At 45.6% G+C, this 230686-nt stretch carries 227 protein-coding genes, 1 tRNA gene and 1 pseudogene (2 of these 229 only partly in view); 117 read left to right on the top strand and 112 right to left on the bottom strand.

The window, feature by feature from the left end; translation table 11 throughout:
- The 3 genes from SD450_RS03110 to purD all read left to right on the top strand — a co-directional run.
- Nucleotides 1-65, top strand: partial view of an undecaprenyl-phosphate glucose phosphotransferase gene (locus tag SD450_RS03110; RefSeq protein ID WP_318343178.1) — the final stretch only. 1288 nt of this gene lie to the left of the window's left edge; 65 of the gene's 1353 nt are visible here — the last part of the coding sequence; its start codon lies off the left edge, out of view; the stop codon is at nucleotides 63-65.
- Nucleotides 66-71: 6 nt separating this feature from the next.
- Nucleotides 72-1043: a UDP-glucuronic acid decarboxylase family protein gene (locus SD450_RS03115; protein ID WP_318343179.1), complete on the top strand. Its 972-nt coding sequence runs from the start codon at nucleotides 72-74 to the stop codon at nucleotides 1041-1043.
- A 240-nt stretch (nucleotides 1044-1283) separates the two neighbouring features.
- Nucleotides 1284-2555, top strand: a complete 1272-nt coding sequence (gene purD / locus SD450_RS03120) for a phosphoribosylamine--glycine ligase (protein WP_318343180.1) — start codon at nucleotides 1284-1286, stop codon at nucleotides 2553-2555.
- On the opposite strand, the gene SD450_RS03125 is transcribed toward purD, so the two are convergent.
- A complete protein-coding gene (locus SD450_RS03125) occupies nucleotides 2550-2771 on the bottom strand; it encodes a DUF6341 family protein (protein ID WP_318343181.1) in 222 nt (73 codons plus the stop codon). The genes purD and SD450_RS03125 overlap by 6 nt on opposite strands.
- Nucleotides 2772-2810: 39 nt before the next feature.
- Here SD450_RS03125 and SD450_RS03130 point away from each other — a divergent pair, with 39 nt between their 5' ends.
- Genes SD450_RS03130 through SD450_RS03140 form a run of 3 tightly spaced genes read left to right on the top strand, consistent with a single transcriptional unit; the run spans nucleotide 2811 to nucleotide 5418 of the window.
- Nucleotides 2811-3743, top strand: a complete 933-nt coding sequence (locus SD450_RS03130) for a DUF6427 family protein (protein WP_318343182.1) — start codon at nucleotides 2811-2813, stop codon at nucleotides 3741-3743.
- A 36-nt stretch (nucleotides 3744-3779) separates the two neighbouring features.
- On the top strand, nucleotides 3780-4385 hold the full coding sequence (locus SD450_RS03135; RefSeq protein WP_318343183.1) for a DUF4254 domain-containing protein: 606 nt from the start codon (nucleotides 3780-3782) through the stop codon (nucleotides 4383-4385).
- Nucleotides 4369-5418 carry a glycosyltransferase family 9 protein gene (locus tag SD450_RS03140; RefSeq protein ID WP_404828219.1) on the top strand — a complete coding sequence of 350 codons (1050 nt, stop codon included), beginning with the start codon at nucleotides 4369-4371 and terminating at the stop codon, nucleotides 5416-5418. Before SD450_RS03135 ends, SD450_RS03140 begins: the two co-directional genes overlap by 17 nt.
- Here the strand turns inward: SD450_RS03140 and SD450_RS03145 are convergent.
- Nucleotides 5415-6032, bottom strand: a complete 618-nt coding sequence (locus SD450_RS03145) for a TetR/AcrR family transcriptional regulator (RefSeq protein WP_318343184.1) — start codon at nucleotides 6030-6032, stop codon at nucleotides 5415-5417. The genes SD450_RS03140 and SD450_RS03145 overlap by 4 nt on opposite strands.
- 353 nt (nucleotides 6033-6385) lie before the next feature.
- On the opposite strand from SD450_RS03145, the gene SD450_RS03150 reads away from it, so the two are divergent.
- From SD450_RS03150 to SD450_RS03160, 3 genes are all read left to right on the top strand, one after another.
- Entirely contained in the window at nucleotides 6386-7324 is a 939-nt protein-coding gene (locus SD450_RS03150; protein ID WP_318343185.1) for a hypothetical protein, read from the top strand.
- A gap of 265 nt (nucleotides 7325-7589) precedes the next feature.
- Nucleotides 7590-8729 carry an ImmA/IrrE family metallo-endopeptidase gene (locus tag SD450_RS03155; RefSeq protein ID WP_318343186.1) on the top strand — a complete coding sequence of 380 codons (1140 nt, stop codon included), beginning with the start codon at nucleotides 7590-7592 and terminating at the stop codon, nucleotides 8727-8729.
- The gene (locus SD450_RS03160) at nucleotides 8726-9229 is read left to right on the top strand and encodes a DUF4411 family protein (protein WP_318343187.1); all 504 of its coding nucleotides are present in this window, start codon (nucleotides 8726-8728) and stop codon (nucleotides 9227-9229) included. Before SD450_RS03155 ends, SD450_RS03160 begins: the two co-directional genes overlap by 4 nt.
- 4 nt (nucleotides 9230-9233) lie before the next feature.
- Here the strand turns inward: SD450_RS03160 and arsS are convergent, their stop codons facing one another.
- From arsS to SD450_RS03175, 3 genes are all read right to left on the bottom strand, one after another.
- Nucleotides 9234-10322, bottom strand: a complete 1089-nt coding sequence (gene arsS / locus SD450_RS03165) for an arsenosugar biosynthesis radical SAM (seleno)protein ArsS (RefSeq protein WP_318343188.1) — start codon at nucleotides 10320-10322, stop codon at nucleotides 9234-9236.
- A 117-nt stretch (nucleotides 10323-10439) separates the two neighbouring features.
- Nucleotides 10440-10775, bottom strand: a complete 336-nt coding sequence (locus tag SD450_RS03170) for an arsenosugar biosynthesis-associated peroxidase-like protein (protein ID WP_151890315.1) — start codon at nucleotides 10773-10775, stop codon at nucleotides 10440-10442.
- A 317-nt stretch (nucleotides 10776-11092) separates the two neighbouring features.
- Nucleotides 11093-11653 (bottom strand): fasciclin domain-containing protein, encoded by a 561-nt coding sequence (locus SD450_RS03175; RefSeq protein WP_151890314.1) that lies wholly within the window; start codon nucleotides 11651-11653, stop codon nucleotides 11093-11095.
- A gap of 160 nt (nucleotides 11654-11813) precedes the next feature.
- Between SD450_RS03175 and SD450_RS03180 the strand changes: the two genes are divergently transcribed.
- Nucleotides 11814-12611 (top strand): patatin-like phospholipase family protein, encoded by a 798-nt coding sequence (locus tag SD450_RS03180; protein ID WP_318343189.1) that lies wholly within the window; start codon nucleotides 11814-11816, stop codon nucleotides 12609-12611.
- Here the strand turns inward: SD450_RS03180 and SD450_RS03185 are convergent.
- Nucleotides 12596-13642, bottom strand: a complete 1047-nt coding sequence (locus SD450_RS03185; protein WP_318343190.1) for a ferredoxin--NADP reductase — start codon at nucleotides 13640-13642, stop codon at nucleotides 12596-12598. The genes SD450_RS03180 and SD450_RS03185 overlap by 16 nt on opposite strands.
- Nucleotides 13643-13761: 119 nt before the next feature.
- Between SD450_RS03185 and SD450_RS03190 the strand changes: the two genes are divergently transcribed.
- The 27 genes and pseudogenes from SD450_RS03190 (at nucleotide 13762) to SD450_RS03320 (ending at nucleotide 37214) form a co-directional block, all read left to right on the top strand.
- Nucleotides 13762-15231 carry a DUF5687 family protein gene (locus SD450_RS03190; protein ID WP_318343191.1) on the top strand — a complete coding sequence of 490 codons (1470 nt, stop codon included), beginning with the start codon at nucleotides 13762-13764 and terminating at the stop codon, nucleotides 15229-15231.
- 22 nt (nucleotides 15232-15253) lie between these two features.
- Nucleotides 15254-15949 carry an ABC transporter ATP-binding protein gene (locus SD450_RS03195; RefSeq protein WP_318343192.1) on the top strand — a complete coding sequence of 232 codons (696 nt, stop codon included), beginning with the start codon at nucleotides 15254-15256 and terminating at the stop codon, nucleotides 15947-15949.
- A 92-nt stretch (nucleotides 15950-16041) separates the two neighbouring features.
- A complete protein-coding gene (gene porW / locus SD450_RS03200) occupies nucleotides 16042-18579 on the top strand; it encodes a type IX secretion system periplasmic lipoprotein PorW/SprE (protein WP_318343193.1) in 2538 nt (845 codons plus the stop codon).
- A gap of 20 nt (nucleotides 18580-18599) precedes the next feature.
- The gene (locus tag SD450_RS03205) at nucleotides 18600-19028 is read left to right on the top strand and encodes a bactofilin family protein (RefSeq protein WP_318343194.1); all 429 of its coding nucleotides are present in this window, start codon (nucleotides 18600-18602) and stop codon (nucleotides 19026-19028) included.
- Nucleotides 19006-19233 (top strand): AtpZ/AtpI family protein, encoded by a 228-nt coding sequence (locus SD450_RS03210; RefSeq protein WP_318343195.1) that lies wholly within the window; start codon nucleotides 19006-19008, stop codon nucleotides 19231-19233. The genes SD450_RS03205 and SD450_RS03210 overlap by 23 nt, the downstream gene beginning before the upstream one ends.
- The gene (locus SD450_RS03215; protein ID WP_318343196.1) at nucleotides 19230-19622 is read left to right on the top strand and encodes a DUF6168 family protein; all 393 of its coding nucleotides are present in this window, start codon (nucleotides 19230-19232) and stop codon (nucleotides 19620-19622) included. The genes SD450_RS03210 and SD450_RS03215 overlap by 4 nt, the downstream gene beginning before the upstream one ends.
- A gap of 81 nt (nucleotides 19623-19703) precedes the next feature.
- A complete protein-coding gene (gene atpB, locus SD450_RS03220) occupies nucleotides 19704-20885 on the top strand; it encodes a F0F1 ATP synthase subunit A (protein ID WP_318343197.1) in 1182 nt (393 codons plus the stop codon).
- Nucleotides 20886-20920: 35 nt separating this feature from the next.
- Nucleotides 20921-21115 carry an ATP synthase F0 subunit C gene (gene atpE / locus SD450_RS03225; RefSeq protein ID WP_014032715.1) on the top strand — a complete coding sequence of 65 codons (195 nt, stop codon included), beginning with the start codon at nucleotides 20921-20923 and terminating at the stop codon, nucleotides 21113-21115.
- A gap of 73 nt (nucleotides 21116-21188) precedes the next feature.
- Nucleotides 21189-21689 (top strand): F0F1 ATP synthase subunit B, encoded by a 501-nt coding sequence (locus SD450_RS03230; protein WP_318343198.1) that lies wholly within the window; start codon nucleotides 21189-21191, stop codon nucleotides 21687-21689.
- Between the two features lie 4 nt (nucleotides 21690-21693).
- Nucleotides 21694-22233 (top strand): ATP synthase F1 subunit delta, encoded by a 540-nt coding sequence (gene atpH / locus SD450_RS03235; RefSeq protein WP_318343199.1) that lies wholly within the window; start codon nucleotides 21694-21696, stop codon nucleotides 22231-22233.
- A 2-nt stretch (nucleotides 22234-22235) separates the two neighbouring features.
- Nucleotides 22236-23816 (top strand): F0F1 ATP synthase subunit alpha, encoded by a 1581-nt coding sequence (gene atpA / locus SD450_RS03240; RefSeq protein ID WP_318343200.1) that lies wholly within the window; start codon nucleotides 22236-22238, stop codon nucleotides 23814-23816.
- A 19-nt stretch (nucleotides 23817-23835) separates the two neighbouring features.
- On the top strand, nucleotides 23836-24009 hold the full coding sequence (locus tag SD450_RS03245; protein WP_318343201.1) for a four helix bundle protein: 174 nt from the start codon (nucleotides 23836-23838) through the stop codon (nucleotides 24007-24009).
- Entirely contained in the window at nucleotides 23981-24175 is a 195-nt protein-coding gene (locus SD450_RS03250) for a four helix bundle protein (protein WP_318343202.1), read from the top strand. The genes SD450_RS03245 and SD450_RS03250 overlap by 29 nt, the downstream gene beginning before the upstream one ends.
- 31 nt (nucleotides 24176-24206) lie before the next feature.
- The gene (atpG, locus tag SD450_RS03255) at nucleotides 24207-25067 is read left to right on the top strand and encodes an ATP synthase F1 subunit gamma (protein ID WP_318343203.1); all 861 of its coding nucleotides are present in this window, start codon (nucleotides 24207-24209) and stop codon (nucleotides 25065-25067) included.
- 345 nt (nucleotides 25068-25412) lie between these two features.
- Nucleotides 25413-26981: a hypothetical protein gene (locus SD450_RS03260; RefSeq protein ID WP_318343204.1), complete on the top strand. Its 1569-nt coding sequence runs from the start codon at nucleotides 25413-25415 to the stop codon at nucleotides 26979-26981.
- The gene (locus SD450_RS03265) at nucleotides 26938-27390 is read left to right on the top strand and encodes a hypothetical protein (protein WP_318343205.1); all 453 of its coding nucleotides are present in this window, start codon (nucleotides 26938-26940) and stop codon (nucleotides 27388-27390) included. Before SD450_RS03260 ends, SD450_RS03265 begins: the two co-directional genes overlap by 44 nt.
- A 34-nt stretch (nucleotides 27391-27424) precedes the next feature.
- Nucleotides 27425-27859, top strand: a complete 435-nt coding sequence (locus tag SD450_RS03270; RefSeq protein ID WP_318343206.1) for a hypothetical protein — start codon at nucleotides 27425-27427, stop codon at nucleotides 27857-27859.
- Between the two features lie 854 nt (nucleotides 27860-28713).
- Entirely contained in the window at nucleotides 28714-30183 is a 1470-nt protein-coding gene (locus tag SD450_RS03275; RefSeq protein ID WP_318343207.1) for an oligosaccharide flippase family protein, read from the top strand.
- A complete protein-coding gene (gene dut / locus SD450_RS03280; protein ID WP_318343208.1) occupies nucleotides 30173-30607 on the top strand; it encodes a dUTP diphosphatase in 435 nt (144 codons plus the stop codon). The genes SD450_RS03275 and dut overlap by 11 nt, the downstream gene beginning before the upstream one ends.
- A 73-nt stretch (nucleotides 30608-30680) precedes the next feature.
- Nucleotides 30681-30992, top strand: a complete 312-nt coding sequence (locus SD450_RS03285; RefSeq protein ID WP_318343209.1) for a GIY-YIG nuclease family protein — start codon at nucleotides 30681-30683, stop codon at nucleotides 30990-30992.
- A 76-nt stretch (nucleotides 30993-31068) separates the two neighbouring features.
- Nucleotides 31069-32085 carry a sugar phosphate nucleotidyltransferase gene (locus SD450_RS03290; RefSeq protein ID WP_318343210.1) on the top strand — a complete coding sequence of 339 codons (1017 nt, stop codon included), beginning with the start codon at nucleotides 31069-31071 and terminating at the stop codon, nucleotides 32083-32085.
- 43 nt (nucleotides 32086-32128) lie between these two features.
- The gene (locus SD450_RS03295) at nucleotides 32129-33046 is read left to right on the top strand and encodes a tetratricopeptide repeat protein (protein ID WP_318343211.1); all 918 of its coding nucleotides are present in this window, start codon (nucleotides 32129-32131) and stop codon (nucleotides 33044-33046) included.
- Between the two features lie 38 nt (nucleotides 33047-33084).
- Nucleotides 33085-33825 carry a DUF4292 domain-containing protein gene (locus tag SD450_RS03300; protein WP_318343212.1) on the top strand — a complete coding sequence of 247 codons (741 nt, stop codon included), beginning with the start codon at nucleotides 33085-33087 and terminating at the stop codon, nucleotides 33823-33825.
- 1 nt (nucleotide 33826) lies between these two features.
- Entirely contained in the window at nucleotides 33827-35053 is a 1227-nt protein-coding gene (locus tag SD450_RS03305; protein ID WP_318343213.1) for a murein hydrolase activator EnvC family protein, read from the top strand.
- Nucleotides 35054-35110: 57 nt separating this feature from the next.
- Nucleotides 35111-35194 (top strand): annotated as a pseudogene (locus SD450_RS03310) (aldo/keto reductase); the annotation flags it as partial.
- Nucleotides 35190-36374, top strand: coding sequence for a murein hydrolase activator EnvC family protein (locus SD450_RS03315; protein ID WP_318343214.1), 1185 nt, complete (start codon nucleotides 35190-35192; stop codon nucleotides 36372-36374). The pseudogene SD450_RS03310 and the gene SD450_RS03315, both read left to right, overlap by 5 nt.
- 3 nt (nucleotides 36375-36377) lie before the next feature.
- On the top strand, nucleotides 36378-37214 hold the full coding sequence (locus SD450_RS03320) for an aldo/keto reductase (protein WP_318343215.1): 837 nt from the start codon (nucleotides 36378-36380) through the stop codon (nucleotides 37212-37214).
- Here the strand turns inward: SD450_RS03320 and SD450_RS03325 are convergent.
- Together SD450_RS03325 and SD450_RS03330 are read right to left on the bottom strand one after the other, a co-directional pair.
- Nucleotides 37211-37723, bottom strand: coding sequence for an acyl-CoA thioesterase (locus SD450_RS03325; RefSeq protein WP_151890291.1), 513 nt, complete (start codon nucleotides 37721-37723; stop codon nucleotides 37211-37213). The genes SD450_RS03320 and SD450_RS03325 overlap by 4 nt on opposite strands.
- Before the next feature lie 56 nt (nucleotides 37724-37779).
- Nucleotides 37780-38724 carry an HU domain-containing protein gene (locus tag SD450_RS03330; protein WP_318343216.1) on the bottom strand — a complete coding sequence of 315 codons (945 nt, stop codon included), beginning with the start codon at nucleotides 38722-38724 and terminating at the stop codon, nucleotides 37780-37782.
- Nucleotides 38725-38829: 105 nt separating this feature from the next.
- Between SD450_RS03330 and dprA the strand changes: the two genes are divergently transcribed.
- On the top strand, nucleotides 38830-39936 hold the full coding sequence (dprA, locus tag SD450_RS03335) for a DNA-processing protein DprA (protein ID WP_318343217.1): 1107 nt from the start codon (nucleotides 38830-38832) through the stop codon (nucleotides 39934-39936).
- 460 nt (nucleotides 39937-40396) lie between these two features.
- Here dprA and trpS read toward each other — a convergent pair whose 3' ends face one another.
- Nucleotides 40397-41365: a tryptophan--tRNA ligase gene (trpS, locus tag SD450_RS03340; RefSeq protein ID WP_318343218.1), complete on the bottom strand. Its 969-nt coding sequence runs from the start codon at nucleotides 41363-41365 to the stop codon at nucleotides 40397-40399.
- A 153-nt stretch (nucleotides 41366-41518) separates the two neighbouring features.
- Between trpS and SD450_RS03345 the strand changes: the two genes are divergently transcribed.
- Entirely contained in the window at nucleotides 41519-42253 is a 735-nt protein-coding gene (locus tag SD450_RS03345) for a lysophospholipid acyltransferase family protein (protein ID WP_318343219.1), read from the top strand.
- Nucleotides 42254-42328: 75 nt separating this feature from the next.
- Here SD450_RS03345 and SD450_RS03350 read toward each other — a convergent pair whose 3' ends face one another.
- From SD450_RS03350 to recA, 5 genes are all read right to left on the bottom strand, one after another.
- Nucleotides 42329-43480 carry a histidine kinase gene (locus tag SD450_RS03350; protein WP_318343220.1) on the bottom strand — a complete coding sequence of 384 codons (1152 nt, stop codon included), beginning with the start codon at nucleotides 43478-43480 and terminating at the stop codon, nucleotides 42329-42331.
- Between the two features lie 143 nt (nucleotides 43481-43623).
- Nucleotides 43624-45171 carry an outer membrane beta-barrel protein gene (locus SD450_RS03355; protein ID WP_318343221.1) on the bottom strand — a complete coding sequence of 516 codons (1548 nt, stop codon included), beginning with the start codon at nucleotides 45169-45171 and terminating at the stop codon, nucleotides 43624-43626.
- Nucleotides 45164-45694 (bottom strand): RNA polymerase sigma factor, encoded by a 531-nt coding sequence (locus SD450_RS03360; protein ID WP_318343222.1) that lies wholly within the window; start codon nucleotides 45692-45694, stop codon nucleotides 45164-45166. The genes SD450_RS03355 and SD450_RS03360 overlap by 8 nt, the downstream gene beginning before the upstream one ends.
- A gap of 28 nt (nucleotides 45695-45722) precedes the next feature.
- Complete coding sequence (locus SD450_RS03365) at nucleotides 45723-46160, bottom strand: hypothetical protein (RefSeq protein ID WP_318343223.1); 438 nt, start codon at nucleotides 46158-46160, stop codon at nucleotides 45723-45725.
- Nucleotides 46161-46256: 96 nt separating this feature from the next.
- Complete coding sequence (gene recA, locus SD450_RS03370) at nucleotides 46257-47264, bottom strand: recombinase RecA (RefSeq protein WP_318343224.1); 1008 nt, start codon at nucleotides 47262-47264, stop codon at nucleotides 46257-46259.
- A 307-nt stretch (nucleotides 47265-47571) separates the two neighbouring features.
- Here recA and trhO point away from each other — a divergent pair, with 307 nt between their 5' ends.
- The 7 genes from trhO to SD450_RS03405 all read left to right on the top strand — a co-directional run bounded on the left by trhO (nucleotide 47572) and on the right by SD450_RS03405 (nucleotide 55221).
- Nucleotides 47572-48603: an oxygen-dependent tRNA uridine(34) hydroxylase TrhO gene (gene trhO, locus SD450_RS03375; RefSeq protein WP_318343225.1), complete on the top strand. Its 1032-nt coding sequence runs from the start codon at nucleotides 47572-47574 to the stop codon at nucleotides 48601-48603.
- A gap of 219 nt (nucleotides 48604-48822) precedes the next feature.
- Nucleotides 48823-49989 (top strand): PSP1 domain-containing protein, encoded by a 1167-nt coding sequence (locus SD450_RS03380; protein WP_318343226.1) that lies wholly within the window; start codon nucleotides 48823-48825, stop codon nucleotides 49987-49989.
- Nucleotides 49979-50470 carry a gliding motility lipoprotein GldH gene (locus SD450_RS03385; RefSeq protein WP_318343227.1) on the top strand — a complete coding sequence of 164 codons (492 nt, stop codon included), beginning with the start codon at nucleotides 49979-49981 and terminating at the stop codon, nucleotides 50468-50470. Before SD450_RS03380 ends, SD450_RS03385 begins: the two co-directional genes overlap by 11 nt.
- Before the next feature lie 2 nt (nucleotides 50471-50472).
- Entirely contained in the window at nucleotides 50473-52803 is a 2331-nt protein-coding gene (locus SD450_RS03390; protein WP_318343228.1) for a penicillin-binding protein 1A, read from the top strand.
- Between the two features lie 101 nt (nucleotides 52804-52904).
- Entirely contained in the window at nucleotides 52905-53606 is a 702-nt protein-coding gene (locus SD450_RS03395; protein ID WP_318343229.1) for a CoA transferase subunit A, read from the top strand.
- 47 nt (nucleotides 53607-53653) lie between these two features.
- On the top strand, nucleotides 53654-54307 hold the full coding sequence (locus tag SD450_RS03400; protein ID WP_318343230.1) for a 3-oxoacid CoA-transferase subunit B: 654 nt from the start codon (nucleotides 53654-53656) through the stop codon (nucleotides 54305-54307).
- 398 nt (nucleotides 54308-54705) lie between these two features.
- Nucleotides 54706-55221, top strand: coding sequence for a GNAT family N-acetyltransferase (locus SD450_RS03405; protein ID WP_318343231.1), 516 nt, complete (start codon nucleotides 54706-54708; stop codon nucleotides 55219-55221).
- Here the strand turns inward: SD450_RS03405 and SD450_RS03410 are convergent.
- Nucleotides 55210-55530, bottom strand: coding sequence for a hypothetical protein (locus tag SD450_RS03410; protein WP_318343232.1), 321 nt, complete (start codon nucleotides 55528-55530; stop codon nucleotides 55210-55212). The two genes, SD450_RS03405 and SD450_RS03410, sit on opposite strands and share 12 nt — an antisense overlap.
- Nucleotides 55531-55673: 143 nt before the next feature.
- On the opposite strand from SD450_RS03410, the gene SD450_RS03415 reads away from it, so the two are divergent.
- A complete protein-coding gene (locus tag SD450_RS03415; RefSeq protein WP_318343233.1) occupies nucleotides 55674-56378 on the top strand; it encodes a helix-turn-helix transcriptional regulator in 705 nt (234 codons plus the stop codon).
- Here SD450_RS03415 and SD450_RS03420 read toward each other — a convergent pair.
- From SD450_RS03420 to SD450_RS03450, 7 genes are all read right to left on the bottom strand, one after another.
- Nucleotides 56359-56841 carry a very short patch repair endonuclease gene (locus SD450_RS03420; RefSeq protein ID WP_318343234.1) on the bottom strand — a complete coding sequence of 161 codons (483 nt, stop codon included), beginning with the start codon at nucleotides 56839-56841 and terminating at the stop codon, nucleotides 56359-56361. The two genes, SD450_RS03415 and SD450_RS03420, sit on opposite strands and share 20 nt — an antisense overlap.
- Before the next feature lie 257 nt (nucleotides 56842-57098).
- Complete coding sequence (locus SD450_RS03425) at nucleotides 57099-57845, bottom strand: succinate dehydrogenase/fumarate reductase iron-sulfur subunit (RefSeq protein WP_318343235.1); 747 nt, start codon at nucleotides 57843-57845, stop codon at nucleotides 57099-57101.
- Between the two features lie 42 nt (nucleotides 57846-57887).
- Complete coding sequence (locus tag SD450_RS03430; protein ID WP_318343236.1) at nucleotides 57888-58265, bottom strand: four helix bundle protein; 378 nt, start codon at nucleotides 58263-58265, stop codon at nucleotides 57888-57890.
- Nucleotides 58266-58319: 54 nt separating this feature from the next.
- Nucleotides 58320-60323, bottom strand: a complete 2004-nt coding sequence (locus tag SD450_RS03435; protein ID WP_318343237.1) for a fumarate reductase/succinate dehydrogenase flavoprotein subunit — start codon at nucleotides 60321-60323, stop codon at nucleotides 58320-58322.
- A 2-nt stretch (nucleotides 60324-60325) separates the two neighbouring features.
- Complete coding sequence (locus SD450_RS03440) at nucleotides 60326-60994, bottom strand: succinate dehydrogenase cytochrome b subunit (RefSeq protein ID WP_318343238.1); 669 nt, start codon at nucleotides 60992-60994, stop codon at nucleotides 60326-60328.
- Nucleotides 60995-61173: 179 nt separating this feature from the next.
- A complete protein-coding gene (locus tag SD450_RS03445) occupies nucleotides 61174-61791 on the bottom strand; it encodes an SIMPL domain-containing protein (RefSeq protein WP_318343239.1) in 618 nt (205 codons plus the stop codon).
- Between the two features lie 181 nt (nucleotides 61792-61972).
- The gene (locus SD450_RS03450) at nucleotides 61973-62554 is read right to left on the bottom strand and encodes a hypothetical protein (protein WP_318343240.1); all 582 of its coding nucleotides are present in this window, start codon (nucleotides 62552-62554) and stop codon (nucleotides 61973-61975) included.
- A 298-nt stretch (nucleotides 62555-62852) separates the two neighbouring features.
- Here SD450_RS03450 and SD450_RS03455 point away from each other — a divergent pair, with 298 nt between their 5' ends.
- The 3 genes from SD450_RS03455 to SD450_RS03465 all read left to right on the top strand — a co-directional run bounded on the left by SD450_RS03455 (nucleotide 62853) and on the right by SD450_RS03465 (nucleotide 66105).
- Entirely contained in the window at nucleotides 62853-63590 is a 738-nt protein-coding gene (locus tag SD450_RS03455) for a LytR/AlgR family response regulator transcription factor (protein WP_318343241.1), read from the top strand.
- 9 nt (nucleotides 63591-63599) lie between these two features.
- Nucleotides 63600-65138 (top strand): sensor histidine kinase, encoded by a 1539-nt coding sequence (locus tag SD450_RS03460; protein WP_318343242.1) that lies wholly within the window; start codon nucleotides 63600-63602, stop codon nucleotides 65136-65138.
- 79 nt (nucleotides 65139-65217) lie between these two features.
- Nucleotides 65218-66105: a RimK family alpha-L-glutamate ligase gene (locus SD450_RS03465; protein ID WP_318343243.1), complete on the top strand. Its 888-nt coding sequence runs from the start codon at nucleotides 65218-65220 to the stop codon at nucleotides 66103-66105.
- Between the two features lie 79 nt (nucleotides 66106-66184).
- On the opposite strand, the gene SD450_RS03470 is transcribed toward SD450_RS03465, so the two are convergent.
- Both SD450_RS03470 and SD450_RS03475 read right to left on the bottom strand, forming a co-directional pair.
- A complete protein-coding gene (locus tag SD450_RS03470; RefSeq protein WP_318343244.1) occupies nucleotides 66185-66616 on the bottom strand; it encodes a hypothetical protein in 432 nt (143 codons plus the stop codon).
- Nucleotides 66617-66854: 238 nt separating this feature from the next.
- Nucleotides 66855-67244, bottom strand: a complete 390-nt coding sequence (locus SD450_RS03475) for a DUF2721 domain-containing protein (protein WP_318343245.1) — start codon at nucleotides 67242-67244, stop codon at nucleotides 66855-66857.
- Between the two features lie 79 nt (nucleotides 67245-67323).
- Here SD450_RS03475 and SD450_RS03480 point away from each other — a divergent pair, with 79 nt between their 5' ends.
- The 4 genes from SD450_RS03480 (at nucleotide 67324) to SD450_RS03495 (ending at nucleotide 70947) form a co-directional block, all read left to right on the top strand.
- Complete coding sequence (locus SD450_RS03480; protein WP_318343246.1) at nucleotides 67324-68616, top strand: aminopeptidase P family protein; 1293 nt, start codon at nucleotides 67324-67326, stop codon at nucleotides 68614-68616.
- 100 nt (nucleotides 68617-68716) lie between these two features.
- The gene (locus SD450_RS03485; protein WP_318343247.1) at nucleotides 68717-68890 is read left to right on the top strand and encodes a hypothetical protein; all 174 of its coding nucleotides are present in this window, start codon (nucleotides 68717-68719) and stop codon (nucleotides 68888-68890) included.
- A gap of 124 nt (nucleotides 68891-69014) precedes the next feature.
- Nucleotides 69015-69644 (top strand): class I SAM-dependent methyltransferase, encoded by a 630-nt coding sequence (locus SD450_RS03490; RefSeq protein ID WP_318343538.1) that lies wholly within the window; start codon nucleotides 69015-69017, stop codon nucleotides 69642-69644.
- A gap of 34 nt (nucleotides 69645-69678) precedes the next feature.
- Nucleotides 69679-70947, top strand: a complete 1269-nt coding sequence (locus tag SD450_RS03495; RefSeq protein ID WP_318343248.1) for an alpha/beta fold hydrolase — start codon at nucleotides 69679-69681, stop codon at nucleotides 70945-70947.
- On the opposite strand, the gene brnQ is transcribed toward SD450_RS03495, so the two are convergent.
- Nucleotides 70944-72221, bottom strand: coding sequence for a branched-chain amino acid transport system II carrier protein (brnQ, locus tag SD450_RS03500; protein ID WP_318343249.1), 1278 nt, complete (start codon nucleotides 72219-72221; stop codon nucleotides 70944-70946). The two genes, SD450_RS03495 and brnQ, sit on opposite strands and share 4 nt — an antisense overlap.
- 264 nt (nucleotides 72222-72485) lie before the next feature.
- Between brnQ and SD450_RS03505 the strand changes: the two genes are divergently transcribed.
- Entirely contained in the window at nucleotides 72486-72749 is a 264-nt protein-coding gene (locus SD450_RS03505) for a hypothetical protein (RefSeq protein ID WP_318343250.1), read from the top strand.
- A gap of 119 nt (nucleotides 72750-72868) precedes the next feature.
- Here SD450_RS03505 and thiL read toward each other — a convergent pair whose 3' ends face one another.
- The gene (thiL, locus tag SD450_RS03510; RefSeq protein ID WP_318343251.1) at nucleotides 72869-73921 is read right to left on the bottom strand and encodes a thiamine-phosphate kinase; all 1053 of its coding nucleotides are present in this window, start codon (nucleotides 73919-73921) and stop codon (nucleotides 72869-72871) included.
- Between the two features lie 214 nt (nucleotides 73922-74135).
- Between thiL and SD450_RS03515 the strand changes: the two genes are divergently transcribed.
- The 11 genes from SD450_RS03515 (at nucleotide 74136) to SD450_RS03565 (ending at nucleotide 82862) form a co-directional block, all read left to right on the top strand.
- On the top strand, nucleotides 74136-74465 hold the full coding sequence (locus tag SD450_RS03515; protein ID WP_072876713.1) for a HesB/IscA family protein: 330 nt from the start codon (nucleotides 74136-74138) through the stop codon (nucleotides 74463-74465).
- 39 nt (nucleotides 74466-74504) lie between these two features.
- Nucleotides 74505-75950, top strand: coding sequence for a Fe-S cluster assembly protein SufB (gene sufB, locus SD450_RS03520; RefSeq protein ID WP_318343252.1), 1446 nt, complete (start codon nucleotides 74505-74507; stop codon nucleotides 75948-75950).
- Nucleotides 75951-76031: 81 nt separating this feature from the next.
- On the top strand, nucleotides 76032-76784 hold the full coding sequence (gene sufC, locus SD450_RS03525; RefSeq protein ID WP_318343253.1) for a Fe-S cluster assembly ATPase SufC: 753 nt from the start codon (nucleotides 76032-76034) through the stop codon (nucleotides 76782-76784).
- A gap of 29 nt (nucleotides 76785-76813) precedes the next feature.
- The gene (locus SD450_RS03530; protein ID WP_318343254.1) at nucleotides 76814-77239 is read left to right on the top strand and encodes a four helix bundle protein; all 426 of its coding nucleotides are present in this window, start codon (nucleotides 76814-76816) and stop codon (nucleotides 77237-77239) included.
- 1 nt (nucleotide 77240) lies between these two features.
- Nucleotides 77241-78557, top strand: coding sequence for a Fe-S cluster assembly protein SufD (gene sufD, locus SD450_RS03535; RefSeq protein ID WP_318343255.1), 1317 nt, complete (start codon nucleotides 77241-77243; stop codon nucleotides 78555-78557).
- A 19-nt stretch (nucleotides 78558-78576) separates the two neighbouring features.
- Nucleotides 78577-79803: an aminotransferase class V-fold PLP-dependent enzyme gene (locus SD450_RS03540; RefSeq protein ID WP_318343256.1), complete on the top strand. Its 1227-nt coding sequence runs from the start codon at nucleotides 78577-78579 to the stop codon at nucleotides 79801-79803.
- A 160-nt stretch (nucleotides 79804-79963) separates the two neighbouring features.
- Nucleotides 79964-80923, top strand: a complete 960-nt coding sequence (locus tag SD450_RS03545; protein WP_318343257.1) for a zinc metalloprotease — start codon at nucleotides 79964-79966, stop codon at nucleotides 80921-80923.
- A 110-nt stretch (nucleotides 80924-81033) separates the two neighbouring features.
- Nucleotides 81034-81432 (top strand): hypothetical protein, encoded by a 399-nt coding sequence (locus SD450_RS03550; RefSeq protein ID WP_318343258.1) that lies wholly within the window; start codon nucleotides 81034-81036, stop codon nucleotides 81430-81432.
- Between the two features lie 96 nt (nucleotides 81433-81528).
- Nucleotides 81529-81951, top strand: coding sequence for a SufE family protein (locus tag SD450_RS03555; RefSeq protein WP_318343259.1), 423 nt, complete (start codon nucleotides 81529-81531; stop codon nucleotides 81949-81951).
- Nucleotides 81952-81956: 5 nt separating this feature from the next.
- Nucleotides 81957-82286 carry a DUF59 domain-containing protein gene (locus SD450_RS03560; protein WP_318343260.1) on the top strand — a complete coding sequence of 110 codons (330 nt, stop codon included), beginning with the start codon at nucleotides 81957-81959 and terminating at the stop codon, nucleotides 82284-82286.
- A 69-nt stretch (nucleotides 82287-82355) separates the two neighbouring features.
- The gene (locus SD450_RS03565) at nucleotides 82356-82862 is read left to right on the top strand and encodes a DUF2480 family protein (protein WP_318343261.1); all 507 of its coding nucleotides are present in this window, start codon (nucleotides 82356-82358) and stop codon (nucleotides 82860-82862) included.
- 82 nt (nucleotides 82863-82944) lie between these two features.
- On the opposite strand, the gene SD450_RS03570 is transcribed toward SD450_RS03565, so the two are convergent.
- Together SD450_RS03570 and SD450_RS03575 are read right to left on the bottom strand one after the other, a co-directional pair.
- Nucleotides 82945-84708, bottom strand: coding sequence for an Ig-like domain-containing protein (locus tag SD450_RS03570; RefSeq protein WP_318343262.1), 1764 nt, complete (start codon nucleotides 84706-84708; stop codon nucleotides 82945-82947).
- Between the two features lie 64 nt (nucleotides 84709-84772).
- A complete protein-coding gene (locus SD450_RS03575; RefSeq protein ID WP_318343263.1) occupies nucleotides 84773-86263 on the bottom strand; it encodes an Ig-like domain-containing protein in 1491 nt (496 codons plus the stop codon).
- A gap of 230 nt (nucleotides 86264-86493) precedes the next feature.
- On the opposite strand from SD450_RS03575, the gene SD450_RS03580 reads away from it, so the two are divergent.
- On the top strand, nucleotides 86494-87426 hold the full coding sequence (locus SD450_RS03580; protein ID WP_318343264.1) for a DUF3078 domain-containing protein: 933 nt from the start codon (nucleotides 86494-86496) through the stop codon (nucleotides 87424-87426).
- 267 nt (nucleotides 87427-87693) lie between these two features.
- On the opposite strand, the gene hflX is transcribed toward SD450_RS03580, so the two are convergent.
- Nucleotides 87694-88905 (bottom strand): GTPase HflX, encoded by a 1212-nt coding sequence (gene hflX / locus SD450_RS03585; protein ID WP_318343265.1) that lies wholly within the window; start codon nucleotides 88903-88905, stop codon nucleotides 87694-87696.
- A gap of 524 nt (nucleotides 88906-89429) precedes the next feature.
- Between hflX and SD450_RS03590 the strand changes: the two genes are divergently transcribed.
- Entirely contained in the window at nucleotides 89430-91598 is a 2169-nt protein-coding gene (locus SD450_RS03590) for a S8 family serine peptidase (RefSeq protein WP_318343266.1), read from the top strand.
- Between the two features lie 222 nt (nucleotides 91599-91820).
- Here SD450_RS03590 and SD450_RS03595 read toward each other — a convergent pair whose 3' ends face one another.
- The 12 genes from SD450_RS03595 to hemA all read right to left on the bottom strand — a co-directional run bounded on the left by SD450_RS03595 (nucleotide 91821) and on the right by hemA (nucleotide 102375).
- Complete coding sequence (locus tag SD450_RS03595) at nucleotides 91821-92534, bottom strand: 3'-5' exonuclease (protein ID WP_318343267.1); 714 nt, start codon at nucleotides 92532-92534, stop codon at nucleotides 91821-91823.
- 9 nt (nucleotides 92535-92543) lie between these two features.
- Entirely contained in the window at nucleotides 92544-93014 is a 471-nt protein-coding gene (locus tag SD450_RS03600; protein ID WP_318343268.1) for a methylated-DNA--[protein]-cysteine S-methyltransferase, read from the bottom strand.
- Nucleotides 93014-94132 (bottom strand): CNNM domain-containing protein, encoded by a 1119-nt coding sequence (locus tag SD450_RS03605; RefSeq protein ID WP_318343269.1) that lies wholly within the window; start codon nucleotides 94130-94132, stop codon nucleotides 93014-93016. The genes SD450_RS03600 and SD450_RS03605 overlap by 1 nt, the downstream gene beginning before the upstream one ends.
- Before the next feature lie 39 nt (nucleotides 94133-94171).
- On the bottom strand, nucleotides 94172-95476 hold the full coding sequence (locus SD450_RS03610; protein ID WP_318343270.1) for a serine hydrolase domain-containing protein: 1305 nt from the start codon (nucleotides 95474-95476) through the stop codon (nucleotides 94172-94174).
- A gap of 3 nt (nucleotides 95477-95479) precedes the next feature.
- The gene (hemB, locus tag SD450_RS03615; protein ID WP_318343271.1) at nucleotides 95480-96469 is read right to left on the bottom strand and encodes a porphobilinogen synthase; all 990 of its coding nucleotides are present in this window, start codon (nucleotides 96467-96469) and stop codon (nucleotides 95480-95482) included.
- A 122-nt stretch (nucleotides 96470-96591) separates the two neighbouring features.
- On the bottom strand, nucleotides 96592-97050 hold the full coding sequence (gene tnpA, locus SD450_RS03620) for an IS200/IS605 family transposase (protein ID WP_318343272.1): 459 nt from the start codon (nucleotides 97048-97050) through the stop codon (nucleotides 96592-96594).
- Between the two features lie 99 nt (nucleotides 97051-97149).
- Nucleotides 97150-98052 carry an oxygen-dependent coproporphyrinogen oxidase gene (hemF, locus tag SD450_RS03625; RefSeq protein ID WP_318343273.1) on the bottom strand — a complete coding sequence of 301 codons (903 nt, stop codon included), beginning with the start codon at nucleotides 98050-98052 and terminating at the stop codon, nucleotides 97150-97152.
- Nucleotides 98049-98540, bottom strand: coding sequence for a DUF6973 domain-containing protein (locus tag SD450_RS03630; RefSeq protein ID WP_318343274.1), 492 nt, complete (start codon nucleotides 98538-98540; stop codon nucleotides 98049-98051). Before SD450_RS03630 ends, hemF begins: the two co-directional genes overlap by 4 nt.
- Nucleotides 98537-99562, bottom strand: coding sequence for a uroporphyrinogen decarboxylase (hemE, locus tag SD450_RS03635; protein WP_318343275.1), 1026 nt, complete (start codon nucleotides 99560-99562; stop codon nucleotides 98537-98539). The genes SD450_RS03630 and hemE overlap by 4 nt, the downstream gene beginning before the upstream one ends.
- Entirely contained in the window at nucleotides 99559-100218 is a 660-nt protein-coding gene (locus SD450_RS03640) for a uroporphyrinogen-III synthase (protein WP_318343276.1), read from the bottom strand. Before SD450_RS03640 ends, hemE begins: the two co-directional genes overlap by 4 nt.
- Nucleotides 100196-101122: a hydroxymethylbilane synthase gene (gene hemC / locus SD450_RS03645; protein ID WP_318343277.1), complete on the bottom strand. Its 927-nt coding sequence runs from the start codon at nucleotides 101120-101122 to the stop codon at nucleotides 100196-100198. Before hemC ends, SD450_RS03640 begins: the two co-directional genes overlap by 23 nt.
- Nucleotides 101119-102375 carry a glutamyl-tRNA reductase gene (gene hemA / locus SD450_RS03650; RefSeq protein WP_318343278.1) on the bottom strand — a complete coding sequence of 419 codons (1257 nt, stop codon included), beginning with the start codon at nucleotides 102373-102375 and terminating at the stop codon, nucleotides 101119-101121. Before hemA ends, hemC begins: the two co-directional genes overlap by 4 nt.
- Before the next feature lie 209 nt (nucleotides 102376-102584).
- Between hemA and SD450_RS03655 the strand changes: the two genes are divergently transcribed.
- Both SD450_RS03655 and SD450_RS03660 read left to right on the top strand, forming a co-directional pair.
- Nucleotides 102585-103463 carry an AraC family transcriptional regulator gene (locus SD450_RS03655; protein ID WP_318343279.1) on the top strand — a complete coding sequence of 293 codons (879 nt, stop codon included), beginning with the start codon at nucleotides 102585-102587 and terminating at the stop codon, nucleotides 103461-103463.
- Between the two features lie 9 nt (nucleotides 103464-103472).
- Nucleotides 103473-104222: a ThuA domain-containing protein gene (locus SD450_RS03660; RefSeq protein WP_318343280.1), complete on the top strand. Its 750-nt coding sequence runs from the start codon at nucleotides 103473-103475 to the stop codon at nucleotides 104220-104222.
- On the opposite strand, the gene SD450_RS03665 is transcribed toward SD450_RS03660, so the two are convergent.
- Nucleotides 104208-105041, bottom strand: a complete 834-nt coding sequence (locus tag SD450_RS03665; RefSeq protein WP_318343281.1) for an N-acetylmuramoyl-L-alanine amidase-like domain-containing protein — start codon at nucleotides 105039-105041, stop codon at nucleotides 104208-104210. The genes SD450_RS03660 and SD450_RS03665 overlap by 15 nt on opposite strands.
- A 7-nt stretch (nucleotides 105042-105048) precedes the next feature.
- Complete coding sequence (locus tag SD450_RS03670) at nucleotides 105049-106119, bottom strand: mechanosensitive ion channel family protein (protein WP_318343282.1); 1071 nt, start codon at nucleotides 106117-106119, stop codon at nucleotides 105049-105051.
- A gap of 143 nt (nucleotides 106120-106262) precedes the next feature.
- Between SD450_RS03670 and hemH the strand changes: the two genes are divergently transcribed.
- The 3 genes from hemH to SD450_RS03685 are packed head-to-tail and all read left to right on the top strand — an operon-like array spanning nucleotide 106263 to nucleotide 109590.
- On the top strand, nucleotides 106263-107309 hold the full coding sequence (gene hemH / locus SD450_RS03675; protein ID WP_318343539.1) for a ferrochelatase: 1047 nt from the start codon (nucleotides 106263-106265) through the stop codon (nucleotides 107307-107309).
- A gap of 34 nt (nucleotides 107310-107343) precedes the next feature.
- Nucleotides 107344-108135 carry a DUF3050 domain-containing protein gene (locus SD450_RS03680; RefSeq protein WP_318343283.1) on the top strand — a complete coding sequence of 264 codons (792 nt, stop codon included), beginning with the start codon at nucleotides 107344-107346 and terminating at the stop codon, nucleotides 108133-108135.
- 54 nt (nucleotides 108136-108189) lie between these two features.
- Complete coding sequence (locus SD450_RS03685; protein WP_318343284.1) at nucleotides 108190-109590, top strand: MATE family efflux transporter; 1401 nt, start codon at nucleotides 108190-108192, stop codon at nucleotides 109588-109590.
- Here SD450_RS03685 and SD450_RS03690 read toward each other — a convergent pair.
- Together SD450_RS03690 and SD450_RS03695 are read right to left on the bottom strand one after the other, a co-directional pair.
- Nucleotides 109553-110785: a PQQ-dependent sugar dehydrogenase gene (locus SD450_RS03690; protein ID WP_318343285.1), complete on the bottom strand. Its 1233-nt coding sequence runs from the start codon at nucleotides 110783-110785 to the stop codon at nucleotides 109553-109555. The two genes, SD450_RS03685 and SD450_RS03690, sit on opposite strands and share 38 nt — an antisense overlap.
- A gap of 78 nt (nucleotides 110786-110863) precedes the next feature.
- Nucleotides 110864-111877 (bottom strand): helix-turn-helix domain-containing protein, encoded by a 1014-nt coding sequence (locus SD450_RS03695; protein ID WP_318343286.1) that lies wholly within the window; start codon nucleotides 111875-111877, stop codon nucleotides 110864-110866.
- Nucleotides 111878-111946: 69 nt separating this feature from the next.
- Here SD450_RS03695 and SD450_RS03700 point away from each other — a divergent pair, with 69 nt between their 5' ends.
- The gene (locus SD450_RS03700) at nucleotides 111947-113044 is read left to right on the top strand and encodes a lactonase family protein (RefSeq protein WP_318343287.1); all 1098 of its coding nucleotides are present in this window, start codon (nucleotides 111947-111949) and stop codon (nucleotides 113042-113044) included.
- A gap of 108 nt (nucleotides 113045-113152) precedes the next feature.
- Here SD450_RS03700 and SD450_RS03705 read toward each other — a convergent pair whose 3' ends face one another.
- The 5 genes from SD450_RS03705 to SD450_RS03725 form a co-directional block, all read right to left on the bottom strand.
- On the bottom strand, nucleotides 113153-114244 hold the full coding sequence (locus SD450_RS03705; protein ID WP_318343288.1) for a DNA helicase PriA: 1092 nt from the start codon (nucleotides 114242-114244) through the stop codon (nucleotides 113153-113155).
- A gap of 136 nt (nucleotides 114245-114380) precedes the next feature.
- The gene (locus SD450_RS03710; RefSeq protein WP_318343289.1) at nucleotides 114381-115520 is read right to left on the bottom strand and encodes an SPFH domain-containing protein; all 1140 of its coding nucleotides are present in this window, start codon (nucleotides 115518-115520) and stop codon (nucleotides 114381-114383) included.
- 122 nt (nucleotides 115521-115642) lie between these two features.
- Nucleotides 115643-116083, bottom strand: a complete 441-nt coding sequence (locus SD450_RS03715) for a YybH family protein (protein ID WP_318343290.1) — start codon at nucleotides 116081-116083, stop codon at nucleotides 115643-115645.
- A 23-nt stretch (nucleotides 116084-116106) separates the two neighbouring features.
- The gene (locus tag SD450_RS03720) at nucleotides 116107-117531 is read right to left on the bottom strand and encodes a Gfo/Idh/MocA family protein (RefSeq protein WP_318343291.1); all 1425 of its coding nucleotides are present in this window, start codon (nucleotides 117529-117531) and stop codon (nucleotides 116107-116109) included.
- Between the two features lie 16 nt (nucleotides 117532-117547).
- The gene (locus SD450_RS03725) at nucleotides 117548-118336 is read right to left on the bottom strand and encodes a 3-keto-disaccharide hydrolase (protein WP_318343292.1); all 789 of its coding nucleotides are present in this window, start codon (nucleotides 118334-118336) and stop codon (nucleotides 117548-117550) included.
- Between the two features lie 104 nt (nucleotides 118337-118440).
- Here SD450_RS03725 and SD450_RS03730 point away from each other — a divergent pair, with 104 nt between their 5' ends.
- From SD450_RS03730 to SD450_RS03760, 7 genes are all read left to right on the top strand, one after another.
- Complete coding sequence (locus SD450_RS03730) at nucleotides 118441-121575, top strand: WD40/YVTN/BNR-like repeat-containing protein (RefSeq protein WP_318343293.1); 3135 nt, start codon at nucleotides 118441-118443, stop codon at nucleotides 121573-121575.
- Between the two features lie 90 nt (nucleotides 121576-121665).
- Nucleotides 121666-122214: a CopD family protein gene (locus tag SD450_RS03735; protein ID WP_318343294.1), complete on the top strand. Its 549-nt coding sequence runs from the start codon at nucleotides 121666-121668 to the stop codon at nucleotides 122212-122214.
- 176 nt (nucleotides 122215-122390) lie between these two features.
- Entirely contained in the window at nucleotides 122391-123806 is a 1416-nt protein-coding gene (locus SD450_RS03740; protein ID WP_318343540.1) for a sensor histidine kinase, read from the top strand.
- 43 nt (nucleotides 123807-123849) lie between these two features.
- Nucleotides 123850-124632, top strand: a complete 783-nt coding sequence (locus SD450_RS03745) for an enoyl-CoA hydratase/isomerase family protein (protein WP_318343295.1) — start codon at nucleotides 123850-123852, stop codon at nucleotides 124630-124632.
- A 25-nt stretch (nucleotides 124633-124657) separates the two neighbouring features.
- On the top strand, nucleotides 124658-126211 hold the full coding sequence (locus tag SD450_RS03750) for a hypothetical protein (protein WP_318343296.1): 1554 nt from the start codon (nucleotides 124658-124660) through the stop codon (nucleotides 126209-126211).
- A gap of 262 nt (nucleotides 126212-126473) precedes the next feature.
- Nucleotides 126474-127409 (top strand): hypothetical protein, encoded by a 936-nt coding sequence (locus SD450_RS03755; RefSeq protein ID WP_318343297.1) that lies wholly within the window; start codon nucleotides 126474-126476, stop codon nucleotides 127407-127409.
- Nucleotides 127410-127568: 159 nt separating this feature from the next.
- The gene (locus tag SD450_RS03760) at nucleotides 127569-128642 is read left to right on the top strand and encodes a PA0069 family radical SAM protein (protein ID WP_318343298.1); all 1074 of its coding nucleotides are present in this window, start codon (nucleotides 127569-127571) and stop codon (nucleotides 128640-128642) included.
- A gap of 175 nt (nucleotides 128643-128817) precedes the next feature.
- Here SD450_RS03760 and SD450_RS03765 read toward each other — a convergent pair whose 3' ends face one another.
- Complete coding sequence (locus tag SD450_RS03765) at nucleotides 128818-130242, bottom strand: Gfo/Idh/MocA family protein (protein ID WP_318343299.1); 1425 nt, start codon at nucleotides 130240-130242, stop codon at nucleotides 128818-128820.
- A 336-nt stretch (nucleotides 130243-130578) separates the two neighbouring features.
- On the opposite strand from SD450_RS03765, the gene SD450_RS03770 reads away from it, so the two are divergent.
- Nucleotides 130579-131883: a glycosyltransferase gene (locus SD450_RS03770; protein WP_404828223.1), complete on the top strand. Its 1305-nt coding sequence runs from the start codon at nucleotides 130579-130581 to the stop codon at nucleotides 131881-131883.
- Nucleotides 131884-131894: 11 nt separating this feature from the next.
- Here SD450_RS03770 and SD450_RS03775 read toward each other — a convergent pair whose 3' ends face one another.
- From SD450_RS03775 to SD450_RS03785, 3 genes are all read right to left on the bottom strand, one after another.
- The gene (locus tag SD450_RS03775) at nucleotides 131895-132554 is read right to left on the bottom strand and encodes an HD domain-containing protein (protein WP_318343300.1); all 660 of its coding nucleotides are present in this window, start codon (nucleotides 132552-132554) and stop codon (nucleotides 131895-131897) included.
- Complete coding sequence (locus SD450_RS03780) at nucleotides 132551-133288, bottom strand: lysophospholipid acyltransferase family protein (RefSeq protein WP_318343301.1); 738 nt, start codon at nucleotides 133286-133288, stop codon at nucleotides 132551-132553. The genes SD450_RS03775 and SD450_RS03780 overlap by 4 nt, the downstream gene beginning before the upstream one ends.
- Before the next feature lie 81 nt (nucleotides 133289-133369).
- A complete protein-coding gene (locus SD450_RS03785) occupies nucleotides 133370-133780 on the bottom strand; it encodes a BrxA/BrxB family bacilliredoxin (RefSeq protein ID WP_318343302.1) in 411 nt (136 codons plus the stop codon).
- A 122-nt stretch (nucleotides 133781-133902) separates the two neighbouring features.
- Here SD450_RS03785 and SD450_RS03790 point away from each other — a divergent pair, with 122 nt between their 5' ends.
- From SD450_RS03790 to SD450_RS03805, 4 genes are all read left to right on the top strand, one after another.
- Entirely contained in the window at nucleotides 133903-134628 is a 726-nt protein-coding gene (locus tag SD450_RS03790; RefSeq protein WP_318343303.1) for a TerB family tellurite resistance protein, read from the top strand.
- A gap of 169 nt (nucleotides 134629-134797) precedes the next feature.
- On the top strand, nucleotides 134798-135382 hold the full coding sequence (locus SD450_RS03795) for a HupE/UreJ family protein (RefSeq protein ID WP_318343304.1): 585 nt from the start codon (nucleotides 134798-134800) through the stop codon (nucleotides 135380-135382).
- An 88-nt stretch (nucleotides 135383-135470) separates the two neighbouring features.
- Nucleotides 135471-135908 (top strand): deoxycytidylate deaminase, encoded by a 438-nt coding sequence (locus SD450_RS03800; RefSeq protein ID WP_108423876.1) that lies wholly within the window; start codon nucleotides 135471-135473, stop codon nucleotides 135906-135908.
- Between the two features lie 15 nt (nucleotides 135909-135923).
- Nucleotides 135924-137552, top strand: a complete 1629-nt coding sequence (locus SD450_RS03805; RefSeq protein WP_318343305.1) for a S41 family peptidase — start codon at nucleotides 135924-135926, stop codon at nucleotides 137550-137552.
- A 1-nt stretch (nucleotide 137553) separates the two neighbouring features.
- On the opposite strand, the gene SD450_RS03810 is transcribed toward SD450_RS03805, so the two are convergent.
- Complete coding sequence (locus SD450_RS03810) at nucleotides 137554-137760, bottom strand: hypothetical protein (protein ID WP_318343306.1); 207 nt, start codon at nucleotides 137758-137760, stop codon at nucleotides 137554-137556.
- A gap of 9 nt (nucleotides 137761-137769) precedes the next feature.
- Nucleotides 137770-138354 carry a MarC family protein gene (locus SD450_RS03815; protein ID WP_318343307.1) on the bottom strand — a complete coding sequence of 195 codons (585 nt, stop codon included), beginning with the start codon at nucleotides 138352-138354 and terminating at the stop codon, nucleotides 137770-137772.
- A 124-nt stretch (nucleotides 138355-138478) separates the two neighbouring features.
- Here SD450_RS03815 and SD450_RS03820 point away from each other — a divergent pair, with 124 nt between their 5' ends.
- A complete protein-coding gene (locus SD450_RS03820) occupies nucleotides 138479-139051 on the top strand; it encodes a DUF3109 family protein (RefSeq protein ID WP_318343308.1) in 573 nt (190 codons plus the stop codon).
- On the opposite strand, the gene SD450_RS03825 is transcribed toward SD450_RS03820, so the two are convergent.
- Together SD450_RS03825 and SD450_RS03830 are read right to left on the bottom strand one after the other, a co-directional pair.
- A complete protein-coding gene (locus tag SD450_RS03825; protein ID WP_318343309.1) occupies nucleotides 139041-141008 on the bottom strand; it encodes a tetratricopeptide repeat protein in 1968 nt (655 codons plus the stop codon). The two genes, SD450_RS03820 and SD450_RS03825, sit on opposite strands and share 11 nt — an antisense overlap.
- A 15-nt stretch (nucleotides 141009-141023) precedes the next feature.
- Entirely contained in the window at nucleotides 141024-141758 is a 735-nt protein-coding gene (locus SD450_RS03830; protein WP_318343310.1) for a LytR/AlgR family response regulator transcription factor, read from the bottom strand.
- 898 nt (nucleotides 141759-142656) lie between these two features.
- Here SD450_RS03830 and SD450_RS03835 point away from each other — a divergent pair.
- Together SD450_RS03835 and SD450_RS03840 are read left to right on the top strand one after the other, a co-directional pair.
- Nucleotides 142657-143643 carry a ribonucleotide-diphosphate reductase subunit beta gene (locus SD450_RS03835; protein WP_318343311.1) on the top strand — a complete coding sequence of 329 codons (987 nt, stop codon included), beginning with the start codon at nucleotides 142657-142659 and terminating at the stop codon, nucleotides 143641-143643.
- Between the two features lie 131 nt (nucleotides 143644-143774).
- Nucleotides 143775-146240: a ribonucleoside-diphosphate reductase subunit alpha gene (locus tag SD450_RS03840; RefSeq protein WP_318343312.1), complete on the top strand. Its 2466-nt coding sequence runs from the start codon at nucleotides 143775-143777 to the stop codon at nucleotides 146238-146240.
- A gap of 169 nt (nucleotides 146241-146409) precedes the next feature.
- Here the strand turns inward: SD450_RS03840 and SD450_RS03845 are convergent, their stop codons facing one another.
- Both SD450_RS03845 and SD450_RS03850 read right to left on the bottom strand, forming a co-directional pair.
- Nucleotides 146410-147063: a gluconate 2-dehydrogenase subunit 3 family protein gene (locus SD450_RS03845; protein WP_318343313.1), complete on the bottom strand. Its 654-nt coding sequence runs from the start codon at nucleotides 147061-147063 to the stop codon at nucleotides 146410-146412.
- On the bottom strand, nucleotides 147063-148781 hold the full coding sequence (locus tag SD450_RS03850; protein WP_318343314.1) for a GMC family oxidoreductase: 1719 nt from the start codon (nucleotides 148779-148781) through the stop codon (nucleotides 147063-147065). Before SD450_RS03850 ends, SD450_RS03845 begins: the two co-directional genes overlap by 1 nt.
- 136 nt (nucleotides 148782-148917) lie before the next feature.
- On the opposite strand from SD450_RS03850, the gene SD450_RS03855 reads away from it, so the two are divergent.
- Genes SD450_RS03855 through SD450_RS03875 form a run of 5 tightly spaced genes read left to right on the top strand, consistent with a single transcriptional unit; the run spans nucleotide 148918 to nucleotide 154074 of the window.
- Nucleotides 148918-149925 (top strand): sugar phosphate isomerase/epimerase family protein, encoded by a 1008-nt coding sequence (locus SD450_RS03855; RefSeq protein ID WP_318343315.1) that lies wholly within the window; start codon nucleotides 148918-148920, stop codon nucleotides 149923-149925.
- 11 nt (nucleotides 149926-149936) lie between these two features.
- Entirely contained in the window at nucleotides 149937-150380 is a 444-nt protein-coding gene (locus SD450_RS03860) for a DinB family protein (protein WP_318343316.1), read from the top strand.
- A 20-nt stretch (nucleotides 150381-150400) separates the two neighbouring features.
- Entirely contained in the window at nucleotides 150401-151627 is a 1227-nt protein-coding gene (locus SD450_RS03865; RefSeq protein ID WP_318343317.1) for a nucleoside permease, read from the top strand.
- Nucleotides 151628-151677: 50 nt separating this feature from the next.
- Entirely contained in the window at nucleotides 151678-152916 is a 1239-nt protein-coding gene (locus SD450_RS03870) for an MFS transporter (protein ID WP_318343318.1), read from the top strand.
- 21 nt (nucleotides 152917-152937) lie between these two features.
- The gene (locus SD450_RS03875) at nucleotides 152938-154074 is read left to right on the top strand and encodes a Gfo/Idh/MocA family protein (protein ID WP_318343319.1); all 1137 of its coding nucleotides are present in this window, start codon (nucleotides 152938-152940) and stop codon (nucleotides 154072-154074) included.
- A gap of 93 nt (nucleotides 154075-154167) precedes the next feature.
- Here the strand turns inward: SD450_RS03875 and SD450_RS03880 are convergent, their stop codons facing one another.
- Complete coding sequence (locus SD450_RS03880) at nucleotides 154168-154632, bottom strand: ASCH domain-containing protein (RefSeq protein ID WP_318343320.1); 465 nt, start codon at nucleotides 154630-154632, stop codon at nucleotides 154168-154170.
- A 9-nt stretch (nucleotides 154633-154641) separates the two neighbouring features.
- Complete coding sequence (locus SD450_RS03885) at nucleotides 154642-156345, bottom strand: GMC family oxidoreductase (protein WP_318343321.1); 1704 nt, start codon at nucleotides 156343-156345, stop codon at nucleotides 154642-154644.
- A gap of 141 nt (nucleotides 156346-156486) precedes the next feature.
- On the opposite strand from SD450_RS03885, the gene SD450_RS03890 reads away from it, so the two are divergent.
- The 6 genes from SD450_RS03890 to nadD all read left to right on the top strand — a co-directional run bounded on the left by SD450_RS03890 (nucleotide 156487) and on the right by nadD (nucleotide 161256).
- On the top strand, nucleotides 156487-157539 hold the full coding sequence (locus tag SD450_RS03890; protein WP_318343322.1) for a sugar phosphate isomerase/epimerase family protein: 1053 nt from the start codon (nucleotides 156487-156489) through the stop codon (nucleotides 157537-157539).
- A gap of 89 nt (nucleotides 157540-157628) precedes the next feature.
- Complete coding sequence (locus SD450_RS03895; protein WP_318343323.1) at nucleotides 157629-158369, top strand: 3-keto-disaccharide hydrolase; 741 nt, start codon at nucleotides 157629-157631, stop codon at nucleotides 158367-158369.
- Between the two features lie 43 nt (nucleotides 158370-158412).
- Nucleotides 158413-159123 (top strand): 3-keto-disaccharide hydrolase, encoded by a 711-nt coding sequence (locus SD450_RS03900; protein WP_318343542.1) that lies wholly within the window; start codon nucleotides 158413-158415, stop codon nucleotides 159121-159123.
- Between the two features lie 92 nt (nucleotides 159124-159215).
- Nucleotides 159216-160073 (top strand): YicC/YloC family endoribonuclease, encoded by an 858-nt coding sequence (locus SD450_RS03905; RefSeq protein ID WP_318343324.1) that lies wholly within the window; start codon nucleotides 159216-159218, stop codon nucleotides 160071-160073.
- Complete coding sequence (gmk, locus tag SD450_RS03910) at nucleotides 160070-160669, top strand: guanylate kinase (protein ID WP_072880595.1); 600 nt, start codon at nucleotides 160070-160072, stop codon at nucleotides 160667-160669. Before SD450_RS03905 ends, gmk begins: the two co-directional genes overlap by 4 nt.
- A 2-nt stretch (nucleotides 160670-160671) precedes the next feature.
- Nucleotides 160672-161256, top strand: a complete 585-nt coding sequence (gene nadD / locus SD450_RS03915) for a nicotinate (nicotinamide) nucleotide adenylyltransferase (protein ID WP_318343325.1) — start codon at nucleotides 160672-160674, stop codon at nucleotides 161254-161256.
- Nucleotides 161257-161260: 4 nt separating this feature from the next.
- On the opposite strand, the gene SD450_RS03920 is transcribed toward nadD, so the two are convergent.
- The 3 genes from SD450_RS03920 to SD450_RS03930 all read right to left on the bottom strand — a co-directional run bounded on the left by SD450_RS03920 (nucleotide 161261) and on the right by SD450_RS03930 (nucleotide 166039).
- Nucleotides 161261-162421, bottom strand: a complete 1161-nt coding sequence (locus SD450_RS03920) for a glycoside hydrolase family 130 protein (RefSeq protein ID WP_318343326.1) — start codon at nucleotides 162419-162421, stop codon at nucleotides 161261-161263.
- A gap of 34 nt (nucleotides 162422-162455) precedes the next feature.
- Nucleotides 162456-164753: an inorganic phosphate transporter gene (locus SD450_RS03925; protein ID WP_318343327.1), complete on the bottom strand. Its 2298-nt coding sequence runs from the start codon at nucleotides 164751-164753 to the stop codon at nucleotides 162456-162458.
- Nucleotides 164754-164824: 71 nt separating this feature from the next.
- Nucleotides 164825-166039, bottom strand: coding sequence for a porin (locus tag SD450_RS03930; RefSeq protein ID WP_318343328.1), 1215 nt, complete (start codon nucleotides 166037-166039; stop codon nucleotides 164825-164827).
- Between the two features lie 326 nt (nucleotides 166040-166365).
- Here SD450_RS03930 and dgt point away from each other — a divergent pair, with 326 nt between their 5' ends.
- Complete coding sequence (gene dgt / locus SD450_RS03935; RefSeq protein WP_318343329.1) at nucleotides 166366-167724, top strand: dGTP triphosphohydrolase; 1359 nt, start codon at nucleotides 166366-166368, stop codon at nucleotides 167722-167724.
- Here dgt and SD450_RS03940 read toward each other — a convergent pair.
- Nucleotides 167721-168779, bottom strand: coding sequence for a DUF3078 domain-containing protein (locus tag SD450_RS03940; RefSeq protein WP_318343330.1), 1059 nt, complete (start codon nucleotides 168777-168779; stop codon nucleotides 167721-167723). The two genes, dgt and SD450_RS03940, sit on opposite strands and share 4 nt — an antisense overlap.
- Complete coding sequence (locus tag SD450_RS03945; RefSeq protein WP_318343331.1) at nucleotides 168770-170548, bottom strand: 1-deoxy-D-xylulose-5-phosphate synthase; 1779 nt, start codon at nucleotides 170546-170548, stop codon at nucleotides 168770-168772. Before SD450_RS03945 ends, SD450_RS03940 begins: the two co-directional genes overlap by 10 nt.
- A gap of 87 nt (nucleotides 170549-170635) precedes the next feature.
- Here SD450_RS03945 and SD450_RS03950 point away from each other — a divergent pair, with 87 nt between their 5' ends.
- Nucleotides 170636-171082: a nucleoside deaminase gene (locus tag SD450_RS03950; RefSeq protein WP_318343332.1), complete on the top strand. Its 447-nt coding sequence runs from the start codon at nucleotides 170636-170638 to the stop codon at nucleotides 171080-171082.
- Nucleotides 171083-171138: 56 nt separating this feature from the next.
- Here the strand turns inward: SD450_RS03950 and SD450_RS03955 are convergent, their stop codons facing one another.
- The 4 genes from SD450_RS03955 to aspS form a co-directional block, all read right to left on the bottom strand.
- Entirely contained in the window at nucleotides 171139-171333 is a 195-nt protein-coding gene (locus SD450_RS03955) for a cold-shock protein (protein ID WP_318343333.1), read from the bottom strand.
- An 81-nt stretch (nucleotides 171334-171414) separates the two neighbouring features.
- Nucleotides 171415-171678: a hypothetical protein gene (locus SD450_RS03960; protein ID WP_318343334.1), complete on the bottom strand. Its 264-nt coding sequence runs from the start codon at nucleotides 171676-171678 to the stop codon at nucleotides 171415-171417.
- A complete protein-coding gene (locus tag SD450_RS03965) occupies nucleotides 171675-173456 on the bottom strand; it encodes a chloride channel protein (RefSeq protein ID WP_318343335.1) in 1782 nt (593 codons plus the stop codon). Before SD450_RS03965 ends, SD450_RS03960 begins: the two co-directional genes overlap by 4 nt.
- A gap of 55 nt (nucleotides 173457-173511) precedes the next feature.
- Complete coding sequence (gene aspS / locus SD450_RS03970) at nucleotides 173512-175260, bottom strand: aspartate--tRNA ligase (protein ID WP_318343336.1); 1749 nt, start codon at nucleotides 175258-175260, stop codon at nucleotides 173512-173514.
- A 372-nt stretch (nucleotides 175261-175632) separates the two neighbouring features.
- Between aspS and SD450_RS03975 the strand changes: the two genes are divergently transcribed.
- On the top strand, nucleotides 175633-175983 hold the full coding sequence (locus tag SD450_RS03975) for a toxin-antitoxin system YwqK family antitoxin (RefSeq protein ID WP_318343337.1): 351 nt from the start codon (nucleotides 175633-175635) through the stop codon (nucleotides 175981-175983).
- A 71-nt stretch (nucleotides 175984-176054) separates the two neighbouring features.
- Here SD450_RS03975 and SD450_RS03980 read toward each other — a convergent pair whose 3' ends face one another.
- The 8 genes from SD450_RS03980 to SD450_RS04015 form a co-directional block, all read right to left on the bottom strand.
- Nucleotides 176055-179567, bottom strand: a complete 3513-nt coding sequence (locus tag SD450_RS03980) for an efflux RND transporter permease subunit (protein WP_318343338.1) — start codon at nucleotides 179565-179567, stop codon at nucleotides 176055-176057.
- A 22-nt stretch (nucleotides 179568-179589) separates the two neighbouring features.
- Complete coding sequence (locus SD450_RS03985) at nucleotides 179590-180759, bottom strand: efflux RND transporter periplasmic adaptor subunit (protein ID WP_318343339.1); 1170 nt, start codon at nucleotides 180757-180759, stop codon at nucleotides 179590-179592.
- A 23-nt stretch (nucleotides 180760-180782) separates the two neighbouring features.
- Nucleotides 180783-182114, bottom strand: coding sequence for a TolC family protein (locus SD450_RS03990; RefSeq protein WP_318343340.1), 1332 nt, complete (start codon nucleotides 182112-182114; stop codon nucleotides 180783-180785).
- Nucleotides 182115-182720: a TetR/AcrR family transcriptional regulator gene (locus SD450_RS03995; RefSeq protein ID WP_318343341.1), complete on the bottom strand. Its 606-nt coding sequence runs from the start codon at nucleotides 182718-182720 to the stop codon at nucleotides 182115-182117.
- Between the two features lie 91 nt (nucleotides 182721-182811).
- Entirely contained in the window at nucleotides 182812-182955 is a 144-nt protein-coding gene (locus SD450_RS04000; protein ID WP_318343342.1) for a hypothetical protein, read from the bottom strand.
- Nucleotides 182942-183364, bottom strand: coding sequence for a hypothetical protein (locus SD450_RS04005; protein WP_318343343.1), 423 nt, complete (start codon nucleotides 183362-183364; stop codon nucleotides 182942-182944). Before SD450_RS04005 ends, SD450_RS04000 begins: the two co-directional genes overlap by 14 nt.
- Nucleotides 183354-183902, bottom strand: coding sequence for an RNA polymerase sigma factor (locus SD450_RS04010; protein WP_318343344.1), 549 nt, complete (start codon nucleotides 183900-183902; stop codon nucleotides 183354-183356). The genes SD450_RS04005 and SD450_RS04010 overlap by 11 nt, the downstream gene beginning before the upstream one ends.
- 51 nt (nucleotides 183903-183953) lie before the next feature.
- Nucleotides 183954-184148 carry a hypothetical protein gene (locus tag SD450_RS04015; protein WP_318343345.1) on the bottom strand — a complete coding sequence of 65 codons (195 nt, stop codon included), beginning with the start codon at nucleotides 184146-184148 and terminating at the stop codon, nucleotides 183954-183956.
- 43 nt (nucleotides 184149-184191) lie between these two features.
- On the opposite strand from SD450_RS04015, the gene SD450_RS04020 reads away from it, so the two are divergent.
- Nucleotides 184192-185175, top strand: a complete 984-nt coding sequence (locus SD450_RS04020; RefSeq protein ID WP_318343346.1) for a polyprenyl synthetase family protein — start codon at nucleotides 184192-184194, stop codon at nucleotides 185173-185175.
- On the opposite strand, the gene SD450_RS04025 is transcribed toward SD450_RS04020, so the two are convergent.
- From SD450_RS04025 to SD450_RS04045, 5 genes are all read right to left on the bottom strand, one after another.
- Complete coding sequence (locus tag SD450_RS04025) at nucleotides 185172-186314, bottom strand: lycopene cyclase family protein (RefSeq protein WP_318343347.1); 1143 nt, start codon at nucleotides 186312-186314, stop codon at nucleotides 185172-185174. The two genes, SD450_RS04020 and SD450_RS04025, sit on opposite strands and share 4 nt — an antisense overlap.
- A gap of 47 nt (nucleotides 186315-186361) precedes the next feature.
- Nucleotides 186362-187966: a solute:sodium symporter family transporter gene (locus SD450_RS04030; protein WP_318343348.1), complete on the bottom strand. Its 1605-nt coding sequence runs from the start codon at nucleotides 187964-187966 to the stop codon at nucleotides 186362-186364.
- A 3-nt stretch (nucleotides 187967-187969) separates the two neighbouring features.
- The gene (locus SD450_RS04035; protein ID WP_318343349.1) at nucleotides 187970-188836 is read right to left on the bottom strand and encodes an inositol oxygenase family protein; all 867 of its coding nucleotides are present in this window, start codon (nucleotides 188834-188836) and stop codon (nucleotides 187970-187972) included.
- 121 nt (nucleotides 188837-188957) lie between these two features.
- Entirely contained in the window at nucleotides 188958-189443 is a 486-nt protein-coding gene (locus SD450_RS04040) for a hypothetical protein (RefSeq protein ID WP_318343350.1), read from the bottom strand.
- Nucleotides 189444-189492: 49 nt separating this feature from the next.
- Nucleotides 189493-191754 (bottom strand): TonB-dependent receptor, encoded by a 2262-nt coding sequence (locus tag SD450_RS04045; RefSeq protein WP_404828224.1) that lies wholly within the window; start codon nucleotides 191752-191754, stop codon nucleotides 189493-189495.
- A gap of 88 nt (nucleotides 191755-191842) precedes the next feature.
- Here SD450_RS04045 and SD450_RS04050 point away from each other — a divergent pair, with 88 nt between their 5' ends.
- Nucleotides 191843-192499: a metal-dependent transcriptional regulator gene (locus SD450_RS04050; protein ID WP_318343352.1), complete on the top strand. Its 657-nt coding sequence runs from the start codon at nucleotides 191843-191845 to the stop codon at nucleotides 192497-192499.
- Nucleotides 192499-193320 carry a ZIP family metal transporter gene (locus SD450_RS04055; RefSeq protein ID WP_318343353.1) on the top strand — a complete coding sequence of 274 codons (822 nt, stop codon included), beginning with the start codon at nucleotides 192499-192501 and terminating at the stop codon, nucleotides 193318-193320. The genes SD450_RS04050 and SD450_RS04055 overlap by 1 nt, the downstream gene beginning before the upstream one ends.
- Nucleotides 193321-193324: 4 nt before the next feature.
- Here SD450_RS04055 and SD450_RS04060 read toward each other — a convergent pair whose 3' ends face one another.
- The 4 genes from SD450_RS04060 to SD450_RS04075 all read right to left on the bottom strand — a co-directional run bounded on the left by SD450_RS04060 (nucleotide 193325) and on the right by SD450_RS04075 (nucleotide 199877).
- Complete coding sequence (locus SD450_RS04060) at nucleotides 193325-194449, bottom strand: efflux RND transporter periplasmic adaptor subunit (protein WP_318343354.1); 1125 nt, start codon at nucleotides 194447-194449, stop codon at nucleotides 193325-193327.
- Nucleotides 194450-194451: 2 nt separating this feature from the next.
- Nucleotides 194452-198798, bottom strand: a complete 4347-nt coding sequence (locus SD450_RS04065; RefSeq protein WP_318343355.1) for a CusA/CzcA family heavy metal efflux RND transporter — start codon at nucleotides 198796-198798, stop codon at nucleotides 194452-194454.
- 79 nt (nucleotides 198799-198877) lie between these two features.
- Nucleotides 198878-199276 (bottom strand): hypothetical protein, encoded by a 399-nt coding sequence (locus SD450_RS04070; RefSeq protein ID WP_318343356.1) that lies wholly within the window; start codon nucleotides 199274-199276, stop codon nucleotides 198878-198880.
- Between the two features lie 124 nt (nucleotides 199277-199400).
- On the bottom strand, nucleotides 199401-199877 hold the full coding sequence (locus tag SD450_RS04075; protein WP_318343357.1) for a hypothetical protein: 477 nt from the start codon (nucleotides 199875-199877) through the stop codon (nucleotides 199401-199403).
- A 105-nt stretch (nucleotides 199878-199982) separates the two neighbouring features.
- On the opposite strand from SD450_RS04075, the gene SD450_RS04080 reads away from it, so the two are divergent.
- From SD450_RS04080 to SD450_RS04090, 3 genes are read left to right on the top strand one after another with little or no spacing between them, the layout of a single operon-like run.
- Nucleotides 199983-200417, top strand: a complete 435-nt coding sequence (locus tag SD450_RS04080) for a hypothetical protein (RefSeq protein ID WP_318343358.1) — start codon at nucleotides 199983-199985, stop codon at nucleotides 200415-200417.
- Nucleotides 200418-200444: 27 nt separating this feature from the next.
- Complete coding sequence (locus SD450_RS04085) at nucleotides 200445-200852, top strand: DUF2141 domain-containing protein (protein WP_318343359.1); 408 nt, start codon at nucleotides 200445-200447, stop codon at nucleotides 200850-200852.
- Nucleotides 200853-200861: 9 nt separating this feature from the next.
- Complete coding sequence (locus tag SD450_RS04090; protein ID WP_318343360.1) at nucleotides 200862-201254, top strand: DUF423 domain-containing protein; 393 nt, start codon at nucleotides 200862-200864, stop codon at nucleotides 201252-201254.
- 137 nt (nucleotides 201255-201391) lie between these two features.
- Here the strand turns inward: SD450_RS04090 and SD450_RS04095 are convergent, their stop codons facing one another.
- The 9 genes from SD450_RS04095 to SD450_RS04135 all read right to left on the bottom strand — a co-directional run bounded on the left by SD450_RS04095 (nucleotide 201392) and on the right by SD450_RS04135 (nucleotide 208562).
- Nucleotides 201392-201967 (bottom strand): hypothetical protein, encoded by a 576-nt coding sequence (locus SD450_RS04095; protein WP_318343361.1) that lies wholly within the window; start codon nucleotides 201965-201967, stop codon nucleotides 201392-201394.
- Nucleotides 201968-202067: 100 nt separating this feature from the next.
- Nucleotides 202068-202781 (bottom strand): DUF4097 family beta strand repeat-containing protein, encoded by a 714-nt coding sequence (locus SD450_RS04100; protein WP_318343362.1) that lies wholly within the window; start codon nucleotides 202779-202781, stop codon nucleotides 202068-202070.
- A 33-nt stretch (nucleotides 202782-202814) separates the two neighbouring features.
- Complete coding sequence (locus SD450_RS04105; protein WP_318343363.1) at nucleotides 202815-203567, bottom strand: DUF4097 family beta strand repeat-containing protein; 753 nt, start codon at nucleotides 203565-203567, stop codon at nucleotides 202815-202817.
- Nucleotides 203568-203586: 19 nt separating this feature from the next.
- A complete protein-coding gene (locus SD450_RS04110) occupies nucleotides 203587-204378 on the bottom strand; it encodes a HEAT repeat domain-containing protein (RefSeq protein ID WP_318343364.1) in 792 nt (263 codons plus the stop codon).
- A 2-nt stretch (nucleotides 204379-204380) separates the two neighbouring features.
- Nucleotides 204381-204905, bottom strand: coding sequence for an RNA polymerase sigma factor (locus SD450_RS04115; protein ID WP_318343365.1), 525 nt, complete (start codon nucleotides 204903-204905; stop codon nucleotides 204381-204383).
- A gap of 293 nt (nucleotides 204906-205198) precedes the next feature.
- On the bottom strand, nucleotides 205199-205342 hold the full coding sequence (locus SD450_RS04120) for a hypothetical protein (RefSeq protein WP_318343366.1): 144 nt from the start codon (nucleotides 205340-205342) through the stop codon (nucleotides 205199-205201).
- A gap of 2 nt (nucleotides 205343-205344) precedes the next feature.
- Nucleotides 205345-207561, bottom strand: coding sequence for a ferrous iron transport protein B (gene feoB, locus SD450_RS04125; RefSeq protein ID WP_318343367.1), 2217 nt, complete (start codon nucleotides 207559-207561; stop codon nucleotides 205345-205347).
- Entirely contained in the window at nucleotides 207558-207803 is a 246-nt protein-coding gene (locus SD450_RS04130; protein ID WP_072880685.1) for a FeoA family protein, read from the bottom strand. The genes feoB and SD450_RS04130 overlap by 4 nt, the downstream gene beginning before the upstream one ends.
- A gap of 84 nt (nucleotides 207804-207887) precedes the next feature.
- A complete protein-coding gene (locus SD450_RS04135) occupies nucleotides 207888-208562 on the bottom strand; it encodes an SCO family protein (RefSeq protein WP_318343368.1) in 675 nt (224 codons plus the stop codon).
- 151 nt (nucleotides 208563-208713) lie between these two features.
- On the opposite strand from SD450_RS04135, the gene rseP reads away from it, so the two are divergent.
- Together rseP and SD450_RS04145 are read left to right on the top strand one after the other, a co-directional pair.
- Nucleotides 208714-210072 (top strand): RIP metalloprotease RseP, encoded by a 1359-nt coding sequence (gene rseP / locus SD450_RS04140; RefSeq protein ID WP_318343369.1) that lies wholly within the window; start codon nucleotides 208714-208716, stop codon nucleotides 210070-210072.
- A gap of 67 nt (nucleotides 210073-210139) precedes the next feature.
- Nucleotides 210140-210213 (top strand) — tRNA-Asn (locus tag SD450_RS04145).
- 285 nt (nucleotides 210214-210498) lie between these two features.
- Here the strand turns inward: SD450_RS04145 and SD450_RS04150 are convergent.
- The 13 genes from SD450_RS04150 to SD450_RS04210 all read right to left on the bottom strand — a co-directional run bounded on the left by SD450_RS04150 (nucleotide 210499) and on the right by SD450_RS04210 (nucleotide 222057).
- A complete protein-coding gene (locus tag SD450_RS04150) occupies nucleotides 210499-211428 on the bottom strand; it encodes a DUF5677 domain-containing protein (protein WP_318343370.1) in 930 nt (309 codons plus the stop codon).
- 33 nt (nucleotides 211429-211461) lie between these two features.
- Complete coding sequence (locus SD450_RS04155; protein WP_318343371.1) at nucleotides 211462-211863, bottom strand: hypothetical protein; 402 nt, start codon at nucleotides 211861-211863, stop codon at nucleotides 211462-211464.
- An 87-nt stretch (nucleotides 211864-211950) separates the two neighbouring features.
- Nucleotides 211951-212259: a hypothetical protein gene (locus SD450_RS04160; RefSeq protein ID WP_318343372.1), complete on the bottom strand. Its 309-nt coding sequence runs from the start codon at nucleotides 212257-212259 to the stop codon at nucleotides 211951-211953.
- Nucleotides 212260-212359: 100 nt separating this feature from the next.
- The gene (locus SD450_RS04165; protein WP_318343373.1) at nucleotides 212360-213130 is read right to left on the bottom strand and encodes a GIY-YIG nuclease family protein; all 771 of its coding nucleotides are present in this window, start codon (nucleotides 213128-213130) and stop codon (nucleotides 212360-212362) included.
- Nucleotides 213131-213407: 277 nt separating this feature from the next.
- Nucleotides 213408-214859, bottom strand: coding sequence for a caspase family protein (locus SD450_RS04170; RefSeq protein ID WP_318343374.1), 1452 nt, complete (start codon nucleotides 214857-214859; stop codon nucleotides 213408-213410).
- A 168-nt stretch (nucleotides 214860-215027) separates the two neighbouring features.
- Nucleotides 215028-215927, bottom strand: a complete 900-nt coding sequence (locus SD450_RS04175; protein ID WP_318343375.1) for a restriction endonuclease — start codon at nucleotides 215925-215927, stop codon at nucleotides 215028-215030.
- 153 nt (nucleotides 215928-216080) lie between these two features.
- Nucleotides 216081-216983 carry a BRCT domain-containing protein gene (locus tag SD450_RS04180; protein WP_318343376.1) on the bottom strand — a complete coding sequence of 301 codons (903 nt, stop codon included), beginning with the start codon at nucleotides 216981-216983 and terminating at the stop codon, nucleotides 216081-216083.
- Between the two features lie 159 nt (nucleotides 216984-217142).
- Nucleotides 217143-217889 (bottom strand): phospholipase D-like domain-containing protein, encoded by a 747-nt coding sequence (locus SD450_RS04185; RefSeq protein ID WP_318343377.1) that lies wholly within the window; start codon nucleotides 217887-217889, stop codon nucleotides 217143-217145.
- Nucleotides 217890-218503: 614 nt separating this feature from the next.
- The gene (locus tag SD450_RS04190) at nucleotides 218504-219031 is read right to left on the bottom strand and encodes a hypothetical protein (protein WP_318343378.1); all 528 of its coding nucleotides are present in this window, start codon (nucleotides 219029-219031) and stop codon (nucleotides 218504-218506) included.
- Between the two features lie 722 nt (nucleotides 219032-219753).
- On the bottom strand, nucleotides 219754-220068 hold the full coding sequence (locus tag SD450_RS04195; RefSeq protein WP_318343379.1) for a hypothetical protein: 315 nt from the start codon (nucleotides 220066-220068) through the stop codon (nucleotides 219754-219756).
- A 63-nt stretch (nucleotides 220069-220131) separates the two neighbouring features.
- The gene (locus SD450_RS04200) at nucleotides 220132-220479 is read right to left on the bottom strand and encodes a hypothetical protein (protein ID WP_318343380.1); all 348 of its coding nucleotides are present in this window, start codon (nucleotides 220477-220479) and stop codon (nucleotides 220132-220134) included.
- A gap of 29 nt (nucleotides 220480-220508) precedes the next feature.
- Complete coding sequence (locus SD450_RS04205) at nucleotides 220509-220853, bottom strand: hypothetical protein (RefSeq protein WP_318343381.1); 345 nt, start codon at nucleotides 220851-220853, stop codon at nucleotides 220509-220511.
- Between the two features lie 10 nt (nucleotides 220854-220863).
- Nucleotides 220864-222057: a hypothetical protein gene (locus tag SD450_RS04210; RefSeq protein WP_318343382.1), complete on the bottom strand. Its 1194-nt coding sequence runs from the start codon at nucleotides 222055-222057 to the stop codon at nucleotides 220864-220866.
- A gap of 153 nt (nucleotides 222058-222210) precedes the next feature.
- Between SD450_RS04210 and SD450_RS04215 the strand changes: the two genes are divergently transcribed.
- The 6 genes from SD450_RS04215 (at nucleotide 222211) to SD450_RS04240 (ending at nucleotide 227938) form a co-directional block, all read left to right on the top strand.
- Entirely contained in the window at nucleotides 222211-222426 is a 216-nt protein-coding gene (locus SD450_RS04215) for a helix-turn-helix domain-containing protein (protein ID WP_108425037.1), read from the top strand.
- 355 nt (nucleotides 222427-222781) lie between these two features.
- Complete coding sequence (locus SD450_RS04220; protein ID WP_318343383.1) at nucleotides 222782-223438, top strand: hypothetical protein; 657 nt, start codon at nucleotides 222782-222784, stop codon at nucleotides 223436-223438.
- 271 nt (nucleotides 223439-223709) lie between these two features.
- Nucleotides 223710-225056: a T9SS type A sorting domain-containing protein gene (locus tag SD450_RS04225; RefSeq protein WP_318343384.1), complete on the top strand. Its 1347-nt coding sequence runs from the start codon at nucleotides 223710-223712 to the stop codon at nucleotides 225054-225056.
- Nucleotides 225057-225066: 10 nt separating this feature from the next.
- Nucleotides 225067-226614, top strand: coding sequence for a hypothetical protein (locus SD450_RS04230; protein WP_318343385.1), 1548 nt, complete (start codon nucleotides 225067-225069; stop codon nucleotides 226612-226614).
- A gap of 40 nt (nucleotides 226615-226654) precedes the next feature.
- Nucleotides 226655-227284 (top strand): hypothetical protein, encoded by a 630-nt coding sequence (locus SD450_RS04235; RefSeq protein WP_318343386.1) that lies wholly within the window; start codon nucleotides 226655-226657, stop codon nucleotides 227282-227284.
- 6 nt (nucleotides 227285-227290) lie between these two features.
- Entirely contained in the window at nucleotides 227291-227938 is a 648-nt protein-coding gene (locus SD450_RS04240; RefSeq protein WP_318343387.1) for a hypothetical protein, read from the top strand.
- Between the two features lie 92 nt (nucleotides 227939-228030).
- Here the strand turns inward: SD450_RS04240 and SD450_RS04245 are convergent, their stop codons facing one another.
- Nucleotides 228031-229257 carry a site-specific integrase gene (locus SD450_RS04245; protein ID WP_318343388.1) on the bottom strand — a complete coding sequence of 409 codons (1227 nt, stop codon included), beginning with the start codon at nucleotides 229255-229257 and terminating at the stop codon, nucleotides 228031-228033.
- Nucleotides 229258-229765: 508 nt separating this feature from the next.
- Nucleotides 229766-230686 carry the 3' portion of a tetratricopeptide repeat protein gene (locus SD450_RS04250; RefSeq protein WP_318343389.1) on the bottom strand. The gene runs 498 nt beyond the window's last position, so 921 of the gene's 1419 nt are visible here — the last part of the coding sequence; the start codon falls outside the window, past its right edge — the gene reads right to left on this strand; its stop codon occupies nucleotides 229766-229768.

Here is a 230686-nt window from a genome sequence, read left to right on the forward strand (position 1 = left end):
TTGACTTTAAAATAATAGTCCAAACAGTTTTAAATGCCTTTAAAGGAGAGGCCAAGGCATATTAAGTACATATGAAAAAAACCCTTATCACCGGAGCGGCAGGCTTCCTCGGTTCCCATCTTTGCGATCGGTTCATCGCTGAGGGGCACCATGTCATTGGCATGGACAACCTCATCACGGGCGACTTAAGGAACATAGAGCACCTGTTCCACTTGGATCGGTTCGATTTTTACCACCATGACGTGTCCAAGTTTGTGCACGTGCCCGGAAAAATGGACTATATCCTCCACTTTGCCTCACCCGCAAGCCCAATAGACTATTTAAAAATCCCGATTGAAACCCTCAAGGTAGGTTCTTTGGGCACACTCAACCTTTTGGGGCTGGCAAGGGACCACAAGGCCCGTGTCTTGGTGGCCTCCACTTCCGAGGTGTACGGAGATCCCTTGGTACACCCCCAAAATGAAGATTATTACGGCAACGTGAGCCCGATCGGACCCAGGGGAGTATATGATGAGGCCAAACGCTTTATGGAATCCATCACCATGGCCTACCACAGGCACCATGGACTGGATACCCGCATTATCCGGATTTTCAACACCTACGGTTCCCGGATGCGATTGAACGATGGTCGTGTGGTGCCCGCCTTCATGGGTCAGGCGTTACGTGGTGAAGATTTAACAGTTTTTGGCGACGGCTCCCAAACCCGTTCCTTTACCTATATCGATGATCAGATTGAGGGAATCTATCGCTTGTTGATGAGCGATTATGTGGAACCCATCAACATAGGCAACCCGGATGAGACCACCATCCTTGAATTTGCTGAGGAGATCATCAAACTTACGGGAACGGACCAGAAGATTGTCTATAAGCCATTGCCGCAGGACGATCCCCTGCAACGGCAGCCCGACATCACACGGGCCAAAGAAATTTTGGGATGGGAACCCAAGGTGCACCGCTCCGAAGGGCTCAAAAAAGTATATGATTACTTCAAATCCCTTCCACACGACCAACTCTGGGAAGCCCACAGGGATTTTTTGCCCTAAAGGCAAATCAATCAAATCGGGGTCATTTCGAAATGAGGAATGAAGTGACGATTCAGGAATCACTGACTTATCCTTCAATTTTCCCGTATTTGTTTGAAGTGCCGACTGTTTCAGCAATACATTGGTGGAGATTAGTGAAATTCGTGTCAAACGGCTTACCATTTTGTTTGTTCCCTTGAAAAAACCACTTTCTCCCTCAATTCAATTTGAATTGGGTTATTTTTGCCAAAACATCGATTCATGAACATTCTGGTCCTGGGATCTGGCGGAAGGGAACACGCCTTGGCCCTTAAAATCTCACAAAGCCCCAAAACAGCAAAACTTTTTGTAGCCCCTGGTAACGCAGGTACAGCCGAAATCGCCACCAACGTTGAGGTAGGGGTGAACGATTTTGCCGCTATAAAACAGCTGGTGCTCAAAGAGCAAATCGATTTGGTGGTAGTGGGCCCGGAAGACCCCTTGGTAAACGGGGTGCACGATTTTTTCCTGAACGATTCCGAAATAAAGGATGTTCCCGTAATCGGACCACAGAAAGCAGCTGCCGCCCTCGAGGGGAGCAAGGAGTTTGCCAAGGAGTTCATGATGCGGCACCAAATCCCCACGGCTGCCTATGAAAGTTTCACGTCGGATTCAGTGGAAGCGGGCTATGCCTTTCTGGAAACTCTGAAGCCACCCTATGTGCTCAAAGCGGATGGATTGGCCGCGGGCAAAGGCGTGCTGATCCTTCAAGACTTGGACGAAGCAAAGGCCGAATTGAAGTCGATGCTGTTGGACTCCAAATTCGGTTCAGCCAGTGCCACAGTGGTGATCGAAGAGTTCTTGGATGGTATCGAATTGAGCTGTTTTGTATTGACGGACGGCTCCAACTATAAGATTTTGCCCACCGCGAAGGACTACAAACGAATCGGAGAGGGCGACACCGGCCTCAACACAGGCGGTATGGGGGCCATTTCCCCGGTTCCTTTTGCGGATTCCGCTTTTATGGATATGGTGGAGGCCAGAATCGTAAAACCGACGGTAGAGGGTCTTAAAAAGGATAATCTGCCCTATGTCGGGTTCATCTTCATCGGCTTGATCAAAGTGAAGGGGGAACCCAAAGTGATCGAATACAACGTGAGGATGGGCGATCCTGAGACCGAAGTGGTGATCCCAAGGCTAAAGAGCGACTTGGTCGAGGTACTTTTGGCCATGGCCAACGGCTCGTTGGACCAGATAGATTTACAAATCGATGAAAGGGCCGCCACAACGGTAATGGCGGTTTCCGGGGGATATCCCGAAGCCTACGAAAAAGGGAAACAGATCACTGGGGCTGAAAATGTGGAAGGCTCCATCGTGTTCCATGCAGGGACTAAGCTGTCCGATGGAAAAGTGGTCACCAACGGCGGACGCGTCATTGCGGTCACGTCCTTTGGAAAGGATTTTAAGGATGCGTTGCACAAATCCTATCAAAACATGGAAAAAATCCATTTTGATGGGATGTACTATCGAAAAGACCTGGGATTCGATCTATAGATAAGAGTGTGAGCTGATGCTCTTATCCTCCTCGTTGTTGTCGTTAAAAATCTTCAACTGTTTCATCCAATAGACCATGGCCACAAAGCCGATGATGGAAAAAATCCAGTTGATGGTGTTGGAACCCCACCAGCTCTCCATAAAACGGAAGAAATCCAAAGGGGCAAAAAGGTAGTTTACAAATAAGTCCTCAATACCGTAAAAAAACTTGCTCATCTTGGCTATATTTACGCTACAAAAGTAGCAAAAGAAAGGATGATTTCAAGCTTTTTCGGAAAAACAAAGCCCATAAACTACATTGTCCTTGCCATCTTTTTGTTCCTTTTTTATTTCAGCAATGTTTTTTTGGGGCTGGGCGACCAAAAGATCAACGATGTCATCCCCATCGAACTGCTGACCTTTGTGGTACTGCTTTTAGGCATTTTCATCATCAATCAGATGGTGAGGACCGAAAAGATAACCGACTTCAACTCCTACACCATCCTCTTTTTTGTACTCTTGGTGACCGCTTTTTCGGAGAACCTGCAATTGAAAAATGCCATTTTCACCAACTTTTTCTTGCTGTTGGCCCTATGGCGCCTGTTGTCCATCAAATCCATAAGGAACGTAAAGCACAAAATTTTTGACGCATCACTTTTGATAGCCGTGGCGAGCCTTTTCTACGATTGGGCCCTTGTTTTTTTGCTGCTGGTCTTCGTGGTCATCAATTTGTATGACCGGAAAACATTCAAGAACTGGTTGGTGCCCTTTGTGGGGGTGGCCACCATCTTTATCCTGACCTTCACCATTTTGAAGCTGAACGATTCCTTGGACTTTTTCCGGGAACACTATCAGTTTTCGTTGGGGATTTTCAAAACGGATTCTTTTTTTGAGGTGCTGAACGTCAAGGCCCTGATCTATATCCTTTTTGCGTTGGCAGTGGCCTTTGTGGTCTTCCTGAGATTGCGGAACGTGGGCGGTGGCAAGCTGCTGCAGCTCCGCGTCATTTTTTTGGCCTTTGTCCTGGGCGTGGCCATAACGTTGCTTACCCCAGCGGACGAATCGCCCGTGCTGATCACCTTTTTTCCCGCCTCCGTCTTTATGGCCAATTATTTTGAGGCAATCAAAAAGGCCAAACACCGAGAGTCCATACTCATCATCTGCACGGTTTTGTCCCTCTTGCTTTTTGCGCTCCAGATGAATCATTAATCCATAAAGCAATATCTTTGCCCAAAATGATGCATCATGTTCAGTGATTTTGCCTTTGGGATCTTCCAGAAAAGTATTGACACCTACCACATAAAGGACGACGTATATCAGGAATTTGTGAACCCTTATCCAAAGGATAAGATAGAACACCTGCTGTACCGAAAAAATTGGATTGACACCGTGCAGTGGCATTACGAGGACATCATCCGTGACCCGGAGATCGACCCTGTGGATGCGTTGGACCTGAAACGCAAAATAGACGCCAGCAATCAGGACCGGACCGATTTGGTGGAGTATATCGACAGCTATTTTTTGAACAAATACCAATCGGTACGACCCAAAGAAACGGCCACCATCAATACCGAAAGTCCCGCTTGGGCCATTGATAGGCTTTCCATTTTGGCCCTGAAGATCTATCACATGCAGGAAGAAGTGAACCGGACCGATGCTTCACCGGAACACATCCAAAAATGTGCGGACAAGCTGGCGGTGCTGTTGGAGCAGAAAAAGGACCTTTCCGCTGCCATTGACCAATTATTGGCCGATATCGAAACGGGCAACAAGTACATGAAGGTCTATAAACAGATGAAAATGTACAACGACGAGGAACTCAACCCAGTGCTCCGTGGACAAAAAGGGTAACATCACCCGGATTTTGTTGATTCGCTTGTCGGCCATGGGCGATGTGGCCATGACGGTTCCGATCATCAATGGACTGACCCAAAAATATCCCCAACTCCAGATCACCGTGCTCACCAAAAAACCTTTCATGCCCATTTTTGAAGGTTTGGAAAGGGTCAACGTGCTGGAGGCCGATGTGAAAAAACGCCATAAGGGGCTGATGGGCCTCTGGCGGCTTTACCAAGAATTGAAACCGTTGCAGTTCGATGCCGTGGCCGACCTCCACAATGTCTTACGGAGCAGGATACTCAAAAAATACTTTGCTTTGGAAGGTATCCCTTTTGTGCAGATCGACAAGGGCAGAAAGGAAAAAAAGGCATTGACCCGGAGCCGGAACAAGATTTTCCAACCGTTGAGGGCCACGCACGAACGTTATGCCGATGTCATGGCTCGATTGGGTTTTCCCATCGACCTGCCCGAAGCCAAACCCTTAGCGCGATTGCCACTTTCAGAAAAAGTATTGGGCTTGGCGGCACAGGACACCAAAAAATGGGTTGGCGTGGCCCCATTTGCGGCCCATGAGGGAAAAATGTACCCTTTGTCGCTCATGGAAAAGGTGATTTCGAAACTCAATAATACCAACAAGTATAAAATATTGTTGTTCGGGGGAGGGGCCCAAGAAGTCGCTGCGTTGGAAAACATAGCGGCGGTCCATGAAAACGCGCTCTGCATGGCAGGCAAACTGACCCTTTCGGAGGAATTGGAGCTGATTTCCAATTTGGATGCCATGCTGTCCATGGACAGTGGCAATGCCCATTTGGCGGCCAATTATGGCATTCCCGTGGTCACCCTTTGGGGGGTCACCCATCCTTTTGCGGGCTTCTATCCCTTTGCCCAGCCCATAGAAAATGCACTGTTGGCGGACAGGGAGCAATATCCCTTGATCCCCACTTCGGTGTATGGAAACAAAATGCCCAAGGGCTACGAGTCGGTCATGGAAACCATTCCGCCACAACGCGTAGTGGACAAACTGTTAACGATTTTGGAAGCTTAGGCCGCTACGTGGTGCGCGGCAATGGAGTTAAAGTATTGCTTCAACTGTTGGATGTACTGGTACTTCAACTGCTTGTTGGAACTGTCCATCAGCAAGGACCGCATGCCTAGATAGGAGGCAATGACATAGGTGGCGACTCCTTCACAGTCCACATGTCGGGCAATATGGCCGTCCAACTTCCCTTTTTTCAATACCGAGACCAAATTGACCTCCCAAACATTGAGGATTTCCTTGAGCTGTCCGCTGATCTCTTCGTTCCGTTTGTTGAACTCGGTCAAAAAATCGTTCAGCATGAACCCATAGGCCATTTCGTTCTTCTTGCCGGGGTCCAAGGCACTCTCCAAACTCTCGATAATAACCGGCAAGGGATTTTCGTTGGTGTTGAGGGGCTCTATCAGCAAGGCATATACCTTTTGCACGATAAGGTTCTGTACAATGTTGATGAAATAGTCCTCCTTCGATTTGAAATGATGGTAAAAAGCACCCTTGGAGAGGGAGAGCTCGTTCAGAATATCGTCCAGACTGGTGTTGTAATAGCCTTTGGCGTGGAAGATCTCGAGGCCTTTTCCACAGAGGCGGTGCATGGTTTCTCGTCGTTTGAGGGTCATTTCCATAAGACTTGGGTTTGGACCGTTGGGTCTGTAGCAAATATTCCACGGAAAGTGTCCAACCCAAAGAATTAAGGACGTAGCGGCATGAAAAATCGGTAAAATGTTGGAAGATCGACCAACTACTGCCCAACCCCAAAAATAAACCGACCCACAAGTCGGTTCAAGGGATGTTTTTTTGGACAAAAAGAAGCTTAAATTATAGCCATACAAAGAGAAATCATTTTCAGAACTGATGTCCGTAAGGCATGAGAGCTTGTAAAATTCTAAACGCTTTGCACATTGTGGGTTACATCAAATAGCGTAACTTCCCTTATCCGTTTTGGAGGATACAAACCCAAATCACATAAAAACAAACTATGAAAAGAACAAGCTTGCTATTTTCCGTATTGATGGGGATTTCCTTGTTTTCCTGCTCCGATGATCCATCCACTGGAAACCCTGGGGAAGAAGTACCCCGATTGAACATCACGTTTATCATGGACGTCGATGCGGGACGTTTGGACAATTTGGGCAATCCAGCATCGGTTCCCGAAGGAAATGCTGCCCAAAGCCCCGATTTTGATGTTTTAGGCCTGCATTTTATTGGCTTATATCCTGATAAATTCACACCCTATGATGAAGGAGAGACCATTGCTTCCACGGCAACTACGGGAAGTGGTGGGGCACAGGCCATCGATTTTGACAGTGAGGTGTTTTTCAACGAAGAGATCAATACCCTGAGTGTGCCTTTGAGCCATGTTACCGCGGGCACCTATGAATATTTTAGGGCTTCTATTGGATATCAGAAGTACAAAATTGTATATAATCTGGAAGGAGCGGAGACCGAAATCCCTGATTGGCCCGAAGGGGTGGACGATAATATTGATGTGGACGGTTTCGTGGCCTCCTTTTTGGGGTACAACACCTACATTGGCAGCTACGTTATCGAAGACCAGACCGTTTCGGTGAACGGGAACAAGGCCCAAGGGTATTTTGGATTGGAGACGAAAGGAAACATTCAAGGCTTTGCCTTTATCCAATTGACCCAAGGAGACGCCCCTCAAACCACGGTGCCCAATCCTATCAGCGACACCTCTCCGGTCCCTGAAGGTTCGTGCGTGGTCACCGGACAATTTCCATCAGCTTTGGTGATACCTGCCAATGCAACCGAAGACATCAATATTGAAGTGGTCATATCCATCAACAATAGCTTTGAATGGGAAGATGGCAATGGCAACGGCAAATTCGAACCTTTGTTGGGGGAAACCGTGGTGGACATGGGCACAAGGGGAGTATTTCCTACTGTGGTGGATTGAGCCACTCAGTGCCAAATTCCAAAATAAATTGACTTTTGGTGTTCAACTAAAAAGATTGACTCGTTGAAGGTCATAAAACAACAGGTTCACATTTTTTTATAAATGCAATATGCTAGCACCTCACCTGATTATGATAAAATTGTCTTTGGTATCGCCAGATATAATTCATTAAAAGTGAAACGTATCTAGAAGCGTTACGGGTAACGCAAGAAATGAACTGCTGGGATTACAGAATATGTAATACTTATTAAATTATATTTGCTTAATGGCAACAAGGATTGAAAATATTAACCCTGAGATTATTAACTGGGCGATTACTAGGGCTGGAAATGACCTTGATGAGTTTTATGTAGACAATCCCAATGTTTTGGAATGGATTAAAGGTGAGAAAAAGCCGACTATAAAGCAATTGGAAAACTTCACACATAAGGTTCACGTTCCTTTTGGTTATATGTTTATGAAAGAACCACCAAGTGAGGAATTGCCCATACCTTTTTTTAGAACAGGTGCAGCACCAAGAAATAAAGTTTCTTTAAATGTCTACCATACAATACAAATAATAAAAGATAGACAAATTTGGCTGACAAAATATTTGCAAGAAAGTGGGTATTCCGATTTGGGATTTGTTGGAAAATACAATGACAATTCTGATTACAAAGAGATAGCCAATGATATTAGAAACGCTTTGAATCTTCAAATAAATTGGGCAAGTAAACTTTCAACATGGGAACAAGCTTTAGACTACCTTACATTACAAATCGAAGAAATTGGGATCATAGTAAACTTCAACGGAATCGTTGGAAATAATACTAGAAGAAATATTTCTGTTGAGGAGTGCAGAGGTTTTGTATTGGTAAATAAAAAAGCCCCTTTCTTGTTTATTAATTCTGCGGATGCAAAAGCAGCACAAATGTTTACCCTAATTCATGAGCTAGCTCATATTTGGTTAGGTGAAAGTGCGGGCTTTGACAATAAACAAATGCTGCCAGCTGACGATCCAACTGAAATTTTATGTGATAAGGTGGCAGCAGAATTTTTAGTTCCGGAGATATTTTTCAGAGAAAAGTGGAAAAGCAGCCAAAATATTAAATATTTAAGCAGAATATTCAAAGTTAGCCCAATTGTAATTGCAAGAAGAGCACTGGATTTAGGATTAATATCTAAGCCTGTTTTTTTTGAATTTTACGACAACTATATAGCAGAATTTAAGGACAAAAAAGAGAATCAAAATTCTGGAGGGAACTTTTATGCAACTGCAAAAAAGAGAATCAGTTTAAGATTTGCCAGTTATGTAAATAATGCTGTTAAGGAAAACAACTTATTGTATAGAGATGCATATAAACTAACAAGTCTTAAAGGGAACACATACGAGAAGTTTATCAATGAATACCTATATCAAGTATGAGTAAATTCATTGTAGATTCCAACTTCTTCATTCAAGCTCACCGTTCAATTTATCCTCTCGATGTAGTACAGAGTTTTTGGATTAAAATAAAAAGCCTTTCTGAGGATGGTACAATTGTTAGTATTGACAAAGTGAAGAAAGAAATCTATGATAATTCTTCTCATGAAGACGAACTCAAACAATGGTGTGAAGCTAATTTACCTGAGGATTTTTTTATTGATACGGACTCTGTGTTGCAATATTATATATCAATTGTAGGTTGGACTAATTCGATGTCCCATCACTATACTAATAGTGCAATTCAAGAATTTCTGGAAACTGATTTAGCAGACCCTTGGTTGGTTGCTTTTGCAATTAGTAATAATTGGACTATTGTCACATACGAAAAGAGTGAACCAAACAGAAAAAATAAAATTAAAATCCCTGAAGTTTGTAACCAATTTAACGTGAGATATATAAACACGATAGAAATGTTAAGGGAATTGAACGAGAATTTTTAAAACATCAAGCCACCGTCCCCTGACAACTACTGCCCGCCCCGGCCGTGCAACCATAGCAGTGTTGGGAAATCATGATGTTTCGGTCGTTAAGAATGTCCTCATTATAATCCTTGATGTGCTTCACCTTACTGGCGACCTTTAGGTCGAGCATCTGGTTAAAGTCACAATCGTACAGCCAACCGTCCCAACTCACGGAGATGGTATTGGTGCACATCACGTTGTCCACCGCTGCAGGATTATAAGCTTCCACCAAGGCATACATATAGTCCTCGTAATTGTCCGACGCAATGAGATAGTCCAAAAAGCGGGAAATGGGCAGATTGGTGATGGCAAACAGGTTGTGGAACTCAATTCCGAAATCGGCTTTCAGCGCTTTTTTGAAATCCCGCTCCATGGCCGATTGGTCCGAAGGCAAAAACGCCCCCGAAGGATTGTAGACCAGGTCCAAGCGCAGATCGCTGTCCGGCATTCCGTAGCCCACTTCGTTCAGTTTTTGCAATGCCTGGATGGATTTGTCAAAGACCCCATCGCCACGTTGCTTGTCGGTCTTGCCCTTGGTGTAGTGCGGCATGGAGGAAACCACGTGCACATTATGTTTTTTAAAGAACTCGGGCAGGTCGTGGTATTTTTTGTTCGCCAAGATGATGGTCAGATTGGAACGGACGATAAAATCCTTGATACCCGCCTTGGAAGCCTCTTCCACGAACCATCTGAAGTCGGGGTTCATTTCGGGCGCGCCGCCGGTGAGGTCCAAAGTGTGTGCCCCCGTGTTTCGGATCACCTCCAAACAGAGTTCCATGGTCTCCCGGGTCATGATTTCTTTCCGGTCGGGGCCGGCATCCACATGGCAGTGCTCACAGACCTGGTTGCACATATACCCAACATTGATCTGCAGGATTTCCAGCTTCTTCGGCTTTAGCGGAAATTGCCCCGTTTGGGCAATTTTATCCTTGAAATAGGGGAGTTCCCCATTGGCAAACAGCCCGCCGTTCAGGATATCCATTTGCTTATGGGTATCGGCCAATTCATTATGGCGTGCCTTCAAGGATTTTTTAGCAGCGTTCTGTATGTCGGTCAATATGCTTTGTTCCATTTATCAAATTCTATGATTGTAGTGAAAGCTTTTGAAATTGGGTATGTTTTGCTTTAGTCTGAATTCTAACATCTAATCGCACAGCGGTCCAGTATCCAACAGCAAAGCGGTCTAAAGTTACATGGAAAGTTTGTTGTACTTGTTCATCATCATCACCCCATGCACCAAAGTGGCCCCACTTTCAATGGCTGCCCCGGCATGCACGGCTTCCATCATTTCTTCCTTGGTGATGCCCCTCTGCAATCCGTCCTTGGTGTAGGCATCGATGCAATACGGACATTTCACCACATGGGCCACAGCGAGGGCGATCAAGGATTTTTCACGGGCACTCAGGGCCCCTTCCTCAAAGACCTTTCCGTAATAATCAAAGAATTTTGTTCCGAGCTCTTCGCTCCATTCCGTAATGTTCCCAAATTTTCGCAGATCGGCGGGGTCGTAATAAGAATCGGCCATGATTTTCTATTTAAACGGTTATATTTTATTGATGAACCTAAACATACAACAATTATCACTATCGATTTTGGTCGAAATGGGATAAGCCAGATTACAGTTTTGGGCACCGAAACCAAGATTTAACATTCAGACCACCGAGTCGGTTTTGAAAATGAGAAGGTTAGAAAAAGGCAGATGAGATGAAGAAATTTTCGGCAACAGGCCCAAAAAATAATCGGAACCCCAAAAAGAAGACCCGAGGGTCGGTAAATGGTTTCCCAGAAAAAGGAAAGGGCAGCAGTTGCCACCCTTTCCGTTCTAACCAAAAACCAAAAAAACTACTTTGCAGAAGGTAGCACAACGGTATCGATCACATGGATCACCCCATTGGATTGGTTCACATCGGCAATGGTCACCGATGCAACATTTCCGGCACCATCTTTTATCTTAATGGAGTTGCCATCCATCATAGCAGTAAGGGTGTCCCCGTTTACGGTGGTAAGTTTGGTCATTCCCTTTCCTTTTTTGATCCAACGTTTCAAATCTTTGGAGCCGTATTTCCCGGCCACTACGTGATAGGTGAGCACACCTTGCAACATTGCTTTGTTCTCTGGCTTCAACAGCGTTTCCACTGTTCCTTCGGGCAGTTTGGCAAAAGCATCGTTGGTGGGGGCGAACACGGTAAATGGTCCTTCGCCCTGTAGGGTTTCCACCAGATCAGCAGCTTTCACCGCTGCGACCAAAGTGGTGTGGTCCTTGGAGTTCACGGCATTGGAAACAATGTCCTTATTAGGGTACATTGCGGCTCCCCCGACCATTTTGGTCTGTGAGATTCCTGTTGCGGATACCATAAAGGCCATCAATGAAGATACAAGTGTCAAAGTTTTTAAAGATTTCATGTGATTCAATTTTTAGTTTATACCTACACTTACGGAGTTTTTGCGGGAGGGGTTTGGTAATTGGGAAAGATTGATAATTATTTAATCGAAATACCTTCGAGGGACAACCTCGACAAGGGCGCAATGACTTACCTTTGGTGATTAATTTTGAAAACTTAAAATGCTAGAAGGCAAAACCATAGGCTTGGTCCTGTCCGGGGGAGGAGTGCGCGGCATGGCACATATAGGTCTCATCAAAGCCATGCGTGAACATGGGATAGAGGCCGAAATGGTCGCCGGTACCAGTGTGGGTGCTCTCGTGGGGGCCCTCTACGCCAATGGCAACTCAACGGAGAGCATGCTCAATTTTTTCCGGGAGACCCCCTTGTTCCAGTACAGCTTTTTTGCCATCAACAAGCCCGGGTTCATTGATACGGAACGTTACATCAACATTTTTAAGGTATTCTTCCCTGAAAACACCTTTGAAGGATTGAAGAAACCCTTGTTCGTTGTGGCCACCGATTTGTTGAGCGGGGATGAGAAGGTCTTTTATGAAGGAGAGCTGATCAAACCCTTATTGGCCTCTGCGGCATTACCGCCTGTTTTTAGTCCGGTGGACATTGGGGGCATCCTTTACGCCGATGGGGGCATCATGAACAATTTTCCAAAGGAGTATGTGGACAAGACCATGGAGTTCATCATTGGCAGCAATGTGTCCATAACCGCACCCATGGAAAGGAAGGACCTGAAAAACTCCCTACAATTGGCGGGCAGGGTCACCAGTTTGATGATCCATGCCTCCAGTAAGGAAAAAATGCAAGAATGTGATCTTTTCATCGAACCGAAAGGACTGGAAAAAATAGGCGTTCTGGACAAAAAAGGCATGGAAACGGCCTATCGTATCGGGTATGAGCACAGTAGTCGGGCCTTGGAGGAACTACTGTCGAAACCCAGGATCAAAGATCACACATCATCATAATCTACCTTTAAGGTGGAGGTCAGTGGATGCGCCTGACAGGTCAAGATGAACCCTTCGGAAATCTCGCCATCCGTCAATATCTGGTTTTTGGCCATTTCGGCCTTGCCCTCCTTGATCCTTGCGATGCAACTGCTACAGACCCCGCCCTGACAAGAGTAGGGGGCGTCTATATCTTCCTTGAGCACGGCATCCAACACCCGCTCTTTCCTGTCCATGATGAAGGTAAAGGTCTCATCGTCCAACACCACTTCCACCTTGGTCTTGCCTTCGAGGACTTCGGCAAGCACATCCTCGCTGTCATCGGTTGTAAAAAGTTCGAAATGGATCTTGTCCTCAGCAATGCCATTGCCTTTTAGGGTATCGGAGACCAAATGGATCATATCCTCAGGCCCGCAAAGGTAAAAGCCATCAAATTGGGTGTCCTTGAACTTATTTTTCAGCACAAAGTTGACCGTGGACTTCTCTATCCGGCCAAAAAGGGCGTCTTCTTCATGGGACCTGCTGTACACATACTGCACAAAAAACCTGTTGGTATATTTTGTTTTCAGCGCTTGTATTTCTTTGAAATACATAGTTTCTTCTGGTGACTGGTTCCCAAAAACGAGTACAAAGAGACTTGTTGGGTCGCTCCCCAACACTGTCTGTGCGATGCTCATAATGGGCGTAATCCCGCTCCCGGCTGCAAAGGCTGCAATATTTTTGGGTCCGTTCGGTTCAAAAAGGAACCTCCCATCGGGCAGCATCACTTCCAAGGTGTCACCAGCTTTCAACTTTTCGTTGGCAAACACAGAAAATGTACCACCCGGCATTTTTTTGATGCCCACCGTCAGGGTCTGCGAAGAGGGCGGGGAAGAAATGGAATAGGCCCTGCGCAGCTCCTGTCCGTCCACCGTATGTTTGATGGTGATGTATTGCCCGGCCTTGAAGGTATAGGCATCTTTTAAATGTTCTGGAATTTCGAAAGTAAGGGCCACGGAATTTGGGGTCAACCGATCCACCGAGACCAATTTTAAAGCATGAAAATCGCTCATGTGCACAATTTTGGTGCAAAATTACACATTCAACCTCTTTTTGACCTTAAATTTTAGAAAAAGGATGGGTTTTGTAACAAATCCAATAATTTAGATACTTACTAAAAAAATGACTGACCATGTTCAAACACTTTTTGGGTCTCCAATGGAAATCCTTTTACCGCTCGGCAAGTTTTAGGACCGAGATCTGGTTCAAGATATTGATGGCCCTCGGAGCCCTTTATTTTATCGCTATCTTTTTGGGATTGGGCTTTGGGGCCTATTTCATGATCGACGAGGCCGGCTGGGGCGATCCGCTCCGGGTGGTGAACCGTTTTATGGTGTATTACCTCACCTTTGACCTCGTCTTTAGGTACATGCTCCAAAAAATGCCGGTCACCAACATCAAGCCCTTGCTTTACCTGCCCTTCAAAAAAAGTCAGGTAGTGAACTTTTCGTTGGGAAAAACAATGGTATCGTTCTTCAACTGGTCGCATGCGTTCTTTTTTGTCCCGTTCAGTGTGGTGCTGCTCACCAAGGACTATCCGTTTGCCCAGGTCGTGGGGTGGCATTTGGCAATGATGGCGATCATTTATTGCAACAATTTCATCAATGTGATGGTGAACAACAAGGACGCAGTCTTTTACGTCTTTGCGGGATTGGTCATATTGGCGGGCATTTCCCAATTCTACCAATGGTTTGACATCACACTTTATGCACAGCCCATTTTTGATTATTTCTACGACATGCCGTGGGCGGCCATCGTTCCCTGGGCCTTGCTGTTGATTCTTTATTTTTCGGCCTTTGGCTATTTCAAAAAACACATGTACCTGGATGGCGGCCTTGCCAAAAAACATACCGAGGTGCGTACCGAAAACCTGGATTGGTTGAACCGGTTTGGCAATCTAGGCACCTTTTTGAAGAACGACATCAAGCTCATCAAAAGGAACAAGCGGTCCAAAACGGCCGTACTTACCGGATTCTTCTTTATTTTTTACGGACTGCTCTTTTTCACAGGTGCCATTGAGGCCTATGACGGTCCTTTCTGGAAGATCTTCGCCGGCATTTTTGTCACGGGCGGGTTCCTGTTCAGCTTTGGCCAATATGTGCCCAGTTGGGACAGCAGCTATTACCCTTTGATGATGAGCCAGAACATCAAGTACAGGGAATACCTTTCGTCCAAATGGTACCTGATCATCATTGCCACGGTCATTTCCACGATCCTGGCCACATTTTATGTGTATTTTGGATGGGAGGCTTATGCTGCGGTTCTGGTGGGCGCCATTTATAATATCGGGATCAACAGCTATTTGGTGCTTTGGGGCGGGGCCTATGTGAAGACACCCATTGAGCTCACCTCCAACAAAAAGGCATTTGGGGACAAACAGGCCTTCAATGCCAAGACCCTCTTGCTGACCTTGCCCAAGCTTCTGCTCCCCATGGTCATCTATGCCATTGGCCATTTCCTGATCAGTCCCTTGGCGGGCTATCTCTTTGTGGCCGCTTTTGGGCTGATGGGCTTTGTGTTCAAGGAGCGTGCGTTCAAAATGATAGAGGGCATCTATAAAAAGGAGAAATACAAGACATTGTTGGCATATAAACAGAAATAACCAATCACTATAAAGAAATCCCATGATCACAGTACATAATTTGACAAAGAAATACAATGCGACCACCGTTTTGAACATCGGTCATTTGGAAATCCCAAAAGGACAGAGTTTTGGTCTGGTAGGGAACAACGGGGCAGGGAAGACCACGCTGTTCAGTCTATTGCTGGATTTGATCCAGCCCAGTTCGGGACATATCATCAACAATGAGGTGCAGGTGGACCAGAGCGAAGCTTGGAAACCGTTCACTTCCGCCTTTATTGACGAATCCTTCTTGATTGGTTACCTGACCCCGGAGGAATATTTTTACTTCATTGGGGAACTCCGCGGACGGAACAAGGCCGATGTGGATGCCCTCCTGGCCAATTATGCGGATTTTTTCCACGGAGAGATCTTGGGCCAAAAGAAATATTTGCGGGACCTTTCCAAAGGAAACCAGAAAAAAGTGGGTATTGTGGCCAGTTTTATCGGCAACCCTGAAGTGGTGATTCTGGACGAACCCTTTGCCAATCTAGATCCCACCACGCAGATTCGGTTAAAAGGGATCATCAAGGACTTGGCGGCCAAAGAAGGGGTAACGGTGCTCGTGTCCAGTCATGATTTGATCCATGTCACCGAGGTGTGCGAGCGCATTGTGGTGCTCAACAAGGGCGAGATTGTCAAGGACATCCACACCTCCACGGAGACCTTGAAGGAACTGGAAGCCTTCTTTGCGGGGTAAAACACAGTCGGGGAATTCTTGTATTTTGTCGATGAGCCTTATAATAATCCCATCTTTTTTGAGTTAAGGTTATCACAAGACCATCGGTAATTTTGAATCTTCGTCACACACTTATCATTGCCACAGTTGCAGGGGGACTTATTTTTAGTGCCTGTTCCACCCAAAAGGACAAGTTTGTCAACCGCAATTGGCACGCACTGAACACCAAGTACAACACCTTGTACAATGGCAATATCGCCTTTGAAAAAGGTCGGGAGGAGCTCAACGCGAGTTACCGGGACGATTATTGGGAGATCCTTCCCGTGGAACGGCTGCAAGTGACCGATGAGATCAAGCTGGATTCCGAGGACAACAACCCCAACTTCATCATTGCGGAGGAAAAGGCCACCAAGGCCATCCAAAAGCACAGCATGGACATCAAGGACGAGGAGCGCAACCCTCAAACCGACGAAGCTTTCCTTCTTTTGGGCAAATCCCGCTACTTTGACCAGCGGTACATTCCGGCACTGGAAGCGTTCAACTATATTTTGAGAAAATACACGGAGAGTGACAAGCTCAACGAGGCCACTATTTGGCGTGAAAAGACCAACATGCGCCTGGACAATCCCGAAGTGGCCATCAAGAATTTGAAGCGCCTTTTCAAGTTTGAGGAACTGAAAGACCAGGAATATGCCGATGCCAATGCCGTGCTGGCCCAATGCTATATCAACCTGAATGCTCCGGATACAGCCATCCAAAAACTGAAAATAGCACAGGCCCTAACCAAAAAGAACCCTGAAAAGGGAAGGTATCTTTTCATCATTGGACAACTTTACGACCAATTGGGATATCGGGACAGTGCCAACTATGCCTATGACAAGGTCATTGCCCTGAACAGGAAATCGCCAAGGGTGTATATGATCAATGCCCACCTCAAAAAAATACAGAACACGGAACTTACTGATGCCAATAGCGAAGAACTGTTGGAATACCTGACCGATTTGGAAGAAAACAGGGAAAACCGACCCTTTTTGGACAAGATTTACCGGGAGGTGGGCCAATATCATTTGGCGAACGGCTCCGATAGCTTGGCCTTGGCCTATTACAACAAGTCGTTGCGGGCCACACAGGGCGAGCGCAAACTGAATGCCCTGAACTATCAAAGTTTGGCGGACTATTATTTTGACCAGGATGAGTACAAGATTTCCGGCGCCTATTATGACAGTACCTTGACCAACCTGACCGAAAACACCAGACAGCACCGCAATATCAAAAAGAAGCTGGACAACCTTGAGGATGTGATCAAGTACGAGGACATCGTTCAGCATGCCGATAGTGTCATAACCCTCTATCAAATGCCCGAGGCCAAGCGCAAGACGTATTTTGAGGATTATGTTGCCGAGTTGAAACGAAAAGAGGAAGAAGCTGCCGAGAAAGAATTGAAGCGAACCGAGGCCGGGTTTGCCACGTTTGCGAAGAGCAAGGGGGGAAGGGAGAACCAAGGCAAGTTCTATTTCTACAACATCACCAGTTTGGGCTATGGCAAAAACGAGTTCAAGACCCGTTGGGGCGAACGCACCTTGGAAGATGACTGGCGATGGAGCAACAAATCCAGAACCTTGGTTTCCGAGGCCACCGGCGAAGAGATCGTTCAAAACGGAGCGGCCAACAATATGGATACGGACCAAAAATTCTCCGTGGAGTACTACCTGTCCCAAATCCCGACCGACATTGCCGTCATCGACAGCTTGAAGACCGAACGCAACTTCGCCAACTACCAATTGGGGTTGATCTATAAGGAAAAATTTAGGGACAACCTGCTCGCAGCGGCCAAATTGGAACGGGTACTCGCCTCAAATCCTGAGGAACGGTTGGTGCTCCCATCCAAATACAACCTGTACAAGATCTATGAGGAATCAGGGAGTCCGTTGGCCCAGAACATGAAGCAGGACATCATCATGAACCACCCTGACACCCGCTATGCCGAGATCCTATTGAACCCACAGGCCGTTCTGGAGGGCAACACGGACAGCCCCGATGCCCGCTATGCCGCTTTGTACAAACTCTACGAGGACCAAGAATTCCTTCAGGTGATCACCCAGTCCGAAACCTATATTGACCAATTTACTGGAGACCCCATCGTCCCCAAATTCGAAATGTTGAAGGCCAATGCCATCGGGCGCCTACAAGGCTTTGAACCCTTCAAGGAAGCATTGAACTATGTGGCCCTCACCTACCCCAATAATCCCGAAGGAAAAAAGGCGGAACAAATGGTGGAAGAACAATTGCCCAAGCTGGAGACCAAGGAGTTTTCGCCCGAAACCGGATCAACGGGAACAGGCAACTGGAAAGTGGTGTTTCCTTTCAAGATCAGGGACAACGAAAAGGCCCTGGCCCTGAAAAATCGTTTGGAGGAAGCTGTAAAGGAACTCAACTACAAAAATGTGGTTTCCAAGGATATCTATACGTTGGAGGACGAATTTGTGGTGGTGCATGGTTTCAGGTCGAAGGACTTTGCCCTGGGCTTTGCCGAACTCATAAAAAACAATAAGGACTACCGCATTAAAGATGAGAATTTCGTAGTTTTATCGGACAACTATAAAATTATACAGGTCCATAAGAACCTGGCATCATACAAAGCACAATTTTAAACCCCAAAACCTAGAACACAATGTTTTCTGACAACAAAAAACCAAGGCCTATGACTGAATTTGGCGGACAGCCCAACCGAATCGAAAAGAACACGAAGATCAAAGGCGACATTACTTCCGAGGCCGATTTCCGGATCGATGGCAAACTCGAAGGCAATGTAAAGACCTCAGGAAAAGTGGTCATCGGCAAGGATGGCTACATCAATGGAAAAGTGGAATGCGTGAATGCCGACATCGAAGGGAAGTTCAACGGCGAACTTTTGGTAAAGGACCTGCTTTCCCTGAAATCATCAGCCATCATAGAGGGCACGGTGAGCGTGGCCAAACTGTCCGTGGAACCAGGAGCGACCTTCAATGCATCCTGCGTAATGGGCAAGGGCGCGCCCGTGACAACGGCATCGCCCAAACTGGAGACCGCAAAGAGCAATGAGCCAGCAAAAGCCTCCTAACAAGAAAAAAGAAACGTTACATACTGCCGCCCGTTTGTCTGGGCTTGCCATACAAATGGGCGCTACCATCTATCTGGGCAATCTTTTGGGTTCATGGCTCGAAAAAAAATATAACTTTTCCGCAGCAGAGGAACTTGTTACCTTTGCTGCCATAATCGTGGCCATATACTTAATGATAAGACAGGCCATTCAATCCAATAAATGAAAGGAAAAGTAGTGGTGTGGCCGGCCATGGTCACCATAGCAGCCTTTATATTGGCCTACGTGCTTCATACAATGGCGATTGGAAATGGATTCCATCCAAAAAAAGACATTCTGTTTTCCGTTTATGGATTCCATCTAGTGTTCAGCCTTGTAGTGGTTATTGCTTTTCAATTCCTGTCAACCCTACAGAAGGCGAAAGACCAGCTTGGTTTTATCTATTTGGCCGTGATGGCAGCCAAACTAGGATTGTTCATGGTCCTGTTTTCCAGTTATTTTTTTGGCGAGGACGCCACAAGTACCGTTTCCCATGGTAATTTTTTGGTGCCCGTATTTTTGGGCCTGGCATGCGAGGTGACATTTTTGGCCAGAACTTTGAAGAACATGGAATGAAAAATTGAAAAAAAGTCGTTTTTTATCAATTTAGTACTACCTTTGCGCCGAATTTGACGAACGGATAATTTCTAGATGGCAATGCGGGTACTAAAAACGCCTTTTGTTTTAGCGACTACATTATTTATTTTATTGTTTTCCAATGGGATAAACGCAAAACCCCAAGAGGACAAAAAAGAAGGTGCCGTGAACACCAAAGAAGAGGTGGAGGAGTACATACTTCACCACATCAAGGACTCACACGACTTCCACCTTTTTTCCTATACAAGCTCAGAAGGAGAGAGGAAACACATCGGATTCCCGCTTCCTGTGATCGTATGGTCCAGTGAAGGGCTTGTTACCTTCATGTCGTCCAAATTCCACCACGATGATTCTGGACACCACATTGTAGAAGCCGGCGGAACACGTTTTGCAAAACTCCACGGTAAAATATACGAACTACAGCCAGGAGCGGAAAGCATCACCTTTGATGAGGAGCACCATGCCACCAATGCCACCAAAGTGTTGGACTTTTCAATCACCAAAAGTGTTTTGGGAATTTTGTTGGTGGGACTGTTGATGCTTCTGTTATTCGGTTCGTTGGCAAAGCAGTACAAGAGCAAGAAAGTGCCAACAGGTTTTGGTCGGGTTTTGGAACCTTTGGTGATTTATGTCCGTGACGAGATAGCAAGGCCTAATATTGGAGATAAAAAATACCGTCAGTTTACCGGTTATTTGTTGACAGTGTTCTTTTTTATATGGATACTCAACCTTTTGGGATTGACGCCACTGGGGTTCAACGTGACAGGACAGTTGGCTGTGACCGCCGCTCTTGCCATTTTCACATTGATCATTTATACCGTGAAAGGAAACAAGGATTACTGGCAGCACATGCTGTGGATGCCGGGCGTTCCCGTTTTGATCCGTCCTGTTCTTGCCGTTATTGAACTGGCCGGTGCGTTTTTGATCAAGCCCTTTTCCCTATTGGTCCGATTGTTTGCGAACATATCCGCAGGACACATTGTGGTAATGAGCTTGATAGCCATTTTGATAACCATGAAAGCCGAAATGGGAGTTGTGGGATCGTCCCTTCTTTCCTTTGTGCTTTCGTTGTTCATTACATTGATAGAAGTATTGGTTGCCTTCCTTCAGGCATATATTTTCACTATGCTGTCCGCTTTGTTCATAGGCATGGCGGTTGCGGAACATGACCATCACCATGAGCATGACGAACATGGCCATGACAAGGTGGATGCTGAGGATGTAAGGGGCAACTATATTTAACCTGAGTTTATTTTTAACTATATAAATTTAATTTTATGACAGTTCCAAATTTAGTAGGTGCAGGATTGATCGTGATCGGTGCCGGTATCGGATTAGGTAAGATCGGTGGTAGTGCAATGGAAGGTATTGCACGTCAGCCAGAAGCTACTGGAAAAATCCAGACCGCGATGATCATTATCGCAGCACTATTGGAAGGTTTGGCGTTTGGTGCACTTTTCCTAGGAAAATAATCAAACTGCAAAACATTGTCCGCCGATATATGACGGTTGGTCATATGTCGGCGGTATTTAAAAATTTATAGTTATGGAACAATTACTAAATGATTTTTCACCAGGGCTGTTTTTTATGCAGACCCTTATCCTTCTTGTGCTCATTTTCATCTTGGTAAAATTTGCATGGAAGCCCATTTTGAATTCCCTCAACGAAAGAGAGCAAGGCATACAAGATGCCCTTGACGCTGCCGAGGCCGCCAAAAAGGAAATGCAGAACGTGACCGCCGACAGCGAAAAACTCTTGAAAGAAGCCAGAGCGGAAAGGGATGCGCTTTTGAAAGAAGCCAGGGAGATCAAAGAAAGCATCATTTCCGAAGCCAAGGAGCAGGCCAATGCCGAAGGTGACAAGATCATCAAACAGGCGCAGGCCGCCATTGAAAGTGAAAAGAAAGCTGCGGTTGCCGACATCAAGGCACAAGTGGCCAACCTTTCCTTGGAAATCGCCGAAAAAGTGATCAAAGAAGAACTATCCAACAAGGACAAGCAACTCAAGTTGGTTGACGATATGTTGGGAGATATCAAACTGAACTAACACTATGGACCAGAACAGGGCAGCCATACGTTATGCCAAGGCAACTTTGGATTTCGCAGTCGAAAAGAAAGCGGCAGATGCCGTGGAAAAGGACATGCGGGACATGGTGGCCGTGATATCCGAGAGCGGGGAACTACAGCAAGTCTTGGAAAGCCCCGTAGTGAAATCCGAGGTCAAGAAAAATGCCTTGTTGGAAATCTTCAAGGATTCCAATGAGATCACCAAAGGGTTGATACAAACCTTGCTGGACAACAAAAGGATGGCAATGTTGCAGGAAGTGGCCCTGAAGTACATCATCCTTCATGAAAAAAAGAAAGGTGAGGAAGTGGCATACGTTACCACGGCTGTTCCTTTGACGGCCGAACTGGAGAAAAAGATCCTTGCCGAGGTCACCAAGGCAACAGGCAACAAGGTCACCATCCAGAACAAGATCGACGAGAGCATCATAGGTGGTTTCGTGCTTCGAGTGGGCGATACCCAATTTGATGCCAGCATCGCCAACAAATTGAACGGTTTAAAAAGAGAATTTACAAATAGTCTATAAAAATGGCAGGAGTAAAAGCCGCTGAGGTTTCAGCAATTTTGAAAAAACAGTTATCAGGTTTCGAAGCTACGGCTTCCTTGAACGAAGTGGGTACCGTACTACAGGTTGGTGACGGTATTGCCCGTGTGTATGGGCTTTCAAATGCCCAATACGGGGAGTTGGTGGAGTTCGATGGGGGCATGCAGGGAATCGTTTTGAACCTGGAAGAGGACAATGTTGGTGTGGTATTGTTGGGCCCATCCAAAGAGATTGTGGAAGGTGCCACTGTAAAAAGAACAGAGCGTATCGCATCCATAAACGTTGGTGAAGGAATTGTTGGTCGTGTAATCGACACCTTGGGCAATCCAATCGATGGTAAAGGACCTATCTCCGGAGAAACCTACGAAATGCCTTTGGAGCGCAAGGCTCCTGGAGTTATTTTTAGACAACCTGTAAACGAACCTTTGCAGACCGGTATCAAGGCGATCGACGCCATGATTCCTGTGGGAAGGGGACAAAGGGAGTTGGTGATCGGTGACAAACAGACCGGAAAGACCACGGTTTGTATCGATACCATCCTGAACCAGAAAGAATTTTACGATGCTGGTAAACCCGTTTACTGTATCTATGTGGCCGTAGGTCAGAAAGCATCCACCGTGGCCGCCATTGCAAAGACCTTGGAGGACAAGGGCGCTTTGGCCTATACCACCATCGTTGCCGCCAACGCTTCAGATCCTGCGCCAATGCAGGTATATGCTCCTTTCGCCGGTGCGGCCATAGGGGAATATTTTAGGGACACTGGCCGCCCTGCTTTGATCATCTATGATGACCTTTCAAAGCAAGCGGTTGCCTACCGTGAAGTATCCCTGTTGTTGAGAAGGCCACCAGGACGTGAAGCATACCCTGGGGACGTTTTCTACCTGCACTCAAGATTGTTGGAGCGTGCCGCAAAAGTGATTGCGGATGATGAAATCGCGAAGAACATGAACGACCTTCCTGATTCCTTGAAGTCCATGGTAAAAGGAGGAGGGTCATTGACCGCACTTCCCATCATCGAGACACAAGCGGGCGACGTTTCTGCCTATATCCCAACCAACGTGATCTCCATCACCGATGGTCAGATATTCTTGGAGCAGGATTTGTTCAACCAAGGGGTCCGTCCAGCGATCAACGTGGGTATCTCCGTATCCCGTGTGGGTGGTTCGGCACAGATCAAGTCCATGAAAAAAGTGGCAGGTACCTTGAAATTGGACCAAGCCCAGTTCCGCGAATTGGAAGCTTTCGCCAAGTTCGGTTCCGATTTGGATGCCGCTACCTTGAACGTGATCGAAAAAGGACGTAGGAACGTGGAGATCTTGAAACAAGGTCAGAACGATCCATTTACCGTGGAAGATCAGGTGGCCATTATCTTTGCAGGTTCCAAGAACTTGTTGCGTAATGTGCCTGTGGACAAGGTAAAAGAATTTGAAAAAGAGTATTTGGAGTTCTTGAACGCGAAGCATAGGGATGTTTTGGATGCCTTGAAGGCCGGAAAACTGACTGATGAGGTAACAGATACCTTGACTGCTGTTTGCAAAGATCTTTCTGAAAAATATAAAGGTTAAGAGTTCAGAGTGATGGGTTATGAGCAAACTGGAAAACAGCCCCATTAGAATCAAAAGTTTCGAGTTTGCTTGCAAGATTGTCCATTACTGTGATGAATTGAAAAACAAAAAGGATTTTGAGATAGCCTCTCAGCTTCTGAGGAGTGGTACCAGCATAGGGGCCAATGTTCAGGGAAGCACAAAGAGGGATTAGCACAAAGGACTTTAAGAATAAGTTTGGGATAGCTTTGAAGGAGGCTGATGAAACCAAGTATTGGCTTGAGATTTTAGAAGCAACTGGCAGAGAAGTTCCCATGGATTTGATGGATAAGTGTGAAGAGTTGATGCGAATCATAGTGGCAATTGTCAAGAACTCTTAACTCATCACTCATAACCCAGAATTGAGATAATATGGCGAATCTAAAGGAAATACGGAACAGGATAACATCCATCGGCTCAACGATGCAGATTACCAGTGCCATGAAAATGGTGTCCGCTGCTAAATTGAAGAAGGCCCAGGATGCCATCACGGCGATGCGCCCTTATTCGGATAAGCTGACAGAGCTTCTGCAAAGCTTGAGCGCCAGCTTGGACGGTGATGGAGGAAGTCAATTTGCGGACAACAGACCCGTGAACAAGGTTTTGGTCGTGGCCATTACCTCCAACCGTGGACTTTGTGGTGCGTTCAATTCCAACATCATCAAACAGAGCAACAACCTACTTTCCGGCAAATACGCAGGCAAGCAGGTCGATTTTGTGGCCATCGGAAAGAAAGGAAACGATATTCTCCGCAAGAAGAACACCATTGTTGCCAACCACAGTGGCATCTATGATGATCTGACCTTTGACAATGTGGCTGAAATCGCTGAGTTTTTGATGGACCAGTTCACCAAGGGCAATTATGACAAGATCGAGTTGGTCTATAACAAGTTCAAGAACGCTGCCACCCAGTTGGTGATGACGGAACAGTTCCTTCCCATTGTAAGTGTGGAAGGGGATGCATCCAAGGCGGCAGACTACATTTTTGAGCCATCCAAAGTAGAAATCGTAAAAGAACTGATACCCAAATCGCTCAAGACACAATTGTACAAGGCCATCCGAGATTCCTTTGCCAGCGAGCACGGTGCCCGTATGACCGCCATGCACAAAGCGACCGATAACGCCAAGGACCTTAGGAACCAGTTGAAACTGACCTACAACAAGGCAAGACAGGCCGCTATCACCAACGAAATCCTCGAGATTGTGGGAGGTGCAGAGGCATTGAACAATTAGACCGAGACAAAGCGAGGTCAAATTTCTCGCAACAGCGAGGCATTGAACAATTAAGATTACAACATTATAAATAATGAAAGGCCACCGCTCGGTGGCCTTTTTGTTTTTTAGGGTTTTTTGGCTCATTTTCTACAGGCCAAAATACAATTACGGAAAAACCCCGGTTTTTTTAAGGTTTTTGTCCAATGGAAATTGCGCCAAATATATTAGTTTAGGCCATTACATATCCCCATACTTGTTTTAGTGCAGCAAAACCGTATACGAGCACAATGTTCATATACAGCATGTTGCGTCGTATTTTAAAGATTCCCCCAGATCTTATCATTAATTTAAAACTTGACAAGTATGAAACAAATGAAAAACCTACTACCGGTAATGCTATTGGTCCTAGTGGTCTGGGGCTGTGATAAACAGAGCTTGGAGGAAACCCCCATCCTTAGCAAAGCGAATGAAGAATCCACTGAACCTTCAAAGAACCGTCCCGTTCCCTTTGGTGATCTGTCCAATGACATTCTTTCTGAAATTGATGAAATGGACAACTATTTCAGGTCTGATGGCAACAAAGCAAAAGACGGAAGTTTTGGCGAAGTGGTGAGGGACATCGCCATATTGGATAATAATGAAGACCAAGGGAAATCCTATACCCTGAGAATGGAAAAGTTGGAAAAAGGATTCTATTTTGACAATCTGGTGGTACAACAGGGTTCTGATGGAGAGCGAAACGTACATGTGGTCCGGTATACGCCCGACAAGGACTGGTACGAAGAGACCAAGGGCCAAAATGGAAGGTTCGAGAGCTATTCCGGCAATATATCCGTGTTCAGGGAAGATGGTACATGGCTGGCGGATATGGGACTGGTGCAAGGGAAAATTGCGAAATCCACCACGGATATGTCCACTGCCCAGTGCATCCTCCAAACAAGCTACACCATGGGCTGCGTTTATTCCTGCTGGGTGGACAGCATCACCATAGATGTGTACTGCCCTGGGAATGCTGGTGGTTCCGGAGGTGGCGGAGTACAGAATCCACAGGTACCGGAAAACCCCCAACCCATCACCAATGTAAGGCAAGGCGGTGGTGGCTCGGGAAGTTCTAACAGCAATAACAGTGCGGGCAACAACAATTCGATTAAGACAAGCCCTTTTGATGAATTTATAAGGGACTATTATGCCGGGTTGGATGAAGATTTTGAGGACATAATAGATGACACTAAACTAAAACCATGTCTTAAGAACATTTTGAAGGATTTGAAGACCCTCAACAAAGGAGTTGGCCATATTGTACAAAAATTTGCGGGCAATACACCGGGGTTCAACTGGCAGGTAAAGGATGGAAGCCTTACAGGAAGCACAGGGCAAACGAGCAGTAGGTATGACAGGGCAACAGGAACCGTGACCACAACATTTGACTCCCAAAACTGGAAACAGGCCACGGACCTATCTTGGGCAAGGACGATACTGCATGAATCGGTTCATGCTTATATTGTATCATACATTAAAACTGACCCTATTAATGCACAATTAACTTTTGCTGATCTTTTTAATGATTTCAACAAAAAGAAATACTCTAATTTAAATGATACGCAGCATGCAGAAATTGCTAGAAACTTTGTAAAAGATATTAGCGTATCTTTAAGGGAGTATGGAATGATGAACGGGTATAGTCTGCCAAATCAATTTTATGAAGACATGGCATGGGCTGGTTTAACTGATTGGTCGAAAAGAGATTCTATGGGGAATATTATCAAAGATTCTCATGGAAAACCAATCTATGAAGAAACACCATGGTTTAAAGCAACAGTACCATCAAATACTGACAGAAAAAGAATTAAAAACACATTTACAATTGAATTGAGAGGTTCTGATAGTTATGGAAACAAAAAACCACAAAAAGGGAGTAATGCGGGTTGTTAAAGAAATCACTTTGGTCTTTGTTGTTTTCCTCTGTTGCTTTCCCAGCAGGGGGCAAGAAAGCAGACATAAAAAAGAGTATATAATTGAAGCATATAAATCTGTGGATGCAAATTCGTCCTATTTGACACTGCAAACATTTGATTTTGAAGATTCAAATGAAAAACTTTTTGTGTTTTACCATGTGAACAACATCATACTCAATGAAAAATTGACACATGAAAACAAAATCTCCGTGAACCCGGGAAAATTTCAAATCAATGCACTTTATCCAGGTAAAATAACAACAGAGCTTATGCTACAGGTTGATAAGGGAGACTCGATAAGGGTGAAATTCTATATGAGAGATGACTTAACCCCCTTACACCCGGAAGGCGCTCCCGATATTGTAATCCCCCAGAAGAACAACTAAAAGGGAAAAATGCGGGGTGTTAAAATAAAGCAATATGAGAATAAGAAGTATCCTTTTTGCCACAGGGATAATCCTGACCTTTACATTTTGCGGCGTAAAAAGTACAAGCTTAAAATCTGCGGGAGAAATCAGACCAAGTTACGCAAATGGAGGAGGGTACAGATTGAAGAAATTCAAAACCAACGGAGAAAACAGGAACGGCTTTTCCGTCATCATCAATTTGTTTAAGACGGATGGTGGCCCATTTGATTATCAAGCTACTTTAATTTATGGTTGTAATGAATATGTTATTGATAGTGATAAAAAGACATTGACTCTAGAGACATCAGACATCCCTACTCAATTTAAAATTATTAGCGTTGGTTATTTCGTTATAGAAACTGAACCGATTTCTTTTAGCCGTAATGATTCAATTGCCATAGACTTTATTCTGGCTGAAGATGATAGACCTCTTATAAATTGTGAATGATACGATTTTATATAGTAATCTCCAACAAGAACACAAAAGGAAGTAATGTGGTGGGGTGCTAGATATATTCTTGTTATCGCAATATTTTCTGTTTTGATAAATAGTTGCTTTGCCCAAGAAAACTTTCTCCAGGAATTTTATTTATAAATCCCCAACAGTAATGGTCAAAATGATACCGAGGTTGAGTATAGTTTTGATGATATTCCGATAGGCGAATTTACGTATTTCAATGTTTTTTTAACAGTCAAAATTTTTCAATCTAATGAACTTAAGAATCAATATTATTTTCTTTTTTCTATTATTAATCGGAATCATGTATGGAGATAACTCTTTTTCCATAGGACTTTATGACAACTATTATGTAATGAGGTGGATAGACCTGATAATGGCCTTATTGATTTTGATAACGGGAATATTCTTGGCAAGGAATATTATGAATTTTTTCAAACGTAAGAGAAGCAATAGTATCTCATAATATTTTTGGGGCGGGTCAATCGGAAAAGAAATAATTTATGAAGGCAGTTTATATTATTATTGTTTCCATTCTATTTTTGTTCGTGACATACATATTAGGAGTGGAGAAAACCTCAACATCTGTAATGGAATGGAAATTTTTTTTATAAATCCAAAGGTTCTGATTATTTCGGTTTTGCTCTATGGAGTGTCTTTATATATTATATAAAATCAAAAAATGGACTAAATAACTTCCTAGAACCTAAATAAACAGAATTGCAAAACAGTAAAACAGGTTTAGGCCACCCCTCGGTGGCCTTTTTGTTTTTCTTGGCACCACTACTAACGGCTTTTGTGTAACTTGTGGCACCTAATCAAGGTTTTTAAAGAACACGCACCTATTGAACCCGCTAAAAAGGCTTTTTAAGCAGACGTTTATCTATGGCTTGGCCACTGTGATGCCGAGGGTCATTTCTTTCTTTCTGCTTCCCCTGTACACGGCCGTTTTTGAAAATGCGGCAGGCTATGGGCAGTACACCAACATCTATGCATGGATTGCCATTTTTAATGTTTTTCTGGCCTATGGCATGGAAACCGCTTTTTTCCGTTTTTATCACAAAAGTGATGACAAGGGTAAGGTCGTTTCCACTTCGTTGGTATCCCTATTGGGCACCTCTTTGTTATTTTTGATTTTTTCACTGACCGTCAAGCAATGGCTGGCGGACATGACCAACATCAATGCGGATTATATTGAGTTCACCACCTACATATTGGTGTTGGACGCATTGGTCATCGTTCCCTTTGCTTTGCTAAGGGCCAATGAAAAACCGATGCTATATGCAGTGTTGAAGACCGTCAACGTAGCCATAAACCTTGCATTTAATGTGTTTTTTTTGCTATGGCTGCCCAAACTCACCATGGAAGATCAAACAGGTCTCTTCACATCGATTTATAAGACGGATTGGGAAATCCATTATGTGTTGATTTCCAATGTGATCGCGAGCGGCTTTACCTTGTTGATATTGCTGCCCAACTATTTTAGGGTCAAATATATCTTCGATTTACCACTCTGGAAGCAGATGATGAAATATGCTGGACCCGTAATGGTGGCCGGTATCGCCTTTACCATCAATGAGGTGTTGGACAAGATTCTACTGACCGAAATATTACCGGAGGGGATAGCAGAGTCCGAAGTGGGAAAATATGGGGCCTGCTACAAGTTGGCCCTCTTCATGACCTTGTTCGGGACCGCGTTCCGAATGGGCGTGGAACCTTTTTTCTTTAGCCATGCCAAGACCGAAAAACCACAGCGGACCTATGCCCAGATCACCAATTATTTTGTAGTGTTGGGAAGTATCATTCTCTTGGGGGTCATTGTGTTCATCGACCCCTTGGGCAAACTGCTGCTGAACAACCCAGTATATTGGGACGCCTTGGACGTGGTGCCCCTCATCTTATTGGGCAGTTTCTGTTTGGGCATTTACCATAACCTTTCCGTTTGGTACAAGGTGACCGATCAGACCAGGTTCGGGGCCTATATTTCATCCATCGGCGCGCTCATCACCTTGGTCATCAACATTGCCTTCATACCCAAAATAGGATATATGGCCTCGGCACTGGCCACCTTGGCCGCCTATGGCAGTATGATGCTATTATCCTATTATTTCGGAAAAAAATATTACCCAGTCCCCTACAATATGCGGAAAATCGTGTTCTATCTTTCCGTTTCCATTGTGTTTTCAGTCCTTTCCTTCTATGTTTTTAATAGAAATTTAATAGGGGGCAGCATACTGTTTTTGCTATTTTTGGGGTTAGTGTATAAGATGGAAGGAGATCATTTAAAAAGCATTTTTTTAAAGCGTGGAGATTAAGATCATAAACAAATCGGGGCATAAATTGCCTCATTACGAAACCTTGGCGTCGGCTGGAATGGACCTTAGGGCCAATTTAGAGGCGCCTGTTGTCCTGAAACCCTTGGGACGCGCCATTGTGCCCACAGGGATTTTTATGGAACTTCCTGTAGGCTATGAGGCCCAGGTGAGGCCCCGTAGCGGCCTTGCGGCAAAAAAAGGGGTGACCGTACTCAATGCACCCGGCACCATTGATGCCGATTACAGGGGAGAGGTCGGCGTGATCTTGGTCAATCTTTCCAATGAGGATTTTACCGTGGAAAATGGTGAACGTGTGGCCCAAATGGTCATTGCCAAGCATGAAAGGGCAGAATGGGTCGAAGTGGAAACGCTTTCGGAAACGGATAGAGGCGCAGGAGGATTTGGAAGTACGGGTGTGAAGTAAATTCCTGCGCGGGCAGGAATCTCTTAGGGCACTAATACGAAGCAAGGTGGTATAAACACCCATTGGAACCATAATGAAACTTTGGAATGTTTATATAATGACCAACAAAGCAAACGAAGTGCTTTACATAGGTGTTACGGACAATCTTGACGAAAGAGTGAAAGAACATAAGTTGAAAGTCTATCCAAGGTCTTTTACCGCCAAATACAATTGTGATAAATTGGTCTATTTTGAAGAGTTTATAGATGGTGGAGAGGCCGTAAAGCGCGAAAGGCAAATGAAAAAATGGAAGAGAGATTGGAAAGTCAACGTAATCGACAGTTTTAACCCTAACTGGGTTGACATTAGTCTTAACTGGAGATTGAACCATAACAAGTTGCGATAAACCTTGTTTCATCAAGGTGAGAATAGAAAAGTTTAACAACAAAAAATGAGACACCTGCCTTCGCAGGTGGTAAAGTATGAAAATAATCGTACCCATGGCGGGAAGAGGTTCCCGTTTGAGACCACACACTTTGACCGTCCCAAAACCGCTCATTCCAGTGGCGGGCAAACCCATTGTCCACCGATTGGTGAGCGATATTGCCAAAGTATTGGGCGAACCCATTGAGGAAGTAGCCTTCATTTTGGGCGATCCGGCCTTTTTTGGCGACGATGTGGTGGAAAGTCTCATGCAGCTGGCCGAAGAATTGGGTGCCAAAGGCTCCATTTACCGACAGGACCAACCATTGGGTACGGGCCATGCCATCATGAGTGCCAAGGAATCTCTCAACGGACCTGCCGTGATTGCTTATGCAGACACTTTGATCCGTGCCGATTTTGATCTTGACAAGTCAGCGGATAGTGTGATATGGGTAAAACAAGTGGATCAACCTGAGGCCTACGGAGTGGTCAAGCTGAACACAGACCATCACATTGTGGAACTGGTGGAAAAGCCAAAAGAGTTCGTTTCCGATCTTGCCGTGATCGGTATTTATTATTTTAAAGATGTGGGAGTCCTCAAAAATGAGTTGCAACATGTCTTGGACAATGACATTACCAACGGCGGGGAATATCAGATCAATGACGGGATCAAGCGCATGATGGAAAAAGGCATGAAATTTGTTCCCGGTAAAGTGGACGAATGGATGGACTGTGGCAACAAGAATGTGACCGTGGAAACCAACCAACGCATGCTGGGCTTTTTGGAAAAGGAAGGTGAAAACATGATTGCCAGTTCGGTGAAGCAGGAAAATGCAAACATCATTGAACCCTGTTTTATCGGGGAGAATGTGGTGCTCAAAAATACAACGGTAGGACCCTATGTGTCGGTCGGGGCCAATACCATATTGGAAAATGCCACTATAAAGAACAGCATCATCCAAAGCGACAGTAAAATTTACAATGCCAACCTGGACAATGCCATGATCGGCAACCATGTTGTTTTTAATGGTAATTTTGAATCCATTAGCATCGGGGATTATTCCGTTTTGGAATGATTTTGAAATAGATTTTAGTTTGATGGGGACTTAGGATGTCAATATGAAAAAGAAACTTCTTGTTGGGATGGTTTTGGGAGCATCTATACTGATGTCCTATTCGACCTATGCCCAAGAAGAAGAAAGTGCCGAGGTCTATCTCGAAGAATATACCGATGAGTTTCAGGAAAATTTCTTCGAGGGACTCAAACAAAAGGGCATACAAAACTACGATCGTGCCATAGACCTGTTCCTAAAATGCAAACAATTGCAGCCCGACAATAGCGTGGTGGACTATGAACTGGCCAAGGCCTATTTGCAGGACAAAAAATACATCCAAGCGCAACAGTATGCCATTGAGGCCTTGTTGTCCGAGCCTACGGATTATTGGTATTTGGACAACCTACTCACCATTTTGGACAAGCAGGGCAGTCCATGGGCTTCCATCAAGGAACAAATACCTTATGGGAACAACAAATTGAGGGAGAACATGGCGGTTTCTTTTTTCAAAATGAAAAAATATGAGGAAGCCCTTGCGGTGTTGAAGGAAATAGATAATGCCGCGCTGACCAGTGAACTAACTCGAAAAATCAACGATTCAATTCAAAAAAGCATCCAAAAGCCAGCGACGCCAATTGAAGAGAAGCAAATTGCGGACAAGAACGACCCAGTGACCGCATTGCGCACACAAATTGAGGAACTGCTGTCCCGGTCAGATTACAAGGGCATGCTCGCTGTTTCAAAAGAAGCCTTGGACAGCTACCCCCTTCAGCCCTATTTTTATTTCGCTTACGGAACGGCACTCAACAATACCGGGGATTCCAACAAGGCCATTGAGGTCTTGGAGAGTGGGTTGGATTACCTTTTGGACGATGAAGCCTTGGAAAGCAGCATATTTAGGGAGCTTTCCAAAGCATACACAAAAATCGGCAACACAAAGAAAGCCAATGAATATTTGAACAAGATCAATTCTGGATTATAATGCGACACAAAAATATTGGCATAAAAATAATGGGAGTGATGCTTTTAGTGCTCACACTAGGGGCATGTAGGAGCACCAAGACGGTGACTGGAGGTGAAGTGGATCCAAGTTTATCGGCAAGGAACATCATCAACAACCACTATTCCAACCAGCCGAATTTTAAGACGCTGAGCGGTCGCGTAAAGATCGATTATGCCAATGGGGATGAATCGCAGGGCGTGAACGTGACCCTGAGGATGGAAAAGGACAAGGTGATTTGGATCAGTGCACCCCTTGGAGTGGTGAAAGCACATATTACCCCCGAGAAAGTGTCTTTCTACAACAAATTACAGAATGAATATTTCGATGGCGATTTTAGCTACCTGAGTCAACTTTTGGGTACCGATCTGGATTTTGAAAAAGTACAGAACCTGTTGCTGGGCAATGCCGTTTTGGATCTGAGAAAGGACAAATACGACTCGGAAATCTATGGGGGCGGTTACCAACTGAAACCCAAAAAGGTCGGACAACTTTTCAAGATCCTTTTCCAACTGGAGCCCAAAAACTTTAAAATTTCGACACAGCAAATAGCCCAACCCGAAAAATCCAGACAGCTGCAAGCAAAATATACCTATCAGGATGTTTTGGGAAATGCTTTGCCAGAGGACATTAAGATATTGGCCGAAGACGAGGGAGAATTGACCATGATTGATTTGAGTTTCCGAAACATTGAGTTGAACAAACCCATGAGTTTTCCGTACAAAGTGCCCAATGGTTTTGATAAAATTACATTAAAGTAATATGAAAGTTAAAACTTCGTATTGTTTTTATTATCTGATACTTATATTTTTTGTATCGCCACCTTCATTTGCCCAGACCAGTGAGCAGAAGGCGTTGGAGGCCAAACGGGAACGGTTACAACAGGAAATCAAGGAAATCAACAGATTGCTTTTTGCCGAGCGCAAGGAAAAGGGCACCATTTTGGACCAAATGGAGGCCTTGGACAACAAAATCAATGTGCGTCAAGAGCTGATCAGGGTCACCAACCAGCAATCCAATTTGCTCAATCGACAGATCAATGTGAACATCAGGAACATCAGTAAGCTCAGGGAAGACCTGAACACGCTGAAAGAGGATTATGCGGAACTCATCCAGAAGACGTACCAGAACAAATCCCAGAGCAACCGGTTGATGTTCCTTCTGTCGGCAGAGAACTTCTATCAGGCTTTCAAACGGCTCCAATACATGCAGCAATATGCCAAGCATCGAAAAAAACAAGGGGAGAACATCATCACAAAAACTGAGGAATTGGCCAAGCTGAACCAAGATCTGGTAGTGCAACGAAAGGAAAAAGAACAGCTCCTGGCCGAAAACACGAGGGCGAAGGATGAACTTTCCAAAGAAGTGGAGGCGCAACGCAGCCTTTTGAGGAGCGTTAAGCAAAACGAGGCAAAATACACCGCTACCATAGCCGAAAAGCAAAAAGAGGCCCGCAGGATAGACCGAGAGATAGAACGATTGATCAAGAGTGCCATTGCGAGTTCCAACAAGAGTTCCGGAAAATCCACCAGTAGCACCACTTTTGCATTGACCCCAGAGGCCAAATTGGTGGCCGACAACTTTTCCTCCAACAAGGGAAGGCTCATCTGGCCCGTGGAAAAAGGCATCAAGAGCCAAGGATATGGGGTATATGCGGACAAACTCTACCCGGGCATTAAGCACCAGAACAACGGGGTGACCATAACCACCGACAAAGGGAGCAAGGCCAGGGCCATTTTTGAAGGGGAAGTGATCGCCATCATTTCCGTTCCGGGAGGCAGTAAAGGCGTGACCGTCAAACACGGGAATTACATCAGCACCTACTATAACCTCTCCACCGTATATGTAAAGAAGGGCGACAAAGTCGTGGCCAAGGATATATTGGGAGATATAAATACCAATCGGTTTGACGGTACTACCAAATTGAAGTTTTATCTTTATAAGGATTCCAGTCGCCTCAATCCGGAAGATTGGATCTATCAATTATAACCCATGAAAAAGATTACCGATTTACAAGGCTCCTTTGAACTGCACAATGGGGTCCACATGCCCTATTTTGGATTGGGGGTATATCAATCCAAAGATGGGAGCGAAGTCATCAATGCGGTAAAGGCTGCCCTGAACCATGGTTACAGGCACATCGACACGGCCGCCATTTACCATAACGAAGAAGGCGTTGGAGGCCAAACGGGAACGGTTACAACAGGAAATCAAGGAAATCAACAGATTGCTTTTTGCCGAGCGCAAGGAAAAGGGCACCATTTTGGACCAAATGGAGGCCTTGGACAACAAAATCAATGTGCGTCAAGAGCTGATCAGGGTCACCAACCAGCAATCCAATTTGCTCAATCGACAGATCAATGTGAACATCAGGAACATCAGTAAGCTCAGGGAAGACCTGAACACGCTGAAAGAGGATTATGCGGAACTCATCCAGAAGACGTACCAGAACAAATCCCAGAGCAACCGGTTGATGTTCCTTCTGTCGGCAGAGAACTTCTATCAGGCTTTCAAACGGCTCCAATACATGCAGCAATATGCCAAGCATCGAAAAAAACAAGGGGAGAACATCATCACAAAAACTGAGGAATTGGCCAAGCTGAACCAAGATCTGGTAGTGCAACGAAAGGAAAAAGAACAGCTCCTGGCCGAAAACACGAGGGCGAAGGATGAACTTTCCAAAGAAGTGGAGGCGCAACGCAGCCTTTTGAGGAGCGTTAAGCAAAACGAGGCAAAATACACCGCTACCATAGCCGAAAAGCAAAAAGAGGCCCGCAGGATAGACCGAGAGATAGAACGATTGATCAAGAGTGCCATTGCGAGTTCCAACAAGAGTTCCGGAAAATCCACCAGTAGCACCACTTTTGCATTGACCCCAGAGGCCAAATTGGTGGCCGACAACTTTTCCTCCAACAAGGGAAGGCTCATCTGGCCCGTGGAAAAAGGCATCAAGAGCCAAGGATATGGGGTATATGCGGACAAACTCTACCCGGGCATTAAGCACCAGAACAACGGGGTGACCATAACCACCGACAAAGGGAGCAAGGCCAGGGCCATTTTTGAAGGGGAAGTGATCGCCATCATTTCCGTTCCGGGAGGCAGTAAAGGCGTGACCGTCAAACACGGGAATTACATCAGCACCTACTATAACCTCTCCACCGTATATGTAAAGAAGGGCGACAAAGTCGTGGCCAAGGATATATTGGGAGATATAAATACCAATCGGTTTGACGGTACTACCAAATTGAAGTTTTATCTTTATAAGGATTCCAGTCGCCTCAATCCGGAAGATTGGATCTATCAATTATAACCCATGAAAAAGATTACCGATTTACAAGGCTCCTTTGAACTGCACAATGGGGTCCACATGCCCTATTTTGGATTGGGGGTATATCAATCCAAAGATGGGAGCGAAGTCATCAATGCGGTAAAGGCTGCCCTGAACCATGGTTACAGGCACATCGACACGGCCGCCATTTACCATAACGAAGAAGGTGTTGGTACAGGCATCAAGGAAAGCAATGTGGACCGCAAGGATGTTTTCCTGGTCAGTAAGGTGTGGAACACGGATCAGGGCTACGATTCCACACTGAAAGCATTCGATGCCAGCTTGAAACGTTTGGGAACCGATTATCTGGATCTCTATTTGATCCATTGGCCCAAAGGGGAACTGTCCAAGGAAACTTGGAAGGCATTGGAACAGCTGTATAAAGAAAAGCGCGTCCGGGCCATTGGCGTGAGCAATTTTTTGAAGCACCAGTTGGAAGATTTGTTGACCTCGGTCAAAATCGTTCCCATGGTCAACCAAATGGAGTTCCATCCCTATCTGGTCCAACAGGATCTGGTCGATTTCTGCAACGCGAAGGGCATTCAATACGAAGCGTGGTCCCCGTTGATGCAAGGAAACATCTTCGACCTTGATATCATGAAAAAGATGGCCGCGAAATACAACAAGACCATAGCGCAGGTCGCCTTGCGGTGGGACCTTCAAAAAGGAGTGGTCACCATCCCAAAATCATCTAAAAAGGAACGCATTGTCGCCAACGCCAACATTTTTGACTTTGAGCTGACCGAAGAAGATATCCAAGCCTTGGACAAACTGGACCGGGGCAAGCGGTTTGGGCCCGATCCGGACAATTTCGACTTCTAGGAAACGAACAGTGCCTTCAGTTCCGTGGCATCTGATGGCTTCAATTTACCTGCCAGAACCAGACTCAACTGTTTTCTTCTCAAGGCGGCGGCAAAGCGTTCTTTTTCCAGAGCGGTCTCCGGCTCCAAAGGAGGGACTTCGGTAGGTTTTCCGGTATCATCGACCGCCACAAAAGTATAAATGGCCTCATTGGCCTTGGTGCGCTCGCCGGTAAAACGATCCTCGATCCACACATCGATAAAGATTTCCATGGAGGTGGTAAAGGCCCTGGAAACCGCAGCCTCCACGGTCACCACACTGCCCAAGGGCACGGCCCGATTGAAGGCCACATGGTTCACTGAAGCAGTAACCGTGATCCTACGACTATGTCGGCGGGCGGCAATACTGGCCGCTCTGTCCATACGGGCCAAGAGTTCCCCGCCAAAAAGATTGTTCAGGGGATTGGTTTCACTGGGCAATACCAAATCGGTCATCACGGTGCGTGATTCACTTGGGGTTTTAGCGCGCATACTTTAAATTTTGCGCAAAGATATTGAAGTGTGGAATGGTTTTAAAGAAAGGAGGGTTATTTCTCCGAAAGCAACCAGGCATCCCTTGATTCCGTGGCTTTTACTTGCTTCAAAAAGGTCAAAGCCTCTTTGGGGTCTTCGAAACTGTCATAGGCCACTTGGTGGAGGCCATATCGGTTTTCGCCCAAGTAGAAGGCATTGTACCCCTTTTCCTTGAGCTCGTCCACCCTTTTTTCGGCATTTGCGGCCTCGCGGAAGGCACCTGCGATCACATGGTGCTTGCCCAATTGCCTTTTGGTGACCTCAATGTTGATGGCAGGAAGTTCCAATGGAGCACTTTCAAAGAATGTGGCCTCTTGGATCAAACGGGAAACCTCTTGTTGGGCATCCTGTTGTGCGGCAACCTCCTTTTGTTGGAAATCACCATAGGTGCGATAAGAGGTAACTCCCAGGGAAACGGCCAATAATAGAATGGCGGCATATTTCAACCAAGGACGGAAGGGCGATGCTTCGCGTTTTTCCGGAGTGATGATGAACGGGATTCGTTCCTCGAGCTCTTCCACCTCTACTTTGAGCACTTCTCGCTGTATGGGTGTTGCCACAAATGTGGACAGGCCGAAAGATGAAGTCAGGAAATTGGTGGTATTTTCAGGTTGGAACTGGATTCTACGTTCCTTGTTGTGCCAAAGCTTTCCGATACCAAAAACCTCGATGCTCTCCCCTTTTTCCAGTTTTGTGTTCCAATTTTTGGCCACTTCTTCCACTTCTCCCAACATTTCCTCATAACCCAGTTTTTTTTCCTTGGCAATGTAAGAGACCAACAGGCCATCATTTTTGGAAAGTTGGGCATTGAAGGAAAGCGTTTTGGAAGGAGGGATCAATGTGCTTGTGGAAGCATCGATCTTTGCGGAAGTGCTGTGCGCCAAAAAGGCCCCAAATCCGGGAACCACGACACAATTGTACTCAAACAACAATTTTTCTATGTAGGCATCAATCCGCATGGGAACAAATATTGTAAAAAAAGAAAGAGTACAAAACAGGCGGCCCCACTTTTTTTCAACATTTGAAAAACCGTATTTTGTGAACAACTTTGACGCCCAAATCAAATGACTGAACCTGAAATTATTGCGGCCCTACGGCTACAGGCCATTCCCAACATCGGGGATGTAACGGCCAAGAAACTGATTGCACACTGCGGAAGTCCAACCGCAGTTTTTGAGGACAAACTGCACCACCTTCTAAAGATCGACGGTATTGGGAAGCTGACCCTAAAGGCCCTTCACGATCCCGGACACCTCAAAGAAGCCGAATCCGAATACAACTTTCTTTCCAAAGAAAAGATCAAGGTGTCCTATTTTATGGAAGAGGATTATCCCACTTACCTCAAACATTGTGTGGATGGCCCTATCCTACTTTTTCAGCGGGGAAACATCGATTTGGGAAAACAACGATTGATCAGTGTGGTGGGCACTAGGAACGTGACCAATTATGGTGCTTCCTTCTGCGAAGCCTTTATCGAGGAGATTGCGCCGATGAACCCCATCATTGTCAGTGGGTTTGCATACGGGGTGGACATTGCGGTGCAGCGAGCGGCAATGGAAAAAGGATTGCAGACCATTGCCTGCCTCGCCCATGGCCTTAACCAAATCTATCCGAAGGCCCACAAGAAATACCAAAAGAAGATGGAGGAAAACGGTGGTTTTGTGACCGAGTTCTGGAGTACGAGCAAGCCAGATCGGGAGAATTTTTTACGGCGGAACCGCATCATTGCCGGAATGAGCGAGGCCACGATCGTGGTGGAATCTGCCGAGAAAGGGGGCAGTCTGGTCACGGCCGATCTGGCGAACGGTTACAACAGGGAGGTGTTTGCCGTCCCTGGAAGAAGCACGGACAAGCTCAGCAAGGGATGTAATGACCTGATTAAGGGCCAAAAGGCCCACATGCTCACCTCCGCAGCCGACCTAATCTATCTTTTGGGGTGGGATTTGGAAGAAAAAAAGGAGGGTGCAACTGTGCAAAAACAGCTGTTCATCGAGTTGGATGCAACAGAACAGTCTATCTACTCCTATCTGCAGTTGAACGGGAAACAGTTACTGGATACCGTGGCCTTGGAGTGCAATCTGCCCATTTTCAAAACTTCGTCCACACTTTTGGGCATGGAAATGAAGGGCGTGATCCGACCATTGCCCGGTAAAATGTTCGAAGCGATCTAAGGGGATATTTTCCAATTTTGGACGGCGAAATAAGTTCAATTTTCAACTGAAGGATGAGGTACAGAAAAAGGGCCAAAACCTTGCCTTTTGGTCGTTCAAATTAGGACATTCATCCTGTTTTGCATAAAATATTTGAGGAACATACGGGCTTCCTGTTGCCGTTCATCGAACGGGGATACCACAGAACAGTCAATCTATTTTGGACTGCAGTTGAACGGAAAAGAACCACAGCTTATCTTGGTTTTTGGGAATTACTCGACTGTTTCCAATAGCTGACCCATTTTTTTGCATATGGAAATAATAGGGAGGATCCGACCAATGCCTCGAAATACGTTGAAGCTGTTCAATATTTGGTACAATAGAACCATCAAAACAAGGAAGGATTGGATCAGAATGACACAAGTTCCACGAATTCATAAGATGGGATTGCACTTGAACTTGACTCCTGAATGTATAGCTTTTAGTACCCCAACTTCTCCCGTACCCTTGCCAAAACAGCATTCGCCACTTTTCGGGCCTTTTCGGCTCCAATGGCAAGGGCTTCGTCCACTTCCTCGGTGTGGTTCATGTAGTACTCAAATTTTTCGCGGGGCTCTTCAAACTTTTGTAGGATAAGTTCGTATAGGGCCTGCTTGGCATGGCCATAACCATAATTTCCCGCCAAGTAGTTGGCACTCATCTCTTCCACTTGTTCTGGGGAGGCCAAAAGTTTGTAGAGGGCAAACACGTTGTCTTTGCTAGGGTCCTTCGGATCTTCCATAGGGGTGCTGTCGGTCACAATGCCCATGATTTCCTTTCGGAGCTTTTTGTCGGGTTGGAACAGGTTGATGAGGTTGCCCCGGCTCTTGCTCATTTTTTCACCGTCGGTGCCGGGAACGTACATGGTCTGTTCATGCACCTTGGCCTCGGGCATCACAAAGGTCTCGCCCATTTGGTTGTGGAAGCGTGCCGCCACATCGCGGGTCATTTCCAAGTGTTGGAGCTGGTCCTTGCCCACGGGAACGATATCGGCATCGTAGAGCAATATATCGGCGGCCATGAGCATGGGGTAGGTAAAAAGTCCGGCGTTCACATCCTCTAAACGATCGGCCTTGTCCTTGAAGGAATGGGCCAAGGTCAACCTCTGATAGGGGAAAAAGCAGCTCAGGTACCAGGCCAGCTCGGCAGTTTGTGGAATGTCACTCTGCCTATAAAAAACAGTTTTTTCGATATCCAGGCCAAAGGCCAACCAAGCGGCGGCAATGGCATAGGTGTTGTTTCGCAAGAGTTCTCCATCTTTGATTTGGGTGAGCGAGTGCATATCAGCAATGAAAAGAAAAGAATCGTTTTTGGGATCCTTTGCCATTTCAATGGCGGGTGCTATCGCTCCCAAAATATTTCCCAAGTGAGGCGTGCCTGTGCTTTGTATTCCTGTGAGGATTCGGGCCATGTTCTACTTTTGCCCGTAAAAGTACGCATCACCTAGGTATAAAAAAAGAGACAAAGCCCAGTGAGACAGGATTGTTCTTTCAGAAACCCATTTTAAGTGATATGGATGGTGATTGATGTGTAATAAAGAGACCCAAAAACTTTACATTAGCATATGCTTAACGTGATTGGACATATAGGGCAGATACTTTACCGGATATGGTTCTATCTGCTAGTGGCCATTCCCATTTTTCTGTTTTTCCCCTTTCTATTGTTGGCCACACTAACGGAACGGACTTATCCGCAATTCTTCTGGATGGCACGTAATCTCTGGGCTAGGCCCATTCTGTTCGGGATGGGATGTTTTCCCCAGATAACAAGGGAGCAACAGATGGAAAGGGGAAAGAGCTATATGTTGGTGGCCAACCATGCCAGTATGTTGGATATTATGCTGATGTTGGTAGTGAGCAGAAACCCCTTTGTGTTTGTGGGCAAAAAAGAATTGGTAAAGATTCCCATTTTCGGGTTTTTCTACAAAAGGGTCTGTATCATGGTGGACAGGGACGACATACGCAGTCGAACTGGAGTGTATCGTCGCGCGCAGCGCAGGTTGGACCAAGGGCTCAGCATCTGTATATTTCCTGAAGGCGGGGTGCCGGAGGAAGAGATTGTGCTGGACGAGTTCAAGGACGGGGCCTTCAAAATGGCGATTGCCCACAAGATCCCAGTGGTTCCCATGACATTCCATGACAATAAAAAACGGTTCCCTTTTACCTTGAACCATGGCGGTCCTGGAAGGATAAGGGCAAAGGTGCACCACTTTTTTGAAACGGGCATTCTCAGTATAGAGGACACTTCAACCTTAAGGGAAGAGGTAAGAGATATCATTTTAGCGGAGCTTTCCAAATAACACGCTGTCTCAATAATATAAAAATTGCCTATCCGAGAACAAATTGTATTGAGGACGTGGAAATTTCGATAAAACCTATGTCAGATTGGGGAGGTTTAGGGTAATGTTTCTTTTGTGGACATTTCCTTGAAGGTCGTCAGTGACCTTGGTCACTATATTATAGTTCTTGACAGAGTTCAAAAGCTCTACCTCATCCTGCCATTTTAAAATGCCCTCCCTGTATTCGGGACGGGAATAGTTCATGGAATCTGCAATATAGTGGTCGATGGATAGGGACACGGTATGTTCGGAGATTTTAAACGAAATAGTGTAGTGCTGGTTTTTTTGATGGCTGAACATGGACTGTTCAATAATGTTCTCAAAAAGAATATGGACCACCAAGGCAGGGATCATGGCCTCTTCCTGGCTTACCTCCTTTTCGATGGAGATATCATATTCAAACGAATTGTCATACCGAAGCTTCTGGAGCTTAAGGTACCAGTGCAGCATATCTATTTCATTGGAAAGGGTGACCGTATCCTTTCCCAACTGCTTTAAATAGAACCTTACGAGCCTACTAAAGGCGGACAAATATTCGAGTGCCAGCTTTTTTTTCTCCGAAGTCACAAAATATTGGATGGCATTGAGAGAGTTGAACACAAAGTGTGGATTCAATTGGGAGTTCAGTGCCCTGAGTTTCAGTTCCAGCATTTCTTCCCTAATTTTAAGCAGTTTCTCCTGTTTCTCCAACACTTCCTCACTGGCCCGCACACTTTTGATCTTTATGGCACTGATGGATGCAATGGCCGATAGCATTTTGAGATGGTGTGCCCTAAAGAAGTTTTTTTCGGGATGTTCACAATCGATCACACCATAAATGACATCATCACAGGCAATCGGTACACAGATTTCGGAAAGTCTTGCTGCATCGTCCTCAATATAGCGGGGGTCCTTGGATGTGTCGTTGATTATTTCCGCCTTTCCCGTTTGGGCAACATGCCCTGTGATCCCACTGCCCAGAGCGATTTCAATAGGGTGGTAAAGTGCTTTGTCCTTTGGGTTTTTCGGCCCATGGGCCGCTTTCTGGACCAAGACGCCTTTCTCAATGATATAGATGACGCAGTCCACAAACCCTAATTTGGAGATACAGTTTTTCACCACGTCCCAGAGGATGTCTTCCTCACTCTCCTTTCCCAATAGCGATTTTGAGAAATAAAGGAGAATGTCTTCAAACTGATTGTTTTTCACGCCATTTTTGGAGGTTAGTATTTGGTAGTCAAAGTACTAAAAATTTGTGTACGATTACAGCACAAAAAAAGTGCCCCGCCAAAAAAGCAGGGCACTTGGTTGATTGCATAAAGGTGCAATCGTCCTAACCAACCTTTTGTTTCCTAAAACTTGAAACTGACGCCGCTATACACCCCAATGGAAAAGGGTTGGAACACGCCAGCAGTATTGGAAAAGGTGTTCAACTGGTATTTGAACACGGGTTCTATATTCAATTGTACCTTTGGGGAGAACTCATAGTTGAGGCCCATGCCCACGTTGGCACTGAAATTCACAGAGTTTGCATTGTTCGCCTCGCCCACTTCGGTGACCAGGTCCTGCGATTCCAATAGCACGGAATTGTCCACGAGGAACAGCGAACTGACCCCTCCAATGAGGTCCACACCAAATTTTTTGTCCACCAGTGCATAGTTGACTTCCACGGGAACTTCAATGTACCCCAGTTGCTGTACCATTTTCCCATCAAAGGCAGCAGTTGCGTTCAGCACCTCTTTGGCATCCGAAGTAATTGGGCTGCTATAGGACTTGTTGGCACTTTGGACCACAAGGATTTCTGCGTTTTGACGGTAATCGATGTTGGCGAACATTTCGTTCGAGGAAGACCGCAATGCCGAGGAAAAAACAACGTCGTTGGTGTCATACCCATAGTTCACCTTGTGTACTCCTGAGCGGATCTTTACTTTTTTCCCGACTTCATAGGCCACGGTAAGGCCATAGCTCAAGTTGAAGTTCCCCGACTTGGAGTTGGAAGAAAAATCGGAATGTATGGGGGAGCCGTCACCGGCAGCACCAAAATATACAGGGGCCACGGATGGGCCAACGGACCATTTTCCGGAATTGTCCTGAGCAGCGATGAGTTCTTCTTCGGCTTCTTGCTCCTTGATGGCATCATAGATTGATTTTTTGCCGGACTCCTCTTTTTGCTTTTTCTGCTCCTCGTTCAGGGCAATGGCCTGCTCTTCTTTTTTGGCATTGACATTATCGGAACCGGACCTTTTTTCCAAGGATTGGTTCTGGGTCTTGTTGAGCGCAATGGCATCCCTGTTGTTGGATGTGTTGTCCAATGGAGTGTCTTTACGGGAAACCTTGTCCTGTTCGATGTTGTTTCTTTCTTGGACATTGTCCGCGACCGCCATGGTCTCTTTTTCGCCTGGGTTTTGGATGTTGGGAGTAGTTATTTGTTCATTGGGAGTTGTTTTTTTGTCGGTTTGGGCCACATGCCCTTCTGAAGTTGTACGGAAATCTCCACTGTCTGAATTTGGGTTGCTTTGGGTTTTGGGAATGTCATTTTTATCAGAATCCGCCAATTTTTCTGTTGCAGCAACGCTTGAAGGTTTGTTGAAATCTTCTGGATTGGTTTTCTTGTCTGTTGTTGGATCGGCACCATTTTCCGTATCGGTAATGGTCTGCTCCACATCTTGTTTTACGTCCGCGCCAAATGGATCGATTACATACAATAGTACGACCAAGGCTGCGGCAACTCCCCCCAGTTGCCACCATATCGGTACAATCCGCTTCTTTTGCTTCTTCTTGTCCAGGGACGCCTCTATGGCCCTCCACACCTTTTCGTCCGGGGTCTCATGATAATCCCGGAAGGTGTCCCTGAACAATTGCTCTAAATTCTTTTTCCCCATGGTTAAGTTCTTAAGCAATGTTTATTTTTTCTTTTTCTATTTTCTCCCTCAAAATATTTTTGGCCCTTGCCAAGTTCGACTTTGAGGTCCCAGTGGATGTCCCCAACATCTCACTGATTTCCTTATGGCTGTATCCGTCCAGGACATAAAGATTGAACGTCAGCCTATATTTGTGCGGCAGTTCCTGTATGTATCCCAAAAGGGTGGACAGGCTGATGTCCGCTTGATCGGTTTCCACCTCGGCATCGTCCTCGATCTCTTCGGAAACAACGTTGAGGTGGTTTTCCTTTCTGTATTTTTGGAGCACGGTGTTCACCGTTATCCGCTTGATCCATCCTTCAAAGGAACCTTGAAAGCCATACTGGTCTATCTTGCTGAAAATGGTCATGAAGCTATCGTGCAGATTGTCCTCTGCCTCCGTCTTGTTCCGGGAATACTTCAGGCACATACCGAAGAGTACACCCGAATACCTCCGGTATAGTTCGGCCTGCGCCTGACGTTTTCCTTTTTTACAATTATGTATCAGCTCTTCAAGATCCAAATGTTGGTCAATTTTGGATTGTTGCTACTCAGTTTGTGGGTTCCGGATCTACCGGGACAGTGTATTCCAAATAAATAGGTTCTTCGTTTTCGTCTTCGCCGGCATAGAACCTAAAGTGGTATTCGCCGGTATAGATCACGTGGAACTTTAAGGTCGCCACAACCTCTGTCACTTCTTGGGTGCATGCATTTTCCTCATCTGTGAGCACAGAGCCGATCACCACCACATCGCGGTCCGTCTGATCGGTCTTGGTCACATCAAACCCTTCAAAGAAGGTGCAACCATTGGGTCTTTCGTAGGTTACTTCGATGTCATAGGTCTTTCCGAGTTCAAAAGATTCAGGGACATCTGCCTCCACTGCATTAAGGGCAGCAAAGTAAAAATTTGGGGAATCATCGTCCAGATCACAGGAGCTGAACCATGAGCATGCCACAAACAATAAAATGGGCACAAGCACTTTTTTCATATAAATCCTTTTTTATTCCCTAGATGTACGATATACACAAGGGTTGCGTAGGATTTTCACAACCAAAAGTTAATTTGCCCCGATGGGTGTGCAGGCTTACTTGCTCACGGCGGCTATGGCCTCCTTTATTTTGCCCTCAAGTTCTTCGGAAAGTTCGGGATTGTCGATGAGCAGGGCCTTTACGGCATCACGTCCCTGTCCGAGCTTGGTGTCGCCATAGCTGAACCAGGAACCACTTTTCTTGATGATCTCGTAGGCCACGCCCAAATCCAAGATTTCCCCGATCTTGGAAATACCTTCACCGTACATGATGTCGAACTCAGCGGTCTTGAAAGGAGGGGCCACCTTGTTCTTCACCACCTTCACACGGGTCTTGTTCCCTTGTACTTCGCCATCGGTGTCCTTTATCTGTGTGGAGCGTCGAATGTCCAACCGGACAGAGGCATAGAACTTTAGGGCGTTTCCACCCGTGGTGGTCTCGGGGTTTCCGAACATCACCCCTATTTTTTCCCGCAACTGGTTGATGAAGATCACGGTACATTTGGTCTTGCTGATGGTCGAGGTCAATTTTCGGAGTGCTTGGGACATCAAACGGGCATGCAGACCCATTTTGGAGTCGCCCATTTCGCCCTCGATTTCACTCTTTGGGGTAAGCGCGGCAACAGAATCCACGATCACGATGTCTATGGCACCAGACCTGATGAGGTTCTCGGCAATTTCAAGTGCCTGCTCTCCATGGTCGGGCTGTGATATGATGAGGTTATCGATATCGACCCCCAATTTTTTGGCATAAAAACGGTCAAAGGCATGTTCCGCATCGATAAAGGCCGCGATGCCACCTGCTTTTTGGGCCTCGGCAATGGCATGAAGGGTAAGGGTCGTCTTACCGGAAGATTCTGGACCATAGATCTCGATGACCCGGCCCTTTGGATAACCGCCCACGCCAAGGGCAATGTCCAATCCCAACGATCCGGAAGGGATCACCTCCACATCTTCCACCACACTATCGCCCATTTTCATCACGGCACCCTTGCCATAGGTCTTGTCCAGTTTGTCCAAGGTCAGTTTAAGGGCTTTCAGTTTTGCTTCTTTCTCGTTGCTCATGGTTTTAAAATAATTAGGAAGGCTAAAATACCATTTCTTTCTTCATACGACAAAAGCCACGCAACCTTTTTGATTTTATCGAATCTATGGGGTACTAACTCATATCAATAGGGCCGCTTTGGGCCCGAAATGCCAAGGAGGGAGAAAAATTACGCTTTGAAAAAGAAAGGAATACGCTTAAAAAAGGGCCCATTTGTGGGTCCTTTTTCGTTGCTGCCCGGAAGAATCCCTATCTTTGTGGCCATTTTTATTGAAAAATATTCTTTAACCTGTCTGCCGACAGGCAGGCTTAAATTATTGGTATAGCATGCAACTGTACAATACGTTAAGCGCAAGGGAAAGGGAACAGCTCATTGAAGAAGCCGGCAAGGATCGGCTCACTATCTCTTTCTACAAATACGCACACATTGGCAATCCGCAGATCTTGAGGAACCACTTGTTCATTGCTTGGAACGAAATGGACGTTCTGGGCCGGATCTACGTGGCCTACGAAGGGGTGAATGCCCAACTTTCCGTTCCTGCGGATCATTTTGAAAAGTTCAAGGCCCATCTGGACAGCATTTCTTTTCTGGAAAACGTCCGGTTGAACATCGCCATCGAACAGGACAACAAATCTTTTTTGAAACTGAAGGTGAAGGTCAGGAACAAGATTGTTGCCGATGGACTGAACGACAGCACTTTTGACGTGACCAACAAAGGGATCCATGTGGGGGCGGAGCAGTTCAACGAGCTTATCGAAGACCCGGACACCGTGCTGGTGGACATGCGCAACCACTATGAAAGCGAAATAGGCCATTTCAAGAACGCCATCACCCCGGATGTGGATACCTTCCGGGATTCTTTGGACATCATCGAAAGGGATTTGGCCGAGCATAAAGAGGACAAAAAGCTGGTGATGTACTGCACGGGAGGCATCCGCTGCGAAAAGGCCAGTGCCTACTACAAGCACAAAGGGTTCAAGAATGTGTTCCAGCTCGAGGGCGGGATCATCGAATACACCCGCCAGGTGAAGGCAAAAAATCTAGAGAACAAATTCCTGGGCAAAAACTTTGTTTTTGACCACCGACGGGGCGAACGCATTTCCGAAGATGTGATCTCCCATTGCCACCAATGCGGAAAACCCTGTGATACCCATGTCAACTGTGCCAATGAAGCCTGCCACCTACTTTTTTTACAGTGCGAGGAATGCGCCGCGGCCATGGACAATTGCTGTTCGGTGGAGTGCAAGGAAATACATGCATTGCCCCGTGAGGAGCAAAAAAAACTGCGCAAGGGCAAGGGGGCCAGCAACAAGATTTTCAAAAAAGGACGCTCCCCGGTGTTGAAATACAAGAAGTAGCATTTCACCACTGCAACAAATTGTGCTATATTTACATTTGAGTAATTTTTTATGAACCCTATTGAGGTTGTTCTAAAAAAATAAGGACAGTTAAATGTCACATCGAGCGTTGATCCTGAGCGAGTTGAAGGGGCAGTGAGATGTGCGTTGGGATTCAGTTGGTATCGACCACAGTCGAGCCGACAATGTTTTTTAAGGACCTCAATCAAGATACAAAATATGGCGTGTAGCAGTTGTTCAACCGGCAAGGATGGACAACCGCGTGGTTGCAAGAACAATGGAACTTGCGGCACTGATGGTTGTAACAAGCTAACGGTCTTTGACTGGCTTTCCAATATGTCGTTGCCCAACGGTCAAAAACCTTTTGATTGCGTTGAGGTACGTTTCAAGAACAGTAGAAAGGAATTTTTCAGGAACGAGGAAAACCTTCCCCTATCCATTGGCGATGTGGTGGCCACCCAGGCCAAATCCGGCCATGATGTGGGCGTGGTGACCCTTACCGGCGAACTGGTACGGGTACAGATGAAGCGGAAAAAAACCGCTCCTGATGACAAAACCCTTCCCAAGATCTATAGAAAGGCCACCCAAAGGGACATCGACATTTGGCAAAAATGCCGGGACCGGGAGGAAGAGATCAAAAAACGCTCCCGCGAAATAGCCATAGCCCTCAAACTTGAAATGAAGCTCAGCGATGTGGAATTTCAGGGAGATGGGTCAAAGGCGACATTTTACTATACGGCCGAGGATCGGGTCGATTTCAGACAGCTCATCAAGGACATGGCCAAGGCCTTCCAGATCCGCATTGAGATGCGCCAGATCGGCTATAGGCAAGAGGCCCAACGCTTGGGCGGTATCGGTTCCTGTGGACGCGAGCTTTGCTGTTCCACATGGCTCAGCGACTTCAGGTCGGTCAGCACCGCATCCGCAAGGTATCAGCAACTGGCATTGAACCCCCAAAAATTGGCAGGACAGTGCGGAAAGCTCAAATGTTGCCTCAACTATGAGCTGGATGTGTACTTGGAAGCCCTTAAGGATTTCCCTCCGCAGGACAGCAAAATAATGACCAAGAAAGGACTGGCCTTCTGTCAAAAAGCGGACATTTTCAAGGAAACCCTTTGGTTTTCGTACAAGGACGAACCAGCGAACTGGCATCCCCTGACCAAACAACAAGTGCTGGAAATATTGGAGCTGAACAAAAAGAACGAGAAGGCCCCCACCCTTGAAGAGTATGCCGAGGACAATACGGTCAGTGAAGGAAAGGCAGCTTATGAAAATGTGGTGGGAGAGGACAGCCTCACCCGTTTTGACAAACCGAAGAGGAACAACAAGCGCAGGAACAAAAAACGCAGAAACAACAAATCCAAAGCAAAACCCAATGCGAAGTAGCACTTTGTTTCTTCTGATAGGTATCCTTGCACTGGCCTCATGCAACGATGCACTCGTCTTTTCCGAATACACACCGATAAAAGAAGGCAAATGGGAAATGGACGATGCCATACATTTTCAAGTTTCCGGATTGGACAGCACACAGACCTATAATATGTTCATCAATGTCAGGAACGACAACACCTATCCTTTCAGCAATCTTTTTTTGATCACCGAACTGGAGCACCCAGACGGCAATACCATCAAGGACACTTTGGAATACAAAATGGCCGAACCCACGGGGGAATGGCTGGGCAAAGGAATGGGAAGTGTAAAGGAGAATAAACTTTGGTACCGAGAGAACGTCGTTTTTTCAGGAGTTGGCGTATATAAGGTGAATATTTCACACGCCATGCGCAAAAATGGCACCATACAGGGCCTCCCCGTGCTCGAAGGCATCACGGATGTTGGTTTGGAAATAGAAAAAGCACCCAATAATTGATAATGGCAAAGACAAGTCAAAAGAAACAGCAAGGCTACTTTAAGTACATAAAATGGTTTTGGATCCTCTTTGGGGCCGGTGTTCTATCGGTCATATTGATTTTTTTATTGGCGTCATGGGGAGCGTTCGGGGAAATGCCCACTTTTGAACGTTTGGAGAACCCAGAGACCAATTTGGCCACCGAATTCCTTTCTTCGGATGGAGAGACCTTGGGCAAACTCTACTTGGACGACAATAGGACTTGGGTCGATTATGAGAGCCTGCCACAGAATTTGGTAGATGCATTGGTCGCCACCGAAGATGCTAGATATTATGACCACTCAGGCATCGATGCCAGGGGTTTTTTGAGAGCATTGGTCTATTTGGGAAGCAAGGGAGGGGCCAGTACCATTTCCCAACAATTGGCCAGACAGCTTTTCATTGGGGTAAGGGACAAGGAAAGCACCACCAACGCAATACTTCAGAAAGTAAAGGAATGGGTCATCGCTACCCGTTTGGAACGCAACTATACCAAGGAAGAGATCATGGCCATGTATCTCAATATTTATGACTTCAACTATAATGCGGATGGGATACGCTCTGCGGCCCGGATTTATTTTGGCAAAGAGCCATCTGAACTCAAAACAGAAGAATCTGCTGTTTTGGTCGGCATGTTGAAAAACTCTTCCTATTACAATCCCATGAGAAGGGAAGAACTGGTCCTCAACAGAAGGAACACGGTTTTGGGACAGATGGCCAAATATGGGTACATCACCGAAGCGGAGAAAGATTCCCTCCAGGCCTTGGAGATGAAGATCAACTTCAATCCAGAGTCGCACCGCGAAGGTTTGGCCACCTATTTTAGGATGTACATGCAAAAATTCCTGAACGTTTGGGTGGATCAGAACCCCAAACCCGATGGTGAAAAGTGGAACATTTATCTGGATGGTCTAAAGGTGTACACCACCGTGGACTCCCGGATGCAGCGCAATGCCGAAGAAGCCGTGCAAGAGCACATGAAAAACCTTCAGGCCGAATTTTTCCACCAGAACACACCCGATCGAAATCCCACAGCGCCCTTTCTGGACCTCGAAACCTTCGAGATAGACAATATTATGGAGCGGGCCATGAAGACCTCACCAAGATGGCGGGCCATGAGCCGTGAGGGAAAATCCGAAAAAGAAATTCGTGCCTCTTTCAAACAAAAGACGGAAATGACGGTCTTTGATTGGAACAGCGATTCCTTTGAAAAGGACACCATAATGACCCCGATGGACTCCATTCGGTATTACAAGACTTTCCTGCGGACGGCCATGATGTCCATGGAACCACAAACAGGCCACGTGAAGGCATGGGTAGGGGGAATCGACTACAAACATTTTCAATACGACAACGTGTATCAAGGAGCAAGGCAGGCGGGATCTACCTTCAAACCCTTTGTATATGCTGCCGCGATAGACCAGTTGCGCTATTCGCCATGCTATACCTTGCCCGACAACCAATATTGCATCGAACCCGGAAAACATGGAAACCTTGAGGCATGGTGCCCCAAAAACTCCGATGGCAAATACTCAGGAGAGAATATGACCCTGAAAAGTGCGTTGGCCAACTCCGTGAACACCATTACCGCTCAGCTTATTGATCGTGTGGGTCCAGGTTCAGTGGTTAATATAGCCAAGAATATGGGTATTCAAAAAGAAATACCCGAAGTGCCATCCATTGCCTTGGGAACAGTTGACCTTAGTGTATATGACATGGTAGGCGCATACGGGACCTTTGCCAACCAGGGGGTCTATGTAAAACCCGTAATGGTGACCCGTATCGAGGACAAAAACGGGACCGTACTCTACGAATATACCCCCGAGACCAAAGACGTGTTGAGCAAAGATGTGGCCTATGCCATGATCAATTTGATGGAAGGCGTCACCCAATACGGATCAGGGGGAAGGTTAAGACATACTTATGGTAAGAACCAGGCCATGTACAAAGAGATCATGACGGGATATCCCTACGAACTCACCAACCCCATAGCGGGAAAAACAGGTACCACACAGAACCAAAGTGATGGATGGTTCATGGGAATGGTGCCCAATTTGGTGACAGGCGTTTGGGTCGGTGGAGAAGAAAGATCCATCCACTTTTCAAGACTGTTGTATGGACAAGGGGCCTCCATGGCATTGCCCATCTGGGCGTTGTATATGAAAAAGAACTATGCCAACGAAGAAATTGGTGTTTCCAAGGATGCTTTTGAGGCACCGGAAGAAATGTCCATCAATATAGATTGCACCAAAGAATCGCAAGACAACCAGGACGACTTGGATACCGATGATGACCTGGACGATCTTGATTTCTAAATAGGACATCAGTTCAAAAACTTTTGCCCCAAGCAAATTGCAATTTGCTTGGGGCTTTTTTATTAATATCGTAATTTCAAGCAATCCAAAATTCGAATGGAATGATCAAGAAGACAGTTGCCCATGTGGAAGAAGCATTGCGTGGGGTTGCGGACGGTATGACCTTCATGTTGGGAGGCTTTGGCCTTTGTGGCATCCCCGAGAACGCCATAGCCGAACTGGTTCGGTTGGGTGTAAAGGACATTACCTGCATCTCCAATAATGCGGGGGTGGACGATTTTGGCCTGGGGCTACTTTTACAAAAGCGGCAGATTAAAAAAATGATATCCTCCTATGTAGGGGAGAACGACGAGTTTGAACGGCAGATGTTGAGCGGTGAATTGGAAGTGGAACTTACACCCCAGGGCACTTTGGCCGAGAAATGCCGCGCTGCCCAAGCAGGCTTCCCCGCTTTCTACACCCCTGCAGGCTATGGCACCGAAGTGGCCGAGGGAAAGGAGACCCGGGAGTTCGATGGAAAAATGTATGTATTGGAACCCGCTTTTAAGGCCGATTTCTCCTTCGTAAAGGCATGGAAGGGGGACGAGGCCGGAAATCTCATCTTTAAGGGCACAGCACGCAACTTTAACCCCTGTATGTGCGGAGCGGCCACTATCACGGTAGCGGAAGTCGAGGAACTCCTCCCGGCAGGTAGTTTGGACCCCAATCAAATCCACATTCCTGGCATATTTGTACAGCGCATTTTCCAAGGAAAGAACTACGAGAAACGAATTGAACAACGAACTGTTCGACAACGGAGCTAGTTGTCCCCTTGAGGGGACTTTAGGGGTGTTTTACAAAAAGAAAGAATATGCTAGATAAAAACGGAATAGCAAAACGAATTGCAAAAGAAGTCAAGGACGGCTATTATGTGAACTTGGGGATAGGCATTCCCACCTTGGTGGCCAATTTTGTAAGGGATGACATCAGTGTGGAGTTCCAGAGTGAGAACGGGGTATTGGGCATGGGCCCGTTTCCGTATGAGGGCGAAGAGGATGCCGATATCATCAATGCGGGAAAACAGACCATTACCACCCTTCCCGGAGCCTCCTTTTTTGATTCTGCCCTCAGCTTTGGCATGATCCGTGGCAAGCATGTGCACCTCACCATTCTGGGCGCGATGGAAGTGGCCGAGAACGGGGACATTGCCAATTGGAAGATTCCCGGAAAGATGGTGAAGGGCATGGGCGGTGCGATGGACCTGGTGGCCTCTGCCGAAAACATCATCGTGGCCATGATGCACACCAATAGGGAAGGGGAGTCCAAACTCCTAAAAAGATGCACCTTGCCTTTGACGGGAGTGGGCTGCGTGAAGAAGATTGTGACCAACCTGGCCGTTTTGGAAGTTGTTCCGGAAGGCTTCAAACTGCTGGAAAGGGCCCCTGGAACCACTGTGGAAGAGATCGTGGCGGCCACCGAAGGGAATCTTATTGTGGAAGGTGAAATCCCCGAAATGAATATTTAACAATTATCTTCGGTTTTTTTACAACATATTAAAACCATTACGCAACAATAGTTTTAAATTGCCGTTTATCGGATTTATATTTGGTTATATCGATTTTTTCACCCAAATTAAACCATTAAAACCAAACAACCATGGCATCCAGATTTAACCACAGAGCAATGGACGAGAATGTCCAAGTTTACAGAAACGATTTTTTTACAGGATTCATGCTTTTGATCAAAAAGCTTTTTATGCTGTAGTTCAGTATCCCCCTGAAAAATTTGGAGCCGACATTTGTACGGCTCTTTTTTTTTGTGATAATTTTAGCCGGAAGCCGGAAGCCGGAAGTCAGAAGTTGGAGTCGGGCGATTTGCTGTTTTGATGAAGGCCTTCAACCCTAAACCTTAAACAACCTAACCATGTCACTAATTTTTAGGCAATGTACAGGAGAGGACTTGGACGCCTTGGTGAAGCTGTCCAAGCAGACCTTTATCACAGCATTTGAAAAGGACAATGATCCCGATGATTTCAAGGCCTATATCCAAAAAGCGTTCGATCCACAAAAGTTGGCTTCCGAACTTTCCGATCAAGACACCTATTTTTATTTTGTGGAAGATGAAGGGACCTTGGTCGGATACTTCAAACTGAACATCGGCCAGGCCCAAACCGATGTGAACGATGCGGATTCCGTGGAAATTGAACGCATCTATGTGGTAGAGGGCCATCAGGGCAAGAGCATTGGCACCTTAATGTTGCAGGAAATCATCCAGCTGGCCAAAAAAATGCAAAAGACCTACATTTGGTTGGGCGTCTGGGAACACAATCCAAAAGCGATACGCTTCTACCAGAGGCACCATTTCCAGAAGTTTGGTGAACACCCCTACTACATTGGGAACGACAAACAGACGGATTGGCTTCTCCGCCTAGACCTTTAGTAAGGCACCCAAAAACAGGGAAGCCCCTTCCGCAAGGAATTTATGGGCAATAGAGTTCTCAAAGGCTGCATGGACGAGCAACGCAATGGCTTGGGCATTGGTCTTGGTCAGACTATTGGTGCGATAGACCACATCGCGAATGGTGGAGAAGCTCACATTGCTGCGAATGGCGATATTCGCATAATCGTTTTTGGTCACATTCCTGCGAAGGATTTCGGAAAGCCGCTCGCTGATCGGTTTTCCATAATCTTCGGGTGAAAAGATGTCATCGCTCTTGATGACAAAGCCTGCATTTTTGATTGAGCCCATTCCAAAGGTATTGTAGTCGTTAATAAATATGTTGGGGTCAGATCCTATTTTCTATATTTGGCTTGTAACCCAATTACAGAAAGCGGTGGAATTGCTGCAGCTATATCATATTGCGTAACAATATTGCACAATATAATAATTATATGTACACAATAAAGCAATTAAGGCGAAAAAAAGATATGAGCCAATCCCAATTGGCAGAAGAAATTGGCGTTAGCCTGCGTACCATACAGCTCTATGAAAGGAAGGATGCCAATATTCCCATAAAGAACCTCACCAAGATTGCCGAGTTTTTTGATCTTACCATTGCCGAACTCTATCTTCACGAAGTGAACGATATGGGTGAGGCTTACACCAAAAAGCAGCCTTTTACCAAACACGGGAGTGTGTTCTATCCCTTGAGCCATGGAAAATATTTGGTCATGGCGCCCTTGGTGCTCGTGGAATGGCACAAAAAGTACATTGAAAACCTCAAGGAGGACAGTGTGAAAAATCCGTTCCAGGCAGGATTCATTGTCGATTTTTTGAACGAAGGTCCCCATCGGGTGTTTGAAGTGTCCGGCGATTCCATGAACGACTCCACTGCGGATGCCATTCCCAATAATGCCTTTGTGCTGGCACTGGAAACCAAAAAGGAAACCTTGACCAAGAACGATGAAAGTCTATGGAACCGGTCCTACATTTTGGTCTGTTCGGATAGAATCATCTGCAAGCAGCTCATGGGTTTCAACAGGCAGACGAATGCGTTGCAGTGCCACAACCTGAACACATCCCCCGAATATCAGGATTTTGAGGTTTCCATGGACGATGTGCTCCAGGTGTTCCGGGTCATGAAAAAGCAGATTTGACCCGCTCCAAGTGAGTGAGCACTTCTTCCAAACAACGGTCCAGGTCCTTTTTCACTTCTGTTTCCCAAAAGCGGAACACTTTATAGCCTTTTTCTTCGAGGGTTTCGTTCACTTCCTCGTCCCGTTGGATGTTGCGCTCTATTTTCGCGATCCAAAATTCACGATTGGTCTTGATCTTATGCTTGCGTTCCTCCCAATTGTACCCGTGCCAGAATTCCCCATCGATAAAGATGACGGTCTTGTACTTTTTTAGGGCGATATCCGGCTTTCCTGTGAGTTTTTTATAATCGATGCGATACCGATAGCCCGCCTCCCACAAAGCTTTCCTGAAGGCGAGTTCCGGCTTGGTGTTCTTGCCGCGTATCTTGCCCATGATCTTCGAACGCTCCGGCGTGGTGTAGAAACCCGATTCTTCATTGAACCGGGGCACTTTGATACGTTCCTGTGGATATTTTTTGGGCATAGTACAATTTACAAAGGTTTCAATGAAAAATAGAGAGTTGTTCTGTCATTCTGAGCTTTGCGAAGAATCTTTCATTTAAAGGATGGTCCATTAGATTTGACACGAATCACACGAATATGCACAAATGCTTCCTTGTAGCCTGAGCTAAGTCGAAGCGCAATGAGGTCTCGACTGCGCTCGACCTGACACTATCTATAGCAACAAAAAACCCAAACTCCATTTGGAATTTGGGTTTTGTAATTTGATATATTGAACGCTTATCCCTTCAAAGAAGCGGATAGGTATTCGCGGTTCATTCGGGCAATGTTGCTCAACGAAATGCCTTTGGGACATTCCACTTCGCAAGCACCGGTATTGGTACAGTTACCAAAACCTTCGAGGTCCATTTGGCGCACCATGTTCTGCACACGTTCCACAGCTTCTACCTGGCCTTGGGGCAACAGGGCGAACTGGGAAACCTTGGCAGAGGTAAAGAGCATGGCACTGGCATTCTTGCAAGCGGCGACACAGGCACCACAACCGATACAGGTAGCAGCATCCATGGCTTCGTCCGCAGCATGTTTGTTGATCGGGATGGCATTTGCATCCACCGTGTTCCCCGAAGTGTTCACGGAAATATAACCGCCAGCCTGTTGGATGCGATCAAAAGCACTTCGGTCCACGATCAAATCCTTGATTACAGGGAATGCTTTTGCACGGAACGGTTCAATTACAATGGTGTCCCCATCGTTGAACTTGCGCATGTGCAATTGACAAGTGGTTACCAACCTGTCTGGTCCATGAGGTTCCCCATTGATTTGAAGGGAGCAGGTTCCGCAGATACCTTCCCTACAATCGTGGTCAAATTCAACGGGTTCCTCTCCTTTGGAAACGAGTTCTTCGTTCAGGATGTCCAGCATTTCGAGGAAAGACATGTCCCCTTCAACGCCGTCAAGGGTATAATCCACTATTTTTCCTGCTGAGGATGCGTCTTTCTGACGCCATATTTTTAAATGTAGCTTCATCGCTTTGCTAGTTATTAAGTTAATCGGTTATTGGTGTAAACCTCAATTGAGTTTGGCATCCTTTAGATATTTGATATAACCGTTTAATATTTTTAATGTTCTATTGTGCAATTCTCTAAAACCATCAAGTTTTTCAACTGTGATATAGGCTTCGTCCATTGCTATGATGACATGATCCAGGGTTTCGTTCAATGAGCCTCTTGCCATACGGCAGAATTGTATATTCTCTTGATAATTGAACCTTCCAAATCCTTCCGCTATATTGTTTCCAACAGAACGGGATGAACGTTTGATTTGACTTATAAGTTCAAACTTTTCATGACTTGGCAATAAAGGGATAATCTCATCTTTAATATAGTTTCGAAGAATCCTTGATTCTTTCCAACAAGCCAACTCTTCGAAAGATTTGAAACTTCCCACTATGTTTTATCGATGTTCAATTACCAATAACTCAATAACCAAGTAACCCAATAATTATTTATAAGATCGTGTCTTCAATTCAATATTCTCATACACCAAATCCTCTTTGTGCAATTTGGCATCTTTGGGCTCGCCCACGTATTCCCAAGCAGCCACATATTTAAAGTTCTCATCATCACGGAGCGCTTCCCCTTCCTCGGTCTGGTACTCTTCACGAAAGTGTCCTCCACACGATTCGTTTCGGTGCAGGGCATCCTTCGCAAAAAGTTCGCCCAATTCCAAGAAATCGGCCACCCTTCCGGCCTTTTCCAATTCCTGGTTTTTGCTCTCGATGGTTCCGGGAACCTTTACATTTTCCCAGAAATCCTTCCGCAGCTCGGCAATTTCTTTTATGGCTTCCTCCAGGCCTTTGGCATTACGGGCCATACCACATTTGTTCCACATGATCTTGCCCAGTTTTTTGTGGTAATAGTCCACAGAGTGGATACCGGTACCGCCCATCAATTTCTCCATGCGCTCACGGACTTGTTTTTCAGCCTCGTCAAATTCCTTGGAGTCGGTCGGTATTTTGCCGGTCCTAATGTCCTTGGACAGATAGTCCCCAATGGTGTAGGGCAGTACAAAATATCCGTCGGCCAAGCCTTGCATCAGTGCGGAAGCCCCTAAACGGTTGGCCCCGTGATCGCTAAAATTGGCCTCTCCGGCCGCATAGCAACCGGGGATGGTGGTCTGTAGGTTATAATCTACCCAAAGTCCGCCCATGGTGTAGTGCACCGCAGGGTAGATTTTCATTGGGGTCTTATATGGATCTTCGTCCACGATTTTCTCGTACATCTGGAATAGGTTTCCGTATTTGGCCTCAACGACTTCCTCACCCAATTTGATGATGGTGGCCTCATCGGCATCCTTGATGCCCGAAGTCAGTGCCTTTTCTTTCCCGTACCGTTTGATGGCCGATGCGAAATCCAAGAATACCGCTTCCCCGGTCTTGTTCACGCCAAATCCGGCATCGCAACGTTCCTTGGCGGCCCTAGAGGCCACATCGCGGGGCACTAGGTTACCAAAGGCAGGATATCTTCTTTCCAAATAATAATCACGGTCTTCCTCGGCAATCTGTGTGGGCTTCAATTTCCCTTCGCGGATGGCCACGGCATCTTCCATTTTCTTGGGCACCCAGATTCGTCCATCGTTACGGAGCGATTCGGACATCAAGGTCAATTTGGATTGATGCTCCCCAGAGACCGGAATACAGGTTGGGTGGATTTGTGTGTAACATGGGTTGGCGAAGAAGGCCCCTTTGCGGTGTGCCCTCCATGCAGCCATTACGTTGCTTCCCATGGCATTGGTGGAAAGGAAGAACACATTTCCGTACCCTCCTGTGGCCAAAACCACGGCGTGTGCACTGTGTCGTTCAATTTCTCCGGTAACTAGGTCACGGGCTATGATTCCCCTGGCCTTACCGTCCACCAAAACCAAATCCATCATCTCATGACGGGTATAGGACTTAATCTTGCCCCGGTTGATCTGTCGGTTCATGGCAGAGTAGGCTCCCAACAACAATTGCTGGCCTGTCTGTCCCTTGGCGTAAAAGGTTCTGGAAACCAAAACCCCTCCAAAGGAGCGGTTGTCCAAAAGCCCTCCGTATTCTCGGGCAAAAGGGACTCCTTGTGCCACACATTGGTCAATGATGTTTCCGGACACCTCGGCCAAACGGTACACATTGGCCTCCCGGGAACGGTAGTCGCCCCCTTTGATCGTGTCGTAGAACAGGCGATAGTTACTGTCGCCATCACCTTGATAGTTTTTTGCTGCATTGATCCCTCCCTGTGCGGCAATGGAGTGCGCCCTTCGGGGAGAGTCCTGGTAGCAGAAGGTCTTTACATTGTAGCCCAGCTCGGCCAAAGTGGCCGCAGCGGAACCCCCTGCCAATCCGGTCCCCACCACAATAATATCAATATTCCTTTTGTTGGCGGGATTTACGAGATTTATATCGTTTTTATGTTTGGTCCATTTGTCGGCCAAAGGCCCAGATGGAATTTTAGAATCCAATATGCCCATACTTAATGTGTTATTGGGTTAAGGTGGTGATATAGGGCGATGAAAGCAAAGCCCAATGGAATGATCACCGAAAATAATTTTGTGAACGTCTTAATGGCCGGGGTGTACTTGTTGTTCACTCCCATACTCTGGAAGGAAGAAGCAAAACCGTGCCACAGGTGAAGGCTCAATAGTACAAAGGACACAACGTAGAGGATCGTTCTCCAGGCCGGGGCAAATTTCTCCACGGTCTCATGGTGGTAGCGTGTAGGGTCTTCGGGGGAAACCGCGACGTACTTGTAGGCCATCTCGTGTATCCAAAAATCATAGAAATGAAGTACCAAAAAGGCGAGTACCACCAATCCGGAATAGATCATGTTCCTGGAGGGCCATGTGGCGTTGGCACTTCCTTTGAACTTCACGTAATTGACGCCGCGTGCTTTCTTGTTCTGGATTTCCAGGACAAAGCCCATGACAAAGTGCACGATCACCCCGGCAATCAAAATGGGCTGCAGTACAAATTGGACTAATGGGTTGTAGCCCATAAAATGCGACCACGAATTAAACGTGTCAGGGTCAATGACCGAGGTGATGTTAATGGTAAAATGTTGTGTGAGAAAAACAACCAAAAAAAGACCCGAAAGTGCCATTACCACTTTGCGGGCAATTGAAGATTTTATCAATCCACTCATTAGTGCTGGTTTTGAGACAAATTTACGGCACGATCGAGTTTTTAACAAGCAATAAACTGCACGAAACCTCTTATTTAGAAACGTTTTAAGGAAAGGTCGAATCTGTAAATATCAAAAAAAGCCCCTTAGGGGCTTGTCCGGTGAAGGGTTTAGTAGCTAAATGTTTTATGGTCAACCACTTATTTGGTGGCAAAGACCACCTGAAGTGTATAAATATATTCGCCAACGGGACGGTCATAATAAATGGAGGTTTCTATCTGTTTTCCCATAAACTGGTTGTCCTCCACAACTTCAACAGGTCCGAGTTCCTTGCCCAGGGCCAGTGCTATGGCAGTTGCCTTTGCGGTGGCATCTTTTAGGGCCCTTTCACTTAGGGATTTTGCCTCATCGGGGTCAATTTCCAAAATGGCAATGGCGTTCAAGCGTTGTATGCCCAATGATTTTATCCCCAGAAATTCTCTCATTTTTTCCGCTGAGGTCGTGGTGAACTCGTACACGGCACCTTCCTTGTCATACCCCATGGTCTCAAAACCAAATTCGTAAGGTGTCTCTTTGATCTCGTTCCAGTCAAGCCCATGTGATTCCAAGGCCTTTTTGTAGTTTGATTTTAATTGCTCAAGGTCTATGCCATCGGTCGCATAGCTGGCAAAAGCGGAGCTCAGGGAAACGATGGCCTTGTAGGTGGGGGATGGGTCTATGTGGACAGCCGTTGCCGTCACTTTGATGGTGGTGTTTTTCTCCTGGGCCATTCCCAATAATGGCAAAAATGCCAATAGGATGTATATTATCGGTTTCATGATCGTGGTGTTAAATGAACCCTAATGTGGAAAGGGTCTTGGTTCTATTTTTAATTTGGGACAAGAAACACCAGAGCAGGCCAGAAAGGTAGTTGCCAATAAGGCCCATAAGATGATTTGCCTTTTCATGTGTTTTAATTTTAAGTGTTGATAGTTGGGGGAACTTGGGCTATTTAGGGTGTTATTCAGGAATGTTGAACAATTCAATCACCTCTTCATAGCTCATCTTGGAAAGGTCCATGTCGGATACCAATTTTCCGGAAGTGGACACACCACCTGGAATCAGCACATACCTGTATTGCTCCAAAAAGGAGCCATCTCCGACACTTTCGCCTTCTTCGTTTGCCACAACTGTAATGATAATTTCATCACTTTGTGCTCTAAAATAATAGGATTGTTGTCTTGCTGCGCCAAAGACAATGGGAAGAGGATATACGATGTTGCCATCCCCCGGAAGCTCTATTCTTCGGCCATACACCAAAATGGTTCCAAAGTTCAACATGTCTGGACCGATTTCAGGAGCTTCGATGTCAAAAGAGGCCGATGTGGAAACAATACTGTTCCCCAACTCTGTATCTACCCATTCGGAATAGATCACATTGGCAGTGCCGGGCTCTCCTTGCTCTCCTTGGGCACCCTGCTCGCCCTGCTCACCTTGTGGGCCGGCGGGGCCTGCAGGACCTTGTTCCCCTTGTGGGCCGGTAGCACCATCCTCACCATCTTCGGATGAACAGGAGGTGACCAATGCCATGGACAAAGCCATAATCAATACAGTTTTGATAGATAAAACATTTGTTTTCATGATTTTCAAAATTTTTTAGGGTTTCATGGGGCCAAATTAGGATCAATCGAGCCATGGAAACTTTCAATTGTGACCAAGGGTATAAATGGATTCGTCGGCAACCCTTTTTTGTGTATGGACCACTATTTCTTGCTATTTTTAAGGAATTTCCCATCCATACGGTATAACCGTCGTACATACACCTTTTTAGGTCAAGCATCATTAATGTGGGAAAGGGTCTTGCTTCTATTTTTAATTTGGGCCAAAGAACACCAGAGTTATGAGGGCAATCATAGTTGACGATGAGGTTGCGGCAATAAACAGCCTTTCGTGGGAATTGCGGAAATACCCCGATTTCATTTCCATTATTGAAACGTTCACTTCCCCGAAGGAGGCCATTTCGGGCATCAATTATTTGAAGCCGGACTGTGTCTTTCTGGATATCGAGATGCCAGAAATGAGCGGGTTTTCCCTATTGGACAAACTAGAATACCGCAACTTTGCCATTGTGATCACCACGGCCTACAACCAATATGCCATCCAGGCCATCAAGGAAAGTGCCGTGGATTATCTCCTCAAACCTGTGGACCAGGACGATATTTCAGGGGTGATAGAAAAATTGAAAAAGCTCAACGGTTCCCAAAGTTTCCAACATCAGTTCGAGCAGACTTTTGAGGCCCTATCCCGGGCCAGTGCTCCCCAAGTGGTCCAGATTCCGGTAAGTGGCAAGATCTTGTTTTTGCGGGTGGCCGATATTGTGTATTGCGAATCGGACGGGAATTATTCCAAAGTCTTTTTGGAATCTGGCGAACAGGTTTTGGTCTCCAAGAAACTCAAAGAGTTGGAGGACCTTTTGCCAAGCCGCATATTTTTCAGGATACACAATTCCTTTATCGTGCACCTGCTCAAAGTGGACGAATACATACGAACCGATGGGTATCTGGTGCTTTCCAACGACCGAAAGATTCCGGTATCCAGAAACAAGAGGGAGGCCTTTCTACATCGGATGGCCCAATAAAGATAGACTATGCTCAAAGGCTTGATGGACTTCTTCAAGGAAAGCAACCAAAATGGGTTTGGGTTCTTTGTGGTGTCCGTTCTTTTTTACCTCTTCGTGTTTTTCCTGATCCAGTTTTTTCAGCACAAAAAGCGGTTCTACCTTTTCTATGCCCTATATGCCCTGATCACGGGGCTCACCTTGCTCAAATATGTGGATGGGGTGTTTTTTAGCGATTTTGCCCATTCATCCGCAGGGAGGACCTTTGTGAGATGGTTCCACTATCCTTCCCAATGGATGGCCTCCTTCCTGTTCACCCTCTTCATTTTGGAGATCATGGGCTTCAAAAAGGACTATCCGAAGTTTGTAAAGTTTGTGCATTGGGGCTATTTGGGGTTGGCCCCTTTTTATTTTACGTTTTGGGCGATGTACCTGATCAACCCCAGATCCTACCTTATCGATTATTGTGAGGTATTTGTACTGTTGCCGTTGAACTTGATAGCCTTTGTTTGGGGATTTTGTCTCGTGCTCAAGCAGAACAGGATCATCAAGTGGTATATCCTATTGGGCATGTCCTCGCTTTTTGTTTCCTATCTGATCATTTCACTCTATTCCATCAAGACAAAGACCGCGAACACGGAGACCCTGTATATTTTTTATTTGGGCGTGCTGTTCGAAAGTCTGTTGTTTGCGCTGGCCATAGGGCTGGAACAAAAAATGGTCTATAAGGAAAAGGCCCATGTCCAGAAAAAGTACATTGATCAGCTCGAGGAAAACCACACCATCAAGGAAAGCATCAACAGGGCCTTGTCGGACGAGTTGGTGCAGACAAAGGCAGAGATAGAGGGGTTGAGTTCCGAGGCGCAGAAGGAGCGCACGGAGAAATTGGCCATCAAAGTGGAGAACAAGTTTGCCCAGCTGCGTTTGGATGCGCTTCGCAGCCAGATGAACCCCCATTTTATCTTCAATGCCCTGAACTCGATCAAATCGTACTTTATAGAGAACAACCAGGAAAAGGCCATCTATTATTTGGGAAGGTTCTCCAAACTGATCCGGGGCATATTGGAGAGCTCCCGAAGGGACCTTATCTCGCTCGAAGAGGAACTGGGCATCATCAAAATGTATGTGGAGATAGAGAGTGACCGCTTCAAGAACGGCATGGAATACACTTTTGAGTTGGAGGATTCCATAGAGGCCCAGGAACTTCTGGTGCCCTCCCTATTGTTGCAACCTTTTGTTGAAAATGCTATTTGGCATGGGTTGTCCACCCGGAAGGGGAAAAAGAAACTCAGCCTGAAGGTGGAACTGTTGGAACCTTCCAACGATTTGCAGATCACCATAGAGGACAATGGTATCGGAAGACGGGCCTCACAGTTAAGGAACAGTCAAAACCCGCTGAAAAGTCAATCCCTGGGACTCTCCATTGTGAACGACCGTCTGGACTTCTACTCCAAAAAATACGCAGGCGATTTCCATTTTACGGTCGAGGATCTTGTGGATGCATCGGGAAAGGCATTGGGCACCAAAGTGGTCGTTACCCTGCCCCGATTGCTATTGGAAAATCACTAAAGCTGAAAGAAATTTTCAAAACGGCACCGAAATCCAAAAGATTTGTCCGAATTTGAACAGGCAAAACCTGAACACTACAATGGATATCGCCATCCTATCCGTGAGCCTCAATGTGTATTCCACCAGAAGAATAGCTGTGGAAGCGCAAAAGGCGGGACACTATGTGGAGCTCATAGACCACACCAAATGCTCGGTAAAATTGGGTCAGGGCATGCCCCAGATCTATTTTGGGGAGGACAACATCACCGAAGGTTTTGATGCCATCATCCCCAGGATCGGCACCACGGTCACCCGACATGGCGCCGCCATCGTGAAGCAGTTTGAAATGAACGGGGTCTTCAGCACGGCCCGTTCCACGGGAATCATCAGGGCGAGGAACAAAGTGAGGACCTTGCAGATCATGGCCAAAAAGGGAATCCCCATCCCAGAGACCGTTTTCTCCATCAACCCTGATAACGTAGAGGCGCAGATGGACCTATTGGGAGGGGCGCCTGTGATCATCAAACTACAAGAAGGCACCCAGGGCAAAGGGGTGATCTTGGCCGAGAGCAAAAAATCGGCAAAATCCATGATCGACACCCTGTACAATATGAATACTAGTATTCTGCTTCAACAGTACATTGAGGAGGCCAATGGGGAAGACCTTCGGGTCATTGTGGTGGGGAACAAGGTCGTGGCAAGCATGAAACGGACCAGTGGATTGGATGATTTCCGGTCCAACGTGCACCGGGGGGCGGACACCGAAGCGGTCCAACTGACCCCCAAGGAAAAATCCATGGCCCTGAACGCGACCAAGCATCTGGGTCTGGGAATTGCCGGGGTGGATCTTATCCGGTCCAAAAAGGGGCCCTTGTTGATTGAGGTCAACGCATCGCCAGGGCTCAAGGGAATCGAAGAGGCAACAGGCGTCAATGTGGCCAAACAGATGATTCAATTTGTGGAAAGAAATGGGCAGAGAAAGCGCTAACGCAGGGAATCAAGGCCTCCTATCATGGGCCAAAATATATTTGCAAAAGGCTTCAAATCAATGAAATATATTGTTTTGTTTAGGCCGATAAGCAGTCATTTTTGTCGCTTATTTTGGCCAAACTCCACGAAATGGCACTTTCCAGGTCCGTGAATTGTCGGATATTGTCCTTGAAGAACATTTTTTCAAGGATAATGCTGGCCAATCCATATTTATTGTAGGCCACTATGGAATAAAATTCCAGTTTGTGCCTGTTCTTATAAAATTTCAACCAATCCGTTGGCACAACGGAATAGTTGTTGATGCGGTTGGAGATATAGGCAATGGGTTTGTCCTCGCCCAAGATTTCATAGGCGGCATCAATGATTTTTTCAGCAATGGACCAATCAAAGATTTCCCCTTCGTTCATTTCGGAAATGACCAATCCATCAAAGAAATAAAAAATACCGAATTCGTATTCCCTGATTTCCCGGATGTTCTTGAAAAAATCCAACTCTTTTACACTTTTCATGATTTGGGCATTTACTATTGTTGATGAACAGAAACAAAGATAAAAGGCCTGTAGGCTCCAAAAAGGTTGGTTTTATGGATGTGGTGGTTTTTTTGGCACAACCCTGCTTTCAATTGATAGTTGATAAAAGAAAGGGCAGACCAATAGGATTTCACATCTCTATTTAGGTGTGCATTCCTACTAAATATACAGAAAAAGCATCGAAAAACGCAAAATGAACAAAGGAAATGCTGCTAAATCAGTTTTCCATGTTCTTCAATTGGATGGCCAACGCCTTGGTGGATACCTGCACCTCGATAAGCGAAAGTACCAAGGAGACCACCAAAAAGACCAGACTTATACCAAAGATGATATTGGCCCAGACGTTCAGTTCCACATAGACCAGGAACATGGTCACCGCGGCCAGTAAAAAACTGATGATGGCCGTGGCCTGCATGTTCTTGATGATGCCCAATCGTTTGCGCAACTGTTGGATCTGTTGCCGCAACGGAGGGGCCGAGGTTTCCTCAAACTGTTTGTGCAACTGCCGAATCAGTGCCGCAATGGCCAGATAGCGGGCATTGTAGGCCAGCATGGTCAGGGAAATTGCAGGAAAAAGAAGGGCGGGAATGCTGAGGGTGAGCTGCATGTTCTTGTTTTGAAATGGAAGGTAACAATTTGTCTTCGGTATCGCAATTACCTACATTTGGGCAAACCAATTTATTCTGATGAAATATTTTCCCATAGACAACAAACTTTTTGTAAAGAACCGCAAGAAATTCATGGCCCAGATGAAGCCAAAGAGCATTGCGGTGTTCAATTCCAACGATATTTATCCCATTGGCGCGGACAGCACCATGTCCTTTGAGCAGGCCCGTGATATCTTTTATCTGAGCGGTGCCGATCAGGAAGAGACCATCCTGCTGCTCTTTCCCGATGCGATGGACAAAAAGAAAAGAGAAATCCTTTTTGTACGGGAAACCAATGACCATATTGCCGTCTGGGAAGGTGCCAAATTGACGAAGGAACAGGCCACAGAAGTGTCCGGAATAGAAACGGTCTGTTGGCTGAAGGAATTCGACAAGGTCTTTTTTGATTTGATGACAGAGGCCGACACCATTTATTTCAACACCAACGAACATTATCGTCAAGCGGTGGAGACCCAGACCCGGGAAGACCGTTTTATCGAAAAATGCAAAAAGGACTTTCCGGCGCACCAATGGGCCAAGAGCAACCCCATTTTGCAGCAGATCAGGGGTGTGAAGGAACCCGAGGAGATCGAATTGATGCAAATAGCCTGCGACATCACCGAAAAAGGCTTCCGACGTATTCTTGGATTTGTAAAACCAGGTGTTTGGGAGTATGAGATCGAGGCCGAATTTTTGCACGAGTTTGTCCGGAACCGCTCCAAGGGATTTGCCTATAACCCCATCATTGCGGCAGGGAACAATGCCAATGTGCTCCATTATTTGGAAAATAACCGACAGGTCAAGGACGGCGACATGATATTGATGGACCTAGCGGCCGGATATGCCAATTACTCCAGCGACATGACCCGGACCATTCCCGCAAACGGCCGGTTTACCGACCGACAAAAGCAGGTGTACGGTGCCGTACTGCACGTAAAGAACGAAGCCACCAAAATGCTCGTTCCCGGGACCATCTGGGCCGAGTTCCACAAAGAGGTCGGTAAGATCATGACCTCGGAGCTTATTGGACTTGGACTTTTGGACAAGGCCGATGTGCAGAACGAAAACCCCGATTGGCCCGCCTATAAAAAATACTTCATGCACGGCACCAGTCACCACATAGGTTTGGACACCCATGATTATGGCGAGCTGAAGACCCCGATGAAGGCCAATATGGTCTTTACCGTAGAGCCTGGCATCTATATTCCCGCAGAGGGAATGGGCATCCGTTTGGAAGATGATGTCGTGATCCAGGAAAAGGGAGAACCCTTCAATTTGATGCGGAATATCCCCATTGAGATCGAGGAGATCGAGGAGTTGATGAACAAATAAGGGTTGGTACTATCCAGCTGAGCGAAGCGAAGTATCCAAACCCTTCAAAAAGGGATGCTTCACTCCGTTCAGTTTGATTTTTAGAAGGTAAATGCATCATATGAACCTCGTTTTTTTACTTTTTCAGGTCGATATTGAAAAGAAAATGCAAGAAGCTCCCGATAACTCCTATGAAATTGGGGTCGTTATCGGGAGCTATCTGCCTTTCGTGGTCTTGGCAGGTATTGCCTATGCCATTTATTACTACAACAAAAAGAAAAAAGATACAGAGTAAGCGGCATTCCTTCGGATAAACTTTGAGATCAGGGCTCAAATCGAAGCCTTCCCATGTAACAATACCATTTTCCAAGAGTCTTTAGTGTAAACTGCATTCTTTGAAACTGACAGACCAAAAAAGCATGGGCATTGAAAAACATTGGGAAACCGTTTACAGGACCAAGTCTCCCGATCAGTTGAGTTGGACAGAACAAAAACCGCAAACGTCCCTGGACTTGATCCATTCATTTGGCCTGGACAAAACAGCAAAGATCATAGACGTGGGAGGTGGGGACAGCAACCTTGTGGATTGTCTGCTGAATGAAGGCTTTGAGCACATCACGGTGCTGGACATTTCTGCCAAAGCGCTCCAAAAGACTAGGGATAGGCTAGGGGATCGGGCAAAAAAAGTAAATTGGATCGTTGGGGACATCACCGAGTTTGAACCGTGGGAAACCTATGATGTCTGGCACGACAGGGCCATGCTCCATTTTCTTACCTCCCAGGGACAGATTGAAAAATACAAGGAATTGGTCAATAGGGCAACGAGCGGATTTGTCGTACTGGGGGCTTTCTCAAAAAACGGACCTACCCAATGCAGTGGCCTTGAGATACTGCAATATGATGAAGAGAAAATGGAAAACCTCCTCAAGGATGGATTCGATAGGATGGAATGCATCCATAAAGACCATAACACCCCATTCGGCACAACACAGAATTTCATTTTCTGTAGCTTCAAAAAAAGAACGGCCCGGTCAAAAGTTGAAAATTAATCAATATCTTGGTGGGATATCCTAAAATCAAGATATGCAAGTTTTTTTTCAACCCTCAAAGAAATGGTGCGCAAAGGCAATTCCCTTCCTGCTGGTTTTGGTATGGAGCGCTCCCATGAAAGCCCATAATTTTGGAAAAAGCTCCGTGCCACAGGAAATGGCAACAGTTTCCTTGGTGTCACCGGAAAACGGGTCCTATACGGTTTCCCCGGAACTTCCCGCAGATGGAAAAGTGGCCCTTGGCACCGAACTGACGGTCACGGCCACCCCGTCCGAAGGCTATAGCTTGGATGCGGTCTATTACACTTTTAAAGGAGGCATGTGGGGCACCACGAGCGTGGAGACTTTTGTCCCGACCCTAAAAATTGTCGTGGACAAGGACATGTCCATCGGAGCCACTTTTGTGAAGAACAACTTGGTCGAAAACTTGAACGTGACCCACGATGTGGTGTATGCCCAACCGGGCGCCAAACCCTTGAAATATGATGTATATGCCCCTAAAGGGGCAAACGACCTTCCGTGCGTGGTCATTGTCCATGGCGGAGGATGGTCTTCCAACAACGAGGACATCATGAGAGGGTTGGCCAGGGAACTTACCAAGGGAGACCAATATGTGGTCTTCAGCATGGATTACCGCTGGGTGAACAATTTGGATGGGGATGAAACACCCAACTACATGCATAATTTGATCGAGGATGTTTTCGGGGGCATTGCCCACATTCAGGAGCATGCAAAAGCCTACGGTGGCGACCCTACCAAGATAGCCGTTACGGGCGACAGTGCAGGCGGACACCTTTCCGCGGCCGCGGCCGTGCTCAGTCCCATGATAGGGGATGGCGGCTTTGGCACAACGGAAGGCGTTTTTGAATATATGCCTTCATACCTGCCAAAAGGCAAATCTGTGGATGAGGTCAAAAAGGAAATCGTGGACGCCATTAAAGTGGCCGCACCCAGTTATGGACCATTTGATGCCAAGGATTTCAGCAACTTCATCCAGCAGAAAGACCAGGCCTATCTGGACGCCGTGTCACCTATGAAACATGTGCCCAACGTTGCCGACAGGGCCATTCCCCATTTTATTGTGAGAGGTTCGGAAGATGGTTTGATCAACGATGCATTGGTACAACCCTACGTGGACCTTTTGAAACAAAATGGACAAACGGTCGAATACTTGGTGGTAGACGGTGCCGGGCATGCCTTTTTTGATTGGAAACCGGATGCACAGACGCGTGGCACTTTTGCCAAATATGGGGTTCCCTATGCCGCAGAAATGAAATCTTTCTTCGATTCCGTTTTCTACTAGACGACTTTTGCTTCTTGCCGGATAAAACTTGAAATGACAAGGGCTACAACAGCGGGAAGAACCCATCCCAATTGGTGTTGGCTCAAAGGAATCCAAGAAGTATAGGGATGGATGACATCCCCCAGGCCCATGCTTCCCAAAAAATCGGGGATGCTGAACAGTATCGTGGTCCAGACCACGGTCTTAAACACCTTCGGTGGGGTAAGTCTGTCCGGAAGCACATTCAATATGATCAATATGATGGTGATGGGATAAATGAACATCAGGGCGGGCAACGCCACGGCAATGATATGGCCCACATTGAACTGTCCCACCAAAACACCCAATACGCATCCTACAAAAGCGGTGATGCGATAGGCCCGAACGGAGTCGTTGAACTGGCTCCTGATAAAATCCGAAGTACCGGTAACGATGCCCACAGCCGTGGTAAAACAGGCCAGACTGACCAGCACACTCAAAAATAGGTTGGCCGTGTTGCCCAATGTCGCTATGCTGATCCCGCTCAACAAAGCCGTTCTGGAAATGTCTTGGTCAAAGGATTTACCAAAAAGGGCACCGGTCAATATAAGTCCGGCGTAGATGATAAAAAGTCCAAGACCGGCCCAAAATCCGGCAGCACGGATCAATTTTCTCTTATCGGCATAGGCCAGACCTTTTTCCTTCAGGTTGATGGACACGATGATCACGGCACCCACCACCACGGCGCCAATGGCATCAAAAGTTTGGTAGCCTTCCAAAATGCCATAACTGAACGGATTGGTCAAGGAGGAAGGGGCAAAATCAAAATCCAACGTAAAACCTGCAATGACCATGATCAAGACCAATACCAATAAAATGGCCGGCGTGAGCAGTTTTCCGATAAGGTCCAATACCTTGGCCCTGTTGATGGCAAAAATGAAAACCAGCACAAAATAGATGAGGCTGGTGAGCAAATAGGATGAATCCCAAAAAGGCTGGACGGCCATTTCGTGGGTCACGGAGGCTGTTCGGGGCGAGGGAAGCGTTATGGAGATGCCATATATGACAAAGCAATAGACGGTACTGAAGAGCGGCGACACCTTTTTGGCAAAATCGAACATGGTGCCCTGCAATTTGGCATGGGCCAAAATACCAAGTATGGGGACCAAAGCCGCTGACACACAAAACCCAAGGGCCACCAACCACCACATATTTCCGGCCTTGAAACCCAAAAGAGGGGGGAGAATGAGGTTGCCTGCACCAAAAAAGAGGGAGAAAAGGGCAAAAGAGGTGATCGTTAACGATTTTTTATTCATGGGGTGTTGATAAATTATTTTCAATGTGGTATATTTCGAAAATGTAATTCAGCGGAATTATCTGACTTTTTGTCGAATAGCATGCATTTCATCGAAAAAAAGATTTTGTGCAGCCATCCATAAAATAAAAAGTTATCAACATCCGTTGCTATAGAAAGTTCAACCAAAAACAAATTGATATAACAAAAAACTACCAGTAACCAAATTACGGCATTTTTCGATTCCCCAAATCGCATGTATGCTTATCCAAACAACGACCGGCCTATGAAAATTTCTACTTCTCACCATCACCACCAAGGCAACAAATTTTCCTCTTTCTTCTGCAACTTGTTCGGACACCACTATGTGGTTTCCAAAAAAGTAACGGAACACATCAAGGAGTATAAATGTACCCATTGCCACAAAGAGGTAACCACGGATGTCAGCGGCAAGCTTTCCGCCTTGACACCCCAGATGCAGGAAATCAACAGTACATTGGAAGACATGTACCGAAAAAGAAGAAGCAGGGTAGTGCACCAAGTGGCCTAGCCTTTTCTTTTTTTACAAAAAGCCCAAATCTTAATCCCGGAAACTCAAACGAGTACCTACAGCTATTGGTTGCGTGCCCCAAAACCATGGAGTGGGAAATCCTTGATTTTCGGGGTTTTTTATTTTGTTTCGTTGAACGAGTTCCACCCTTGTGCCGTGATAGGGATTTTGGTCTCGGCCCTTGTAATGAGGTGCACCCCTTCACTTTTCTCCGTCATATGTCCGATCACGGTTAAGTTGGGATTTCCTTTGATCTTGGGAAAATCAGCTTGGTCTATGGTGAACAGGAGCTCATAATCTTCCCCCCCGCTCAGGGCAACCATGGTGCTGTCCATCTTGAATTCCTCACAAGTGGCGATGGCCGATGGATCCAAGGGAATCTTGTCCTCAAAAAGATTGCACCCGACATCCCCATGTTTACAGAGGTGGAGGATTTCAGAGGAAAGCCCGTCACTGATATCGATCATGGAAGTGGGCTTGACTTCCAGCTTTTTCAAAAGTTCCACCATGTCCTTGCGGGCCTCTGGTTTCAACTGTCGTTCCACAAGGTAAGAGTAGGGTTCCAGATCAGGTTGACTATTGGGGTTCACCTTGAAGACTTCCTTTTCACGTTCCAACACCTGCAGCCCCAGATAGGCGCCACCCAAATCGCCAGTCACCACCAAAAGATCGTTCGGTTTGCTGCCTTTCCGGTAAACAATTTCATCTTCGTTCGCCGCTCCCATGGCCGTAACACTGATGATCATCCCTTTGGTGGACGAAGTAGTGTCGCCGCCCACCAAGTCCACATGGTACAGCTTGCAGGCCAAGGCCACCCCTTCGTAAAACTCTTCCAAGGCCTCAAGGGGAAACCTGTTGGAAACTGCCATGGAAACCGTCACTTGGGTCGGTAGGGCATTCATGGCGCAGATATCGGAAAGGTTGACCATCACCGACTTGTATCCCAAATGCTTGAGGGGCATATAGCTAAGGTCAAAATGCACCCCTTCCACCAGCATATCGGTGGAAACGATCACTTTTTTGTCCTTGAAGTCCATTACCGCGGCATCGTCACCAATGCCCACGAGGGATGAAGGTTGTTTCAGTTCAAAATTTTGGGTCAAATGGTCAATGAGCCCAAATTCGCCGAGCTCTTCCAATGAGGTACGTTGTGGATTCTTGTCTTCTAGCATTTTGCAAAAGTAAACAGGATCGGCGGAACTTGGCAAGGCTCCATGGAGAAAGGTGAAAAACCCGTAAAGGCCCCGCACGGGGCGTTATAGGAAAAACACACTGCCCAGCATAGAAAACCCCTATGGAATCATTCGTTATTATAATGTTAGTATGTATGGTAAAACCCTACTTAAACAGTATATTTGTAGGCTATTTAGATTAAATTCAAGTAAGATGATTAAAGTATCGGAAACAGCAAAGCTAAAAGTAGTGTCGCTCATGGCCGAGGAAGGCTTTGATGCAACTACCGATTATGTCCGTGTGGGAGTGAAGAGTGGTGGCTGCAGTGGATTGTCTTACGAACTTAAATTTGATAAGTCCGTAGAAGACACAGATAAGATTTTTGAAGATAATGCCGTGCGCATCATCGTGGACAAAAAGAGCTTTTTGTACCTGGTGGGCACCACACTGGAATATTCCGGCGGATTGAATGGCAAGGGTTTTGTCTTCAATAACCCCAATGCCCAGCGCACTTGTGGGTGCGGGGAAAGTTTTTCACTATAAACATTGACTAAAAGCCTTCAATTGGCTAACTTATAAGATATGGCTTATACAGAGGAAGAATTAAAAAAAGAACTGGAGACCAAGGAATACGAGTACGGTTTCTACACGGATATTGAATCGGATACCCTTCCCAAAGGGTTGAACGAGGAGATTGTGATTGCCATTTCCAAGAAGAAGGAAGAGCCCGATTGGATGACGGAGTGGCGATTGGAAGCTTTTCGTGCCTGGCAGGAAATGAAGGAGCCGGAATGGGCGAACGTAACCTATAAAAAGCCTGATTTTCAGGATATTTCTTACTATTCCGCACCCAATAAAAAGCCAAAGTACAACAGCTTGGACGAAGTAGATCCCGAATTGCTGGATACCTTCAAGAAGCTTGGCATTTCGGTGGACGAACAGAAGAAATTGGCTGGAGTGGCGGTGGATATCGTGATGGATTCCGTTTCCGTGGCCACCACTTTCAAAAAGACCTTGGCAGAAAAAGGGATTATTTTCTGCTCCATTTCCGAAGCGATCAAGGAACATCCGGAGTTGGTGAAGAAATACATCGGAACGGTGGTCCCCAAAAAGGACAACTTTTATGCCGCTTTGAACTCGGCCGTATTTTCGGATGGGTCGTTTTGCTACATTCCCAAAGGGGTCAGATGCCCAATGGAGCTTTCCACCTATTTCCGTATCAACCAAGCGGGAACAGGACAGTTCGAGAGAACTTTGGTGGTTGCCGATGAAGGAAGCTACGTCAGCTATTTGGAAGGATGTACCGCACCATCGCGTGACGAGAACCAATTGCATGCCGCTGTAGTGGAATTGATCGCATTGGACAATGCCGAAATCAAATACTCTACCGTACAGAACTGGTTCCCTGGCGATAAGGAAGGAAAGGGAGGCGTGTTCAACTTCGTGACCAAGCGTGGCCTTTGCGAAAAGAACGCCAAGATTTCATGGACACAGGTAGAAACCGGTTCCGCCGTCACCTGGAAATACCCTTCCTGTGTGTTGAAGGGGGACAATTCCATCGGCGAATTCTATTCCATTGCCGTGACCAACAATTTCCAGCAAGCCGATACCGGGACCAAGATGATCCACTTGGGCAAGAACACCAAGAGCACCATCATTTCCAAAGGAATTTCCGCAGGCCAGTCGCAGAACAGCTATCGTGGATTGGTCCAGGTGAGCAGTCGTGCCGAGAATGCAAGAAACTTTTCCCAATGCGATTCCCTGTTGATGGGCAATCGTTGTGGGGCGCATACCTTCCCTTACATTGAGGTGAAGAACAAATCGGCCCAGATAGAGCACGAAGCCACCACAAGTAAAATTGGCGAAGACCAGATTTTCTACTGTAACCAACGGGGAATCGATACCGAAAAGGCTATTGCCCTTATCGTGAACGGTTTCAGTAAGGAAGTGTTGAACAAATTGCCCATGGAATTTGCCGTAGAGGCCCAAAAACTATTGGAAATCAGTTTGGAAGGTTCGGTAGGATAGCTTTGGCCATGCTCAGCTACCCAATATAATTTGGTGATTGAGCGAATTCACAAATAATAAGACAGGATACAATTATACAAGATGTTAGAGATCAAAAATTTACACGCAAGCGTAGAAGATAAGGAAATCCTTAAGGGTATCAACCTAAAGGTGAACGCCGGAGAGGTACACGCCATCATGGGACCCAATGGTTCTGGTAAGAGTACCTTGGCCGAAGTGATCGCGGGCCAAGAAGAATTTGAAGTAGGGGAAGGCACCATCCTTTTGGACGGGGAAGACCTGGAAGAGCTTTCACCGGAAGAAAGGGCCCACAAAGGCGTTTTTCTGTCATTTCAGTACCCGGTTGAAATCCCAGGAGTTTCGGTGACCAACTTTATGAAGACCGCCATCAACGAGTCCAGAAAGGCACAGGGATTGGAAGACATGCCTGCCAATGAGATGTTGAAAAAAATCCGTGAAAAGTCCGAACTGTTGGAAATCGATCGCAAATTCTTGTCCCGTTCCTTGAACGAAGGGTTCTCTGGAGGGGAAAAGAAGCGGAACGAAATCTTCCAAATGGCGATGATGGAACCCAAACTCGCCATTTTGGACGAGACCGATTCCGGATTGGACATTGACGCCCTCCGCATCGTGGCCAACGGGGTGAACAAACTGCGCAGCAAGGACAACGCCATCATTGTGATCACCCACTACCAGCGACTGTTGGAGTACATTGTCCCAGATTTTGTGCATGTACTGTACAATGGAAAAATCGTGAAATCCGGCACCAAGGAACTTGCCCTTGAGTTGGAAGAAAAAGGATACGACTGGTTGAAACAAGAAGCCACCGTCTAGGAGTTTCAAGTTTAATGTTGTTTCAGGTTATGGCTACCGTAAAAAAATTCGAGGATTTGGAAATTTGGCAGGAAGCAAGAAAACTTTCCAAAGAGATAATCCATATTGCAAAAAGTACGGATTTGAAAGACCATTTTAAACTTAGGGACCAGATCAGAGCTTCTTCTGGTTTGGTGATGGATAACATTGCCGAAGGTTTTGAAAGGGACGGGAACCTGGAATTCAGACAATTTCTTTCTATGGCAAAAGGATCTGCCGGGGAGTCAAGGTCACAGTTGTACCGAGTTTTTGATAACGGTTATATTGAAGAGGATGAAATGCTAAAGCTGACTTCAGAATATGAAATACTCAGCAGGAAAATAGCAAACTTCATCAATTATTTGAACAAAAAAGATTTTAAAGGGGTAAAGTTTAGGGAAAACCAAAACTTGAAACCTGAAACCCAAAACCTATAAAATGGATTTGAAAGAAAAATTAGTCTCTTCTTTTTTGGCTTTTGAGGACAGTGTGGATCTAGACCATCCGATACACGAAGTCCGTTCGGAGGCCATCAAGAACTTTGAGGCCAAAGGGTTTCCGTCCAAAAAGGAGGAAGCATGGAAATATACATCGCTCAATAGCCTTCAAAAGGTGGATTTCAGCATTTTCCCAAAAGAGGATACCACACTGGAATACAAGGACGTGAAAAAATATTTCCTCCACGAGATCGATACCTACAAAATTGTGTTTGTGGATGGGGTATACAGCTCCTATCTGTCGGAAACCACACATGATGGGGTAGACGTCTGTTTGATGAGTTCCGCGTTCAGTAAGCCCATGTTCCGTCAAGTGATCGAGGTCTATTTTAACAAGGCGGCATCGCAGGATGAGTCGTTGACTTCGTTGAACACGGCTTTCAGTAAGGAAGGGGCCTACATCTATATCCCAAAGAACAAAATGCCCAAAAAGCCCATCCAGATATTGCATTTGGCCACGGGCAATGAAGCTGCTTTGATGCTCCAACCACGGAACCTGATCGTGGCAGAGGACAATGCAGAGGTACAGATCATAGAGCGCCACCAAAGTTTGACGGACAATGAGGTGTTCACCAATTCTGTGACCGAGATCTTTGCGGGCAAGGATGCCATTGTGGACTACTACAAGGTTCAGAACGATGCCGCGACGGCTTCTTTGGTGGACAACACCTATATTTCCCAAAAGGACAGCAGCGTGGTTCGGGTGCATACCTTTTCCTTTGGAGGAAAGTTGATCCGCAACAACCTGAACTTCTTTCAAAACGGGGAACGCATTGATTCTACCTTGAAAGGCGTGACCATTTTGGGGGACAATCAGCATGTGGACCATCATACCTTGGTGCACCACAGGCAGCCCAACTGTGAGAGCCATCAGGATTATAAGGGAATTTTTGGCGACCGCTCCACAGGCGTGTTCAACGGAAAGATCATTGTGGACAAGATTGCCCAAAAAACGGATGCCTTCCAGCAGAACAACAATATTTTGCTGAGCGACAGGGCCACCATCAACTCAAAGCCCCAATTGGAGATCTTTGCGGATGATGTAAAATGTTCCCACGGCTGTACCATCGGTCAATTGGACGACGAGGCCCTATTCTACCTAAGGTCAAGAGGTATCCCGAAAAAGGAGGCCACAGCTTTGTTGATGTATGCTTTTGCCAATAACGTGTTGGAGAGTGTACGCATTCCCGAACTCAAGGCAAGGGTGAACAAGATCATTGCCAATAAACTGGGCGTACGGGTCGGATTTGACCTGTAAAGAATAAAAAAAGCATACGATGTTGCAGACCGCTTTGGACATACAGACCATCCGCAAGGACTTTCCCATCCTTAATCGTGAGGTGAACGGACAGCCTTTGGTGTATTTGGACAATGCCGCCACCTCGCAGACCCCTCAACAGGTCATCGATGTGATCGTGGACTACTATCATCGCTATAACGCCAACATCCACCGTGGGGTGCATACGCTTTCCCAAGAAGCAACGGACGCCTACGAGTTGGCCCGCCAAAAGATCCAGAAGCATTTCAATATTGGCAAGACCTATGAAGTGATCTTTACATCAGGGACCACACACGGCATCAATCTGGTGGCCACGGGCTTTACTTCCTTTCTAAAGAAAGGGGATGAGATACTGGTGTCTGCCATGGAGCATCATTCCAACATTGTGCCTTGGCAAATGCTCTGTGAACGTACCGGTGCAGTTCTCAAAGTCATCCCAATGAATCAGGAAGGGGAATTGATCATGGAGGAATACCATAATCTATTGTCCAACAAGACGAAGTTAGTGTTCTGTAACCATGTGTCCAATGCCCTGGGTACCATCAACCCGATCGAAGAGATCATAGATGCGGCCCATAAAGTAGGTGCGGCCGTTTTGATAGACGGGGCGCAGGCTGCCGCACACCTCAAACCCGACCTACAGGCCCTTGACGTGGATTTCTATACCGTATCGGCACATAAAATGTGCGGACCGACAGGAGTGGGAATGCTCTACGGAAAGGAAGAATGGCTGAATAAATTGCCACCATACCAAGGCGGAGGGGAAATGATTGCAGAAGTCTCTTTTGAAAAGACCACCTATTCCGATCTGCCCCATAAATTTGAAGCCGGAACACCCAACATTTGTGGGGGCATTGCCTTTGGTGCCGCTTTGGACTATATGGAAAACATAGGTTTTGGCGCCATTGCCCAATACGAGGATGAACTGATGCAATATGCGACGCAGCAGTTGCTCACCATAGAAGGATTGCGGATCTACGGAACGGCAAAACACAAGACTTCGGTGATTTCCTTCAATATTGAAGGTATCCATCCGTATGATATCGGTACCATTCTCGACAAACTGGGAATAGCGGTCAGGACGGGCCACCATTGTGCACAGCCCATCATGGATTTTTATAAGATTCCGGGAACGGTACGTGCCAGTTTCAGCTTTTACAATACCCAAGAGGAAGTGGACAAGCTGGTGGAAGGGGTGAAACGCGCCCAAAGGATGCTTCTGTGATCCAGTTTTAACCCCTTATTTTTTGACCCATCAACTATAACGTTGTAGGAGAATATTCCCACAAATTGTGCATGTTGTCGATTTTTATAACAAAATCTTAATTTCGTGTTAAATTTTAATATATTAGGGCATCATTAACCTTAATTAAATGTTAAAATACATGAAAAAAGTCTTTAAGTATCTTGCCGTTGGTGCCTTTCTATTTGCATCGTGTGAAAAAACCGAAACGACCGTTGAAACGGAACAGGTCCTTGAACAGGAGGTGTTCAAATTGTCTGCAGACCAATGTGGTTCCATGGGTGTTTTGGAAGATAAATTGGCCCTAGACCCCACTTTGGCCATCCGGATGCAGGCCGTTGAGGATCACACCAAAACTGCTTTGAAACAGGGGATGACCCAAAAATTACTTGCCGATGGATCCATTGAGATCCCTGTGGTCTTCCATATTATCTACAGAACACAAAGCGAAAACATCTCACTGGCCCAGATTCAGGATCAAATCGATGCACTCAATGAGGATTTCAACTTGGATAATCCCGGTAGGGCCAGTATCCCAGGGGAGTTCTCTGCTGTTGAGGCCGACATCAACATTACTTTTACACTTCAGGAAGTCATCAGAACCTACAATCGAAGCCGTTCCTGGAGACCAGATGACTCCATGAAGTTTGTTTCTCCAGTGGTCAACCCCGAGGAATATTTGAACATTTGGGTCGTGAACAACATGCCCTATAGAGGTGGAAATATCCTGGGATATGCCCAATTTCCTGGAGGAGATCGTGCCACAGACGGTGTGGTTTTGGACTACAGGTTTACCGGCACCACAGCCTACTCAACCGGAAGAACTGCCACACACGAAGTGGGTCACTGGTTGAACCTCAGACACATCTGGGGAGATGGAGGTTGTGGAGCTTCAGATTTTGTGGATGATACGCCCGATTCTGATGGACCCAGCAGGGGCTGTCCCAATTATCCTACGGTGAGTTGCGGAACCAACGATATGACCATGAACTTTATGGATTATTCCGATGACCCTTGTTTGAACATGTTCACTGCCGGACAAAGAGACCGTATGTGGTCTGTTTTTGCAGCAGGAGGGTATAGAGCGGATATGGCCGACTAAGAACTTTTTTGCTAAATTGAAAGGGGTACCGAATTTTTTCGGTACCTTTTTTTTATCAAATAATCGGTAGTATGAAAGCAGCATATGTGCTTCTATTTTGTGTTTTGAGTATGGCAACATGTAGGGATGTCAAGGAGGAAAAAGATGCGGTCGTGTCCATTTTCTATGAGAGCGGCACAAGAATGTCAACCTTCACCTTTACAATCGACGCCAAGAAGATAGCCATCACCAAAACAGGGTTTGATGCCTATGAAACCGAACTCGAAACACCTGATGAAACGTGGAACCGATTTTTAGGACTTATCTCAAAAATAGACCTAACGGCCTTGGCCAATTTGAGCCCTCCCTCTTCTTTGCACGCTTCGGATAGAGCTGCCTATGGACGATTGGTTATCAAAACAGGAAGTCAGACCTATACATCCCCCATGTTTGATGACAACAACCCGCCTTCAGATCTCAAAGCACTGGTCGAAGAAATCTACAACACGTCAGAAAATATAGGGCGTTGAACTATTACTGATTTTAAAGAGGTTATAACCTTTCTCTATGGACCTTTATTGCATTGATAGCAGTATTGTGGTACCTTTACAATTGAAATGTAAGATATGACCATAGAGCAGATACAGGAAGAGATAGTCGATGAGTTTTCCATGTTCGATGACTGGATGCAACGGTACGAATACATGATAGAACTGGGCAAATCCCTTCCCTTGATAGATGGACAATATAAAACGGAAGACAACCTGATCAAAGGATGCCAGAGCAAGGTATGGGTCCATGCGGAGCTGGATGGCGATAAACTGGTGTTTACCGCAGACAGTGATGCCATCATCACCAAGGGCATCATTGCCATACTGATCCGGGCGTTCAGCAACCAGAAACCGCAGGACATCATAGATGCCGACACCGCATTTATAGATGAGATCGGGTTGAAGGAACATTTGTCCCCCACAAGGGCCAACGGTCTGGTCAGTATGATCAAGCAGTTGAAACTGTATGCGGTGGCCTATCAAACACAGTTAAATTAGACAAGATGAGCGAAGAAACCAATATAGACACCCAAGACTTGGGCGAAAAAATAGTAAGGATCCTGAAGACCATTTATGACCCTGAAATCCCTGTGGACATCTATGAACTGGGATTGATCTACGACGTCTTCGTAAACGAGGATTACGATGTCAAGATCTTGATGACACTTACCTCGCCGAACTGCCCAGTGGCCGAAAGTTTGCCTGTTGAGGTAGAAGAAAAGGTCAAGTCCATTGATGAGCTCAAGGATGTGGAAGTGGAGATCACTTTTGATCCCCCTTGGACACAGGAATTGATGAGCGAAGAGGCCAAATTGGAACTTGGACTTCTGTAAATCAGATGGTAGAAACTAGAATTGAGAACCTAGACGGTCTAACTACTAAAATCTCAATACTCAAATCTAATGGATGAAATCATAAATAGGGTAGCCCAGAGCAAATTGGTCACTTTTGACCTGGAGGATTATTATCCAAAAGGGGAAAGAAAGGTACTAGATATCAAGGACTGGCTGTACGAAGGCATCATATTGCGGGAAAAGGAGTTCAGGGACCATGTGGATGCCCCCGATTGGACCCTCTATCAAGATGCGTATGTTGCGCTGCATTGCTCCACCGATGCCATTGTTCCCGGTTGGGCCTTTATGTTGGTTTCCTCCAAATTGGCACCCTATGCCAAAAAAGTGGTGGTCGGTAGTCCAGAAGATTTGGAAACGGCACTCTATCAGTCCATTTTGGAGAACCTGGATGTTTCGGATTTTACAGATAAACCCGTCATCATAAAAGGATGCTCCCACAAACCCGTCCCTGCGAATGCCTATATCATGGCCATGACCAAGATTCAACAGGTGGCCAAAAGTGTGATGTACGGGGAAGCCTGTTCTTCTGTGCCGCTCTATAAGAGAAAGCAGTGATTTTTTGATAAGTTAAAAGCCCTACCTAAGGCAGGGCTTTCTTTTTTTAAAACTTCAAAGCGAATCAAGAATCCCAAGGACATTATTTTACCACCATGGAATAAATGTTCGCATGCTCCGTGCCATCTGTCAGTTGGAGGTATTCCTCTCCATTTTTCCATATTTTTCCAACAAATTTGCTTCCATTGCTTTCATACCCGGCCACGTAGATGTTCCCATCGACCACACTTATGGATGTTGCGGTGGCACTTCCAGTCCCATCGGTAAGCTCTGTTGGTATTCCGTTTGCCCATACGAAGGCAACATTGACACTGCCATTGTTTTCAAGTCCGGCAACATATTCTGTGCCATCATGGATGTGCAATGCATTGGCAAAAGAAGTTGATGTTCCATCTCCCAATTCACTTTTTTGCCCATTTTTCCATAGGGAAGCTACATTATAGTTTCCAATGTATTCATATCCACTTGCATAGACATCGCCTTCCAGAACCTGTAGTGCCAATACCTTGGCGTTGCCGCTACCATCGGTCAATTGTTGTGATACACCGTTCTTCCAAATGGAGGCAACACCATATGAGCCGATGTTTTCATAACCACCTGCATATATATCGCCATTGTACACATACACAGATTCAACCCCTGAATTACTGTTTCCGTCGGCCAGTTGTTGGGGTACTCCATTTACCCAAACAGTCGCGACATAATAGGTCCCATTGCTTTCAAAACCACCGACATAGACATTGCCATCGGCCACATATACAGATTCTGCACGGGCATCATTGGTCCCATCGGTCAACTGTTGGGGCACCCCGTTCACCCATAGGGTGGCGACATAGTAGCTGCCATTATACTCTTGTCCGGCCACATAAATATCCGTTCCATCCATGAAGACCGAGTATGCATTGGCATCGTTGGTGCCGTCCGTTAATTTTTGTGCCACACCGTTGGTCCAAATAGTGGCCACGGTGACATTGTCCTCCATCTCATGTCCTACGGCATAAGTATTGTTCAGTACATTTACCGTACAAGAGGCGGTAGCATTATCGATTGTGGCGCTTATCACTGCCTTGCCTGCCTTAAGGCCGATTATGTTACCTTCTTCATCCACTTGGGCCACCTCGGTGTCGTCAGATGTCCATACTACAGGACTTGTCTCCTCTACCTCTGCTTCCAATGTGGTAATCGTCAAAACTGCTGTTTGCCCAGAATAAAGGTCCAGGTTTTTAAGGTCGAGCTCCATTTTGGTGATGGGGCCGTCCTTGACTATCACGGTACATTCTGCGGTGGCTTCCCCCACGGTAGCGGTAATGGTGGTCTCCCCGACGCCCAATGGCATAATATTCCCGTTTTCGTCCACAGTGGCCACGGTAACATCACTGCTGCTCCACTCTACTGTTGAACCGGAAATGTCAGTGATCACGCCCAAAGTCTTTGCATAAAACGGATAGGGATACATCACCAGTTCCGTATTGTCCAGTTCTATGGATTCGGGCGAGTTTGAGATGATCACGAAATCCTCGGTAGTGTTGACCGTCTTGCCATTTGCGGTCACTGATATTTTCCCTGTAACAGCACCTTCAGGTACTTCTACCCAAATTTTTTGGACCGAGGCCATCTTTATTTTTGCCTCCACGTTGCCGAACTTTACAATGTTCTTTGATGGGTTTGAGCCGAAATCCTTGCCCGAAAGGACCACCTCCATACCCACTTTTCCAGAGGTGGGCTCGAAAGAGGCTATTGTTGGATTTAGGTCATAAGGTCCTTCCGGACTGTCGTCCTTTCCACAGGCCCATAGAAGACTGATTGTAAGCGATATAACAGTTATTTTTGTAAAAAATGTTTTCATGATGAATGGGTTAAAATGATAGGGTTTTTAAAGAAGGGAAGAGGTATTCCCCTTCCCTTTTTATTTATCTTATAAAAACTGAAGATGCAGAAGCATTGTTGCTGCCATCGGTGAGCAACGTGGGAACTCCATTGATCCAGATTGTGGCCACTGACATGTTGCCCTTACGAGTATTTCCTGTAGCATAGACTTGTCCGTCGAGTACAACTATTGAATGTAGCTCTCCGACCGTTCCTGAGGGTTCTTGCAGCACGCCATTTTTCCAAAGCATTGTTACATAACCATTGGAGTAATAGTTCCCAGCCACATATACATCACCATTGTCCACGTGGATTGCTTCTGCCCGGGTGCTCAGGCTGCCGTCAGAGAGGTATTGGGGCTGTCCATTGACCCAGATAGTGGCAATGGCATTGTTTTGGCCGCTGGTGCTCCCGGCCAAATAGATGTCCTGCCCGGCAAGGAACATAGAGTTTACAACTCCCTTTTCTCCTGATGGCTGTATCAACTGTCCGTTTTTCCACAAAGCAACATAGTTACTGGAATCGTATTGTTCGTAACCTGCTGCATACACATCTCCATCCAGTACTTGTACCGATCTTGCAAAGCTTGTGGATCCGCTGCTTTCAAACTGTTGCTTAACACCATTCTTCCATAGGGAGACAGTGTAATGGGTGTCAGTTTTATCATATCCCCCCGCATACACATCGCCATTGTCTATTACAATAGAATTTGCGGCGGAGCCTTTTGCGAAATTGCTGAGCCTTTCAGGGATTCCGTTTTTCCATAGTGTGGCATATATTATTTCGTTTTCCTCTTCGTAACCTACGGCGTAAACATCCGTTCCGTCCACAGATATAGCATGCACGTAAGAATTGGAGGTCCCATCCATGAGCGGTTGTGCTTCCCCATTTTTCCAGATCATGGCAACGTTCTTGTCCCCATTGTTGATGTATCCACCTATATATATGTTTGGCCTCACTGTAACGGTGCAGAAGGCTTCTAGCCCATCTATGGAGGCAGAAATGATGGCCTTCCCAGGAGAAATGGCGGTAATGGTACCATTGCTGTCCACGGTCGCCACATCTTCATTGTCCGTTTCCCAAAGCACACTGGTGCCGTTCGACCCATCAACAATTGCTTTTAAGGCAGCTGTTTCGAAGGTGAACAAATCCATGGAAACCTTATCTAGTTCCAAGGTTTTGGCTGGATTCTTAATGACAACAAAATCCTCTTTGGTCTCTAGAGTGTAGCCGTAGGCAGTGACATATATCTTCCCAGTGGTTGCACCTTCGGGCACCTTGACCCATATTTTCTTTGCGGAGGCCATTCTCACTTCAGCCTCAATGTCCCCGAACTTTACTATGTTCTTCGGAACGTTTGTTCCAAAACCAATTCCCGAGAGGATTACTTCAGATCCAACAGTGCCCTCCTTGGGAGCGAAACTGGAAATAACGGGATCGAGTTCAACGGGGGCCGGGCCGTCGTCTTTGGCACATGAAATAGCCAAAACAGATAGGACGATCAATAGAAATGATTTTTCCAATATTCTTTTCATAACAAAAAATTTAATTGCAAGAAAAAGAATAATGTTGGTTGCCATTGGTGCTAATTGACGAATGCCCAGTTTGAGTTGACGGATACCCGTTCTGGATTGAGGATTGTTTCTTCAGTTCTCGTTTTTCGAGCCTATTATTGGATTCATTTACCGTTTCTTGACTTTAGTGTACGAAGTGGAATAAGAGTGACATTTCTTACTTTTGCGGTCTAAACAGAAAACTCCATACTATGAAAAAATCGCTTTTGACCGCTATGGCCTTCTTTGTGCTGACAGTGACCTTTGCGCAGACCGAAGAGGAACTGAAAGCCCAAATCGCCCCTAAAAAAGACTCTATTGCCGCCATCCAGTCCCGGGTGAGCGCACTGCAAAAACAATTGGATGCCCTTCCCGGATGGAAAATCGGTGCCTTTGGCACCATCGGAGGTAGCCTTTCCCAGTTCAACAACTGGTTTGCCCAGGGGATTCCCAATAACTCATCGGGGAACATCGGTTTTACCGTAAATGCTTTTGCCAATCTTCAGGAAGAAAAGTTTTTTTGGAGAAATGCGGCCAATGTGAACCTCACTTGGGTAAAATTGGACGATAAGGACGACCCGACCGATGATGATAGCTTCAGACAGGCCACGGATGTCTTCAACATTTCATCCCTCTACGGAAGGAAACTGAGCGAGAAATTTGCCATTTCGGCTTTGGCAGAGTACCGCACCACCATTTTGAGCAATTTTAACGATCCCGGTTATCTGGATCTTGGTGTCGGAGCCACTTGGACGCCCATCTCCGACCTTGTCGTGGTGATCCATCCCCTCAACTACAACTTTGTGTTCAGCAGCGAGGACACTATTTTCGAATCGTCCATGGGTGCCAAGATTGTGGCCGACTATACCAAGCAATTGGGTGCCGTGAGCTTCAAGAGCAACCTTTCCCTGTTCCAAAGCTATAAGAGCAGCGATCTGAGCAACTGGACGTGGACCAATTCCTTCAGTTATTCCCTTTGGAAGATGATAGGGGTAGGATTTGATTTTGGATTGAGGAGCAACAAGCAAGAAACCCTCAACTATATCGTCAACAATGCGCCGACCCCTGATCCGACCGCCACGTTTGATACCATTGACAACGAACTACAAACGTATTGGACCTTGGGCTTGAGCTATAAGTTCTAAACCTAGTTCCAGATACTAAAAAAGCCCTCTAAATGAGGGCTTTTTTTGTGGGGTGAAATATGATTTTTCAAGTTTTTAAGACCATGGTCTAAGTAGGTTAAGATCACATAGATCAAGGTTCGACACTAAATGACTTAAAAACAATGTGAAAGTAGTCCGCACATGGTTAACCCCTAAATTTTTGTTGTGAACTGCCCAAAAACTGTGGTGGAAAGGACCTAGGGGAACATTTAATCGGAAAAGGGGGACACTTTGTTCCGAACGGTTTTAATATTCGTCCAGTTGTTCGGGATAAAGGAAGTTGTTGTATGGAAAACGGGTCACGTGGATTTCCCTCACTTCATCATACACCCGCTTCCTGAACTCGTCCAGATTTTCCTTGTTCAGTGCCGAAATAAAAAGGGCACGGTCCCCAATTTTGTTGAACCAGGTATTCTTCCATTCCTCCAGGGTGAAGTGGGCCGAAGTCCGTTCCGTCACCAAGTCGTCCTCATCAATGGTCTCTGGGGTGTATTGGTCTATTTTGTTGAAGACCATAATGGTCTCCTTGTCCATACTGTCTATTTCACCCAAAATTTGGTTCACCGAGTCAATGTGTTCCTCAAAATTGGGGTGCGAGATGTCCACCACGTGCAACAACAGGTCGGCTTCACGTACCTCGTCCAAAGTGCTTTTGAAACTTTCCACCAACTGAGTGGGCAGTTTTCGGATAAAACCTACCGTATCGCTCAACAAAAAGGGAAGGTTGCCAATGACCACTTTGCGTACTGTGGTGTCCAGTGTGGCGAAAAGCTTGTTCTCCGCGAACACGTCGCTCTTGCTGATGACGTTCATCAAAGTGGACTTGCCTACATTGGTATAGCCCACCAGTGCCACACGCACCAAGGCCCCTCGGTTGCCCCTTTGGGTTTCCATCTGGCGGTCTATCTTGGCGAGTTTCTTTTTGAGCAGGGCGATGCGGTCCCGCACGATCCGTCTATCCGTTTCAATCTCCGTTTCACCCGGACCACGCATCCCGATACCTCCACGCTGCCTTTCCAAGTGGGTCCAAAGCCCTGTCAATCGGGGCAAAAGGTATTCGTATTGGGCCAATTCCACCTGCGTTCGGGCATAGCTGGTCTGGGCCCTTTGGGCAAAAATATCGAGGATGAGACCGGTTCGGTCCAAAATCTTGCACCGGAGTATCTTTTCAATGTTTTTCTGTTGTGCAGCCGTGAGTTCGTCATCAAAGATGACGGCACCTATCTCATTTTCATTGACATAGCGCTCCACTTCTTCCATTTTTCCAGCACCGATATAGGTCTTGGGGTTGGGCACTTCCACGCGTTGCACAAACCTTTTTTCGACCTCGCCCCCGGCCGTATAGGTCAAAAATTCGAGCTCATCCAAATATTCCGTTACCTTGGTTTCATCCTGTGCTTGGTTGATGACACCTACCAGCACGGCCTTCTCATAATCTATCGACTTCTTTTCTAGCATCAAAAGGGATTAAAGTGCAAATCTACACAATGTTTTGGAAGCTTATTTTTGTACTTTCGGCTAATATTGACCCAATCCGAAAAAGAACCCTTCAAATCGTATAATCTAGAGAATCAATTTACAATCTTGAGAATTTTTTCGACACCAAGGATGACCCCCCCATAGTCTTGACGATGATTTTACGTCCGAAGGTTTTCGCAACTGGAACGAGTCCAAATTTCGGAACAAGGCCTGCAAAATTGTAAGGACCCTTTCGGAAATAGGAAGGCTTTGCTGTGGAATCATATTTGGAAGGGTACGGCGATCATTTTCCTATCTACATGGCTTTGGAAGAGACCCACGATAAATGAAGGAAAAATAATACACATCAAAAAATCCGATTTTCACAACAGCTTTAAGAAAAGTGTAGGACATTTCATCGAATAAAGCCTGTGTTTTATCGATGATTTTGATAAATGTCAATATATTCGTAGTCCAAACCTTACCTAAACTTAACTATGTGCTACGGAACACCCACTAAACCTATGAGAGTAATCTTACTCATTTTGGTTTCCTTTTTGGGGATTCTCACCGCTGTTGGTCAATCCCAAAAGGCCAAAGATCAGATTCGTACTACATATAACCAAGGAGGTATGGCTTCCATCATAGCTGAATGGGAAGCAGAACACCAATCAAAGAAAATGATGATCGGTCAGCTCGTTGCGTCAAAGGCATACAGACAGACCGAAAAGGCAAACGATGGTTCCAAAATAGAGTTGAGAGATATCGGGACCGATGGCACCCCTCTTTTTTATACGACCCTGAACGACCCAGCTTCGCAAACTTCCCGAGCGCACACCCTATACAATGAAGGACTTTTGAACCTTGGATTGAACGGCGGCGGCATGGAAGTAGGGGTTTGGGACTCCGGCGTGGCACTGACCACGCACCAAGAGTTCGATGCCAGGGCAAACAATGCCGATGGATCCAGCGAGATCAGTCTGCACGCCACATTGGTGACAGGAAACCTCATATCCTCCGGCGTGGAACCCAATGCCAAGGGGGTTGCCTATGGGGCCAATGCCATGACCCACGATTGGAACCGTGACAAAATTGAAGTGGCGGAAGCGGCTGTGAATGGATTGCTGTTGAGCAACCATTCCTATGGAATCCTTTCCGATAGGGTTCCCGATTGGTATTTTGGTGCCTACATCAAGGTGTCCCAAGATTGGGACAAGATCATGTACAATGCTCCCTATTATCTTATGGTGACTGCTGCCGGAAACGCGCAGAACTCCAATGACAATGCAAGCCCTAATTTTGGGAAAACAGCAGATGGTTTTGACCTTTTGCTTGGATTTACGACCACCAAAAATGGGTTGACGATTGCTGGGGCCAATACGGAAATTGGCAGCAAAGGAGAGTTGGTCAAGGCCACCGTGGCAGGATATAGCAGTTTTGGGCCAATGGATGACGGTCGGGTGAAGCCTGATCTTGCCGGGGATGGGTCCAATATCCTTTCCACAAGCTCATCCACCAATAGCAGTTATCAAGTATCTTCGGGCACATCCATGGCCGCTCCGGGCGTCACAGGATCCCTTTTGCTCTTGCAACAATACCACGAAGAACTTTTTGGCACTTATATGAAAGCGGCCACGCTCAAAGGTCTTGCGCTCCATACGGCAGATGATGTGGACGCCAAGGGACCCGATTACAAAATGGGTTGGGGAGTCATCAATGCCAAAACAGCTGCTGAGGTACTACAGAACAAAGAATACACCACGTTGGTGAACGAAGAGAGCTTGGCCAATGGCGAAAGTTTTTCCATCACCATATCTGCAAAGGGGAACGAGCCCTTGATGGCCTCCATTTCTTGGACAGATCCTGAAAGCGAATATGTGAACAAGGGCGACTTGAACAGTACCATAGCTGCCTTGACAAACGATCTCGATATCAGGATCACCAAAAACAACGAAACGCATTTGCCCTGGAAATTAAATCCCGCCAAAGCGAACGATGCTGCCACCAAAGGGGACAACAAAGTTGACCCTTACGAAAGGGTGGAGATTGCCAATGCTTCAGGAGTATATACCATCACCATTACCCACAAAGGCAACCTAAAGAACGGATTTCAGGATTTTTCACTTATAGTTTCCGGGGCCCAAATTTCCAAATGTTCCATAGAGCAACCCTCGGATTTTGCTTTGGCATCATTCACCGATGAAGGAGCGACTCTTTCTTGGGGGGAAGCCGAAGAAACCCTCTTCGAAGTGCAGTATAAAAGTTTGGATGAAAATTCTTGGAAGACCGAGTTGGTGTGGGAGAACCAGATTGAACTTGGTAACCTGGAACTGGGCAAGGTCTACGAGACCCGTGTCCGCTCCATCTGTGCCGAGAACGCCGTTTCCGAATTTTCAGAAACCATCACCTTTGAATTTCAGGGCGAAGAGACCCAAATGATGGAGTTGGAGACATTGAGCTATCCCCAGGAGCTGAACATTTCCGTGTTCCCCAACCCCGCTGTGGAATACCTGAACGTGGAGGCCGAACTTTCCCAAGACGCGCAATACTCCATAGTCACCACTTCCGGCAACACGATAAAAAAAGGCAAGACGCAGGGCTCCATCAATGTGTCCTCCCTATCTACCGGGCTGTATGTACTGGTGGTACAGGATTACTCTGGCATCAAGAGCACCAAATTCTACAAAAACTGATTGCTATGGAATCCTTTCAAATCAATCCCCATTTTAACGGGGAAACCCGAAAGTTGGAAAAGTTCCTGAAGTTGATCTTCCTTCCGATCATTCTTTTTTAGATTTTTCGCATCCCTTCGACTTACTTCGACTACGCTCAGCAACCAACGTTCAGGGTGACAGTTCAAAATGACATTGCAATTGCATTCGAGAAAATTAGTGCCATTTGTGTCTCACAGATCATCATACTTTTTTGATTTCTTCGTCGGACAGCAGCTCCTCATTGCGCATTCGTAGGAATACTTGTGCCGTGGTCACCACGTCCAATTCGCAGTAATTGATGATTCGGTCCAGACCATTTTCCTCATAGAAGACATCCTTCACCATACTGCCATCCATATCCTCTTTGGGAGAAGGGATTCCCAGTACGTGGGCCAATAGTTTCAACGAGGTATAGTGCTTGTAATCCCCAAATTTCCATAGCTCCAATGTGTCGAGATGGGGGACTTCCCACGGTTTTTTTCCAAAAAGGTCCAATTTGTAGGGCAGGTTGATGCCATTGATGACCATTCTGCGGGCGATGTACGGAAAATCGAACTCCTTGCCATTGTGGGCGCACAGAAGGTGCTTAGTCTGACTGAAATGGTCCTTTAAAAGCTGTTTGAATTGTTTTAAGATCTGAATCTCCTCCCCGTGAAAGGAAGTGACCCTAAAGCTTCTGGAATCCCCTTTAAAGGTAAAATACCCGACGGAAATACATACGATCTTGCCAAATTCGGCCCAAATGCCAGCGCGCTCATAGAAATCCTCGGCACTGATCTCCTCTTTTCGCTGGTATTGTGTTTTTTGTTCCCAGAGCACTTGTGAAGTCTCATCAAGGTCGGTGAAAAGCCGGCTTTGGGGTACGGTCTCGATATCCAAGAATAGGATATGGTCCAGGTTAAGTTTGTAAAGCATGGTAAAAATTTAAAAAAGAGCAATCTGCTTGGCAGGGCTCTCGTGTTCCAACAACCATTTTTTTCTATGCAGTCCGCCCGCATAGCCAATGAGGTCTCCGTTGGTTCCGATGACGCGGTGACAGGGCACCACTATCCAAAGTGGATTTTTGCCATTGGCCGAGGCTACTGCACGAATGGCTTTTACATCTCCCAACTTCTTGGAAAGTTCCAAATAAGAAACGGTTTTTCCAAAAGGAATTTCAAGTAGGGCCTCCCACACCTTTTTTTGAAAATCGGTGCCCGAAGGGTTCAGTTTGAGGTCGAATTGCTGGCGGGAACCTTCAAAATATTCCTTGAGCTGATAGACGGCATCTTCCAATACTTCAGGAATTATCCCAATCGGTCTTTTTTCGTCCAAAATGGATATGGAAGCAAGTCCTTCTTCATCGCCCTGAAACTCTGCAATTCCCACAGGAGTTTGTAAATAAGCGATTTCCATCAGTCTACTTTATTTTTTCCTTCAATGATTCCCAAACGCTTGGCGCGGGTCTCCCAGTTCCTCCTGGCGAGCACCTGGAGGTCTTCCACATTGTCACTTTCGTCCATGATCTCCAATCCGAGTAGGGTCTCTATCACATCTTCCATGGTCACCAGACCGCTCACGGAGCCATATTCGTCCACGATAAGGGAAACGTGTTCCCTGTTCTCCACAAGCTTCTCGAAGAGCTCGGGAATGGGCTTGGACCGGATGGTCACCAAAATATCCCTTCGGATGGTGGAAAGGCTTTCATTGCCTTTTTTGTTAATGATGGCCTCCAAGAGTTCATCTTTCAGGAAAAAGCCCGTGATGTTGTCCATACGGTCTTTGTAGAGGGGAATCCTGGAAAAGCGCAACGGTCGATTCGCTTCAAAAAATTCTTTGATGGTCATGTCTTCCGAGGCAATTTTGAGCACGGTCCTCGGGGTCATCACATCCTTGGCCTTGATCTGTTCAAACCGGAGCAGGTTTTTGATGACCTTGGATTCCGATTCCTGAAAGACACCTTCTTCATGGGCAATCTCCGTCATCGCCGTAAAATCTTCCCGGCTCAGTACACTGCCATGGTGGCCCTTTCCGATAAGTTTGGTGAACAACTGTAGTACCCACAAAAGGCCGGTCCATTTCATGATGAACACCATGACGGTGAGGGATTTTGCCGTAAAGTTGGCCAATTGCTTCCAAAAAGTGGCCCCAATGGTCTTGGGAATGATCTCAGAGGTGACCAGGATCAAAATCGTCATGATAGTGGAAACAATCCCCACCATAAGATCTTCGGTAAACCGGAACCCCAGGATGGTGCGTTCGGTGGCTCCGTACATTTCAGCATAGGCCGCCTTGGCCTGCACCCCTACCAAAATGGCGCCCACCGTATGTGCAACGGTATTCAGGGTAAGGATGGCAATCAAGGGTTTATCCACATCCTTTTTAAGGAACTCGAAAGTGGAGGCATACTCTTTCCCTTCCTGTTTTTTCACATTGATGAACGTTGGGGTGATGCTGAGCAGCACGGCCTCCAAAATGGAGCACAAGAAGGAAAAAAAGATTGAAATTAGGGCGTAAAAAATCAGTAGTCCCATGGATTGTTATAGCTTGAGTACCAAGATAACGAATAGGAATCAATTTTTAGGTTGGATTCCCTCGGCTTTATAAAAAACATCCTGAAGTGCCTGCCGAATGTCCAAACTATACAATTCACGGTGGTCTCTATTGGGATAAACGCGATTGGACAGAAAAATGAAGGTCAATTTTTTCACGGGATCTGCCCAAACGAAGGTTCCTGTAAACCCGGAATGGCCAAAACTTTCCGGTGAAGCCAAAGGGGAAGGGTAGGCTTCCTCCAACGGAAGTTCAGCATTGTTCAATAATGGTTTATCAAACCCCAATCCTCTATAATTTTCATTTTCAGGATATTGGACCCTAGTGAATTCTTTGACCGTGGTTTCGGAAATGAGCTGCTGACCATTCGCGGCACCATAGTTTTGATAGAACAGCATGATTTTGGCGAGGTCATCGGCCGTTCCGAAGAGTCCCGCATTGCCAGAAACACCTCCCATCAACGATGCATTTTCGTCATGGACCCATCCTTTCACCAAGGTTTTTCGGAAAAGGGTATCGACCTCTGTGGGCACAATGGCGTTTGCATAGTGTTTGCTACTGGGCAGATAGCCCAAGGTGTGACAGGCCAGAGGCCCATAAAAATTATCTTGCAGATAGGTCTGGTAGTCTGTTCCGGTGATTTGTTCGATCAATCTAGGAAAGATGAGAAAAGTAAGCCCCGAGTACACGTATTTTTTCTCCTCGGACACATCGGAACGGTTGATGATGCGATCCATTTTCCGCACGAAGCGATGGTTGATGTAAAGGGCATCATACACTTGCCCGGTGAATTTTTTGTTGGGTGACTGCTGCACAAAACGGGATTTCAGCTTTCCCTTTCGCATTACTTTCTGAAGGAAGACAATGTAGGGTTCCAATCCGGCCTGATGGGCCAATATTTCACGGAGGGTAAGGTCTTTTTTGTCCTTTTGTTTTCTCCAAGGCTTCCAATAGGTGCTGAAAGGGACATCCAAGTTTAGCTTGCCCTCGTCCACCAACTTCATCAAGGCAGGCAACGGGCCGGTAATCTTGGTCACCGAGGCCAGGTCATACAGGTCGTTGAGGGCCACGGGTTGGATGCTATCATAAGTGTGGAACCCATATGCTTTGTGAAAAATGATCGTGTCGTTTTTGGCCACTAGGACCTGAGCCCCGGGAAAGGCTTCGTTTTTGATGCCCATTTCCATGATGGAATCCACTTTTTGGTCGATATAGGCCTCGTCGAACCCTAATGTTGAGGGTAGGGCATGGATGAGTTCATATTGGGCCGTTCCCAATTGGAAACAAAGCACAAAAAACAGAAACGAGAGGATGATTTTCTTCATGGGCTATCCTAGTGTGCGGACAAAATCTTTGGCAAAATAACTGGCAATGATGTTGGCCCCAGCCCTTTTGATCGCGGTCAATTGTTCCAACATCACGGCATCGTGGTCCAACCACCCTTTTTCGGCTGCGGCCTTTACCATGGCATATTCGCCTGAAACCTGATAAACGGCAACAGGAACATCTACTTCGTTACGGATTTCACGGACGATATCCAAATAGCACAGTCCAGGTTTTACCATGACGATATCGGCACCTTCATCAATGTCCAATTGGGTCTCCCGAATGGCTTCATACCGATTGGCATAATCCATCTGATAGGTTTTCTTGTCCTTGGGAACATTGGCCATATCCACGGGGGCTGAATCGAGCGCATCCCGGAACGGACCGTAAAAGGCACTGGCATATTTTGCGGAATAGGCCATGATTCCCGTATCGGTGAAACCTTCGTCTTCCAAAGCTTCGCGAATGGTAAGGATGCGTCCGTCCATCATATCGCTGGGTGCCACAAAATCGGCCCCGGCTTGGGCATGGGATACACTCATCTCGGCCAACACTTCTGCCGTTTCGTCATTTAAGATCTGTCCTTCGGCCACAATACCATCATGGCCATAAGAAGAAAATGGGTCCAGGGCCACATCGGTCATCACCAACATTTGGGGACAGGCATTTTTGACGGTTTTTATGGCACGCTGCATCAATCCGTTGGGGTTGAGTGCCTCGGTGCCCTTATTATCTTTCAGTTTGTCATCAACCTTTACAAAAAGTAGCACGGAACACAATCCCATGTTCCACAGTTCCTTCACTTCTTTTTCCAGTTGGTCCAAACTGAGGCGAAAATAGTTGGGCATGGAGGGAATCTCTTCCCTAATGCCTTTGCCTTCGGTCACAAAAAGGGGGACCAAAAAATCATCTGGGGTCACAATGGTCTCGCGAACCAATCTTCGGATGGATGCTGAGGCACGGAGTCTTCGGGTTCGTATCAGTGGGTACATGGTTTTCAGTTTTTATATAAATATATTGCCAAATAGGTTGTTTCGTGATTACAGCTCCGTAGGAGCATCAATATGGATAGCCTTGATAGAGGCGAAATATAGATAGCCCCAGCGGGGCGGTATTATACGTCATCAAAAAGATAATTGTTGTCATAATCTATTTGAAAAGTTTCTAAAAATGCAACATATTCTTCTTTGAACGATTTCTTCGCATGGTGCTTTTCTTGGTTTTTGATGTATTGTACAATTTTGTCGAGATGAGAATGGCTGTAGGAAAATGCACCAAACCCGGTCTGCCATTCAAATTTACCCTTTATCCATCTTTTTTCATTGATAAACCTTGATGAATTGGCCTTGATGTCCCTTACCAAATCTGATATGGATTTATTTGGTTTCAAGCCAATCAGGATATGGATATGATCTGACATTCCATTAATGGCTATCAATTTTTGTCCTTCATTGCTTATTATTCCTGTAATGTATTTATATAACTCATCTTTCCACTGGGGTGCAATGAGATTTTGCCTGCCCTTTACAGCAAAAACAATTTGGATGTACAATTGTGAATAGGTGTTTGCCATAAAATCATACCACCCCTACGGGGTTAATTTTTGATTCGTCATCAATTTTCTTTGATTCATCATCAATTTTCTAGAAATATGATGCTCCTACGGAGCTATTTAAACCCAATCTTTTGGGTTTTGCAGCACTTGGATCAATTTTTCCTCGTTACTTCCTTTTTCTGGGTGATGATCATAGCGCCATTGAACGTGGGGGGGGAGGCTCATCAAAATGCTTTCGATGCGACCATTGGTCCGAAGCCCAAAAAGGGTGCCCTTGTCGTGTACCAAATTGAACTCGACATAGCGCCCTCTGCGAATCTCTTGCCAATCCCTATTTTCCTGTGAATAAGGAAGTTCCATTCTTTTTGTAACAATTGGTATATAAGCTTCCAGAAAACTGTCACCTACTTCGGTGACAAAGTTGTACCAGTCTTCCATACCCATGGTTTCGGTTGCTTTGCAATAGTCAAAGAACAGACCGCCCACGCCCCTGGCCTCGTTACGGTGTGCATTCCAGAAATAGTCGTCGCATTTCTTTTTGTAGGCGGGATAAAATTCGGGATGGTGGGCATCACAGGCCTTTTTGCAAGTCAGGTGAAAATGTTTGGCGTCTTCCTCGAACAAATAGTAGGGGGTAAGGTCCTGTCCGCCGCCAAACCATTGGTCAACGATTTTTCCCTCTTTGTCATACATTTCAAAATAGCGCCAATTGGCATGCACCGTCGGTACCATCGGATTCTTGGGGTGAAGGACCAAGCTGAGACCGCAGGCAAAGAAATCAGCATCTTCGACCCCGAAATAGGTTTGCATGCTTTTGGGCAGTTCCCCAAAAACCTTGGAAATGTTTACACCACCTTTTTCAAAAACGGCACCGTTTTCTATCACACGGGTCCTGCCACCACCACCTTCCGGACGTTCCCACAAATCTTCCTGGAACAAGGCCTTTCCATCCACTTCTTCTAGTTTGGAAGTAATGGTGTCCTGTAGTTTTTGAATGTATTCGTAAAATTTCTCCTTCATGATTCTATAATATGTACCAATTGGTCTTTTAAAGCTGATAAATCGGTATTTTCTTCAATTTTAACAGAGGCCAAGGCCATTTTTTGAAGAATGGAAATGATTTCCTCTTCGGATTTTTCGAAATTTCCTTCAAAAATGAACCGTCCCACGGCGTTGTTGTGCAGATCCATTGCTTTGGCCAGTGCTATGTTTGGAAAAGCTTCTTCATGCCAGTCGGTCACCTTTTTTGCCCACTCAGAAACGATGCTCTCTTTTTTGCTCCACTTCAAGCATCTTTTGGCAATCAAATAATTCCAATGCGCATGCCGGAAAGCGTTGGCCGGGCCATTTTTATGGTGCAACTTGCCATAATGCGCCGTGGAGATTTTGATACAATCCTTAGTGGCCTTTATTGTCGGGAAAATGAACAGTGGCCTGCCCATGCCCAACAAAATACCTTTCAGTATGTGTTTGAAATTAACCCGTTTTACTATTGAAAATGGGTTCACTCCTTGTATTCTTTTACGGCATCAATGAATGCCTTCGCGTTTTCCAATGGGATGTTGGGCAATATGCCGTGACCGAGGTTCACCACATACTTGTCCTTTCCAAACTCACGGATCATTTGATGGACCATGGTTTTGATTTTCTCTGGAGGGGACAGCAATCGGGCCGGGTCAAAATTTCCTTGCAGGGTAATATTGCCACCGGACAGGTACCTTGCGTTTTTAGCAGAGCAGGTCCAATCCACGCCCACCGCGGAAGCTCCCGATGTGGCCATCTCTTTGAGGGCAAACCAACATCCTTTTCCGAAAACGATGACTGGCGTTTCATCTTTCAGCGCATCTACGATTTGCTGGATATAGGGCCACGAAAATTCTTGATAATCGGTTGGGGACAACATGCCTCCCCAGGAATCAAATACCTGAACGGCGTTCACTCCCGCTTTTACCTTTGCTTTCAGATAGGCAATCGTGGTATCGGTGATTTTTTGGAGCAGTTGGTGTGCAAGTTCGGGTTGGGTGAAGCAAAATCCACGGGCCTTATCAAAGCTTTTGCTCCCTTGGCCTTCCACACAGTAGCACAAAATGGTCCACGGTGACCCGGCAAAGCCGATCAACGGAATCTCATCGTTCAATTTTTCCTTGGTCATGGTTATGGCGTCCATCACATAGCCCAACGTGTCCTGGATATTGGGAACAATGACCTTTTCGAGGTCTTCCTTGGTGCGGATGGGGTTGGGCAGATAAGGTCCAAAATTGGGTTTCATCTGCACTTCGATGTCCATGGCTTGCGGAATCACCAGAATATCGCTAAAGAGAATAGCGGCATCCATACCATATCTTCGGATGGGCTGCACGGTGATTTCGGAAGCCAATTCCGGGGTCTGGCATCGTGTGAAAAAGTCGTATTTTTTGCGGAGCTCCATGAACTCTGGCAAATAGCGACCGGCTTGACGCATCATCCATACGGGAGGCCTGTCCACGCTCTCACCTTTCAATGCCCTAAGGAACAAATCATTTTTGATCATACTTTCAATTCTTTTATGGCTTGGACCAACACGTTTTCCACGGTTGGCTTATTGGCTATTATAATGTTCTTCGAATGTTTTTTGGCTTCGGATGCCGTGGTTTCCCCAATGCAGAACAAGGTGCTGTTTTTCACGGTATTTTCCAAAAGAAAGCTTTGGATGCCCCGTGGGCTAAAGAACAGAATCCCCTCAAAATCCGTAGAAAAGGCTTTTGGATTGAGGTTGGAGCTATAAACGATGACTTCTTTATACCAAATGTTATTTTTTGAAAAGATATGGGGAAGATCATCCCTTCGCTGCTGCCCGCAGACGAACACAAAGGCTTCACTCGAGTGGTTTTCCACTATGAATTCACCTAAATCCGATGCATATTCGGTCATTTTCACCACTTCTAGTCCATTGGATTCCAAAAGGGATTTGGTTTTTTCCCCTACGCAAAAGGAACGGAAGACCGTGCGGTCCAAACCTTTGGTTTGTTGGAGAAAGGCACTTACGGCATTCCTGCTCGTAAAAATATAATTCTGATGGCCCAACGGTATTTTGGTGTCTAGGAATTCGATTTTGAGGGCATCATATTCCACCAAGCCCAGGCCAGAATTCAGGAACAGTTCTTTTTGGGATGGGGTGAGTATTTTAGTGGAGAGCACTGTTTTCATTTCTGATTTCCTGCATCAATTTGTCCCCGCCGTTGGCCAAAACTTCCTTGGCGCATACTTCCCCAAAGCCTTTGGCTTCGGACAATTTCACCTCTTTTTTGATCTCGACCTTCCTTTTTCCATCCAAAGAAAATACAGCGCCCCCAAAAAATACCTTTTGGTCTTTAATCTGTGCCAACGCACCTATTGGGGCAGTACAGCCTCCTTCCAACGTCCGTAAAAAGTCGCGCTCTATTTTGGTGGCCAGTTTCGACTCGGAATGATTCAGTTTGGCAAGGGCCTCGCGTGAATACTTGTCATTTTCCATGGCTACCACCAGCATGGCTCCCTGTGCCGGCGCGGGAATCATCCAGTCCAAATAAATGGCATCCTTGGGCAGCAATTTGATACGTTCCAGACCGGCTTGGGCAAAAATGGCGCCTTGCCAATCGTTTTCAATGAGTTTGATCAAACGGGTATTCACATTGCCCCTTAAATCCACCACTTGATGGTTGGGGAAGCGGTTCAGCCATTGGGCCTTCCGCCGTAGGCTCCCTGTGGCAATCGTCGCCGGAGCGTCCGATTCCAAAAAAGAGGAACCTTTGTGGACCAAAACATCGTGGGAGACAGCTCGCTCCAGAACGGCCGCCTGGACAATGCCCTTGGGCAATTGGGTGGGCACATCTTTCATGGAGTGCACGGCAATATCGATTTGACCCTGCAACATGGCCACATCCAAAGTCTTGGTGAAAATCCCGGTCACGCCCAGTTCGTACAAGGGCTTGTCCAGCACTTGATCACCGATGGATTTGGTGGGCACCAAAGTGGTGTCGTACCCCAATTTTTCGAGTTTTTCCTGTACAGTGGTAGCTTGCCACAGTGCCAGTTCGCTGTCGCGGGTGCCTATTCGTATGATCTTGCTCATTTCGAATCGAGTTCTAACTGGAACACCTTTTGAATGAGTTCAAGACTGTCCTCGGTATCTGCATCGGCGCTCTTCAAGTGGTTGGCGAACTGCTTGGTGATCTTTTGGATGATACGGTCGGAAATCATCTCGGCCTGATCTTGGTTGAAATCGGTCAATTTTTTGGAATGAAAATCGATTTCTTCGGCCTTCATGGTCCTAAGTTTTTCCTTCAAAGCGTTGATGACCGGGGCAAACTTTCGTGTTTCCAGCCACTTGAGGAAATCCTTTTTCACCTGTTCTATGATAGCCTCGGCCTTGGGGACATATTCTTTTCGTTTGGCCAGCGTATCGTCTGTGATCTGTGAGAGTTGGTCCAGGTGCACTAAAGAAACATTCTCCAGTTCCAGTACATCGTCCGAAACGTTCTTGGGAACCGAAAGGTCCAAGACCAACAACGGTTTTTTGGGATGGATCAAGGCTTTGGACACGGTGGGCAATTGGGCCCCGGTGGCTACGACCAAAATATCCGCTTTGCGGATTTCGGTCTGGAGATCGCCATAATCCTTGACCGTCAGATGGAACTTTCCCGCAATGTCCTCCGCTTTCTCCCGGGTCCTGTTGATCAAGGTAATGTGGGAGTTATTGGAATGCTTGATCAGGTTTTCACAAGTGTTCCTTCCGATTTTCCCTGTTCCGAACAAAAGAATGTTCTTTTCGGAAATGTTGGGAACGTTGTCCAAGATATATTTTACCGATGCAAAGGCTACCGATGTGGCACCGGAAGAGAGCTCGGTCTCATTTTTGATGCGCTTGCTGGCTTGGATCACCGCATTGCACAGGCGCTCCAAAAATGGGTTGGCCATATCATATTTCCGAGCCCTATAAAAACCTTGCTTGATTTGGCTGATAATTTCAAAATCGCCCAAAATCTGGCTGTCCAGACCCGTACCCACTTTGAACATGTGCGAAATGGCATCATGGTTCTTGTACACGTAGGCCACTTCCTGGAATTCTTCGACGGTGCCTTGGGTTTGGTCGCAAAGCAGTTTGATGAGTTGGTAGGGGTGTTGGGCAAAACCGTACAGTTCGGTTCGGTTGCAGGTGGATATCGCCAGAAGGCCATCCACTCCCAATTCTTTCGCCTTCACCAATATTTGGTCAATGGCAGGAACATCCAGACTGAACTTTCCTCTCACCTCTGCATCTGCCTTCTTGTAACTCAACCCGACGGCGTAGAAAGAATTATGTTTTGAAATATGGTAGTTCCTCATAAAGGATATAATCGCAGCACAAAATTAACAGTGTTCATTCGTATAAAATAACGCTAGCGGAACTCTATCGGGATTGTGGCGATATCCAAGGTTTAAATTTTGCATAAAATCTGCTGATGCATTGATTTTATTGGTAAATTTGATGAATAACAATTTAATTTAGAGCGATTCTAAATTAATGATTTGTAAAATCGACTCAAAGAATCCATATGAAAAATATCGCTGAAGGTTCCTATGATGAAATTTTGGTGGAAGATGGGATTTTTATCCTTAAAATCCAGAACGATACCAAAGAACCAAAAATCATTGCAAGGGATATTGACAGTTCCTACATCCAGTTCCATTTTTGTTTGAAGGGCCGCTCCAGGTTCAATTTCAATGAAGGAAACTATTTTTTGGAAGTGAACGAGGAAAACTCTCTCCTGCTGTACAACACCCAAAAAGACCTTCCGTTGGATCTGGTGGTTTCGCCCAATTCCTGGTTGTTGTCGGTGGTGATGACGATTCGGAAGTTCCATTCGCTGTTTTCCAGTGAAGCGGACTACATTCCCTTTTTGAGCGAGGACAACAAGGAAAAGAAATACTATTCGCAGGAAATGGTGTCACCGGCCATTGCCGTAGTATTGAGCCAGTTGATGAACTACAACCTGCACCCGTCCATCAAAAAGTTGTATCTGAAGGGCAAGGTGTTCGAGTTGATTTCCCTCTATTTCAACAAAACCGAGGATGCCGATCTGGAGCAATGCCCTTATTTGGCGGATGAGGACAATGTGCGGCGCATCAAAATGGCGAAGGAAATCATCATTTCACGAATGGCCGAACCGCCTACCTTGGCCGAGCTATCCGAAGAAGTGGGATTGGGCTTAAAAAAATTGAAGGAAGGGTTCAAACAGATCTATGGCGATTCCGTTTACGGCTTTTTGTTCGATTACAAAATGGAGTATGCCCGAAAAATGTTGGAATCCGGCAAGCACAATGTAAATGATGTGGGACTCAAGGTTGGTTACAGTACGGCAAGCCATTTTATTGCCTCGTTCAAAAAGAAGTTCGGCACCACACCCAAAAAATATGTAACTTCAAACGTGTAAAAAAGTATCATGAAACAAATCCTATTTGCCTTGTTGGGCATTGCACTGATGACCCAAGTATCGGCCCAAGATGACCCCTCCGAAAAAACCAAAGAAACCAAAATGCCAGAATTGGTGCTGGTCTTCACCAAAACGGCGGGCTATCGGCATCAATCCATTGAAAAAGGAGTACAGACCTTTCGGGAACTGGGCCGAAAAAATGGTTTTATTGCCCTGCAAACCGAAAGCAGCGACGATTTTACTCCGCAGAACCTGAAAAATTACAAGCTGATCGTTTTCTTGAACACCACTATGGATGTGCTGAACGAGGCCCAACAAAAGGCCTTTGAATCCTACATCAGGAATGGGGGGAGTTACCTAGGGGTGCATGGCGCGTCAGATACCGAATACGATTGGCCTTGGTATGGAAAATTGGTTGGGGGTTATTTTGTGAGCCACCCCGAACAACAAAAGGCCAAAATTGATGTGTTGGACAACACCCACCCATCCACGGTCCATTTATCCAATGTTTGGATGCATTTTGATGAATGGTACAACTTCAAGGACCTGAATCCCGATGTGCATGTACTGTTAAAATTGGATGAATCCAGTTATAAAGGTGGCACCAATGGGGATAACCATCCCATTGCCTGGTATCACGAATACGATGGGGGCAGGGTCTTTTACACCGGTTTGGGGCACCCCGAAGCAGCCTATGATGAACCTGAATTTCGCCAGCACCTTTTGGGCGCCATTGAATGGTGTTTAAAGCGAAAGTAAGGTAGGCCTTGCCACGATGATCCCAATATTGCTTTTGATGTTCTTGAGGTAATCTGCCAAAGGCAGTTCACTGATTTCCACTTCTCCATTTTTACTGGAGGCATGCAGTAGATGTAACCGCCCATCGGGCTGGTGGATGGCAATACCGGTATGGGTCACATCCAATCCTTTGATGGAAGTGGCTAAGGCAATGATATCCCCCGATTGGATGAGATGTTCCTTGCTTTGGATGTCTTCTTTGGGCAGATAGCACAATGTTTCATGCGCCAAATCCTGTTCCACCTGTTGCATGGCCTGAAAGTTCTCGTCACTGGCCAAAAAGGGGTATAGGTCGCGGTGCGTTCCCATAAAATCGATGGACTTTTCCAGTTCCACACCGCCAATTTCTGCTGTGACATCTTCCACTAAACCCTTCTTCTGATTGTTTCGAATCCACTCCGTAAAGTAATGTAAGCGTGAAGGATAACCATTCATATCCCCGTTTCTATACCGAATGGTTTCAAGGTTTTTGACAAAAGCATCGAAATCCGTTTCCTGCTTTCTCAGCATCAGGCTGAAAGCCATCACATTTTCCACAAAAGTGGTGCAATCCAAGCCGCTGAAATTCACCACCAAGGTTTCGGTGTCGCCAATCTCCAGTGTTTTTTCCACATAGGGGACACCCAAAAAAGATTTTCCAACGACCATGATGGTATCGCCCAAACTGCTGGCTTGGGTCTTCTCCAAAGCAGCCATTTTCGACCCAAAAAGCGTTTTGTCCTTTGGGGAACAAGTGATTTGTTGGGCATGTCCAAAGCCCCCCAAAAGCAGAAGTAGCATAACAATTTTAGGAGTCGATTTCATCTTTTTCATTTTGTTGTATCATTACCCTTGTCCGGGCGATGCTCTCAGGGTAATTTTCCTGCAAATACACGATTAATTTTTCTCGAACGTGCACCCTAAGGTCCCATGCCGTGGGCGAGTCCTTGGCACTCATCAGGGCACGGACCTCCACAGAGCTGGGCTTGCTGTCCGTCACCTGCAAAACGTTTACCTTTCCATCCCAAAGATCGGTGTTTTCCAGTATGCGGGTCAGTTCTTCGCGAAGTTTGTCAAAAGGGACATCATAATCCACATAGAGGAACACGGTGCCCAAAATGTCGGCAGAGGTCTTGGTCCAATTCTGGAAAGGCGTATCGATAAAATAGGGTGTGGGCACGATCAGCCGCCGCTTGTCCCAAATGGCAACGACCACATAGGTCAGGGTGATTTCCTCGATTCGGCCCCATTCCCCTTCCACGATCACCACATCGTCCAGTTTGATGGGCTGTGCAATGGCTATCTGGATGCCGGCCAAAATGGTGCCGATGAATTTTTGGGCCGAAAAACCAATGATGATCCCGGCCACCCCGGCCGATGCAAAGATACTGATCCCCAACTCCCGTATCCCTTCAAAGCTCATCAAGGCAAAACCAATGGCCAAGAGGAGGATGATAAAAATGAAGATCCGCTCCAAAATGGTGAATTGGGTATAGACCTTCCGTGCTTTCAGATTGTCGGCCACCCCCACATCATAGTTCCGAATGACAATTTGTTTAACGATTTTCAAGAGGGCGATCATTACCCAACTCATCGCAAAGATGAACAGCAGGGTACTTGCTTTTCGAAACCAAAACCCCTCACCTTCCACGTTCAAAAGATCTCGAAGGGCCTTTATCCTGAGGAACACGGAAAGGAAAATCAGCAATAAGGGCACGGCCAGTTTTTGGAAGGATCCCGAAGGGAGCAAATATTTGGGACTCTTGCCCAATCTTTTGAGTACAACCGAAGCGCCCCAATACAGAAGGACCAAAACCACTATGGTGATCCCCAAATAGATGAGCGACTCCTTGGAAGCGTTGTCAAAAAAAGACTCCATATCCACAAAAATAAGGAGAAATGTCCACAGACAAGGGCTTGAACAAAATCGAGATTAATTATCCCATCATCAGAAACTCTTTTGAGGGGTCCGAGGTCAAAGTCGGAACCGTGTTGTATTTTTGCTGCTTAAACCATATCATCGTGCAAAAAGGAGTTTTATTGGTCAACTTGGGATCCCCCGACAGTCCTACCGCCAAGGACGTAAAACCGTATCTGGATGAATTTTTGATGGACGAGCGCGTCATCGATGTGAATCCCGTTTTGAGGAACATCATCGTCCGCGGGATCATCTTGAATACACGTCCTAAAAAATCGGCGGAAGCCTATTCCAAGATTTGGTGGGAAGAAGGTTCCCCCTTGATCGTGATTTCCCAAAGATTTGCCGAAAAGGTGCAAAAGCAGATCCAGTTGCCCGTAGCCCTGGGGATGCGTTATGGCTCCATGTCCATTAAAAAGGCATTGCAGGAATTGAAGCAAAAAGGGGTCGACGAGGTGTTTTTGGTGCCCCTCTACCCACATTATGCCATGTCATCTTACGAAACCGTTGTGGTAAAGGCGTTTGAAGTGCAGCAAAGGGATTTTCCGGAAATGCAGCTCACCACGTTGCCCGCCTTTTACAGTAATCCCGAATACATCAAGATCCTTTCGCAAAGTATCGCTGAAGGGTTGAAAGGGTTTGATTATGACCATATCCTCTTTTCCTATCATGGGATCCCGGAGCGGCACATCAAAAAATCCGATCCCACCAAGTTCCATTGCCAGTTGAACGGACAGTGCTGTAAGACCAATTCCGTGGCCCACCATACCTGTTACCGGCACCAATGTTACGACACCACCGAATTGGTGAAAAAAGAATTGGGTCTACCCGAAGACAAGGTAAGTACTTCTTTCCAGTCCAGACTGGGCAGCGATCCTTGGCTGCAGCCCTTTACCGATAAGGAGTTTGAACGGTTGCCCAAAGAAGGGGTCAAAAAACTGGCCGTCATTACCCCTGCCTTTGTCAGTGATTGTTTGGAAACGCTGGAGGAAATTGCGATGGAAGGCAAGCACCAGTTCCAAGAAGCTGGGGGAGGGGACTACATCCACATCCCTTGTTTGAACGATCGGGACGATTGGGCCGGATTGATGGCAAAATGGATCAATACATGGGCTGGAAAAAATGCCTTGCCCGAAACCCACATCCGATAGATGCCGTAAAAAAGAAGAGAACAAAAAAATTGCTATGAAAATTGAACATTTGGAGCAAGAGCTCCAACCCCTGCGCGAACGACTCAAAAAGCACCCACTTTATGCCCAACTGGAATCGGTGGAGGACATCAAGACCTTCATGGAGAGCCACGTGTACGCGGTTTGGGATTTTATGTCGCTCTTAAAGGCCCTCCAACAAAACCTTACAAGTGTCGGCTTGCCCTGGCATCCGGCGAGCGATACCGCTGTGGCACGTTTCATCAATGAGATCGTGTTGGAAGAAGAGACCGATTTCAATGAAAAGGGAGAGCCCAAAAGCCATTTCGAAATGTATTTGGATGCGATGCAAGAAGTGCATGCGGACACCCAAAAAGTCTGTGCGATCCTTTCTTCCTTTACCGATCTAAAAGATATTTCAAACCAAATTGAAGCAACCGAACTGGATCAGGCAGAAAAAAACTTCCTTCAGTTTACGTTCAAGGTCATCAACACCCAACAACCCCATATCATTGCAGCTGCCTTCACCTTTGGGAGGGAAGACGTGATCCCTGATATGTTCTTGGGGATCATAGAGCAATCCGGGGAAAACGGTCCGGGCAATTACAAAAAATTGGAATACTACCTCAAGCGGCATATTGAGCTGGACGGTGACGAACACGGACCCTTGGCCCTGCGGATGATCAAGGCCCTCTGCGGTTCCGATGGCCAAAAATGGAATGATGTTTTGGCATACAGCAAGCAGGCACTTCAGTGTAGAATAGAGCTTTGGGACAGTATTGCCGAAAAACTGAAAGAGAACAAGGGTAATTTGGTGAATGCGTTGTAGCTTTGGGACAGATTTACCGCTCATTCAATATAAAATCCGAAGAATACCCCTGGCATGGCCAAAGTAACCTCTGACGAACTCGGGCAGGAACCCATTGGAAAATTAGTGATCAAACAGGCCGTACCCGCATCCATCGGGATCTTGGTGATGTCCCTGAACGTGCTGGTCGATTCCATTTTTGTGGGGAATTGGATAGGTTCCATTGCCATTGCCGCCATCAACGTGGTGTTGCCCGTGTCCTTTTTTATTGCCGCCTTGGGGATGGCCATCGGTATCGGTGGTTCCAGTATCATTTCCCGGGCCCTGGGTGCCAATAATCGGGAAAAGGCCCTCAAAACCTTCGGGAACCAGATTACCTTGACCCTGTTGGTGACCATCACCATGGTGGCCCTTGGGCTGTACTATGTGGACACCCTCATCCCTGCTTTTGGGGGCAAAGGTTCCATATTCGAGCCGGCAAAAATTTATTACACCATCATTTTGTATGGGGTTCCGTTCTTGGCCCTTTGTATGATGGGGAACACGGTGATCCGTGCCGAGGGGAAACCCAAATTTGCGATGATCGCCATGATCATTCCCTCGGTTGGCAACCTGTTGATGGACTACGTGTTCATTTACGTTTTTGACTGGGGCATGGAAGGGGCGGCATGGGCCACCACGGTAGGGTACCTGCTGTGTTTCTTTTACGTCCTTTATTTTTTCCTATCAAAAAACTCAGAATTAAAGATAGACCTCTCCCATTTTGGATTAGATCGCCCCATCCTTCGGGAAATTGGTTCGTTGGGCTTTGTGACCTTGGCCCGACAAGCGGTGACCAGCATCACCTATCTCCTGATGAACAATATATTGTTCAATCTGGGCGGGGAGGCCATGGTGGCGGTCTATGCCATTATCGGAAGGATGTTGATGTTCGCCCTGTTCCCTGTTTTCGGGGTCACCCAAGGTTTCTTGCCCATTGCGGGCTACAATTACGGTGCGATGAAGTACGATCGGGTAAAGGAATCCATCTACACGGCCATCAAATATGCGGCCTTGGTGGCGACCCTCGTCTTTGTGGTACTGATGGTTTTCCCGTCGGAAATTGCTTCTTTGTTTTTGAGCAATCGTCCCGAACTGTCCGCAGAAGAAATCGCCACCAATAATTTTGTGTTGCAGCATACACCGATGGCCATGCGATTGGTATTTGCCGCTACGCCCATCATTGCCATACAGTTGATCGGGGCCGCTTATTTTCAGGCCATTGGCAAGGCCATTCCGGCCCTATTGCTGACCTTGACCCGTCAAGGCTTCTTCTTTATCCCATTGATCTTGGTACTGCCCCATTTTATGGGTGAAATAGGCGTATGGCTCTCATTCTGCATAGCCGACGTGCTTTCCACTATTGTCACGGGCTACTTTTTAAAGAAGGAAATCGATGTCAACCTCCAATCGGGATCAGGGATAGCTGAGAAGTAATCCTTTCCGGACTTTTCCCCTCTTTCAATTTTTTTTGGGTTTTTTCGGGAACAATCCGAATGATCTTTCCATTTTCCTCATCGGTGAGCAAGTATAATTTTCCGCTGGGGCTTTGTGCCACTTTTCTGGAGCGGATCCTATCGTCCAGAAATAGTTCTTCGGCACTTTTCAGGGTGTCGCCCTCAAGGTGAAACCGCCACAGGCTGCCTCTGGAGAGACCCGGGACCAAAAGATTGTTTTTCCATTGGGGAAATTCATCACCTGTGTAAAAGCAAAGTCCGGTCGGGGCCACGGTGTGGTGCCAAAACCATGCGGGTGGGGTAAATTCCACACCATGCAATCTAGGAGGTTTGTAATCCTCGCTCCGCAAACGTCCCGTTGTACTGTTGGGCCAACCATAATTGGCACCTGCCTTTAGGATATTGATTTCATCCCCTTGGATGGTGCCGTGTTCCGTGAACCAGAGATTGCCCGTTTCAGGTTGGAGCGCAAGGCCTTGGGTGTTTCTGATGCCCATCGCAAAAATGCTCGGAACTGCATCTTCACCAAATTGAGGATTATCTTCCGGGATGGTTCCGTCCAGATTAAAACGATGGATTTTTCCCCTCGGGTCCGTTGGGTCCTGTGCAATGGGCAAAGCCGGTTCATCGTGCTCCCAAAAAAGTCGCTCGCCAACGGTGAGGTACAGTTTTTGGTCCGGACCTATGGCCATTCCACCTCCGTAATGGTAATTGATGTAGGCAAAGGGCTCTGCTACCAAAATGGTCTTTAGATGGGTCAACGAATCGTTTTCCAGTTGGGCCTGGACAAATTTTGTGGTCTTGCCCACCCCTTTCTTTTTGGCGGCGTAGGAAAAATAAATTTTTTGGTTTTCCTTAAAATTGGGGTGGAGCAGAACTTCAAAAATGCCGGAGTTGTCCCCCACATGCACAGCACCGATACTGTCCGTTAAGTCTTCAGGAAACCCTTTGATGATTTTCTTGGTTTGTTTCTGAAGGTCGATTTTTACCATATCCCCATTCTTTTCGGTGACCAAGGCTTCATTGTCATTTAGGAAAGCAATGCTCCAAGGACGGTTCAGTCCCTCAAAAACGATTTCTTTTTTGGGCAGAATGGGATTTTGTGAAAGATGGGTCCGGTCTGGGTTCTTACAACCGATCAAAACCAGGACCATCAAAAATAAATAAGAGCGCATAGGATCAATTTTATCCCAAATGACCTTCAAATGGAACGGTCTGGCTTTAAAAATCATGATCTTTAAAACGATTTTCAATTAAGAGAGGCGGTACTGTTTCTTGTACTGCGAGGGGGTCAGGTTGGTGAAGGACTTGAAGGCCAGATTAAAAGAGGTCACATTCCCAAAACCCGAATCGTATGCTATGGACACGATTTTTTCCTCTTTTCCAACGGACGAGACCAAGAGTTTTTTGGCCTTTTCTATACGATAAGAATTCACGAATTCGGAAAAATTCATCCCCTTGCCCTCATTCACCACTTGTGAAAGGATCCGGGGAGATGTTTCCAGGGATCGGGCAACATCGCCCAGGGACAATTTTGGGTTCAGGTAGATTTCTTCTGTTTCAAAAAGTGAGACAATGGAATCCAACAGGTTTTTGGACAAGGAAGTGTCGATGTGGGAGGCTGGATATTTTTCAAGCGAAAAAGTATGGTTGCGCAGCAAAAGAAAGGAGAACATATAGACCAAAAGGGTGAAAAACAGGGCCCCGCCAATGTAAAAAGGAATCAACCCGGCGATGTTTCCGATATAGAAGGCCCAAATCAATCCCACACCAATGACCAAGTTGCGGTACCATTGATGGATCTTGGGTTGGACACTTTGCGAGTTCTTGGCCAACAACCTTATGGCCAGACCCAAGTACACCAAGAGATGGACAAAAACACCATCATAAATGAAATAGGACAGGGCATCCCCACGATTTGGAATGGCCCAAGAAAGCAAAGTGAACAACAGGTAAGGCAAAAAATGGAGGTAGGAGGTCCAATTCAGTTCCTTACGTTTTTTGAACAGCGTTTCGCCATAGAGCCACAAGCTGGGTCCCACCAATAGGATTCCGGCAATGCCCAGGTTGCGCTGCCACGCCTCAAGATCCATATGCACATTCAGGATGGATTTGCCGATGCGAAGGATCAATCCCAGTATCACCAACACCAAGAATCGGTGTGCCAGGCGATTTCCCTTTTTAAGGGTCAACAAATAAAAGCATAGAAAAATACCTTGGGCGATCCCCAAACTGCAAAGCACCAGGATTACAATGTCATTTTTCACACATTAAAGATAAAAAGTTGAACGCATTGGGTTACTTTGATTACTTTAGAAAATAAACCGACTTTATAAATGAAGAGCTTTGTACCTGTGCTACTATTCGCAACATTAATCATGGCCTGTGCCGAAAAACCTGAAGAAAAAATGTACACCCTGTTTGTTGGAACCTATACCGATGGCGATAGTGAGGGCATCTATACCTATACCTTCGATTCCGGAACGGGCGAATTGGCCAATAAGCAATTGGCGGCCAAATTGACCAGCCCCTCCTATTTGGCCTTGTCCAAAGACCATAAAAACCTCTATGCCGTTCAGGAAACGGCCGATTTTGACAGTTTGGGAGGTGGCGTTACCGCTTTTGCCCTAAAGGATGGGATGTTGGAAATCCAGAACAGTAGTGGGACCCAAGGAGCACATCCCTGTCATGTTTCGCTTTCGGGGGACGGACATTTGGCCGTGGCCAATTATACCGGGGGCAATGTGGCCCTTTTTAAATTAAATGCTGATGGTTCTTTGGGAGATGACCCACAAATCATCGACCACAAAGTATTGGATACCACCAAAACCGCCCATGCCCATATGGCCCAATTCACTGCTGATGGATTGATGGTGACGGATTTGGGATTGGATGCCGTTAAAAGATACGAAGCGAAAAATGGCGAATTCGTACCAGCTTCCCAGCCATCGTTACCCTTTGTTGAAGGCGCAGGCCCACGGCATTTCACCTTTGGTGAAGGCGGAAAGATGCTGTATGTCATCAATGAACTGAACAGCACCATTTCCGTTTTTGAAAAAGATGCGGAGGATCAGTATCAAGAGGTTCAAGTGATTCCAACTTTGGATGAGGGTTACCAAGGCGAAAATGCTTGTGCGGATCTTCATTTATCTCCGGACGGGAAATTCCTGTATGGCTCCAATAGGGGAGAAAATACCATTGTGATTTTTTCGGTGGATGCAGAAAAAGAGACTTTGAGTTTGGTGGGAAGGGAATCCGTCCACGGCGATTGGCCCCGTAATTTTTCCATGGATCCCACCGGGGGATTTTTATTGGTGGCCAATCAAAGGTCAAGCAATATTACAGTGTTCAAAAGGGATAGGGAAAAGGGGACTCTCACTTATTTGAACGAGACCGCATTGCCCAATCCGGTGTGTTTGGTGTTTGAGGATTAGAAATTCAACAATTTGTCACATCGAGTGGAATCGCATGGCGATTTTGTATCGAGATGTGTGAGGTTCTCGATACGATTTCCTTCTGAAATCACTCGAACTGACCTAGGTCTATTTTTTAGCCAGTAAAACAATAACCCCGATCACTATCAAACCAAGAAGCACAGCGAAGAAAATCTTCCAGAAGCTATAAGGGCGCGTACCTGAAATGTTCCCGTTTTCCCCGTTGATGAAAAAATTGTATTCCTTGCCGTTGTACCGATAAGCACTCACATAAACGGGCAAAAGAATGTGTTTGAAAGTTTCCTCCGTCAGTTTCATGTCCATGGAGGTCACCCTTTGGGTGTCACCGCCAATGTCCTGCATGCACCATCGGTTAGCAATGTCACGGGCGACTTCCTTGGAGTGCAGGTGGCCTTCATCCAAAGAAATGGTATATTTTTCAGTCACAAAACCAGATAGAAAACCACTGTTGAACGGTTGGAGTTTCTTCAGATCCCAATAGGCGATCTTTCTTGGAATCCTTCCCGATTTTTGCTGGGAAGCTTTGATCAAGGTATCGTCCACAAAACCCGAAACCTGCCCCGATGCCGGGTACCATCGCGTTTTGCGCACTTGTTGGGTCACCATTTTGCCATTGGCATTGCGCACCCTTCGGGTTTCATAATAATATTCCCCCCGTTGACCCGTGTAAGAGGCATAAAGCTGCGCATCAAAGGTCCAATAGGGAAGGTACAGCCCTTTGGTGAATTGAGGGTCGAGGGCCGCTTTTTTTAGATTGTTGGGGGCAAACCACAACCGTTTCACCCAGTTCCTGAAAATGCGGAACGACTGGTTTTTATCGATTTGAAACGGTAGGACGGCCCCGGGCAAGATCCAATTTTCCGTATAGGCATCCTCCACCACCAAAGGTTGGCCACAATACACACAATGGAGCGATTTATAGTTTTCCTCCACATGTTGGTCGGCACCGCAATTTTTGCAATGCAGCATGGAGATTTCCTCACTATGCCGTTGCGACCCCATTTCCTGCAGATAGGGGTATAGTTCAAGCTCTTCAAAGCCATTTTCGTTGACCGAAATGGCCTCTTCATGACCACAGTACTCACAACTGATATGGGTAGTGCCGGGTTTGTATTTGAGCTCGGCACCACAATTGGCACAGGCTTTTTTGAGTTCTGATTTTTTTACGGGTTCTTCCAATGGCCTTTTGTCATTCTGGTGAAATGATGGGTCCCTTTCAAGGATTGCTTGCTGGTGTCATTCTGGGCAAAGCGAAGAATCTGTTGTTTACGATAGAAGTGAGATACTTCACATTCCCCAGAGTGACAGGTAAAAATTATTGTCCTGGCAATGGCGGTGGGGTATTGCCTCCCAAGAACGATTTCAGTTCCTCCACATCCTTCAAGGCGGTCCAAGCGGCCATGCCCTGTTTCCATACCAAACTGTCACGGTTAACGGTGCGCGATGCAAAAAGAGATTGCAATTGCTCAAAGGTTACGGGACCATGCTGTACCCCATTTGATGCATAATAATATAGAGTCTGTGCCGGCATTGGTGGTGGAACGGCCCCACCCGTGGGCTGCCCTGTGGCTTGGGGTGCAGCTTGGGTGCCACCGCCCATTAGGTTGCCCATTTGTTGGGCTAGAACAAAGCCCATACCCATGCCCATTCCGGCACCAGCGGTTCCGCCTTCGTTTTGGGCAGCGGCCTCGATGGCCTTGGCAGCCTTGAACTTGGCCAATTTGTCCAAGTCCAGTTTGTCGATGCGGCTATACTCGAAAATCTCTTTCTTGAGCTCTTCGGGCATGGAGACGTTCTCGATATAGAATTTCTCCAAGGAAATGCCCACCGACTGAAATTCCGGGGCCATCACCTCGCGACAGGTATCGGAAAGTTCAGTGGTGTTCGCTGCATACAGTTCGATAGGAAGATTGGCCTTGCCCACCGTATTGGTAAAGCGGGTAGCGATCAGGCTCTTCAGGTGCTCGTTGATTTCGAAATTGGTGAAGTTGCTGTCCGTGCCCACAATATCCTTGATGAACTTCCCGGCATCGGACACCTTAAAGGCGTAGGTGCCAAATGCCCTGATCTCCACAAGGCCAAAACGGTCGTCACTCAAGGTGATGGGACTTTTGGTGCCCCATTTTTCGTCGGTGAACAGATGGGTGTTTACAAAGTAAACCTCCGCTTTAAAAGGGGAGTTAAAACCATATTTCCACCCTTTCAACGTAGCCAAAATAGGTAGGTTTTGGGTGGTGAGGTCGTAGGTGCCGGGCCCGAATACATCGGCCAATTGCCCTTCGTTGATGAAAACGGCGGTCTGGCCTTCACGGACAATCAGTTTTGCCCCGTTCTTGATTTCATTTTGATAACGCTCAAAGCGATGCGCAATGGTGTCATCGGTATAGTCGAGCCACTCGACAATGTCGATAAACTCGTTACTGAGTTTTTCCTTGATCTTTCCAAAAATATCCATGGTCGTGTTTTTAGTTTATTTGTCCTTCAATGTATTAAAAAAGAGGAATACTTCCATTAGATTAGTGTGAAATGGAAGTAATTTGTTACAAGATGAAATGAGGACAGATATTCATTTTATCCTTACTCCACCTTGCACGAAGTATCGGCTATGATCTTCCAGTCCCCATCCACTTTTTTGAGCACCAACATAAAAATACCATGTAAATTGCCCACGGGTCTGGTCAAATGGTATTCGCCCATCACCGTATAGGCACCGTCATTGATTTTGGAAATGTCGTTAGTGACGAATTCCAAATGGCCAAAATGGTCCTTGGACGGATAGCTTTTCTTGTATCGGTCCAAAGTGTTCTGCCAGCCCTTCACCACGCCGGAACTTCCATAAAAAGTAAGTTCATCGGATTTCCAATAGGTCTCCATGAACCGTTCAATGTCGTAATTGTTCCAAGCCGATTGCTGCACGGAAAGTACTTCCGCAATGGCGTCCTTATCCTCCTGTTCGTCCGTAGTCTGCGCAACGCAAAACAAGGGCAGAACAAAGAGCAGGCACAACACTTTTTTCATGTCGATATTTTTTTAGAATCCAACTAAAAATTGCGATAATCCCCAGCCAAGTATTTGTTGGCCTTTTCCTCCTTGAATTGGGCGGTTTCTGCATCCCAATGCAGGGTCTCCCCAGGGAAACGTCCGGCAATGGTGCCCAAAAGAATGGTCTCGGTCAACCGCGCTGCATAATCGAACGGGGCAGTGGTTTCCCCTTTGCCCAAACAGGCGTCCACAAACTGGTGGTAATGTTTTGGCCCTTCGGTCTCATAATTGCGGATGGGCTCGCCCATATTGTTGGCCGCCGATACCTTGGCAATCTCCTTGGAAATGTCCACATACTTGCCCTTCACGATCTTTCTGGGCAATTGCATGAAGTGGGGCAACAACAACCGACCCTTCTCCCCAACGAACATGGCGCCCTGTTCCGGAAGCTCATTTTCGGCGGCCACGCCTGCATCCAGTGAGATTTTGTCTTTTACGCTCTTATCATCCGATTTCTTGTCCTTTTTCATTTCCATTCCGGGCAACAAAAGGTCTTCGTGCATTTCAGGCGCGCCGGGACCATCGTACCAAATCCATTTCAGGGATTTTCCGGTGTATTTGGTGCCGGGAAATTCATAGGTGACCGTGTTTTTTTCAGGAAAACCGAAACCATTGGTAGGCCTACACTCCGTCATGATGGTTCGGGGAACATCCAATTGCAGGGCATTGTAAGGGGTATCAAAAATATGGACCCCCATATCGCCCAAGGTGCCACAACCGTAATCCATCAATTTTCTCCAATTGCCCGGATGGTACATCCCATCTTTATAAGGTCTTTCCTTGGAAGTGCCCAACCAAAGGTTCCAATCCAATTGATCTGGAACAGGATCCTTGCCTTCGGGAAGCGGTCCATCGTATCCCCAGTTTTTGGGCGACCAGGCATGTACGGTGTGCACCTTGCCAATGATTCCTGATTGGATCAGTAAGGTGGCCAGTTTATAATCGTAGAAGGAGTGTACCTGAATCCCCATTTGGGTGACCAATCCTTTTTCGGCCGCCATTTTTTTCATTTCCCTTGACTCGGAAACATAGTGGGTCAATGGTTTTTGGCAGTACACGGGTTTGTCCATCTTCATTGCCATCAACGAAGCTGGCGCATGGGTATGGTCGGGTGTGGAAACTATCACGGCATCGATTTCGTCGCCCATTTCCTCCAACATGGCCCTGTAGTCAAAAAACACCCGTGCTCCAGGGTGCATTTTGTGTGCTGCGGAAAGATGTATGGCATCCACATCGCAGAGGGCCACCACCTCAACCGCGGCATGCGATGAAATGGCCTTGAGGTCCTCCATCCCCATATTGCCCACCCCAATGTGGGCCGTTCGTAACTTTTCCTTTGGAAAACCTGCTTTTAAAATAGAAGGCGCCAACATGATCCCTAGGGCTCCCACACTGCTTTTTTTGATGAATTCTCGTTTGTTCATGGTTTGGTATTGGAGGTTATAATTTCTTGATCTTTATGTTTCGGAACCAGATGGGACTGGAATGGTCCTGCAAGGCAATATAGCCTGTCTTGAATTTTCCGTAATCGGGAGCATTGTCCCATTTCCCGGAGGCCTTCTTGGCGTTCCATTCCTCGGACCAGGGCACAAATTCCAAGAGTTTTTTGCCGTTGAGCCAGTGCTCCACCTTTTCGGGGGTAAATACGATTTTGGAAGAGTTCCATTCCCCGACCGGGTTCAATTGTTTTTGTGAATCGTCCGCCACATGCATGGCATAATCGGCCCCTGTCTTCTGCCAATCTTGGAGCAGTTCGGGGTGCTCGGCACCAAATTGCGAGTTGTATCCGGTCAAATCGTGGATGTTCGCATAATTTTCATCATCTATGATCTGATATTCCGGGGCCACTACGGGTGGGCCGTCATAACCTTCTTTCACGTGATAAAAAATGCCGCTGTTGGCCCCTTCCGGGATTTTCCACTCCAGATAGAGCTCAAAATTGTCGAACTCCTCGGCACCATAGATAATGTCCTTTCCACCTTTATAATCCTGTTCAAGGCCCAATTCGGTATCAAAGGTCAATATGCTGTCCTTGATCGTCCATCCGGGGGGCAGGGAATCCATATTGTACCCCCTCCAACCTTCCAGACTGGTACCATCAAAAAGGTGGACCCATTCGGCTTTCTTCTCTTCAGGTGGGGCGGTTGTTGTTTCCTCTGTTTGTTTCGATTGGTTTTTACAGGCCACAAGTAGGATGGATAGCAAGGCGAGCCTGAACAAATTTTGCATAGTACTAAGGTTTTTTATCTGGAGGGTTAAAGTACGAAATATTGGAAAACTTTTTTTATACCTTTTTTATTACATTTAAGCCAGACTAACTCAACACTTTAATCATGAAGACTTGCTTTTCCAAAATCGGTATGCTGATGCTTGCCGTGGTCCTTTTTACCAGCCCGACCCATTCCCAAAGAAAAAAGAACAACCAGACCGGACCTGAATATCCTGAAGAACTCTATTCCAGCTTGGAGTACCGATTGATAGGCCCGTTTCGGGGCGGTCGTTCGGCTGCGGTGACCGGAGTGCCAGGAGAACCTAACCTGTTCTATTTTGGGGCAACTGGCGGCGGCGTTTGGAAAACCACCGATGGGGGCCGCACTTGGGAAAACATTTCCGATGGTTACTTCGGGGGAAGTATCGGTGCTGTTGAAGTGGCCAAGAGCGACCCCAATGTGATCTACGTGGGTGGCGGCGAAAAAACGGTCCGTGGGAATGTCTCTTCCGGTTATGGAGTCTGGAAAACAGAAGATGCCGGAAAGACCTGGAAGTCCGTTGGACTTGAAAACACAAGACACATCCCAAGATTGCGGGTTCATCCCACAGATCATAATATCGTATATGCTGCGGTCATGGGCGATATCTACAAACCGGCCAAGGACAGGGGGATTTATAAAAGTACAGATGGGGGGGCATCTTGGAAAAAGGTCCTTTTTGTGAACGACCAAGCCGGTGCCGTGGATTTGACCTTCGACCCCAACAACCCACGGATTCTTTATGCGTCCACATGGAGGGTACAGCGCACCCCATACAGTCTGAGCAGTGGAGGTGAGGGTTCTGCCCTTTGGAAAAGTACCGATAGTGGCGAAACCTGGACCGAAATTTCCAAAAACGAAGGCTTCCCCAAAGACACCTTGGGCATCATCGGCGTATCCGTTTCCCCTAAGAACAGTGATAGGGTATGGGCCATAGTGGAGAACAAGGAAAAAGGGGGACTCTATCGCTCGGACGATGGCGGAAAAAAATGGACATTGGTCAATAGTGATCGTAGTTTACGCCAGAGGGCATGGTACTATACCCGGGTGTATGCCGATGCAGAGGATGTGGACAAGGTCTATGTGCTTAATGTGAGTTACCACAGGAGCACGGATGGTGGAAAGACCTTTGAGTCGTTCAATGCACCACATGGCGACCACCACGATCTTTGGATTGCCCCGGAAAATTCCCAACGCATGATCATTGGTGACGATGGAGGAGCCCAGATCAGCTATGATGGCGGCGAAACATGGAGCACCTATTACAACCAGCCCACGGCCCAGTTTTATAGAGTGGTCACGGACAATGCTTTCCCCTACCGCATCTATGTGGCACAACAGGACAACTCCACTTTGCGGATCAATTATCGAAGTGATGACAATTCGATTGGAGAGGACGATTGGGAAGAAACCGCTGGCGGGGAATCGGCCCATATCGCTGTTGATCCTACGAACGACGACATTGTGTATGGTGGTAGCTATGGCGGATTCCTGACCCGTGTCAACCATAAGAACAAGACGACGAGAGGCATCAATGTTTGGCCGGATAACCCTATGGGTTATGGGGCGGAAGGCATGAAATACCGTTTCCAATGGAATTTCCCCATTATTTTCAGCAAACACAATCCCCAAAAGCTTTACACCTTCTCCAACCACGTGCATTTGAGCACCAATGAAGGCCAAAGTTGGGAACTGCTCAGCGGTGACCTGACGAGGAACGACCCCACAAAATTGGTGTCCAGTGGAGGACCCATCACCCAGGACAATACCAGTGTGGAATACTACTGCACCATTTTTGCGGCCAATGAAAGCCCGTTGAAAGAAGGACTGCTTTGGGTGGGCAGTGATGACGGACTTATCCATGTGACCAAGGATGGCGGAAAGACATGGGAAAATGTGACCCCACCGAACATGCCCGAGTGGAACATGATCAACAGCATTGAACCATCCGCTTTTGATGAAGGGACCTGCTATGTAGCGGCCACCCGATACAAATTGGGGGATTTTACACCCTATCTCTACAAGACCACCGATTACGGGAAAACGTGGACCAAGATCACCAATGGCATCGAAGCCGAACATTTTACGCGTGTGGTCCGGGAAGACCCCAAAAGAAAAGGTTTGCTCTATGCCGGGACGGAGACCGGGATGTACATTTCCTTTAATGATGGCCAGAAATGGGAAAAATTCCAATTGAACCTTCCCATTGTACCCATCACGGACCTCACCATCAAAGACGACAATTTGATTGTGGCCACCCAGGGAAGGAGCCTTTGGGTAATCGATGACCTTACCGTATTGCACCAATTGAACGATGCCAAAAAATCTGCGGATGCCGTTCTTTTTCAACCTAAGGAAAGTTACCGGACCAAGGGCAACGCGGCCAGAAGACCTTCCAAGACAGAAGGACAGAACCTCGCCAACGGCGTGATCACCCACTTCTACCTAAAAGATGTCCAGGAAAAGGACAGTATAGCCCTTACCTATACGAAAATGAACGGGGATACGTTGGCAACCTATAGCACTTATGCAAAGGAGAAGGATAAAAAACTGGAAGCCAAAAAAGGAGGCAACACTTTTGTTTGGGACACCCGAGGAAAAGGAGCTGAGCGATTGGAGGGGATGATTCTCTGGTGGGCCAACCTGAATGGCGCCAAAGCAGTTCCGGGCACCTACAAAGTACATTTGAACGTGAATGGGGAAAACCAGTCACACGATTTTACCATTTTGCCCGACCCACGTGCCGAAGTGAGTGTGGCCGATATGCAAAAGCAGTACGATTTCATCACCGACGTGAACGAAACCGTGGACAGGGCGCACCAATCCATCAAAAAGATCAGGAACATCAACGGCAAACTGGACGAGTTTCTAAAGCAATACAAGGACAACGAAGCGACCAAGGCCTTGGTGGAAAAAGCCAAAAAAATGAAGGAAGGGTTCGAGGAAATCGAGAAAGCACTGTACCAGACGAAAAACCGTAGCAATCAAGACCCATTGAATTTCCCAATTCGATTGACAAACAAACTGGGCCACTTGAACAGTTTGGTCGCCATTGATGATTTCCCACCCACCGAGCAGGACATGGCGGTAAAAAATGAGCTTTCTGCCAAAATAAAGGAGCAATTGACCGCTTTTGACACTTTGGTGGACAAAGAGATCACGGCCTTCAATGAGGAGTTCAACAATTTAAAACTGAACTATTTGTCCGTAGAGGAATAAGGCAAAAAGCACAAAAGGTAAAGGGAAATGATAGTTTCATATCTGCTATCTACCCTTTACCTTTGACTCCTATTACATCGGGCCAAGCAAATGGAAATCTATAACTACATCAAATCGCTGCACTTGATCTTTGTGGTCACTTGGTTTGCGGGACTCTTCTATATCCCTCGACTGTTCATCTACCACATTGAGGCATGGCAAAAGCCATCACCTGATAAAGAGATCCTCACCGATCAACTCAAGTTGATGACCAAACGGTTGTGGTACATCATCACCTGGCCTTCGGCAATCTTATGTACGGTTTTCGCCATTTGGCTATTGGTTTTGATGCCCGGATGGCTACAACAACCTTGGATGCATGTAAAATTGGCTTTTGTGGTGCTATTGTTCATGTATCATCTGAAGTGTCATCAGATATTCAAACAATTGCAGCGCGATGAGGTGAAATATACCTCCAAATTTATGCGGATTTGGAACGAGGGGGCGACACTCATCCTGTTTGCCGTGGTTTTTTTGGTCATTTTGAAAAACGCCTTCAATTGGATCTATGGGGTGATCGGCATTTTTGTTCTGGCCATTTTATTGATGTTGGGCATACGACTGTACAAACGTATCCGTGATAAAAATCCGGATGCTTAGAAAAGTTCAGGTATCAAGCTCAAGTACAAGTTCAAAAGTACAAGATTCAATTGTAGTTGTCACTTGAGACTTGAACTTGCTCTTATGTCTCATTTGGCTTGATAATTGTGTAATTTTATCGCAAATCGGCAAGCTTGTTCAAGAAACTATCCTTACGGTCCCGTATATTTTTCGCTATGATCATGTTGGTGGTCATTGCGTCCATTCTGATCGTTGCCGTCACCATTTATCAGTATAGGGAACAGGGGAAGGATTACCATAACGATAGATTGGAACGGAAGGAGGAACAGGTGTTGCAGAGCATATCCTATACCTTGAAAGAGACCACATATCCCGTTACTGCTGAAAACCTTGGCCATATTTTTAGGGACGAGATCTATAAGATCGCAGATGTGCAGAACGTCAACTTCAATATATATGACCTGGAAGGCAACCTCATCAAAAGCTCACGGCCCAGTTTTGAAGAGGACTCCATCGCCAATTGTTTGGATGCCAAGATCCTGAACTACCTTCGGGACAGTGGGGACAAGAGATATGTGGAGGAAAAAAGGGCTGCAGGCGATAACTATCAAGCCACTTATACCTACATCAACGACCCCAAGTTCAAGCCCATTGGCATTATGAACCTGCCTTATTTTGAGGACAATACCTTCAACAACAAGGAGCTGCGGGAATTTCTTTTCCGGTTGGGGGGCGTGTATTTGCTGATGCTGATCGCGGCCATTGTCCTGGCCTATTTCATATCAAAATACATTACAAGGTCCCTCCAGACCATATCGGATAAGATGTACAGGACCAACCTCACCCGAAGGAATGAGAAGATCTATCTGGAAAACCCGGGTGAAGAAATCGGAAAACTGGTGGATTCCTATAACCGGATGATCGACGAACTGGAAGAGAGCGCGGTAAAATTGGCACGTAGTGAAAGGGAGCAGGCCTGGCGGGAGATGGCCAAACAGGTAGCACACGAGATCAAGAACCCGTTGACGCCATTGCGCCTCACCGTTCAGAGTTTTGAGCGCAAATTCGACCCGAACGATCCTGACATCCAAAAGAAGGTAAAAGAATTTTCCAAGACCTTGGTGCAGCAAATAGACACCATGAGCAACATTGCCACGGCCTTCTCCAGTTTTGCCGATATGCCCGCACAACAGAACGAGACCCTGAATGTGGTGAAGATCGTAAAACTGGCCTTGGAGATCTTCAACGAGGATTACATCCACTTCATTGCCGATGAGGAGGAGATCATTGCCAAACTGGACCGTACCCAGCTCATCAGGGTCATTACCAATCTGGTCAAAAATGCGATACAGGCCGTTCCGGAAGTGGAATCACCGCGGATATTGGTCACGGTGGCCACTGAGGACCAGTATGTGAAAATCTCTGTTGCCGACAATGGAGTAGGCATTCCAGATGGGCTGAGGTACCGCGTATTTGAGCCTAAATTCACCACAAAATCAAGTGGCACGGGCCTTGGTCTGGGAATGGTGAAGAATATTGTGGAAAACTATAACGGAACCATTACCTTTACTTCAAAAGAGGGCAAGGGGACGGTTTTTACCATCAAATTCCCCAAACAACAACGAAAATAAATTCAAGAACCGGTCTGTCTAGGGCCATTTCTAAAAGAGATACATGGACTACGAAAACATCTACATCGAAGAAGAGGACAATTTGGCCATTATCACCATCAATAGGCCCAAAAAATTGAACGCACTCAACCGAAGGACCATTGAGGAGCTTCATGTCGCCTTCAAGGAGTTGGACGAGGACAGCGATATCAAGGTCATCATTATTACCGGTAGCGAACAAAAGGCTTTTGTGGCCGGTGCCGACATTTCCGAATTTGCCCACTTTTCCGTCAAGGAGGGCCGCCAATTGGCCGCCATGGGACAGAAGAACCTGTTCAACCTTGTGGAGAACCTGTCCACCCCGGTGATAGCCGCCATCAATGGTTTTGCACTGGGCGGTGGTTTGGAGTTGGCCATGGCCTGTCATTTTCGGGTGGCCAGCAGCAATGCGAGAATGGGACTGCCAGAGGTGTCCTTGGGAGTGATTCCAGGGTATGGCGGCACCCAACGCCTGCCACAGCTCATCGGCAAGGGCAGGGCCATGGAACTTATCCTGACCGCAGGGATGATCGATGCCGACAAGGCTTTTGCCTACGGATTGGTCAACCATGTGGTGTCGCAAGAGGAACTGTTGCCCCTTTGTGTTAAAATAGCGGGCAGGATATCGAAAAACTCCCCTGTGGCCATCAAACATGCAATAAAAGCGGTAAATGCTGGTTTTAGCTATGATGCCGATGGCTATGCCACGGAGATTGATGCCTTTGGCCATTGTTTTGGCACCGACGATTTCAAGGAAGGGACATCCGCCTTTTTGGAAAAGCGTCAGGCAGATTTCCCCGGATCGTGACCGTTGGCCCCAACTAAGCCAAACCATGACCAGAAACCAGTTTTTTCTACTTTGCTTTGCGTTCTTCGCAATGGTGACCGTTGCCCAGAAAATGCCCGTTACCTATGATTTCGGAGAAAAATACAACGATCGGTACCGCTATTCCAACCTGATGACCATTGATGAGGATGGGACAGGAGGATATCTTTTGGTCCGGGCCTATTACCAAGGACTGATTTTAAGGCCCAAGGGGTATCTTATCGAACACTATAACAGTGACCTGGAACTGGTCAATGAATACAATTACAAGCTCAAGGACCAGGAGTTTGTGGAAGGGTTCTTCAAAAATGGCCAATTGAACCTATTGTTCCTTAACTATAACGAAGGTCGGGGCCAATACGAATATTGGGTGCACACCAGTCCCATCATCGATTTTAACTTCAGCACCAAACAGTTGCTTTCCATTGCATCCGAACAGGTCAATGACCCTGTGGGCAAAAATTTTTACAACCGTAATTTTTCCAATGGATTTTCCACCGCCATTCTTTTCAATGAGGAAAAAACAGGATTCATCATAAGCACACACCACAAAAAGGGAAAGGACAACAAGCATATCATCCACTTGTTCGATACTGCCCTGAACAAACGATTTGAGCATGATTTTTCCGCAGAGATCGAGGAAAAGAACTATGCCTTTGAGAGCGTGGCCATCACTTCGGACCTGCAAACGGCCTATATCATTGGCAAGGCGTATTTCAAAAGGAACCGATTTCAGGTGGACGAACGAAAGTTCCAATATGAACTTGTGAAAGTATCGCAAAGCGGGAGCCAGACCCAATCTTTTGTGGACCCTGGTAAATATCCCGAAGGGCTGTACCCCATCATCCTAAACGACAAACTTGTCTGCGTTGGTTTCTATGCCGATCGAAAGGACAATCGTTACAATGGCATCGCTTATTTTGAGGTCGATCCTTCCTCACTCAACATCCGATCCCAAAAATACAATGCGTTTTCTGAGCAGTTCATGAACGACAAGTTTGGACGCGAAGGGGACGAGGTCGTAAAGAATTTGGTGTTCAAGGGGGTAGAGATTACCCAGAACAATGAAATTTTCTTCAACGCGGAGGAGTATTTTGTCACTACCGGAATGGAAGTCACCGGGGCAGGACAAAGGGTAAAGATCGAGCGTTACCACCATAACGACATTGTGAGCGTGAAGCTGGGAGCCGACGGGAATATGGAATGGGCCAGAAACATCAACAAGACCGAGGTGACACAGGGGGATGGGGCCTATGCATCCTACAGTTCGTACTGCAAGGATGGCAAGACCTATTTCTTTATCTGTACCGCCGCAGAAAACCCGCAACTCATCAACAACGAACGCCTCATCTTCAAACAGGGCCTCAGCCGGAACCGCAACGTGTTCTTGATCTCTTTGGATGAGAACGGCACCATGGACTATGAAAAGATCATAGACCAGCAAGAGGCCAGACTTCCCCTTATGGTTTCCAAACCCTTAAAGGACGAAGGGGAAAGCAATATGCTCTTCTACGCCAAAAGAGGCGGCAAAAAACAATTGGTGAAGGTAGGCTTCAATTAAAGCGTATTTACGTTGTTTAGGTTAGGTATTCATGATTGGGATTCGATGTCCAATTCAGGATGTCCGGGCCGTTTACTTTCACTTTGCCCTGGATCTTAAACTACTTTTTATCAAAAAAGTAAGAATATTCTCTCATACATTTTCATCTATCAATTGTAATAGGCCATTCGTCAACCCATAGTGGGTATACGTTAGTTCGTGGGCCGATCTGATGGTATACCTCCCTATTTTTGGCACATATAACCCTATAAATAAAATTAATATGAAATCATTTAGATTATTGACTATGACGATGCTTACCATAGCAATCGTATTTACATCTTGTTCTGGAGAGGATGGTGAACAGGGCCCACAAGGAGAGCAAGGCCCGCAAGGTGAACAAGGAGAACAGGGCCTTTCGGGGGAAGACAATCCAGTTCAGGATTTTTACTTTCAGAAAGGTTTTAAGGGCTATGACGGTGCGAAGGATATATCCATTAGCGAAAGTGAAGACTTTGACTACGCGAGCCCTGAGTTGGCCATTGGCTTTAACTCCAATAATCAAAGTATGACCATTCATTCGCTTATGCGCTTTGATGGCATTTCTGAAGAGGTTACCGGTTCCCTACTGGATGGGAGCAGTGATTGCGAGGAGGGTCTTTATATAAACCGGGCTGTTCTGTACCTGTACATTACCAATTATGAAACAAATGCATTCCCCTTGCAATTCAATTTTGGCTTCTTCAACAGTAGTGACCCCTTGTTTTCAGAGGCGGATGCCAGTTGGACAGCGGCAAACCAAATTGAGCTATGGCCTTCAGAAGGTGCTGGAAGTTCCGAATGGGCGGGACCGTTCCCAGATTCAGATTCTTATTCTTTAACATACCCCGTAACAGGCACAGCACAAGCAACTCCAGGATGGTTGGCCATTCCTTTGCCCAGGCAGACTGTGGTCAATTGGATCTGTAATGACAATACAAACAAAGGGTTCCGGATAAGACTGCAACATCCTGGTGGATCAGGAATAGTAACCTTTGCTTCAAGTGAGTTTGAAGCAGCAGACCTTAGGCCACTTTTGGTGATAGAAGCAGAGAAGGCTGATTCAGGCACCGCCAAGAATTCAGTTGCAAACTCTAAGCAAACGGAATGGGAAAGTCTTACAAAAGAGGAAAAAATGGCACCATTGTATCGTTATCTTGAAACGAAGGCGACTAATTAAAAAATAAAAAGGACTGATAAAATTCCCCTTTGTGGGGCACGCGACCCAACCATTAAACAGAAAGCCGGACATTGTCCGGCTTTTTTTAACAATCAGGTTTAACAATTCAGAACCTTGATGATAGGATATAATCCATAAATTTGGAATAAATCCTATTTTATGTCTTCCGATGATTATCTTAAAGGCAGGGGCGCACAAAAAAACACGCCCAATAAATTTCTGCAACATGTGTATGAGATGCGAGAGGACTTTTTGGAGTTTTGTAGAATAGAAGGTGAGGAGGCCGAAAATAACAAGACCCAATACATTCCCATTTTCCCAAAGACCATAGTGAACAAAGTGGACAGTCCGGATGTGGGAATGATGTTCTCCATGAACCCCTACCAAGGCTGTGAGCATGGCTGCATCTATTGCTATGCAAGAAATGCCCATGAATATTGGGGATACAGCGCCGGATTGGATTTTGAACGAAAGATTTTGGTGAAAAAATCCGCCCCCGAACTGCTGGAAGCCAAGATAAAACACAAAAACTGGAAGGCACAGACCATCGTCATGTCGGGCAACACGGATTGCTATCAACCCGCCGAGCAACAATTCGGGATTACCCGAAAATGTCTGGAGGTATTTTTGAAATACAGGCATCCCGTCGGCATCATCACCAAAAATGCCTTGGTATTGCGGGATTTGGATGTTTTAAAAGAACTCAATGCCCATCAATTGGTGGCGGTGAACATATCCGTCACCTCGCTTTCAGAACAAACAAGAAGAAAACTGGAACCCAGGACGGCATCCATCCAAAAAAGGTTGAGGACCATCCAAGTCTTGTCCGAGAACAACATCCCCGTGAATGCCATGCTGGCCCCGATGATTCCGGGTATCAACAGCCATGAACTATTGCCATTGGCTAAAACAGTGGCGGAACACGGTGCCCTTTCCTTTGGATTCACCGTGGTACGATTGAATGGGGCCATTGGCCAGATTTTTACGGACTGGATAAAAAAGGCCATGCCGGACAGGGCCGAAAAAGTACTCCATCAGATTCAGGAATGCCATGGCGGCACCATAAACGACAGTCGGTTTGGACTTCGGAACAGGGGTGAGGGCAAGATTGCATCACAGATACACGATATGGCCCGATTGGCCCGTCAAAAATATTTCAAGGACAAAAAATTTCCAATCCTGAACAAGGAACTCCATGAGCAATACAAGGATGGCCAGATGAGGTTGTTCTGAAGTAAAATGGCAATGAACAACCATTACTTGTATTGCTAAAATGTGGGTACAGATTGTGTAATATGTCAGATTGAGCGCAGTCGAAATCTATTGAAATTCTCGACTGCGCCTGTCTGCCGACAAAGGCAGGCTCGAATTGACAGAGGGGAACCTTTCAGGTTCTAATAGGGAAGGCTTACTTCAGTTCCCACCCTTCTCGATAGTCGCGGGTTACCCACTCGTTGGCCTTGTCATAGTTGGTGATCTTCATGTTCTCACCGTCCCACAATAGTTTTCTTCTTCCGGGAGAATCGTATGGATCCCAATCCCTGGCCGTTTTTCCAGGCTTCAGTTCCTTGTATTGATAGGCTTGTACGGCCAAGTTCCCCATGAGCACGGTTTCCGTTAACCTACCTGCCTTATCAAAGTTGGATGAAGTGGCCGCACCGTTCAGGCAACCATCCACAAAGTTGGCAATGTGTCCATCCATTCCACCTGGAATCCTGGGGTATTTTGGAGCAGGTGACTTGTAGAGGTCCATCATGTTGGAAGGCAACAAACGTGCGTTTCTGGAATAGGTGTCGCAAATCAAAGTACCCTTATCGCCATACATAATGGTTCCCCCACCGGTATCGCCAATGGTTTCCCCATCTTTCAGTTCATCCGGTAAATCGGGCTTAAGGCCACCATCATACCAATTCAGGGCGATGTCTCCGTGCTCTTCATGCTCAAATTTCAAGTGGATCTTGGATGATGGAGGGCAGGAATGGCTATAATCGGCCTCCACAAAATCATCTACCCAAACCGTGGTGCAACTGGCCTCTGCTTCCGTAGGATATCCAAGGTCCAGAACACTGAAAGGGGTCTCCATGATGTGGCAGCCCATATCACCCAATGCCCCTGTTCCGAAATCCCAGAACCCTCTCCATTTAAATGGAAGATAGGCATCGTTATAGTCCCTCATGGCCGCAGGGCCCAACCAAAGGTCCCAATCCAGTTCCTTGGGGATACGATCTTTTTGGGTGGGCTTGGGCACACCTTGTGGCCACACAGGGCGGTTGGTCCAGCAGTCAATGGTGTGTATTTTCCCGATGACCCCAGACTCCACCCACTCACGGGCAATACGGCTGTCATCGCTGGAAGCACCTTGGTTTCCCATTTGCGTCACAATGCCTTTTTCCTTGGCCACTTGGGTCATCAAGCGGGCCTCGTGGATGTTGTGGGTCAATGGTTTTTCAACATAGGCATGTTTTTTCTCCCGCATGAACGGAAGTGCTATGGTGGCATGCGTATGGTCGGGCGTGGCGACCATTATGGCATCGATATCTTTCAGTTGCTCATCATAGACCTTTCTGAAATCTTTATATCGTTTTACGTTCGGAAAAAGTTCGTAGGTAGGTTTTGCCCTTCTATCGTCCACATCACAGAACGAAACAAATTTGACACGGCCTGTGGCGTTCAATCCTTGGATTACACCATTTCCCCTACCACCAACACCAAAGGCACCTACATATAAGGTGTCACTGGGGGGTACATGGGTCTTGCCCAGAACATAGCTAGGGACAATGGAAAACGCAGCCGAGCCGGCCGCGGCATTTTTTAGGAACTTTCTTCTTTGCATTTTGTTTAGTTTGATTTAAATGTCCATCACAAGATACAAAAAAGTGCTATTGTCCAAGGCCAACTGAAAAATCATTATGTTGTGGGCAAGTGCTAAAAGTTTCAATAAAGTTAGGGTTACGTTAAATGTGGGAAGTTGATGATCTAAATGTAAAGGAGCTACGTAAATCAAGCGAAAGAACAAAAAAAGTACAGCATGGGGAACACAATATTCGATCAACCAGATTCAATTTCAGTAGAAAACACAAATACCTTTTTTAATGGAATAAAAAAATTACTTCAACAAAATAAAATACGCACCTTTTTCGAAACAGCAGACGCATGGGGAGTCTTTGTAATGGGCAGCACCTTTGTTCTTATGTTGGGCTCCGCTTATTTGGTGTACATACTCCAAGGAGATTTTGAACAATTCAATCTGGAACGAAAAAGTTCTGGTCTGGGCTACACCTTTATGATGGTGGCCTTGTCCCTTTTCATCTTCAAGGCCTGCTTTTTTCTTTTCATGGTGTACCGATTCTTTAAATACAGGCCCATCGCCTCCGTGTCAGATGAAGAATTGCCCACTTGCACCGTGATCGTTCCCGCGTACAACGAAGGAAAACAAGTTTGGCATACGCTGAAGAGCTTGGCCGAAAGTGATTTTCCAAAAGAGAAATTACAGTTGTTGGCGATAGACGACGGTAGCCAAGACGATACTTGGTATTGGATTCAAGAGGCCAAAAGGGAACTCGGCGATTGTGTGACCATTTTCAAGCAGCCGAAGAACATGGGGAAACGACATGCACTGTACCGTGGTTTCAATGAAGGAACTGGTGAGGTTTTTGTCACGGTGGACAGTGATTCCATTGTGAAACCCGACACATTGCGAAATTTGGTGAGCCCGTTCGTGACCAATAAAGAAGTAGGAGCGGTTGCTGGGAATATCCGGGTGCTGAACAACAAGAGGGCCATTCTTCCAAAAATGTTGGATGTGAGTTTTGTACTCAGCTTTGAGTTTGTCCGTTCTGCGGAGAGCAGCTTAAATTCCGTATTGTGTACCCCAGGCGCATTGGCGGCCTATAGAAGTTCCGCGGTGTTCAAATGCCTTCCTGCATGGATCAACCAGACGTTTATGGGGAAACCTTCCGATATTGGTGAGGACCGCGCCATGACCAACATGATCCTGAAACAGGGCCACCATGTGCTTTTCCAAAGAAATGCGTATTGCTACACCAATGTTCCCGAAAAGTACAAAGGGTTGTACAAAATGTTCATCCGATGGGGAAGGAGCAACGTTCGTGAGAACATCGAAATGTCAAAATATGTGTTCAAGAACTTTCGGAAAGGCCCCAAGACAGGAACCCGACTTTTGTTTTTGAGCCAGTTTCTGAAAATTGTCATGAGCTATCCGTTTTTGATCTTCATGTTGTTCTTTATCCTGACACACCCTTTGTTGTTCTTTAGTTCAACACTGGTCAGCATTTTGATATTGACGACATTCCCCGTATTCTTCTACGCAAAACGGTACGAGGCTTCCGAGTCGTTCTGGGCCTATTCCTATAGCATCCTATACACATTTGGGTTGTTTTGGATCACCCCATATGCCATTGCCACCGCCAGCAAAAGAGGTTGGTTGACCCGCGGATTGCCGCAGAAGAAATAAGTTGGAACGGTTTATAAAGAAAAACCAGTTTCCTTAAAGAATTGCCCAAGATAGTCCAGCATGAACTGGTGCCTCTCTTGGGCCATTTTTTTTCCGGTCACGGTGTTCATGCCCTCTTTCAGCAACAATAGCTTTTCATAAAAATGATTGATGGTCGGGGCTTTAGAGGCCTTGTATTCCTTCTTGGTCATGTTGGGGTTGGGAGGGATGCTCGGGTCGTAGAGCGCCCTGTTTTTGAAACCCCCATAGTTGAAGGCACGGGCAATGCCAATAGCGCCCATGGCATCCAATCGGTCCGCATCCTGCACAATTTCCAGTTCTTTGGAGGTGAATTTTTGCCCCTCCCCATCCAGACTGTTTTTAAAGGACATGTGTTGGATGATTTTCACCACATGCTCGATGGTTTTTTCGTCCACGCCTTCGGATTCCAGAAACCCACGGGCCATTTTGGGACCAATGGATTCATCGCCCTGATGGAACTTGGGGTCGGCAATGTCATGTAAAAGCGCAGCCAATTGTACGGTCAGCGCATCTGCACTTTCATGCTGTAGGAGCATTCGGGAGGTGTTGTACACCCGTTCAATATGGAACCAATCATGTCCGCCTTCGGCATTTTGGAGCGTTTCCTTGACAAATTGGATGGTTTTTTCCAGGAGATGGTCGTTGTTCATTTGGATAGATGTATTCCGGATAAGATCTGTGCTTCGGCCTTGGCAATGAGCTCATCGGCGTTCCCTTTGTTCTCAAATGGAGCGTGTACTTGGAACTGGACATGGGAACCCAGCCCCATCGGGAACTTTCCATAGCGGAGCAGTTTCCAGGAATTGTTGATGCTGATGGGCACGATCAGGGCAGAGGGTGCCTGCTTCATCAAAACCTTGAGACCGGTGGTCCTGAAGGGTTTTGGGACCCCAGTGCGACTGCGGGTGCCCTCGGGGAAAATGACGGCACTACGCCGGTGTGTTTCAATATACTTGCCCAATTTTTGGAGTTCGGCGATGGACTGTTTGGGATCCTTCCTGTCGATAAGTGCCGAGCCACCATGCCTTAGGTTGAAGGACACACTCGGGATGCCCTTGCCCAGTTCTATTTTGCTCACAAATTTGGGATGGTGTTTCCGCATGTAACAGATCAGAGGGGGAATGTCGTACATACTCTGGTGGTTGGTGACGATGATCAGTGGCCTGTCCGTTGGTATGTTATGGGGGTTTTCAAAACTGTAGCGTGTGCCAAGCACATTGGTGCACCGCATAATGAACCAGTTCAGCACGGTCACGCTCCTTTTGTGTGCATCGTACCCGAACACCTTCAAACAGAACCATTGGATGGGATGAAAAATGACCAGTGCCAAACCAAATAAAAGGAAAAAAAGAACGGTCAGGGGATAGGAGAGCAATTTTATCACGGCAAAAACTTACATAGAGTTGATCGTAAAAATAAAAAAACCACCCTTTAGGGTGGCACGTAATTTAAGTCAAGGAAGGAATCAACAAAACTCGTTGTAGGCTTCCATCAAGTTTTCGGCAATGAGTTCCGCTGGTCTTCCCTCAATGTGGTGCCTTTCTATCATGTGGACCAATTCACCATCCCTGAAAAGGGCCATACTGGGTGAAGATGGGGGGAAAGGGACCATGTGGTTTCTTGCAGTGTTCACCGCTTCGGTGTCCACACCGGCAAAAACGGTCACCAAATGGTTCGGTTTCTTGCTGTTCTGTAAGCTCAATTTGGCAGCTGGCCTGGCATTGGCCGCGGCACAACCACAAACGGAATTGACCACAACCAGGGTGGTGCCTTCCTTCTTCAGGGCGTTTTCAACGGCCTCACTTGTATATAGTTCTTCAAACCCGGCCATGGCCAAGTCTGCACGCATGGGTTTTACCAATTCTTCGGGATACATAGGCTTCATTTTTATTAAAGTACAAAGATACGGCATTGTCGGGTTTTTTTCATCACCCTTAACATTGCTTAAGATTTGGGTTGTTGGGTAAAGCTTTATATTTGGGGTTTAAAATTTGTAGGATGATCAAATGGGTGGCCGCTGTTCTTGGCTATTTTTTGTTTCGATTTCCAGGAGCTATCCTGGGCTTTTTTTTGGGAAGCCTTATGGACAGCCTTGGAAGTTCTGACACGGGTGCCAAAAATTTTACCCGACAGACGGTCTCCCCCGCTGATTTTGAACTGAACCTGCTTTCGCTCTGTTCCATCATCATCAAGGCCGATGGACAGGTGAGCCAAAGGGAACTCGACTATGTGCGACAGTACTTTTTGAGCACCTATGGCAAGGAAAAGGCCAATGCCATTTTCAGGACGTTCAACGACGTCATCAAAAAAAGGGAGATATCGGCACAGCGCATTTGTTCCTATCTCGCGCAGCGCACCCGATATGAGGTCCGGTTGCAGTTGTTGCATTTTCTGTTCGGGATAGCACAGGCGGATGGACAAGTGAGCCAAGCGGAAATCAACAAATTGAGGGAGATTGCGGGCTACCTGAAAGTGGGGCCTTATGATTTTGAGAGCATCATGGCAATGTTCATCAAGTCTGCCGACAATGCCTACAAGATTTTGGAAGTGAACAAGGATGCCACGGACGAAGAGATAAAGAAGGCCTATCGCAATATGGCCAAAAAATACCATCCCGATCGCGTGGTGACTGAGGACGAAGCCATCAAAAAGGGTGCCGAGGAGAAGTTCAAAGAAGTACAGAAGGCTTATGAGACCATACAAAAGGAACGAGGAATCTCTTAATTTTGTTAGGAGTTAGGAGTTAGGAGTTAGGAGTTAGGAGTTAGGAGTTAGGAGTTGGTTGATTATACTTTCGATTTAACTGTAAACCCTAAACTTTACCAAACCTGAAACTTGAAACAACGAATTATTGAACAACCCCAAATAACCCAATAACAGATTCAACAATACCATGCAAGATTTTTTATTTTATATCAAACTGGGGCTGAACCACGTGTTGGATTTTGGGGCCTATGACCACATCCTGTTCCTATCGGCATTGGCCGTGCCCTTTACCTTCAAGCATTGGAAACGGGTATTGATCCTGGCCACCGTGTTCACCATCACCCACTGTATTTCCTTGGCGTTTTCCGTTTATGAGGTCGTTACCGTGGATGTGGGTCTCATAGAATTCCTGATTCCGGTGACGATTTTGCTGACTGCTCTTTTCAACTTCACCTATGTGTTCAAGGAGGCCATGGATGTTGGTCTTTTCCTGCACATTTTGGCCACCTCCTTCTTTGGGTTGGTGCATGGGTTCGGGTTTTCCAACTACTTTAAAATGTTGATGGCCGAAGAGGAGGATAAGATCACGCCATTGTTGGGTTTCGCAACGGGCATAGAGCTTTCACAGGTGACCATCATCTTGGTGGTGCTCGCCATTGCTTATGTGGTCCTGGACCTATTGAAGGTCAAAAGACGAATTTTTATAACGGTGGCCTCCATTTTGATCATCGCCATCACAATACCGCTGCTCATTGCCACGTTTCCCATGTAGGGCCCCGTTAAATTTAACCGAATAAGGTTGTAAGGGTCTTGCAAAGCAGGTATATTTATTTCAGCATCAGCATTTTTGATATTGACCTATGACGGAGAGCAAACAAGAAAAATATGACAAGGCCTACCTGCGGATGGCACAGGAATGGGGAAAACTCTCCTACTGCAAAAGAAGGCAGGTAGGGGCCATCATCGTCAAGGACCGTATGATCATATCTGACGGGTATAACGGAACGCCCACTGGTTTTGAGAACATTTGCGAGGACGACGAAGGATATACCAAATGGTATGTGCTCCATGCCGAGGCCAATGCCATACTCAAGGTAGCCTCCTCCACCCAGTCCTGTGAAGGGGCCACATTGTACATCACCTTGTCCCCATGCAGGGAATGCAGCAAGTTGGTGCACCAGTCTGGCATAAAACGTGTGGTGTACCAACAGGCGTATAAAGATGATTCCGGGTTGAAATTCCTGGAGAAGGCCGGTGTGGAGATTCTGCATTTGCCCGTTGTGGAGGAAATGGTTTGAACCTCAATTGCTATTATGAAAAAGATCAAAGGTTATTTATGGCCAACATTGCTTGCTCTTGCTGTGGCTATCGGTATATTTATCGGAGGAAAGCTCCATTTCAATGATACCCCGGAGAAGCTCTTCTCCACCAATTCCAAAAAGGACAAGCTCAACCGCCTCATCGACTATATCGACTATGAATATGTAGATGAAATCGACACGGACAGTATCGTGGATGTCACCGTGAATAATATTCTGGGCAAACTGGACCCCCATTCCGTCTATATTCCCAAAAGTGAGATGAAAGAAGTTTCCGAGAGCATGAAAGGGGATTTTGCGGGCATAGGCGTGAGCTTTTACATGTTCCGCGACACCATCACCGTGATCAGGACCATAAAGAACGGGCCAAGTTACATCAGTGGCATCAGACCGGGCGATCGCATATTGATGGCCGACAAGGATACCCTTTTTGGGAGAAGGATTCCCAATGATGATGTGGTATCGACCCTCAAGGGAAAAGTAGGCACCAAGGTAAACCTAAAGGTGTACAGGAAATCGGAAAACAGGATGATGGATGTGGCCGTTACGCGCGATCGGGTGCCCATCAGGAGCGTGGACGGGTATTACATGCTCACCAAGGACATTGGCTACATCAAGATCAACCGCTTTGCCGAATCCACATTTGGGGAATTCAAGGATGCCCTAAAAAAATTGAAACTGAGAGGTGCCCAAAAACTGGTCTTGGACCTAAGGGACAATCCTGGAGGATATTTGGGGATAGCCGAGAAACTGGCCGATGAATTTTTGAGCGAGGACAAGCTCATCCTCTTTACAAAGAACAAAAAAGGCAGGGTGAAAAAGGCGTTTGCCACCGATAAAGGGGATTTTGAGGACAAACCCGTGTATGTGTTGATCAATGAACGTTCCGCATCGGCCAGTGAGATCATTGCCGGGGCATTGCAGGACAACGATATAGGCACGATAGTGGGCAGGCGTTCCTTTGGAAAGGGATTGGTACAGCGCGAAATGGACCTCGGGGACGGCTCTGCGGTGCGGCTCACGGTTTCCAGATACTACACCCCCACGGGACGTTCCATCCAAAGATCTTACAAGGACGGCAACAAGGATTATTATCACAAATTCATGGAGCGCTACAGCAGTGGAGAGCTGGTTTCTGCGGACAGCATCAAAGTGGCGGATTCGTTGCGGTTTGTGACGCCCAAGGGAAAAGTGGTGTACGGTGGCGGCGGAATCATACCCGACGTGTTTGTACCTATCGGAAGCAATGAGGAAGAGGCCATTGAAAGCATGGACGACACCTATCAGTTCTTTTCCCGATTTGTTTTTGAACATTTGGAAGAAGACAGGACCCGGTATTCGGGTTATGACCAAAACCAATTTTTGGAAGAGTTCACTGTGGATGATATCCTTTTTGACCAGTTCATCCAATTCGTTTTGGACAGAAAGGTAAAGCTGGATTTTTATGCCTACGAGGAAAAAATAAAGGCCTACTTGAAGGCCAATATTGCAGAACAGCTCTTTTCACCCAACCTTTCCGCACAGATCAAGGGCGATTTTGATGCCATGTTGATGAAGATAAAGGAGTTGGATGCCGAAGCCTTTGAAAAATCCCAGGTCGGCGCGGTCAACCTCGACCGTTGAATCAACCCTTGTTTTTGAGCTTGTTCTCCACTTTTTTTGAGGTGATATAGATCAACAACAGCACTACGGCACACAAAGAGGCCATGATGCCAATCAGCGCAATGGTACTATCACCTTGGAAAGGTTCTTCAAAATCCACCAAGGTCACATTATACGCAATGAGGCCCAAGGCCAAAATAATGAGGATGACACTAAGTGTTCTGTTCATGACAAATCTTTAAATCCCATGCTCAAAGAGCTGGTTGATGTTGGTGGCAAACAATTTCACGGCAATGGCCAATAGCACCACCCCAAACACTTTCCGAATGATACTGAGTCCGTTCTTGCCCAATACCCTTTCAATCTTGGCACTGGATTTAAGGACCATGTACACAAAGATAATGTTTAGAACAATGGCAACGATAATGTTCTCCACATGATATTCTGCCCGCAACGCCAAAAGGGAGGTCATGGTTCCAGCCCCGGCAATAAGGGGGAAGGCGATGGGCACGATGGAGGCGGTCTCCGGCTCATCGTCCCGGTAAAGGGTGATGCCCAAAATCATTTCAATGGCCAGGAAAAATATGATGAACGATCCAGCGACCGCAAAGGAATTCACATCTATCCCGATCAGGGAGAGGATTCTTTCCCCAACGAACAGGAAGGCGACCATGATGCAGGCGGCGACAACGGATGCTTTTTCGGACTGGATATGGCCCACCTTGTTCCGCAATGAGATGATGATCGGGATGCTGCCCAAGATGTCTATCACGGCAAACAAGATCATTCCAGCGGTTGCTATCTCCTTAAAATTGAAATTCATGGCATTATTTTTTTCGGACTGCAAATTTACGAGTAAAAAAACCTTTTGGACCATATAAAAAGGTTTCTAAAACATCAAATTTTAGCTTTTGGACTACCTTTGCCGCAAAAGTGATCACCTCATTATGTTCCAGATAGGAAAAACCATTGTGTCCGAAGAGATATTGGAGAACGACTTCGTCTGCAACCTGAATGCCTGCAAAGGAGCTTGCTGTGTGGGAGGCGAGTATGGTGCGCCGTTGGAAGATTCGGAAACCGACAAGCTCGTCAACATTTTTGAAGAGGTAAGGCCCTTTTTGAGACCTGAGGGCATCAAGGCCATTGAGGAGCAAGGAGCCTTTGTGGAAGGGGAGGACGGAGACTGGGAAACCCCCTTGGTGAACAACAATGAGTGCGCCTATGTGATTTTCTCAGATTCAGGAGTGGCCAAATGTGGCATAGAGGCAGCCTACGAGGCCGGTGCCACAAAATGGAAAAAACCCGTGTCCTGCCACTTGTACCCCGTTCGGACACGCGAATATTCGGAGTTCACGGCGGTCAACTACCACAAATGGGAAATATGCGACCCCGCTTGCAGCTTGGGAAAAGAATTGAAAGTGCCCATTTACAAATTCGTGAAGGACGCATTGATACGAAAATTCGGAAAGGCATGGTACCGGGAACTGGAAGAGGTAGCTGAGGGGAAACCTAAATTGTAGGGATGTCCAGCACCACCTTGGTGCCGTTCGGGACCCCGTTTTCGTCAAAAAGATCTACCAAGGCCACCTCAAACTTGTTCTGGTAATCCTTGGAAAAATTGGCCAAGCGTTCCTTGGTAATGTGGATACCGACCGACTTTCTTTTCAATACCCTATTTTCCTTGTTGGCCTCAGCGGCCAATCGGCCCACACCATTGTCTATGATCTCTATGGTCACATGGCCCTTGTCCTTCTTGCGTACATTGACGTGAATCTTCTTCTCACCATCCTTTGGGGAAAGCCCATGCCATAGCGAGTTTTCAAGAAAGGGTTGCAAGGTCAGCGAAGGAATCTTGATGTTGTCGATGAAAATATCCTTGTCCACATCGATTCGGAAATCGATCTCATTGGAGAATCGTATGTTTTCAATGTTCATGTAGAGTTCTACGGTTTCCAGTTCCTCTGCCAAGGAAATTTCCTTTTGGGAAGATGCCTCCAGAATTTTCCGCACCAGTTTCGAAAACTTGTTCAGGTAGTGTACCGCATTTTTTTGTTCATTGTTGATGATGTACAACTTTATGGAATTCAATGAGTTGAACAAAAAATGTGGATTCATCTGGCTGCGGAGCATTTTTTGCTCCAACGTAAGCACCCTTTTCTCATTCTTGCTTTGGTATTGACGGTATAGGATGTAGAGAATCGAAGAGATCAACCCTACGATCAGTGCACTCACCAAAAGAGTCGTTTGGTTCTTTTTCAAGCGGAGCCGTACAATCTCATTTTCCTTGGCCAATACGGAAATCTGGTTGTTCTTTTTTTCAGCTTCGTACCGGACGATGATATCGTTCATGTACCTCAAGTTGGTGGCACTGGAGATCTCAGCATCGTATTCATCTGCCTTTTTGTAGTACTCGTAGGCTTTTTTATAATCCCCTCTTGTACTCTCAAGGTCGGAAAGCTTTTGGTAGGCATACAGGATGCTACTGGGAAGGTTGTGGTTTTGGGCCATTTCAAGGCCTTCCTCGAGGAACTCCCTTGCCTTTTCATAATTGCCCAATTTGGTATGCACCCATCCCGTATTGATGAATATGGAAGGGGTGATGAAAAAGTCCCCGATCCGTTGGGAAGCTTCCAACAAGGGTTCCAACAGCACCAAAGCGGCATACGGCATTTCTTGTTTGAGATAGATCTGTGCCAGACTGTTCTTGCAGATGATGCTTCCGTATTCCGAGCCTATCTCCTCGTTGTAGGCAAGGGATTTCCGGTAGTTTTCCAGAGCACCTTCCAAATCCCCCTTTTCCTCCAAACAATCCCCAATGTTCTGATGGTTGATGGCCAGTCCCAGTTTGTTGCCCAGTTCCTCTTCCAGTTTCAGTGCCCTTCGGAACTGCATGATGGCAAGGTCGTACTGTTCCAGGGTCTGGTACAGGTTTCCAATGCCGTTCAGGGCCACATTGATGCTCCTTTTGATATGGTTGGAAGGATTTTCTACTGCTTCGGCCAATTCCAGTGCCCTTTGATTGTAGTCCAGAGCCGTTTTTATGGCATCGGTCCTTCTATAGACCACTCCGAGCATGTTCAGGCTGAGCACCCGGAGTTCGGTGTTGTTCGCTTCTTCGGAAGCGGCCAGTGCCTGTTCGTGCAGATCTACGGCTTTTTTGTATTGGGAAATGTTCCGGTATTTGGATCCCAATTGGTTCAGCGCATAGGCCTGTCCTTCCGGATAGTTGTTTTCTTTGCTGAATTCGGCAAAATAGCGCAACAGCGTCGTATCGTTTTTCTCCGAATCCAGATGTTCGTCCAAGGATTCGTAGGTCTTGGGACGCAACTGGATGATGGCCTCGACCTTTTCCACAAAATCAGCTGGAACCTCTTGCCCCTTCGAAAGCTGAAAAACGAAGAGGAACAATGCAAATGCCAGAGTAGTTCTTGGTACTCGATGTAGGTTTTCGATCTGTTTGAACTTTGTCTTAGGCACGTATATAGGGGAAGGTTACAGCATATCCAAAAAGTCGGATTTTTTCTGCCGGGATACGGGAATTTTATGATTGGATTCCAAGACCACATACCCATCCGTCTTCAAGAACTCCTTGATTTTGTTCAGGTTGATGATGTAAGAATTATGGATCCGGAAAAAACTGCTTTCTGGCAAGAGCGAGTTCACTTCCTTTAGTTTTTTGGTAAGCAATATTTTCTGGCCATCCTTTAGAAAAATGGTGCTGTAGTTCCCGTCAGATTCGGCGTAAAGGATCTCATCACTGTTGAGGAAAAGTAACTTGCCGTCCGTGTTGATGGTGATTTTCTTGCTGTGCGATTCCGAATTGAAATTCAACAAGATCTTTTCCAGTCTATTGATGGTGAGGTTCTTGGAGTTGTACCGCTTTATTTTGGCGATGGTGACCTCAAGGTCGTCGGAGTCTATGGGTTTCAAGAGGTAATCGATGGCCTCGTTCTTGAGCGCCTGTAGGGCATATTGGTTGTATGCTGTGGTGATGACCACCGGAAAATCCTTGTTCTTCAGGTTTTTGATGAACTGGAACCCATCCATGGCCGGCATTTCTATGTCCAAAAAAAGGCAGTCCGGGGTATTGCGCTCCAGATATTCCAATGCCTCGTGCGCATCGGTAAAAGATGCAACAATGTCCACTTCGTCGCTCAAATTGGTCAGTTCCCAACTCAAACTTTGTAGGGCCTTTATTTCATCGTCCACAATTACGGCTTCTAGCATACTACAGGTATAGGTCCTACCAAATTTAGGATTATTCTGTTTACACCACTAAAATTATGTGCTAATGGATAAGTAACACGTATAACTGGCACAAAATGCCGATTTAGGGGATAAAAACCCCATTTTTGGGTGTCTTGCATGTCCTGAAAAGGCATATGGCAATGATGAAAAACCAGTTATACACAAAAAAGCACCGTTTATACATACGCTGCGAAAGGGGCATTTTTGTTCTTTAACTTGGCGGTGTCAAAAAAATGAATGATTGACAAAAGCAGCTAGAGATGAGAAAATGTGCAGTTCTTTTTGTGATTTTGATCGTTGCTTTGATCGTTGCCGCGGTATCTGAACGTAAACCAGTGAAGATACAGACAGAATGGGAGAAGGTCATCGCCAAGAAGTGACGGTCCCAGGCAAAACGCTCTTGAACAATATTGTATTACCAAACATATGTACGGCCGCAGCAATCAAACTCTTGATTATAGAAACCGCTTGCAAGAAAAAATCTCCGGTTTGGCCAAGATCTGGATTTGGTTATAGGTTTCGGGGGAACTACCTATTTCAAAAAAAGATCGTTTATACGTCGAACAGGGGACAGGCCGTACCTTTGGTAATATGAAAGGGGAGAAGTGTTTCTTCCCAAAAATACAAGACCAATCAGTATAGAATCCAATATACTTTTTGGTCTTTTTTTATGGCGCCCCACAATCGAAAAAATCTTTCCACATGGGCGTCTTTTCCCAGCCCAAGAAACATCGCTGGCGACCCAAGATTTCAACATTTGGTGTTAAAAACTTTGCCCCTGTTTCAATGGTGCGCCCTTTACATTCTAACAACATTTTTAAATCTTTGTTGACCTTTTGAACCCTTCCGAACTATAAAACTTTTAGAACGAGCTATTATGTCCACAGCAACAGAGCCCATTTTGCAGGAAAACAAAGATAGATTTGTGATTTTCCCCATTCAGCACCATGACCTTTGGGAGTGGTACAAAAAATGTGAGGCCTGTTTTTGGACCGCGGAAGAAATAGACCTACACCAGGACCTAACGGACTGGAACACCAAATTGAATGACGACGAGCGCTATTTCATCAAGCACATCCTCGCGTTTTTTGCCGCTTCGGATGGGATAGTGAACGAGAACCTTGCGGAAAACTTCGTGAACGAAGTGCAGTATTCGGAGGCCAAGTTCTTCTATGGCTTCCAGATCATGATGGAGAACATCCACTCGGAGACCTATTCCCTGCTCATCGACACCTATGTGAAGGACGAAAAGGAGAAGAACGTGCTCTTCAAGGCCATCGAGAACTTTCCGGCCATCAAGAAAAAAGCGGATTGGGCCCTCAAATGGATAGAATCACCCAGCTTTGCCGAGCGTCTCATCGCCTTTGCGGCCGTTGAGGGGATTTTCTTCTCAGGTGCCTTCTGTTCCATCTTTTGGTTGAAGAAAAGAGGCTTGATGCCCGGGCTCACCTTTTCCAATGAGCTTATCTCCAGGGACGAGGGCATGCACTGCGACTATGCCGTTCACTTGCACAACAAGCACCTGGTGAACAAGGTGCCAAAAGAGCGCATCACCGAGATCATCGTGGATGCACTCAATATAGAAAGAGAGTTCATCACGGAATCGCTCCCCGTGAGCCTTATCGGGATGAACGCCAAATTGATGACCCAGTACTTGGAGTTTGTCACGGACAGATTGTTGGTGGAACTGGAATGCGAAAAAGTTTACAATGCCACCAATCCGTTCGATTTTATGGACATGATCTCGCTCCAGGGCAAGACCAATTTCTTTGAAAAACGCGTATCCGAATATCAAAAAGCGGGCGTGTTGAACAAGGAAAGTGATTCCGATTCGCAGAAGATCAGTTTCGACGCGGACTTTTAAGGGACAAAAAGAACCATGACCCCAAGAACACCCCTTTCTTGAGGGTCTTATAGGCCTTAACCTAAAAATGTTAATTTTTTTAACAAGGCTGTGGAAGAACCAACAGTATCAACAATAATATTCGTAGCGACATGTATGTAGTAAAAAGAGACGGTAGAAAAGAGCCAATAATGTTCGATAAGATCACGGCCAGGGTCAGAAAACTTTGTTATGGACTCAACAATCTGGTAGATCCCGTAAAAGTGGCCATGAGGGTCATCGAGGGACTGTATGACGGTGTCACCACCTCCGAGCTGGACAACCTGGCGGCGGAAATAGCGGCGACCATGACCACCACGCATCCGGATTATGCAAAACTGGCTGCGCGGATATCCGTTTCCAACCTGCACAAAAACACCAAAAAGTCCTTCTCCGAGACCATGAAGGACCTCTACGAATATGTCAACCCCAGGACCGGAAAAAAGGCGCCCCTGCTTTCCGATGAGGTATATCAGGTGATTGCCGAACATGCAGAACAGCTGGACTCCACCATTATTTATAACCGTGATTTTGGCTACGACTATTTTGGGTTCAAGACCTTGGAACGTTCCTACCTGTTGAAGATCAACGGGAAGATAGCGGAGCGACCCCAACAGATGCTCATGAGGGTGGCCGTGGGAATCCATCTGGATGATCTGGATGCCGTGGTGGAAACCTACGAGCTGATGTCCAAAAAGTATTTCACCCATGCCACGCCCACGCTCTTCAACTCAGGAACCCCAAAACCCCAGATGTCCTCCTGCTTCCTTTTGGCCATGAAGGACGACAGCATTGATGGGATCTATGACACCTTGAAACAAACAGCAAAGATTTCCCAGTCTGCAGGAGGAATTGGCCTATCCATTCACAATATCAGGGCCACGGGATCATACATTGCCGGGACCAATGGGACCTCCAACGGTATTGTGCCCATGCTCCGTGTGTACAACGACACGGCTCGCTATGTGGATCAAGGCGGCGGAAAACGGAAAGGGAGCTTCGCCATATACGTGGAACCTTGGCATGCCGATATTTTCGACTTTTTGGAACTTAAAAAGAACCACGGTAAAGAAGAGATGCGGGCACGTGACCTGTTCTATGCCATGTGGATTCCCGATCTGTTCATGAAGCGGGTGGAAGCCGATGGGGAGTGGACCTTGATGTGTCCCAACGAATGTCCAGGGCTTTTCAGTACCCACAGTGAGGAATTTGAGGCACTCTACACCAAATATGAGGCCGAAGGGAAAGGCCGCAAAAAGATAAGGGCCAGGGACCTTTGGGAGAAGATATTGGAATCCCAAATTGAGACAGGCACCCCCTATATGCTCTACAAGGATGCCGCCAACAGGAAGAGCAACCAGAAAAATTTGGGAACCATACGTTCCTCCAACCTCTGCACGGAGATTTTGGAATACACCTCCCCTGATGAAGTTGCGGTGTGCAACTTGGCATCCATAGCGCTGCCCATGTTCGTGAAAAATGGTGAGTTTGACCATAAGGAACTCTTCAAGGTCACCAAGCGCGTCACCAGAAACCTGAACAAGGTCATCGATAGGAACTTCTACCCAGTGGAGGAAGCCAGAAACTCCAACATGAGGCACCGGCCGATAGGACTTGGTGTGCAGGGCTTGGCAGATGCCTTCATCATGTTGCGGATGCCCTTTACCAGCGACGAGGCCAAAAAACTGAACCAAGAGATTTTTGAGACACTGTACTTTGCCGCGGTAAGCGCTTCCATGGAAATGGCCCAGGAAGAAGGACCCTATTCCACTTACGAAGGTTCCCCGATATCCAAGGGCGAGTTCCAGTTCAACCTATGGGGCATCAAGGACGAGGAACTGTCCGGCCGTTGGGATTGGGACAAGCTCCGAAAAGAAGTGATCAAACACGGGGTCAGGAACTCCTTGTTGGTGGCTCCCATGCCCACAGCGTCCACATCGCAGATATTGGGCAACAACGAGTGCTTTGAACCCTATACTTCCAACATATACACCCGTAGGGTACTTTCCGGGGAGTTCATTGTGGTGAACAAGCATTTGTTGGAAGATTTGGTGAAACTCGGCCTTTGGAACGAGAACCTAAAGCAGGAGCTCATGAGGGCCAATGGTTCCGTTCAGGGCATAGATGCCATCCCAGAGGACATCAAGGAGCTGTACAAGACCGTATGGGAGCTCAGCATGAAGGACATCATCGATATGAGCAGACAACGCGGTTATTTCATTGATCAAAGCCAATCGCTGAACCTGTTCATGGAGAATGCCAATTATGCCAAGCTCACCTCCATGCATTTCTATGCTTGGAAGAGCGGTCTCAAAACGGGCATGTACTATCTCCGTACCAAGGCAGCGGTGGATGCCATCAAATTCACGTTGGACAACACCAAGAAGCAAGAAGTCCCCGTTGAGGTGGAGGCCGAAGCAGCATCGGCAGCAGTGGCGCAGGAGATTACTGTGGAGGCCATTTCTGCGGAACAACAAGAAATTGACATACAGCCCATGACTCCTGAAGAAATGCGGGAAATGATTGCACGGGCCAAGGAAGGCCAGGCAGACGACGACTGCCTTATGTGCGGTTCATAGCATAGTTGGCACTGGACTTTATCAGTGCATGTGATAGTGTTTATTGATCAGATACCCCGGAACGTTCACCCCACTTGGAACAATTCCGGGGTATTTTTTTGAAAAGATTCGGGCACAAAAAAACCTCCAATTTTATTGGAGGTTTTTATATCCCAAAAAGAGATTGAACTTATAAGGACCAAGCTTTTCCGCCGGTCAATGTGTTGACATCTTCACAGGCAATATACTCCGCTGGTATAGGCAAATAGGCCAATACCTCTTCACCTACATATTCTGATGATTTATAGGCCCAAGTGCCCATATCCCTCAGGTCGTTGGCAAAGGAGAAGTGGGAAATATCATCTTCCAATGTGGCCTCGCCACCTTGCATAATGGCTTCCATGTAGTTGTTGATGGCTTCGGAATGGGATTCCTCTTCCTCATCGCTACGTTTTCTAAGATAGGTTTGCAAAACAGGTTCTATGTCCGCAGGCTCTATGTCCATCAGGGTCTCTTTTCCTGAATCTGCCAGCACCTTGTCGTAGAACTTGTTCATTCTCATTACCACAAAGTCCCTCTGTTCCAATGGCATCACCTCATCCAAGAAAGCATCGATAAAGACATGGACGTTCATTTCAGTGGCAGAAGGAGTGTCTGTTTTGGGAAGGATGACGTCCAGCGTCTGGGCGAGGGCATATCCTTTTTCCTTATCCAGAAAACTGGGGACCCACTCGGCATAGGCCGGTTTGTCCTTGCAACTCTGGAGCAGTCCCAATAGGGTCGGGGTGGCCACGGCATAACCAAAGGCTAATCCCATATTCTTAAGTGCAGATCTTCTTTCCATTATATATTTCCTTTTTTGAGTTCTTGGGCGGCATGGTTTGCGGCCCTTGCTGTAAACGCCATATACGTCAACGATGGGTTCACACAACTTGCAGAGGTCATAAAAGCGCCATCCGTTACATACACATTCTTGCAGGTATGGACTTGGTTGTACCCGTTCACCACAGAAGTCTTGGGGTCGCGGCCCATACGTGCTGTACCCATTTCGTGGATACCCAATCCTATGGCATAAGGGTTGTCGTAGGGAGTGATGTCCCTAGCCCCTGCTTTTTCAAGCATCTGTACCGCTTGGTCCTGCATGTCCTTGCGCATGTTCAGCTCGTTCTGTCTGATTTCCGCATCGAAGGTAACGGTGGGCAATCCCCATTTGTCCTTTTTGTCATAATCGAGTACCATCCTGTTGTCCTCATAGGGAAGGATCTCCCCGAAGGCCAACATGTTCATGTTCCAACCGCCCGGCGTGAGTACGGCATCCTTGTAGCCTTTTCCATAAGAGGCCTCGGCGACCAAATCCTCATAATCGCCCCTGCTGGCACCGCCTTGGTAGCCATAGCCCCGGGTAAAGTCCTTCATATTGGAGTCGCCGCCTACGTTCCTGAACCGGGGCACGTAAATGCCGTTTGGCTTTCTACCTTTATAATACTTATCGTCAAAACCGTCGAATTTGCCACTGGCACCTACCAAGAAATGGTGGTCCATGATGTTCCTGCCCAACTGATCGGAATCGTTCCCCAATCCGTTAGGGAACCTGTCCGATCTGGACTGCATCAAAATGGAAGTGGAGGCCACGGCCGAAGCACAAAGGAAAATGACCTTTGCCTTGAACTCATGTTCCTCTTTGGTTTCCCTGTCGATGACCTTTACACCGGTCGCTTTTTTGGTATTCGGGTCATATATGATCTCGTGTACAATGGAATCCGGTCTCAAGGTCATGTTCCCTGTCCTTTCCGCAGCGGGCAAGGTAGAGGAAACACTGCTGAAATAAGCCCCAAAAGGACATCCCCTGATACAACGGTTCCTGAACTGGCAACGAACACGTCCGTCACCCTCAAATTTTTTATCACTGTTGATGTGTGCCACCCTTCCGGCAGTGATCACACGGCCACCGAAATGCTCCGCTACCTTGCCCCTTACATGGTCTTCCACACAATTGAGTTCCATCATGGGTTCAAATTGCCCATCAGGTAGTTGGGGCAATCCCAAGGTTTCACCGGATACACCGATGTAACTCTCCACTTTATCATACCAAGGCGCAATGTCCTTGTAACGTACGGGCCAATCGACGGCAATGCCTTCGTTCTTATTGGCCTCAAAATCAAGATCGCTCCAACGGTAGCTGTGACGGCCCCACATAATGGAACGGCCTCCCACGTGGTAGCCCCTCATCCAATCGAAGCGCTTGACCTCATTATATGGGTGCTCCACATCGTTCACGAACCAATGTTTGGATTCTGCCTTCACAGTATATCCTGTCCTGGCTTGTTTTTCTTGTTGTTTGGCTTCTTCCCGTGTAGGTTGCCCAGCATGTGGGAAATCCCAAGGATCCAGATTGGCCGTTGGATAGTCCTCACGGTGTTTGACCATTGGACCACGTTCCAAGACCAAGGTCTTGAGCCCATTTTCGCACAGTTCCTTGGCAGCCCAACCGCCACTGATGCCCGTTCCTACCACGATGGCATCATAGGATTCCTGCTCCTGGTTGTAATAAAATTTACTCATTTATACGGATTGTTTATTTGCTAAATGTATTAATTATTAAATTAATTTTCTACATTTAATCCCTATGTTTATTGAGAATTCACCACTATAACGTTATAGTTTTTGGATTCCATGTGAAATTTATCAACCTAAAAATATGAATAGAAGAAGTTTAGCCCAAAAAGCTGTTTTGCCGGTAATCGCAATCGTTTTACTGGGGATTTATTCCTGTAAGCAGAACCCGAAAAAGGAAGTTGTCGAAGAAGAGACGGCCCAAGAGATGACCGTTGAACAGACCGAGTCAGACATCAAACTTTCGTTGGCCCAGTGGTCCCTGCACAAAATGATCCTGGAAGAAGGGGTGGATCCCTATACCTTTGCCGAAAAAGCCAAAGCATGGGGCTTTGAAGGTCTGGAATATGTGAGCGGGCTCTATTATAAGGAACTCCAAGCGGCCAACTTTTCCGAGGAGGCCATGAAAAATTGGGTGGAAAAGAGTAAGGCCGAAAGCGAAAAGCACGGCTTGAAGAACCTGCTCATTATGATAGATGGGCAAGGCGACTTGGCGGCCACGGATGAAAAAGAAAGAAAAGCTGCCGCGGAGAACCATCACAAATGGGTGGATGCTGCCGCTGCACTGGGCTGCCATTCCATCCGTGTCAACCTGAACGGAACACAGGACCCAGAACTGTGGGTGCCCGCATCGGTGGATGGACTTACCCAATTGGCCACCTATGCCAAGGGCAAGAACATCAACATCATTGTGGAGAACCATGGTGGACCTTCCTCAAACGCAGGCTTGTTGGTGGAGGTGATGAAAAAAGTGGGGATGGACAATTGTGGCACACTGCCCGATTTTGGAAATTTCTGCATCAAAAGGGAAGCTGGCGATTATTACGAGTCCAAATGTCTGGAGGAGTATGACAAATATAAAGGAGTGGAAGAAATGATGCCCTACGCAAAGGCCGTGAGTGCCAAATCCTATAGCTTCGATGCCGAAGGCAATGAGACCCGGGTAGATTATGAAAGAATGATGAACATTGTGGAGGAAGCCGGTTATTCCGGTTTTGTGGGCGTAGAATATGAAGGCAGCGAATTGAGCGAGGAAGAAGGGATTTTGGCCACTAAAAAGTTATTGGAAAAAGTGATTGATTCACCCGAATAATCCGAGGGTCCATGAAGGGATTTTTACAACAGCTCTTCGATTACAATTTCCATTGTAACAAAAAAATCATCCAACAATGCGGTAGTCTGGACAAGGTTCCTGAAAACTGCCAGAGGCTCTTCAGCCATATTTTGAACGCCCATCATATCTGGAACCACAGATTGTTGGGCAGGCCCAGTGAATTTGGTGTTTGGGACGCACAACCTTTTGAAAAGTGGGAAGAGGTACACTACGAAAACCAGCGTACCTCTTTTGAAATTGTGACCAACACCGAGGATTTTATGAAACGGGTGGAATATGAGAACAGCCAAGGCAGGACCTTTACCAATGAGACCAAGGACATCCTTTTTCATATCATCAACCATTCCACGCACCACAGGGGCCAGATCATGATGGAACTGCGTGCCTCTGGAACAGTGCCCGAACCGTTGGACTACATATTTTATAAACGATAAATACCGACTCAACAACACATATGAACAGTAAGACCAAACTCCAACTTTCCTTTATGATGTTCCTCGAATTTTTTATTTGGGGAGGTTGGTTCGTGTCGCTGGGGACGTTTTTGGGAAATAACCTTCAAGCCACGGACGCACAGCTTGCCATGGCTTTTTCCACACAATCCTGGGGCGCCATCATAGCACCGTTCATTATTGGTCTGATAGCCGACCGATACTTCAACGCCGAACGGATTTTAGGGGTTTTGCACCTCATGGGTGCCGTGCTGATGTACCTGATGTACCAAAGCACCGATTTCGCTACTTTTTATCCGTATGTACTGATCTATATGATTCTGTATATGCCCACGCTGGCCTTGGTGAATTCGGTATCATTCAACCAAATGACAGATCCCGCCAAACAATTTTCATTTGTACGGGTCTTTGGTACGATCGGATGGATCGTTGCCGGACTTTTGATCAGTTATGTTTTTTTCTGGGATTCACCGGAAGGTAGGGAGGCAGGTCTGTTGAAGAACACCTTTTTAATGACGGGGATTGCTTCGGCACTTTTGGGCCTTTTTAGCTTCACGTTGCCCAAGACCCCTCCAAAAGTGAACAGGAATGAAAAAGTGGATATTTCCGAGATATTGGGACTGGATGCCCTAAAGCTTTTGAAGGACAAAAATTTCCTCTTGTTCTTCATATCTTCTGTGTTGATATGTATCCCTTTGGCATTTTATTACCAAAATGCAAATCCGTTCCTTGCCGAGATCGGTGTGGAAAACCCCACAGGGCTCATGACCATTGGACAGGGTTCCGAGGTGTTGTTCATGTTGCTGCTTCCCTATTTCTTTAAGAAATTCGGGTTCAAGAAAACCATATTGGCAGGCATGCTGGCCTGGACCGTACGCTATTTGCTTTTTGCATATGGGGATACCGGGGAGCTTTTGTTCATGCTTATAATCGGCATAGCCCTCCACGGAATCTGCTATGACTTCTTCTTTGTCTCAGGGCAGATTTATACAGATACCAAAGCAGGGGAAAAATATAAAAGTTCTGCACAGGGACTGATTACTTTGGCCACCTATGGTGTAGGTATGCTCATTGGGTTCTGGGTCGCTGGAAAAATAGCAGATTATTTTAAAATAGAAGGCGTGCACGATTGGCAGAATATATGGATGTACCCAGCGGGCTTTGCACTGTTGGTGGCCATACTGTTCATCCTGTTCTTCAAAAATGAAAAAATAGCCTATAAATCATAAAAAACAGGACCATTATTAATAAGAGACATAACAAATAACGAATACAAACCATGAAAAACGTAAATAAGAACCAACTTTTTGTGGCGGCCTGTATATCCTTGGTCGTTACCTCCATGACCTTTGCCATCAGGGCGGGCATATTGACCCAGTTAGGGGAAGAATTTGAAATTTCCAACCAACAATTGGGCTGGATAAACAGTATGGCCTTTTTGGGCTTTCCCTTGGCCATGATCTTGGGAGGTCTCCTCTACAATAAAGTAGGGGCGCGCAAGCTGATGGTGACCGCTTTTGTCTGTCACCTTTTGGGGTTGATCCTCACCATAGTGGCAGGAGGCTTTTGGACCCTCATCATTTCCACATTTTTCATTGGTTTTGCCAATGGTTCCGTGGAGGCGGCCTGTAATCCCATGATTGCCGATATGTACACTAAGAATCGGACGGCCATGCTCAACAAGTTCCATGTTTGGTTTCCTGGGGGAATCGTGATAGGTTCCCTTATCTCCAAGTTCATGACGGATTTTGGAATGGGGTGGCAATTGCAGATTGGGGTAATGCTCATCCCTACGTTCATTTATGGATATATGTTTTTCAAACAAGAATTCCCGGAAAGCGAACATATCGAAACCGATACGGCCAAGAACATCAAATCCCTGGCAGATCCATTGTTCATCTTTATATTGCTTTGTATGACCCTTACCGCCATTTCGGAATTTGGGCCCCAGCAATGGGTCGAGCGTATTTTGGGCAATTCAGGCGCCAGCCCCATGTTGGTGTTGGCCATGGTCACCGGAATTATGGCCATTGGCCGCTACTTTGCAGGCCCCATAGTTCATAGGATCAATCCCATCGGTGTGCTGCTGTTGTCCGCCATTGTCACTACTGCCGCGGTCTATAGCATGAGTATTGCCGAAGGTTCCATGATTTATTTGGCGGCAGTTCTTTTTGCGTTGGGAGTTTGCTATTTTTGGCCTACCATGATCGGTTTCACCTCCGAGTACCTTCCGAAGACAGGTGCATTGGGAATGTCGTTGGTCGGCGGGGCCGGAATGTTCGCCACATCCATATGGCAGCCTGTGATCGGCGGATGGTTGGACAGTGCGAAGGAAAGCGCAGTGGCTTCTGGACTCACCGATCAGGTAGCAGAGCTTACCGCGGGCAAGGCCACTTTGGGAAAAATGATGTTCTTCCCATTGGCAGTGGCCGTTTTGTTCGCCATTTTGTTTTTGTTCCGAAAAAAACTGGAAGAACGAAGAGTGCCGCAAGGCCATGTTTCTGAGGAAATAGTTTAATCAAATAGTAAAACATAGAAAATGCCAAAAAAATTAAGACTTGGAATTCTTGGAGGAGGCGGTGATTCCCTCATTGGGGTGTTGCACAGAGTGGCCTCTTTCATCAATGACAATTATGAAATTGTAGGAGCGGTCTTCAATCCAGACCATCAGGAAAGTTTGAATTTTGCAGAGGAGATAGACATCCCCACCAATCGTATCTACAAGGATTTTGATACGTTGATCACAGAGGAGATGAAGCTTCCGGAAGATGAGCGCATACAGGTGTGTTCCATCCTTACGCCCAATTTTCTCCATTTCCCCATGGCCAAGAAGCTCCTGGAAAACGGGTTCCATGTCATCTGCGAAAAACCGATGACCACCACTTACGAAGAAGCCAAGATACTACAGGACACTTTGGAAAGTGCGGGCACCGTTTTTGCCGTGACGCATACTTACACGGGCTACCCGATGGTGCGCCAGATGCGGGAGATGATCAAGGATGGGGCCATCGGCAAGATCCACAAAGTGGACGCCCAATACTATCAAGGTTGGATGAACCCCATTATCCATGACAAAGAGAAACGTGGAACGGTTTGGAGACTCGACCCCAAAAAGGCGGGCATCAGCTCCTGTATGGGAGATATAGGTGTCCATGCCTTTAATATGATCGAGTTTACCACGGGTCTGCAGGTACAGTCCATTTTGTGTGATTTCAATTATATCTATGATGACAATGTGATGGATTTGGACGGCACCGTGCTCATCCGCATGGACAAGAACGTGAAAGGGGTCATCAGGGCGAGCCAAGTGGCCACTGGGGAAGAAAACAACCTTACCATCGCCATTTATGGACAAAAGGGAGGATTGAAATGGGAACAGGAAAACCCAAATTACCTCTACAGATTGAACGATCCAGAGCCATTGCAGGTGTACAAGCCGGGCCATGCATACAATTCCAAACTATCACTGGACGGAACCAAGCTGCCCCCAGGCCACCCAGAAGGCATCTTTGATGCCATGGCGAATATCTATTTGGGCGTGGCAAAGGCCATTCGCGGAGAAAAATACAACAGTGGGGAATTCCCGACCATGTTGGACGGCGTGCGCGGGCTCAATTTTATTGAGAACACCGTGGCCTCCCACAAACAGGGCAATATTTGGGTGGATATGGATTGACCTAAAAAGGTTTCATGTCAGTTCGAGCGCAGTCGAGAACAAAAGAGGTTTCGACTGCGCTCAACCTGACAACTTTCTAACATAGGAGACCTCCTATTTTTTATATAACATTTCAAAGGTTTCAAAGACCACGATCATACTCTCCTTTGGAGTCTTGTCGAATTTGGCAAGCTCACGCGTAAAATGCTCCCAATGGACTTTTTGCCAATGTGCCAGGCTTTTGTCGCCAACACCTTCCAAACGGGCATGTTCTTCTCGAATGGCAAAATAGGGAATCAACTTCACCGAGGTGGTCCGAATGACGCACTTGGCAGTTCCTTTCCAGTCCGTGACCACATAAAAATCACCGATTTTGGGCAATTTTTCGTTCCGTAACTGGATTCCCTTCAAGGAGTGGGAAGTCGCCCTTTTGATTTCCTTGCATACCAATTCGGCGCAGGTATCCGCATCCTTTTCATTGTCAGAAAAGTGAATGACCTTGGGCGCATCCTCGGAGGCAAATTCCAGATGGGCATCCAAAAAATCGCCCCAAAGATTTCGGGCAGAGGCATTTTCCATAAGCAGGTTTTAAGAAAATTTATGTTGTTTGAATTGTTGTGCGGCATGGTTGGCGGCCCTTGCAGTAAAAGCCATATAGGTCAACGAAGGGTTCACGCAACTGGCCGAGGTCATGAAAGCCCCATCGGTAACATATACGTTGGGAACATCATGCAATTGGTTATGCTTGTTCAGGACGGATGTTTTTGGGTCGTGACCCATTCTTGCCCCTCCCATTTCGTGTATGCCAAGTCCGGGACCTGTTACCATATCGTAGGTGCTGATGTTCCTAAAGCCGGCGGCCTTTAGCATGGCAGCAGCCTCCTCTTTGATGGCTTCCCTCATTTTATATTCATTTTCCTTGAATTCCACATCAAAGTCCAATTGGGGCAGACCCCATTGGTCTTTTTTGTCCTTGCTCAGGGTCACACGGTTGTCGTGGTAAGGGAGCATTTCACCAAAACCGGTCATCCCGATTTCCCAACCTCCCGGTTCTAAAATGGCTTCCTTGAGAGCGGCGCCATGACCCAGTTCGGCCACTGTCTCGCCCCAATTGCCCCTACTGGCGCTCCCTTGGTAGCCAAAACCACGCAGAAAATCCTTTCGTTTGGTTTTTTCATCAAGGTTGACAAACCGTGGAATATAGAACCCATTCGGTCTTCTTCCCTTGTAGTATTTGTCCAAATGCCCATCCACTTTGGCAGAAGCACCCAAATTGTAATGATGGTCCATGATGTTGCGCCCTAGTTGGTCATGGTTATTGCCCATGCCGTTGGGGAACACCTTCGATTTGGATTGCAATAAAATGCCCACTGAGGCCATGGCCGAGGCGCAGAGAAAAACAATCTTTGCCTTGAACTCTATTTTTTCATGGGTTTCGGCATCCACGATCTTTACCCCAGTAGCCTTTTTTTGATTTTCATCATACACCACCTCATACACAATGGAATTGGGACGTAGGGTGAGATTTCCGGTGCGCTCGGCGGCAGGTAAGGTGGAGGAATTACTGCTGAAATATCCTCCGAACGGGCACCCTCTCCAACAGCGGTTTCTGTATTGGCAAGGACCTCGTCCCTCAATATTGGGGTCTTTATCGGTAATGTGGGCGACCCGGCCAATGGTCAACAGCCGATCATCGTTGAATTGTGAGCCAAGGGCAGATTGAAGTTCTTTTTCCACACAGTTCAGTTCCATGGGGGGCTGAAACTGCCCATCAGGGAGGTGTTTGATACCCAATTTTTCGCCGCTTACGCCAATATAGGTTTCCACTTTATCATACCAAGGGGCTATATCTTCATAACGTACCGGCCAATCCACGGCAATGCCCTCATTCTTATTGGCTTCAAAATCAACATTGCTCCATCGGTAGCTTTGTCTGCCCCAGGTCAGGGAGCGTCCACCCACTTGGTATCCCCTGATCCAATCGAACCGTTTGGTTTCTTGGTACGGATGTTCCAGGTCATTCACAAAAAAATGTTTTACATCGTCACGGGGTGCCCAACCCACGCGTAATTGTTTATGATACTTTTCTTGGTCCTCCCGGATTAGGTTTCCTCTAAAGGGGAAATCCCATGCGTCCTTGTTCATGGTCTTGTAGTCCTCCACATGTTTTACCATCGGACCACGTTCCAGTACCAAGGTCGTTAGGCCATTTTCACACAGTTCCTTGGCGGCCCAGCCCCCACTTATGCCTGTGCCCACAACAATAGCATCATAGACTTTGTTTTCGTACACCTTGTATTGTTTTAATTGTTAATGAATCCCTATATTTATATTTTACTTCATGAGATGTAAAATTAACACAGTTTTTTTCTTAAATATAGATGATAAATCCCAAATGGATGTGGATTTACAAATTCCTAAAATCAATTTTAAATGAAAACAATCAAAGGACCGGCTGTATTCTTAGCACAATTTGTGGACAGTCAACCTCCGTTCAACTCTTTGGACGGACTTTGCAAATGGGCCTCAAGTTTAGGGTACAAAGGGATACAGATACCCACTTGGGAATCGTTCCTCATCGATTTGGACAAGGCAGCCGAAAGCCAGGATTATTGTGACGAACTGAAGGGCAAGATCAATTCCTATGGATTGGAGATCACGGAACTATCCACCCACTTGCAAGGACAATTGGTAGCGGTACACCCAGCGTATGACATCATGTTCGACAACTTTGCGCCCGATGCCCTTAAGGGCAAGCCCAAGGAGCGCACCCAATGGGCCATCGAAACCGTAAAAAAAGCAGCCACGGCCAGCAGAAGGTTGGGCCTTAATGCGCACGCGACCTTTTCAGGGGCATTGCTTTGGCACACGGCCCACCCATGGCCACAACGCCCTGCCGGATTGGTGGAAATGGGTTTTGAGGAACTGGCCAAGAGATGGATGCCCATTCTGGATCATTTTGATAAAGAAGGAGTGGATGTCTGTTATGAGATCCATCCAGGGGAAGACTTGCATGATGGGGACACCTTTGAGCGATTCTTGGAAGCCACGGGCAACCATAAGCGGGTGAACATTCTTTATGATCCAAGCCATTTTGTACTACAGCAGTTGGACTACATTACATACATAGATCATTACCATGAGTTCATCAAGGCATTTCATGTGAAGGATTCGGAATTTAATCCCACGGGCAAGAAAGGTGCCTTTGGAGGATACAACGACTGGGGCGATAGGGCAGGTAGGTACCGTTCCTTGGGAGATGGCCAAATCGATTTTAAGACCATTTTTTCCAAATTGACCCAATACGGATGTGATGTGTGGGCCGTGATGGAATGGGAATGCTGCATCAAGAGCCCGGAACAGGGAGCTCGTGAGGGAGCCAAGTTCATACAGGACCATATCATTGAGGCAACCACCAAAACTTTTGATGATTTTGCTGGCTCGGACGTAGATTCAGAAAAACTTAAAAGGATATTGGGATTATAAAAAAGTGAACCATGACAATTCTTGGTACTACCGAGATGTTCAATGGTGGATTAGATGTGACCGATAAAAATCAATATAAACTTGAATAGATGAAAAAAACAATTTTGTTGACAGTACTTACCGTGGCTTTTGCCTGTAAGGAAAAACCAAAAGAAAACACGGAAGAAATGGCAGAAGAAACCATCGAGGTAGCGGAAGAGCCTGAGTGGACCACGCTATTTGATGGTTCATCCTTTGAAGGATGGCACTTTTACAATGGTGGGGAAGTAGGTGAACCTTGGAAGATAGAAAATAGCAGTATGGTACTCTATCCACCGGAAACAAGGCCCGAAGGATCCAACTACAATCTGGTCACGGACAAGGACTTCACCGATTTTGTGCTCACCTTGGAATGGAACATTGCCGAAGGAGGGAACAGCGGTATTTTCTGGGGTGTCAAGGAAAGTGAAGAATATGGACAACCCTATGTGACCGGCCCTGAGATCCAAGTGTTGGATGATGAGAGGCACCCCGATGCGAAGAACGGTACCGATCGTTTGGCCGGTGCCCTTTATGATATGGTATCGCCATCAGCAAATGTGGTCAAACCCGCAGGGGAATGGAATGCCGTTGAAGTCATGATCAACCATAAGACCAATGAAGGTTACATCATGCTCAATGGGACCAAGGTTGTTGAATTTCCTGTTGAAGGTGAAGGATGGGATGCATTGGTCGCCGATTCAAAGTTTGCAGATTGGGAAGCTTTTGGAGCTTTCAAAACAGGTAAAATAGGACTACAGGACCACGGCAATGTGGTGTCTTTCAGAAATATCAAGATCAAAGAACTATAGCATGTCAACATTCAGAAACATCTTCGTGGCCCTGGCCATACTGATGGGCCTATACGTGTCCGCCCAAGAAGTGGAGCCCACCAAACCAGAGGAAACCGAAAGCTATAAACCCGTGCCACCAAAGGTGGTGCCCGGAGAGAACGGGGCACCTCCCAGTGATGCCATTGTACTTTTTGACGGCACCAGTTTGGACCAATGGATCAGTTCCGTGGACAGCACTGCGGCCAAATGGACCCTTAATAAGGATGGCAGCATGACCGTGAAGAACAGGACAGGTGACATCCAGACCAAGCAGAATTTTGGCAGTGTGCAACTCCATATCGAATGGAAATCACCTGCCGAGGTGCAGGGCAAGGGCCAGAGTAGGGGAAATAGTGGGGTGTTCCTTTCCAACCTCTACGAAGTGCAGGTTCTGGACAACAATGACAATGATACCTATGTGAACGGTCAGGTGGGGTCCATATACAAACAGCATGTTCCCTTGGCCATGGCGTCAGTTCCCACAGGCGAGTGGAACGTGTATGACATCATCTACCATGCCCCTGTTTTTGAAAAGGGACAAAAAGTGACCTCGGGGACCTTGACCGTCATCCACAACGGGGTTTTGATACAGGACCATGTGGAGATAAAAGGAACGACCCCCTACATTGGATGGCCAAAAAATCCGCCGCATGGCAAGGGCCCCATTAGGCTGCAAGACCATGGGGACAACAGCAGGGTGAGTTATAGGAACATTTGGGTGAGGGAGCTATAACAGTTCCATAGCCACTCCCATACCTAACATTTTCAGAGGGCAAAGAGGCCAAAAGCTATTTTGGTTACCTTTGGCAAAATTTTCATATATATATGATCCAATCCATGACCGGCTTTGGGAAGCACATCGTGCAACTCCCTTCAAAGAAGATTACTGTTGAGCTAAAATCGCTCAACAGCAAGAACTTGGACATCAACGCAAGGATTCCACAAACCTACAGGGAAAAAGAATTGGAACTTCGCAAGATGATAGCCGATGTTTTGGTACGCGGAAAAGTGGACCTTGCCCTTTATGTGGAAATCACCGGGGAGGAGACCACGGCGGAAGTGAACCAGGGCATGGTGAAAAAATACATGGAACAGTTGGCGAACATTGCCAAAGGGGATGATATCAAACTATTGGAACTGGCATTGCGCATGCCAGATACGCTGAAGACCGAGAGGGACGATATTGATGAGGCGGAATACGAAGCCATAATTGGAGCCATGAAAGAGGCCCTTTCCGAGATCGTTTCCTTTAGGAATGAGGAAGGAAAAGTGTTGGAGAAGGATTTTGACGAACGCCTCGACAACCTGAACACCTTGTTGGCACAGATCAAAGTGATGGACCCGGAGCGACTGGCAACGGTGAGGGAACGTTTGGAGAAGGCCGTGGCCGACCTCAAGGTGGAACTGGACGCCAACCGATTTGAGCAGGAACTCATCTATTACCTTGAAAAATACGACATCACCGAGGAAAAAGTACGTTTGGCCAACCACTTGGACTATTTCAAGGCGACCTTGAAATCCCATGACTCCAATGGAAAAAAGTTGGGGTTCATCGCACAGGAAATCGGTAGGGAGATCAATACCATTGGTTCCAAGGCCAACTATGCCCCCATGCAGCAATTGGTGGTGCAGATGAAGGACGAACTGGAAAAGATAAAGGAACAAATGCTCAATGTATTATGACAGAAGGAGGAAAACTCATCATTTTTTCGGCACCGTCCGGTAGTGGAAAGACCACCATCGTCCAACATTTATTGAAACAACCCGAACTGAACCTGGCCTTTTCCGTATCCGCAACCTCAAGACCGCGAAGGGGCAAAGAAAAACATGGTGTCAATTATTACTTCATGTCGGTATCGGAATTCAAGCGACACATCAAAAACGAAGATTTTTTGGAGTGGGAAGAGGTCTATCGAGATAATTTTTACGGAACGCTGAAAAGTGAAGTGGAACGGCTTTGGGCCGAGGGCAAAAACGTCATCTTTGACATCGATGTGGTGGGAGGCCTGCGCATAAAGAAAAAATTTCCCGACAAGACTTTGGCCGTTTTTGTGAAACCGCCCAGTGTGGACGAGTTGAAGATCAGACTGAAGAAAAGGAGCACGGAAAGCGACGACAAGATCAATATGCGTATTGCAAAAGCCTCTGTGGAACTGGCCACGGCCCCACAGTTTGATAAGATCATAAAGAATTACGATTTGGATGTGGCACTCAACGAGGCACACCAGTTGGTCGCCGAATATGTCGGCGCCAAGGTACCCGGTCCAAAAGAAGAATAAGTATGAAAAAGGTAGGGCTCTTTTTTGGGACCTTCAACCCGATACATATAGGCCATTTGATCATAGCCAACCATTTGGTGGAGTTTTCGGACCTGGATGAGGTTTGGTTCGTTATCACCCCCCAAAGTCCGTTCAAGACCAAGCAATCGCTTTTGGAGGACCACCACAGGTACCAAATGGTGTACGAGGCCGTACAGGACTATGACAAGCTAAAACCCAGCAAGATCGAGTTTGACCTGCCACAACCCAACTACACCGTCAATACCTTGGTCCATTTGGATGAAAAATATGGGGAAGGTCACCAGTTTTCGCTCATCATGGGAGAGGACAACTTGAAGGGTTTCCATAAATGGAAAAACTATGAGACCATTTTGGAACATCATTTTATCTATGTCTATCCCAGAATTTCCGAAGGAATAATAGAACACCAATTTCATGGACATCCCAAGATCAAAAAGGTGGATGCCCCTATTATGGAAATTTCATCTACCTTCATCCGTAAGGCCCATAAATTGGGGAAAAATATCAAACCCATGCTTTCTTTTGCCGTATGGAAGTATATGGATGAGATGAATTTTTACAGATAACAGGTCATTGTTTGGCCGTCACTACCCCCACCATGCTATCGGCCGTGCCATAATACAGATACCAAGTCCCGTTGAACAGTACAAGTCCTTCCAAAAAAGTAGTGCCATCTACATACTGTCCCGATTTTTCAAAAGGCAGTTCGGGTTTGATGAAGGGTGCATCGGTGCGGTCCAGCAACTTCCAGGGCTCGTTGGGGTCAAAAAGTGCCTGTCCACCCGTGTAAATTCGATTGCCCAGTTCCTTTACTCCTATGTTCTGTGAGTTTCCTGCATTGTAGAGCACCACAATGCCTTTTTCGGTGAGCAAGGGAGGTGGTCCGGCCTCCACCAGCCAAGAATCAAAATAACCGGGTCTGGGGCTTAAAACTGGGGCAAGCTTGCCTTCGTAGGTTTCCACGGGTGCCCAGTCTTTCAGATTTGTTGAACTGGCCAGCCAAATGTGTGGAACCCCATAGTACATCCAATATTTTCCATTGATCTTTGCTGCGATCAACTTCCCGTTTTTGAGCTCGGTCACGATGGCCCCAGATTTGGTTTCGCTTGTGTGGTAGATACCTTCCTTATACTTTTTGAAAACAGGGCCATGCTTTTCCCAATGCACCAGATCTTTGGAAGTGGCCACTGCCAATCGGGGCACTTCGCGGTTCCATTGCGTGTAGGTGAGCACATACAGCCCATCTTCGGTCTCTACAATCCTGGGGTCTTCCGTGCCTCCTGGCCATTCATTCGACTTTTGGCCATCTTCATCAGGATAAAAAATAGGTGAGGGGCGTTTTGAATAGGTGACTCCATCAGGTGAAACGGCCATCCCGATCCTGGAACGGTGCCCTCCAATTTCCTTTTCCCCCAATTTTTCCTCGGCCCTGTAAAGCACATGAATGCTCCCACCCTTCACAATGGCCGCCGGATTGAAAGTGGCCATGGATTCCCAATGGGAAAGCTCATGCGTAATTGGATCCTTGAAAACGGAGCCTTCATCTTTTTGGAGAATGGGACTTGCGTTTTCCGCACGCTCAAAAGGCCCCAACATCCATTCCTTTTCCTTGGTTTGCGCCAAAGTGGAAAAAGAAGAGGACATAAGAAACACATAGACGAACCCACAAAGCATGACCATGCCATTTTTAGAGTTGGACTTAATGACCAAGGTGAAGAAATTGTGCATCATTTTTCAGCAGGATTTGCTGGAAAAGATACGTTTTTTATTTCTTCTCCGTGATCTTGGCCGGTACCACGGAGCTGTCGTGCTGCTCGTAATATTGATCCAAAAGATCCATCATGGCGGTCATCAAATCACGGGTCTCCAGCAAAAGGGAAAAATAAAGGGTTGTGTTCTTGGGACTGGACTCCTCGGTCCTTGTCCTGGAAACCTGCCGGTCTATTTTTTGGGAAACCATATCGAAAAGATCTTGTTTGGAATCCAAAATGGCGCCTATCTGCTCAAAAGATTTGGCCTCAAAGGCTTTTTGGGTCCTGTCAAAGAGATCTTCCAGCTTTTGGTCTATTTCCTTCAGCTCCTTGATTTGGTTATACTTAAGTTTCTTGTGGTTGTTGTGCACATGGTTATAGCTCACTTTTCCGATATATTCAAGCGACTGTGAAATATCGGTCAGGTGCCCCATGGCATTGATGTAAAAGTTACTGGCACCAATATGGGCTTCCTCGAGGTTTTTGATGAAATAAAAGGTGTGTTCCCGAAGATCTTCGATTTCCCCGGCCAATTTATTCCCCTGTTTTTTGTTCTTCTTCAAAAAGTTGAGGTCCTGTTTGGCCAACCCGTTGATGGAATTGGAATAGATCTTTTTGCTACGTTTTACCACATTGGCAATGTTGGCGGCACTTTCCTCGATCACTCCCTGTATGGAGCTGCTCTCCGCTCTTCTTAGACGATCCTCCACCTTGATTTCCTTTGTCTTCTTGTTATAGGAAATGTAGTTCCTCACCAACAGCAGTACGGCCGCAAACAGCAAAATGGCGATGGCGGCACCCTTGCCAAAACTGATCAGTGCCAAGATGGTCCCAGAGGCTATAAATGCGATGATGGCAGTACTGAACCATCCCGCGATGACATTGAGCACACCTGCCACCCTGTAAACGGCACTTTCGGCCCCCCAGGCCCTGTCGGCCAAAGAGGTACCCATCGCTACCATAAAGGTCACATAGGTGGTGGAAAGGGGCAATTTGTAGGATGTGGCCACGGAAATCAGGATACCGGCCACCATAAGGTTTACAGAAGCCCTGATCATATCGAAGGCGGGCAAATGGTGTACCTTGTCCCTCGACAGATTGATGACAGGTTTTTGAAATCTTTTGTCAACCGCTGTTTTTACATTGGAAGGCACCATGGAAGAGACCCATTCCGAAACGGCAATGGAATATCGCACAAGGCTTCGTGATAGATAATTGGGCTGGAACCTTTCGTTGGCCTCTCCCTCTCGGGAAAGGTTGATCTCGGTGTCGGCCACATACCGGGCCTTCTTTGAAAACCATAACGTGGCCACCATCACCATGCCCGAAATGAACAGTAATACGGTAGGGGTCTCCACCTTGGATGAAAGCACCTCCATACTGAACTCCGAAGCTGGGATTCCGGAAGCACTCCAGGCCTGATAGGACTGTAGCCCGGCAATGGGCACCCCGATAAAATTCACAAGGTCGTTGCCTGCAAAGGCCAAGGCAAGGGAAAAGGTACCCACTCCGATGATGAGCTTATAGATATTGGTCTTGGCAAACAGGATGAGGAGATACGAAATGAGGGCCCATGCCAAAAAGTTCACCACAACGACCTGATAGACACTGGTCTCTAGAAAATTCTTGATGGTCATCCCCCCGATAAAGTCATAGGTGCGATCGGCAAAAGGAGTTCCGCTGATTCCCTTGATCAATATAAAATAGGTGATGGCGGAAAGGGCAAGCCCTCCAAAAATGGCGCCGGTCCATTTGGGTTTTTTCAGAAAATCGTAGGACAGCAAAAGCCTGGAAATCCATTGTACTGCCGCTCCAATAGTAAATGCGATCACGACCGAGGAAAGGATACCCACAATGATCTCAACGGCCTTTTCAGTGTTGATATAGTTGATGACATCGGAAAAGTTTCCGTTTGCCGCCCCGATCTTGATCAAGGCCATGGCCACCGCTGCCCCCAAAAGGTTGAATACAATGGAGACTGTGGTAGAGGTGGGCATCCCCAAGGTATTGAAAAAGTCCAATAGGAGGATGTCCGTGATCATCACGGCCACAAAGATGAACATGATCTCATCAAAATAGAATTCCCCGGGGTTAAAGATCCCTTTTCGGGCAACTTCCATAAGTCCACTGGAAAAAATGGCGCCACAGGCAATGCCTATGCTCGCTACGATCATAATGGTCTTGAAGGAAAGGGCCTTGGATCCAATGGCTGAGTTCAGGAAGTTCACGGCATCATTGCTCACACCAACTACCAGGTCGGCAATGGCCAGTACTGCAAGCGCAACCATTATGAGGAAGTAAATATTGTCCATAGTTAAAAATCAAAAAAATTTTTCAAATATCAAGAGATTGACCTACGATTAAGTTATGTTAAGGTTATTTTTTATAGGTGTACGTCCAATTGCAAGCGGAACATCACCTCGTCCGTTCCGTTGTCCACATCCAAATAACTGAGGTCTGTCTGCACCTTCAGTTTGTGTCCCACAATATACTTTGAAAGTCCCAGTGTATATTGATCTTCCGGATTTTTTCCGGTGATGTCACGATCTAATTCTATATGGGTGTATCTCGCGGACACTTCCCAATTGGTCTTGAAAAGATAGCCCGTTTGAAGATTCAGGCCATTTCCCACCTGTACAATGTCCCCCGTTTCCGTACCGTCCATATTGATGGCCACAGGATTATCCGCATCGCGATGGGCATATTCGCCCATGAGGGAAAACCCGAGGTATTTGAACATGAAGTCCCCGAACAGGGTTGAAATGTCCGTTTGGTACAATCCGGTATCCGTTTGCATGAATGTCCCCATATTGCTTCGGGTCCTTACGGCATCCTTATTGATGTCATAGGTGACCCCGACCATCAGTTTTGGGGCTGGTTCACGCTTCAGGTCGGCTCCTTTGTAGTCACCTTTGGAAATGAAGGTGCCAAACGGAAGGAATTCCAACCGTGAGGTATATTGGTGTCCTCCCAGGTTACCTTTGGTAACGTTTCTGCCCTCACCTTGCGAGAAGGCAAATTTTTCACGCACCATTGCTTTTTTTCCCAACTTGAAATGATGTCTTAACTGAAAGCCCATGTCGCGGTCTATATTGAATCTGCTGTTGAGCAACGACCTGTCCACCTGCTGTAGGTCTCCGGAGGAGATGACCCGCTCAATGTTCCCCGGAAGTTTGGTCTGTCCGAACCAGAGTTCAAAATTTTCATAAAAGTTCCACATCACCACGGCATCCAAAATGTATCTCGGGGTGTCTCCCGTAAATTCCGACCCCCCTGAAATATCACGGTTGGAGAGTCCAAGCTCCAATTTGTACCTGAGTTTTGGGGTGTGAACGAACCCATCAAATTTCAATCGGGCCCTACGTACCAAAAAATTCTGTTCGGGGTTTCCAAGCCCTCCATCCTCGCTTTCGGCCCAAGACGAAACGGCCAAGATCTGCATTCGTGCCCCCACCTTTGCGGTCCAACTGCTGTCCTTCCCCACAATATTGAACAGGCCATTGCCAAATGAGGTTTGGGCTTGGTATTGCGAATAGGAAAAATGAATGCATAGGAAAAGAAAGTAGGACCCCAACAGGGCCAACTTTTTGATATCCATTACAGTACTAGTTTTTGTCGCTGCAAAGAACCGTACCCAATGTTAAGTTAATGTTTCCTGTATGTTATGATAAGAATGTATTATGCAAAAAAGGGCCACCTTACTGAAAAGGCGGCCCTAGGATTTCGAAGAATAGTCGACAAAAACTAATATCCGTAACGAAAACCTTATTGTAAACTCTACAAAATAGCTCCTTCTAGATGTCCTAAGTGTAATGCTAAAATGAAGAAATCATTAAAATTCAAAATGTTGCCGGAAACAAGGGTACTTTCAGGTTGGCTTGGCGCATATGAAAGCTTAGGCGTATATTGCACCAATAGTAAATTATGGACTGGGAACAGCTACTCTCATTACGGAGATTCGGGGATAAGGGAAAAAGATTGCGCAAGGAGCAGAACGAGACCCGTTTGGGCTTTGAAGTGGATTATGACCGTATCATTTTCTCCTCTGCCTTTAGAAGTCTTCAGGATAAGACACAGGTAATCCCGATGCCCATCAGCATTGGGTCCAAAAAGGATTTTGTGCACACCCGCCTTACCCACAGTCTGGAGGTTTCCGTGGTGGGTAGGAGCCTTGGTCGCATCGCTGGACAGCAGATCTTGTCCAAATACCCCTTTCTGTCCGAAGTGCACGGCTATCAGTTCAATGATTTTGGTGCCATTGTGGCCGCTGCCGCCCTGGCCCACGACATCGGCAACCCGCCCTTTGGGCACAGTGGGGAAAAGGCCATTGGGAACTACTTTGCACAAGGCAGTGGCAAAAGATATCGGGATGTCCTTTCCGATGTGGAGTATCAGGATTTGATCGATTTTGAAGGAAATGCGAATGGCTTTAAATTGCTGACGGAATCCAGGGAAGGGGTTCCCGGTGGGCTTCGGTTGAGTTACGCCACCTTGGGCACTTTTATGAAATACCCCAAGGCTTCGTTGCCCAAAAAGCCTTCCCGACATATTGCGGACAAGAAATTTGGGTATTTCCAATCGGAAAAGGATTTTTTCTTGGAAGTTGCCGATGAAATTGGGCTGGTGCCAAATCCCAATGCCCCTGGGACGGCTTTCTTTCGACATCCGTTGACCTACTTAGTGGAGGCGGCCGATGATATCTGCTATACCATCATCGATTTTGAGGATGGCATCAACCTTGGGCTTGTGCCGGAAGAATATGCCCTGGAATACCTGATCAATTTGGTGAAAGGGAACATCAATACCCAAAAATACAATGCCATGACCAGTTCCAGTGACCGATTGAGCTATTTGAGGGCCTTGGCCATCAATACCCTCATCGGTGATGCTGTTGAGGTTTTTGTGGCGAACGAGGACAAGATCTTGGAAGGCAATTTTGACGCTGCGCTTTTGGACAAGGGAAAATACAAGGCCCAAGTAGACGACATCATAAAATTGAGCGTGGAGCGAATCTATCAATCCACCGAAGTGATCGACAAGGAACTGGCGGGGTATCGCATCATATCCGATCTTTTGGAAATGTACACCACGGCACTTGTGAACATCAAGGAAGGGCGTGACACCAATTATGACCGGTTGCTTGTGAAAAGTCTGCCCGAAATGTATCGGAAAACAGATGTTGACATCTATACGATATTATTGGGCACCAGTTGCTTCGTGGCCAGTCTTTCGGACAGCGCGGCCGTGCACATCCACGATAAATTGACGGGAAGGACGATTTAAAAATTGTAAAGGATACCCACTCCGAGCAGCTGCTTGAACTGGATGCGGGGAATGCCGGGGTCAACTATGGTACCGTCATCGGCCACCACTTCATCAAACTTGATGTCATCGTCAAAAATGAGATGGGTACCAATGTTCGCATTGATGTACTGATTGACCTTGAGGTTGAAGCTCATTTCCCAGTCCACATCGATATTGCCGAAACTCCGCACATAATCGGTATAAAGGTTGATCCGATGCTTCATCTGCACATTTTTCAAGATTTCCTTTTCCCAGGTATTGGTGACCAGAAAACCCATTTCCATGAACACATTCTCTCCTTCTTCCACACCGAAGGAACCCAGATTGGACAGGGTCTCGTCCAGAACAAAGGTGGATTTCATGGTAGCTGGGGAAATATAGAGGTTGAACTTGTCGTTGGGTGGAATATAGGAAGTACCTACACCCACAAAAAGATATCCAGGGGCCATGAACCGAGAAATGGGGTTCTCCCTGTCCGGATATTTGAAACCATTTGAAAATTGGGTGTTGAAATTGGCTTTTACGGAATAGTACCAGTTGGTTATGGTATCCCTTCTGAAACTTATGGTGGTCGAAAGCCGGAGCTGATCGTCCGTTTTCCGGAGTTTTCTGCCTTCCTGGGCATTCATGCCATACCGGAGCTGCGCCTCATTGTCCCAGTTCAGATAGCGGAACTTGTAGTTTCGGGCAAACCGAAAGCTCGCCAAGGCAGAAACGGAATTGTCCCCTCCCGCATTCCAGTTCACAAAGGAAACCTCGTTGATGTTGAGGCCAAATTCGTTGACCTTTTTCCAAAAGGAAGTGGGCTTGAAGCGTTTGTACCATTTTTTCAATGGCTGGACCCGGTTCAGCACGGTCCGTGGATCGGTCAACTTTGCCTCCCGGGTAAGATACCGGAGTTTGGTGTCCTTGATGCGGACAATCTTGAAACCCGTTTCCGTACTATCGGGTTCGAAGACTTTTAAACGATTGATCTGTGCATGCGTTGATAGGGAAATAGTAAGGAATAAAATCAGAAAACAAATTATCCGCATTGGTCCAAGGTTGATTGTATGTGTGAAAAAATTGTATCAAAATCTATACCAGCCATCTGGTGAGTCTCTTCCATTGTGCCATGATCCACAAACTTGTCCGGAATACCGAGAATGGTAACAGGTTTGGACAACCGTTCCCCGTTTGCAAATTCCAGTACCGCCGAACCGAATCCACCCATTTGGCACCCATCTTCCGCAGTGATGATGTGGTCGTACCGTTCAAAAATGTGACGGAGCACTTGTTTGTCCAAGGGTTTGGCAAAGCGCATATCGTAGTGGCCAACGCTTTCCGGTTTGTCCACGGCTGCTATGGCCCGTTCCACCTCGTTTCCTATGTGGCCAATGGAAAGCACGGCTACTTTGGTCCCTTCCCTCAAGCATCTGGCCGTACCGATTTCAACGGGTTCAAGATCATTTTTCCAATCCAAGGTGGTGCCCTGTCCCCGAGGGTACCGGATGGCAATGGGTCCATTTAGCCCCAATTGGGCGGTGTACATGATGTTCCTCAGTTCCATCTCGTTCATGGGGGCAAAAACAACAAGGTTGGGGATGCACCTCAAATAGGCGAGGTCAAACACCCCATGATGCGTGGGCCCGTCCTGTCCCACCAGTCCCGCACGGTCCAAACAGAAGATTACCGGAATGTTCTGAAGGGCCACATCGTGAATGACTTGATCGTAGGCCCGTTGTAAAAAAGTGGAATAGATGTTACAAAAAGGAACAAGTCCTTGCGTGGCCATCCCTGCCGCCAAGGTAACCGCATGCTGCTCGGCAATCCCTACGTCAAAAGCACGGTGGGGCATTTTGTCCATCATGAATTTTAGAGAGCTTCCGGTGGGCATTGCCGGCGTTATCCCCACAATTTTGTCGTTTTTCTCGGCCAATTCCACCAAAGTATGCCCAAAGACATCTTGATATTTGGGCGGCTCGGCCTCCTTCGTTTTTTTGAAGCGCTCCCCGGTCACTTTATCAAATTTCCCAGGGGCGTGATAGACCACTTGGTCCTCTTCAGCCTTTTTCAACCCTCTTCCCTTGGTGGTTATGATGTGCAACAGTTTTGGCCCATCCAGTTGCTTCAAGCGTTCCAGTTCTTTGATCAAGGACTCGATGTCATGGCCGTCCATGGGCCCGGAATAGTTCAGGTTGAGGCATTCGAAGATGTTCTCGTCCTTTGCGGTTCCTTTTTTGACATTGGTGAGGTATTTTTTGAGCGCCCCGACGCTGGGGTCTATGCCTATGGCATTGTCGTTCAGGATAATGAGTGCATTCACATCGGTGACCCCCAGATGGTTGAGTCCCTCGAAGGCCATCCCACTGGCGATGGAAGCATCGCCCACGACGGCAATATGCTGTTTGGTATGATCACCGTTCAATCTGGAGGCCATGGCCATTCCCAGAATGGCGGAAATGGCGGTGGAACTGTGGCCCGTACCAAAATCATCGTACACACTTTCGCTACGCTTGGGAAATCCGCTGATGCCGCCAAGCTGTCGGTTGGTGTCGAAAATTTCCTTTCTTCCAGTCAGTATCTTATGTCCGTAGGCCTGATGGCCCACATCCCAAATAAGCTTATCTTTTGGGGTATCAAAAACATAATGGAGGGCAATGGTCAATTCCACGACCCCCAAACTGGCACCAAGGTGACCTTCCTTGGTGGATACAATGTCAATGATGAACTCCCGCAATTCTTGGGCAAGTCTGGGTAGTTTGTCCAGGCCCAATTTTTTGAGGTCTTCGGGGGAATTGATATGTGTTAAAAGTCTTTCCAAGGCACAAAAAACAAAAGTACCGATTATCGACTAACTTTTTTTATGCGTAGCTTAGCCCATCTGTGAATTTTTCAATTTTTTTTGCGAATGAACCTGTTCGATGACCACTATTTCATGAAAAAGGCCCTGCAACAGGCCGAAACCGCCTTTGAGATGGGGGAAGTGCCCGTTGGCGCAGTGGTGGTGGTGAACAATAGGATCATTGGCAGCGGCCATAACCTTACCGAGCGTTTAAAGGATGTGACGGCACATGCCGAAATGCAGGCCATCACGGCGGCTTCCAATTTTTTGGGAGGCAAATACCTGCATGGGTGTACCCTCTATGTCACCCTCGAACCCTGCCAGATGTGCGCCGGGGCACTTTACTGGAGCCAGATTTCCAAAGTGGTCTATGGGGCTGCCGATCTGGAGCGCGGATTCAGTGTGGTGGGTGGAAACCTGCACCCAAAGACTGAGATTTTTGGAGGGGTCATGGAAAACGAGGCCTCCGAACTGCTCAAAAGGTTCTTTGTCCAGAGAAGGAACCTGAATTGAACAAAAAAACCCTGGCAGCGCCAGGGTCCTACAAAAATCAAAATAAAATATTGTTGTTATCCGATTACCTGCACACGTGCAGCAACCACTCCTTTTCTTCCGTCTTCTTCGATGTATTCTACTTTGTCGCCTTCGTTCAATTCCACCCCGTTCAAAGCCGTAACATGAACGAAGATGTCCTTTCCTGTGTCGTCGTTGGTAATGAACCCATACCCTTTGGATCCATTAAAAAATTTTACTGTACCAGTCATTAATATAAATAATTTGTTAAAACACGAAAGTAGAGTTTTTTGGGTCGCAATGGATGAATTGAATATTAAATCTTAAGAAAATTATTGATTTTCAGTCTTTTTTCGCTCCTTTTCTTGCATTTTCTTAATGTTTTCCTTAGTCAACATGTAATCTTTCATGTTTTTCCCCTTGCTTTCCTTCATCAAAAAGAGGGGCATGGCCACAAAAAAGAGCCCCACGGTGCCCAGGCCAATGCACTTATGGCCCAAGCTCGGGTCTTCTTCCTTGATGGAAAAACCATAGATGATGGAAGCGATGGCGGCCAAAGTGACCAGAACGATGATATATTTGAACTTGAATTTCATTGGCTGTAATTGATCAATTTTCTACGATAGGCCGTCAATAATTTTGATTTGGAGATGAAACCCTCATATTTTCCATCCTTGATAACGGGGAGGTTCCAGGCCCCACTGTCCTGGAATTTTTTCATCACCTGTTTCATATTGTCCTTATCATAAAAAATATGTTCGGGAGGGGCGTGCATCAAATTTTTAACGAAGACGGTGTCGTAAAGTTCCGTGTCGAACATGAATTGCCGGATATCGTCCAATAAGATAATGCCCATCAGTTTTTGGTCATCGTCCAACACCGGAAAAATGTTCCTCGTGGATTTGGAAACGGATTCGTGCAGCATTTCGCCCAAGGACATGCGCGGATGTACGGGCATAAAGTTTTTTTCGATCACATCGTCCATTTCCATGAGCCCCAACACCATTTGATCTTTGTTGTGGGACAGAAGGGCACCGATTTTGGCCAATTCTTTGGTGTAAATGGTGTAGTCCAGTGCATTTTTGGTGATCAGGTACGAAATGGAGGCGGTGATCATCAAAGGGACAAACAGTTGGTAGCCCCCGGTGATCTCTGCGATAAGGAAGATAGCGGTCAGTGGGGCGTGGATCACCCCGGCGATGAGACCGGCCATCCCGATAAGGGTAAAATTGCTCTCGGACACCGCAAACCCGAATCCCAGATTATTGATGACCTTGGCCACTACATTGCCCAGTGCGCTGCCCATCACCATGGTTGGGATAAAGATTCCCCCGGCACCCCCGGCGGCAAAAGTGGTCGTCATCGCAATGGCTTTGAAGATGGTGATACCGAACAACAGGGCAATGACCACCCAAATGTTATGGGTATAAGCGTCAAAAGGGGTCTTGCCCAAGGCTTTCAAGTGGTTGCCGTCCAAGAGGTTGTTGATAAATCCAAAGCCCTCGCCATAGAGCGGGGGAATGGCGTAGAGCATGACACCGATGGCTATTCCACCCACCAAGAGCTTGTATTTTGGGCTTTTGAACCGTTTGAAAAAATTCAGGATAGCAAAGTACATCTTGGTAAAATAGATGGAAGCAAAAGCGGTGCCAACCCCTAGGAGAATATAAAAGGGAGTGTCGTTCAACTGGAACCCTTCGGACAGCGAGAAACTGAAAAGCACCTCGTTCCCCAAAAAGAAATAGGAGGTAAGCACCCCTGAAATCGAGGCAAGGAGCAATGGCAGCATGGACATCATGGTCAAATCCAATGTGAACACCTCCACGGCAAAGATGATGGCGGCAATGGGCGATTGGAAAATGGACGAAATGGCCCCGGCGGAGGCACAGGCCACCAATAAGGACCGTGTCTTGGTGTCGATATGGAACAACCTGCTTAGGTTGGAGCTGATGGCGGAACCCGATTTGACCGCTGGTCCCAGAAGCCCCACGGAACCCCCAAAACCGACCGTCAACGGTGCAGTGATCAGAGGGGTGTAGATGTCCTTGACCCCCAACAACCCTCCTTTTTTAGAAAGGGAAAAGATGATAGACGAAACGGCATGTTGCAGCGGTTTCTTCTGCACGTATTTTACGTAGAGGTACACAAAGGTCAGACCGATAGTGGGCAGAATGAAGTACAGTTGGTTCTCGGAAAAGATGATGCCCATTTTCAAGAGGGATTCTATAAAATAGGTGATGTTCTTCAGGGTGACGGCCACCAAACCGGCCAAAAAGCCCACGACCAGGCTCATGAGGTGCACAAAGGTCTTATTGGAGATGTTTTTGTACCTCCATTTCAGAAAGCGGGTAAGTAAGCTTTTCTTATTGGGCATTTAGCTAACGGTGTACTTAAAGGTATTAAAAATCCCGCCTTGGGCGGGATGAATTTTATAAGTCCAATTTGATATGTAGTTCCTTCAACTGTGCCTCATCGATTTTGGCAGGGGCATCTATCATCACATCCCGTCCGCTGTTGTTCTTGGGGAATGCGATAAAGTCCCTGATGGTCTCCTGTCCACCCAAAATGGACACCAATCGGTCCAGACCGAAGGCAATTCCACCATGGGGCGGGGCGCCATATTGGAAGGCATCCATCAAAAAGCCGAACTGGGCCTTGGCCTCTTCGGGAGTAAAGCCCAAATGTTTGAACATGGTGGCCTGGGTTTCCTTGTCATGGATACGGATGGATCCCCCACCAATTTCATTTCCGTTCAGCACCAAATCATAGGCATTGGCCTTGACCGCGCCGGGATTGGTCTCCAACAGCTCCAATTGACCGGGTTTGGGCGAGGTAAAGGGATGGTGCATGGCATGATAGGTGCCTGTTTCCTCATCCAGTTCCAACAACGGGAAGTCCACTACCCAAAGTGGGGCAAATTCATTCGGTTTTCGAAGTCCGAGCCTAGTGGCCAATTCCATGCGGAGCGCGCTGAGCTGTGCCCGGGTCACGTTGGCATCACCGGATAGCACACAGATGAGGTCGCCTGGTTTGGCTCCGGTCACTTCGGCCCATTTTGCCAAATCTTGTTCGTCGTAGAATTTGTCCACGGAGGATTTATAGGAACCATCTTCGTTACATTTCACATAGACCATTCCTTTGGCGCCGACCTGTGGGCGTTTTACCCAGTCGATCAGAGCGTCAATTTCCTTGCGGGTATATTCGGATGCACCGGGAACAGCAATGCCCACTACCAATTCGGCAGTGTTGAACACATTGAAATCCTTGTGCTGAGCCACAGCGTTCAGTTCACCGAACTGCATCCCGAAACGGATGTCCGGTTTGTCGTTGCCATAAAGGCGCATGGCATCGTCATAGGTCATTCTTGGAAATTCCTGAATGTCCACGCCTTTGATTTCCTTCAAAAGGTGTTTGGCGAGGCCCTCGAAGGTGTTGAGGATGTCCTCCTGTTCCACAAAGGCCATTTCACAATCGATTTGGGTGAATTCCGGCTGTCTGTCCGCACGGAGGTCTTCGTCCCTGAAACATTTTACGATCTGGAAATATTTGTCCATGCCACCCACCATCAACAACTGTTTGAAGGTCTGGGGGGATTGCGGAAGGGCATAGAACTGTCCTTCGTTCATTCGGCTTGGCACCAAAAAGTCACGGGCACCCTCAGGAGTGGATTTGATGAGATATGGGGTCTCCACATCGATAAAGCCTTGGTCCGAAAGGTATTTTCGGACCTCCATGGTCACTTTGTGCCTGAAAATGAGATTATTTTTTACCGGATTCCGGCGAATATCCAAATAACGGTACTTCATGCGGATGTCCTCACCACCATCGGTATCATCCTCAATGGTGAAGGGGGGCAGGAGGGAGCTGTTCAAGATGGTCAGTTCGGTCACCAATACCTCGATCTCGCCTGTGGGGATGTTGGGATTTTTGGAGGCCCGTTCTATGACCTGTCCCTTGGCCTGGATAACGGTCTCCCGTCCCAGTTCCCTGGCCTGTTCCAGAAGTTCTGTTGAAGTGCGCTCCTCATCAAATACCAATTGCGTGATCCCATAACGGTCGCGCAGATCCACCCAGGCCACAAAACCTTTGTCGCGTAGCTTGTGCACCCAACCACTCAAAATTACCTCTGAACCGATATGTGACGCCCTGAGTTCGCCACAAGTATTGCTTCTATACATGATGTCTGTTAATGAGAGGGCAAATTTAATAGGAAAGCACATATTTATAGCGAGATAAACTGATTTTCTGTCCCAGACCCATCATTTCTGGCTAAGAGGGAACCATCATCGATATGGGCGTTTTGGATTGATTTTCCACTCATTTCTTAACGTTAAATTTACATTGGAACGTTGTTTTGAGGGATAAAAGCCTCATTAACACGATAAAAGGATAACATGAAATTCATTTAAAATACTATAAATCAATCATTTGCATTTTTAAAGTTAATTTAATGTAAATTAATTGTTTTTTAAACGTTATTTTCAAATTGAATTTGGATAACTTTGTGTAGTTACCCTTTGGTAATGATGAATTTATAAAACCCATATACTATGAAGAAAGCAGTATTTTTTTTAGCGGTCATGTTTTCGGTCTATGTGTTTTCACAGGAGACAGAACCGACTTTGGAAAAAGTGGGGAAAATGGTGAAGGCCACCTATTTTCACGAAAACGGGGAAGTATCCCAAACGGGTTATATGCTGAAAGGAAAGTTACATGGGGATTGGCTTATGTTTGATACCAATGGCAAAAAAATTGCCGCGGGACAGTATGACAATGGAAAGAAGACCGGCAAGTGGTTCTTCTGGAAGGAAGATATTTTGCGCGAAGTGGATTTTTCCGACAATCGTATTGTCAACGTAAAGGATTGGAGCCAGTCCGAAGTTGTTTCCATACACAGATAACTTGAACTTACGATGAACAAAAAAGCCCCGACCAAAGGTCGGGGCTTTTTTATATGCTCATTTTTTTGCAGCTAAGCCGTGGCAGCATCCAATTTTTCATTCTTACGTTCTTCCCTTCTTGTCTTGGCCCTTTGGATCCTTAATTTCAATTTGTACACCAAACTGAACAGGATGGGCACCACGATCAAGGTAAGGAACGTGGCCACGAACAGTCCGTAGATAACAGTCCATGCCAATGGTCCCCAGAAAATTACGTTGTCCCCTCCAATGTAAATGTTGGGGTTAAAATCGGCCATCAAGGTAAAGAAGTTGATGTTGAAACCAGTGGCCAACGGGATCAATCCCAAAATAGTGGTGATCGCTGTGAGCAGTACGGGACGTAACCTGGCTTTACCACCTCTCACCACGGCCTCCGTAAAGTCCTCGAGGGGCAACAAATCATCCTCGTCCATATCCAGTTTGTCCTTTTTCCTGTCAATCAACAACTGGGTGTAATCCAACAAGACCACCCCGTTGTTCACCACGATTCCCGCCAAGGAAATGATTCCCATCATCGTCATCATGATCACGAAGGCACTACCTGTGGCGACCAATCCGCCAAAGACCCCGATCAAGCTCAAGAAAATGGCAAGCATGATGATACCTGGTTTCGAAACGGAGTTGAACTGGAAGATCAATATGAAAAAGATAAGTCCCAGACCTGTGAAGAAGGCACCCATCAAAAAGGCCATTTGCTTGTTCTGTTCCTCTATCTGTCCTGTATAATCAATCTTGATACCGGAAGGAAGGCCTTCATAATCGTTCATTTCCTCCTGTATTTTGCTCACAATGGCACCGGCATCTGTGTACCCGGGGGCCAAGGCAGAATAGACCGTCACCACACGTTTGGCATCACGATGCTTAATGGCACTAAAGCCCGTACTGTTCGCTTGTTTTGTCACAGCCGAAATGGGGACTTCCTTGATCTGGCCAGAGGATGCATCCCTGAAGGTGATCCTTTGGTTGAAAAGGGCGCTGGTGTTGTAGCGGTCCTCTTCCTTAAAGCGTACATAGATGTCATAATCCTCACCACCTTCTTTATAGATGCCCGCCTTGGCACCAAAGATGGAATTCCGCAGCTGTTGGCCCACCTGTCCAGTGGCCACGCCCAGTTCACCGGCTTTCTTCCGGTCCACGGCAACCAACATGGAAGGTTTGGACTTGTTCACGTCTATCTTGAGTTCATCGATACCGGGAATGTTCCTGGAATTGATGAAGTTTCGCATGTTCTCGGCCGTTGTGATGAGTTCAGTATAATCATCCCCTTCTATCTCGATGTTGATAGGATAGCCTGCTGGCGGCCCTACGGCATCTTTTTCCACAGAAATGGCGACTCCGGGATACACATCCTTGAGGGCTTCCTGCACCTTGCGCAACAGTTCTTTACTGTCCGCTCCTTCGCGGTACTTGTATTCCCTCATGGTGGCCGTGATTTTTCCACGGTGGGGCATCTCCGCAGAAGAACCTCCATCCGTTTGAGGGTTTCCGGCACCTTCACCCACTTGGGAAACCGCACTTTCGGTGAGGAAATTATAGTCCCCATGCAGATAGGCATCCGAATTGATGATGTCGTACACCCGCTCCTCTATATCCTTGGTAATGGCATTGGTCTTTTCAATATCGGTACCTTCGGGATATTCGATATAGACAATGATCTGATTGGGTGTATTGTCCGGGAAGAATTCCACCTTGGTCCTTTGACTACCTACCGATGCCCCAAAACCCATAAATGCAACGATGAGCAGCACAAAGGTGGTGATGGCTATAAAGATCGGCCTTCTTTTGGCCAAGGCCCAGCGCAATGTACGTTCATAGAACCGTTCCCATCTGGGAAGTATTTTGAACTGAAAACTGTGGGCCCATCCTCTCAGGAACAGCCTATAGGCCCATAGCATGATGGCGGTCAACACCATAACGGTACCAAGCCCTCTGTATGTCCCTCCAAAGAGAATGATGAGCAAACCGATCGCTGAAATGATGGCTGTAATGCGAATGATCTGTCTCAAGGGCATTTCCTTGTCCTCTGTGGTCATGTATCTGGAGACCAATACAGAGTTGAAGAATATGGCCACGAACAGCGACGAGCCCAAGACCACGGATAGCGTAATCGGAAAATACATCATGAACTGCCCCATGATTCCGGGCCACAAACCTAGCGGCACAAAGGCGGCCACAGTGGTCAATGTGGAAATGATGATGGGGAACGCAATCTCCCCGATCCCTTTCTTGGCAGCCTCAATCCGAGGCATACCTTCTTCATCCATAAGTCGATATACGTTTTCCACGACCACAATACCGTTGTCCACCAACATTCCCAGACCCATGATGAGTCCAAAAAGGATCATGGTGTTCATGGTATAGCCCAGTGCGTTCAAGATCATCAAAGACATGAACATGGACATAGGGATGGCAAACCCGACAAAAAGGGCGTTCTTGAACCCAAGGAAGAACATCAGTACGGTGACTACGAGAATGATACCAAAGATGATGTTGTTCACCAAATCGTCCACTTGACCTATGGTCATGGAAGATTGGTCATTGGCAATGGTCACTGTTAGGTCTTGCGGGAAGGTATTTTTGACCGCATCATCAATAATGACCCGAATCTTGTCCGCAGCATCCACCATGTTCTTGCCGGACCGTTTTTTGACGTCCAACATCACTACGGGGTGACCAAACTCCCGTGCATAGGTGGTCTTGTCCTCTTCCTTGAAGGTGATCTTGGCAATGTCCCGTAGATACGTGGGGTTGCCGTTCTCCGATTTCACCACAAAATTTTCAAGGTCTTTGGGTTCATCGATCTCACCCACTATCCGGATGGTCCTTCGCTGTCCGCTGGTGATCAGGTTTCCGGCAGAAGTGGTCATGTTCTCATTGCTGATGGTGTTGATGATGTCATTGAAACTTACCTTGGCGGCCATCATTTTGTAGATGTCCACGGCCACTTCCACTTCTTTTTCCTGTGCACCACGGATATCGACCTGTTTGATTTCCAAAAGGCTCTCGATCTCATCTTCCAGATATTCCCCGTACTCCTTGAGCTTGTCCACGGGATAGTCACCGGAAATGTTGATGTTGAGAATGGGCATTTCCTCGGACAGGCTCAGGTCAAACACATTGGGTTCCACTTTGGCCCCGTTGAACGTTGGCCAGTCCTCGCCCGCCGTCTCGGAATCTACCTCATCCTTTACCTTTTGCAAGGCTCCCTCCACGGAAATGTTCTCATCAAACTCCACAATGATCATGGAGTAGTCCTCTTGGGAGGTGGAGGTGATCTCCACCACGTTGCTCACGGTCTTCAATTGATCTTCAAGAGGGTCCGTGATGAGTTTTTCTATATCCTCCGCCGTATTTCCGGGATATAGGGAACTGATATATATCTTGGTCTCCTTGACCTCGGGGAAACTTTCCCTGGGCATACTGAAGTAGGCCATGCTGCCAAGGATAAGGATGACGAACATCAGCACGTACATCGTCGTCTTGTTGTCGATGGCCCAAGAGGATAGGCCAAATTCCTTATCTACTTGTTTTTTTTGTTTGCTCATAATGATGGATTGCTTTGGCTATCTAATTTTTTATCTTGACTTTTTGTCCTTCCTTCACGCTTCTGGCCCCTTCGTCAATAATGGCATCACCGTTATTGATTCCAGAGAGTACTTCCACATAATCGCCCTGGGTCTTTCCTGTTTTGATGACCACCTTTTTGGCCACTGGCTCCGAAGAAATGGAATCGGCATCCACCAAGAACACATATTGTTCGCCATCGGCATTTTCCGATAGGATGCTCTGGGGGATAAGGATGGCATTCTCGCTGGTGTAATCGTTGATCAGCACCCTTGCCGTAAGATTGGGCTTCACCCTGCCGTCAAGACTGGGCACAGGGATTTCTGCCGTGAATGATCGGTTGCCCGGATTGATGAAGTTCCCGGTCTGCCTGATTTTGGTGGCAACACTGTCTCCCAAGACGGGGAAATACACCTTAACATCCTTTCCAGGGGTCACGTTGGGCAAATGGCTTTCGGGGACATCCACGGTGATGTACATGTTGGATAGGTTCACGATGCGGAACACTTCCGAGCCCGCACCAGGTCCCACAACTGTTCCCTGATCTTTGATCACATCGTCAATGATGCCATCAAAAGGGGCCCTGATGGACGATTTGCCCACTTGGCTTTCCATTTGCTTTACGGCACTTTCCTGGGCCTCATAATTGGTCTTGGCCTGAAGGTATTGGATCTCGGAACCGATGTTCTGCTCCCAAAGCCTTTTTTGGCGCTCAAAGGTGGTCCTGCTCAGTTCGGCCTGGGTCTTCAACTGGGCCAATTGGCTGGAAAGCCCCCCATCGTCTATAGTGGCGAGCAGTTGTCCTTTGGACACTCTTTGCCCTTCTTTTACATACACCTTTTCCAGTGTACCCGCCATTTCGGGATAAATGAGCACGTTCTGCTTGGTGGTGACATCACCTTGGAGTTCCAAATAGTGGTCGAACTGCTGGGGCTTGGCCTCAAAAGCCGTGACCAAGGGCAACTTTGCAGTGTCGTCCAATTGGGCTATGGCCGAGTCAAGGGATTTCAACTGCGTTTCGAGTGCTTTATGCTGTTGGGAAATTTCAGCATGCTTGGCACGGATGGCAGCCATGTCCTTACTGGCAAGGACATTTTCAAATGATTTGTTGCCACCGCCCCCACAAGAGGCAAGAACCGCAGCTGTCAATGTTATATATATTGCTTTTTTCATGATGGAGTGGTTTTCTCTTTTGTTTATTGATTCAATATGGTTTCCAGTTCGATTTTCTTGTTGATGACATCTACCATGGATTGCAGGTATTCCTGTTGGGTGGAGTACAATTGGGTCTGGGCCTGTCTCAGGTCGAAACTGGTGGCCAATCCTTCCTCATACTTGATCTGGTTCTTCCTTTCGATGCGTTCGGCCAGTTCCAGATTTTCCTTTGAGGTGCCATATTGCTCTATGGAAAGGATGTAATCACTCTTGGCACTCTCCAACTGAAGACGGATCTGTGCCTGGGTCTCCGTAAACTGGGTCTTAGCCTTTTCCAGGGCTATTTTGGCTCTTTGGGTGGTGGCACTTCTTCCCAATGAACTGAAAATGGGGATGTTCAGGTCCACGCCCAAAATGGACGACCCAAACCATTGTTGTCCGCTGCTCAAAAAGTTGAAATCGTCACTGAAGGAGTTCCCCCCGTAGTTTACAAAAGCATTCAGCGTAGGCAACGCATAGCTTTTTGCCAATTTCAGTTCCAGGGCCCTCTGCTCGTTCAGGTTCAAAGCCAATTTGTAATCGATGTTGTTCTCTATGTTGAATTCAGTGTCCAGTAACCCAAGGTCGATCTGTTTTTGGGTAAGGTCGTCCAAATTCTCGGTCAATACCGTGGGTGCATCGATAGGAATGCCCAGCATCAGGTTCAGCATCTGCAAGGTGATCTTTTCCAACCGTTTTGCATTTTTCAATTGGTTCTCCACAGAGGAGAGGGTGATGTGCAATTGGTCCACACTTTCCTCGTCCCCTAGACCGTTTTCGAAGATACGTTTGGTCTCATAAAGGTTTTTTTCCAAAGTGGCCTTGTTCTTTTCGGAGATCAGGACACTTTCTTGGGCCAACAGCACATTGCCGTAGGCCTCCACCACGGATTTTCGCACTTCCAGTTCTGTTTTTTCCTTGTTGTTCTGACTATAGTCCAGAAAGGTCTTGGTGGCCTGCACGCCCACAATGTAAGATCCGTCAAAGATTTTTTGGCGCAATGTGGCCGTGGCGGACATGGATTGTGCCTGCCCAAAAACGACTTCTTGGTAGGTTCCAGGTTCGCCGCCGAAGAATTCCGCGGGAATCTGCGAAACGGGCTGCTTCAACTGGTTCTGATAGCTCACCGCTCCCGATATCTGGGGAAGTCCCGTGGCAATGGTCTCCCATTTTTGCTTTTGGGCATCCTCAATGTCCCGAGAGGCGTTGATGGCACTGTAGTTATGTTCCAAGGCATAGGCAATGGCCTCGTCCAAACTGAAACTGTGAATGGTATCCTGGGCCGATATGAGCCAAGGCAATAGTAAAAAAAGGCTGATTAGGGTTGTTCGCATTTATTCTTGATTTGAATTGATGATTGAGTTCAATATTTTTCTTCCTTTTGGGGTCACAATGCCCCTGAGATGGTATTCCAGGTAATAATCCAAAATTTGAGCCTTGCTGAATATTTCCGTGGGGAACAGACTGTTGTCCTTGATGCTGGTCACCCCGGAAAAATAGATCCTCGATACAAACTCCACGTTGAGATTGTCCCGATAGATGCCCATTTCCATACCCCTTCTTACATTGTTCGACACGCAGCCGTGCATCGATTCATACTGCTTTTGTTTCAAGGCTTCATGGATCTTGGGATAATATTTCTGCAACTGGTACACTGGGGATGATTTTTCGTCCTTGAGGTGCACCATGACAAATTTTTTGATCTCATAAAGTTCCTCAATAGGGTCTTTTTGGTGTGAAACAATATTGTCTATTCCACAGGTGATAAAATCGCACATGGTCATGGTGGCTTCCTCCACCAGTTCGGTCTTGTTCCTGAAATGGGAATAGATGGTCTTCTTTGAAATGCCCATTTCATTGGCCAGATCGTCCATGGTGACGCTCTTGAAACCTAGGTTGATGAACAGCTCCGTTGCTTTATGAATGATGTTTTCCCGCATAATGAGGGGCAAAAGTAGTCTAGGAAACTTTAAAAACAAAAAAAGTTTCCTAGGTTTTACATTTTTTTAACGAGAGCTTATCTCCTAGTTTTCAATGGGAACCCTTTAACCCTGACTGTTCAAACAGTCGGTCCGTGTCGGTGTTGTTGGTACTTTTGGAGCCTAGGTTCCAAAAGAAAGGGATATACCTGTGGAGGTACTTTTCCTTGAGGTTGTTCTTTTTACTTGGTATCATGATTTTCGTTTTTGATTCGTTCCATATATGCCTTATAGGCTTCTTCGCCCTCTTCTTTCCAGAATTGGTCGTAATGTTTCCATTCGTCAAAGTCCCTTCTCAGCGAGCCGCACCTATTGGACGAGCGTAACTTTCTTTTGTGACGCGGACCGCCTCCTTTTTTTCCTCCTCCACCAAATCCAAAAAGGAGCTTGGCCAGCACAAAGATGCCCAGGGCCTGCCAGTAGGTGATGGTGGACAGTCCAAAAAGGTCGGGCATGAGCCAGTTCCACAATCGCATCAAAAGATAGTTTGCCAAGAGCAACATTGCCGCTCCGAAGAGCACCATGGCAATCACCTTTACAATTTTCTTCACTTTGTGCTCCACCTTTTTTTCCACTCTTTTTTCAAAGTCATTTTTACGTTCCATAATTCAATTCTTTTATGTTTTCCAAACTTTTTGATAATTCCGACATGGCCCGGTGCCTTCTGGACATCAATGTCCCTGAGGGTATGCCGGTACGTTCGGCCAATTCTTTATAGGTAAATCCTTCAAAATCAATGGCGATCACAATGTCCCTGTACACGGGTTTCAAATCCGTTATGGCCTTTTTGAGGGCCGCTTCCATTTCGGGGGAATAACTATTGTCCGCATCGCCATAGAACAGTTCCGCAAATTCCTGCCACTGTTGGTCTATGTCCTCACTGGGGAGCTTTCTTTCCTTTTTGCCCCTCATGATGTCTATGATCCTGTTGCGTATGGCGTTGTACACAAACCCACCGATGTTGTTGATGGGCATGGCATCGTCCGCACGCGAAAATATCCGAAGGGCAACATCCTGTACAATATCCTCCGCATCCCTTTCCGAAGTGTCCCGGATCTTGGATTGCACATACGACCTCAACGAACTGTATTCCTCGTTGAAAAAGGTGCTAAGGTTGTTATGGTTCTCTGTCTGGCCAGCCACTCAAAAATGATTCATTGCTCTCTTCATTGATAGAGACGAAGAATTTCAAATCTATTGCAATTTTTGAGCAAAATTTTTTTCATTGATGTGTATTTTGGCTTTTGGTTGCCCTGTTTTGGGTTGAAAATCAAATAAATGGCAACGTTCAAGAGCAGGCTCAAGTTCAAGCTCAAATCCATCAATCCAATATTCGAACAATCCCATCACTTCATATTCCATAAAAATCCAAGCAGCAAGAACTCCCAACGATTCCCTTTCTTTTCCATTTTTTGAATGTATTTTTGGCCCTATGTCAGAAACTCAATTCATCGATACGTACAGGGACGGTTTTGTGGCCCATTTGAAGGCCCGCACCCCAATGACGGAACCCCAAAACCTATATGCTCCCATACAATATATCCTGGGGCTTGGCGGAAAACGGTTGCGTCCCATCCTCACACTCATGACCGCGGAAATTTTCGGGGGGAAAGTGGAGGAGGCCATGGATGCCGCTTTGGCCGTGGAAATGTTCCATAATTTTTCATTGGTGCACGATGATATCATGGACGATGCCCCGCTCCGCAGGGGAAAGGTCACCGTTCATGAAAAATGGGACGTGAACACCGGAATCCTTTCCGGGGATGCCATGTTGATTCTTTCCTATCAATTTTTTGAAAGCTATCCGCCTGAAATGTACAAGGAACTCACCTCGCTTTTCAGCAAAACGGCCATTGAGGTCTGCGAGGGGCAGCAGTACGATGTGGATTTTGAGACGCGGGACGACGTCACCATTCCCGAATACTTGAAAATGATCGAGTACAAGACTTCCGTTTTGGTAGCCGCCGCTATGAAAATGGGAGCCCTTGTGGCCAACGCTCCGCAAAAAGATGCGGATGCCATTTACGAATTTGGGAGAAACCTGGGCATCGCCTTTCAGTTGCAAGACGATTACTTGGATGCTTTTGGTGACCCGGAGACTTTTGGCAAACAGGTTGGGGGGGACATTAGGGAGAACAAGAAGACCTTTTTGTACCTAAAAGCACTGGAAAAGGCGAACAAGCAGGACAAAGAAAGCCTTTTGCACCTCTATTCCATTAAGCCCGAAGATTCTTCGGCCAAAGTGGAAGCGGTCAAGTCCATTTTTGTGGAAAGCGATGCCGTAGGGGAGACCAAGGCGGCCATCAGCGAGTTTACCCAAAAGGCCTTTGATGAGTTGGAAAAAATCGATTTGCCGAAGGAAAGCAAAGCTTTGCTCAAAAAGTTTGGCGAGGGCCTGATGCAGCGCACCGTTTAAAACATCCTTTTGAACAGGGCCCTAATGAACGGAAGCGGTTTTGGGGCAGTGACAATTTTAAATTCTTCCCATAGATTGGTCTCGTTTTCGAGAAATTTTAGGATGAGCGAAGCCTTTCGTCTGCGGAACATCGACTCGAATATGTCGTGACCCAAGTGGTTGTTCTCGTGCAAAATGTCGAGCAAGAGCATGTCATAGAACATAAACCTGCTTTTTTGATGGAACTCGGGCAACCGTTTTCCCTTTTTTAGGTGTTCCACCAATTTTGGGATTTGCCTGCTGGTGTTGTAAAAGGTATAGCCCGTACTCGGTTTGGCCCATCCGCCCGCGATACCGATATGGAAAACACGGTCCGTATTGTGTTGGTGAAAAGGATAGCAGGTCATGGGAATGCTCCCGAATTCAGTTTCTTGGATGGTATATTTGGTGTCGCTTAAATTCGTTGCAATGTAGGTTTTGATGGCTTCTTCATATTCACTTTTTTCCAACAGATGCTCTGAAAACAAGGTGTATTCCACCAAAGCCTCATTTTCTGAAAAGGGGAGGATGTACATGAACCGTGTGTTGTCTTTTTGGGGCACGGAAAAGTCCATAAAAGTAACCTCATTCGAATTAAATACCAACTGGTCGGTTTTTATATGCCATCCCAAGAAATGTTGCTGCAAAATGGGGAATTCTTTTTGTTTTAGAGGGAAGGAAGGGTCATACCCGCTGGAAAATACCGTTCGGCCTACGTATTTTTGGTGAGTTGTGGACACCACCACCTCACTTTCCTTCTCTTCAATAGCAATCACCTCTTCTTGGGCCCAAGTGATGTTCGGATAGGCTTTTACCTTTGGTAAAAAGTGATTGTAGAAATCAATCCCACGGAGCATTTTGTAGGTGTAAGGAGTGATGGAGGTGGATTTTTGAAACTGTTGCCCTCCCACATAAATGTTGTCCCAGGTTTTGTGGACCAAATCATCAAACTGGCCTTTGCCCCGTTCCCAAAAACACCAAGTACGGTCGTTTTTGGTCTTGTTGTCCTTGTCCAGCACCAAAACGGATTTGGAGGCAAAGAACGCGTCCCTGCCCAAAGCATCGGCCAACAAAAGACCCGCCGAACCGGCTCCTATAATGATGTAATCGTAATGGGACATGCCGTAAAAATACACATTGAAATGGGTTGTGCCTTCAAAAATTCAAGCTATCCCACGTTGCCCAAGAAAATATAAACCGCCAAGGTGGCCAAGATCAAAAATATACTGAATCCCTTGGCATATTTCCACTGGTTCACATCCACGACACCTATATCGGTAATACTGAACGAATTGTTTCTTGGGTAGAAATGGGAAACGACGAGCATGACCAAAATGTTCAGTACAAATTCAATGCCCCAGATATGGACGTAGTGCATATCCACCTGCAGGATGAAATTGGTAAACACATAGAAGAACAGACCAAAAAGCAAACCTGCTTTGGCCGCTTTGGCCGATACTTTGGGCAAAAAGAACCCAGCCAAAATCACCGTGGCCATGGGGATGAAGAAAATTCCGTTCAGCTGCTGCAACAATTGATAGAGTCCGCGGGGAGCATGGGCAATAAAAGGGGCAATCCCGATGGCGAACAGGGCCAGAAGTGCAGAGGTGGACTTTCCAATTTTGACCAATCGCTTCTCGTTTGCATTTTTGTTGATGTATCGTTTGTAAATACCCAAACTAAAAATGGTGGCCGCGCTGTTCAATGCGCTGTTGAAAGTACTCAAGATGGCCCCCATCAACACGGCCACAAAAAAACCGGTCATCCAAAAGGGTAACACTTGTTTTACGAGACTGGGATAGACCAGCTCTTTTTTATCGTAAAATGTTTCACCGAAATAATAAAAGGCAATGATGCCCGGAAGGACAATGATCAAAGGGACCAAAATCTTTAAGAGCCCGGCATACAGCAATCCTTTTTGGGCTTCCTTTAAACTTACCGCTCCCAAAACCCGTTGGATGATGGACTGGTGCATGGTCCAAAAATAGAGTTGGTTAATGATCAATCCCGTGAACAATACACCAAAAGGCATAATGGCATCCCGGGAGCCTGGTCCGACCGAAACCTCGTCACTGACCACATTGAATTTTTCGGGAGCTTTTTCAAAAACCAACCTCAATCCTTCCAGTATGTTGCCGTCCCCAATGTTCCACAAGGCAAGTAACGGAATGGAAATTCCAGCTATCAACAGTCCAAAACCATTAATGGTATCGGTGTAGGCCACCATTTTCAATCCACCAAAAATGGCGTAGACGGCGCCGATGAACCCTACAACGATAACCGTTAGCCAAAGTCCTTCGGTCTGGGTGATGCCCAACAAACCGGAAATATCAAAAATCTGCTCGATGCTGATGGCACCAGAGTACAATACAATGGGCAAGAGGGTGGACACAAATGAAACGATGAGCAAAAAGGCGATGATGGTCCGGGTAAGTCTATCAAAGCGTTTTTCCAGAAATTCGGGGATGGTGGTGAGTCCCATTTTTAGGTATCGGGGGGCAAAATACAGGGCTGCGGCGACCAAGGCCAAGGCGGAGGTCACTTCCCATGCGATGATGATGGCACCGTGTTTATAGGCATCCCCGTTCATGCCCACCAAATGTTCCGTGGAAATATTGGTCAGCAAGAGGGAACCGGCAATGACAATACCAGTCAAACTTCGTCCACCCAAAAAATAACCGTCTTTGGTGGAGAAGTTGTCCTTACGTAGTTTCCAACTGGAGTACGCGGCTACAAAGGCCGTGAACACAAAAAAACTGATGAATGCCACCATCCCTTAAAACCGAATCGTATCGGGAAGGTATTTGGCGGCCAAATCTTCGTAATAGGGGCGTAGTTCCTTCACATTGGGCTTCACAGGTGCCTTGGAATACAAATCGTAAGGGTTGAACTTATCCACCCATTTGAACATGGCGCGGTCATGGTCGTCCAACAAATGATCATAGGCATTTTCCCGATGTTGGGAATAAAAACTGTGGTACCGGATCATATAGAGACCTTCCTCGGGCAAATAATCCTTCATGATATGGTAGAGGTATTCGTCATGCCCCCAAGACATATGGACATTCTTCAACCCACAGTTTTCTTTGTACACGCCGAGTTTGGTATTGAAACGTTCATCGGTATGGTCCGGATTGGCATTGAAGAATTCGGGATAGACAATTTTGTCCGAAAACTTGCAACCCACGGGGAAGGTATCGCCCACTACGGCCCATTGCGGCTCACCAAAAAGGCAGAGCACTTTTCCCAAATCATGCAGAAATCCGGTCAGCACGAACCAATCTGGGTGTCCGTCGGCCCGGATGGCCTCGGAAGTTTGCAAGAGGTGTTGGGTCTGGTCCAGATCAATATCGGGATCGGAATCGTCCACCAAAGTGTTCAGGTATTCCACGGCATCCCAAAGACTCATTTCCCTACGGTTGAGGGAAAGGAACTCTTTTTCCTTTTCTAGCACAAAATCATAGGTTTGATAGGTATGGTTCATCTTGTAGAATTCCCTAACCGTATCTCTTGCAGGGTCATCATAATTCCGGAATTCCTCCTTGGATTTTGTGGTATTTTCGGGGTAACGCTCCAATACGTCGTCTTCCCAGAGCTCCATCATATCATGGGCATCTTTCTTTTGTTGCTCGTTTAGTTCCATGTATGTGCAAATTGAGGGGATGTGCGCCCCGTTACCTTAAAAATAGGATTTTTTTTGATCTATGGCTTATAAAACAGCAAATTATGGGTCAGTTGGTTGTGGCAATAATCAATGAGCAAGCTTAATCTAACCATTTTTGCTCTCGTTCGGTGGCATCAAGAATGTCAATCCCTAAGGCAAGTTTAAAATGCTGGGCTACTTTGAAAGCATCTTCTTTATCAAAGGTTCTATAAAAGGTTATGTGTTTGTTTCTATTGTAGAATAAATTGATGAGAAATACTACATCCATAAAAGAAGTTGACGCTCCCAGTGAATTTACACGTTGCTTCTGCTTTCCTTTAAAAACTGAAATGTATTCAAAGTCAGGATTTGGCTTCCACTTTCCAAAGTGAATTGCAAAAATGGACCAGATGTTTCGATATGTATTATTGTCCAGATTTATCTGTGTTCCTTCGGAAGAGATTAAGTAAACCGCAAAAGAAATCATGAAAAACCCAAAAAGCATACTGTGGTATACTATTATATAGAATGCAAATATGAATATGGTTGTGCCAAAGACTTTTTTCAGGATTGAAACTGGTTTTAAGTAGGTTATAATATTTTCCATTTTGGCTGGTTTTTTTGGTTTTTCGAATATACCCAAACTTTCCTCACCCTTAAAAAACCGTATACCTTACCCCGAAGAACCCACGGATGCCCTGATTGGGCCCGTACACATAAGCGGGATCAAAGGTAAGCGCATAAGGGTTGTTCGGCGTGGCCACGGCATTGCCATTGCTGTCAAAGGTGACTTCTTTGTCAAACGGGTCATTGGCCCGTGCAATGATAAACGGGTTCCCACGGTTGGGGGTCCAGTCCAGCAGGTTTTTGATGCCCCCATATACCTCAAAATTGTGCAGTCCCTTATACGTAAACTGAATGTTCTGGATGCTCCAAGTAGGGGAGTAGGCCTGTCTGGGGTCCAGCTCACCCAAAAGGGGCAACCGCATGGGACCATAGAGGTTCCCTGTGTAATCGGCCGTGAGTTTGAGCGAACGAAAGGTATAGGAAAGGTTCCAGGTAGCAGTGATGCTCTCGGTCAAGATCTGCTGCTGGGTCACCCCATTTTCCGTATTGCTCACATCTTGCCACGTCGCCCCCACCATGATCTTCAAACTGCTGGGAAAAGCAATGTCCAGATTTGCGCTGACACCCTGGGACACTGATTTGCCATCCAGATTGTCATAAATGATTTGGTTGGGATTGGTCTCATAATCGGGGAGGATCACGTTGGAGAACCGGGTGTAGAATGCAGAGGCATCAATCCCGATAAAGGTACCGTTGTCACTGTAAATCTTCTTCAAATAGTTGAGGTTGACGTTCACGGAGCGTTCCGGTTTCAGCTCTTCGGCAATTACGACCTCCCGCGCACCCGTGAGGGCCGCATGCTCTTCGGTAAAAAGATTCACCACCCGAAAACCGGTCCCGGCATTCACCCGAAAAATATCATGGTCCGAAATCTTCCATTTGTAGGCAGCACGGGGCGTAAAAATATTGCCATGCCTTTGGTCATAATCATACCGCAAGCCACCCAAAAAGGAATGTTTGGGGGCAAACGAGTATTCATCTTGGGCAAAGACACTCGGAATCCAAATTTGGTCCGCTTCAGTGGTGGCCGGGGTATTGTCATCATAATAATTGTAACGCATCGCACTACCGAACAATAGATCATGATGCCCCAAGGTTTTGTCCCAAGTGAGCTGCGCAAAGCCGATACGTTGGTCCGCCAAATATTCCGTGTCACCATAGACCGAATTTTGACTGTGGTCATTATACGAAACGGACAGCAACAATTTTTCTTCAAGCGGCAATTGGTATTTTCCCAACACCTCCCAACGCCGGGTGTAGATGCTTTCCCCATAGATTTCATCCCCACCACGATACTCGGGAGTCCATTGCATTTCACCGCCCCAACGATCTTCATAGAAAAAGCGCCCTGCCAAAGAGAGCAAACGGCTGTTTTTTCGTTCAACATCCCACTTTTGGAAAATCGAGATACGGTCTTGGAGGGTCAGGTCGGTAAAATTATCGCCATTATTGTCAATGGGCACATCATAATTGAAATAGTTGATGCCCAAGAGAAGGTCCGTTTTCTGTCCGACCGAAATTTTACTGCCCACATCCAGATTGTACTCGCCCCAACCCGTGGCAAAGCCATCTACAAAGAATTCAGGGGCGCTCAGGGCATTTTTGGTGATGATGTTGATGAGCCCGCCCACCGCTTCGCTGCCGTAAAGAGAGGATGCCGGACCCTTCACGATCTCGATTTGTTCGATGAGAGAGTTCGGAATGCCCGTGAGGCCGTACACCGTGCCCAGACCACTTACAATAGGCATCCCGTCGATGAGGACGAGCGTATAGGGCCCTTCAAGCCCGTTGATGTGAATGTCCCCCGTGTTGCACACATTGCAATTGATCTGTGGCCGAACACCGTTCACGTTTTGGAGTGCGTCAAAAACACTGGCCGTAGGGTTCTTTTTGAGAAAGGTAGGGGAATAGACCTCGACCGGGACCGGACTTTCCAAACGGCTGACCGGTTTTAAGGTGCCAGTCACCACGGTTTCGTCCAAACTTTCAGCAGAGGCTTCAAGCGATATGTTGATGGTTTTGGACTCACCCGGACCCAAAGTGATTTTGGTTTGATAGGAGAGGAACCCCAAGGAGGATACCAGCAATACATGATTGCCCGGTGGAATATTCGTCAACTCAAAGAGGCCATCCATATCCGTAGCGGTGCCCATTTCGGTTCCTTTCAATAAAACACTGGCTAAGGGTAAAGGCTCACCATTGTCGGAGACCTTGCCCTTCAAGCTGGCTGTTTGGGAAAAACAGCACTGGCTCACAAAGGCAATCCATAACAGAACGATATATTTACAAATTGAATTCAGTTGTATAAAAATTAAAATTTAGACAAATCTAAAAATAGGTTTTGATAAATAAAAATGTATTTTTGGAAAAATTTTTTTCATGACCCGATCGGAGGAGAATTATTTGAAGGCTATTTTTCATCTGGGCAACGGGGAAGCGGGTTCCATCAGTACCAATGCCATTGCGGAACAGATGGAGACCAAACCCTCGTCCGTTACCGATATGGCCAAGAAACTGGCTGAAAAGGGCCTGGTGCACTACAAGAAGTACCAAGGGATTTCCCTGACCGATGCCGGTACTCGGACTGCCCTCTCCATTATCAGGAAACACAGGCTTTGGGAAGTGTTCTTGGTGAAAAAACTGGATTTTACCTGGGACGAGGTGCACGAAGTGGCAGAGCAGTTGGAACACATCAAAAGCGAAAAATTGATAGACAAAATCGATGCGTTGTTGGAATTTCCCAAATACGATCCGCACGGTGACCCTATTCCCACGAAGGACGGAAAATTCATGGAGCGGGACAAGCAATTGCTCAGTGAGATGCCCATACATGCCCAAGGCGTTTGTGTCGGGGTCAAGGATTCCTCCGCGCCGTTCCTGAAATTTTTGGACAAGAACAAAATAGCTTTGGGGAACACGATCAAGATCTTGGACAAAGAGGATTTTGACCAATCCCTACAGATACTGATGGAGGGAAAAGAACTTCGGATATCCCACCAGATAGCATCCAACCTTTACGTTAAAAAGAATGACTGATGGAACAAGTAATACAGTATTTTGAAGAAATAGATCCCGTTTTGGCGGCTTTTTATGCCACATTGTTCACTTGGGGGCTCACCGCATTGGGAGCCGGACTGGTGTTTTTCTTTAAGAGTGCCAACCGTGCCGTGCTGGATGGCATGTTGGGATTCACCGGAGGGGTCATGGTGGCCGCAAGTTTCTGGAGCCTTTTGGCACCGGGGATCGAGATGAGCGAAGGCGAGGGTTTTGTAAAAGTGATCCCTGCGGCAGTGGGCTTCTTGTTGGGGGCCGGATTTATTTTTGGTCTGGACAAAGTATTGCCCCACCTCCACATCAATTTTAAAATGAGCGAGGCCGAAGGGATAAAGACTCCTTGGCATCGCACCGTCCTGCTTACGTTGGCCATTACGCTGCACAACATTCCCGAAGGATTGGCCGTCGGTGTATTGTTTGGCGGTGTGGCAGCCGGTTTTGAAGGGGCTTCCATCGGGGGTGCGGTTGCCTTGGCCATTGGCATTGGGCTACAGAACTTTCCCGAAGGATTTGCCGTGGCCATGCCGCTCAGGCGACATGGATTGAGTAGATGGAAAAGCTGGGTCTATGGACAGGCCTCTGCCATCGTGGAGCCCATAGCAGGTGTACTTGGAGCTTGGGCCGTACTCACTTTTGAGCCCATTTTGCCCTATGCCCTGTCCTTTGCTGCCGGGGCGATGATCTTTGTGGTGGTCGAGGAGGTGATTCCCGAAACGCAACAGGACAAATACACCGATATCGCCACGATGGGCTTTATCGGCGGATTTATCATTATGATGACCTTGGATGTGGGACTGGGATAATAAATTATCCCCCGATCAGATCAAAGACACCCTTGGTCAAAAATTGGTCCGTTTCCGACCATTCCGTACCGATGATCTCGGTATGGCCATCAAAGGTGTTCCCTGATTTTATGGCCACACGCTCAAAAGTGTAACCTCCGTCTTCCTTGCCCACTAATCTCAGCACAAAGTGGCTGCCCTCGGACTCGATCACCGCTTCTTCTGGCAATGACCAGGTTTTGATGGTATCCGTCATGATCATGGCATCCACGAACATGCCCGGGAGAAAATTCTCGTCCTCGCGTTCCAAATGGCCATGGACCTGTATGGAGCGTTTGGCCCCGTCAACGGAGGCTCCCACTAAATGGACCTCTGCGTTGAAAGTTTCTTCGGATGCCTCTGGAATTTTAAATTGGATCTTTTGTCCTTTCTTCACTTTGAGAATATCCTTTTCAAAAACGGTGAGCTCCAAATGCACATGACTGTTGTCCACAATCTCCAAAATCTGGGTGGCAGGGGATACATAGCTTCCTCTGCCCACGTTCATTTGGATGATGCTTCCCGAGATGGGGGCATAAATTGCCGCTTCAGGTGAAATCTGCCCTTGTTCCACCTTGCTGGGTGAAATGTTGAGCATCTGCAATTGTTCTCGCAAGCCTTGGTAGCGGGCCTTCGCCATTTCATAATTGCTCTTCGCCTGAAGGAAATTCTTTTGTGAGGCTATTTTTTCATCAAAAAGGGTCTGGTTGCGTTCAAATTCGGACTTCAAAAAATCCAATTGGTTGAAAACCTCAAGGTATTCCTGTTGCATCTGTACAAATTCCTGGTTTTCCAAGGTCACCAACAATTGTCCCTTTTTTACCCGGTCACCGATCAATAGGGTGGTCTCTTTTACGAAACCGCCCATGAATGCCGTGACACTGGCCCGGTTTTCGGGTGGAACGTCAATCATTCCCGAGGTTTCCACCATTTTGGGGAAGGTTCTCTTTTCCATGGTTCCCAATGTCAGGGAATTGGCGTCAAATTGATCTTGTGTCACCACGATTCCCTTTTCTTCCGTCTGTTCCTCGGATGTGGATTTTTCATTGTTTGTATCGCCGCAGCCCGTCAACAAAAGGAAAACTGTGGCAAATTGGATGATATGTTTCATGTTTATAATGTTATGGTCAAGTAATTAATGGCGATTACAGTCTGATTGTATTGGTGGAGGACATCCAAATAATTGAGTTGGATGTCGTAGGCGTTCTCCAGACTTTGGATGTATTGGAAAAAGTCGATTTCCCCATTTTGAAAATTTCCAGTGGCCGCCTTCAAGATCTGATCCGAAAGCTGACCGCCCTCGTCCTCATAATAGGAGAGTTCTTGGGCCTGTTGCTCCAATTGTCCCAACAAGGTTTTGTAGCGCTGGTTCATGGCAACGGTAATCTCCGTGTTTTCCATCTCCGTGATCTTGGTCTGTATCTTGGACGATTTTACCTTGCTGCTATGGCCGAAAAAGAAAATCGGGATGCGAACCCCCAGTTGGATGCCGTATAGGGATGCTCCGAGACCTTTATTGGTCCCTTGAAAATACTCCAGGTTCAAGTCGGGCAACAAGCGGTTTTCCTCCAAACTTTTTTGGGCATTGCTGAGCTCTTGGCGATGGTCCAAAAACGCGGTTTCCGTTTCCAACATCCCCTGGGCGTTCAGTACCGTAAGTTTTTTGGGCTGCTCTTCCACGATGTCCAAAGTGTCCCCGCTTTGCACCAAGCTCACGATCTCACCATAGGTGGTCAGGATCTGCTGTTTTATTTTGGAGTAGGTGTTCGTGATCTGGCGTTGCTTGGCCGTGGCCGTCACTTTTTCCAGGTAATTGGTCTCCCCAAGTTCAAAGCGCCTGTTGGCCGCGTGGGCAAAATTGCTGTAAATGCTGTCCAGTGTCCCATAGAGCTTTGCCTTTTGAATCAAGGTCTGGTACTGGTAATAGGCATTGCTCAGCGATTGGTACAGTTGCTTCTTTTGAATCTCAAACGATGATTTTTGAAACTCGTGATTGGATTTTTGAAGCCTGCTTTTCGCCCCATATACGGTGGGGAACTCAAACTGTTGCTGCGCCCCAAAAACCTTCAAGGGTTCCCCGTTCAACGCAAGGTTGTTTTCATCATATTGGTAATAGATGTCCGTTTTGTCAAACTCAAAGGCGGTTCCCTTGAGCGTTTCCGCTTGATCTACCATCAACGAACCGGCCTGAATCCCCTTGTTGTTTTTCAATGAAAGCGTCATAAGGGCTTCGAGGTCCAACTTTTCTTGGGAAAATCCGGAAGCTGTCATCAAAAGAAGCAGGATGGTCAATGCGTTCCTGTTCAATTTTCGTTCTTTTCTTCTTTTTCTCATTCCTCGGAATTTGATGTTATGGGAATAGGCATATAATACGGGCAGGACCACCAGGGTGAGTATGGTCGCCGTTACCAATCCGCCAATTACCACCGTGGCCAATGGTCTTTGCACCTCTGCCCCGGCATTGGTGGACACGGCCATAGGCAAGAACCCCAATGCCGCTGCCGATGCGGTCAACAGAACGGCACGGAGCCTGTCCTTGGTGCCTTGTTTGATCAGGTCTTCCATGGAATCAAAGTCTTTGCCCTTGAGTTCCTTGAAATGCTCTATCAGCACGATCCCGTTCAGTACCGCAATACCAAAAAGTGCAATAAAACCTACCCCCGCCGATATGCTGAAAGGCATGTCGCGCAGCCAGAGCAAGAGCACACCTCCCACTGCAGACAGGGGAATGGCCGAGAAGATGAGCAGGGCTTCCTTGACCGAGCCGAATGCAAAGTAGAGCATGATGAAAATGAGCAACAATGCGATGGGCACGGCAATCGTCAACCTGGCTTTGGCATTCTGAAGATTTTCGAACTGGCCACCATAGGTGATGATATAACCCGTGGGCAACGTTATGTTTTCATTGATCAGTAACTGCACATCGTCCACAACGGACTGGAGATCCCTGTTCCTGACGTTGATGCCGACCACGATACGCCGTTGGGTATTGTCCCTCGAGATTTTGGCGGCCCCTTTTTGGTAGGTGATCTCCGCAAGTTCGCTCATCGGGATCTTTCCGCCGTTGGGGATGTCCACATAAAGGTTTTTCAGGTTGGAAATATCCTTTCGGTTTTCCGAATCCAACCGAACGGCCATATCAAATTGGCGTTCTCCTTCGAACACACTTCCCACTACCTTGCCTGCAAAGCCCATGGCGATCATCTCGTTCAGGTCGGCGATGTTGAGTCCATGCCGAGCAATTTTGGCACGGTCAAAGGATACGTTCATCTGGGGGAGACCCTCCACTTTTTCCACAATGACGTCCGAGGCCCCTTCCACATTTTGGATAAGGTCCTTGATCTCGTTGGCCTTCTTGTTCAGGATTTCCAGGTCCTGCCCAAAAATTTTGATGGCAATGTCGGCACGTACCCCTGTGATCAATTCATTGAAACGCATTTCAATGGGCTGGGTAAACTCCAGCTCTATTCCCGGAATGACCGCCAAGGCCTCCTTGAACTTGTCTGCGAGTTCATCCTTGGTTTCGGCAGAGACCCATTCACTCTTTGGTTTCAGGGAAATGATCACATCACTTTCTTCCATGGACATCGGGTCCGTGGGTACTTCTGCGGCCCCGATACGGCTCACCACCTGTTTTACCTCGGGAAATTCCTCCAATAAGATCTGTTCCATTTTGGTCGTTGTTTCGATGGTCTTGGCCAAAGTGGTACCTGTTTTCAAAACAGGCTGGATCACAAAATCCCCTTCGTCCAGCGTGGGAACGAATTCACCTCCCATTGAGGAAAAGAGCAAAATGGCCCCCACCAACAGTGCCGCCGCAACGGAAAGGACCAGTTTCTTGCTTTTCATGGCCCATTCGATTACCGGTTCATACCGACGGTTGATCCAATTGACCAACCGGGTGGATATACTCTTGGGCGATTCCTTCGAAGGTTTTAGGAACAATGCCGAGGCCACGGGTACATAAGTGAAACACAACAGGATGGCACCCAAGAGGGCAAAACTGAAGGTCAAGGCCATGGGTTTGAACATTTTGCCCTCCACACCGCTCAAGGAAAGAATGGGAATGAACACAATGAGAATGATAAGCTGCCCAAAGACGGCGGAGTTCATCATTTTTGAGGCCCCTTTCAAGGTGATATCATCTTTGACGGACTGTGTTTTTGCTTTGTCCAAATGGGCCAGATCGGCTTTCTTTTGTGTAATCTGGAAGGCGATGTACTCTACGATGATCACTGCCCCGTCTATGATGATCCCAAAATCGATGGCCCCAAGGCTCAATAGGTTGGCATCCACTCCAAAAATGTTCATCAGTGTCAGCGCGAACAGCAAACAGAGCGGAATCACTGATGCCACCACAAGCCCGGATCGCCAATTGCCCAGGAGCAGGACCACAACGAATATGACGATAAGGCAACCGAGTACCAGATTTTCCGTTACTGTGAAGGTGGTCCGTCCAATGAGTTCACTTCGGTCCAAAAATGGATTGATATAGACCCCTTCGGGCAAGGATTTGGAAATGGCCGCGACCCTTTCTTTTACGGCTTCGATCACGCGTTTGGAATCGGCATCTTTCAACATCATGATCTGACCAAGGACTTTTTCGCCCTCTCCGTTGCCCGTGATCGCCCCAAACCGGGGGGCACTGCCAAAACCGACCTTGGCCACGTCCTTGATATAGATGGGGATGCCATTTCTGGTGGTCACCACAATGTTTTCGATGTCCTTGAGGTTGCCCACCAGTCCTTCCCCACGGATAAAATAGGCCTGGTTCACTTTTTCGATATAGCCGCCACCGGCAACGCTGTTGTTCATTTCCAAAGCGGTGAACACCTCTTTTGCGGTAATATTGAAGGCGTTCAGTTTTTGGGTCTGGATGGCAACCTCATATTGTTTGAGGTGTCCGCCCCAAGTATTGACCTCCACCACCCCGGGAATACCGGAAAGTTGACGTTTCACGATCCAGTCCTGTATGGTCCTAAGCTCGGTGGAGCTGTAAAGGTCCTTATAGGCAGGTTCCACATCCAGTACATATTGATAGATTTCGCCCAATCCTGTGGTTATGGGGCCCATTTCCGGGTTCCCGAACCCTTCTGGGATCCGGCTGGTCGCGGACTTTATCTTTTCGGCGATAAGCTGCCTGGGGAGGTAGGTCCCCATATCGTCCTCAAAAACGATGGTGACCACGGAGAGGCCAAACTTGGAAACCGAACGGATTTCCTTGACCCCCGGAAGGTTTGCCATCTCCAGTTCCACCGGATAGGTGACAAACTTTTCCATGTCCTGGGTGGATAGGCTTCTTGACGTAGTGATGACCTGAACCTGGTTGTTCGTAACATCGGGAACGGCCCCGATGGGTATTTGTGACAGCGAATATAGCCCCACCAAGGCAATGCCCGCTGTAAAGAGAAGAACAATGAACTTGTTCCTTATGCTAAAGGATATAATGTTTGAAAACATAATTCATAGAGAAATGTATAGCGTTATAAATTCAATAAGGCTTACGGAAATAGGTCCAGCAAAGCTGGCATACTATGAATTAGGCTTGTTTTGGGGGCTGAAAGGGCCCATCGCCCCAAATGGGGGAATACGATATTTGATAATGGAAGTTACTTGTAATGTCGAGCGGGATCTCAGAATTGGATTGGAAAAAGGGCTCCGGTTCAACCACAAAGGCCATGAGTTGTGAGCACTGGGATTGATGCTGAAAAGGCAACTGCTCGTGTTCTTGCTGTTCCTCTTGGTGTTTTTCGCTATGGGAAGCCTTCAACTTGCCATAGTGCTTGGACAGGAACACGATAAAATTATCGCCATATTCATCCGAATGGAACTGGTAGTGCTCAAAAAGCTTGTCCATCTCAACCAAATCGTTGAAATGGATATTGACGCTCTGTAGAAAGATGAGCAAAGCTGTCCCTATGGTGAAAATCTTTTTCATGCCCGTTCCACAAAATTACGAATTCTATAAATCAACCAAATACATGGGAATAATTTAGAATGAATCTGGTTTTGTAAGGGATCCAATGTCTCTTCAAGCTTTCCCGTAGGCAACATTTTTGTACTTAGGGTTTTAATTCTTGCAAGACCAGGCCATAATCATGCTGCAGGTCTTCGTGGAGCGATGGGATTTTTTTCGCGATGTATTCCAACTGCCTTTGGTAGAGGTTGAACAGGGTGGTGTTACGGCGGATGGAGGGCCTGAAATCCTTCAATTTTTTACAGAAGTACAGCAACAGTTCCACTTCAGTGGCCTTGTCGCCCGAATAACGGCTGTATTTTTTGAGGGTCCTCAGGATTTTCCGGACACTTTTCTTGATGTAGAAAAAGCTGTTCACATTGATCTCCGAGAACATTTCGTCCATTTCCTGTTTTACAGCTTCGATATAGCCTTCCTCACTGTCTGCTTCAAAGAGCAGATAGGTGAGCAGTTCCTTGTTTTCCTTTTTGAAACGGGCCAGCCGCAAACAGAGCTGCACCACCTCGTCCTGCGATCGGAACTGGAGTTCTTTTTTCAATTGTGCAATGGTGGCGGCTTTCATAAGCTGGACTTGATCCTTCAAATATACTAGGAATGGATCTTCTTGACCCTTAAAATGAATTGCACTACCTTTAAAGTCGGTAATGCCCTTAAGTTTTACCTTGGTATGGCAACAAAAAAAAGACATTGGTTGTGGAACGTGTTGATCGTTCTCACGTTGGCCCTGTGCCTATTCGCCTTTGTGGAACACTACAAAAATTGGTGTAAGATCGAGGAGGGTAACCTAAAGGTTCTTTCCGGCATCTATTACCAAAAAATCCCTTTGGCAGAGATAGACAGTGTGGTGTTCGTGGACAAGCTCCCCGAAATGGAGCGTTCCAATGGCTTTTCGTGGATGGCCAAGGAAAAAGGGGTGTTCAAGGACTCCATTACCCAGAGCAAGGTCTATGTTTTTGTGGATGACCTGAGGCAACAAAAGATCAAAGTGGTGCACCACGACTCCCTTAAATTATACTTAAACCTTCAGGATAGCATAGAAACCCAGGGAATATATACTATTTTGCACGCCGAATTGATGGAACGCACCAAGCAGCCTCAATGATCGAACTGAAACAGTCCCAAGTTTCCCATGAGAAAAATGCTCTTTTTTACTGTATTGGCACCCATATGGGTTTTTTCGCAGAACACCATTTCGGTACATATCAACAATGTGGAGTCCAATGAAGGACAGATCAAGGTGGCCATTTATGATTCCGATGATTCTTTTCTGTCGTTTGAGCAGGTGTATCGAGGGAGTAGTGTGAAGGCCCAAAAAGGACAGGTGATTTTGAGAATGGAAGATATCCCTTCGGGGGAATATGCCCTAGCGGTGTTCCATGATGAAAATGGGAACGGCAAATTGGACACCAATTGGTTGGGCATTCCTAGGGAAAGAGTGGCATTTTCGCATGGCAAGATGAAAACTTTTGGCCCCCCGAAATACAAGGAATGTGCCTTTAAGGTAACCGCTGACCATGAAATCAGCATAGATTTGTAAATAAATAATATGGGAACAATTTTGATGGCCCAAGTGATGGGCGCGGCATTTGGACTTTTGGCCGTGGTTTTTGGTGCCTTTGGTGCCCATGCCCTAAAAAAGAAACTGACCCCTGAACTGCTCCATAGTTTTGAGACAGGGGTCAAGTATCAAATGTACCATGCCATTGTGCTGTTGGTCTTGGGTTTCAACCTCAGTTTTGACGGACCGTTGGATTCGGCCATCGTCAACTGCTTCATTTTTGGTACGCTATTGTTTTCTTTCAGCATCTACGCCCTTTGCTTGGGTGCGGCCAAAGGGGACAAGCCCCGTTGGTTGGGGCCGGTCACTCCCATTGGTGGATTGTTGCTGGTCGTGGGATGGGCCTTGTTGCTCTATTCCTTTGTTTCCAACTTCATTTAGAGCCTCAGGTACATGTTGCTGTTTATGGTGTTCATTTTGAGTGGGATACAAACCATGATGTTCACCACATCGCCTACCATAGTTATACAGAATTAAGTATGGGTTTTATGAATGCAACTTTTACTGGCAACCCTATATTACCTTCCCTTATTTTGCATTGATAGTTTGTCAAAATGACGTCTTAAAATACTCCTTGACAAGCTGTCTGAATAGTCTGGACAATTGTAATATTTTCGATGCAATCCATATGACCATTTGTCCAATAGATCGTAATCAAAGTCAACCATGTCCTCAATACGGCTTTCAATGAAAACGAGTTTGAGGGCACTTTCATCCATAACTCCAAGCCCTGCATCAAACAAATTTTTATCTGGCAACCTTACAAGAACATGATTGCAATCTGAACCATCCGGTTTCATCATAAAAACAATATTGACCGAATCTTTGAACCTGGAATTCCATTCTTCATAGAAGGCATAGGCAAATTCCCCGCATGGCCCCATGTCTACCCTTGACCACCCGTCGAGTGTGCCATAGGTTAAGAGAAGTTCATTTCTAAGCTGATTTAAAACTGCAATGCGATTGTTCTCTATCTGAGTAATGCTATCATTGCCCAAGTTCTCAACTTTGGACGAAGCATTAAGTTTGCTCGATTTTGACTGTGAACATGAAAACAAAAGAATTGCTGAAAAAGAGACCACTAATTTTATCATGATTCATCGTTTTTTTAGCTTACACTCGGCTCTCGTATAGTTTTGGGACAGGGTTCAAATGCTATATGAACAGGCTATTGTGCTTTGTTTCCAGTTTCATCTAGAGCCGCAGGTACATATTCCCGTTGATGGTGTTCAGCTTGAGGCGATGGGTGGCCTTGTCGAAGCTTCCCTCCACTTTTTGGCCCACATACCGATCGGTGACCTTGAGGTTCAGTTTTTCATCGGCATAGATGTTGCCGTGGATCGTCTCGGCGACCAATCTGGAGTTTTTCATCACTAGATCAATTTCACCGTTGATGGTCTGTAGGTCCATGTCACCATCATACGTTTTGATGTCGATATTGCCGTTGATCAACTCTGCGGTAAAGTTCCCTTCGATGATATCTGCCTTTAAGTCGCCATTGATGCTGCTCACCTTGAAGCGGGCATTTTTGGGCACATACAGCACATAATTGAACTCATAGGTGTCCCCCATGTTATAATAGCGATTCTTTTTGTCGGGGTTGTTTTTGTTCCATTCATCCTGAAATGCCTCAAAAATGGGCTTGGCATTGGACGCAATGGTGATGGAACTGCTGCTCTCATCAATATCGAGCTTGTATAGATCCAGAAACTTTCCATCTTTTGTGGTAATGTCCGCTTTGAAATAGATGGTGGACTTGTCCCAGGTCTTGACTTCGATGTCAGAAGCAAACTTTACATCAAGGTCAATAAATTGACCGGAGTAGTTGATGTTCTTTTCAATGATTTTTTGGGCAGATAGGGATAGGACGGCCAATCCCACAAATGCAGCGACGATTAATTTTTTCATGACTGATCGTTTTTGATTTTTGGTTGTTGATGATTATTTTTTTCTGAGATACATGTTTCCATTGGTGGATTTCAGTGTAATGTCCACTCCACCATTGTTTATGGTTGCGCTTATTTTTCTGCCCAACACCGACTTTAGGCCGTCCTTTTCACTCAACTTTACGTCAAAATCGGTATAGACGTTGCCATTGATGGTGCTCATGGACAGGTTGGCCGGAGTATTGCCGGGTAGGCTCACATCCACGGCCCCATTGGTGGAATACAGGGAAATAGGGGACCCTTGTTTTACGGTGCCAAACTCCACCGTAAGTTCGCCATTCAAGGTGTTGGCGGTAACGGGACCGTTCACGTTCACGATTTTGACGCTGCCATTGAGCTGGGCGTCTGCCTCGATTTCACCCGCAAACCCGTCGATTTCAATGTCACCGTTCCAAGTACTTTTGGCAGAAATGTTCTGGTTTTTGGGAAGGTAGATTTCGGCCCCTTCGGACTTTCTAAGGTTGGTCACGATAAGGGTGTTGCCGTCTTGGATGACGGAGAAGCCTACGCTGGTATTGTCCGTTCCTCCTTCGCCCACCAATTTTAGGCCTTTTGCCCTTTCTGGGGTTTCTACGGATGGGCCTGATTTGATCAACAACTCATTGGAGTTGTGAGTTCTTAACGTGATGTCGGATTTGGATTCGATCTTGACCCATTGGACCCCATTTAAGGATTTGGTATAATCGGATTGCGCCTTGGCTAGGGTGCCCACCAAAAGGGCGGTTAGCAAAAATGTGAATTTTCTCATGATTTTCGTTTTTTGATGTTTATGTTATACTTGGTAATACAGCTTTGATCTGTTCTTTTATAAAGGGCTGAGTGTCTTCCTGTTCCAGCAGTTTTTTCATGGGTTCGGCCGCCTTTCTCTCCTGTATCTGTACCAATACTTGAATAATGGCCACTTGGATACTCGGGTTCTTTTCTTTTTCGAGCGCTTCGATCAGCAGGTTTTTTACAGTTTCCGAAGAAGTGAACTTGGACAGTGCCTCGAAGGCGGTCAAGCGGACGTTGTCGTTTTCATCATACAACAGCCTGTTGCCCAAAGCCTCTATGATGGCTTCATCGGGCTGCTCAAATTCATCAATATAGTTCACCCCTTGGATGCGCTTGCTGGCCGATTGGTTTTCCATCAGGGAGAGCATGGTGGTCTGTTTCATCTGCAAGGTCTCGTCCCGGAGCAGGGCAATGTCACCATCCACTTTGCGCTGTTGGAACAACGATCCCATTTGAAAAGAGACTGCCAAAAGTGCCACACTGGCCGCAATTTTCAGCAGGTTGCCCCCCCAGTTTGTTTTCTTTTCGGGGGAGGATAGGGGAACCACTTTGCCCCGACTTTCCTTTTCGGCTTCCAGGGCCATTTCAAAGGAAGTCCTTAGCTTTTCCGAAGGAACAGGGATGTCATGGCCGTCAAAGGCATGGAACAGGGCCTTCATTTCTTCGAGCTCTTGTTGGCATTCGTTGCATTTGCCCAAATGCAGTTCCACTTCTCTCATGGTCTCCATGTCCAAAGTACCGTCCAGATAGTCTGGAATCAGGTCCGAAATGTGATTGTTTTCCATGGTCATATGCTTTGTAGGTATATTTTTTTCAATTTTTTCAAGACCCGGCAGACTTTGGTCTTTACCGCGCCGGGTGTACTTCCTGTCATTTCCGCCAACTCTTCGTAGCGTATTTCTTTATATCGACTCAAGATGACCAACTCCCGGTCGGCCGGGTCCAGTTGGTTCAGGGCGTTCTGCAAGTGGGCATTGTTCTCCAGTACTTCGTCTTCTTCCTCCACCGCTTTGTAGGCCAACACCTTGATGTCCTCATGGGGCTTGTGGTCCCTTGTAAAATGTGTCTTCAAGTTGTTTCGGGCGATGGTAAAGAGCCAAGCCTTGAACGATCCGTTCTTGTATGAGCTCCTGTACTTGATCAATTTGTAAAAGACATCCTGTGTCAAATCTTCACTCAACATGCTATCACCGCACATTTTATATAGAAAATGATAGACGTGCTTGTGATATCTGTCGAAAAGGATCTTGAGCAGATCAAGGTTGCCCTCAGCAACTTTTTGCATTATGATCTCATCTGAAAGCGCTTCCAAACAATGTTTTTTAGTTGGTGTTCAACTTATATAGTCTGGAAATTAAAAAAGGTTACACAGAGGGAATGAAAAAAGTCAAAAAAAAATCGCTTTGTGGAAAAAGCGATTGGAATTCGAGGCGGTTGTGGTCAAAACCTTATATGGGATTTTAAATGCTAAACCAAATGAAAATGTCACCTCGAGCGCAGTCGAGAGGTCTATCAAGAAAACTACTTTGAAATAAGGGTCTTCCCGAAAGCTTTCGGGACGCTCGACCTGACATGGTGTGCCATTTATGGAAATTTGTTATAATCTCAGCTACAACCACAATTGTCCTGGCCGCAAGATTTGGAGCCTTTCTTTTTTCCAAAAAACGATTTGGGCAAAAGGAACTTCCAGACCAAATAGCCAACTGCCAAGGCCAAGGTGATATAGACTAAAATCTGTTGTACTTCCATGACTATGCTAAAATTTGATAGGCGGCCAACGCGACAACATAGGCCAAAACACTCATGAAGCCCAGTTGGATCAGGGGCCATTTCCAGGAATTTGTCTCCCGCTTCACAATGGCCAGCGTGCTCATACATTGCATGGCCAAGGCATAGAAGAGCATCAATGAAACGCCTGTTGCCAAATTGAACAGGGGTTTTCCGGATTCGTCAAGTTCGGCGGCCATCCTGTTCTGGATGGTCTCTTCCTCATCGCTGCCCACACTGTAAATGGTGGCAAGGGTCCCCACAAACACTTCCCGGGCGGCAAAGGACGTCAACACGGCGATCCCGATCTTCCAGTCGTAGCCCAAGGGCTTCACAATGGGTTCAAAGGCCTTTCCGGCCTGACCAATATAGGAATGTTCCAATTTGTAGCTGGCAATTTCCTGTGCCTTGGCACTTTCGGTGAGGTCGGCAGTCAAGGTTCGGACCGAATCCTGGACAGCGCTTGGCGGAAGTCCTTCCGACTCCACATCTTCCAAATAGGAATCGATGTTGGTCTGGATATAGTTTTTGCTGTAGGTGCTCAGGCCTTCGTTGGCGATTCTTTCACTGACGATTTCCTCGGCATTGTGAAATTCGTCCGAATATCCATTGGACCCCAAGAACCAAAGCACGATGGAGAGGGCCAAAATGATCTTCCCTGCCCCGAAGACAAAGCTCTTGGTCTTTTCCAGAACGGTATAGCCCACATTTTTGATCAAGGGCATGCGGTAGGTGGGCATTTCCACCATGAAGAGCGACCTACTTTTGATTTTTAAGATCTTGTCCAGTACCATGGCTGAAAAGAGGGCCATCCCAAACCCGAGAAGGTACAGCAGCATCAGCGTCAATGCCTGATAGCTAAGACCCAATACGCTTCCTTCGGGAATCACAAGGGCAATCAATATGAGATACACGGGCAGTCTGGCAGAGCAGGTGGTAAAGGGGGTCACCAAAATGGTGATGAGACGTTCCTTCCAGTTTTCTATGGTACGGGTGGCCATAATGGCGGGAATGGCACATGCATTGCCCGAGATCAAGGGCACCACACTTTTTCCGCTCAACCCAAAGGGACGCATCAATCGGTCCATCAGGAAAACGACCCGGCTCATATAGCCCGATTCTTCCAAAAGGGAGATAAAAAGGAACAAAAAGGCGATCTGAGGGATAAAGATGACCACTCCTCCGATACCGGCCAAGATCCCTTCGGCCAACAGATCGGTAAACAATCCGGGTGGCAGTGTGTTCTTGATCCACTCGCTTGCCGCGGCAAACTGCTCGTCAATAAAATCCATCGGATAACTGCTCCACTCAAAAATGGCCTGGAAGATGAGCAGAAGGATGGCAAAGAAAATAAGGTAACCGAACACTTTGTGTGTCAGTATCTTGTCGATGGAGGCCCGCAGTCCCTTTGCGGCCAATTGGTCCACCTTGTAGGTCGTCTTGAGCGTATCGTTGATGAACTGATAGCGGAGCACAGTTTCGCGGTGCTGTAGTTTTTTCAGTTCTTCCTTTGATTTGGTAAAAAAGGAAGTGGCATCCTGGATCTGTTTTTTTTCAATGGGCATAAAGTTCACATCCTGCGTGATGACCAGCCAAAGTTTATAGGAATCCTCGTTGGGGAATGCTTTTTCAAGATTTTTGAAATAGTCCGGTGCAATCCGGGATGCTTCAAGGTTGGGGGCGGTGGACAGCGATCTGTAATCGGCAATCAACTCTTTGATGCGGTCGATGCCCTCTCCTTTGCGGGTACTCACTAGGGCAATCTTGGTGTCCAATTGTTTTTCCATGGCCTCAATGTCCAGGGAAATACCTTTGCGGGACATCCGGTCCGCCATGTTGATGACAAGTATGGCGGGAATCTTCAGATCTTTGATCTGGGTAAACAGGAACAGGTTCCTTTTGAGGTTTTCCACATCGGTGATCACCACGGCCACATCCGGAAAATCCTTATCGTTTTTGTTGAGCAGCAGTTCCACCACCAAACTTTCGTCCAAGGAAGTGGTGTTGAGGCTATAGGTGCCGGGAAGATCCAGGATATGTGCCTTTACGCCCCTTGGCAGCTTGCATATCCCTTCCTTTTTTTCCACGGTGATGCCAGGATAGTTGCCCACTTTTTGTTTGAGGCCCGTAAGTTGGTTGAAAACAGAGGTCTTTCCGGTATTGGGATTACCGATCAGGGCAACATTGATGCTTTTGCTCATGGGGCTTGGGTTTCTTCAACTATATCAAGCTCAATGAGCTGGGCCAATGAGCGCCTTATGGCGATGTGGCTTCCATTAAGGTTGATGTATATGGGGTCGTTCAAAGGGGCGATCTGGACCAGTTCCACGCTGTTGCCGGGCAAGCACCCCAATTCCAAAAGCTTGATGGGCAGCACGTGTTCGGAAAAATCCTTGATGATTCCCTTTTGCCCATATGCCAAATCGATAACGGTAGCCACAATACTTATTTAGATTGAATTTAATTAAGGGCAAAAATAAGTAAAAATGTATAAAAAGGAACCAAATCCATGGCAAAGGTTTCGGTGCTATTCCTCGTAACTCTCCTTGAGCACTTTGAGGTCTTCGAGAAGTTTGCGGATCTCCTCCCGATTGGTGCCGTCATAAAAGCCCCTGATGCGGCGTTCCTTGTCCACAAGGATGAAATTTTCGGTGTGGATCATGTCGTAGGGTCCGCCATCCCCATCGGTCTTTACGGCCAGATAGGATTTTCGGGCCAGCTCGTAGATCTGTTTTTTTTCACCCGTCACCAAGTTCCATTTGCTGTCCACCACGCCTTTTTCCAAGGCATATTTTTTCAGTTGGGGAACGGAGTCGATCACCGGAGTCACCGAATGAGAGAGCAGCATCACCTCGGGATCGTCAAGGACCGCGTTTTGGATCTCGGCCATGTTCTTCGTCATGATGGGGCAAATGGTGGGGCAGGTGGTGAAAAAGAAATCCGCCACGTAAATCTTGTCCTTGTAATTTTCTTGGGTGATGGTCTCCCCGTTCTGGTTGATCAGGGAAAAGTCGGCAATGGTGTGGTATTTTTTCTTGTAGTGCAAGGTGCTGTCCACCAACGAGGGGTCCACCATCGAAGGTTGATACACCGGGAGCATTTTTTGGGGTTGGAGCGCGTTGTAGAACAAAAAGACGATTACTGCGGAAAGCCCCAACAAAACCAAGCCGAAAAACTTGTATTTGGCAAAGAATGAACCCATGTTGCAAAATTACGACCCGAAGGATGATTCTTCAAGCCTTGAGGCTGTTTTTGTTACTAAATCTTTCTTAAATCAAGAACTTATCCAAAACTGCTGTTTTTTTATCACTTTGTAAAAGTTTACTTTTGTGCGTTTTAACAAAAGACGAACGATGACCCCTATACTGATAAAGACCATACAATTCTTTCTAAGTCTTTCCCTGCTCATTGTGCTGCATGAGCTTGGACACTTTATCCCGGCGAAGATCTTCAAGACGCGGGTGGAGAAATTCTATCTGTTCTTTGACGTGAAATTTTCGCTCTTCAAAAAGAAAATAGGGGAGACCGTGTATGGTATTGGATGGTTGCCCTTGGGAGGCTACGTGAAGATCTCGGGCATGATCGATGAGAGCATGGACACCGAACAGATGAAGGAAGAGCCCAAGCCTTGGGAATTTCGTAGCAAACCGGCCTGGCAGCGTTTGATCATCATGTTGGGCGGGGTTACGGTGAACTTTGTGTTGGCCGTGGTCATATTCATAGGGTTGGTTTTTACGTATGGGGAGGAATACATTGCCAATGATAGTTTAAAGGATGGCATCTGGGTGACCGATAAGACCTTGGGTGATGGCTTGGGCATACAGACCGGGGACAAAATTTTGTCGATAGATGGAAAGAAGGTGGAAACATTGTCTGAAATCATTCCAGGTTTTGCCCTTGGCAATCATTTCACCATTGAGCGAAATGGACAAGTGATGGAAAAAGAGGTTCCTGTGAATGTGATCGAAACGCTTTCGGAGGAAGAGGACAAGGATAAAATAAGGGCCCTTGTGTCGTACAGAATACCTTTCATCATCAACAAGGTTCCGGAAAATTCCCCCAATGCCAATAGTGGCTTGGAACATGGGGACGCCATTGTCCGGATGAATGGCAAACCAGTTGAATATAAAGATCAGGCCATGCCAATCCTAGAGGCCAACAAGGGAAAAACGGTCCCCGTTACCGTGAACCGAAATGGGACTTCGCTCGACATGGAGCTTAAAGTTACCGACGATGCTGCTCTCGGTGTGCATTTGGGGTTGTCACCTGAAGAATATAAAGAGTTGGGCTATCTGGAAGTTAGGACGCTGAAATATTCCTTTTGGGAATCCATTCCAGCAGGTTGGAAAAGGGGTGTCAGAACGCTCTCCGACTACATCAAGGGGATGAAAAAAATCTTTAACCCCGACACGGGGGCGTATAAGGAAGTAGGTGGTTTTGCAGCAATTGGGGGCATGTTCCCCGATACCTGGAACTGGCCAGCATTTTGGGCCACTACGGCCTTTATTTCCATCATCCTGGCCTTTATGAACATTTTGCCCATTCCGGCATTGGACGGGGGGCACGTGATGTTCCTGCTCTATGAAATGGTGACTGGACGCAAGCCCAGCGACAAGTTTTTGGAATATGCACAGATGGTCGGCTTTTTCCTGTTGATAGGTCTGCTGCTGTTTGCCAACGGAAATGACCTGTACAAATGGCTTTTTAAGTAGAAAAGCGATTTTTTTGTTTGTGGTGTAATAAAGAAACTGCTATATTTGCACCCGCTTACGATAAAATTCCTCCTTAGCTCAGTTGGTTAGAGCATCTGACTGTTAATCAGAGGGTCCTTGGTTCGAGCCCAAGAGGGGGAGCAAGCACAGTAAGGCTTCAGAGAAATTCACTCTCTGGAGCCTTTTTAATTTGCACGCAATTTGCACGCGGACTGAAAAAAATAAAATTTGGCCCCAAACTTTAACATTTCGGTCTATAATATTCCAGAATAAATTGAGATTTGTCCCAAATACTTACCCTTAAACTTTTGCACTTGGATCCTGTTCCAATTTTGTAGTGTTCGGAAAGATAAGCGTAAAATAAAATTGGTATAGGGTGCAATCTACTAAGAGAATAATCTTCGCAGATTAACAATTATAGCATAGCTAGGATTTGGTTCTTTTTCTGGGAATTTTCCATTCCATAATATGGGAATGAAGATTTAAGGCCATGCCTCTATTTTTAAATGAATGATTCCAAATTTCCTTTATATTGGAAGAGTGTGAAATTAGAGTAAGAGTTTCATGAATCAACATTCCAAGACTCAATAGATTACAGGCATTGTCCCTAAAGAGTTTTTTATCTATTTCTTCCTCATTTTCTATTTCAAAATCTGGATCACAACCACCGACGCCATAAGAACAACCATATAATGAGCCATGCAATGATTCCGAAGCATCGGAATAATATTCAATCTTGCTGAGTGTAAAAAACACGTCCATGAGTTTCCCCCACTTTTCTATTCTTTTGATTCTTTCATTCAGGGGTTTTCTTGTCCATGGTAAATTCGGTTTTGTTTCAGAAAATATTTCCAATGCTTCTTTCACTAGAGCGCTCTTTTTCAAATTGTCCTGTTCCCTTTTGCGCTCGTTCTTTCGTTCATTCAGTATATCCATGAAATCACCATTGTTCAATCCAGATTCCCTTGGAAATTCAAGGTCGTCATATTTCAATGCCCCTATGCTATGATAATATTTGTATATGGGATGTAGAATGAACGCACGATATTCTTTTTCCTCGCAGATACTTACATAGCAAAAATTAGTGATTTTCTCCATGAATGCCCGGGAGAGCATAACGGATTCACTTGTAAAGGTATCGGGTTGATTTGCCAATTGTAGGAGGGCTGCCCCTGTTTGGGTACAACTTATCAATAAAAGGGCGGCCTTGGCCTGTCTTTCATCAGAGATTTTAGGGATTACTTCTTTAAGCATCATCAATTCCGAGGCAAAAAAATTGCTCGCCTCTTGATGAAAGTGTTTTAAATCTTCAAGGGGATATCCAGAAACGCTTTTATATGATTTTTCATTATCCATCAATCACTTTCAGTATTGGATAACACCAGCTTGTTAATTGATTTTAGATAGTCTTGTCTCCCATTTTTCGAAATCTCTATAATCTGGATAATCATTGATTATTCTTTCCAAGAATATCTTTAATAAGTCAATTTGCTTGGACTTCCCGTAGAGAATGATTACCCTATTGATGTCATGGGCATAATTCGAGATCTTCATTCGCTCTGAGTTTTCTCCAAACAGGATGGCCTCATTGTAAAGTTTAATTGCTTCTAGGTATTTTCCAGACTTATCAAGTTTAGTGGCTTTTTCTCTTAATTCAATGATGTGGCTGAACTCTTTTTCCCATACTGCATTTTCTCTCTTGAGTCTGTTTGTCTCTTTCTTGAGTTCATCAAGGGAATAGAACGCCTTTTCTTTACCTCCCTTGTTGTTTTTGTTGAAAAAATCAGTCATAGCAACAATAATGTTTTTTGCCTCTATTTATATACAATTGTTATGATATGGTTTATCATTGTGGCCATTGTTATGCTTTCGGCATTTTCATTTATACTTAATTGCAACTGCTGTCATGCCATATTCCTCGCTTACAACATAGGTTGAATTTCCCATAGGGAATCCTAAACCTGAACTACCAGCTTTTCCAATAATTATAATTCCGTCAGCTCCGATTTCACGAGCTTTTTTTGTAATCTGATTCAAACTCCAATTATCATTCGTGTCTCTACAAATGATTTGAGCAAATTCTATATATTTTTGAGTTGGTGTATTGGTCATGTAGACATCTATTTTGTCCCCTTCATTCTTTGGAGGATAAGAATTACCAAAAAGTGTGACTTTGGCTTTTGCCATTAGAAAACCCGTACTGGCACACCTCGAGAATAGGAATGCTGAAACAAGCAATAAGATTAAAAACCCAAATCGTTTTCTTTTCATGCTATATGGCAGTGTGTTAATCTTTAGTCAGAATTTTAATCAGTTTGGATTTTTTCAATGGTTTTAATTCAAGACTCAAATTGTCATATGCCTTAAATTCTACATTATAAAATGGATTCTCTTTTAATACGTAATATGGTTCGTAAACGTGTATGTCCGCAATAGTCTCTGTCAATGCGACTTTAATGTAACCCCTAATTTGTCTCTCTCGGATTGAAGTTAAAATTCTGTCCCCAATACTTGTGCTCTTGCCTATATACATTAATGCCTTGCTTTCGTCGTACAAAAAGTAAAGTCCAAATTTACCAATATGGTTTTCAACAAATCTTTTAAACTCTGTTGAGGGGACAAATTCCTGTTCATTGAGGTAATTAAATTTGTTTCTCTCCTTTACAAATTGTTTAAGTCTATAATGAGGTTTTAAAAACTCGCTATCGAAATAGTTGAACAAATTGAAATCTTCTTTGATAGATTCCTTTTTTATTTGTCCACAAACAATTTTAGCTTGGTCAAATATTTCGCTTGTCTCAATGAAAATATCGAAAAAAACGTTCATTTTTTGATCTTCACTACAATAGTAAAGCTGTTTTAGTTCAGTAATAAAATGTTCGGTAATTCTTGATGCTCCGATTGCTAATAATTCCATCTCGTATTCAGATTGGAATTCATAAAGTTCAATTAGTTTAGCTGGAATTTTAGTCTGTTCGAATTCATATTTATCGTAACCACAGGATTCTGCAATTTTCCTAATGTAATTTTTAAAGTGTAAAGAATTTTCAAATCTCATAGCGGACTCCACTTCTGATTTTTAAATCTTTTTAATTAATTATCTCTACTAGTAATTCCTATCATTTTATTTCCGAAGGCTTGAAGAGAAGTTGTTAAATCTCTAGGGAGTAAAATTTATTTAATTGTTTCAACATACAGGTAACGGTCTATGAACAGTTGGGGATTTTTGCGACCTAACTTATGAGTTTAGCACAGACCTTTGTTTTATGTTTGTTGTTTCGTTTTATCTCTTACACCTCAATTGTTTATAGCCATCTTTGTTAGCTGCTGACTTTTTACCATTTTATCAAATCTTCTTCGTCAACTTGCCTAGCAATTGCAACTTTATTTAGTTCAATATTTGAGTTAATTTGGATTAAGTCAATTGGTGCTGACAAAAAAGAAGAAAGCACTTGTTTTAACCCTAATTCATTTACTCCATATACATTGTAATTTGAAATTTCTTTGATAATCTCAATTCCATTAAATGTGATTTTATTGATTAACTGATACTCAGATTCAATATTGAAGTCGTTTGTAACTTTTTGATTGTTCGCAACAACATCTACATCTATAATCTCATCGTCAGATTTGGGGATGTATACTAAAGGATATTCCGTAGAAATTAATAGGTTTCTTATAAACTCAAAAGATTTTGCAAACTTGGCAAGTTTTCTTAGTCCAATTATTTTGTCAAAATAATGTTTCTTGGATTTTTCCTTTCTAAATTCAGCTTGAGGATTAAAATAAATCTCAAACAGTATTCCGTTAAGTAGGTGATTCTCTCCGTCAACGTCTAAATACTTATCTATACTGTCAGGCAAGTTCTCCATAAATTCTGATGCACTAAATGCTGCTCCACTAGCTTGCAGTAAATTTCTACCCAAAATAAATTGCCGATTCTTGTCTAAGTCTTTTGCAGAAATTTTTAAAACTTTATCAATTGCTGGATTTTGTATATCCCAATTGTAAGATTTTATTTTTTGAATTAATTGACCAAAATCGTCTGTATTTGAATAATTAACGTCTTTCACTACGTCTTCTGAATAGGGTATGTTCATAGAATGAACTAACTGTCCAGTATTAAAATAAAAATCTCCGATTAAAGAAGTATGCTCCCAAGTAGTTTGTTTACCATTACTTAGATTATAGACTGTTTTTCTAACTTTTTTAAATAATTCTTCTACAGATAACCTTTCTCTGCCAATATATTTAAGTAAAGCTCCTGTGTAAATGCTATTGCCTTCAAAACCAACATCGCTCGCACCATCGTTTGGTGAAGTTGAAAAAGCAATTAAAGTTCCTTTTGGTGCTTGAATTGGACTAGTTGCAATTGTACCTCCTCTTTCAAAGCTTTTCCTACAGGCATCTATAATTGCAATATTTATTTTATTAGAATACTTTTTATATATAGAAAGTAAATCGGATATCATTATGCAGGTCTGCTTACAATGATATGTATTCGGTGAATCAATCTGGCATTCAGTAAAAGCAAGGTAATTTTCTCCTTCTACCTCAAAACCATGTCCAGCGAAATAAAATATTGTGGCATCATATTCCTTAATCTTTTCCTCAAATAAGGTTAATAGCTCAACTATTTTTTCGGAATTACCGTTTTCACAAAATATGATGTCGTAACCTAACCTTTCAAATACTTTTCTTATGCTTATTGCATCATTCAACGCATTATCTAATGTAAATTTTTCGTAATAATTATTATTTCCAATTATTAATGCTAATGTTTTCATTCAGTTCCTCTCGGTTTTCAGCCTGCAGCTAACGGTTTCGCCTATGAGTAGTTGCATGGGTTAGCGGTTAATTTAACAAGTACACACCAAGCTGAAAATCCTTGAAGATTTTCAGAAGTATGCTAGAACAAGCAATTACTTATAGCCATCATCCTTAACAACTGGCTTTTATTCAACTTTTCCATCTTTAAAAGTCAGTTTTCTAAATTGTTCATCGGTTAAAAGTTTATTAATAGTTCCATCCTCTGATTTGATAAGAACTTTTGGTTTTCCTTCGCTGTCTATTGTGAACGTTGTAGTGCTTTTTCGATAGGGAATTTTATAAGCAATACCCTTTAATTCATACAACTCGTTTTCATATTTAATGTATTTTTTATGCAATAACCAACACCCAATTCCAAATCCATCATCCATTTTCGGAAGAGCTGGTTGGTTGTTTCGTGTAAAATCAACCAATAAACAGTCAATTGTTCCATCTTCTTTATAGAAGCGGTCAATTCCCAAGGTTATTGGTTTACCGTTTAGACCGTTTTTCTCAAATTTCTCAATCGCATTTTTAGTCCAAGCACATTCCATTTGTCCAGATTCAAAGTCTGGTATGACCATTGTCATATTAACTATGAACTTGTTTATACGCCCTTTTTCATCCAGTTCGGTTGAAGGTCTAATATTATATAATTCTATTTGTTTCTGAAGTGGGTTTTTTTCTGAACTGCTAGAATATTTCTTTGCAGGTTTGGTATATTCTGTAGCTGAAGCAAATAGTCCACTTTCAACACCTAAATCACTTAAAGCTCCTTGAAATTTTTGTAAATCTGGTCTACCAACCTTTTTTTTATTTAGGGTATAATCTTTTGCTTCAACGATTTGAGATTTATCTTCATTAAGTCCATCTATTTGATAATCGCTTTCGCTGTATTCCCCTCTCAAATGTTGGTCATATTTAATCTTTTCGCCTGTAACAACTTTTAAAGCAGCAACAACCAATAATTCATAAGCAGTTCCAGCCTTATTTGGATAATATCCATAAAGTTCAAAAAAAAGCTTGTCTATCGGTGATTTCTTCATTCTGTTTAACTTGCTGCCAACGGTTTTGTATATGAGCAGTTTGGCGTTTAAGCTCAGAACAATCCAGGTACAGAATACAGCAGAAAAATTCTGGCGGATTTTCAGAAGAAGCTCTGAACTAGCAATTGCCTATACACGGTGTTGCCAATAGTTTTATTTCAAATCTTCTACTGCGTCCATAAAGTCAAATTCGTGTACTAAACAAATTTGATGTCCGCCTTTTCTCATCTCCAATGCTTTTTCTACTTTCCGTCCGTAACAAGCAAATGCCCAAGCAGGATTTCCATTATCTCCAACAATTAGATAGTCAGTTTTTTTAGTAACCGTTTTAGTTGGTATTCCGCCCAAGTCAGAAATCAGATTTTCCAATTCAGACCGATTTCCACTTTTTAAAACTCCTGTTACGCAAAAAGTTTTTCCGTCAAAATCAATTTTTGGGTCGCTCGTACAATGTCCTGAAATATTTATATCAGCAGTATCTTGGTCAATTTGTTTGGCTATCTCTTTGTTTTCTATATTTACAAATTGATTTAAATATGCTTTTAAAATCAAAATTTCCTCTTCCTCAATAATTCCATCTGACACAATTGATAAAATTAAACTCCTAATCTCATCGTAAGGATAATAAGTGCTTAAATGTGTATTCTGTTCAAGCCATTTTTCAAGGTCGCGAACTTCTTTTTCATTTATTATTCCGTCTGCTAAAATTCCGTGACAAATTCCCTGTAAAGTTTGTAAATCGGTTGTTACTGCATTATAGTAATAATTGTCATTTTCATATTTCTGACACAACCAAAATAAATCTTCTATTGTTTCTGTCGCCGGAATATTGTTTGAAACCGTTGCGTTAATAATTATCATAAATTCTTTGAAAGGATTTCGATTTATTAAACTCTGATGATTTTCAGCCCATTTTTTGAGCTCGTTGATTTCATTTTCATTTACTTGTTCGTCTAAGTTTATCCCAAGTAATATTCCTTTCAATGAATTGATAGCTTTATCAGCTCTTGCTTTTGAAGTAAAAACTTCTAATTCCTTTTGACTTAATTTGCTCATCGATGATTTTTTTCAAATTGTTGATAACGGTCTCAACTATGAGTAGTTGCGTGGGCTGGCACTTAACTTTGCAAGTACACACCAAACTGAAAACCCTCGCGGATTTTCAGAAGTAGGTGAGAACCAGCAAATACTTATAGCCATTGTGTAAACAGTTTTTTATTCAGTTATTTCTAAGGCAATTTCTTCTGGCCATATAATAAATTGTCCATATTGTCCGCTCCTTTCTATTCCACCGATTTCTTTTCCTTTTTTAGTTGTCATCCAATCATCCTCTTTTTTATACATAAGCCTTTGGTCGACAAACCACGAATTTATTTTTCGACTGCTAAGTCCTGTTTTTTGTGAAAGTTCCTTTGTTGTTAATAGTTTTGAATTTGAATACTTTTTTGTACTGTCTAAATTGTTTTTCCCAATATTGTTTTCAGTCTCTTTTTCGTCAACTATTCTTTTTTGAGGTGCTTGAACATATGAAAAATCTTCACTATTGTGCATTATTGATTCAATATCACTTGAAGCATCTTCATAAACTTGTTTGTCTTCCTCATTTTCGGTGTCAATAAGAATACCCATTTCTCGATTATGTTGCTGTGAAAACTCATATAAATTCATAGAGGCAATAATCATTTTATTTTCGTTCAAGTAACATTTTGCGTGTAAGTTTTTGGAAAAATATAATCTTACATATTTTAATTTTTCCAAATAGCTCATTTCTGTCGGTGCAAGTTCTTGTTTACCAAAAATTATTCTCACATCTACTTTTTCTCGTTCCTTATCGTTCAATAATTCTTTCATATTGTCCGATAATTTCAAATATGGACTTATTATGTAAAGTTCTTTTTTTGCCTCTCTAATTAAGTTTTCTAATTCAGCTGTAATACTCGATGTTCTTAAATATTTAGCCATAAAATTTTATTCTTGTTTATTATAGGGTTTGTTTCGGTTCTAAATTGTTTACAACTTGGTTATACAAACAACTTTAATCGGCATATACCACCAATTTGGCTGACTAAACCTAAGTTTTCAAAAGTATAATTTTACTAGGCTTTCGATAATTGCGGGGATGGATTAAATGTAAGAATTTTCTAAAAATTGGAAAATGTGAAATTCCTTAAAATAGTTCAAATACAATTATTCATGGTAGCATTGGTATCGAATAGATTCCAAAGTTGGATTGCTTTCTTTTTTGTTTTGCTCTGCAAAAGAAAAATGTAAAGCAAGAGGGTAACAGGCTAAAGCCATGTTACAGGTGTGCAGTTTTTATCAAAACATTCATTTTTAGCCAATTAAATGGTTTTTGAAAATCTTTTAAGAAGAGATTTTTGAGATTTTTCACGGAAAAATGCTGTTAGCTCAATAAAAGCGACAAATTTTTCACGAAAAAATGGATATACCATGTTAATTATTGATCCATCTATCTATTCAAAAGAGAGGCTTGATAAATATTTAGATTTTATAGAAATCTTGCCCTAATTTTTTGGTTTTCTACACAATAGCTATCATTGTTGTGCGACATTTTTTCATAATTGATTAAATATTTCAACCAAGGCAAATTTTACACAAGGTCCATGATAGGGTCTTTCATGGGATCTGAACTCTCCATCAACTACTGAAAACCGTAATATTAAATCTGTTGACTGATTATAAGTATAGAGTAACTGGATGAAGTCCTCTATCTCGGGTTTTATTATTGGCTCGCAATAAGATTTAGGCAAACATTTGTCATTAGCCTCCCAACTATAGGTGAAAAAGCTTTTGTATGTGAATGAATTATGTTTTTTTATTTTTTCATCTAAAGAATCAGAGTCATTAAAAAAGTTGATTGTTCTATTCCTGCCGCTTAACTCTGTTTTTAAATTTACATCTCTTTCAATGTCTAGTTTTATTTTTACTTTCCCGTATCTATCTGATGTAAGTTTTCTTATTTCCTTTTCTCCGTAAATTGGCAGTTTCGATATGTCTATTGAATTATAAATTTTATCCGCAATCGGCCTGTACGGTTTATCATTTACTTCTCGATGAAAATATTTTCTAATTAACTCGGCCATAGAATTCTTTCATTATGATTTATTCTAATTCTTAATTCCACAAAACTTCTTTTAATGCCCAACTTTTCAATCTTTTCTGTCCTCAGCTTGAAGATTTGACTTAAAATTTTGAGGGATAACTTTAAATGTAAGAATTTTCAAAAAATAGAAAACTTTGGAATCACTTAGGGAATGAAATAACTTTATTTAATTCCATATTTGAATTGCTTTCGTTTTTGTTTTGCTGCGCAAAGGAAAAATGTAAAGCAAGAGGATAGCGCGCAAGCGCGGCGCTATTGATTCATTTTCCTTCGGAAAAGCCCAATTTTAGTGAGATTTTTGAAAATACTGAACAATGTCATTTATTGCATTTTTTACTAAAAAAGGCCTTCAGCCCAGTAAAATCAATGGATTTTTGACTAAAAAATGGTTTTTTGGAGTCTAGTGTAAGTGTGTAATAGACCTATTTTTAGGTGTAATTTACTTTAACACCCAATCTCCCGTTTTTGGTGAAAAAATCCTCTCAGCCCAATAAAATCAACAAATTTTTGGTGAAAAAATGGAAGATTGATGTGAGGAATGGGTGTGGATTTCTAATTTTTCCTTCGGCCTTTTGATATTTTTGGATTCAACCCATTTTTAACGGAAAAACACGCTCAGCCCAGTAAAATCAAGAAATTTTTAATGGAAAAATCAAGAATTAGGTACTTATTTGGAGCAAAAATGATTTTGTTTTTTCTATATCAGCCCTCTTCTTTGGCCTTCTTTTCTTCCCTATAAAATAGGTTCAAATGGTCCATCAAGGCCTCTTCCCCGATAGGCATCAAACGATTGGCTATGGTCATCGCCTGATGTATGAATTCCTCTTCGTTCCTGTCCATCACATCATCCGAACCAAAATCTGGATTTATTGCCCTCATAGATAGGTATAGCAATGCACGTACGGTCAACAACAGATCCGCATGACCATCAAGATAAAAGAAAGTGGGTTGGAATTTGTCCTTGAACCATGGATGGGGAACCAAGGTAGGGGAATGGTCATTTGAGTGAAGTCTCAAATCCTTTATTAGCTTTTCTTCGTTTGGATTCATGACATGTTGTATTCGAATTGATTTATGGGATTAACTGTTTTCAAGGTTCGATAGCATTTCATCCAGTTTGTCCATATAGTACATTTGGCTATCTGGAAGGATGCAAAGTAGCAGTTCTAATACTTGGGTGATACTATCCTCCTTTGATGCATTTTGGTTTTTAGGGGCCAACATCATTCCATCACCATCGAGAGCGAATACACAGAGCTGCAATAGGCTTCTGATTTGCGTCAAGAGGTGGTCGTTGTCCCTGACCTCGAAGTACACATGGTTTCCTTTGGGATCAATGGACTTTTTGTTACCCAACAGCCCGGTTAAATTTTTTCTAAGCTCTTGTATATCCTTCAATGTTTTGAATTTCTTCTTTTTGTGTTTCATTGTTCAGATTATTGGGTTGACAATCATGCTTATTCCTTCAAAAGGAATTTTTCTATTCGGTCGTAGCTATCCAATTGGTCATCTGGAAGAATATCAATGACTAACTCCAGTATGGTGATCACTGCATCATCCTTGGATAGAAAGGGAAGTCTTGGGGAGTCCAGTTCGTTTTCATTGTCAATGGTGGACATGCAAAGTCTCAGTAGGCATGAGATGACATAACGCAGCTCTGAATTGTTTTCCACCTTGAACACTACTTCTTGGACTTGCGGTTCATCCTTCCCATGATACCTTCGTTTTCTAGGGTTCAACAAACCAATCACTTTGTCCAAAAGTTCTTTTTCATTGCTATGGCTTTCCTCGTTCTTTTCCATGGCTACTTTGTTAAGTTGTGATTTCTTTATCGGAAAGCATGAGTTCCCGCATTTCATCCAGATAGTTGCCCTCTTCCAAGGGTATGAGGTTCTTTGCAAACTCCAGTACGGTCTTTACATCCTCCTTGATGTTTTTGATGTCCAAGGTCATATCACATTGCTCGTCCAAGGCCAGGACACATACATTGAGGGTCGATCTTAAGGTGTAGAAAAGGGAAAAGTGACTGTGGACATAGACATGGTTGAGATAATATCCTTTTTTGGTCCTTCGATTTGCAGGTCTCATCATTTCAAAGTTTTCCTTACTCAATTGCCTAATCGTGTCCAATAGGTTGGCTCCTTCTACATTTTGAGGTTCAACACAAGTCTTTTTTACACTTCTTGTATAATGAGTCTGTAAAAGTTCAAGTTCCTTTTCGAACAATTGCCTGATCTCATCCAAAAAGAGTTCAAGTTTATGTTCCAAAATGTCCAATTGACCCCTTTCAATATGGAATGAGTTTTCATATCTAGAACTAGAATAGGCCCTGTCCAATAGTTCCAATAACTCCATCTCTGAGTTGTCTTCAAGATTGAACATTCCACTAGTTCGGTGTATGTTCCTTCCCAAGAACTTTTGATGGACCTCTATCTTATGGCAGATTTTCACTTTTCCGCAGAGAAAGCCTTCCAAGACCCGGTATCCTAGTTCGAAGCCTTGATGGGCCATAAAGGCAGCTTGGGAAAGGTTGTCCTCCGACTTGAAGTATTTGAACCCTTTTTGAAAGGCCATACAACCTTCCAAGGATGTCCGAAAGTCCTCTTCGATGTTTTTTCGGAATTTCTCATTGGTTAGGTCTTCATGATGGCTCCAAGGAAAGCTAATATCCCGATTTCCAAAGATGAGATGTTCGGTCCGACAATGGTTGATGAAAAACAGGTTTCCATTAGTCAGTTCTGTTTTGGCGTAATCATGGGAAAAGAGATTGTGGAAATGATCTTGATGGTCAAAGAACAATCCTTGTACAATTGGAAGAAACTTGTTGTTTATGTCATTTTTGGGTGCGTCAATGATGATGTTCCATCTGTATCTATAGGTATTCTTTTTTTCATGGCCCTCGTTCAGATAGACCTGTACAACCTTCGGAATTACTTTGATGATATCCGATAAAAGCCCCCGGATCTGGGGGTCGAGCTGTTTCTTTCTATGTGCTAAGGAATCCATATATCGATGCTTTAAGGTGAATTTCAATCCATTTGTGTAGATTTTCTATACGAAAGTATAAAATAAATACTCATTTTCTATACCAATTTGATAAAATTTTATATAGGTGTATCTAAAATCTATCTTTATGTATCAAAATTTTACATCACTAAAATGACAGACCTAGGATTATATTTGGCCAAAAAGTCCATCAACAAAGCAGAAGTGGCGAGAAGGACCGGTATAAGTAAATCAAGGATAAGTCAATTGAGTTCCAACCCTACTACCAAACTAAGGGCAGAGGAACTCTACCTGATTTCATTGGCCATTGCTATTGACCCCTGTGAAGTGATGAAGGAATTATATGGGGATGTTAAGCTTCCCAATTAGGATATTGCCTCGCTCAGTAAATTAGTTTCGGTAAGATTTGGGCTTGCAGCACTTCGCTTTGCTTCGTTCGCTCTTTTATTCAGTTTTCTTTAGTGACCTCTGGGAGCAAAGACAAGATTGTGATGACAATAGCATATCTAGAATTCTCTCATGTGTCTATTGCTCGAACAGACAAAATGGTTTAGCGGAAGAATAGTCATGTATATAAAACTACTTATAATTGCCGAGTCATATTTTATTCAATACGGCCTCCATCTTTACCCATGCTACAAACAATTTTTAAGTTGTATTTTAGTTTAAGTAATTTCGCACACTCCCCCAAGAAGAATATTGCCAAACCAAAAACTTAGTTTAAGTGATAGTACTAAATGTATTGATCCTTGAAGATGAGCCCTTGACCTGCCATGCCCTTAAACTGGCACTTGACGGGATTTCCCAAAACCAAGATGGGCTAGAATTTAAGGTTTCAATCTACCATACCTATGGGGCCGCTTTAGATTTTATCAAAACAGGTAAAAAGTTACATCTAGCCCTATTGGATTTTAGGTTGGGGGTCAATAGCAGTGCAACAGGGTTAGATCTGGCCAAATCTTTAAAAGTATCGGACTCCGAGGCAAAAATTATATTCCTTACGTCCATCAGTGATAAGTACCATTACTACACCATATTCAAAGAAATTAACCCAGAAGGCTTTATCATCAAAAGCGAACTGGGGTTCAATGAAATTGAAAGTGCCTTTAGAAAGGTAATCGCAGGGGAGACTTTCTTTAGCCCAACTATCCAGAATTTTTTGAGAAAGGAAATGTCGGTGCCTAAGGAGATTGAGGATGTGGACCGCCAGCTTTTGTTCCTTTTGTCCAGAGGTGCCGGCACCCGTGATCTGTCGGAAAAGCTTAAATTGTCACCTTCAGGAATCGAGTGGAGAAAACGAAGATTGGCCAATTTGTTTGGCCTAGATACTGGGCAGACCCACGCTCTTATCGAAACAGCCAGAACCAAGGGTCTTCTATAAATATTCCTTAGCAAAACTAAGGTGATCACCTTAGAAATTCCAAGGTGATGCCTTTGGAATTCAACCTGCACTTTGATGTACCTTTCCTTTACATTCCATGCCTATGCACAATTACGTTTTTAGGATTGGGATGAGTCCCAATCTACCGACAAAAAAACCAAGTATATATGGTACATGGCCACTTTTTATACTCCAAAGGGAACGGACCTGTTTCTGAAAATAGTGCCAGTCGGTTCGATCGATGCAGGAACAAACCATTAATCTATAACATATGAACAGAAATCCTATCATGGCACTGCTTGCCATTGTATTATGTGTTTCGCTCCAAGCACAGGAGATGGACAATGATTCCATCCTTAAATCAGTAGAGGATTATATCTACTTAGGAGAACTTGACAGAAAAGAGTCAAAACGAGTGTTCAATCAGGTAAAGGAACTTTCTGAAGCGGGTGATCCGGCGGCCACATGTTTATTGGGCATCTTATACAAAGACGGTATTGGAACGCCCTTGAGTTTCGATAAGGCCAGAGATGAGTTCAGGGCGGCCCATGAGAAGGGCAATGCTAAGGCCAGCTACAGTTTGGGTTACCTATATCTAAAAGGATTGGGGAACATCCCACAGGATTATGAAAAGGCGGTGGAATGGTTCACCCTAAGCGACCACCCTATGGCAAAACATTGGTTGGCAAAGATGTACTTTTTCGGATACGGGGTGCCAAAGGATAGGGCAAGGGCCTTGGATATGTTAAGATATAACCCCATTTACAATAGCGAAGTTCTAGTAGGTCAATTGGAAAGCATGGATGAAGTGGAGGGTCCAACTTCGCATGATGAGAAAGAAAATACGGAATTGTTAGAGGTCATGACCGATGGTCAAGGAGAAAAACCAACCATTTTAGAAACCGAAACGGAAACTATCCCTGAAACCATATCAGGAAATTGGCAAGGACAGTGGGTAGAAATGGACTGGTCAGGGAAAAAGATGATTCGGAAACTCCCTGCAAGTATGACTGTCGGTGAGGTCTCCGATACGTATGGAACTGTGGAAAGTTCCATTCAGGTAGGGGAAAGTTCAACAACAAGCGAGGCCATTTGGCGAAACGGCGACCTAACCATCTTCGACGGTCAGGTTACCATTGAAAAACAGTATACTGACCATCCCGATCATACAACACTTGATTACGGATTGACATCCATGTCCTTTGCCTTGATGAACATTGCCGGTACAGATTACCTATTGGGCAGATTGGAGACTCAAATTTTGGATTGGTCAGAGCCTGGTCCACCGATGTTGATGGTGCTGACCCGTGATGGGGCCCCTATTTCCGAAGAGGCCCTGGTTGCCTTTGCAGAACAGGGGGACAGCTTTATCAAACTATACCCCAATCCCTTTATAAATGACCTTCTCATCTATTATGAGCTGGAGGCTGATGCCCACGTACAAGTGAGGCTAATGGACTATTATGGTGGTGCCCAAGTGGAAGACATGACCAATGGTTTTCTAATGGCGGGGGAGCATGTCCATACTATTTCCAATGGTTCTCTTAAATCAGGAATCTATGTTGTCCAGGTACAAGTCAATGACAAATTGTATACAAAATTGGTAATCAAGAAATAAATACAGAAAGATGAAGAATTTATACGCAACTATACTATTTCTTTCGTTTTTCCTATTAACAGGAAAATCAACGTATGCCCAGTACGAACTGCATTATTATAACAAACAGGCCGCCATCGATGCGGAGAAAGCTGATGTTTCAAATAGGAGTACTGCTAGGCTTCCTGTCGACCTAGAGCCAATTGGGGGTGGGGAAGGAGGTAACGAATTTGTTTTCAATTTGTCGTTCGTTAATTTCAACACTCTACAACTGTTGGAGTCACAAATCGCATACTCTCAGTTGGCAAGAAAAGAAATTGATGATTGGTTGAAAAAGCAGGAAAATACCACTCTCTTGAAAGAAATGAACAGGCAGATGGGCAAAAACTATACCTCATTTGCCACGGCCCAGAGGGAATATTTTAAATTTTATGAAGGGGGTAAATATGGTAATGGTGGCCCCGTACTCAGGGCAATGGATAACAGTGTAAAAAATGGCAATTGGTCAAAAAACTGGACGGATCAAGCAAAGGGATATCAGAAAGACCATTTAATCTTAAATAAATGGATAGAATGTGGGTACTGTGACGAGTTAAGACCATTTGCAATGGAAGTAAATTCATTGGGAAACTATGACAATGATAGTGGGCCTGGACCAAAATTTTATGCTTCTAATTTTAGGGACAACGCTTTAAACTCGTTCGGTGATGCTTTTTACAAGAGTGGCTTAAACAAGTCCCTTTCTGCAGGTTTATTAGCAATGGCTGAAGACGGTAATAAACTCCTGACCAAAATAAGTGATAAACGGGTAGCACATTATCGCAGTTTAGGTTGGCAGGCCAAAGTGTTTCAAATGAGTGCCTATTTGATAAGTAATAATACAAATTGTCCCAGTCCAATGTTGAGCTGTTTGCCATCTCAATTGGCAAAATATAAACCACAAATGATTTGGAGTGATGATATTCTCAATGAATGGGCAAAGGAATACAGTCCAAGTATCCCAAAGGCCCAGTATATATTTGGTGATGAGTACTTACAAGGCCAAATCAAACTCCTTACAACAGGTTCCTATGGAGTCTGGTCAAGGCAGGCAGTTATCGATAAAGTTGAAGGCGAACGTGAAGCCCTTGCGAAAGCGTTGTTGGTTGCCCCGGATGTAAATGAAATATGTGGTGGCATTCAGTGGAACGACATAGGAGATTCCTTCTATTCCACACTGACTGGCTTACGCCTAAAGGCGGGCATTGTTGTTCTTGGGGTTAAAATTGGCCCTACAACAACCTATAATATACCTGATATCTGTGTGCAAATGCCAAATTTTGAGAGAGTTGGTGGAAAGGAAATAAAAATACCGAGCCATCGTGCTACAACACGGTTAAAACTAGCATGGTCTGCCGCAGTTGATGCGGTAGCTGTGGATTTGGCTATTTTGAATAGAGATCCAACAGAAGCCGAATTAACTTATTATCTTACTAAGAATTTAAACTTACTTTTGACAAGTTTTAGAGTAGGTTCAACGGCTACTGTTGGTTATTGTCCTGGATCGGTGAAATCAGTTGTAAAATTTTGTAAAAATTAGTGATATAGAATTAAGTACTTTAAAAATAAAGTTTCCCAAGTTGTATGGTATTCTTGATGAATATTATGGGATAGATACGACCCCTAAAAAAAATATCGAGGAGATAATTCTTGATAGATTAGGGAACTCAGAAAACTATCATGCCTTTTGGAAAGAAGGTGTACTCAAAACCTTGAGTAAAGAATTAGGTTACAATGCACATGGAATAACCTTTGGGTTTATTCCAAACTATGGGGGACAAGTAGAATTTTCAATGGATTTGGGTGGTGGTCAAAGGACCATTACCCAAATTCAATTCTATGTTAGTTTGTTGGACAATGTCCATACCATCCAAATATTGGAGATTGAGGAATCCATTGAACACCATCCTTTTTTAAAAAAGGATTTGCCAAAACAAATCCTTAAAGAAGTATGGGTGTCTCCTGAAGAGCACCGAAATAAGGATATATTTTTAAGAATCCAGAACTCATTGGAAATGACTTTTGGGAATTCTTTGTATTTACCCTATAGTATTCAACAGATTAAGCTGGGAAAGATAAGGTTGCCACACACAGACGACAAGCATGAAAATACAATTGGGGACGCTTTTTTCAGAAAGATTTTACCTTTACATCAAACTGATTCAATAATTCGGGGCAATCCCAATTATGGATTTGACAAGTTAGTATAGGTCAATATGAAATCATATAAATTAGTTCTTCTCTGTTTAATTATTATTGCTCCACTGAGTTTAATGGCCCAAGATATTAGAGGGAAGTGGATGCAGGTCAAAATCCCTCATTACATAAGTTACCCTCTGATCAACATTATAGAAATAACTGGAGACAGTATTTTTTCATATAATTTCGATAGGTTGTACGATAAGGGAAAATTAGAAATTACCCATGACCAATTGATATTAAGAGATACTATTTCCATTGAATTCGAATTTTTGGGAAATAATATTTTTGTTCAAAATACCCCAAATCAAATAGAGGATGATAATACCGAATTTAAATTTGTCCGCCTTCTACCTACAGAAGATTTAAATAATATGGCAAAGAGTCTTGATAGCACAATTTATAGAATCCCATTCCCAAATGAGAAATTGACATTTAAGTTGGGTGAAAAAATGAACCAAGGTCATGCCTATATTATTAACGATCCGCCCATAGCTTTTGACCACAGTAGTATAGAAATGTTTGGAGAAACTTATTTTTTGTGCTTCTATACACTTGGCCGTCTTAGTTATGTATTCCCAATTAAAGAAATATATTCAGACTCACTTGTGCTATATGGCATTCCTGGTGCAGAAAATGAAGTGGTAGCCAGAAGAGTTCAATAGTATTGTCTGAATTGATTTTTAGATTTTAACCATTTCTTTTAGCTCAATAAGTAAGAATCTCAGGTTCTCTAAAAAGCAATCGGAATTAGTTTCTAAATAGAATTAATTTCCAATTGATAAGTGTCAAGAACATTGCTTGGTAAGGACTTTAGATAAATTTGGGTGGTACTGAGTTTATTATGTCCCATCATTGCGGATATGGCCTCCAAAGGGACTTTTTTGAACATGGCATGGGTTGCAAAACTATGCCTTGAAACATAGGAAGTCAAACGCTCTTCAATCTCACATTCTTTTGCAATCTCTTTCAAACCAATATTGTAACGTCTAAGTTCCCATTGGGCATCTTTATACTGCAACTCCAAAGTGTCCCGATAAATTATGGGTAATAAAAAACCAGAGGGGTTAGGATTGTCCAGATAGTACTGAATAATGGGTTTAATCTGATCGGTTATAATTATATCGTAGCGTTTACCTGTTTTCCGTCTTTGGAATTTAACACGACCATCGATGATATTATCCCTTTTCAGGAATGCCATGTCAATAAATGACATGCCCAACATCAGATAGGAAAGAATAAAATAGTTGCGATAGTGAAAATGATTGGAACCAATCTTGGTTTTCATTTCAAGTATTTTCTTGATGCTTTCAATCTTAATGGCTCTTTTTTCAGTGGGCTTTGTTTTTATGGTGTAGTATTTAAAAGGGTATAGTGCTTCATCCACCATGCCCTCCTTGATTCCTTTATTGTAGATGGCCTTTATCGTTCTCATGTAAGATGCAATTCCATTGATGGTATTGCCTGGCTTTGATAAATGGTGCCTTTCAAACCGTTTTAAGAACTCAAGATTAAGTTCATTGAACTTTAAATCCCTATTGTTTGTAAACACTTTTAGTCTTCCTATGATTCCGGAATAGTTTCTTGCAGTGCCTATTCGTTTTTCCCTAATAAGCTCTTCTGCTTTTTGAAGACCGAACTCATAGAATGAGTTTAACCGTTTTCTATTTACAATTTTATCGGCAATGTCTTTTGCTGTTAGCCTATCCAATTGATCATTGTCGGCCAGTCTATTGATTACTTCTTGTGCCTTAAGTTGTTTTTTTAATAAAAGGGTGTTCATTAAGTGAACCGAATCAACATCTGGAAAATTTCTCTTTACTTTGCACCTGTGATGATCCCAGTATTCTTCTGGGACATAATGGCCTGTTTTGATCGAAGTGGTTTTTCTAAAATGGGTCAGCCTCAAAATGATGGGAAAACATCCATTTTGGGTCATTCTGCGGGTGTCCAAACTTAGCTTTATACTCGTGTTCATGAACATAAGTTATAAAAAAATTTGCACGCAATTTGCACGCAAAAGCTTGGTTTCAATTGATTCCGTTTGAAATCAAAATTTATTAAAACATTGATAATCAGTTAAATAAAGGTAAATTTGATTTTGCTTGTACCCCATTCGGCGACGCTGTTAATCAGAGGGTCCTTGGTTCGAGCCCAAGAGGGGGAGCAAAAATGAAAAGAGCTGCACGAAAGTGTGGCTCTTTTCATTTCGCCCTATTGTAACGAGAACTTGCATGCCGCAGGCGCAGGGTTTATCCTGAGCGAAGTCGAAGGAAGCCCAAGAGGGAAACAGAAATTAAAGCCCATTCCCAAGAGAGGTGGCTTTTTGGTTTGATGAGTTTAAAATGAAGATTAATTGCCAAATATGAATCCGTTGTATCTACCTCAAGAAATCTAGTTTAAGAAAAGTGCAGTTGCGGGACTTGTCTGGGAAAGCAAGAAAAAGAGACAAATATATTTAGAGATATCTTAATAAAGAGTGACCATGCAGATTATCTTTTACTACAGTTTTTTTCAATATAATTATCAATCTCTTTAAACCAATTCTTGTCACTTGAATCAGCATTACTGGTTTTCAGATACAAGTTTTTAGCCTTTTCAGCATAAAATTCTGCTTCAGAACAATCCTTGATTTCAGAATTTTCAGAATATAATTTGGCTATTTCAAATAAGACATGGGCATATTGAGCATGAAAATCTATATTGGCATTGCCATTGATAATATCTTCTCTTATGTCTAAACAAGTTTGGTAGTTGTTTAAAGATAGTTCATACTTTCCTAAAGCCTGATAAAGGCTACCTTTATCATAGTATATAATACTTTTGGTCAACTTATCCGAAGGATTCTGAAGCTCCAACTTACTTACTAAACTTTCAGCCTGAGTCAAATAATCTTCTGCTTTTTTCAGAAGGTTTTCTTCATTATTATTCTTACCTCCTTTATACCGTGTGATGTATGACTCAGAAAGTTGACTTAATAATTTAGCTTTAATTAATTTAAATTGTGGAGTCAATTTCTCCTTGATATTGTTTTTAATAAGCTGAAGTCCAAGATTATATTCTACATCAGCTAAATCCAAGTTGTCATTTAGCAAATAATAGTTTCCCTTTGCGTTAATAGAATTTAAGTATAAACTCAAATTTTCCGAGGAAGGGTATTTGTTAAAGGCTTCTTTCTTGTATTCAAGAGCTTTATCTAAATAATAAATTTTGGGTTCGCCCAGGGGGATTTTTTTACCAAGAATATACAAGTCATTATATACTGGACCTAAGAAGTTTATCACGATATCATCTTCTTTTACCAATTGACTATATTGAGAAATAGCCTTTTCATAATGCTTTTTAGCTGTTTTATTGTCACCTAATAGCTTAGCGAGCGCACCAATTCTGTAATTATTGTAAGCTTCTGATTG

The sequence above is a fragment of the Flagellimonas baculiformis genome, assembly GCF_033441575.1.
Taxonomy (GTDB): Bacteria; Bacteroidota; Bacteroidia; order Flavobacteriales; family Flavobacteriaceae; genus Flagellimonas; species Flagellimonas baculiformis.

Bases quoted from the DNA above. Each gene is read 5' to 3' on its own strand.
- tnpA (WP_318343272.1), bottom strand. From the start codon at position 97,050: ATGGCAAACACCTATTCACAATTGTACATCCAAATTGTTTTTGCTGTA.
- SD450_RS04230 (WP_318343385.1), top strand. From the start codon at position 225,067: ATGAAGAATTTATACGCAACTATACTATTTCTTTCGTTTTTCCTATTA.
- SD450_RS03305 (WP_318343213.1), top strand. From the start codon at position 33,827: ATGAAAGTTAAAACTTCGTATTGTTTTTATTATCTGATACTTATATTT.
- SD450_RS03925 (WP_318343327.1), bottom strand. From the start codon at position 164,753: ATGGACAATATTTACTTCCTCATAATGGTTGCGCTTGCAGTACTGGCC.
- SD450_RS04245 (WP_318343388.1), bottom strand. From the start codon at position 229,257: ATGTTCATGAACACGAGTATAAAGCTAAGTTTGGACACCCGCAGAATG.
- SD450_RS03855 (WP_318343315.1), top strand. From the start codon at position 148,918: ATGAATAGAAGAAGTTTAGCCCAAAAAGCTGTTTTGCCGGTAATCGCA.
- SD450_RS03765 (WP_318343299.1), bottom strand. From the start codon at position 130,242: ATGCAAAGAAGAAAGTTCCTAAAAAATGCCGCGGCCGGCTCGGCTGCG.
- SD450_RS03700 (WP_318343287.1), top strand. From the start codon at position 111,947: ATGAAGAGCTTTGTACCTGTGCTACTATTCGCAACATTAATCATGGCC.
- SD450_RS03830 (WP_318343310.1), bottom strand. From the start codon at position 141,758: ATGCTAGAAGCCGTAATTGTGGACGATGAAATAAAGGCCCTACAAAGT.
- thiL (WP_318343251.1), bottom strand. From the start codon at position 73,921: ATGCTAGAAGACAAGAATCCACAACGTACCTCATTGGAAGAGCTCGGC.
- SD450_RS04105 (WP_318343363.1), bottom strand. From the start codon at position 203,567: ATGAGAAAATTCACATTTTTGCTAACCGCCCTTTTGGTGGGCACCCTA.
- SD450_RS04025 (WP_318343347.1), bottom strand. From the start codon at position 186,314: ATGTCCCATTACGATTACATCATTATAGGAGCCGGTTCGGCGGGTCTT.
- SD450_RS04120 (WP_318343366.1), bottom strand. From the start codon at position 205,342: ATGGAAGTACAACAGATTTTAGTCTATATCACCTTGGCCTTGGCAGTT.
- SD450_RS04135 (WP_318343368.1), bottom strand. From the start codon at position 208,562: ATGGGTTCATTCTTTGCCAAATACAAGTTTTTCGGCTTGGTTTTGTTG.
- SD450_RS04055 (WP_318343353.1), top strand. From the start codon at position 192,499: ATGGAACAAGTAATACAGTATTTTGAAGAAATAGATCCCGTTTTGGCG.
- SD450_RS04185 (WP_318343377.1), bottom strand. From the start codon at position 217,889: ATGGCTAAATATTTAAGAACATCGAGTATTACAGCTGAATTAGAAAAC.
- hemB (WP_318343271.1), bottom strand. From the start codon at position 96,469: ATGTACCCACTGATACGAACCCGAAGACTCCGTGCCTCAGCATCCATC.
- SD450_RS03940 (WP_318343330.1), bottom strand. From the start codon at position 168,779: ATGCGGATAATTTGTTTTCTGATTTTATTCCTTACTATTTCCCTATCA.
- rseP (WP_318343369.1), top strand. From the start codon at position 208,714: ATGACCCCTATACTGATAAAGACCATACAATTCTTTCTAAGTCTTTCC.
- SD450_RS03480 (WP_318343246.1), top strand. From the start codon at position 67,324: ATGAAATATTTTCCCATAGACAACAAACTTTTTGTAAAGAACCGCAAG.
- SD450_RS04020 (WP_318343346.1), top strand. From the start codon at position 184,192: ATGTCAGAAACTCAATTCATCGATACGTACAGGGACGGTTTTGTGGCC.
- gmk (WP_072880595.1), top strand. From the start codon at position 160,070: ATGACAGAAGGAGGAAAACTCATCATTTTTTCGGCACCGTCCGGTAGT.
- SD450_RS03330 (WP_318343216.1), bottom strand. From the start codon at position 38,724: ATGCGGATTGATGCCTACATAGAAAAATTGTTGTTTGAGTACAATTGT.
- SD450_RS04005 (WP_318343343.1), bottom strand. From the start codon at position 183,364: ATGGAACGTAAAAATGACTTTGAAAAAAGAGTGGAAAAAAAGGTGGAG.
- SD450_RS03545 (WP_318343257.1), top strand. From the start codon at position 79,964: ATGAAAAAAGTCTTTAAGTATCTTGCCGTTGGTGCCTTTCTATTTGCA.
- SD450_RS03685 (WP_318343284.1), top strand. From the start codon at position 108,190: ATGGCCAAAGTAACCTCTGACGAACTCGGGCAGGAACCCATTGGAAAA.
- hemC (WP_318343277.1), bottom strand. From the start codon at position 101,122: ATGAGCAAGATCATACGAATAGGCACCCGCGACAGCGAACTGGCACTG.
- dprA (WP_318343217.1), top strand. From the start codon at position 38,830: ATGACTGAACCTGAAATTATTGCGGCCCTACGGCTACAGGCCATTCCC.
- sufB (WP_318343252.1), top strand. From the start codon at position 74,505: ATGGCTTATACAGAGGAAGAATTAAAAAAAGAACTGGAGACCAAGGAA.
- dgt (WP_318343329.1), top strand. From the start codon at position 166,366: ATGGACTGGGAACAGCTACTCTCATTACGGAGATTCGGGGATAAGGGA.
- SD450_RS04160 (WP_318343372.1), bottom strand. From the start codon at position 212,259: ATGGCAAAAGCCAAAGTCACACTTTTTGGTAATTCTTATCCTCCAAAG.
- SD450_RS03815 (WP_318343307.1), bottom strand. From the start codon at position 138,354: ATGAATTTCAATTTTAAGGAGATAGCAACCGCTGGAATGATCTTGTTT.
- SD450_RS03580 (WP_318343264.1), top strand. From the start codon at position 86,494: ATGAAAAAATCGCTTTTGACCGCTATGGCCTTCTTTGTGCTGACAGTG.
- SD450_RS04150 (WP_318343370.1), bottom strand. From the start codon at position 211,428: ATGGATAATGAAAAATCATATAAAAGCGTTTCTGGATATCCCCTTGAA.
- SD450_RS03820 (WP_318343308.1), top strand. From the start codon at position 138,479: ATGTTCCAGATAGGAAAAACCATTGTGTCCGAAGAGATATTGGAGAAC.
- SD450_RS03260 (WP_318343204.1), top strand. From the start codon at position 25,413: ATGAAACAAATGAAAAACCTACTACCGGTAATGCTATTGGTCCTAGTG.
- SD450_RS03155 (WP_318343186.1), top strand. From the start codon at position 7,590: ATGGCAACAAGGATTGAAAATATTAACCCTGAGATTATTAACTGGGCG.
- SD450_RS03495 (WP_318343248.1), top strand. From the start codon at position 69,679: ATGCAAGTTTTTTTTCAACCCTCAAAGAAATGGTGCGCAAAGGCAATT.
- SD450_RS03720 (WP_318343291.1), bottom strand. From the start codon at position 117,531: ATGAACAAACGAGAATTCATCAAAAAAAGCAGTGTGGGAGCCCTAGGG.
- SD450_RS03800 (WP_108423876.1), top strand. From the start codon at position 135,471: ATGACGGAGAGCAAACAAGAAAAATATGACAAGGCCTACCTGCGGATG.
- SD450_RS03405 (WP_318343231.1), top strand. From the start codon at position 54,706: ATGTCACTAATTTTTAGGCAATGTACAGGAGAGGACTTGGACGCCTTG.
- SD450_RS03990 (WP_318343340.1), bottom strand. From the start codon at position 182,114: ATGCGAACAACCCTAATCAGCCTTTTTTTACTATTGCCTTGGCTCATA.
- atpG (WP_318343203.1), top strand. From the start codon at position 24,207: ATGGCGAATCTAAAGGAAATACGGAACAGGATAACATCCATCGGCTCA.
- SD450_RS03470 (WP_318343244.1), bottom strand. From the start codon at position 66,616: ATGAAAAGTGTAAAAGAGTTGGATTTTTTCAAGAACATCCGGGAAATC.
- SD450_RS03740 (WP_318343540.1), top strand. From the start codon at position 122,391: ATGATCATGTTGGTGGTCATTGCGTCCATTCTGATCGTTGCCGTCACC.
- SD450_RS04155 (WP_318343371.1), bottom strand. From the start codon at position 211,863: ATGACTGATTTTTTCAACAAAAACAACAAGGGAGGTAAAGAAAAGGCG.
- SD450_RS03870 (WP_318343318.1), top strand. From the start codon at position 151,678: ATGAAAAACGTAAATAAGAACCAACTTTTTGTGGCGGCCTGTATATCC.
- SD450_RS03560 (WP_318343260.1), top strand. From the start codon at position 81,957: ATGAGCGAAGAAACCAATATAGACACCCAAGACTTGGGCGAAAAAATA.
- SD450_RS04210 (WP_318343382.1), bottom strand. From the start codon at position 222,057: ATGGATTCCTTAGCACATAGAAAGAAACAGCTCGACCCCCAGATCCGG.
- SD450_RS03315 (WP_318343214.1), top strand. From the start codon at position 35,190: ATGGTTACAGGCACATCGACACGGCCGCCATTTACCATAACGAAGAAG.
- atpE (WP_014032715.1), top strand. From the start codon at position 20,921: ATGACAGTTCCAAATTTAGTAGGTGCAGGATTGATCGTGATCGGTGCC.
- SD450_RS04030 (WP_318343348.1), bottom strand. From the start codon at position 187,966: ATGGTGGCATTCATCAGTTTTTTTGTGTTCACGGCCTTTGTAGCCGCG.
- SD450_RS03325 (WP_151890291.1), bottom strand. From the start codon at position 37,723: ATGCGCGCTAAAACCCCAAGTGAATCACGCACCGTGATGACCGATTTG.
- SD450_RS03680 (WP_318343283.1), top strand. From the start codon at position 107,344: ATGAAAATTGAACATTTGGAGCAAGAGCTCCAACCCCTGCGCGAACGA.
- SD450_RS03750 (WP_318343296.1), top strand. From the start codon at position 124,658: ATGACCAGAAACCAGTTTTTTCTACTTTGCTTTGCGTTCTTCGCAATG.
- SD450_RS03410 (WP_318343232.1), bottom strand. From the start codon at position 55,530: ATGGGCTCAATCAAAAATGCAGGCTTTGTCATCAAGAGCGATGACATC.
- SD450_RS03555 (WP_318343259.1), top strand. From the start codon at position 81,529: ATGACCATAGAGCAGATACAGGAAGAGATAGTCGATGAGTTTTCCATG.
- SD450_RS03135 (WP_318343183.1), top strand. From the start codon at position 3,780: ATGTTCAGTGATTTTGCCTTTGGGATCTTCCAGAAAAGTATTGACACC.
- SD450_RS03955 (WP_318343333.1), bottom strand. From the start codon at position 171,333: ATGACTGGTACAGTAAAATTTTTTAATGGATCCAAAGGGTATGGGTTC.
- SD450_RS03790 (WP_318343303.1), top strand. From the start codon at position 133,903: ATGATCAAATGGGTGGCCGCTGTTCTTGGCTATTTTTTGTTTCGATTT.
- SD450_RS03290 (WP_318343210.1), top strand. From the start codon at position 31,069: ATGAAAATAATCGTACCCATGGCGGGAAGAGGTTCCCGTTTGAGACCA.
- SD450_RS03170 (WP_151890315.1), bottom strand. From the start codon at position 10,775: ATGGCCGATTCTTATTACGACCCCGCCGATCTGCGAAAATTTGGGAAC.
- brnQ (WP_318343249.1), bottom strand. From the start codon at position 72,221: ATGAATAAAAAATCGTTAACGATCACCTCTTTTGCCCTTTTCTCCCTC.
- SD450_RS03895 (WP_318343323.1), top strand. From the start codon at position 157,629: ATGAAAAAAACAATTTTGTTGACAGTACTTACCGTGGCTTTTGCCTGT.
- sufC (WP_318343253.1), top strand. From the start codon at position 76,032: ATGTTAGAGATCAAAAATTTACACGCAAGCGTAGAAGATAAGGAAATC.
- SD450_RS04225 (WP_318343384.1), top strand. From the start codon at position 223,710: ATGAACAGAAATCCTATCATGGCACTGCTTGCCATTGTATTATGTGTT.
- SD450_RS04100 (WP_318343362.1), bottom strand. From the start codon at position 202,781: ATGAAAAAATTAATCGTCGCTGCATTTGTGGGATTGGCCGTCCTATCC.
- SD450_RS03205 (WP_318343194.1), top strand. From the start codon at position 18,600: ATGTTTTCTGACAACAAAAAACCAAGGCCTATGACTGAATTTGGCGGA.
- SD450_RS03270 (WP_318343206.1), top strand. From the start codon at position 27,425: ATGAGAATAAGAAGTATCCTTTTTGCCACAGGGATAATCCTGACCTTT.
- SD450_RS04200 (WP_318343380.1), bottom strand. From the start codon at position 220,479: ATGAAACACAAAAAGAAGAAATTCAAAACATTGAAGGATATACAAGAG.
- SD450_RS04065 (WP_318343355.1), bottom strand. From the start codon at position 198,798: ATGTTTTCAAACATTATATCCTTTAGCATAAGGAACAAGTTCATTGTT.
- SD450_RS03245 (WP_318343201.1), top strand. From the start codon at position 23,836: ATGAGCAAACTGGAAAACAGCCCCATTAGAATCAAAAGTTTCGAGTTT.
- SD450_RS03985 (WP_318343339.1), bottom strand. From the start codon at position 180,759: ATGAAAAAAGCAATATATATAACATTGACAGCTGCGGTTCTTGCCTCT.
- SD450_RS03930 (WP_318343328.1), bottom strand. From the start codon at position 166,039: ATGGATATCAAAAAGTTGGCCCTGTTGGGGTCCTACTTTCTTTTCCTA.
- SD450_RS03590 (WP_318343266.1), top strand. From the start codon at position 89,430: ATGAGAGTAATCTTACTCATTTTGGTTTCCTTTTTGGGGATTCTCACC.
- trhO (WP_318343225.1), top strand. From the start codon at position 47,572: ATGCAACTGTACAATACGTTAAGCGCAAGGGAAAGGGAACAGCTCATT.
- SD450_RS04240 (WP_318343387.1), top strand. From the start codon at position 227,291: ATGAAATCATATAAATTAGTTCTTCTCTGTTTAATTATTATTGCTCCA.
- SD450_RS03980 (WP_318343338.1), bottom strand. From the start codon at position 179,567: ATGAGCAAACAAAAAAAACAAGTAGATAAGGAATTTGGCCTATCCTCT.
- atpA (WP_318343200.1), top strand. From the start codon at position 22,236: ATGGCAGGAGTAAAAGCCGCTGAGGTTTCAGCAATTTTGAAAAAACAG.
- SD450_RS03250 (WP_318343202.1), top strand. From the start codon at position 23,981: ATGTTCAGGGAAGCACAAAGAGGGATTAGCACAAAGGACTTTAAGAAT.
- feoB (WP_318343367.1), bottom strand. From the start codon at position 207,561: ATGAGCAAAAGCATCAATGTTGCCCTGATCGGTAATCCCAATACCGGA.
- SD450_RS03900 (WP_318343542.1), top strand. From the start codon at position 158,413: ATGGGCCTATACGTGTCCGCCCAAGAAGTGGAGCCCACCAAACCAGAG.
- hemE (WP_318343275.1), bottom strand. From the start codon at position 99,562: ATGATCAAAAATGATTTGTTCCTTAGGGCATTGAAAGGTGAGAGCGTG.
- SD450_RS03785 (WP_318343302.1), bottom strand. From the start codon at position 133,780: ATGTATCCCGAAGAATTGGTAAAACCCATGCGTGCAGACTTGGCCATG.
- SD450_RS03320 (WP_318343215.1), top strand. From the start codon at position 36,378: ATGAAAAAGATTACCGATTTACAAGGCTCCTTTGAACTGCACAATGGG.
- SD450_RS03515 (WP_072876713.1), top strand. From the start codon at position 74,136: ATGATTAAAGTATCGGAAACAGCAAAGCTAAAAGTAGTGTCGCTCATG.
- SD450_RS03995 (WP_318343341.1), bottom strand. From the start codon at position 182,720: ATGCGGGAAAACATCATTCATAAAGCAACGGAGCTGTTCATCAACCTA.
- SD450_RS03485 (WP_318343247.1), top strand. From the start codon at position 68,717: ATGAACCTCGTTTTTTTACTTTTTCAGGTCGATATTGAAAAGAAAATG.
- SD450_RS03795 (WP_318343304.1), top strand. From the start codon at position 134,798: ATGCAAGATTTTTTATTTTATATCAAACTGGGGCTGAACCACGTGTTG.
- SD450_RS04075 (WP_318343357.1), bottom strand. From the start codon at position 199,877: ATGAAAGCCGCCACCATTGCACAATTGAAAAAAGAACTCCAGTTCCGA.
- SD450_RS03950 (WP_318343332.1), top strand. From the start codon at position 170,636: ATGAACCTGTTCGATGACCACTATTTCATGAAAAAGGCCCTGCAACAG.
- nadD (WP_318343325.1), top strand. From the start codon at position 160,672: ATGAAAAAGGTAGGGCTCTTTTTTGGGACCTTCAACCCGATACATATA.
- SD450_RS03565 (WP_318343261.1), top strand. From the start codon at position 82,356: ATGGATGAAATCATAAATAGGGTAGCCCAGAGCAAATTGGTCACTTTT.
- SD450_RS03755 (WP_318343297.1), top strand. From the start codon at position 126,474: ATGAAATCATTTAGATTATTGACTATGACGATGCTTACCATAGCAATC.
- SD450_RS03175 (WP_151890314.1), bottom strand. From the start codon at position 11,653: ATGAAATCTTTAAAAACTTTGACACTTGTATCTTCATTGATGGCCTTT.
- SD450_RS03415 (WP_318343233.1), top strand. From the start codon at position 55,674: ATGTACACAATAAAGCAATTAAGGCGAAAAAAAGATATGAGCCAATCC.
- SD450_RS03390 (WP_318343228.1), top strand. From the start codon at position 50,473: ATGGCAAAGACAAGTCAAAAGAAACAGCAAGGCTACTTTAAGTACATA.
- SD450_RS04085 (WP_318343359.1), top strand. From the start codon at position 200,445: ATGAGAAAAATGCTCTTTTTTACTGTATTGGCACCCATATGGGTTTTT.
- SD450_RS03300 (WP_318343212.1), top strand. From the start codon at position 33,085: ATGCTTTTAGTGCTCACACTAGGGGCATGTAGGAGCACCAAGACGGTG.
- SD450_RS03465 (WP_318343243.1), top strand. From the start codon at position 65,218: ATGGATATCGCCATCCTATCCGTGAGCCTCAATGTGTATTCCACCAGA.
- SD450_RS03365 (WP_318343223.1), bottom strand. From the start codon at position 46,160: ATGAAAAAAGTGCTTGTGCCCATTTTATTGTTTGTGGCATGCTCATGG.
- SD450_RS03180 (WP_318343189.1), top strand. From the start codon at position 11,814: ATGCTAGAAGGCAAAACCATAGGCTTGGTCCTGTCCGGGGGAGGAGTG.
- sufD (WP_318343255.1), top strand. From the start codon at position 77,241: ATGGATTTGAAAGAAAAATTAGTCTCTTCTTTTTTGGCTTTTGAGGAC.
- SD450_RS04090 (WP_318343360.1), top strand. From the start codon at position 200,862: ATGGGAACAATTTTGATGGCCCAAGTGATGGGCGCGGCATTTGGACTT.
- SD450_RS04110 (WP_318343364.1), bottom strand. From the start codon at position 204,378: ATGGAAAACAATCACATTTCGGACCTGATTCCAGACTATCTGGACGGT.
- SD450_RS03725 (WP_318343292.1), bottom strand. From the start codon at position 118,336: ATGCAAAATTTGTTCAGGCTCGCCTTGCTATCCATCCTACTTGTGGCC.
- SD450_RS03550 (WP_318343258.1), top strand. From the start codon at position 81,034: ATGGCAACATGTAGGGATGTCAAGGAGGAAAAAGATGCGGTCGTGTCC.
- SD450_RS03190 (WP_318343191.1), top strand. From the start codon at position 13,762: ATGTTCAAACACTTTTTGGGTCTCCAATGGAAATCCTTTTACCGCTCG.
- SD450_RS03715 (WP_318343290.1), bottom strand. From the start codon at position 116,083: ATGAAAAAAGTGTTGTGCCTGCTCTTTGTTCTGCCCTTGTTTTGCGTT.
- atpH (WP_318343199.1), top strand. From the start codon at position 21,694: ATGGACCAGAACAGGGCAGCCATACGTTATGCCAAGGCAACTTTGGAT.
- SD450_RS03805 (WP_318343305.1), top strand. From the start codon at position 135,924: ATGAAAAAGATCAAAGGTTATTTATGGCCAACATTGCTTGCTCTTGCT.
- SD450_RS03385 (WP_318343227.1), top strand. From the start codon at position 49,979: ATGCGAAGTAGCACTTTGTTTCTTCTGATAGGTATCCTTGCACTGGCC.
- SD450_RS04070 (WP_318343356.1), bottom strand. From the start codon at position 199,276: ATGAAAAAGATTTTCACCATAGGGACAGCTTTGCTCATCTTTCTACAG.
- SD450_RS03395 (WP_318343229.1), top strand. From the start codon at position 52,905: ATGATCAAGAAGACAGTTGCCCATGTGGAAGAAGCATTGCGTGGGGTT.
- SD450_RS03835 (WP_318343311.1), top strand. From the start codon at position 142,657: ATGTCCACAGCAACAGAGCCCATTTTGCAGGAAAACAAAGATAGATTT.
- SD450_RS03960 (WP_318343334.1), bottom strand. From the start codon at position 171,678: ATGAAATTCAAGTTCAAATATATCATCGTTCTGGTCACTTTGGCCGCC.
- hflX (WP_318343265.1), bottom strand. From the start codon at position 88,905: ATGCTAGAAAAGAAGTCGATAGATTATGAGAAGGCCGTGCTGGTAGGT.
- SD450_RS03475 (WP_318343245.1), bottom strand. From the start codon at position 67,244: ATGCAGCTCACCCTCAGCATTCCCGCCCTTCTTTTTCCTGCAATTTCC.
- SD450_RS03145 (WP_318343184.1), bottom strand. From the start codon at position 6,032: ATGGAAATGACCCTCAAACGACGAGAAACCATGCACCGCCTCTGTGGA.
- SD450_RS04205 (WP_318343381.1), bottom strand. From the start codon at position 220,853: ATGGAAAAGAACGAGGAAAGCCATAGCAATGAAAAAGAACTTTTGGAC.
- recA (WP_318343224.1), bottom strand. From the start codon at position 47,264: ATGAGCAACGAGAAAGAAGCAAAACTGAAAGCCCTTAAACTGACCTTG.
- SD450_RS03770 (WP_404828223.1), top strand. From the start codon at position 130,579: ATGGGCAGCACCTTTGTTCTTATGTTGGGCTCCGCTTATTTGGTGTAC.
- SD450_RS03455 (WP_318343241.1), top strand. From the start codon at position 62,853: ATGAGGGCAATCATAGTTGACGATGAGGTTGCGGCAATAAACAGCCTT.
- SD450_RS03295 (WP_318343211.1), top strand. From the start codon at position 32,129: ATGAAAAAGAAACTTCTTGTTGGGATGGTTTTGGGAGCATCTATACTG.
- trpS (WP_318343218.1), bottom strand. From the start codon at position 41,365: ATGGCCCGAATCCTCACAGGAATACAAAGCACAGGCACGCCTCACTTG.
- SD450_RS03670 (WP_318343282.1), bottom strand. From the start codon at position 106,119: ATGGAGTCTTTTTTTGACAACGCTTCCAAGGAGTCGCTCATCTATTTG.
- SD450_RS03440 (WP_318343238.1), bottom strand. From the start codon at position 60,994: ATGAGTGGATTGATAAAATCTTCAATTGCCCGCAAAGTGGTAATGGCA.
- SD450_RS03445 (WP_318343239.1), bottom strand. From the start codon at position 61,791: ATGAAACCGATAATATACATCCTATTGGCATTTTTGCCATTATTGGGA.
- SD450_RS03230 (WP_318343198.1), top strand. From the start codon at position 21,189: ATGGAACAATTACTAAATGATTTTTCACCAGGGCTGTTTTTTATGCAG.
- SD450_RS03975 (WP_318343337.1), top strand. From the start codon at position 175,633: ATGAAGAAAGCAGTATTTTTTTTAGCGGTCATGTTTTCGGTCTATGTG.
- SD450_RS03760 (WP_318343298.1), top strand. From the start codon at position 127,569: ATGTCTTCCGATGATTATCTTAAAGGCAGGGGCGCACAAAAAAACACG.
- SD450_RS03380 (WP_318343226.1), top strand. From the start codon at position 48,823: ATGGCGTGTAGCAGTTGTTCAACCGGCAAGGATGGACAACCGCGTGGT.
- SD450_RS03125 (WP_318343181.1), bottom strand. From the start codon at position 2,771: ATGAGCAAGTTTTTTTACGGTATTGAGGACTTATTTGTAAACTACCTT.
- SD450_RS03530 (WP_318343254.1), top strand. From the start codon at position 76,814: ATGGCTACCGTAAAAAAATTCGAGGATTTGGAAATTTGGCAGGAAGCA.
- SD450_RS03265 (WP_318343205.1), top strand. From the start codon at position 26,938: ATGGAAACAAAAAACCACAAAAAGGGAGTAATGCGGGTTGTTAAAGAA.
- SD450_RS03730 (WP_318343293.1), top strand. From the start codon at position 118,441: ATGAAGACTTGCTTTTCCAAAATCGGTATGCTGATGCTTGCCGTGGTC.
- SD450_RS04175 (WP_318343375.1), bottom strand. From the start codon at position 215,927: ATGAAGAAATCACCGATAGACAAGCTTTTTTTTGAACTTTATGGATAT.
- SD450_RS03665 (WP_318343281.1), bottom strand. From the start codon at position 105,041: ATGCTACTTCTGCTTTTGGGGGGCTTTGGACATGCCCAACAAATCACT.
- SD450_RS03345 (WP_318343219.1), top strand. From the start codon at position 41,519: ATGCTTAACGTGATTGGACATATAGGGCAGATACTTTACCGGATATGG.
- SD450_RS03150 (WP_318343185.1), top strand. From the start codon at position 6,386: ATGAAAAGAACAAGCTTGCTATTTTCCGTATTGATGGGGATTTCCTTG.
- SD450_RS03570 (WP_318343262.1), bottom strand. From the start codon at position 84,708: ATGAAAACATTTTTTACAAAAATAACTGTTATATCGCTTACAATCAGT.
- SD450_RS03880 (WP_318343320.1), bottom strand. From the start codon at position 154,632: ATGGAAAATGCCTCTGCCCGAAATCTTTGGGGCGATTTTTTGGATGCC.
- SD450_RS04035 (WP_318343349.1), bottom strand. From the start codon at position 188,836: ATGGAACTAAACGAGCAACAAAAGAAAGATGCCCATGATATGATGGAG.
- SD450_RS03460 (WP_318343242.1), top strand. From the start codon at position 63,600: ATGCTCAAAGGCTTGATGGACTTCTTCAAGGAAAGCAACCAAAATGGG.
- SD450_RS03905 (WP_318343324.1), top strand. From the start codon at position 159,216: ATGATCCAATCCATGACCGGCTTTGGGAAGCACATCGTGCAACTCCCT.
- hemA (WP_318343278.1), bottom strand. From the start codon at position 102,375: ATGAGGAACTACCATATTTCAAAACATAATTCTTTCTACGCCGTCGGG.
- hemF (WP_318343273.1), bottom strand. From the start codon at position 98,052: ATGAAGGAGAAATTTTACGAATACATTCAAAAACTACAGGACACCATT.
- atpB (WP_318343197.1), top strand. From the start codon at position 19,704: ATGCGGGTACTAAAAACGCCTTTTGTTTTAGCGACTACATTATTTATT.
- SD450_RS04170 (WP_318343374.1), bottom strand. From the start codon at position 214,859: ATGAAAACATTAGCATTAATAATTGGAAATAATAATTATTACGAAAAA.
- SD450_RS03420 (WP_318343234.1), bottom strand. From the start codon at position 56,841: ATGCCCAAAAAATATCCACAGGAACGTATCAAAGTGCCCCGGTTCAAT.
- SD450_RS03655 (WP_318343279.1), top strand. From the start codon at position 102,585: ATGAAAAATATCGCTGAAGGTTCCTATGATGAAATTTTGGTGGAAGAT.
- SD450_RS04180 (WP_318343376.1), bottom strand. From the start codon at position 216,983: ATGAGCAAATTAAGTCAAAAGGAATTAGAAGTTTTTACTTCAAAAGCA.
- SD450_RS03690 (WP_318343285.1), bottom strand. From the start codon at position 110,785: ATGCGCTCTTATTTATTTTTGATGGTCCTGGTTTTGATCGGTTGTAAG.
- SD450_RS03840 (WP_318343312.1), top strand. From the start codon at position 143,775: ATGTATGTAGTAAAAAGAGACGGTAGAAAAGAGCCAATAATGTTCGAT.
- SD450_RS03195 (WP_318343192.1), top strand. From the start codon at position 15,254: ATGATCACAGTACATAATTTGACAAAGAAATACAATGCGACCACCGTT.
- SD450_RS03810 (WP_318343306.1), bottom strand. From the start codon at position 137,760: ATGAACAGAACACTTAGTGTCATCCTCATTATTTTGGCCTTGGGCCTC.
- SD450_RS03160 (WP_318343187.1), top strand. From the start codon at position 8,726: ATGAGTAAATTCATTGTAGATTCCAACTTCTTCATTCAAGCTCACCGT.
- SD450_RS03845 (WP_318343313.1), bottom strand. From the start codon at position 147,063: ATGGAAAGAAGATCTGCACTTAAGAATATGGGATTAGCCTTTGGTTAT.
- SD450_RS03210 (WP_318343195.1), top strand. From the start codon at position 19,006: ATGAGCCAGCAAAAGCCTCCTAACAAGAAAAAAGAAACGTTACATACT.
- SD450_RS03285 (WP_318343209.1), top strand. From the start codon at position 30,681: ATGAAACTTTGGAATGTTTATATAATGACCAACAAAGCAAACGAAGTG.
- SD450_RS03610 (WP_318343270.1), bottom strand. From the start codon at position 95,476: ATGAAGAAAATCATCCTCTCGTTTCTGTTTTTTGTGCTTTGTTTCCAA.
- SD450_RS03865 (WP_318343317.1), top strand. From the start codon at position 150,401: ATGAACAGTAAGACCAAACTCCAACTTTCCTTTATGATGTTCCTCGAA.
- SD450_RS03505 (WP_318343250.1), top strand. From the start codon at position 72,486: ATGAAAATTTCTACTTCTCACCATCACCACCAAGGCAACAAATTTTCC.
- SD450_RS03490 (WP_318343538.1), top strand. From the start codon at position 69,015: ATGGGCATTGAAAAACATTGGGAAACCGTTTACAGGACCAAGTCTCCC.
- SD450_RS04190 (WP_318343378.1), bottom strand. From the start codon at position 219,031: ATGGCCGAGTTAATTAGAAAATATTTTCATCGAGAAGTAAATGATAAA.
- SD450_RS03860 (WP_318343316.1), top strand. From the start codon at position 149,937: ATGAAGGGATTTTTACAACAGCTCTTCGATTACAATTTCCATTGTAAC.
- SD450_RS03890 (WP_318343322.1), top strand. From the start codon at position 156,487: ATGAAAACAATCAAAGGACCGGCTGTATTCTTAGCACAATTTGTGGAC.
- SD450_RS03425 (WP_318343235.1), bottom strand. From the start codon at position 57,845: ATGAAGCTACATTTAAAAATATGGCGTCAGAAAGACGCATCCTCAGCA.
- SD450_RS04165 (WP_318343373.1), bottom strand. From the start codon at position 213,130: ATGAGATTTGAAAATTCTTTACACTTTAAAAATTACATTAGGAAAATT.
- SD450_RS03640 (WP_318343276.1), bottom strand. From the start codon at position 100,218: ATGAAAACAGTGCTCTCCACTAAAATACTCACCCCATCCCAAAAAGAA.
- aspS (WP_318343336.1), bottom strand. From the start codon at position 175,260: ATGTATAGAAGCAATACTTGTGGCGAACTCAGGGCGTCACATATCGGT.
- SD450_RS03540 (WP_318343256.1), top strand. From the start codon at position 78,577: ATGTTGCAGACCGCTTTGGACATACAGACCATCCGCAAGGACTTTCCC.
- SD450_RS03600 (WP_318343268.1), bottom strand. From the start codon at position 93,014: ATGGAAATCGCTTATTTACAAACTCCTGTGGGAATTGCAGAGTTTCAG.
- SD450_RS03660 (WP_318343280.1), top strand. From the start codon at position 103,473: ATGAAACAAATCCTATTTGCCTTGTTGGGCATTGCACTGATGACCCAA.
- SD450_RS03875 (WP_318343319.1), top strand. From the start codon at position 152,938: ATGCCAAAAAAATTAAGACTTGGAATTCTTGGAGGAGGCGGTGATTCC.
- SD450_RS04095 (WP_318343361.1), bottom strand. From the start codon at position 201,967: ATGATAAAATTAGTGGTCTCTTTTTCAGCAATTCTTTTGTTTTCATGT.
- SD450_RS03595 (WP_318343267.1), bottom strand. From the start codon at position 92,534: ATGCTTTACAAACTTAACCTGGACCATATCCTATTCTTGGATATCGAG.
- SD450_RS03775 (WP_318343300.1), bottom strand. From the start codon at position 132,554: ATGAACAACGACCATCTCCTGGAAAAAACCATCCAATTTGTCAAGGAA.
- SD450_RS03215 (WP_318343196.1), top strand. From the start codon at position 19,230: ATGAAAGGAAAAGTAGTGGTGTGGCCGGCCATGGTCACCATAGCAGCC.
- SD450_RS04080 (WP_318343358.1), top strand. From the start codon at position 199,983: ATGGCAACAAAAAAAAGACATTGGTTGTGGAACGTGTTGATCGTTCTC.
- SD450_RS03710 (WP_318343289.1), bottom strand. From the start codon at position 115,520: ATGGATATTTTTGGAAAGATCAAGGAAAAACTCAGTAACGAGTTTATC.
- SD450_RS03920 (WP_318343326.1), bottom strand. From the start codon at position 162,421: ATGATGCACAATTTCTTCACCTTGGTCATTAAGTCCAACTCTAAAAAT.
- SD450_RS03400 (WP_318343230.1), top strand. From the start codon at position 53,654: ATGCTAGATAAAAACGGAATAGCAAAACGAATTGCAAAAGAAGTCAAG.
- SD450_RS04000 (WP_318343342.1), bottom strand. From the start codon at position 182,955: ATGATACCAAGTAAAAAGAACAACCTCAAGGAAAAGTACCTCCACAGG.
- SD450_RS03605 (WP_318343269.1), bottom strand. From the start codon at position 94,132: ATGGGACTACTGATTTTTTACGCCCTAATTTCAATCTTTTTTTCCTTC.
- SD450_RS04215 (WP_108425037.1), top strand. From the start codon at position 222,211: ATGACAGACCTAGGATTATATTTGGCCAAAAAGTCCATCAACAAAGCA.
- arsS (WP_318343188.1), bottom strand. From the start codon at position 10,322: ATGGAACAAAGCATATTGACCGACATACAGAACGCTGCTAAAAAATCC.
- SD450_RS03450 (WP_318343240.1), bottom strand. From the start codon at position 62,554: ATGGCTTTGTCCATGGCATTGGTCACCTCCTGTTCATCCGAAGATGGT.
- SD450_RS03575 (WP_318343263.1), bottom strand. From the start codon at position 86,263: ATGAAAAGAATATTGGAAAAATCATTTCTATTGATCGTCCTATCTGTT.
- SD450_RS04050 (WP_318343352.1), top strand. From the start codon at position 191,843: ATGACCCGATCGGAGGAGAATTATTTGAAGGCTATTTTTCATCTGGGC.
- SD450_RS03130 (WP_318343182.1), top strand. From the start codon at position 2,811: ATGATTTCAAGCTTTTTCGGAAAAACAAAGCCCATAAACTACATTGTC.
- SD450_RS03115 (WP_318343179.1), top strand. From the start codon at position 72: ATGAAAAAAACCCTTATCACCGGAGCGGCAGGCTTCCTCGGTTCCCAT.
- SD450_RS03185 (WP_318343190.1), bottom strand. From the start codon at position 13,642: ATGAGCGATTTTCATGCTTTAAAATTGGTCTCGGTGGATCGGTTGACC.
- SD450_RS04060 (WP_318343354.1), bottom strand. From the start codon at position 194,449: ATGAAACATATCATCCAATTTGCCACAGTTTTCCTTTTGTTGACGGGC.
- SD450_RS03745 (WP_318343295.1), top strand. From the start codon at position 123,850: ATGGACTACGAAAACATCTACATCGAAGAAGAGGACAATTTGGCCATT.
- SD450_RS03965 (WP_318343335.1), bottom strand. From the start codon at position 173,456: ATGCCCAATAAGAAAAGCTTACTTACCCGCTTTCTGAAATGGAGGTAC.
- SD450_RS03850 (WP_318343314.1), bottom strand. From the start codon at position 148,781: ATGAGTAAATTTTATTACAACCAGGAGCAGGAATCCTATGATGCCATC.
- SD450_RS04040 (WP_318343350.1), bottom strand. From the start codon at position 189,443: ATGGAAAATATTATAACCTACTTAAAACCAGTTTCAATCCTGAAAAAA.
- SD450_RS03435 (WP_318343237.1), bottom strand. From the start codon at position 60,323: ATGGGCATATTGGATTCTAAAATTCCATCTGGGCCTTTGGCCGACAAA.
- purD (WP_318343180.1), top strand. From the start codon at position 1,284: ATGAACATTCTGGTCCTGGGATCTGGCGGAAGGGAACACGCCTTGGCC.
- SD450_RS03735 (WP_318343294.1), top strand. From the start codon at position 121,666: ATGGAAATCTATAACTACATCAAATCGCTGCACTTGATCTTTGTGGTC.